The organism is Demequina muriae (assembly GCF_030418295.1).
Classification (GTDB): Bacteria; Actinomycetota; Actinomycetes; order Actinomycetales; family Demequinaceae; genus Demequina; species Demequina muriae.
The window spans coordinates 2,441,151-2,668,640 of the sequence record NZ_JAUHQA010000001.1 but is presented as its reverse complement, the minus strand read 5'-3'; the positions used below and the strand labels follow the sequence as shown (position 1 = coordinate 2,668,640).

209 protein-coding genes, 5 tRNA genes and 1 pseudogene (2 of these 215 running past the window's edge) are annotated in these 227,490 nt (G+C 69.3%); 69 read left to right on the top strand and 146 right to left on the bottom strand.

Going from position 1 to position 227,490, the window contains the following annotated elements; all coding sequences use genetic code 11:
• Window positions 1-15: the start of a glycosyltransferase family 2 protein gene (locus QQX02_RS12585; RefSeq protein WP_301143500.1), read on the bottom strand. Its footprint begins 960 nt before the window's first position; the window shows 15 of its 975 coding nt (coding positions 1-15); it begins with the start codon at window positions 13-15; its stop codon lies off the left edge, out of view.
• Between the two features lie 133 nt (window positions 16-148).
• Here QQX02_RS12585 and QQX02_RS12580 point away from each other — a divergent pair, with 133 nt between their 5' ends.
• Window positions 149-1,360 carry an ABC transporter ATP-binding protein gene (locus QQX02_RS12580; protein WP_301143499.1) on the top strand — a complete coding sequence of 404 codons (1,212 nt, stop codon included), beginning with the start codon at window positions 149-151 and terminating at the stop codon, window positions 1,358-1,360.
• On the top strand, window positions 1,357-2,184 hold the full coding sequence (locus QQX02_RS12575) for an ABC transporter permease (RefSeq protein ID WP_301143497.1): 828 nt from the start codon (window positions 1,357-1,359) through the stop codon (window positions 2,182-2,184). Before QQX02_RS12580 ends, QQX02_RS12575 begins: the two co-directional genes overlap by 4 nt.
• A gap of 41 nt (window positions 2,185-2,225) precedes the next feature.
• Here the strand turns inward: QQX02_RS12575 and QQX02_RS12570 are convergent, their stop codons facing one another.
• Window positions 2,226-3,086 carry a hypothetical protein gene (locus QQX02_RS12570; RefSeq protein ID WP_301143496.1) on the bottom strand — a complete coding sequence of 287 codons (861 nt, stop codon included), beginning with the start codon at window positions 3,084-3,086 and terminating at the stop codon, window positions 2,226-2,228.
• 170 nt (window positions 3,087-3,256) lie between these two features.
• On the opposite strand from QQX02_RS12570, the gene QQX02_RS12565 reads away from it, so the two are divergent.
• Window positions 3,257-4,420, top strand: a complete 1,164-nt coding sequence (locus QQX02_RS12565; protein ID WP_301143495.1) for a glycosyltransferase family 4 protein — start codon at window positions 3,257-3,259, stop codon at window positions 4,418-4,420.
• Here QQX02_RS12565 and QQX02_RS12560 read toward each other — a convergent pair.
• The gene (locus QQX02_RS12560; RefSeq protein ID WP_301143494.1) at window positions 4,408-6,018 is read right to left on the bottom strand and encodes a hypothetical protein; all 1,611 of its coding nucleotides are present in this window, start codon (window positions 6,016-6,018) and stop codon (window positions 4,408-4,410) included. The two genes, QQX02_RS12565 and QQX02_RS12560, sit on opposite strands and share 13 nt — an antisense overlap.
• Window positions 6,019-6,093: 75 nt before the next feature.
• Window positions 6,094-7,533, bottom strand: coding sequence for a UbiA family prenyltransferase (locus QQX02_RS12555; RefSeq protein ID WP_301143493.1), 1,440 nt, complete (start codon window positions 7,531-7,533; stop codon window positions 6,094-6,096).
• 241 nt (window positions 7,534-7,774) lie between these two features.
• Here QQX02_RS12555 and QQX02_RS12550 point away from each other — a divergent pair, with 241 nt between their 5' ends.
• Complete coding sequence (locus tag QQX02_RS12550; RefSeq protein ID WP_301143492.1) at window positions 7,775-8,908, top strand: GNAT family N-acetyltransferase; 1,134 nt, start codon at window positions 7,775-7,777, stop codon at window positions 8,906-8,908.
• A gap of 79 nt (window positions 8,909-8,987) precedes the next feature.
• Here the strand turns inward: QQX02_RS12550 and QQX02_RS12545 are convergent, their stop codons facing one another.
• On the bottom strand, window positions 8,988-9,965 hold the full coding sequence (locus tag QQX02_RS12545) for a glycosyltransferase family 2 protein (protein ID WP_301143491.1): 978 nt from the start codon (window positions 9,963-9,965) through the stop codon (window positions 8,988-8,990).
• A gap of 133 nt (window positions 9,966-10,098) precedes the next feature.
• Between QQX02_RS12545 and QQX02_RS12540 the strand changes: the two genes are divergently transcribed.
• The 3 genes from QQX02_RS12540 to QQX02_RS12530 are packed head-to-tail and all read left to right on the top strand — an operon-like array spanning window position 10,099 to window position 13,414.
• A complete protein-coding gene (locus QQX02_RS12540; protein WP_301143488.1) occupies window positions 10,099-11,172 on the top strand; it encodes a glycosyltransferase WbsX family protein in 1,074 nt (357 codons plus the stop codon).
• Window positions 11,169-12,254, top strand: coding sequence for a glycosyltransferase family 4 protein (locus QQX02_RS12535; protein WP_301143487.1), 1,086 nt, complete (start codon window positions 11,169-11,171; stop codon window positions 12,252-12,254). The genes QQX02_RS12540 and QQX02_RS12535 overlap by 4 nt, the downstream gene beginning before the upstream one ends.
• The gene (locus QQX02_RS12530; protein ID WP_301143486.1) at window positions 12,251-13,414 is read left to right on the top strand and encodes a GNAT family N-acetyltransferase; all 1,164 of its coding nucleotides are present in this window, start codon (window positions 12,251-12,253) and stop codon (window positions 13,412-13,414) included. Before QQX02_RS12535 ends, QQX02_RS12530 begins: the two co-directional genes overlap by 4 nt.
• Before the next feature lie 16 nt (window positions 13,415-13,430).
• Here QQX02_RS12530 and QQX02_RS12525 read toward each other — a convergent pair whose 3' ends face one another.
• From QQX02_RS12525 to QQX02_RS12510, 4 genes are all read right to left on the bottom strand, one after another.
• Window positions 13,431-14,417 (bottom strand): glycosyltransferase family 2 protein, encoded by a 987-nt coding sequence (locus QQX02_RS12525; protein ID WP_301143485.1) that lies wholly within the window; start codon window positions 14,415-14,417, stop codon window positions 13,431-13,433.
• Complete coding sequence (locus QQX02_RS12520) at window positions 14,414-15,217, bottom strand: polysaccharide deacetylase family protein (RefSeq protein WP_301143483.1); 804 nt, start codon at window positions 15,215-15,217, stop codon at window positions 14,414-14,416. The genes QQX02_RS12525 and QQX02_RS12520 overlap by 4 nt, the downstream gene beginning before the upstream one ends.
• Window positions 15,218-15,368: 151 nt before the next feature.
• Window positions 15,369-16,313 (bottom strand): glycosyltransferase family 2 protein, encoded by a 945-nt coding sequence (locus tag QQX02_RS12515; protein WP_301143482.1) that lies wholly within the window; start codon window positions 16,311-16,313, stop codon window positions 15,369-15,371.
• 64 nt (window positions 16,314-16,377) lie between these two features.
• Entirely contained in the window at window positions 16,378-17,268 is an 891-nt protein-coding gene (locus tag QQX02_RS12510) for a glycosyltransferase family 2 protein (RefSeq protein WP_301143481.1), read from the bottom strand.
• Window positions 17,269-17,332: 64 nt separating this feature from the next.
• Here QQX02_RS12510 and QQX02_RS12505 point away from each other — a divergent pair, with 64 nt between their 5' ends.
• A complete protein-coding gene (locus tag QQX02_RS12505; RefSeq protein WP_301143479.1) occupies window positions 17,333-18,232 on the top strand; it encodes a glycosyltransferase family 2 protein in 900 nt (299 codons plus the stop codon).
• On the opposite strand, the gene QQX02_RS12500 is transcribed toward QQX02_RS12505, so the two are convergent.
• On the bottom strand, window positions 18,204-18,998 hold the full coding sequence (locus tag QQX02_RS12500) for a hypothetical protein (protein ID WP_301143478.1): 795 nt from the start codon (window positions 18,996-18,998) through the stop codon (window positions 18,204-18,206). The genes QQX02_RS12505 and QQX02_RS12500 overlap by 29 nt on opposite strands.
• A 66-nt stretch (window positions 18,999-19,064) precedes the next feature.
• Window positions 19,065-19,709 (bottom strand): alpha/beta hydrolase, encoded by a 645-nt coding sequence (locus tag QQX02_RS12495; RefSeq protein ID WP_301143477.1) that lies wholly within the window; start codon window positions 19,707-19,709, stop codon window positions 19,065-19,067.
• 106 nt (window positions 19,710-19,815) lie between these two features.
• On the opposite strand from QQX02_RS12495, the gene QQX02_RS12490 reads away from it, so the two are divergent.
• Both QQX02_RS12490 and QQX02_RS12485 read left to right on the top strand, forming a co-directional pair.
• Entirely contained in the window at window positions 19,816-21,087 is a 1,272-nt protein-coding gene (locus QQX02_RS12490; RefSeq protein WP_301143476.1) for an MFS transporter, read from the top strand.
• A 130-nt stretch (window positions 21,088-21,217) separates the two neighbouring features.
• Window positions 21,218-21,643: an OsmC family peroxiredoxin gene (locus QQX02_RS12485; protein ID WP_301143474.1), complete on the top strand. Its 426-nt coding sequence runs from the start codon at window positions 21,218-21,220 to the stop codon at window positions 21,641-21,643.
• Window positions 21,644-21,719: 76 nt separating this feature from the next.
• Here QQX02_RS12485 and QQX02_RS12480 read toward each other — a convergent pair whose 3' ends face one another.
• Window positions 21,720-23,180: an amidohydrolase gene (locus QQX02_RS12480; protein WP_301143473.1), complete on the bottom strand. Its 1,461-nt coding sequence runs from the start codon at window positions 23,178-23,180 to the stop codon at window positions 21,720-21,722.
• Between the two features lie 78 nt (window positions 23,181-23,258).
• On the opposite strand from QQX02_RS12480, the gene QQX02_RS12475 reads away from it, so the two are divergent.
• Window positions 23,259-24,098, top strand: a complete 840-nt coding sequence (locus QQX02_RS12475) for an EI24 domain-containing protein (protein ID WP_301143472.1) — start codon at window positions 23,259-23,261, stop codon at window positions 24,096-24,098.
• Here QQX02_RS12475 and QQX02_RS12470 read toward each other — a convergent pair.
• Entirely contained in the window at window positions 24,055-24,942 is an 888-nt protein-coding gene (locus QQX02_RS12470; protein ID WP_301143471.1) for a LysR family transcriptional regulator, read from the bottom strand. The two genes, QQX02_RS12475 and QQX02_RS12470, sit on opposite strands and share 44 nt — an antisense overlap.
• 82 nt (window positions 24,943-25,024) lie before the next feature.
• Between QQX02_RS12470 and QQX02_RS12465 the strand changes: the two genes are divergently transcribed.
• From QQX02_RS12465 to QQX02_RS12410, 12 genes are all read left to right on the top strand, one after another.
• Complete coding sequence (locus tag QQX02_RS12465) at window positions 25,025-28,441, top strand: proline dehydrogenase family protein (RefSeq protein WP_301143470.1); 3,417 nt, start codon at window positions 25,025-25,027, stop codon at window positions 28,439-28,441.
• 24 nt (window positions 28,442-28,465) lie between these two features.
• Window positions 28,466-29,890: an RNB domain-containing ribonuclease gene (locus tag QQX02_RS12460; protein WP_301143469.1), complete on the top strand. Its 1,425-nt coding sequence runs from the start codon at window positions 28,466-28,468 to the stop codon at window positions 29,888-29,890.
• A gap of 90 nt (window positions 29,891-29,980) precedes the next feature.
• The gene (locus tag QQX02_RS12455) at window positions 29,981-30,307 is read left to right on the top strand and encodes a plasmid stabilization protein (protein ID WP_301143468.1); all 327 of its coding nucleotides are present in this window, start codon (window positions 29,981-29,983) and stop codon (window positions 30,305-30,307) included.
• Between the two features lie 72 nt (window positions 30,308-30,379).
• Complete coding sequence (locus QQX02_RS12450; protein ID WP_301143466.1) at window positions 30,380-30,532, top strand: hypothetical protein; 153 nt, start codon at window positions 30,380-30,382, stop codon at window positions 30,530-30,532.
• 10 nt (window positions 30,533-30,542) lie between these two features.
• Entirely contained in the window at window positions 30,543-31,199 is a 657-nt protein-coding gene (locus QQX02_RS12445) for a CDP-alcohol phosphatidyltransferase family protein (protein ID WP_301143465.1), read from the top strand.
• A gap of 31 nt (window positions 31,200-31,230) precedes the next feature.
• Window positions 31,231-31,653, top strand: coding sequence for an FHA domain-containing protein (locus tag QQX02_RS12440; RefSeq protein ID WP_062133788.1), 423 nt, complete (start codon window positions 31,231-31,233; stop codon window positions 31,651-31,653).
• 5 nt (window positions 31,654-31,658) lie between these two features.
• Window positions 31,659-32,420, top strand: coding sequence for a transcriptional regulator FtsR (gene ftsR / locus QQX02_RS12435; RefSeq protein ID WP_301143463.1), 762 nt, complete (start codon window positions 31,659-31,661; stop codon window positions 32,418-32,420).
• 103 nt (window positions 32,421-32,523) lie between these two features.
• Window positions 32,524-33,099, top strand: coding sequence for a MerR family transcriptional regulator (locus QQX02_RS12430; RefSeq protein ID WP_301143462.1), 576 nt, complete (start codon window positions 32,524-32,526; stop codon window positions 33,097-33,099).
• 86 nt (window positions 33,100-33,185) lie between these two features.
• Window positions 33,186-36,593, top strand: a complete 3,408-nt coding sequence (locus QQX02_RS12425; protein ID WP_301143461.1) for a pyruvate carboxylase — start codon at window positions 33,186-33,188, stop codon at window positions 36,591-36,593.
• Between the two features lie 88 nt (window positions 36,594-36,681).
• Window positions 36,682-37,179, top strand: a complete 498-nt coding sequence (locus QQX02_RS12420; RefSeq protein WP_062133779.1) for a flavodoxin domain-containing protein — start codon at window positions 36,682-36,684, stop codon at window positions 37,177-37,179.
• 253 nt (window positions 37,180-37,432) lie between these two features.
• Window positions 37,433-38,830, top strand: a complete 1,398-nt coding sequence (locus tag QQX02_RS12415) for an alpha/beta hydrolase-fold protein (RefSeq protein WP_301143459.1) — start codon at window positions 37,433-37,435, stop codon at window positions 38,828-38,830.
• A gap of 51 nt (window positions 38,831-38,881) precedes the next feature.
• Window positions 38,882-39,418: a hypothetical protein gene (locus tag QQX02_RS12410; protein ID WP_301143458.1), complete on the top strand. Its 537-nt coding sequence runs from the start codon at window positions 38,882-38,884 to the stop codon at window positions 39,416-39,418.
• Window positions 39,419-39,461: 43 nt separating this feature from the next.
• Here the strand turns inward: QQX02_RS12410 and QQX02_RS12405 are convergent, their stop codons facing one another.
• Window positions 39,462-39,971 carry a MarR family winged helix-turn-helix transcriptional regulator gene (locus QQX02_RS12405; protein WP_301143457.1) on the bottom strand — a complete coding sequence of 170 codons (510 nt, stop codon included), beginning with the start codon at window positions 39,969-39,971 and terminating at the stop codon, window positions 39,462-39,464.
• Between the two features lie 70 nt (window positions 39,972-40,041).
• Between QQX02_RS12405 and QQX02_RS12400 the strand changes: the two genes are divergently transcribed.
• Both QQX02_RS12400 and QQX02_RS12395 read left to right on the top strand, forming a co-directional pair.
• Window positions 40,042-41,085: an EamA family transporter gene (locus QQX02_RS12400; protein ID WP_301143456.1), complete on the top strand. Its 1,044-nt coding sequence runs from the start codon at window positions 40,042-40,044 to the stop codon at window positions 41,083-41,085.
• Window positions 40,976-41,764, top strand: a complete 789-nt coding sequence (locus tag QQX02_RS12395) for an alpha/beta fold hydrolase (protein ID WP_301143753.1) — start codon at window positions 40,976-40,978, stop codon at window positions 41,762-41,764. The genes QQX02_RS12400 and QQX02_RS12395 overlap by 110 nt, the downstream gene beginning before the upstream one ends.
• Here the strand turns inward: QQX02_RS12395 and QQX02_RS12390 are convergent.
• Window positions 41,761-42,108, bottom strand: a complete 348-nt coding sequence (locus QQX02_RS12390; protein WP_301143455.1) for an ArsR/SmtB family transcription factor — start codon at window positions 42,106-42,108, stop codon at window positions 41,761-41,763. The genes QQX02_RS12395 and QQX02_RS12390 overlap by 4 nt on opposite strands.
• Window positions 42,109-42,182: 74 nt before the next feature.
• Between QQX02_RS12390 and QQX02_RS12385 the strand changes: the two genes are divergently transcribed.
• The 3 genes from QQX02_RS12385 (at window position 42,183) to QQX02_RS12375 (ending at window position 43,687) form a co-directional block, all read left to right on the top strand.
• Window positions 42,183-42,587, top strand: a complete 405-nt coding sequence (locus tag QQX02_RS12385) for an arsenate reductase ArsC (RefSeq protein ID WP_301143454.1) — start codon at window positions 42,183-42,185, stop codon at window positions 42,585-42,587.
• Window positions 42,584-43,288 (top strand): aquaporin, encoded by a 705-nt coding sequence (locus QQX02_RS12380; protein ID WP_301143453.1) that lies wholly within the window; start codon window positions 42,584-42,586, stop codon window positions 43,286-43,288. Before QQX02_RS12385 ends, QQX02_RS12380 begins: the two co-directional genes overlap by 4 nt.
• 63 nt (window positions 43,289-43,351) lie before the next feature.
• Window positions 43,352-43,687, top strand: coding sequence for an RNA polymerase-binding protein RbpA (locus QQX02_RS12375; protein ID WP_062133750.1), 336 nt, complete (start codon window positions 43,352-43,354; stop codon window positions 43,685-43,687).
• Window positions 43,688-43,756: 69 nt separating this feature from the next.
• Here QQX02_RS12375 and lnt read toward each other — a convergent pair whose 3' ends face one another.
• The 33 genes from lnt to QQX02_RS12210 form a co-directional block, all read right to left on the bottom strand.
• Window positions 43,757-45,289, bottom strand: a complete 1,533-nt coding sequence (gene lnt, locus QQX02_RS12370; RefSeq protein ID WP_301143451.1) for an apolipoprotein N-acyltransferase — start codon at window positions 45,287-45,289, stop codon at window positions 43,757-43,759.
• A gap of 77 nt (window positions 45,290-45,366) precedes the next feature.
• A complete protein-coding gene (locus QQX02_RS12365) occupies window positions 45,367-48,114 on the bottom strand; it encodes a DEAD/DEAH box helicase (protein WP_301143450.1) in 2,748 nt (915 codons plus the stop codon).
• Window positions 48,111-49,052: a diacylglycerol/lipid kinase family protein gene (locus tag QQX02_RS12360; RefSeq protein ID WP_301143449.1), complete on the bottom strand. Its 942-nt coding sequence runs from the start codon at window positions 49,050-49,052 to the stop codon at window positions 48,111-48,113. The genes QQX02_RS12365 and QQX02_RS12360 overlap by 4 nt, the downstream gene beginning before the upstream one ends.
• Window positions 49,049-49,834, bottom strand: a complete 786-nt coding sequence (tatC, locus tag QQX02_RS12355) for a twin-arginine translocase subunit TatC (RefSeq protein ID WP_301143447.1) — start codon at window positions 49,832-49,834, stop codon at window positions 49,049-49,051. The genes QQX02_RS12360 and tatC overlap by 4 nt, the downstream gene beginning before the upstream one ends.
• Window positions 49,821-50,102 carry a Sec-independent protein translocase subunit TatA gene (gene tatA / locus QQX02_RS12350; RefSeq protein WP_301143446.1) on the bottom strand — a complete coding sequence of 94 codons (282 nt, stop codon included), beginning with the start codon at window positions 50,100-50,102 and terminating at the stop codon, window positions 49,821-49,823. Before tatA ends, tatC begins: the two co-directional genes overlap by 14 nt.
• A gap of 51 nt (window positions 50,103-50,153) precedes the next feature.
• Window positions 50,154-51,077 (bottom strand): helix-turn-helix transcriptional regulator, encoded by a 924-nt coding sequence (locus tag QQX02_RS12345; RefSeq protein WP_301143445.1) that lies wholly within the window; start codon window positions 51,075-51,077, stop codon window positions 50,154-50,156.
• A complete protein-coding gene (locus QQX02_RS12340; protein ID WP_301143444.1) occupies window positions 51,070-52,137 on the bottom strand; it encodes a helix-turn-helix transcriptional regulator in 1,068 nt (355 codons plus the stop codon). Before QQX02_RS12340 ends, QQX02_RS12345 begins: the two co-directional genes overlap by 8 nt.
• Window positions 52,138-52,980, bottom strand: coding sequence for an ATP phosphoribosyltransferase (gene hisG, locus QQX02_RS12335; protein WP_301143443.1), 843 nt, complete (start codon window positions 52,978-52,980; stop codon window positions 52,138-52,140).
• Window positions 52,981-53,005: 25 nt separating this feature from the next.
• Window positions 53,006-53,269 carry a phosphoribosyl-ATP diphosphatase gene (locus tag QQX02_RS12330; RefSeq protein WP_301143442.1) on the bottom strand — a complete coding sequence of 88 codons (264 nt, stop codon included), beginning with the start codon at window positions 53,267-53,269 and terminating at the stop codon, window positions 53,006-53,008.
• A 58-nt stretch (window positions 53,270-53,327) separates the two neighbouring features.
• A complete protein-coding gene (ribH, locus tag QQX02_RS12325; RefSeq protein ID WP_301143441.1) occupies window positions 53,328-53,795 on the bottom strand; it encodes a 6,7-dimethyl-8-ribityllumazine synthase in 468 nt (155 codons plus the stop codon).
• On the bottom strand, window positions 53,792-55,033 hold the full coding sequence (gene ribA / locus QQX02_RS12320) for a GTP cyclohydrolase II (RefSeq protein WP_301143439.1): 1,242 nt from the start codon (window positions 55,031-55,033) through the stop codon (window positions 53,792-53,794). Before ribA ends, ribH begins: the two co-directional genes overlap by 4 nt.
• Complete coding sequence (locus QQX02_RS12315) at window positions 55,030-55,623, bottom strand: riboflavin synthase (protein WP_301143438.1); 594 nt, start codon at window positions 55,621-55,623, stop codon at window positions 55,030-55,032. The genes ribA and QQX02_RS12315 overlap by 4 nt, the downstream gene beginning before the upstream one ends.
• The gene (gene ribD / locus QQX02_RS12310; RefSeq protein ID WP_301143437.1) at window positions 55,623-56,651 is read right to left on the bottom strand and encodes a bifunctional diaminohydroxyphosphoribosylaminopyrimidine deaminase/5-amino-6-(5-phosphoribosylamino)uracil reductase RibD; all 1,029 of its coding nucleotides are present in this window, start codon (window positions 56,649-56,651) and stop codon (window positions 55,623-55,625) included. Before ribD ends, QQX02_RS12315 begins: the two co-directional genes overlap by 1 nt.
• Window positions 56,648-57,313, bottom strand: coding sequence for a ribulose-phosphate 3-epimerase (gene rpe, locus QQX02_RS12305; protein ID WP_301143436.1), 666 nt, complete (start codon window positions 57,311-57,313; stop codon window positions 56,648-56,650). Before rpe ends, ribD begins: the two co-directional genes overlap by 4 nt.
• 86 nt (window positions 57,314-57,399) lie before the next feature.
• The gene (locus QQX02_RS12300) at window positions 57,400-58,743 is read right to left on the bottom strand and encodes an RsmB/NOP family class I SAM-dependent RNA methyltransferase (protein ID WP_301143435.1); all 1,344 of its coding nucleotides are present in this window, start codon (window positions 58,741-58,743) and stop codon (window positions 57,400-57,402) included.
• Window positions 58,740-59,672 carry a methionyl-tRNA formyltransferase gene (fmt, locus tag QQX02_RS12295; RefSeq protein WP_301143433.1) on the bottom strand — a complete coding sequence of 311 codons (933 nt, stop codon included), beginning with the start codon at window positions 59,670-59,672 and terminating at the stop codon, window positions 58,740-58,742. Before fmt ends, QQX02_RS12300 begins: the two co-directional genes overlap by 4 nt.
• A 29-nt stretch (window positions 59,673-59,701) precedes the next feature.
• Entirely contained in the window at window positions 59,702-61,696 is a 1,995-nt protein-coding gene (locus QQX02_RS12290; protein WP_301143432.1) for a primosomal protein N' family DNA-binding protein, read from the bottom strand.
• Window positions 61,693-62,862, bottom strand: a complete 1,170-nt coding sequence (metK, locus tag QQX02_RS12285; RefSeq protein WP_301143430.1) for a methionine adenosyltransferase — start codon at window positions 62,860-62,862, stop codon at window positions 61,693-61,695. The genes QQX02_RS12290 and metK overlap by 4 nt, the downstream gene beginning before the upstream one ends.
• A complete protein-coding gene (locus tag QQX02_RS12280; protein WP_301143429.1) occupies window positions 62,859-64,397 on the bottom strand; it encodes an HNH endonuclease signature motif containing protein in 1,539 nt (512 codons plus the stop codon). The genes metK and QQX02_RS12280 overlap by 4 nt, the downstream gene beginning before the upstream one ends.
• A gap of 68 nt (window positions 64,398-64,465) precedes the next feature.
• Window positions 64,466-65,695: a bifunctional phosphopantothenoylcysteine decarboxylase/phosphopantothenate--cysteine ligase CoaBC gene (coaBC, locus tag QQX02_RS12275; protein ID WP_301143428.1), complete on the bottom strand. Its 1,230-nt coding sequence runs from the start codon at window positions 65,693-65,695 to the stop codon at window positions 64,466-64,468.
• A gap of 26 nt (window positions 65,696-65,721) precedes the next feature.
• Window positions 65,722-65,994 carry a DNA-directed RNA polymerase subunit omega gene (rpoZ, locus tag QQX02_RS12270; RefSeq protein WP_301143426.1) on the bottom strand — a complete coding sequence of 91 codons (273 nt, stop codon included), beginning with the start codon at window positions 65,992-65,994 and terminating at the stop codon, window positions 65,722-65,724.
• Between the two features lie 68 nt (window positions 65,995-66,062).
• Window positions 66,063-66,617: a guanylate kinase gene (gene gmk, locus QQX02_RS12265; protein WP_301143425.1), complete on the bottom strand. Its 555-nt coding sequence runs from the start codon at window positions 66,615-66,617 to the stop codon at window positions 66,063-66,065.
• A complete protein-coding gene (gene mihF / locus QQX02_RS12260) occupies window positions 66,614-66,928 on the bottom strand; it encodes an integration host factor, actinobacterial type (RefSeq protein WP_301143424.1) in 315 nt (104 codons plus the stop codon). Before mihF ends, gmk begins: the two co-directional genes overlap by 4 nt.
• A 27-nt stretch (window positions 66,929-66,955) precedes the next feature.
• A complete protein-coding gene (gene pyrF, locus QQX02_RS12255; protein WP_301143423.1) occupies window positions 66,956-67,798 on the bottom strand; it encodes an orotidine-5'-phosphate decarboxylase in 843 nt (280 codons plus the stop codon).
• A gap of 47 nt (window positions 67,799-67,845) precedes the next feature.
• Window positions 67,846-71,175 carry a carbamoyl-phosphate synthase large subunit gene (gene carB / locus QQX02_RS12250; RefSeq protein WP_301143422.1) on the bottom strand — a complete coding sequence of 1,110 codons (3,330 nt, stop codon included), beginning with the start codon at window positions 71,173-71,175 and terminating at the stop codon, window positions 67,846-67,848.
• 2 nt (window positions 71,176-71,177) lie between these two features.
• The gene (carA, locus tag QQX02_RS12245; protein ID WP_301143421.1) at window positions 71,178-72,305 is read right to left on the bottom strand and encodes a glutamine-hydrolyzing carbamoyl-phosphate synthase small subunit; all 1,128 of its coding nucleotides are present in this window, start codon (window positions 72,303-72,305) and stop codon (window positions 71,178-71,180) included.
• Window positions 72,302-73,600: a dihydroorotase gene (locus QQX02_RS12240; RefSeq protein ID WP_301143751.1), complete on the bottom strand. Its 1,299-nt coding sequence runs from the start codon at window positions 73,598-73,600 to the stop codon at window positions 72,302-72,304. Before QQX02_RS12240 ends, carA begins: the two co-directional genes overlap by 4 nt.
• 32 nt (window positions 73,601-73,632) lie before the next feature.
• Window positions 73,633-74,595: an aspartate carbamoyltransferase catalytic subunit gene (locus QQX02_RS12235; protein WP_301143420.1), complete on the bottom strand. Its 963-nt coding sequence runs from the start codon at window positions 74,593-74,595 to the stop codon at window positions 73,633-73,635.
• Window positions 74,592-75,158 carry a bifunctional pyr operon transcriptional regulator/uracil phosphoribosyltransferase PyrR gene (gene pyrR, locus QQX02_RS12230; RefSeq protein WP_301143419.1) on the bottom strand — a complete coding sequence of 189 codons (567 nt, stop codon included), beginning with the start codon at window positions 75,156-75,158 and terminating at the stop codon, window positions 74,592-74,594. The genes QQX02_RS12235 and pyrR overlap by 4 nt, the downstream gene beginning before the upstream one ends.
• Window positions 75,159-75,266: 108 nt before the next feature.
• The gene (locus QQX02_RS12225; RefSeq protein WP_301143418.1) at window positions 75,267-75,641 is read right to left on the bottom strand and encodes a YrhK family protein; all 375 of its coding nucleotides are present in this window, start codon (window positions 75,639-75,641) and stop codon (window positions 75,267-75,269) included.
• A 13-nt stretch (window positions 75,642-75,654) separates the two neighbouring features.
• The gene (nusB, locus tag QQX02_RS12220; RefSeq protein ID WP_367304240.1) at window positions 75,655-76,152 is read right to left on the bottom strand and encodes a transcription antitermination factor NusB; all 498 of its coding nucleotides are present in this window, start codon (window positions 76,150-76,152) and stop codon (window positions 75,655-75,657) included.
• Window positions 76,152-76,715, bottom strand: a complete 564-nt coding sequence (efp, locus tag QQX02_RS12215) for an elongation factor P (protein WP_062133661.1) — start codon at window positions 76,713-76,715, stop codon at window positions 76,152-76,154. The genes nusB and efp overlap by 1 nt, the downstream gene beginning before the upstream one ends.
• A gap of 81 nt (window positions 76,716-76,796) precedes the next feature.
• Window positions 76,797-77,246: a type II 3-dehydroquinate dehydratase gene (locus tag QQX02_RS12210; protein WP_301143417.1), complete on the bottom strand. Its 450-nt coding sequence runs from the start codon at window positions 77,244-77,246 to the stop codon at window positions 76,797-76,799.
• A gap of 189 nt (window positions 77,247-77,435) precedes the next feature.
• On the opposite strand from QQX02_RS12210, the gene QQX02_RS12205 reads away from it, so the two are divergent.
• The gene (locus QQX02_RS12205; protein ID WP_301143416.1) at window positions 77,436-79,142 is read left to right on the top strand and encodes an ArnT family glycosyltransferase; all 1,707 of its coding nucleotides are present in this window, start codon (window positions 77,436-77,438) and stop codon (window positions 79,140-79,142) included.
• 25 nt (window positions 79,143-79,167) lie between these two features.
• Here QQX02_RS12205 and aroB read toward each other — a convergent pair whose 3' ends face one another.
• The 24 genes from aroB to hisS all read right to left on the bottom strand — a co-directional run bounded on the left by aroB (window position 79,168) and on the right by hisS (window position 108,342).
• Window positions 79,168-80,256, bottom strand: coding sequence for a 3-dehydroquinate synthase (gene aroB, locus QQX02_RS12200; RefSeq protein ID WP_301143415.1), 1,089 nt, complete (start codon window positions 80,254-80,256; stop codon window positions 79,168-79,170).
• On the bottom strand, window positions 80,253-80,777 hold the full coding sequence (locus QQX02_RS12195; protein WP_301143414.1) for a shikimate kinase: 525 nt from the start codon (window positions 80,775-80,777) through the stop codon (window positions 80,253-80,255). The genes aroB and QQX02_RS12195 overlap by 4 nt, the downstream gene beginning before the upstream one ends.
• The gene (aroC, locus tag QQX02_RS12190; RefSeq protein WP_301143412.1) at window positions 80,777-81,961 is read right to left on the bottom strand and encodes a chorismate synthase; all 1,185 of its coding nucleotides are present in this window, start codon (window positions 81,959-81,961) and stop codon (window positions 80,777-80,779) included. The genes QQX02_RS12195 and aroC overlap by 1 nt, the downstream gene beginning before the upstream one ends.
• 106 nt (window positions 81,962-82,067) lie before the next feature.
• A complete protein-coding gene (locus QQX02_RS12185; RefSeq protein WP_301143411.1) occupies window positions 82,068-82,883 on the bottom strand; it encodes a hypothetical protein in 816 nt (271 codons plus the stop codon).
• 1 nt (window position 82,884) lies between these two features.
• A complete protein-coding gene (locus QQX02_RS12180) occupies window positions 82,885-83,652 on the bottom strand; it encodes a hypothetical protein (RefSeq protein ID WP_301143410.1) in 768 nt (255 codons plus the stop codon).
• Window positions 83,649-84,707 (bottom strand): pilus assembly protein PilM, encoded by a 1,059-nt coding sequence (gene pilM, locus QQX02_RS12175; RefSeq protein ID WP_301143409.1) that lies wholly within the window; start codon window positions 84,705-84,707, stop codon window positions 83,649-83,651. Before pilM ends, QQX02_RS12180 begins: the two co-directional genes overlap by 4 nt.
• Window positions 84,708-84,767: 60 nt before the next feature.
• Window positions 84,768-85,553 (bottom strand): prepilin peptidase, encoded by a 786-nt coding sequence (locus tag QQX02_RS12170; protein WP_301143408.1) that lies wholly within the window; start codon window positions 85,551-85,553, stop codon window positions 84,768-84,770.
• 18 nt (window positions 85,554-85,571) lie between these two features.
• Window positions 85,572-87,362 (bottom strand): hypothetical protein, encoded by a 1,791-nt coding sequence (locus QQX02_RS12165; protein ID WP_301143406.1) that lies wholly within the window; start codon window positions 87,360-87,362, stop codon window positions 85,572-85,574.
• 68 nt (window positions 87,363-87,430) lie between these two features.
• Entirely contained in the window at window positions 87,431-88,033 is a 603-nt protein-coding gene (locus QQX02_RS12160; protein ID WP_301143405.1) for a PilW family protein, read from the bottom strand.
• Window positions 88,033-88,464: a PilV family protein gene (locus tag QQX02_RS12155; RefSeq protein ID WP_301143404.1), complete on the bottom strand. Its 432-nt coding sequence runs from the start codon at window positions 88,462-88,464 to the stop codon at window positions 88,033-88,035. The genes QQX02_RS12160 and QQX02_RS12155 overlap by 1 nt, the downstream gene beginning before the upstream one ends.
• A 116-nt stretch (window positions 88,465-88,580) precedes the next feature.
• Entirely contained in the window at window positions 88,581-88,976 is a 396-nt protein-coding gene (locus QQX02_RS12150) for a prepilin-type N-terminal cleavage/methylation domain-containing protein (RefSeq protein WP_301143402.1), read from the bottom strand.
• A 141-nt stretch (window positions 88,977-89,117) separates the two neighbouring features.
• Window positions 89,118-90,347, bottom strand: coding sequence for a type II secretion system F family protein (locus QQX02_RS12145; RefSeq protein ID WP_301143400.1), 1,230 nt, complete (start codon window positions 90,345-90,347; stop codon window positions 89,118-89,120).
• Between the two features lie 12 nt (window positions 90,348-90,359).
• Window positions 90,360-91,964 carry a type IV pilus twitching motility protein PilT gene (locus QQX02_RS12140; RefSeq protein ID WP_301143399.1) on the bottom strand — a complete coding sequence of 535 codons (1,605 nt, stop codon included), beginning with the start codon at window positions 91,962-91,964 and terminating at the stop codon, window positions 90,360-90,362.
• A gap of 111 nt (window positions 91,965-92,075) precedes the next feature.
• The gene (locus QQX02_RS12135) at window positions 92,076-93,743 is read right to left on the bottom strand and encodes a GspE/PulE family protein (RefSeq protein WP_301143749.1); all 1,668 of its coding nucleotides are present in this window, start codon (window positions 93,741-93,743) and stop codon (window positions 92,076-92,078) included.
• Window positions 93,744-93,840: 97 nt separating this feature from the next.
• Complete coding sequence (locus QQX02_RS12130) at window positions 93,841-94,713, bottom strand: shikimate dehydrogenase (RefSeq protein ID WP_301143398.1); 873 nt, start codon at window positions 94,711-94,713, stop codon at window positions 93,841-93,843.
• Window positions 94,700-95,851, bottom strand: coding sequence for an endolytic transglycosylase MltG (gene mltG / locus QQX02_RS12125; protein ID WP_301143397.1), 1,152 nt, complete (start codon window positions 95,849-95,851; stop codon window positions 94,700-94,702). Before mltG ends, QQX02_RS12130 begins: the two co-directional genes overlap by 14 nt.
• On the bottom strand, window positions 95,844-96,311 hold the full coding sequence (gene ruvX, locus QQX02_RS12120; protein WP_301143396.1) for a Holliday junction resolvase RuvX: 468 nt from the start codon (window positions 96,309-96,311) through the stop codon (window positions 95,844-95,846). The genes mltG and ruvX overlap by 8 nt, the downstream gene beginning before the upstream one ends.
• A gap of 13 nt (window positions 96,312-96,324) precedes the next feature.
• A complete protein-coding gene (gene alaS, locus QQX02_RS12115) occupies window positions 96,325-99,006 on the bottom strand; it encodes an alanine--tRNA ligase (RefSeq protein WP_301143394.1) in 2,682 nt (893 codons plus the stop codon).
• A 153-nt stretch (window positions 99,007-99,159) separates the two neighbouring features.
• A complete protein-coding gene (gene rpsD, locus QQX02_RS12110; protein ID WP_301143393.1) occupies window positions 99,160-99,786 on the bottom strand; it encodes a 30S ribosomal protein S4 in 627 nt (208 codons plus the stop codon).
• A gap of 172 nt (window positions 99,787-99,958) precedes the next feature.
• Window positions 99,959-101,305 (bottom strand): replication-associated recombination protein A, encoded by a 1,347-nt coding sequence (locus QQX02_RS12105; RefSeq protein WP_301143392.1) that lies wholly within the window; start codon window positions 101,303-101,305, stop codon window positions 99,959-99,961.
• Between the two features lie 16 nt (window positions 101,306-101,321).
• Window positions 101,322-103,409 (bottom strand): bifunctional diguanylate cyclase/phosphodiesterase, encoded by a 2,088-nt coding sequence (locus QQX02_RS12100; RefSeq protein ID WP_301143390.1) that lies wholly within the window; start codon window positions 103,407-103,409, stop codon window positions 101,322-101,324.
• 279 nt (window positions 103,410-103,688) lie between these two features.
• Window positions 103,689-104,693, bottom strand: a complete 1,005-nt coding sequence (locus QQX02_RS12095; protein WP_301143388.1) for a CHAP domain-containing protein — start codon at window positions 104,691-104,693, stop codon at window positions 103,689-103,691.
• Between the two features lie 271 nt (window positions 104,694-104,964).
• Window positions 104,965-106,755, bottom strand: a complete 1,791-nt coding sequence (gene aspS, locus QQX02_RS12090; protein WP_301143387.1) for an aspartate--tRNA ligase — start codon at window positions 106,753-106,755, stop codon at window positions 104,965-104,967.
• Window positions 106,756-107,007: 252 nt separating this feature from the next.
• Complete coding sequence (gene hisS, locus QQX02_RS12085) at window positions 107,008-108,342, bottom strand: histidine--tRNA ligase (protein ID WP_301143386.1); 1,335 nt, start codon at window positions 108,340-108,342, stop codon at window positions 107,008-107,010.
• Between the two features lie 108 nt (window positions 108,343-108,450).
• Here hisS and QQX02_RS12080 point away from each other — a divergent pair, with 108 nt between their 5' ends.
• The 3 genes from QQX02_RS12080 to QQX02_RS12070 all read left to right on the top strand — a co-directional run bounded on the left by QQX02_RS12080 (window position 108,451) and on the right by QQX02_RS12070 (window position 111,173).
• The gene (locus QQX02_RS12080) at window positions 108,451-109,299 is read left to right on the top strand and encodes a peptidylprolyl isomerase (RefSeq protein WP_301143384.1); all 849 of its coding nucleotides are present in this window, start codon (window positions 108,451-108,453) and stop codon (window positions 109,297-109,299) included.
• Window positions 109,296-110,657, top strand: coding sequence for a DUF349 domain-containing protein (locus QQX02_RS12075; protein ID WP_301143382.1), 1,362 nt, complete (start codon window positions 109,296-109,298; stop codon window positions 110,655-110,657). The genes QQX02_RS12080 and QQX02_RS12075 overlap by 4 nt, the downstream gene beginning before the upstream one ends.
• 96 nt (window positions 110,658-110,753) lie before the next feature.
• Complete coding sequence (locus tag QQX02_RS12070; RefSeq protein ID WP_301143381.1) at window positions 110,754-111,173, top strand: hypothetical protein; 420 nt, start codon at window positions 110,754-110,756, stop codon at window positions 111,171-111,173.
• On the opposite strand, the gene QQX02_RS12065 is transcribed toward QQX02_RS12070, so the two are convergent.
• The 22 genes from QQX02_RS12065 to QQX02_RS11960 all read right to left on the bottom strand — a co-directional run bounded on the left by QQX02_RS12065 (window position 111,145) and on the right by QQX02_RS11960 (window position 134,352).
• Window positions 111,145-113,400 carry a RelA/SpoT family protein gene (locus tag QQX02_RS12065; protein WP_436968515.1) on the bottom strand — a complete coding sequence of 752 codons (2,256 nt, stop codon included), beginning with the start codon at window positions 113,398-113,400 and terminating at the stop codon, window positions 111,145-111,147. The genes QQX02_RS12070 and QQX02_RS12065 overlap by 29 nt on opposite strands.
• A gap of 75 nt (window positions 113,401-113,475) precedes the next feature.
• Entirely contained in the window at window positions 113,476-114,561 is a 1,086-nt protein-coding gene (gene secF / locus QQX02_RS12060; protein WP_301143380.1) for a protein translocase subunit SecF, read from the bottom strand.
• On the bottom strand, window positions 114,558-116,483 hold the full coding sequence (gene secD / locus QQX02_RS12055) for a protein translocase subunit SecD (protein WP_301143379.1): 1,926 nt from the start codon (window positions 116,481-116,483) through the stop codon (window positions 114,558-114,560). Before secD ends, secF begins: the two co-directional genes overlap by 4 nt.
• A gap of 66 nt (window positions 116,484-116,549) precedes the next feature.
• Window positions 116,550-117,596 (bottom strand): Holliday junction branch migration DNA helicase RuvB, encoded by a 1,047-nt coding sequence (ruvB, locus tag QQX02_RS12050; RefSeq protein ID WP_301143745.1) that lies wholly within the window; start codon window positions 117,594-117,596, stop codon window positions 116,550-116,552.
• A 37-nt stretch (window positions 117,597-117,633) separates the two neighbouring features.
• The gene (ruvA, locus tag QQX02_RS12045; protein WP_301143378.1) at window positions 117,634-118,224 is read right to left on the bottom strand and encodes a Holliday junction branch migration protein RuvA; all 591 of its coding nucleotides are present in this window, start codon (window positions 118,222-118,224) and stop codon (window positions 117,634-117,636) included.
• A gap of 92 nt (window positions 118,225-118,316) precedes the next feature.
• Entirely contained in the window at window positions 118,317-118,871 is a 555-nt protein-coding gene (ruvC, locus tag QQX02_RS12040; RefSeq protein WP_301143377.1) for a crossover junction endodeoxyribonuclease RuvC, read from the bottom strand.
• Between the two features lie 18 nt (window positions 118,872-118,889).
• Window positions 118,890-119,648 carry a YebC/PmpR family DNA-binding transcriptional regulator gene (locus QQX02_RS12035; protein WP_301143376.1) on the bottom strand — a complete coding sequence of 253 codons (759 nt, stop codon included), beginning with the start codon at window positions 119,646-119,648 and terminating at the stop codon, window positions 118,890-118,892.
• Window positions 119,649-119,713: 65 nt separating this feature from the next.
• A complete protein-coding gene (locus QQX02_RS12030) occupies window positions 119,714-120,088 on the bottom strand; it encodes a hypothetical protein (protein ID WP_301143375.1) in 375 nt (124 codons plus the stop codon).
• Window positions 120,085-120,705, bottom strand: a complete 621-nt coding sequence (locus tag QQX02_RS12025; RefSeq protein ID WP_301143373.1) for a winged helix-turn-helix domain-containing protein — start codon at window positions 120,703-120,705, stop codon at window positions 120,085-120,087. Before QQX02_RS12025 ends, QQX02_RS12030 begins: the two co-directional genes overlap by 4 nt.
• Window positions 120,706-120,793: 88 nt before the next feature.
• Entirely contained in the window at window positions 120,794-121,378 is a 585-nt protein-coding gene (gene pdxT, locus QQX02_RS12020; RefSeq protein WP_301143372.1) for a pyridoxal 5'-phosphate synthase glutaminase subunit PdxT, read from the bottom strand.
• Window positions 121,375-121,956 (bottom strand): NUDIX hydrolase, encoded by a 582-nt coding sequence (locus tag QQX02_RS12015; protein ID WP_301143370.1) that lies wholly within the window; start codon window positions 121,954-121,956, stop codon window positions 121,375-121,377. The genes pdxT and QQX02_RS12015 overlap by 4 nt, the downstream gene beginning before the upstream one ends.
• Window positions 121,957-121,975: 19 nt before the next feature.
• Window positions 121,976-122,884, bottom strand: a complete 909-nt coding sequence (gene pdxS, locus QQX02_RS12010; RefSeq protein ID WP_301143367.1) for a pyridoxal 5'-phosphate synthase lyase subunit PdxS — start codon at window positions 122,882-122,884, stop codon at window positions 121,976-121,978.
• The gene (locus tag QQX02_RS12005) at window positions 122,881-124,032 is read right to left on the bottom strand and encodes a glycosyltransferase family 4 protein (RefSeq protein WP_301143363.1); all 1,152 of its coding nucleotides are present in this window, start codon (window positions 124,030-124,032) and stop codon (window positions 122,881-122,883) included. Before QQX02_RS12005 ends, pdxS begins: the two co-directional genes overlap by 4 nt.
• Complete coding sequence (locus QQX02_RS12000) at window positions 124,029-124,916, bottom strand: phosphatidylinositol mannoside acyltransferase (protein WP_301143361.1); 888 nt, start codon at window positions 124,914-124,916, stop codon at window positions 124,029-124,031. The genes QQX02_RS12005 and QQX02_RS12000 overlap by 4 nt, the downstream gene beginning before the upstream one ends.
• On the bottom strand, window positions 124,913-125,626 hold the full coding sequence (gene pgsA, locus QQX02_RS11995) for a phosphatidylinositol phosphate synthase (RefSeq protein WP_301143358.1): 714 nt from the start codon (window positions 125,624-125,626) through the stop codon (window positions 124,913-124,915). Before pgsA ends, QQX02_RS12000 begins: the two co-directional genes overlap by 4 nt.
• A gap of 17 nt (window positions 125,627-125,643) precedes the next feature.
• On the bottom strand, window positions 125,644-126,168 hold the full coding sequence (locus QQX02_RS11990; protein WP_301143743.1) for an HIT family protein: 525 nt from the start codon (window positions 126,166-126,168) through the stop codon (window positions 125,644-125,646).
• Window positions 126,169-126,197: 29 nt separating this feature from the next.
• Window positions 126,198-128,189, bottom strand: a complete 1,992-nt coding sequence (thrS, locus tag QQX02_RS11985) for a threonine--tRNA ligase (RefSeq protein ID WP_301143357.1) — start codon at window positions 128,187-128,189, stop codon at window positions 126,198-126,200.
• A gap of 163 nt (window positions 128,190-128,352) precedes the next feature.
• Window positions 128,353-129,072: an NAD(P)H-binding protein gene (locus tag QQX02_RS11980; protein ID WP_301143356.1), complete on the bottom strand. Its 720-nt coding sequence runs from the start codon at window positions 129,070-129,072 to the stop codon at window positions 128,353-128,355.
• A gap of 236 nt (window positions 129,073-129,308) precedes the next feature.
• Window positions 129,309-132,074 carry an ATP-binding protein gene (locus QQX02_RS11975; protein WP_301143354.1) on the bottom strand — a complete coding sequence of 922 codons (2,766 nt, stop codon included), beginning with the start codon at window positions 132,072-132,074 and terminating at the stop codon, window positions 129,309-129,311.
• A 104-nt stretch (window positions 132,075-132,178) separates the two neighbouring features.
• Window positions 132,179-132,310 carry an SRPBCC family protein gene (locus tag QQX02_RS11970; protein WP_301143352.1) on the bottom strand — a complete coding sequence of 44 codons (132 nt, stop codon included), beginning with the start codon at window positions 132,308-132,310 and terminating at the stop codon, window positions 132,179-132,181.
• Window positions 132,311-132,457: 147 nt separating this feature from the next.
• Window positions 132,458-133,279 carry a MerR family transcriptional regulator gene (locus QQX02_RS11965; RefSeq protein ID WP_301143351.1) on the bottom strand — a complete coding sequence of 274 codons (822 nt, stop codon included), beginning with the start codon at window positions 133,277-133,279 and terminating at the stop codon, window positions 132,458-132,460.
• Between the two features lie 314 nt (window positions 133,280-133,593).
• Window positions 133,594-134,352: an SDR family oxidoreductase gene (locus QQX02_RS11960; RefSeq protein WP_301143349.1), complete on the bottom strand. Its 759-nt coding sequence runs from the start codon at window positions 134,350-134,352 to the stop codon at window positions 133,594-133,596.
• A gap of 354 nt (window positions 134,353-134,706) precedes the next feature.
• Here QQX02_RS11960 and QQX02_RS11955 point away from each other — a divergent pair, with 354 nt between their 5' ends.
• From QQX02_RS11955 to QQX02_RS11935, 5 genes are all read left to right on the top strand, one after another.
• Window positions 134,707-135,546 (top strand): alpha/beta fold hydrolase, encoded by an 840-nt coding sequence (locus QQX02_RS11955; RefSeq protein WP_301143347.1) that lies wholly within the window; start codon window positions 134,707-134,709, stop codon window positions 135,544-135,546.
• A gap of 68 nt (window positions 135,547-135,614) precedes the next feature.
• Complete coding sequence (locus QQX02_RS11950; protein ID WP_301143346.1) at window positions 135,615-136,217, top strand: small multidrug efflux protein; 603 nt, start codon at window positions 135,615-135,617, stop codon at window positions 136,215-136,217.
• Window positions 136,218-136,220: 3 nt separating this feature from the next.
• Entirely contained in the window at window positions 136,221-137,291 is a 1,071-nt protein-coding gene (locus QQX02_RS11945; protein ID WP_301143345.1) for an extracellular catalytic domain type 1 short-chain-length polyhydroxyalkanoate depolymerase, read from the top strand.
• Window positions 137,288-137,689: a GNAT family N-acetyltransferase gene (locus QQX02_RS11940; protein ID WP_301143344.1), complete on the top strand. Its 402-nt coding sequence runs from the start codon at window positions 137,288-137,290 to the stop codon at window positions 137,687-137,689. Before QQX02_RS11945 ends, QQX02_RS11940 begins: the two co-directional genes overlap by 4 nt.
• A 21-nt stretch (window positions 137,690-137,710) precedes the next feature.
• A complete protein-coding gene (locus QQX02_RS11935) occupies window positions 137,711-139,018 on the top strand; it encodes a glutaminase (protein WP_301143343.1) in 1,308 nt (435 codons plus the stop codon).
• Here QQX02_RS11935 and QQX02_RS11930 read toward each other — a convergent pair.
• Together QQX02_RS11930 and QQX02_RS11925 are read right to left on the bottom strand one after the other, a co-directional pair.
• On the bottom strand, window positions 139,015-140,217 hold the full coding sequence (locus tag QQX02_RS11930) for an aminoglycoside phosphotransferase family protein (protein ID WP_301143342.1): 1,203 nt from the start codon (window positions 140,215-140,217) through the stop codon (window positions 139,015-139,017). The genes QQX02_RS11935 and QQX02_RS11930 overlap by 4 nt on opposite strands.
• A gap of 71 nt (window positions 140,218-140,288) precedes the next feature.
• Window positions 140,289-141,053 carry a TylF/MycF/NovP-related O-methyltransferase gene (locus QQX02_RS11925; protein ID WP_301143340.1) on the bottom strand — a complete coding sequence of 255 codons (765 nt, stop codon included), beginning with the start codon at window positions 141,051-141,053 and terminating at the stop codon, window positions 140,289-140,291.
• A 151-nt stretch (window positions 141,054-141,204) separates the two neighbouring features.
• Here QQX02_RS11925 and QQX02_RS11920 point away from each other — a divergent pair, with 151 nt between their 5' ends.
• Complete coding sequence (locus QQX02_RS11920; RefSeq protein WP_301143339.1) at window positions 141,205-142,965, top strand: lipase family protein; 1,761 nt, start codon at window positions 141,205-141,207, stop codon at window positions 142,963-142,965.
• Window positions 142,966-143,030: 65 nt separating this feature from the next.
• On the opposite strand, the gene QQX02_RS11915 is transcribed toward QQX02_RS11920, so the two are convergent.
• The 9 genes from QQX02_RS11915 to QQX02_RS11875 form a co-directional block, all read right to left on the bottom strand.
• The gene (locus tag QQX02_RS11915) at window positions 143,031-143,840 is read right to left on the bottom strand and encodes an alpha/beta fold hydrolase (protein ID WP_301143337.1); all 810 of its coding nucleotides are present in this window, start codon (window positions 143,838-143,840) and stop codon (window positions 143,031-143,033) included.
• Between the two features lie 129 nt (window positions 143,841-143,969).
• A tRNA-Val gene (locus QQX02_RS11910) sits at window positions 143,970-144,040 on the bottom strand.
• A gap of 153 nt (window positions 144,041-144,193) precedes the next feature.
• Entirely contained in the window at window positions 144,194-145,198 is a 1,005-nt protein-coding gene (locus QQX02_RS11905) for a hypothetical protein (protein ID WP_301143336.1), read from the bottom strand.
• A gap of 38 nt (window positions 145,199-145,236) precedes the next feature.
• Window positions 145,237-145,887, bottom strand: coding sequence for a DUF4145 domain-containing protein (locus QQX02_RS11900; RefSeq protein ID WP_301143334.1), 651 nt, complete (start codon window positions 145,885-145,887; stop codon window positions 145,237-145,239).
• A gap of 64 nt (window positions 145,888-145,951) precedes the next feature.
• Complete coding sequence (locus QQX02_RS11895) at window positions 145,952-146,290, bottom strand: hypothetical protein (RefSeq protein ID WP_301143333.1); 339 nt, start codon at window positions 146,288-146,290, stop codon at window positions 145,952-145,954.
• Between the two features lie 247 nt (window positions 146,291-146,537).
• Window positions 146,538-146,783 carry a hypothetical protein gene (locus QQX02_RS11890; protein ID WP_301143332.1) on the bottom strand — a complete coding sequence of 82 codons (246 nt, stop codon included), beginning with the start codon at window positions 146,781-146,783 and terminating at the stop codon, window positions 146,538-146,540.
• A 61-nt stretch (window positions 146,784-146,844) separates the two neighbouring features.
• Window positions 146,845-147,270: a hypothetical protein gene (locus QQX02_RS11885; RefSeq protein ID WP_301143331.1), complete on the bottom strand. Its 426-nt coding sequence runs from the start codon at window positions 147,268-147,270 to the stop codon at window positions 146,845-146,847.
• A 152-nt stretch (window positions 147,271-147,422) separates the two neighbouring features.
• Window positions 147,423-147,923, bottom strand: coding sequence for a hypothetical protein (locus QQX02_RS11880; RefSeq protein ID WP_301143328.1), 501 nt, complete (start codon window positions 147,921-147,923; stop codon window positions 147,423-147,425).
• 149 nt (window positions 147,924-148,072) lie between these two features.
• Window positions 148,073-148,144: transfer RNA gene (locus QQX02_RS11875), tRNA-Val, on the bottom strand.
• A gap of 130 nt (window positions 148,145-148,274) precedes the next feature.
• Between QQX02_RS11875 and QQX02_RS11870 the strand changes: the two genes are divergently transcribed.
• Window positions 148,275-149,795, top strand: a complete 1,521-nt coding sequence (locus tag QQX02_RS11870; protein WP_301143325.1) for a sensor histidine kinase — start codon at window positions 148,275-148,277, stop codon at window positions 149,793-149,795.
• On the top strand, window positions 149,792-150,475 hold the full coding sequence (locus QQX02_RS11865) for a response regulator transcription factor (RefSeq protein ID WP_301143324.1): 684 nt from the start codon (window positions 149,792-149,794) through the stop codon (window positions 150,473-150,475). Before QQX02_RS11870 ends, QQX02_RS11865 begins: the two co-directional genes overlap by 4 nt.
• 108 nt (window positions 150,476-150,583) lie before the next feature.
• Here QQX02_RS11865 and QQX02_RS11860 read toward each other — a convergent pair whose 3' ends face one another.
• The 3 genes from QQX02_RS11860 to QQX02_RS11850 all read right to left on the bottom strand — a co-directional run bounded on the left by QQX02_RS11860 (window position 150,584) and on the right by QQX02_RS11850 (window position 153,113).
• A complete protein-coding gene (locus QQX02_RS11860; protein WP_301143323.1) occupies window positions 150,584-151,036 on the bottom strand; it encodes a hypothetical protein in 453 nt (150 codons plus the stop codon).
• Between the two features lie 104 nt (window positions 151,037-151,140).
• Window positions 151,141-152,013 (bottom strand): aminotransferase class IV, encoded by an 873-nt coding sequence (locus QQX02_RS11855; RefSeq protein WP_301143322.1) that lies wholly within the window; start codon window positions 152,011-152,013, stop codon window positions 151,141-151,143.
• A complete protein-coding gene (locus QQX02_RS11850; protein ID WP_301143321.1) occupies window positions 152,010-153,113 on the bottom strand; it encodes a chorismate-binding protein in 1,104 nt (367 codons plus the stop codon). Before QQX02_RS11850 ends, QQX02_RS11855 begins: the two co-directional genes overlap by 4 nt.
• Window positions 153,114-153,242: 129 nt before the next feature.
• Between QQX02_RS11850 and QQX02_RS11845 the strand changes: the two genes are divergently transcribed.
• The 4 genes from QQX02_RS11845 to QQX02_RS11830 all read left to right on the top strand — a co-directional run bounded on the left by QQX02_RS11845 (window position 153,243) and on the right by QQX02_RS11830 (window position 155,908).
• Window positions 153,243-153,314 (top strand) — tRNA-Gly (locus tag QQX02_RS11845).
• A gap of 35 nt (window positions 153,315-153,349) precedes the next feature.
• A tRNA-Cys gene (locus QQX02_RS11840) sits at window positions 153,350-153,420 on the top strand.
• A 1-nt stretch (window position 153,421) separates the two neighbouring features.
• Window positions 153,422-153,496, top strand: a tRNA-Val gene (locus QQX02_RS11835).
• Window positions 153,497-153,550: 54 nt separating this feature from the next.
• Window positions 153,551-155,908, top strand: a complete 2,358-nt coding sequence (locus QQX02_RS11830; RefSeq protein ID WP_301143320.1) for a heavy metal translocating P-type ATPase — start codon at window positions 153,551-153,553, stop codon at window positions 155,906-155,908.
• A gap of 24 nt (window positions 155,909-155,932) precedes the next feature.
• Here QQX02_RS11830 and QQX02_RS11825 read toward each other — a convergent pair whose 3' ends face one another.
• Together QQX02_RS11825 and QQX02_RS11820 are read right to left on the bottom strand one after the other, a co-directional pair.
• The gene (locus tag QQX02_RS11825; RefSeq protein ID WP_301143319.1) at window positions 155,933-156,526 is read right to left on the bottom strand and encodes a DUF1684 domain-containing protein; all 594 of its coding nucleotides are present in this window, start codon (window positions 156,524-156,526) and stop codon (window positions 155,933-155,935) included.
• Between the two features lie 22 nt (window positions 156,527-156,548).
• Window positions 156,549-157,106: a TetR/AcrR family transcriptional regulator gene (locus QQX02_RS11820; RefSeq protein ID WP_301143318.1), complete on the bottom strand. Its 558-nt coding sequence runs from the start codon at window positions 157,104-157,106 to the stop codon at window positions 156,549-156,551.
• A 115-nt stretch (window positions 157,107-157,221) separates the two neighbouring features.
• Here QQX02_RS11820 and QQX02_RS11815 point away from each other — a divergent pair, with 115 nt between their 5' ends.
• The 4 genes from QQX02_RS11815 (at window position 157,222) to QQX02_RS11800 (ending at window position 162,847) form a co-directional block, all read left to right on the top strand.
• The gene (locus QQX02_RS11815) at window positions 157,222-157,656 is read left to right on the top strand and encodes an organic hydroperoxide resistance protein (RefSeq protein ID WP_301143317.1); all 435 of its coding nucleotides are present in this window, start codon (window positions 157,222-157,224) and stop codon (window positions 157,654-157,656) included.
• Between the two features lie 65 nt (window positions 157,657-157,721).
• Window positions 157,722-160,235 (top strand): malto-oligosyltrehalose synthase, encoded by a 2,514-nt coding sequence (gene treY / locus QQX02_RS11810; protein WP_301143316.1) that lies wholly within the window; start codon window positions 157,722-157,724, stop codon window positions 160,233-160,235.
• Window positions 160,235-161,974, top strand: a complete 1,740-nt coding sequence (gene treZ, locus QQX02_RS11805) for a malto-oligosyltrehalose trehalohydrolase (protein ID WP_301143315.1) — start codon at window positions 160,235-160,237, stop codon at window positions 161,972-161,974. The genes treY and treZ overlap by 1 nt, the downstream gene beginning before the upstream one ends.
• Before the next feature lie 3 nt (window positions 161,975-161,977).
• A complete protein-coding gene (locus tag QQX02_RS11800) occupies window positions 161,978-162,847 on the top strand; it encodes a PPK2 family polyphosphate kinase (RefSeq protein WP_301143314.1) in 870 nt (289 codons plus the stop codon).
• 21 nt (window positions 162,848-162,868) lie between these two features.
• Here QQX02_RS11800 and QQX02_RS11795 read toward each other — a convergent pair whose 3' ends face one another.
• Complete coding sequence (locus tag QQX02_RS11795; protein ID WP_301143313.1) at window positions 162,869-163,051, bottom strand: hypothetical protein; 183 nt, start codon at window positions 163,049-163,051, stop codon at window positions 162,869-162,871.
• Between the two features lie 92 nt (window positions 163,052-163,143).
• Window positions 163,144-164,136 (bottom strand): cell division protein ZapE, encoded by a 993-nt coding sequence (gene zapE, locus QQX02_RS11790; RefSeq protein WP_301143312.1) that lies wholly within the window; start codon window positions 164,134-164,136, stop codon window positions 163,144-163,146.
• Between the two features lie 49 nt (window positions 164,137-164,185).
• On the opposite strand from zapE, the gene QQX02_RS11785 reads away from it, so the two are divergent.
• On the top strand, window positions 164,186-164,920 hold the full coding sequence (locus QQX02_RS11785; protein ID WP_301143311.1) for a dihydrofolate reductase family protein: 735 nt from the start codon (window positions 164,186-164,188) through the stop codon (window positions 164,918-164,920).
• 29 nt (window positions 164,921-164,949) lie between these two features.
• On the opposite strand, the gene QQX02_RS11780 is transcribed toward QQX02_RS11785, so the two are convergent.
• The 3 genes from QQX02_RS11780 to gnd form a co-directional block, all read right to left on the bottom strand.
• Entirely contained in the window at window positions 164,950-165,285 is a 336-nt protein-coding gene (locus QQX02_RS11780) for a hypothetical protein (protein WP_301143309.1), read from the bottom strand.
• Window positions 165,286-165,390: 105 nt separating this feature from the next.
• A complete protein-coding gene (locus tag QQX02_RS11775; RefSeq protein WP_301143307.1) occupies window positions 165,391-166,620 on the bottom strand; it encodes a carboxylate--amine ligase in 1,230 nt (409 codons plus the stop codon).
• Between the two features lie 5 nt (window positions 166,621-166,625).
• Window positions 166,626-168,062, bottom strand: coding sequence for an NADP-dependent phosphogluconate dehydrogenase (gene gnd, locus QQX02_RS11770; RefSeq protein ID WP_301143305.1), 1,437 nt, complete (start codon window positions 168,060-168,062; stop codon window positions 166,626-166,628).
• A 104-nt stretch (window positions 168,063-168,166) separates the two neighbouring features.
• On the opposite strand from gnd, the gene QQX02_RS11765 reads away from it, so the two are divergent.
• Both QQX02_RS11765 and QQX02_RS11760 read left to right on the top strand, forming a co-directional pair.
• Window positions 168,167-168,727, top strand: coding sequence for a DUF3000 domain-containing protein (locus QQX02_RS11765; protein ID WP_301143304.1), 561 nt, complete (start codon window positions 168,167-168,169; stop codon window positions 168,725-168,727).
• On the top strand, window positions 168,724-170,013 hold the full coding sequence (locus tag QQX02_RS11760) for an HRDC domain-containing protein (RefSeq protein ID WP_301143302.1): 1,290 nt from the start codon (window positions 168,724-168,726) through the stop codon (window positions 170,011-170,013). Before QQX02_RS11765 ends, QQX02_RS11760 begins: the two co-directional genes overlap by 4 nt.
• A gap of 188 nt (window positions 170,014-170,201) precedes the next feature.
• On the opposite strand, the gene dxs is transcribed toward QQX02_RS11760, so the two are convergent.
• The 4 genes from dxs to QQX02_RS11740 form a co-directional block, all read right to left on the bottom strand.
• On the bottom strand, window positions 170,202-172,058 hold the full coding sequence (gene dxs / locus QQX02_RS11755) for a 1-deoxy-D-xylulose-5-phosphate synthase (protein WP_301143301.1): 1,857 nt from the start codon (window positions 172,056-172,058) through the stop codon (window positions 170,202-170,204).
• 71 nt (window positions 172,059-172,129) lie between these two features.
• Window positions 172,130-174,961, bottom strand: a complete 2,832-nt coding sequence (locus tag QQX02_RS11750) for an aconitate hydratase (RefSeq protein WP_301143300.1) — start codon at window positions 174,959-174,961, stop codon at window positions 172,130-172,132.
• A gap of 65 nt (window positions 174,962-175,026) precedes the next feature.
• Window positions 175,027-176,241, bottom strand: a complete 1,215-nt coding sequence (locus tag QQX02_RS11745) for a class I SAM-dependent RNA methyltransferase (RefSeq protein WP_301143299.1) — start codon at window positions 176,239-176,241, stop codon at window positions 175,027-175,029.
• Window positions 176,238-178,139, bottom strand: coding sequence for an APC family permease (locus QQX02_RS11740; RefSeq protein ID WP_301143298.1), 1,902 nt, complete (start codon window positions 178,137-178,139; stop codon window positions 176,238-176,240). Before QQX02_RS11740 ends, QQX02_RS11745 begins: the two co-directional genes overlap by 4 nt.
• A 41-nt stretch (window positions 178,140-178,180) precedes the next feature.
• Here QQX02_RS11740 and QQX02_RS11735 point away from each other — a divergent pair, with 41 nt between their 5' ends.
• Window positions 178,181-178,846 carry a potassium channel family protein gene (locus tag QQX02_RS11735; RefSeq protein WP_301143297.1) on the top strand — a complete coding sequence of 222 codons (666 nt, stop codon included), beginning with the start codon at window positions 178,181-178,183 and terminating at the stop codon, window positions 178,844-178,846.
• Complete coding sequence (locus QQX02_RS11730) at window positions 178,843-179,529, top strand: potassium channel family protein (protein ID WP_301143296.1); 687 nt, start codon at window positions 178,843-178,845, stop codon at window positions 179,527-179,529. Before QQX02_RS11735 ends, QQX02_RS11730 begins: the two co-directional genes overlap by 4 nt.
• On the opposite strand, the gene QQX02_RS11725 is transcribed toward QQX02_RS11730, so the two are convergent.
• The 5 genes from QQX02_RS11725 to QQX02_RS11705 all read right to left on the bottom strand — a co-directional run bounded on the left by QQX02_RS11725 (window position 179,447) and on the right by QQX02_RS11705 (window position 182,170).
• Window positions 179,447-180,199 (bottom strand): DUF3159 domain-containing protein, encoded by a 753-nt coding sequence (locus tag QQX02_RS11725; protein WP_301143294.1) that lies wholly within the window; start codon window positions 180,197-180,199, stop codon window positions 179,447-179,449. The genes QQX02_RS11730 and QQX02_RS11725 overlap by 83 nt on opposite strands.
• The gene (locus tag QQX02_RS11720) at window positions 180,199-180,471 is read right to left on the bottom strand and encodes an OB-fold nucleic acid binding domain-containing protein (protein ID WP_301143292.1); all 273 of its coding nucleotides are present in this window, start codon (window positions 180,469-180,471) and stop codon (window positions 180,199-180,201) included. Before QQX02_RS11720 ends, QQX02_RS11725 begins: the two co-directional genes overlap by 1 nt.
• Window positions 180,468-180,923 carry a dUTP diphosphatase gene (gene dut / locus QQX02_RS11715; RefSeq protein ID WP_301143291.1) on the bottom strand — a complete coding sequence of 152 codons (456 nt, stop codon included), beginning with the start codon at window positions 180,921-180,923 and terminating at the stop codon, window positions 180,468-180,470. Before dut ends, QQX02_RS11720 begins: the two co-directional genes overlap by 4 nt.
• Window positions 180,924-180,936: 13 nt before the next feature.
• Window positions 180,937-181,236, bottom strand: coding sequence for a DUF4193 domain-containing protein (locus tag QQX02_RS11710; protein WP_062133478.1), 300 nt, complete (start codon window positions 181,234-181,236; stop codon window positions 180,937-180,939).
• A 115-nt stretch (window positions 181,237-181,351) separates the two neighbouring features.
• A complete protein-coding gene (locus tag QQX02_RS11705) occupies window positions 181,352-182,170 on the bottom strand; it encodes an inositol monophosphatase family protein (RefSeq protein ID WP_301143284.1) in 819 nt (272 codons plus the stop codon).
• Between the two features lie 88 nt (window positions 182,171-182,258).
• Between QQX02_RS11705 and sepH the strand changes: the two genes are divergently transcribed.
• Both sepH and QQX02_RS11695 read left to right on the top strand, forming a co-directional pair.
• Entirely contained in the window at window positions 182,259-183,359 is a 1,101-nt protein-coding gene (gene sepH, locus QQX02_RS11700; RefSeq protein ID WP_301143281.1) for a septation protein SepH, read from the top strand.
• A gap of 40 nt (window positions 183,360-183,399) precedes the next feature.
• The gene (locus tag QQX02_RS11695) at window positions 183,400-184,224 is read left to right on the top strand and encodes an ABC transporter ATP-binding protein (protein WP_301143280.1); all 825 of its coding nucleotides are present in this window, start codon (window positions 183,400-183,402) and stop codon (window positions 184,222-184,224) included.
• A 16-nt stretch (window positions 184,225-184,240) separates the two neighbouring features.
• Here QQX02_RS11695 and QQX02_RS11690 read toward each other — a convergent pair whose 3' ends face one another.
• Both QQX02_RS11690 and QQX02_RS11685 read right to left on the bottom strand, forming a co-directional pair.
• Window positions 184,241-185,371: an alkaline phosphatase family protein gene (locus QQX02_RS11690; protein WP_301143278.1), complete on the bottom strand. Its 1,131-nt coding sequence runs from the start codon at window positions 185,369-185,371 to the stop codon at window positions 184,241-184,243.
• A gap of 35 nt (window positions 185,372-185,406) precedes the next feature.
• Entirely contained in the window at window positions 185,407-185,973 is a 567-nt protein-coding gene (locus tag QQX02_RS11685) for a DUF5998 family protein (protein WP_301143277.1), read from the bottom strand.
• A 119-nt stretch (window positions 185,974-186,092) separates the two neighbouring features.
• Between QQX02_RS11685 and QQX02_RS11680 the strand changes: the two genes are divergently transcribed.
• Window positions 186,093-188,519, top strand: coding sequence for a DNA gyrase/topoisomerase IV subunit A (locus tag QQX02_RS11680; RefSeq protein ID WP_301143276.1), 2,427 nt, complete (start codon window positions 186,093-186,095; stop codon window positions 188,517-188,519).
• A gap of 21 nt (window positions 188,520-188,540) precedes the next feature.
• Here the strand turns inward: QQX02_RS11680 and QQX02_RS11675 are convergent, their stop codons facing one another.
• From QQX02_RS11675 to QQX02_RS11655, 5 genes are all read right to left on the bottom strand, one after another.
• A complete protein-coding gene (locus tag QQX02_RS11675; protein WP_301143275.1) occupies window positions 188,541-189,860 on the bottom strand; it encodes a threonine/serine exporter family protein in 1,320 nt (439 codons plus the stop codon).
• Between the two features lie 69 nt (window positions 189,861-189,929).
• Window positions 189,930-190,313, bottom strand: coding sequence for a hypothetical protein (locus QQX02_RS11670; protein WP_301143273.1), 384 nt, complete (start codon window positions 190,311-190,313; stop codon window positions 189,930-189,932).
• 112 nt (window positions 190,314-190,425) lie between these two features.
• Window positions 190,426-191,103, bottom strand: a complete 678-nt coding sequence (locus QQX02_RS11665) for a class F sortase (protein WP_301143271.1) — start codon at window positions 191,101-191,103, stop codon at window positions 190,426-190,428.
• An 84-nt stretch (window positions 191,104-191,187) separates the two neighbouring features.
• Window positions 191,188-191,952: a hypothetical protein gene (locus QQX02_RS11660; RefSeq protein ID WP_301143269.1), complete on the bottom strand. Its 765-nt coding sequence runs from the start codon at window positions 191,950-191,952 to the stop codon at window positions 191,188-191,190.
• A gap of 135 nt (window positions 191,953-192,087) precedes the next feature.
• Window positions 192,088-194,187: a DNA gyrase/topoisomerase IV subunit B gene (locus QQX02_RS11655; RefSeq protein ID WP_301143267.1), complete on the bottom strand. Its 2,100-nt coding sequence runs from the start codon at window positions 194,185-194,187 to the stop codon at window positions 192,088-192,090.
• Between the two features lie 145 nt (window positions 194,188-194,332).
• On the opposite strand from QQX02_RS11655, the gene QQX02_RS11650 reads away from it, so the two are divergent.
• Entirely contained in the window at window positions 194,333-195,181 is an 849-nt protein-coding gene (locus QQX02_RS11650) for a TspO-related membrane protein (protein WP_301143265.1), read from the top strand.
• Here the strand turns inward: QQX02_RS11650 and QQX02_RS11645 are convergent.
• A complete protein-coding gene (locus QQX02_RS11645) occupies window positions 195,178-195,648 on the bottom strand; it encodes a GNAT family N-acetyltransferase (RefSeq protein ID WP_301143264.1) in 471 nt (156 codons plus the stop codon). The two genes, QQX02_RS11650 and QQX02_RS11645, sit on opposite strands and share 4 nt — an antisense overlap.
• A gap of 1 nt (window position 195,649) precedes the next feature.
• Window positions 195,650-195,994, bottom strand: coding sequence for a hypothetical protein (locus QQX02_RS11640; protein ID WP_301143263.1), 345 nt, complete (start codon window positions 195,992-195,994; stop codon window positions 195,650-195,652).
• Window positions 195,995-196,078: 84 nt separating this feature from the next.
• Here QQX02_RS11640 and QQX02_RS11635 point away from each other — a divergent pair, with 84 nt between their 5' ends.
• Complete coding sequence (locus QQX02_RS11635; protein WP_301143260.1) at window positions 196,079-197,068, top strand: DMT family transporter; 990 nt, start codon at window positions 196,079-196,081, stop codon at window positions 197,066-197,068.
• Between the two features lie 63 nt (window positions 197,069-197,131).
• On the opposite strand, the pseudogene QQX02_RS11630 reads toward QQX02_RS11635, so the two are convergent.
• Window positions 197,132-198,436, bottom strand: a pseudogene (locus tag QQX02_RS11630) (RNA polymerase sigma factor); the annotation flags it as partial.
• A gap of 235 nt (window positions 198,437-198,671) precedes the next feature.
• Complete coding sequence (locus tag QQX02_RS11625; protein ID WP_301143257.1) at window positions 198,672-199,727, bottom strand: DUF4192 family protein; 1,056 nt, start codon at window positions 199,725-199,727, stop codon at window positions 198,672-198,674.
• A gap of 108 nt (window positions 199,728-199,835) precedes the next feature.
• Between QQX02_RS11625 and QQX02_RS11620 the strand changes: the two genes are divergently transcribed.
• On the top strand, window positions 199,836-200,912 hold the full coding sequence (locus tag QQX02_RS11620) for a polyprenyl synthetase family protein (protein WP_301143255.1): 1,077 nt from the start codon (window positions 199,836-199,838) through the stop codon (window positions 200,910-200,912).
• A gap of 3 nt (window positions 200,913-200,915) precedes the next feature.
• On the opposite strand, the gene QQX02_RS11615 is transcribed toward QQX02_RS11620, so the two are convergent.
• Window positions 200,916-201,269: an Rv2175c family DNA-binding protein gene (locus QQX02_RS11615; RefSeq protein ID WP_301143253.1), complete on the bottom strand. Its 354-nt coding sequence runs from the start codon at window positions 201,267-201,269 to the stop codon at window positions 200,916-200,918.
• A gap of 112 nt (window positions 201,270-201,381) precedes the next feature.
• Between QQX02_RS11615 and QQX02_RS11610 the strand changes: the two genes are divergently transcribed.
• A complete protein-coding gene (locus tag QQX02_RS11610) occupies window positions 201,382-202,725 on the top strand; it encodes a LysM peptidoglycan-binding domain-containing protein (protein WP_301143251.1) in 1,344 nt (447 codons plus the stop codon).
• Between the two features lie 60 nt (window positions 202,726-202,785).
• Entirely contained in the window at window positions 202,786-204,750 is a 1,965-nt protein-coding gene (pknB, locus tag QQX02_RS11605) for a Stk1 family PASTA domain-containing Ser/Thr kinase (protein WP_301143249.1), read from the top strand.
• 160 nt (window positions 204,751-204,910) lie between these two features.
• On the opposite strand, the gene QQX02_RS11600 is transcribed toward pknB, so the two are convergent.
• The 4 genes from QQX02_RS11600 to QQX02_RS11585 are packed head-to-tail and all read right to left on the bottom strand — an operon-like array spanning window position 204,911 to window position 209,240.
• Window positions 204,911-206,257 (bottom strand): class II 3-deoxy-7-phosphoheptulonate synthase, encoded by a 1,347-nt coding sequence (locus tag QQX02_RS11600; RefSeq protein ID WP_301143248.1) that lies wholly within the window; start codon window positions 206,255-206,257, stop codon window positions 204,911-204,913.
• A 4-nt stretch (window positions 206,258-206,261) separates the two neighbouring features.
• Window positions 206,262-207,461 carry a pyrophosphate--fructose-6-phosphate 1-phosphotransferase gene (locus QQX02_RS11595; RefSeq protein ID WP_301143247.1) on the bottom strand — a complete coding sequence of 400 codons (1,200 nt, stop codon included), beginning with the start codon at window positions 207,459-207,461 and terminating at the stop codon, window positions 206,262-206,264.
• A 37-nt stretch (window positions 207,462-207,498) separates the two neighbouring features.
• Window positions 207,499-208,221, bottom strand: coding sequence for a lysophospholipid acyltransferase family protein (locus QQX02_RS11590; protein WP_301143246.1), 723 nt, complete (start codon window positions 208,219-208,221; stop codon window positions 207,499-207,501).
• 53 nt (window positions 208,222-208,274) lie between these two features.
• On the bottom strand, window positions 208,275-209,240 hold the full coding sequence (locus QQX02_RS11585) for an ROK family glucokinase (protein ID WP_301143245.1): 966 nt from the start codon (window positions 209,238-209,240) through the stop codon (window positions 208,275-208,277).
• A 46-nt stretch (window positions 209,241-209,286) separates the two neighbouring features.
• On the opposite strand from QQX02_RS11585, the gene QQX02_RS11580 reads away from it, so the two are divergent.
• The gene (locus QQX02_RS11580; protein ID WP_301143244.1) at window positions 209,287-211,116 is read left to right on the top strand and encodes an AMP-dependent synthetase/ligase; all 1,830 of its coding nucleotides are present in this window, start codon (window positions 209,287-209,289) and stop codon (window positions 211,114-211,116) included.
• Window positions 211,117-211,200: 84 nt separating this feature from the next.
• Here QQX02_RS11580 and QQX02_RS11575 read toward each other — a convergent pair whose 3' ends face one another.
• A complete protein-coding gene (locus QQX02_RS11575; RefSeq protein WP_301143243.1) occupies window positions 211,201-211,395 on the bottom strand; it encodes a hypothetical protein in 195 nt (64 codons plus the stop codon).
• 87 nt (window positions 211,396-211,482) lie between these two features.
• Between QQX02_RS11575 and QQX02_RS11570 the strand changes: the two genes are divergently transcribed.
• A complete protein-coding gene (locus tag QQX02_RS11570; RefSeq protein WP_301143242.1) occupies window positions 211,483-213,174 on the top strand; it encodes a DEDD exonuclease domain-containing protein in 1,692 nt (563 codons plus the stop codon).
• A 41-nt stretch (window positions 213,175-213,215) separates the two neighbouring features.
• On the opposite strand, the gene QQX02_RS11565 is transcribed toward QQX02_RS11570, so the two are convergent.
• The 3 genes from QQX02_RS11565 to QQX02_RS11555 form a co-directional block, all read right to left on the bottom strand.
• Window positions 213,216-217,784 carry an endo-1,4-beta-xylanase gene (locus tag QQX02_RS11565; RefSeq protein ID WP_301143241.1) on the bottom strand — a complete coding sequence of 1,523 codons (4,569 nt, stop codon included), beginning with the start codon at window positions 217,782-217,784 and terminating at the stop codon, window positions 213,216-213,218.
• A 200-nt stretch (window positions 217,785-217,984) separates the two neighbouring features.
• Entirely contained in the window at window positions 217,985-219,025 is a 1,041-nt protein-coding gene (trpD, locus tag QQX02_RS11560; RefSeq protein ID WP_301143240.1) for an anthranilate phosphoribosyltransferase, read from the bottom strand.
• Between the two features lie 24 nt (window positions 219,026-219,049).
• Entirely contained in the window at window positions 219,050-219,478 is a 429-nt protein-coding gene (locus QQX02_RS11555) for a response regulator transcription factor (RefSeq protein ID WP_301143239.1), read from the bottom strand.
• Between the two features lie 113 nt (window positions 219,479-219,591).
• On the opposite strand from QQX02_RS11555, the gene ctaE reads away from it, so the two are divergent.
• The 6 genes from ctaE to QQX02_RS11525 all read left to right on the top strand — a co-directional run bounded on the left by ctaE (window position 219,592) and on the right by QQX02_RS11525 (window position 225,482).
• Window positions 219,592-220,224: an aa3-type cytochrome oxidase subunit III gene (gene ctaE, locus QQX02_RS11550; RefSeq protein WP_436968514.1), complete on the top strand. Its 633-nt coding sequence runs from the start codon at window positions 219,592-219,594 to the stop codon at window positions 220,222-220,224.
• A gap of 10 nt (window positions 220,225-220,234) precedes the next feature.
• Window positions 220,235-221,020: a cytochrome bc1 complex diheme cytochrome c subunit gene (gene qcrC, locus QQX02_RS11545; protein ID WP_301143236.1), complete on the top strand. Its 786-nt coding sequence runs from the start codon at window positions 220,235-220,237 to the stop codon at window positions 221,018-221,020.
• On the top strand, window positions 221,017-222,093 hold the full coding sequence (gene qcrA, locus QQX02_RS11540) for a cytochrome bc1 complex Rieske iron-sulfur subunit (protein WP_301143235.1): 1,077 nt from the start codon (window positions 221,017-221,019) through the stop codon (window positions 222,091-222,093). Before qcrC ends, qcrA begins: the two co-directional genes overlap by 4 nt.
• Window positions 222,093-223,820 carry a cytochrome bc1 complex cytochrome b subunit gene (gene qcrB, locus QQX02_RS11535; RefSeq protein ID WP_301143234.1) on the top strand — a complete coding sequence of 576 codons (1,728 nt, stop codon included), beginning with the start codon at window positions 222,093-222,095 and terminating at the stop codon, window positions 223,818-223,820. Before qcrA ends, qcrB begins: the two co-directional genes overlap by 1 nt.
• Before the next feature lie 214 nt (window positions 223,821-224,034).
• Complete coding sequence (locus QQX02_RS11530; RefSeq protein ID WP_301143232.1) at window positions 224,035-224,655, top strand: superoxide dismutase; 621 nt, start codon at window positions 224,035-224,037, stop codon at window positions 224,653-224,655.
• Window positions 224,656-224,753: 98 nt separating this feature from the next.
• Window positions 224,754-225,482, top strand: coding sequence for a potassium channel family protein (locus QQX02_RS11525; RefSeq protein WP_301143231.1), 729 nt, complete (start codon window positions 224,754-224,756; stop codon window positions 225,480-225,482).
• An 11-nt stretch (window positions 225,483-225,493) separates the two neighbouring features.
• On the opposite strand, the gene QQX02_RS11520 is transcribed toward QQX02_RS11525, so the two are convergent.
• Both QQX02_RS11520 and ctaD read right to left on the bottom strand, forming a co-directional pair.
• The gene (locus tag QQX02_RS11520) at window positions 225,494-225,895 is read right to left on the bottom strand and encodes a cytochrome c oxidase subunit 4 (protein WP_301143230.1); all 402 of its coding nucleotides are present in this window, start codon (window positions 225,893-225,895) and stop codon (window positions 225,494-225,496) included.
• 3 nt (window positions 225,896-225,898) lie between these two features.
• Window positions 225,899-227,490, bottom strand: the 3' portion of a protein-coding gene (ctaD, locus tag QQX02_RS11515; protein WP_301143229.1) for an aa3-type cytochrome oxidase subunit I. The gene runs 166 nt beyond the window's last position; the window shows 1,592 of its 1,758 coding nt (coding positions 167-1,758); the start codon falls outside the window, past its right edge; it ends in the stop codon at window positions 225,899-225,901.

Below are 227,490 nucleotides of genomic sequence, written 5' to 3'. Positions count from 1 at the left end.
TGCGGGGTCCGCCACGGGGCCTCCCTCCGGCCGATGCGACAACTGGAAATCATCCTAGAGGAGCCGGAATCGAGCGTGGTAGCGTGTGCTCAGACCTCGGCCGAGGTCACTCTACGCCGTGGCATTCCTTGAGGTAGATCGGGTTTATATGCGCGACACAGCCATCTCAGTCGAGCATCTGACGAAGGTCTATCGCATCAACCGGCGCACCGCTCACATCGATCGCGTCACCGACGCCATCGTCGACGTGCTGCGCAATCCCACGCGACGTCCCGAGTACGACGAGTTCCACGCGCTGAACGACATCACGCTGGACATTCCCTGGGGCGAGGCGCTGGGCATCGTCGGCCGCAACGGGGCCGGCAAGTCGACGCTCCTGAAGCTGCTCACCCGCATCACGGCGCCGACGGGAGGCATGATCGACCTCGGCGGCCGTGTGGGCAGCCTGCTCGAGGTCGGGACGGGCTTCCACCCTGAGCTCACCGGCCGCGAGAACATCTACCTCAACGGCGCGCTCCTCGGGATGACGCGCAAGGAGATCAAGCGGCGGTTCGAAGAGATCGTCGACTTCTCGGGCGTCGAGCGTTTCCTCGACACCCCGGTCAAGCGGTACTCCTCCGGAATGTACGTCCGCCTCGCCTTCTCGGTCGCGGCCCACCTCGAGACCGAGATCCTCGCCATCGACGAGGTGCTCGCCGTGGGCGACGCGGAGTTCCAGCGCAAGTCGCTGCAGAAGATGAAGGACGTCGCGCGCGACGGTCGCACCGTGCTGTACGTCAGTCACCAGCCCCAGACGGTCGTGAACCTGTGCACCTCTGCGATCTACCTCGACAAGGGCCGGCTGGTGTACTCGGGCAGCGTCGACGGTGCGATGGACGCGTATCGCAGCAGCTTCTCGCGCCTGCGGACGGAGCAGGTGGAGGCGCATCGCCGTCCGGGAACCGGTCAGATCCGACTCAGCGGCGTGCGAGTGGAGACCCAGCAGCAGAACCCCGACGACGACATCGTGGTCGAACTCGATCTGCCCGCGGCGCCGGACATGGTGGGCGACTACTTCGTGTCCTGCCACGTGGACGACATCAACGGCACGTCGATCGTGCAATGCGACTCGCGTGCCGTCGGCCAGTGGTTCGACCCTGCGCAGGCTCACCGGCCTGTGCTGCGCGTGAAAAACCTCTGGCTCAAGCCCGGTCAGTACAGCATCAAGGTGTCGGTGTGCCAGGCGGGCATCCTCGACACCTGGGAGGGCGCCGACACGTTCGAGGTGCTCCCGCACTACCCGTATCCCGAGCTCACTTCGGAAGAGGCGCTCAAGGCCGGCATCGTGCTGGCGGACTTCAGCTACGAGGCCACCTCATGACCACTGCGAAGCGCACCGTCATCACGCCCCCCACGGGCATCGGCATGCCTCCCTTCCGCGAACTGTGGGGCGCGAGGGAAGTTTTCTGGCGCTTCGGCACCCGGGACATCGTGTTGCGATACCGCCAGACGGTGGTGGGCATCGCGTGGGTCATCATCCAACCGCTGGTGGCGGCGGGACTGTTCTCCATCGTCTTCGGCCAGGTCGCGGACCTGCCCAGCCAGGGCGTGCCGTACCTGGTATTCAGCTTCGCGGGCGTCTTGGCCTGGAACCTCTTCGAGGGCGTGATCTCCCGATCATCGGCGTCCCTGGTGGCGAATCAATCGCTGGTGTCCAAAGTGTTCTTCCCACGGATGCTCGTACCCCTGTCGACCGTGCTGTCGGTGCTGCTCGACTTCGCCGTGGCATGCGTACTCCTCGCGATCCTGCTGATCGTGTTCGGCGTCGCACCCGGCTGGGGCCTGCTGCTGCTGCCGGTCTGGCTTCTCGCTGCGGTGATGATCGCGCTGGGCGTGGGCCTCGCCGCATCGGCGATGATGGTCAAGTACCGCGACGTCGGGTACGTGCTGCCGTGGTTCACCCAGGTGCTGTTCTTCGCGACGCCCGTGGCGTACTCGCTCGAGGCCGTGCCCGCTGATCTCGCGTGGCTCTTCCAGATCAACCCGTTGACGTGGCTGATGGAGTGCTTCCGGTGGTCGATCCTGGACCTGTACGCACCGCCCGTGTGGCAGATGTTCGGCGTCGTCGGCGTCGGTCTCGTGGTGCTGGTCGCGGGCACGATGGTGTTCCAGAAGATGGAGCGCGGCTTCGCTGACGTGATCTAGCCCGCGGGCACGATCAGCTGATTTTCAGTCGGCGATGCTTCTCAGTCGGCATAGACGCCGGCGTTCTCCCGCCGCGCGAGCGCGGGCCACAGCCCACTCGAGAACGGGTGAACGTCGCGCTGCACCCGCCACGTCAGCGGTGAGCTGAGCCACCGCGTCGCGTAGTAGCGGGCCAGGCCGAAGTCGCGGGAATGCCCGGATGACGTGACCTTCCGCCACACGTCGCGCGGATGACGTGCCCACGAGTTGTGCAGGATCGCATGCTCGGGCTGGAGCAGAGTCGCTCGGAACTCATCGGCCTCTGGTGCTCGGGTGATCTGCAACGACTGATCGTCGCCCTCGACCGCGACCCTCAGCAGCGGACCTGCCGCACGGCGTGCCTCGGTCAGCAGCGCACCCGGGCGCACAGCGATGGGGCCCGGATAGTCGTAGACGGGTGCTCCGTTGGCGGCGACCACTTCCAGCACGGTCCGTCGGGTGCGTCGATACAGCACCCGCATGGGCCATTCGACTGCGATCGCGCCCACACGGTCCGCCTCGTCGAGCACCGCCGACAATGCCTCGGGATGGGGAAGAAGCTCGTCGTTGTCGATCTGGAGCACCCAGTCCACGCCGTCACCGACGCGATCCAGCGCAGCCTGGCGCTGAGCCGTGCCGGCGTCCCGGGGCCTGTCGAGGTTCGTCCAACGCCCCTCGAAGCGGTCCGCCAGGCCCCGTGTGTCGAGCGCATCAATGATCGCGAGCGTCTCGGCGACGGGCAGCGGGCGGCCCGTCCAGCTCAGACCGTCGGAAGGCACGGGAACCGCCAGCGCGGAGAGCATCGGGTAGTACTGGGCGAGGGTGCGGGCGAGCCACACCGGGTCCCCGGGGAGCACGTATGCCCCGAGCGTGCGCTCAGCCACGGATTCTCCGGAGTGAGCCGAGCTCCGCCGTGCGGTGCGGACGCCCGAGGAAGCGCGCCCCATCGCGGTGGGTGCCAGGGGAGAAGGGGCGCATGCCGCCATGCTAGTGCTCGCGCGATGGGCCGGGTAGGCCCCTGAACGCGGGCGTGACCCCCCACTACACTCGGAGCGTGCCGGGCCTACGAGTCGTCGTCGTGACGCATACCGCCGAGCTGGGCGGCGCCGAGCTGGCGTTGCTGCGGCTCGTCGCGGCCCTGGAGCCGGGAGAGTTCGACGTTCACGTCGTGACGTGGAGTCACGGAGACCTCGTCGACCGGCTCGAGACTGACGGGATTCCCGTCACCGTCATCGCGGGGCGCGGCATCCAGAAGGTGACGCGCACCGACGCCGGTCGCGTGAGCGCGACGCGCTCGCTCCCCGCGACGGTCGGCGTCGCACGGCAGCTGCGCCGAGTGCTTCGCAGTCTCGACCCGGACCTCGTCGTCGCGAACTCGCTGAAGGCCGCGGTGGTCGTTGGCCTGGTCGCAGGGATGGCGCGACAGCCCTGGGTCTGGCACCTCCACGATCGACTCGCACCCGACTACCTCCCCGCCCCGGTAGCGCGAGCGATGGGCATGCTGGCCGCACGGGGCCCACGCGGCATCGTCGCCAACTCGGAGGCGACGGCAGCGACGCTTCCGCTCAGAGCACAGGAGCGGACGGTCGTCGCGTATCCCGGGCTCGCGCCGGCGCTGGCGCAACGGGAGCGCGTGCTCCCCGCCGCTCCGGTGGTGGGCCTGGTGGGTCGCATCTCGCCGACCAAGGGTCAGCTCGAGTTCATTCAAGCAGCGCACCAGGTCAGGCGGCGCCATCCCGATGCCAGGTTCGTCATCGTTGGCACAGCGATGTTCGCCGATGCGCCCTACGAGCAGGAGGTGCGTCAGGCCGCCGGGGACACCGTGGAGATGGTGGGCTGGACCGACGATCCTGCGGGAACCATCGCAGGTCTGAGCGTGCTGGTGCATGCCTCGCCGACGCCCGAGCCGTTCGGCCAGGTCGTGGCGGAGGCAGTGGCGCTGGGGGTCGCCGTCGTCGGCACCGAGGCCGGGGGCGTGCCGGAGATCATGGTTCCGCAACGTGACGACCGCGATCGATCCCACAGTTCCCGGGGTCCGCACGGCGTCCTGGTGGCCCCGGGGGACGTGTCGGCGTTGGCGGGTGCGGTGAGTGCGCTGCTGGATGACCCGCGGCGGCTGATCATCGACCCCGACGCCCGCGCTGAGGCCGCCGATCGCCTATCGATCGCCCGCACGGCTGGCGTGGTGGCGCAGGCGTGGCGGCGTCACTCCACCTGAGGCTCCGGCACCAGAGGCTCCGGGGCCTCCTCGACGATCCGCTCCGTATCGGTGCAGAAGGCCATGCCGAAGTCCCATGCGTAGCCGACATTGATCTCCTCGGCCAACTCGGGGAAGCTGCCCATGTCATGGAAGGGGTTCCCCAGCGAGAGCTCACGGAGGGCCGCGCATCGCGTCGCATCCGTGCCGGCATCGGTGGTCACTTCGCTCGCCACGAGCAGGGGACCGCGATACACCTCGCGTAGGTGGTTCGCGACCGCGACGTTGACCGACTGCTGTGCCACAGCGAAGGCGGTGATCGCCACCAGCACCACTGGCATGGCCCGTGTCACCCCGCGTCGCGGCAGAAAGGCGAAGGCGACGAGCGCGGCGGTCGCCACCATGATGACTGCGGTGCCGTAGGCGAGGTACACCACGTGGTGGTGCCAGATCTCACGGACGTACTTGGTGGTGAACGACTGCATCGCGAAGGACCCGATGAGATGTGCGCCGTACACCGCGGCCACCCACCAGAGCCCACGCCCGGGGCGAAGCCGCGGCATTCCGCCTCTCAGCAGCCCCCATGCGATCACCGTGGCGAGGACGCCGATCAGGAGACCTCCAGCGATCCCCGGCACTGAAAGGGGCGCACCGCCGATCGCAAAGGTCGTGTGGGGCCATGCGGAGCCGGGCACGGTGCCCAGCACGAAGTTGGCGAGCACCTTGAGGCCCTCCGGACCGAGCACGAGGTCCGTGCCGCGGTAGTAGGGCACGTCCTGGGTCGCCACCCACGCGCGTCCCGCCAGCGCGACGGATGCGGGCAGCGCCGCGCCTGCACCGACCAGCCACAGCAGGCGCCGCCGGGGAAGGCGCCCGCGGAGCCATTCGACGACGAACAGCGCCGTGCACGCCGCAACTGCAGTCACGAACGTCTCGTAGTACACCGTGCCCACCAGAGCGAGCACGCAGTACGCCACGGCAGCGCGAGGCCACCGCGCTGGCGGTGTCACCAATCGGAAGGCGAGGGTCATCAATGCGAAGGCGAGGATCGGGGTGCCGTAGCCGATCTCCGCGATCGTGATCGACGGGTCATGCGAGTTGATGTGCAGCTGCATCACGACGGCATAGCCAGCCGCGAGCCCCGCGAACACCGGCCACAGCCGGACCTGGTTCGACGGGTGGACGTACCGCACGGCCGCACGGAAGGCGAACGACCCCGCCAGCACGGCGCCCCAGATCAAGGCCAGCGTCTGGACGCGGAAGTAGTACGTGAGATCGACACCCCACCACGCACTCGACTCGCGTGCGAGCACGTGGTTCGTCAGTGAGAACTCGCGTCCGACCGGGTTGTAGCGATTCGGCTGAAGGTCGTCGTGCCAGGCATTGGCGAGAACGGTCCACACAGAACCGCCGTAGTCGTAGTACCTCCCGAGGGAGTAGTAGAAGTCGTCACCGATGACCGGCACCCGCCACGTGGGCAGCCATGCCGTCACGAGCACGAGGGTTCCCGCAAGAATCCACGTCCACTGGCTCGCCACTGCGCGGCGTACCCAGGACGGACCGCGAGCCGACCTCTCCGTGGACGCCTCGCTCGCGTCCACTGCGCTGCTACCCGCCATCCGGCACCCCCTCCGCTGACCGTGGAGCCATGGTAGCGACCCGGTTCGTGGCGCGGAAGAGCCGTCCAGAGCGCATCAGGGCACGACCATCCCGACGGCGCCCGCGACTCCGATCAGGGCGAACACCATCAGACTGGTGCGGTCCGTGAGGGCGAACACCAGCGGGTCGTCGTCCACGCCGCCGCGTGCCGCGACCATCCAGAACCTGACGATCCAGTAGACCAGCAGCGGAATGACCGCCCAGAGCGCGGGCGGGAACGAGTAGAGCTCGTAGACCTGAGGCGAATCGAGGTACAGGACCGCGACGAGCACGGCCGCCATTCCCGACGAGGTGCCGATCGCCAGGAGCAACGGGGCATCGATCTGGTGGTAGTCCCTGCCCGATGCCGACTGATCGTGATTGACGATCTCGGCGTACCTCTTCATCACGGCGAGGCTGAAGAAGAGGAAGACGCTGAAGGCGAGGATCCAGATCGAGGGGACCACGTTGATCGCGGCGCAGCCAGCGATGATGCGCCAGGTGTAGAGCATCGCGAGTCCCACCACGTCCGCGACGATCTTGCGCTTGATCCACAGCGAGTAGAGCGTCGTCGCCACGGCGTACACCACCACGACCGCAGTGAAGAGCCAGCCGATCGCGGCAGCGATCGCGACGGAGACGACCACGAGCGCGGCCGCCGCGACCAGGGCTGCCCGCACGCTGATCCACCCCGCCGCGAGAGCACGGTGTCGCTTGGTCGCGTGCGCTCTGTCAGCGGACAGATCCGCAAGGTCGTTGATTAGGTAGATCGCGGATGCCATCGCGGAGAACGCGGCCACGGCGGCCAGCGCCTTGACGACGGCCTCCGGCTCGAACAGCAGATGACCTGTCAGCAACGGTACGAGCACGAGCGCGTTCTTGGCCCATTGGTGGACACGCAGGCCCGACCGCCATGCCAGGGGAGTGGAGGGCCGGTCGGTACGGACGTGACGAACGGGCACGCCGAGTCCCTCCGATGCCTGCGTCACGCGCCGTCCCGCATCGACGACGACAGCCGCATCGCTGCGTCGCCACACCGGCACGTCGGCGAGCGAGTCCCCCCAATACGTCCATGGCGCGCCATCCGCGTACGCCTCGATCGCATCGGCCTTCGCGTCTCCGCGCAGGTTCACTCCGTCCGCGTCGGTGGCGAGCACCGCCTCGACGAAGCCCAGGTGGGCGGCCACCGGATCCGCGTGCGAGCGCGCGGCTGCAGTCGCGAGGATGACGCGGCCTCCGGCACGTGCGATCCCGGCAAGTTCATCGACCACTTCGGTCCGGTACGGCAGTGCGCCGGCATCGACGGGGACCCGCGACGCCAGTTCTGACTTGAGGTGAGCACGCCCGCGCACAGCCCACCGGACCACGTCGAAGGGGCCGCGGCCGCTGCTCGTGGCGTGGCGAGCCGCCGCTTCCCACAGCAGGTCTGACCTCAGCAGAGTGCCGTCCAGGTCCACGGCGGTGATGCCACCCGGAGCAGGCTGTTGCTCGCTCAACTCGTCCCCCTCGCTGGCGTGGCCTGAGCCGAGTGCAGGTCTCTTGGTGAGGAGAGTAGCGGTCGGCCTGCGGCGAGGGAACAGTCCAGACGAAACTGGTGCCGTCCGGCGGAGGTCTTGTCGGCCCGTCCACCTCCTGGCTACCATCAGGCATCCGACGAGGCGAACGCTCTCACGGAAGGGACGCGAGGCGCGTCCCGCACCCGATGGTGTCCACGGCGAGTCGAGGATCGGTGAACGGGTGACGGTCAAGGCGTGCAGACTCGACGAACTGACCCCTCAGCACATCCGCGCGTGGGACGACCTGGCGGCTCACGCGCTCGAGCCGAACGTGTGGGTGGAGCCGGGGTTCCTGCTTGAGGACGCGGCGTGCTCGCCCGGCGGTGACGAGCTCCTCGTCGCGTACGACGAGGATGCGGACGGCACCTGGCATGCGGTGCTCGTGTGGACGCCCGATGACTACGTGATCAGGCGGCGCCAGATCGCCACCGCGTCCACCCATGGCGCGTACCTCTCGACGTTCAGTCCGCGCATCGCGCTCCTGGTCCGAGCGACCGCGTCCGTTGCGGCACTCTCCCGCATGCTCGATGCCCTCGGCCGCGACGACCTGCCGCATGCACTGGCGCTCGACAAGGTTCCGCACGGACCCTTCCTGGACGCCCTTCGCGCCGCGTCGGATGCCGTCGGCGCGATGATGCTGGTGCGACCGCGGGGCGAGGCTCGGTACGCCCCGGCGAACCCGGACGGCGACTGGGAGTTCGGAGGCGCGAGGGACGCTCGCCCACACGACGACCCCCTCACCCGCGACTACATGCGCCGCCTGCGGCGACTGAGCCGAGGAGTTGATGCCGCAGTGGAGACTGCGGAGTGGTCGGACCGCTCGGACGTGGTGGAGGTCTTCGCCGACCTTCAGGGCCGCGGTTGGAAGGGGGATCCTGCGCGGGGAGGAGACGGTCTGGTGCTGCATCCCGACCGCAAGGAGGCCCTGACGCGCACGGTCCGACACTTCGCGTCCCTGGGGCGCGTACGCGCGATCACGCTGCATGTCGACGGGGAGCCGCTGCACCTCTCCCTCTGCCTGACATCAGCAACCGGTCGAGGCTTCGGGATGTACGACGCGTACGACGAGCGTTACGCGCGCTTCGGCCCCGGCGTCATCGGCCGCATGGCGACCGTGCTGTCCATCACGCACGGCGCAGGGGGAGTGGACTTCGACCCCAGCATCGCCCCCGAGGTGGAGCAGTCGGGGCACCAGTTCACGCAAGTGGTGCCGATCAGCTCGGCACTGATCGTGCGACGCGGGATGCGCGATCGCATGCTCGTCGGTGCCTCAGTACTGGCCTCGCAGGTCCGGAGCCGCGTCGCCGCTCGCTAGCGCCACGTAGTGCGCACGCTTGTCCGCACAGCCGCATACGTGTCCCTCCCGGAGGGAACGGCGCAGGGAGAGGGTTCGCCTAGTCTTCGGCCTCGCGCTGCGGAGCGCTCGTCCGGTGCGCGCGTCGTTGGCCGAGCCGCCACGCGAGGTCCGCGAGCAGGCTGAGGCGGTCTGGCCGACGCAGGCGGCTGCCGAGAGCGCCGATGCGACCGACTCCGCCGGTACGTGGCGGCGCCGCGGGCGGATCGACGGCGCGCTGCGGCACCTCCGTCGGTCGGCCGCCACGCGCCCCGCCACCTTCGTCTCCGTACTCGTCGACGTTGCGCCCCGAGTCGTCGAGCGCCCGCGGCGAGCCGAGGACCGCACGGTGCTTGCGCTCCAGGTCACGCGTGCCCCGGGCATAGGCGACGGACTGTCGGTACGTCGCCCGCAGTCCGCTGCGCTTGCGCTCATGGACGACCGCGTCGAGTGCGAAATCGAGGCGATAGCCCGCGAGCTGCGCGCGCCAGCACAGGTCGATGTCCTCGCAGGTGCCCAGATCCTCGTCGAACCCTCCGAGCGCACGGAACGCCTCGGCGGTGATAGCGAGGTTCGAGCTGGCGCCTGCAGGGAGGTCAGGCCAGGATGCGAGGCGGATCGGGACGTCCGTGTTCCACGACACGGCGCGCGCCCGGGGTGGATTCAGCCGACGGTGCTCGAACGCCCCTGCGACCGCATCGGCCGTCTGCATCGCCCGGACCAGGGACGCAAGCCACCCGGGCGACGCCACGTCGTCCGCATCGCAGAAGGCGAGCATGGGCGCGCGCGCGTGAGCGGCGCCGGCGTTGCGGGCGGCTGACGGCCCGCGTCGCGCCGAGCTGTCGATGACGGTGAGCGAGGGGAAGAGCGAACGGTGCTCGCGTGCCACCGCAGCGGTGAGATCGTCGGAGCCGTTGTCGCTCACGATCAGCTCGAACGACGGTGCCCCCTGCTGCGCGGCGAGCGCGCCGAGCTGGGCCGGAAGGGTCGCGGCGGCGTTGTAGGCGGGAAGGATCACGCTCACCTCGGGGGCCGTCATGGTCTCTCCACCGTCCTGGGGCCCGCCTGGGGGAGCCCTCAGCACAGGACACTAGCGCTGGTCAGCGGGCAGGACGCGAGAATGTGGCCAATAGGGCCTGTGCGGGCGGCGTCTGCGCCACTAGCCTGGGGCAATGACTGAGGCCAGGGCTCGTGCGATCGCGTTCTACCTGCCGCAGTTCCATCCGATACCGGAGAACGACGAATGGTGGGGCGCCGGCTTCACCGAGTGGACCAACGCCGCGCGGGCGCGCCCGCTGTTCCGCGGCCATGTGCAGCCGCACCTGCCCGCTGACCTCGGCTTCTACGACCTCCGGATGCCCGATGCGCGTCAGGCCCAGAGCGATCTGGCGGTCGCTCACGGCGTCGAGGCATTCTGCTATTGGCACTACTGGTTCGGGGCAGGGTCCCGGATTCTGGAACGGCCGTTCGCCGAGGTGCTCGCGGCCGGCAGCCCCGCCGTCAAGTTCTGCCTCGGTTGGGCCAACCAGACGTGGACGGGGATCTGGCACGGCGCGCCCAATCGCGTGCTGCGTGAGCAGACCTATCCGGGGCCCGAGGATGACCGCGCGCACTTCGAGAGCATCCTTCCCGCTCTCCGCGACGACCGCTATCTGCGCGTCGACGGTCGCCCAGTGTTCTACGTGTTCCGTCCCGAGGAGCTGCCCGATGCGCGCGCGTTCGTCGATCGCTGGCAGCAGATGGCGAAGGATGCAGGACTCGGCGGGATGTATCTGGTAGCCGAGGTGAGCGATCTGCTGGGCCAAGGCATGCGCTACACGCGGACCGCCGAGGACGGCTTCGACGCGGGGGTGTACGTCCGACTGCCAGCGCAGCGGGACCGCGCCGCAATGCTGCGGATGAAGGTGCGCCGCAAGCTCGGGGGGCCCGAGGTGTATCCCTATGCGACGGACCGCGCGCTCTGGGACGTGGTGCGCGAACACGCGGTGCTGCAGCCGAGCGTGTACCCGAACTGGGACAACACGCCACGGTCAGGAAGCCGCGGCACCGTGCTGACGGGCTCGACGCCGGAGCGCTTCGCAGCGAATGTCGAGCACGCGGTGGAGACGCTCGTGGATCGCCCTGCCGACGAACGACTGCTGTGGATCAAGTCCTGGAACGAGTGGGCCGAGGGCAACTACCTCGAGCCTGATCTCGAGCATGGCCGCGACTGGCTGACAGCGTTGAGCACTCGGCTGCGGCCATGACGACTGGCTCCGCCGCTGCGAAGCCCCTGCGCATCGCAATGATCTCGTATTACCTCCCGAGCGGGAGCAAGATCGGCGTCGGGTACCAGGTGCACGAACTCGCCACCGCGCTGGCGGCGCGCGGCCACCACGTCGACGTGATCAGCGACTGCCCTCCGGTCGAGGGCGCCCGCTATGGGCACATCGATCTGTCGAGCTCAGGACGGCTGCGCACCTTCCGGTTTGCACGGCGCATGCGCGACCTCGACCTCAGCAGCTACGACGTGCTGCACGCGCATGGCGACGACTACTGGCTGTGGCGCCGACGCGTGCCGGTGCACGTCCGCACGGTGCACGGCTCGTGCTTCGAGGAGGCGCTGCGCATCGGCGGCGTGAAGGAACGACTGCGCATGGGGCTGCTCGGACTCAGCGAGGTCCTGGCGAGCGTCGTGGCGGATCGCACCGTGGTCGTGTCTCCGCGGACACGACGGTGGCTGCCGTGGGTGAAGACGGTCATCCCCAATGGCGTCGATGCCGCGCGATTCGCTCCGGATCCGAGTGCGCGCGCCGCCGATCCCACGGTGCTGTTCGTCGGCACCTGGGAGAACCGCAAGCGCGGGCGGCTGCTCGCGGAGGCGTTTCAGGAGCACGTGCTGCCGACCCTGCCGCAGGCGCGACTCGAGATGGTGTGCCGCGATGCACCGTCGGACCCGGGGCCCGGGGTCCGTGTGCTCGGCACGCTCACCGACGAGGAGCTCGCAGCGGCCTACCGACGAGCGTGGGTGTTCTGCCTTCCCTCCGCCTACGAAGGCTTCGGCATCCCGTATGCAGAGGCCATGGCGAGCGGACTCCCCGTCGTTGCGACCCCCAACGTCGGGGCACGCTACGTCACGGATGAGGGTGCGGCAGGTGCGCTCGTTGAGCCCGACGCGCTGGGACCGGAGCTGCTCGCGCTGCTGACGGACGAGGCGAGGCGCGACCGCCTCGCCGCGGCGGGTCTCGCACGTGCGCGGGAGTTCGATCTCAGTGCTGTGGTCGATTCGTACGTCGCCCTGTACACGCCCGCGGTCGCCGCTCCTTCTGCCGCACGCGTCCGGCGATGAGAACGAGGATCGCGCGCATCGGCGATCTCACGGACGCCGATTGGGACCGGTGGGGACGGCTCGCGCACCGCGCCGTCGAGCCGAACGGCTGGCTCGATCCGGTGTTCGTGCGGCCGGCGGCGCGCTGGCCCGCGATGGCGGATGACCTCCTGATCGCCCTGACCGAGGACGACGAGGATCTGCGAGCCGTGCTGGCCTTCACCGTCAGCCGTCAGCGCCGGCTGCCGCTCACGCTCCTCACGACCGAGGGACGGTTCATGACCTGGCACGCGGACCGCCACCATCCGCTCGTCGACCCCGATTGCACGGACGATGCGCTCGGCGCCCTGCTGACCGGAATCGGGACGTCGGGACTCGGCCACCTGATCGAGATCAGCCTGTTCCCGGCCGATGGCCCGCTCGCCGACGCGCTGACGCGTCTCGCCGATGCGGGCGCCGTCGGTGTCACCGAGGTGGACACTGTTGCGAGCGTGCACGCAGCGAGGGCCTCCTCCGGTGACGACCCCGCCGACCGAGGTGTGCAGGGACTGCTTGAAGGCATCGTGAGGGGAGCGACCTCGCTGAAGGCAGATCATCGGCGCAAGCTCTGGAGCAAGGCGCGTGCGTTCGAGTCCCACACGGGCACGCCCCTCGAGCTCGAGGACTGGAGCACCCGAGAGGACGTCGCGGACCGCTTCATCGCTCTCCAGAGTCAGGGCTGGAAGGGCGACGAAGCCCGGGGCGGGGCGGGGTTCTCGACCGATCCTGCGTACGAGCAGTGGTTCCGGGACGTCGTGAAAGAAGCGCAGGAGCGCTCCACGCTCGTAGCGGTGGCGCTCACCGCTGCAGACCGCCTGGTGGCGTTGAACCTCGCCCTGGTATCGGGGAGCGCGTGCTCCGGGTTCGTGGACTGCTATGACGAGGATTTTCGGGGGTACGGGCCGGGCACGCTCGCACGCGTCGCGACGTGGCGATGGGCGCTGCAGACGAGGGATGTGGTGCTCTTCGATCCAGCCCTCAACGACCCTCGGATCGAGAATGCACGCCTGTATCCCGACGCGCGCGAGTTCCGCCATCTGGTCATCGGTGCAGGCGGTCGTGGCAAGGTCATGCTCGGTCGCAGATGGGGAGCGGTGGGCCGCGCGAAGAGCCGGTGGCACCGGTCCGACATCGACGAATGACCCCCGGAGGCGCGCCTCAGGGGACGACGGGGCCGTCCTCAGGGACCGGCATCCGGTCCACCTGGGTCTCGATCCGCCCCCACCTGCTCCCCGCCGCGTACCCCACACGGCTCGCGAGATGAGTGAGGTCGCTGAGCCGGCGGGTGCGACCGATCTTGCGCAGCGCACGCGACGCGAGTGACCGCACTGCGGCGCCCCGGCCGCTCGACGTGGGGGCCTGCGTCGGGGCATCGCCCCGCCCGCGGCCCCGGTCGGGCTCCCATGCAGGCAGGTCCGCGAACGCGGCGATCACGTCCGCGTACTTGTCGACCAGCACCCGGTTCCCCCGACCATACGACCTGAATTGCCGATAGGTGGCGCGCAGGCCCTCCCGGTTGGTGACATCGACTCGTGCGTCCGGAGCATGGCCCAGGCGATGGCCGAGCAGCTGCGCTCGCCAGCACAGGTCGAGATCCTCGCCGGTGCGAAGGCGCGGGTCGAAGCCGCCCAGCTGGCTGAAGAGAGCGGCTCTGATGCCCATGTTCCCCGCGCCGGCCACGGGCAGCTGAGGGAAGAAGGGCATGACGTAGCGTGACCACTCGTGATACTGCGCCTCGTCGGGGCGCGCGTTGAGCTCCCGCCGCCGGGATGTCCCCGTCACGATGGCGTCCGTCGAGAGCGCCTCGCCCATGGCCGCCACCCATCCGGGCGCCACCACATCGTCCGCATCGCAGAATGCCAGCTGAGCGCCCACCGCTGCGGCTGCTCCGACGTTGCGCGCGCCACCTGGTCCCCGCAGCTGCGACGAGTCGACGATGACCAGGCGCGGCACCCGGCCCGCAAAGGCGTGCGCGACCTCGGTGGTGTCATCGGTCGAACCGTTGTCGCTGATCACGACCTCCCAGGCGAACGGTGCCTGCTGAACGGCGAGCGCCTCGAGCTCGGCGCCGAGCGTCTCCGCCGCGTTGTACGCCGCGATCACCACGCTGAGCTGCACCTCAGGACCGCGCTCGCGCAGCGTCATGGACGTGCACCCGCTCGCGTCTGCATCGCGCGATCCTTGGCAAGACTGCGCACCGCGACCCGGCCCGCGAGCAGAGCGCTGACGGACGTCGCGGCCAGGCCGCGCCGAGACAGGCCCTCGAGGATGAGCTCCGTGACCTGAGCCCGATCGAAGGCGGGCGCGACCTCATCGGCGGCGATCGTCTCGGGGTCCCCGCGATCATCGTGCAGCAGCAGGATGCCGCCGCGGAAGGTCGACCTCAGGGCGCGCTCGGCGATCGCGCTCTCCTCATCATCCAGCCAGTCCAATCCGTCCCCCGTCCACAGCACCACCTCGAGCCCGAGCCTGCGGATCGCCAGCGCCTGGCGGGGCGTGTGCGCACCGTAGGGAGGGCGGTACAAGGTGACCGTCGCGCCCGAGATGTCCTCCACCTCACGCACGCAGGCCCTGATCATGGCCACGGAGTCCCGCGTCGACATGGTGAGGATCGAGCGATGATCGTCGCCGTGCAGCGCGACCTCGTGCCCCTCGTCGGCGATGCGGCGCATGAGGTCAGGGTGGGCGCGCGCCTGGCGAGCGAGCACGAAGAACGTGGCCCGCGCCTCGTGGGACGCGAGCACATCGAGGATGCCGGGGGTGTGGTCTGGGTGGGGGCCGTCGTCGTACGTGAGACCCACCACCGGGTCCGTGGTGTCGACGCAGAACACTCCCAGCGCTCCGGCGAGCGCCTCAGGGACGTCGAACGGCACCCATCGTGCGCTGGCGAACTCGCCACCGTGGGGCCGGGGGTCCGATTCGATGTCGCGCCGTCTGACGATCAAGGATCGTTTCCGACCGAGCATCATTCCCCCAGGTGCGAGCGGATCGCGGGTGTCACGCGCAGGTGCGCGGCGCGGGCGCACGCGCGCGTCTGAGCCGACTGTAGCGCGCCATTCCCAGGCGTGGAAGGGGCGGGAATCGCGGCGCTGGGCCTCACGGCGGGGGCGCCACCTGGGGGAGGGTCCGGTCGATGCGGCCGATGCGCTCACCGGCACGTCTGCCTATGCGTCGGGCGAACGCGGTGGGGTCCACGCGGCGCGGCGTCAGCACGCGCGGCCACCGCCGCCCCGCAGCGACCCCGTCACCGGCGTCGGGGGTGGTCTCACGGTCCGCCGGTCCCGCGTCCGTCATGTCGATGGCGGGGGAGACCGGCGGCTGCCACTCACCTGCGTCGATCGCCGACGCGATCGGCGCGTAGCGATGGCGCAGCTGCCTGTCCGCGGCACCGAACGCGAAGGCATGGCGGTACGCGGACACGACGCCGCCGCGCAGCCGCACGTGGACCACGGCCTCGTCGCAGGGGTGCAGGGCGTACCCCGCCAGCTGGAGACGGCAGCAGAGGTCGATATCCTCACCCACCCTCAGCTCTTCATCGAAGCCACGGACCTCGGCGAATGCGGCGGCGGTGACGGCCAGGTTGCCCGAGCCGGCTCCCCGCATCCCGGGGAGGTAGCTGAGGGGGAAGCCGGCCGCCGCGCCCATGCCACCGGACCGCGTGTTGAGCGCGGCGAAGTCGAGCGCGCCCGCCACGGCATCGTGGTGGTCGAGCGCGTGGACGAGTGCTGACAGCCACCCTGGCCCGACCACATCGTCCGCGTCGCAGAACGCCAGCGCGCGGGCCGTCGCCTGGGCGGCGCCGATGTTGCGCGCGGCGGCGGGCCCGCGCCTGGCCGAAGCATCGATGACGCGCAGCCGGGGGAGACGGGTCTGCCAGGAGCGTGCGAGAGCCGCGGTCCCGTCGATGGATCCGTTGTCGGCGATCAGCACCTCGGCGCCGACTTCCCGGCATTGCGGGGCGAGGGCGGACAGCTGCGCGTCGAGCGTCGACTCGGCGTTGTACGCAGGGATGATGACGCTGATGCGTGCGCCTGCAGTCATCGCCGTCCCCTCGCTCCTGGCGTGCCAACCCCCACTAGGCACGACAGTAGCGGTGCGCGGCGTCTCACAGATAGAGCGTGCGGAACCGGATCGATCCGCGGAGGCGGCCCCATCGTCGGGCCACCGTGCCCATCCATCGATAGCGCCAGCGCGGCACCAGGGCGGCCGCCGGCGCGGCGAGAATCAGCACGCACCATCGGACGAGCGCCCCCACCGTGCTGGATCGCGGTGCGCCGCGATCGCGGAAGCGCCGATACGCGTCGACGGCTCCGATGCCCCAGTTGACCTGCTGGCGCCATATCTCGCGCGCGGTCACGCGCGGGTGGACGGCCACGCGTGCACCGGCGACGCGCACCATGGGGTGGCCGGCGAGCTGCATCGACCAGCAGAACGCTGTGTCCTCGGAGCCCCAGGTCATGTCCTCGGGGAATCCTCCGCCAGCGTCGAACGCGTCCCGACTCACCCCGATGCCGTTGCACGCTCCGACCGCGTCCAGGAACCCGCGGTCGGCGATGACCGCACGCCATCCCCTCCCGGCGGAATCAGGCAGCGCCTCGAGGCTCGCGTCCTCGTGCGGCGCATCCCAACTGCCGCAGCAGAACTCATCCTGAGCAAGCGCATCGGCCATGGCCGCCAGAAAGCCCGGCTGCACCGCGTCATCCGCATCGATCCACACGACGTGCGCGAAGCGGGCGTGACGTGCGCCGACGTTGCGGGCGTGGGCCGCGCCGCGCCGCGCGGAGGCATCGACGACGGTCAGCGCCGGCAGGCGATCGCTCCAGGACCGCGCGACGTCAGCAGTCGCGTCGGTCGAGCCGTTGTCCGCGATGACGACCTCCCACGCGCCGTCCCACTCCTGCGCCGCGAGCGCTCCCAGCTGGCGGGGGAGCGACTGCGCACTGTCGAAGCAGGGGATGACGACGGACAGCGCAACCGGGGATTCGCGTGGGTCCATGCCCTCACCTCATCTTCCTGGCGTGATGCTACCGCTGGGTCCGCCCCCGCACTACGGTGTGCCTATGGCTGATGCTGCGCCCGTGGTGTCGTGCATCGTCGCGACCAACCGCGCCAGCCCCTTCCTGGACGAGGCGCTCCGCTCGGTCGGCGCCCAGACTCACCCCCGCCTCGACATGGTCGTGGTCGACGACGGGTCTCCTGACCCGTCAGCCCTCGCACGCATGCTGACCGCTCACCCCGCAGTCACCCTCGTGCGAGTGCCGCCGTCAGGGGTGGCGTCTGCTCGCAATACCGGCGTGCGGCACGCTCGAGGCGAGATCCTGGCGTTCCTCGATGACGACGATCGTTGGGAACCGGACAGGGTCGCACTGCACGTCGAGGCGTTGGGTCGATCCTCGGCCGCTTCCGCCAGCTACGGGGACCTGCGCACGATCGACGCCGCGGGCCGGGTCATGGGCGAACCCGACCAATTCGACGCGACCACGGCAGACATCGTGGCGCGACGGGTGACCGTGATGCTGCCCAACCTGGTGGTCCGGCGATCCGCCTTCGACGCTGTGGGGGGCTTCGACGAGCGCCTGACTCTCGCCGAGGACCTCGACCTCGTGTTGAAGCTCACCGGCATCGGCCCGCTCGTCTACGCGCGAGGGGCGATCAGCGACTATCGCACCCACGACGGCAACGTGACCCGACGCCACCGCGCGCTGGCGGAGGCGATTCGCCTCGTGATCGCGAGACGGCGCGACGCCGACCCGCGCCACGCGGACGACTATGCCGTCAGCCTGCGCGCCAATGACAGGTTCGCGTGGTGGAGCGCGCAGCGTGCGGCGAAGGCCGCACTGCGCGGACGGCACCCCTGGCGAGCCGTGAGCGAGGTCGCGTGGGCGGCGCGGTTCGCGCCTGCGGCACCGGCCGATGCGGTCGCGCGTCGGCTCATACCTGGCGCCTCAGCGCGAGGCTGAGCGCGCTCACTCCTGCCGCCACGCACAGTCCGGTGCCGATGAGCCCCGGGGTCATGGCGCCGGGGTGATAGCCCGCACCCGCCCAGCCCACCATCAGGAGCGCCCCCACGGCACCCGAGAGGGCAGCGACGCTCGCTCCGAACGCGACGAAGGCCCGTGACCGCGGTGCGCCGGACGGGAGCCACCACGCAGCCAGGATCCCGACCAGCGGAGCGCACGCGACCACATCGGCGAACCGGGAGGAGAAGGCCGCGACCTCCAGGGCGCCGACCGCAGCCGCCGTGACCGCCAGGACAGGCACCAGCACGCCTCGGGGCACGAAGCGCGGTGCGAGCCACACCAGCACGCAGCAACAGGCGACGGCCACCGCCAGCCGTTCACTGGGAAGCGTGTTGATCTCATAGCCGAAGTCCCCGAGGTACGGGCGCGGCAGCACGGCATCGTGAAGCGCCGTCGCGACCACATAGACGACCACGGGCAGCGCGCCGGCGATCAGTGCCTGCCTCCAGCGTCCACGCACCGCATGCACGGCGAGCAGCAGGCCGGTCGGGATGATGATCAGCCACGGCGCGAGGTCCGCAGCGCGGGCCAGCGTCGGTTCGCTCCATTGCTCGCGAAGGTCAGCGCCGAGGGCGAGAGTCGAGCCGTCGAACTCCTGACCGGCGGTGGTCGTCACCGCCCACGCGTACAGGGCGATGAACACCGCCGCGCTCGCTGCCGAGACTGCGAGTCGCTCGCGTACCGATGTGCGTGTCGTGCCGTCCATGGCCCCCCTCACACGGCCGTCGGTGACGGCCTGCGGTCACTCTAGCGAGCGACGCGGCTCGTCGGCTCAGTGAGGGTCGGCGATCGAGGTCGCCTGCTCGAGAAACGCCCGCACGTCGTCGAGCACCCGCTGGTCGACGGAGTGCCCCAGGCCCGGGTACACCCGTGCGGTCAGGGAGCTGTGTGCCGGCAGGAACGCGGCCGTGTGCGTCACGGCGATGCCCGGGATCACCGGATCCGCGTCGCCCCGACCCCAGAAGACCGGCGGACGCAGGTCGCTCAAGGTCGCATCGGCCGGCTGGGCCGCGTCCGTGACGAACCCGGCCAGGACCACGGTGGCGGCGATGCGCTCGGGCCGCGTGCGCAGCAGCTGCAGCGCCATCAGCCCACCTTGGGAGAAGCCCATGGGGACGAGCGCGACCTCGGAGCCCACGTGATCGTCGATCCACCTCCAGACGGCCTGCGTCGCGGCGGCGATGGGGGCCGGGGGAGGGACATCGGGGAGCGTGAGGGGGAACCACGCGAACCCCGCGCCCGGCATCGGGATCGGCGCGCGCAGCGACACCCACGGCATGCCCGCCGGGAGCCACGGGGCCAGACCCGCCAGGTCGCCCTCGTGTGAGCCATAGCCATGCAGCAGCACCACCACCGGACCCGGTGGGCGGTGGGCGTCGTCCCAGTCGGGGGAGTACACGGCAGCAGTGATGTCCATGCCCCCAGTATCCCGGGCGGTGGCCGCCGCGTGACGCCCGCAGACCTATGCTGGGCGTGCTCAAGGGTGAGCGCGCCCCTTGACCCGCCACCGATCGGCCACTCCTATGACCTCCCTCTCGCCAGCACGCACCCGCCTTGCGCTCTTCGCGCTCGCGCTGGGCGGATTCGGCATCGGCACCACGGAGTTCGTGGCGATGGGGCTGCTGCCGGACATGGCGCGCGACCTGGTGCCCGCACTGTGGGACGCCAGCCCGGAGCAGGCGATCGCGCGCGCCGGCTGGATCGTGACCGCCTACGCCGCGGGCGTCGTCGCCGGCGCGCCCACGATCGCCGCCATCGTGGCCCGGTACCCGCGCAAGACGGTGCTCACCGTGCTGGCGGCGGCCTTCACCGTCGGCACGGTCGCGTCAGCGGTCGCTCCCACGTTCGAGACCGTGGTGGCCGCGCGGTTCCTGGCCGGCCTGCCCCACGGCGCGTACTTCGGCATCGCGGCACTCGTCGCGGCACGGCTCATGGGGCCGGGCAAGCGCGGCCAGGCCGTCGCGTTCGTCCTGGCGGGTCTGACCATCGCCAACGTGATCGGCGTGCCCGCGATCACCTACCTCGGCCAACAGGCCGGCTGGCGGCCCGCCTACCTGGCCGTCGCCGGACTGTTCGCACTGAGCACGGCGTCGATCATCGCGTTCGTGCCTCGCGCTCCGGGCGATCCTGGCGCCACGATGGGGCGCGAGCTCCGGGCGTTCGCGCGCCCCGCAGTGTGGTTCGCGCTGCTGACCGGCGCTCTCGGCTTCGGCGGGTTCTTCGCCGTCTACAGCTACGTCTCGCCGCTCGTCACCGAGGTCACCGGAGCCACCGAGTCGCTGGTCCCGGTCGCCCTCGTCGTGCTGGGGCTGGGCATGACTGCTGGCAACTTCGTCGGCGGCCGGCTGGCGGATCGCGGCGCCCTGAGAGCCGTGTTCCAGCTCTTCGGCGTCTTCGTCGCCGCGCTGCTGGTCCTGATCGCGGGAGCGGGCTCGGTCCCCGGCCTGCTTCTTGGCCTGTTCCTGGTGGGCGGCGCAGCCGCGGCGCTGTCGCCAGCGATCCAGACACGGCTCATGGATGTGGCGGGCGACAGCCAGACCATGGCCGCTGCGCTCAACCACTCCGCCCTCAACATCGGCAACGCGCTCGGTGCGTTCCTCGGCGGCATCGTCATCGCGGCCGGGTGGGGGTATCTCGCACCGACGTGGCTGGGCCTCGTGCTGTGCGTGCCCGGGGTGGTGTGCGCCGCGCTGGGGTGGGCCGCGACCCGCGGCGACCGTGGCCCCTCGCCGGACGAGACACGCGGCACGGCCGATGCGCAAGCCACAGCACCCTCGACCGCAGTCCCGCGCTGACCTCACGACAGCGCTAGCCTCACGACCGCGCCAGCCTCACGACCGCACTCGGCGCGCAGGTGGACGGTGCGCATGCTTGACTGACAGCGAGGGCGCGGACCGCGTCCGACACCACACGAAGGGCAGCGACATGGCAGTGCACAGCAAGGCTTCGACGGTTTGGCACGGATCACTCGCAGAGGGCAAGGGAACGACGACCCTGGCCACTGGGGTCGCGACGCTGGCGGTGGACTGGAAGGCACGCGCAGAGGGTTCGGGGTCGACCACCACCCCTGAAGAGCTGATCGCTGCGGCCCACGCCTCGTGCTACTCGATGGCGCTGTCGCACGCGCTCACCGAGGCGGGTACACCACCCGAGCAGATCGACACCAGCGCCGAGGTGACGTTCGTGCCCGGAGAAGGCATCACGTCGTCGGTCCTGACCGTCACCGCGACGGTGCCCGGCATCGACCAGGTGCGCTTCAGCGAGTTCGCAGAAGAGGCCAAGGACGGCTGCCCGGTGTCGCAGGCGCTGGCCGGCACTCACGTCGCCCTCGAGAGCGCGACCCTGCTGTAACGTCCGCGCTGCGCAGCCCCGCGGGGCTGCGCGGTCAGCGTGGCTGCGGTGTCCGCGGGGCTGCGCTTTCCGCGGGTCAGAGCGTGCGATGCGTGAAGCGGCCGGCGACCAGCGTCGCCGCGACGGGCATGCGCACCAGAGCGGAGTTGACGCAGTGAAGCGGATCCGCCTCCAGCACCACGAGGTCGGCGGGTCCGCCCTCGGCGACATGCAGTGTGCCGGCGGAGGCGATCAGCGCCTGCTCGCGCGTCAGCGAGTGCTCGGGGTGCCACGGCGCTCGCTCGTCTGCAGAGCGGTGCACGGCAGCCGCGATCGCGCGCCACGGGTCGAGGGGGGCGACCGGCGCATCAGACCCGAGCAGGAGCCGTGCCCCCGCGTCTCGGAGCGCCCCCAGCGGGAACGCGCGATCGGCGCGGTCCGGCCAGATGCGTTCGGTGGGGTCGCGGTCGTCCCACAGGTGCTCTGGCTGCACCGATGCGGCGACACCGAGGGCGGCGAACCTCGACAGGTCGTCGTGCCGGACCAGCTGCGCGTGCTCGATGGTGCCCTGAGCGCCCGTGCGCTCGAAGGCGTCCAGGGCATGAGTCACGGCGGCGTCCCCGATTGCGTGCACGGCCGCCGTGAAGCCGTGGTCCACGGTGCGGGTGAGCAGCGCCTCCGACTCCTCGGGAGACACCGTCAGGACGCCGCGGGTGTCGCGGCCAGGGTACGGATCATGGCAGTACGCGGTGCGCGTGTTGAGTGACCCGTCAGTGATGATCTTGAGCGGCCCGATGGTGAGCAGGCCGTCGGTGCCGGGGACCTCGTCTCCCGTGCGCCACCCTGCCTCGATGCGTTCGTCGAACTCGGCGGGGTAGAAGCCGGAGTGCACCCGCAACGCGTGCAGGCCCCTGGTCATGCGCTCGGTCCACCCGGCGAGGTTGTGGGCCATCTCGAGATCGACGATGCCCACCACGCCGCGTGACGCGGCAGCGACGGCGGCTTCGGAGATCGCGAGATCCTCGTCTCCGGGCGCCGCCTTCTCGAGGCGCATCTGCAACGCGAACGCATCGTCCTCGCGCAGCACCCCGGCATCGGGAAGTCCGTAGCGGTCCCGCGCCGCGGTGTTCACCCAGCACGCGTGCATGTCGCCCGACAGCACCACCACTGGCCGGTGCGGGGCGACCTCATCGAGCACCTCGGCAGTCGCCTCGTCCTCCCACATGGCGTCGCGGTACCCATAGCCGATGATCGGCTCGTGCATCTCGATCTCGGCGACCATGCGCGCGGCGATGATCTGGCCGGCGGCTGCGGCGCTGCGGGCCCCGGAGAGATCGAGCCGGCGTCGCACGATGGCCCACTGGGTGAAGTGCACGTGGTGGTCCCACAGCCCGGGCGTCACCCAGCGGCCCTCGAGATCGAGGACCTCAGCCGCAGGTCCGGACGGGGCGGCTCCGCTCGCCGGTGCGATGCCCGCCACCGTGCCCCCGCGAACGGCGATGTCGACGGGGGTGTCGCGCCCCAGCAGGCGGGCATTGCGCAGGAGCAGGTCGGTCATGAGGGGGCACCGCCAAGGGCGTCGGAGGGCTCAGGGATGGGGCCAGGATAGTCACGGCGCGACCGCTACCATCGCCACATGGCCGCCCGATCACCCTCAGGAGCCATCTCGACCGCGCGTGAGGCGCTCATCGGCGCATCGACCGCCTGGCGTGGCCTGCGCACGTGGAGCACATCCCCGGCACTCATGGCCTGGGGGCTGCTGCCGGGAGCAATCACCACCGTGCTGTTCGGCGCATCCGCCTTCGTCGTCGCGACCCAGGTCGCGGACTGGTCGAGGGCCATCGCCGAGCTCGTCGTGTCGGAGGACGGATGGGCGCAGTCCGCCGTGCAGGTGATCGCCGGTCTCGCCGTGGTGGCGGCGACGGTGCTGGTCGCGGTGTACGCATTCACCGCCTTCACCCTCACCATCGGACAGCCGTTCTTCGAGAGGATCGGCCGCGCCGTCGATGCCCAGCAGGGCTTCACCGGGGCCGAACCCGACGAGCCGTGGGCGCGGGCGCTGCTGCGAAGCGTGAGCGAAGGCGTGAGACTTGCGCTGCTCACCCTCCCTTTCGCGATGGGGCTCTTTCTGATCGGGCTGGTGCCGGTGGTGGGTGGCCCGGCGGCGTTCATCGCGGGCGCGACGATCGGCGGCTGGTTCCTCGCGCTCGAGCTCACGGCGTATCCGCTCGCGAGGAGGGGCCACGTGTCACTGGCAGCACGGCGGGCGGTGCTGCGGCAGCACCGGGCGCGCTCGGGAGGCTTCGGCGCGGCGGTCTTCGTGCTGTTCCTGATCCCCCTGGGGGCGGCGCTGTTCATGCCGGCGGCGGTGGCCGGCGCGACCTTGCTGGTCCACGGCGCCACCAGCACACCCGCCGGCGCCGGCGCCGGTGCTACACGCGCCCCAGAGGAGCGGCGGCCCGTCGAAGGGCGCTGAGCGCAGCGGTGACCGCCGGGTCCACCGACGTCGTCGCCCGGAGGGCGGCGAAGACAGCGCGCCGCGGCGCTCCCGGCAGCGGACTGCGGGGCAGGTCCGGTGGCGCCGTCATCCACATGAGGCCAGGGAGCAGCGACACCGCCTCGCCCGCGGCGACCAACGCGATATGGGCCTGGAGATCAGCGGTCTCGTAGCGCACATCGGGCTCGAATCCTGCGAGCCGGCACGTCTGCTCGGCGAAGTGCCGCGAGGCGGTGCCACGGGGCTCCATCACCCACGCGCTGTCCCGGTGATCGGCCAGGGAGGCGGTGGGTGTCCGCGACGCGACGGAGATCTCGTCCTCGACCAGCGTCTCCCTGCGCAGCCCCGGGTAGTGAGGCGCGGAATGGTGAGGGTACTCCTCGGCCACGACCACGTCGTACTTGCGTGCCCACGTGTCTTCGAGCGCTTGAGCGGGCTCGCTCTGCGTGACCTGGAGCCGCACGCGTGGCGCCGCCTCACGGAGGTGGGAGAGAGCGCTGGGCAGCAGTGACAACGCCGCCGATTGGAACAGTGCGAGCCGCACCGTGCCTGCCGGTTCATCGTGGGTGGCGCGCAAGTCCGATTCCGCGGCCTCGACCGCGTCCAGCACGGTGTCGGCTGCGTCGACCAGCCGCTCGCCGGCCATCGTGAGCACGAGCCGTCGTCCCGACTTGCGCAGCAGTCGCACACCCGTCTCCGCCTCGAGTGCCGAGAGCTGCTGCGACACGGCCGATGCGGTGTAGCCGAGGCTGTCCGCAGCTCCCGCGACCGTGCCGCGGATGGCGAACTCGCGCAGAGTCCTCAGGCGGTGGATCGTCAGCATGCCGACAGTTCAGCACACCTTCACAATGAACTCCACTATTAATGGATGGACCTCAAGTATCAGTGAGCCGCAGACTGAGGTCATGGCCGTCCCCGCCGCTGTTCCTGTCCATCACGACGCTGATCGTGCCGTCCGCCAGGTGCGCCGATGGCTCGAGGAATCCGAGACGTCGCGTCCCACGCTCGGAGCGCGGATCATGGGCCACGCCCTGAGGTCGGACGGAGGTCTGCGATACCTGACCGAGGTCGTGGACGGGCTGGTGCGGCCGGAGGACCCCCAGGTGGCGGCAGCGGCCCTGCGCCGCGCATCGGCCGACGCACCCGGACACCTCCCGTCACCGTTGGTGTGGCTGGCGCGCGCCGGAGCGGTGGCGTCACGGCTCGCCCCACGGACGACGGTCGCGATCGCGCGTCGCTTTGTCCGCGCCCTCGTCGCGCACCTCGTGGTCGACTCGCGCCCGCGTCGACTGTCCAAGGCACTGCGGGCCCTGCGAGCCGGGGGAGAGGAGCTGAACGTCAACCTGCTGGGCGAGGCGGTGCTGGGGCGAGCCGAGGCCGGGCGTCGCGTCGAGCGCACGCGGGCTCTCATCGAGCACCCCGACGTGGACTACGTGTCGATCAAGGTCTCGGCTGCGACCGCGCCTCACTCGCCGTGGGACGTCGACGGCGCCGTGGAGGAGATCACCGCGGCACTGTTCCCGCTGTACGAGGCGGCCCGCGACGCATCCGGCACGTTCGTCAACCTCGACATGGAGGAGTACCGGGATCTCGAGGTGACTCTCGCAGTCTTCGAGCGGCTCATGCGGGACGACCGCCTGCGGGACCTGTCGGCAGGCATCGTGCTCCAGGCGTACCTGCCGGAGTCCACCAGTGCGCTGGAGCGCGTGCAGCGTCTCGCGCGCGAGCGCGTCGAGAGCGGGGGAGCGCCCCTGCGCGTCCGCATCGTGAAGGGCGCGAATCTCTCGATGGAACGCGTCGAGTCCGAACTGCGGGGGTGGCCGCTGGCACCCTGGGGCAGCAAGGTCGAGAGCGACGCCCACTACAAGCGGATGATCGACGCGGCGCTCACCCCGGAGTCCACCAGGAGCCTGCACGTCGGAGTCGCCGGGCACAACCTCTTCGATGTGGCGCACGCATGGGACATGGCCACGCGCCGCGGGGTCGCGGGAGCAGTGCAGTTCGAGATGCTGCTCGGCATGGGAGAGCCGGTGGCCAGCGCCGTCGCGCGGGACGTCGGAGCCCTGCGGCTCTACACGCCCGTGGTCGATCCCGCCGACTTCGATGTCGCTCTCGCCTACCTGGTGCGTCGTCTCGAGGAGGTCGCGAACCCGCAGAACTTCCTGTCGAGGCTCCCGACGCTGGCCGCGACCCCGGCCGACTTCGACCGCGAGGAGAGAGCCTTCCGCGAGGCGTGCGCGCTGGCAGCACGACCCGCGCCGTCACCGTCGCATCGGGCAGCCGGACTCCCGCCTGCGCCCCAGGACGGATTCCGCAACGCCTCCGACGCCGACCCGGCGGTCGAGACCGTGCGTCGACAGGGGGCGGCGACCCTGAGCCGAGCGTCCGCACGCTCGGCCGGGGCGGAGGCCATCGCCGCGGCCCGCATCGAGCATGCCACGGAGCTGGCCGTCAGCATCAGTGAGGTTCATGCGGGTGGCCTGCGCTGGGGACGCACGGCTGGCGCTGAGCGCGCCCGCCTGCTCGAAGACGTCGCCGATCAACTGGAGCGTAGGCGCGACGAGCTCGTGGAGGTCATGGCCTCCGAAGCTGGCAAGACCCTCGATCAGGCGGATCCCGAGGTGTCGGAGGCCATCGACTTCGCGCGCTACTACGCCCGGAGCGCGCGACGTCTCGACGACCTCGACGGCGCCGTCCCGGTGCCACGGGCGCTGACCGTCGTCACGCCGCCGTGGAACTTCCCGGTCGCGATCCCGGCCGGCTCCACGCTCGCCGCCCTCGCGGCGGGGTCCGCGGTGATCCTGAAGCCCGCAGAAGAGGCGCGTCGATGCAGCGCCGTGCTCGTCGACGTGCTGCGCGGTGCGGGCGTTCCCGCGGACGTGGTGCGCCTCATCGACATCGACCCGCAGCGGCTGGGTCACGCGCTCATCGGAGATCCGCGCGTGGATCAGGTGATCCTCACGGGCGCCTTCGAGACGGCGCAGGGATTCCTGGACTCGCGACCCGACCTCCACCTGCATGCGGAGACGTCAGGGAAGAACGCGATGATCATCACGCCCAGCGCTGACGTGGACCTCGCGGTGCGCGACCTCGTCGCATCCGCCTTCGGCCACGCCGGTCAGAAGTGCTCCGCGGCCTCCCTCGCCGTGCTCGTGGGGTCCGTGGCGGAGTCGCCTCGGTTCCATCGGCAGCTCCGCGATGCGGTGACGTCACTGCGTGTGGGCGCCGCCACCGACCCCGGGACCCAGATGGGGCCCGTGATCGCCGAGCCCACCGGCAAACTCGAGAGGGGCCTCACGCAGCTCGACGGTGAGGAGACCTGGTGGGTGGAGCCCCGCAGGCTGGCCGACGGGCTGTGGACGCCCGCGGTGCGCGGTTGGGTGGAGCCGGGAGCCTTCCTCCACCGGATCGAGTGCTTCGGCCCGGTGCTGGGCATCATGCGAGCGCGCGACCTCGACCACGCGATCGAGCTGGTGAACGCGGTCGACTACGGGCTCACCTCCGGGATCCATTCCGTGGACGAGGAGGAGATCAGGACCTGGGTGGACCGCATCGAGGCGGGCAATCTCTACGTCAACAAGGCCACGACCGGCGCGATCGTGCAGCGTCAGCCCTTCGGAGGCTGGAAGCGCTCCGTGGTGGGCCCCACGGTGAAGGCAGGCGGACCCCACTACGTGGCCACGCTCACCGGATGGGACCGCGCCGAGCTCTCGATCGGCGGTGACGCCGGGGGAGAGCTGGACCCTCGTGTGAAGGCAGTCGTCGGCGCCGCAGGTGCCGAGTGGGTGCGGGCGGCGGCACTCGCAGACCAGAGCGCCTGGGACACGCAGTTCGATGGCGGCCACGACCCTACGGGGCTCGCGTGCGAGGCGAACGTGCTCCGGTACGTCCCGACGCCCACCATGGTGCGGTGGGACGGCACGGCCGCCGACGACCTCGTCCGGGTCTGCGCCGCGATGGTGCGCGCAGGCGGGAGTGGCATCGTCAGCACTGCGGTCCCGCTGCCCGCGCCCCTGGCCGAGGCGTTTGACGCCGCGGGCGTGCGGGTGCGCCGAGAGTCGAGCGAGGCGTCCATCGCGGCGATGAGGGACCACGGCCTGGCGCGCGTCCGCATCGTCGGGACGGTCGATGGCGAGTGGAGGGGTCACGCGGACATCGCGGTCTTCGACGGACCCGTGACCGCCGCTCCCGCGCTCGAGCTCATGCCGTTCCTGCGGGAGCAGGCAGTGTCGCTCACGAGCCATCGCTATGGCACCCCGTTTCGACCCGCACAGCGGGTCGCGAAGGACCTGCGGCACGGCGGACGGCTCGGAAGGCAGTGACGGCGCTCGCTTAGTGTGGTCCCCATGCGGACCGTCACGCGGCTCGGCGCTGGAGCCGATCAGCTCATTCCTCTATTCGAGGCGATCCGCGCCGATGCCGGCGTGGACGTTTCCACGCCGGATGAGGCGCGGCGCGAGGCCCTCGACAGTGCCACGGAACTCGACCCGCCGCACGTGGCGGACGGGCGCTCCGACGCCACAGACCTTCCGTTCGTGACCGTGGATCCCCCCGGATCGCGAGACCTCGATCAGGCGGTGCACATCGAGAGGATGCGGGCGGGCCACCGTGTGCGATACGCGATCGCGGATGTCGGTGCCCATGTGGTTCCCGGCGGGGCGCTCGATCGCCTGGCCCACGCGCGAGGCGTCACGATCTACTGTCCCGACACCCGTGTGAGCCTGCACCCCCGCGAGATGTCGGAGGCACACGCGTCACTGCTGCCCGGTCAGCGCACCAAGGCCGTCGTGTGGACGTTCGACGTCCTCGCGGACGGCTCCATCGGCGGCGTGGCTCTCGAGCGCGCGTGGGTGCGGTCGAGACGCCAGTACGCGTACCGCGAGCTCGCGAGCTCCACAGACGCCGAGTCGCGCGACCTCGTGGCGCGGCTCGCCGAGGTCGGCCAGGCCCGCCGGCGCATGGTGCGGTCCCAGGGCGGCGTCACCCTTCCCAAGCCGTCGCAGGAGGTGGTTCCCGTCGGGGACCGGTTCGTGCTGCGGCTCGAGGCCGGGCGCCCGCTCGAGGACGACAACGCCCAGGTGTCCCTCGCCACCGGGATGGTGGGCGCGTCGCTCATGATCGCCGGCGGAGCGGGAGTGCTGCGGACGATGCCGGCGGCCGATGCGGGCGCGGTGACCAGACTCCGCGCCCAGGCGGGGGCTCTGGGCGTGCGGTGGAGGAAGGGACAGGACTACTCCGACGTGCTGGAGTCCCTCGACCATGGGGCGCCTGAGACCGCCGCATTTCTGGACGCGGCGACGGTACTGTTTCGGGGCGCAGACTGGAGTGCCTTCGATCTCGCTCATGACGGTGCCGCGCTGCCCGATCCCGTGACTCACGGTGCGTTGGGAGCGCCGTACTCCCATGTCACTGCGCCGCTGCGCAGGCTCGTGGATCGGTACGCCGCTGAGGCCGCACTCGCCTCGGCACGCGGGCGCGAGGTGCCAGCGTGGGCGCGGGCAGGCCTGGCGGCGGCCGCGGACGACACTGCGGCGGGCAGCCGACGCGCGGGCGACGTGGAGCGCCGATGCGTCCACGCTGTCGAGTCAGCGGTGCTGCGCACGCGGGTGGGTGAGACCTTCGAGGGAGTCGGGCTCGACGACCGTACGGTCCAGCTGGTCGACCCACCCGTGGTCGCGCGATGCGAGGGCGACGTGCAGCCCGGGGTTCTCCAGCGCGTGCGGCTCGTGAGCGCGGCGCCGCCGGACCCGCCTCGCTTCGTCACCGACTGAGGTCGTCCGCCTCCGACGCTCGGAACATCCTCGCGGGCGGGTCGGTTGACGTGGACGACCCGGTCATGCCGATCTGGAGGAGGTGCAGTCATGGCCCCGCAAGCATGGAGCGACAAGCGCGAACGCCAGTACGAGAAGATCAAGGCGTCACAGCTGGACTCAGGGAAGTCGACGGACGAGGCCGAGGAGATCGCCGCCCGCACCGTCAACAAGGAGCGCGCGCGCTCGGGGGAGTCGGAGCAGGCGTCGAAGGCCTCGACCGACGACATCTCGAGCGGGCGCCGTGGCGGACTGCGGTCCCACTCCGGTGCGAAGGGCCGCACCAAGGACCAGCTGTATGAAGAGGCCAAGCGCAAGGGAGTCGAGGGCCGGTCGAGCATGACGAAGGCCGAGCTGGAGAAGGCGCTGGATCGCTGACCTCGCGCAGGCCCCCCGAGGGTCCTAGGCTGAGGGTGCAGGCTAAGTGAGCGTGCCTGGAAGGAGACGAACATGTCGGATCAGAAGTCAACGGACACCCGTCACTACCGGTTCGAGCAGATCCGTGCGAGAGAGCTCGCACGGGGCGCCTCTGACGACGAGGCGACGCGCATCGCGACCGAGACGGTCGACAAGGTCATCGCGGCGGAGGGCGAGTCCAAGTAGACTCCCGGGCGTGGAGGAGCCGCGCGATCTCGAGAGCAAGACACCGCCGGAGGCGACCGCGCGAGACCTGCCCGTCAGGGTGAGCAGCGCCGTGTGGACCGTGCCGAATGTGATCTCGATGGTGCGCATCGGGCTCATCGGTGTCTTTGGATGGCTCCTCGTCGCGGGCTACGACCTCTGGGCCGTGGGCGCGCTCGTGGCTGCGGGCGTGAGCGACTTCCTCGACGGCTTCCTCGCACGCCGGTGGCAGCAGGTCACGGTCCTGGGCCGGCTCCTCGATCCCGCCGCGGACAGGCTGCTCACGATCGTGGTCGTCATCGCACTCGCGCTGCGGGGCGCCGTGCCGTGGTGGCTCGTGGCTATCCTGCTCGCGCGTGACGCGATGGTGGCGACGGTCGTGCTGGTGGGGCGCACCCACCACGTGTCCACTCCGCAGGTGACGTTCACGGGCAAGGCCGCCACGGCGGCGCTGTACGTCTTCCTGCCGCTCGCGTTCCTCGCTCACGACCGTTGGGATGGCGTGCACGTCGCGGCGATCATCGGTGCGTGTGCGGCCGCGGGCCTGTACTGGATCTCTGGGATCGCGTACGTCCGCGATGTCTCGCAGCGTTCCCACTCGGGCACGATCGGCGCGTCCGCCCGGAGGGGCCAGGAGCACCTAGGATGATGGGGACGGTCAACGTGAGAAAGGTGGCGTCATGACGTACGACGAAAGCCCCGTCGAGCGCACGATGTCGCTCGACGCGCAGATGCCGGTGGACGAGCACGCTCCTCACCGCCTGTCGCCGCAGGATCAGACGGCTGTGGACGCCCTCGATGAGGACTGCGCGCTGCTGATCGTGCACCATGGCCCCAACCAGGGGGCGCGGTTCCTGCTGGACGTGGACGTGACCACTGCCGGGCGCTCCGTGTCCGGGGACATCTTCCTCGACGACGTGACGGTGAGCCGCGAGCACGTGCAGTTCATCCGCGACGGCAAGAAGTTCTTCGTGAAGGACTCTGGCTCCCTCAACGGCACGTACGTGAACCGGGAGCCTGTCACCGAGGTGGAGCTGCACGATGGCGACGAGGTGCAGATCGGCAAGTACCGTATGAGCTTCTACCCCGGAACGGCCAGCTGACCTCAATGTCCGCGCTCAGGGCCGTGGACGCTGCGTCCAGCGGCGCAGCGCACCCGGCGGCAGACACGACGTCGGCCGACGATTCGGCGCCTGCGCTCCTCGGCGGACACTGGCCTCACGCGCTGTCCCGAGAGCCGATGCTCCGCGTGAGCGATGTGCTCCAGCAGCTCGGCAATGAGTTCCCGGCCCTCACTCCGTCGAAGCTGCGGTTCCTCGACAGCAATGGCCTGGTGTCGCCGCACCGCACGGCCTCCGGGTATCGCCAGTACTCGCCCGCCGACATCGAGCGACTGAGGTTCGTGCTGCGCGAGCAGCGTGACCACTTCCGACCGCTCAGCGTGATCGCCGACAGCCTCGAGGCACTCGACTCGGGCCGCATGCATCTCGCCGTCACCCCCCACGCAGTGGAGGACACCGCCCAGTACGTCACCCCGGCAGAGCTCGCGCACGCCGCCGGCGTGCCGGAGTCCGTGGTCGCGGTGCTCGAGGCTGAGGACGTGGTGCAGCAGCGCGTGCCCGGAAGGTTCGAGCGAGCATGCGTGCCCCTCGTCGTCGCGGGAGGCGCCTACCTCGCCGCGGGCGGGGACGCGCGATCCTTGAAGGCACTGGTGCGTGCGGCCGGCCGTGAGGCGGAGCTGGTGGTGTCCGCATCGGCGCCTTCGCGGAGCAGGGGAGACGACTCGTCAGCAGATGCGCTCGTCAGCGCGCGCGCCGACGCCGCCGTCGCCGTGTTCAGCGCTTGTGTCCACGAGCGGATCGACCGATAGACCAGGAGTGGGGCGACACGCCACCGGCGCAGCGGCGATGTCGTTGACCGGTGAGGGCCGCCGCTCTACCGTGGTGACGAGGGTTCCAACGCAAGGAGATGCGATGTCAGAGCAGGATGGTCCAGGGCTGACCTCAGTGTCCGACCAGGGCATCCTGTTCGACGACGGCCTCGCACACCTGGACGAGAACACGGGTTATCGCGGCCCCACGGCCTGCAAGGCTGCAGGCATCACCTACCGTCAGCTGGACTACTGGGCACGCACCGGGCTGGTCGAGCCGAGCGTGAAGGCCGCCACCGGTTCCGGCACGCAGCGTCTCTACGGCTTCCGCGACATCCTGGTGCTGCGCGTGGTCAAGCGCCTGCTCGACTCGGGCGTCTCCCTTCAGCAGATCCGCTCCGCCGTGGGCACGCTCCGCGAGCGGGGCGTGGAGGACCTGTCCCGCATCACGCTCATGTCCGACGGCGCATCCGTCTACGAGTGCACGTCCGACGATGAGGTCATCGACCTCGTCCAGGGAGGCCAGGGAGTGTTCGGCATCGCCCTGGGCAAGGTGTGGCGCGAGCTCGAAGGATCGCTCTCCTCTCTGCCCGCCGACCGGGGCGACGCCCCCGCATCGGCCGCCACCCAGGTCGACGATCTCGCCGACCGCCGCGCGAAGCGCTCGACAGCGAGCTGACCCGCTGCGCCTCCTGCCGCCCCAGCGGCATTGCTGACGCGCACCCGCAAACCTGGCAAGATAAAGCCACCGTCGAAGGGAAGTCAATGTTTTCCAAGGTCCTCGTCGCCAACCGGGCAGAGATCGCTGTACGCGCCTTCCGTGCCGCCTATGAGCTGGGCGCCAAGACCGTCGCGGTCTTCCCCCACGAAGACCGCATGTCCGAGCACCGTGTCAAGGCAGACGAGTCGTACGAGATCGGCGACGAGGGACACCCGGTCAAGGCGTACCTGGACATCGACGAGATGATCAAGGTCGCGAAGCACTCCGGTGCCGACGCGATCTACCCGGGCTACGGATTCCTCTCCGAGAACGTCGAGCTGGCACGCCGCTGCGAGCAGGAGGGCGTGACGTTCATCGGCCCGCCGCCCGAGGTGCTCGCCCAGGCGGGCGACAAGGTGGCGGCGCTCAAGGCCGCCAAGGCGGCTGGCGTTCCCGTACTGAACTCCTCCGAGCCGTCCAAGGACAAGGACGATCTGATCGCCGCCGCCGACGAGATCGGCTTCCCGATCTTCGTCAAGGCCGTCGCTGGCGGTGGCGGTCGTGGCATGCGTCGCGTCGACAAGCGCGAGGGCCTGCCCGACGCGCTCGCCGCCGCCATGCGCGAGGCCGACAACGCGTTCGGTGACCCGACGGTGTTCCTTGAGCAGGCCGTGCTCGGCCCCCGCCACATCGAGGTGCAGATCCTCGCGGATAACGAGGGCAACATCGTCCACCTGTACGAGCGGGACTGCTCGGTGCAGCGGCGCCACCAGAAGGTCGTCGAGATCGCGCCCGCGCCCAACCTCGACCCCGACGTGCGCCAGGCACTGTGCGCCGATGCGGTGAAGTTCGCGGAGTCGCTGGGCTATGTCAACGCTGGCACGGTCGAGTTCCTGCTCGAGACCGAGGGCGAGCGCGCCGGTCAGCACGTGTTCATCGAGATGAACCCCCGTATCCAGGTCGAGCACACGGTGACCGAAGAGGTCACCGACCTCGACATCGTGAGCGCGCAGATGCGCATCGCCGCGGGGGAGACCCTCGAGCAGATCGGGATCCGTCAGGAGGACGTGCGCACCAACGGCTTCGCTGTGCAGACGCGCATCACCACCGAGGACCCCACCAACGGCTTCCTGCCCGACACCGGCCGAATCGTCGCCTACCGCTCGCCGGGCGGCGCGGGTGTGCGCCTTGACGGTGCGACCGGCATGGCCGGCAACACCGTCACGGGTCACTTCGACTCGATGCTCGTCAAGCTCACGTGCCGTGGCCACGACTTCGAGACTGCGACCCGCCGCGCGTCGCGTGCGCTGGCCGAGTTCCGCATTCGCGGCGTGACCTCGAACATCCGGTTCCTGCGTGCGGTGATCGACGACCCGGACTTCCGTGCCGGGGGAGTCACCACCTCGTTCATCGACGAGCGCCCCCAGCTGCTCGAGGTGCCCGAGAGCCAGGAGCGCTCGACCAAGCTCCTCAGCTTCCTGGGCTACCAGACCGTCAACCGCCCCAATGGCGATCCCGCAGACACGGCGCTTCACCCTGCCGTGAAGCTGCCCAAGATCGATCTGGACGTCGAGCCGCCAGCCGGCACGCGCCAGCAGCTGCTCGAGCTCGGGCCCGAGGGGTTCGCCCGCGAGCTTCGGCAGGCCAAGCAGCTCAAGCTCACCGACACGACCATGCGCGACGCGCACCAGTCGCTGCTGGCGACCCGCGTGCGCACCTATGACCTGCTGAAGTCTGCGGGTCACGTGTCACGGATGACGCCCGAACTGCTCTCCATCGAATGCTGGGGCGGCGCCACCTACGACGTCGCCATGCGCTTCCTGTCGGAGGACCCGTGGCTGCGCCTCGCGAATCTCCGCGAGGAGGTGCCGAACGTCGCGCTGCAGATGCTGCTGCGCGGTCGCAACACGGTGGGCTACACCCCGTATCCCGACGAGGTCGCTCAGGCGTTCGTCGAGGAGGCCACGGAGACGGGCATCGACATCTTCCGCATCTTCGACGCCCTCAACGACGTCGAGCAGATGCGCCCCGCGATCGAGGCCGTGCGCGCGACCGGCCAGTCGGTCGCCGAGGCCACGCTCTGCTACACCGGCAACATGATTTCGCCCGACGAGGATCTGTACACGCTGGACTACTACCTGAAGCTCGCCGATCAGCTCGTCGAGGCTGGCGCGCACATCCTGGCGCTCAAGGACATGGCAGGGCTGCTGCGTCCCGCTGCGGCCTACACGCTTGTCTCCGCGCTCCGCGAGCGTTTCGATCTGCCCATCCACCTGCACACGCACGACACCGCAGGCGGCCAGATCGGCACCCTGCTGGCGGCCGCTGAGGCGGGGGTCGACGCTGTCGACGTCGCCAGCGCGGCGATGGCCGGCACCACCTCCCAGCCGCCGATGAGCGCGCTGGTGGCGGCTCTCGAGCACACTTCGCGCGACACGGGCATCTCGCTCGCGGCCGCTCAGGACCTCGAGCCGTACTGGGAGGCCGTGCGAAAGCTGTACGCGCCGTTCGAGTCAGGGCTGCCGGGACCGACGGGCCGCGTGTATCGCCACGAGATCCCTGGCGGGCAGCTGTCGAACCTGCGCCAGCAGGCGATCTCGCTGGGGCTCGCCGACCGCTTCGAGCAGATCGAGGACACCTACGCTGCCGCGGACCGCATCCTGGGCCGGCTGGTGAAGGTGACGCCGACGTCGAAGGTCGTGGGCGACCTCGCCCTTCACCTGGTGGCCAAGGGCGCTGATCCTGCCGACTTCGAGCAGAACCCGGACAAGTACGACCTCCCGGACTCCGTCATCGGCTTCCTGCAGGGTGAGCTGGGCGACCCGCCGGGCGGGTGGCCCGAGCCGTTCCGCACCAAGGCGCTCGAGGGCCGCTCCAGTTCCCGCGAGGTGGCACCGCTGTCTGATGAGGACCGCGAGGCGCTCGCGCAGTCGGGGCAGGTGCGACGACGCAAGCTCAACCACCTGCTGTTCCCCGGGCCCGCCGACGACTTCGATGTCGCCGTCGACAAGTACGGCGACATCTCGGTGATCGATACCTTCCACTACCTGTACGGACTCACCGTCGGCAGCGGCGAGGAGGTCAACGTGGAGCTCGACAAGGGCGTGCGGATGATCGTCTCTCTCGAGGCCATCGGCGAGCCGGACCACCACGGCGAGCGCACCGCGATCTTCAACTACAACGGGTCGATCCGTCCCGTGCAGGTGCGTGACGAGGCCGCTTCGATCGACGTGGTGCAGCGCGAGAAGGCGGACGCATCGAAGCCCGGCGAGATCGGCTCGCCGTTCTCCGGGGCCGTCGCGGTCACCGTGGACGAGGGCGACCAGGTGTCGGCCGGTCAGACGGTCGCGCTGATCGAGGCGATGAAGATGGAGTCCGCAATCACCACGCCGGTGGCGGGAACCGTGAAGCGCATCGTGCTCGATGGCAACGAGACGCTGAGCGGCGGGGACCTCATCCTCGTCGTGGAGTAGCCGCCACGGGCTGGTGCCTGGGGACATAGGTCCCTACCGAGGGCCGATGCGCGGGCTCAGACTGGTATCACCCAGTCAGGAGGTCGTCATGAAGGTTCTCGTCACCACCGGTTCCAAGTACGGGTCCACCCGCGAGGTGGGCCGTGCCATCGCCGATGAGCTCATCGCGCTCGGTTTCGAGGTGGACTTCCAGGACGCCTGCGACGTGCTGGGTGTGCACTTCTACGACGCGATCGTGGTGGGCAGCGCCGTCTACGGCGGTCTGTGGCGTCGTGACGCCGCAGAGCTGATCCGCGACCACGTGATCGACCTCCACGAGCGCGAGGTCTACATGTTCTCGGTGGGCATGGAGCCCATCGTGCGCCCGGGACAGCCCCTCGACGAGGCCGAGGCGCTCGCGCGCGACGTCGCCGCCAGGCAGCACGTGCGGTTCCCCGGATGCCTGCAGTGGGATCGGCTGAACGTGGGGGAGAAGGCCATCATCCGCGCCCTCAACCCGCCCAAGGGCGACTTCCGCGACTTCGAGGAGATCCGCGACTGGGCGCAGCGCGTCGGCGCCGAGCTCCGAACCGTGGCCGCGGTCTGAGCCTTCCCGGCTCTCGCACTCGATTCCACGCACAGCCGCGCGCCCAGTCGCGAAACGATTCGTGCGACGCACGCGACAGGTCGTGCGATCCGTTCTCGACCGCCCTCTCGGCTTGATTGACTCGTCCTCCGACCGGCAGGCAGCCGGCTGAGGACGAGGGAGCCTGACCGTGCCACGACGCCGACCGCGTGCCCGTGACGTAGTGCGCGGCCATGGACTCGGCTCTCACCTCCGTCGCGCGAGGGTGCGGGGAGTGGCGGTCACCGTAGCCGCGCTCGCCGTGCTGGCCGGTGCCCCGGCCGTCGTTCCCACCACCACCGCGCTCGAGCCCCCGCGCCCGAGCGCGCTCGGTCCGACGGTCCGCGAAACGGGGGAGGGGCCCAGCGGATACCAGGTGACATTCCGCTTTGACGCCCCCAGCGCCGCGGAGGTCTCGATCGTCGGCGACGTCTACTTCACGGATCCGTCCCACATCGGCGCTGACATGGTTCACGATGCCCGCACTGGGGACGAGTGGCGCGCGGGCGACGTGCCCCACGCGCTCTTCACCCAGGAACCCGTCTCTCTCGCACAGGGACCCGACGGCGTGTGGGAGATCACCATGGGGCTGCCTGCGGGAGTACACAGCTATGGATTCGTGACGGGGGAGTGCGGAGCGGCTGCCTTCTGCGAGTCCACGTTCGATCCTGCGAACCCACCCGTCTTCGCCGATGCACCGGAGGCGTCAGCCCAGACGCTCAGCCAGGTGTACGTGCCGGAGCATCCCGAGTTCCCCACGGACGACGCCTCTCACCTGGCCCCGCTCGGCGATGGGGAGACAGCGGGGGAGGTGCGGCATGTGACCTACCCCTCCACTCAGTCGCCCCTGCCGGGTGGCGCCCACCCGCTCGGCGTGTACCTGCCGCCGGGCTGGGACCCTGCGCGGGCCGAACCGTATCCGCTGCTCGTGCTGTCCCACGGTGCCGACGGCAATGAGACGTCGTGGTTCTCCCAGGGCGCAGCGGCGGCGATTCTCGACCACGCGATCGCGGACGGAGCGATGCCGCCCGCCGTGGTCGTCACGACGTCGTTCGAGGGCCTCACACCCGCGCAGATGGGAGAACCCGCCTTCTTGTCGGCGTACGCCGCGGAGCTGCGCGACAGCGTGCTGCCGTTCGTCGAGCGGTCGTTCCACACCAGCGGGGACAGGCAGGACCGTGCCTTCGGCGGGCTGTCGATGGGCGGCGCGCTCGGGCTGAACCTGCTCGCTGAGCACCCTGACCTGTTCTCAAGCTACGGGCTGTGGTCGGCGGCCGCCGACCTGGGCTCCGCTTCGGTCGCCATACCGTCCGACGGCGAGCTCGGCCGCATGTCCGAGGCCCGCACGATCCACCTGGGGACCGGCCTGCACGATGCGCTGCAGGGGATCGGCGACCGGTCTCAGGAACGCGCGGACCTGTACGCGGGCCTCGGTCTGCCAGTGACGACGCATGATGTGTCGGGTGGTCACACGTGGCACGTGTGGCGCCAGCAGCTCGACGACTATGTCCGCGGCGTCGCCTTCGCCGAGTCACCAGCGCCGCCGCGGCGGCAGTGGGGGTGGATCGCGACGCTGGTCGTGGGAGTGGCGCTCACGGGCGTGGCGATCGGAGCGGTCCGCAGGGGAGTGTGACTCGCGCGGTGCATGCCGTGGCCCGGCCCACCTCGAGGCTAGGCTCGCACCATGGACCAGCATCGGCGCGACTACCTGCGACGACGCTACTCCAGGCTGGGGTGGGGCGAATGGCTGGCCGCCAGCGTCTTCGCCTTCGTCGCGGCGTTCAGTCTCGACGGCGTCTGGGGCGCGCTCGAGTCGCGTGCGGCCGTCTGGTGGGCCCTCATGCCGCTGCTCGCGGTGCTGCTGCAGGCCGGTGCGTACTGGCTGGCGGCTCGGAGCTGGGTGGGAGCGGGTCGTATGCCGCGTGCTCTCGCCCGGGTGTTCCTGGCGGTACGCGCGCTCAACGTGGGACTGCTGGTGATTTCTCTGATCGGGATCGTCGCCACATGGCCCGGCACCGTCCTGGGCGGCCTGGTGGCGATCGCCATCTGGCTGTTCGCGGTCGCCGAGTACGTGAACTACTTCGTGATGCGCATCGCGTACCGGCCGGACAGGTGGTGGCGAGGTGTCCGTGGACGTCGCACCCCTCAGCTGATGCTCGACGTCAGGGAAGGGGTGACGAGGGCTCGGCCGTCGCCACCAGCCTCGCCACCACACGACTAATTGACATAATGTGCATTATCGGCGTTGCGGCTCTATCAAGCCCTCAGCGCCGCGGAGCCGCCGGCGGCGCATCCCCGAGCGCCTCCGCCAGCGCGATCAGGCCGTCGGTGAGCCTGACGCGATCATCGTCGCTCATCAGCGCAAGGATCGCGCGCTCATTGTCCAGGTGAACGCCGTGGACGGCGTCGCATGCGCGGCGGCCATCGTCGGTGAGCCTCACGTGCACCACGCGCCGGTCGTCCTCGTCACGGACGCGCTCGACGAACCCGCGCGCCTCGAGTCGCGTGATGCGGTGCGTCGTCGTGCCCGAGGTGATCATCATGGTGCGGTCCAGTTCGCCCGCCGTGAGCGAATGTGGCTCACCCGAGCGTCGCAGCGACGCCAGCACGTCGAACTCCCATGACTGCAGGTCGTGCTGAGCGAACACCCCGTCGATGCGCTCCTGGATCAGCGCAGCCATGCGTGACAGCCGGCCGATGGTCGCCATCGGCGTCACATCGAGCTCGGGCCGCTCCTCAGCCCACTGGCTCATGAAGTACTCGACCGCATCCATGGGTGCCTCCGGAATGTTTTGACATCAAGACTTAGTTGTATATCTTGATATCAAGATACAGGAGTCCCCTATGAACCGCACCCGCATGATCGCCACCACCGCGCTCGCCCCTCTGCTCTGGGGCACCACCTATCTCACCACCACCGAACTGCTCCCTCCCGATCGCCCCCTCCTCGCATCGGCCGTCCGCGCGCTCCCCGCAGGACTCGTCCTGATCGCCCTCACGCGCACTCTCCCCCACGGCGCATGGTGGTGGAAGTCGGCCGTTCTCGGGTTCCTCAACATCGGCGGGTTCTTCGCCCTCCTCTTCATGTCCGCCTATCGCCTCCCCGGTGGCGTGTCCGCCACCCTCGGGGCCGTCCACCCGCTCATCGTGGCGGTGCTCGCGGTCGCCGTGCTGCGCGAGCCGCATCGCCCTCGCACGTGGATCGCAGCCGGGCTCGGGTTCGTCGGCGTCGGTATGCTCGTCCTCTCCCCCGGAGCCGCGCTCGACGGGATCGGAGTCGCGGCGGGCCTGCTCGGCGGCACCTCGTCGGCGCTGGGCGTCATCCTGACCAAGAGATGGGGCCGGCCCGTCGGCCTGGTCAGCTTCACCGGGTGGCAGCTGGTGTGGGGCGGTCTGGTGCTCGTTCCGCCGATGCTGGTGCTGGAGGGCATTCCAGACGGTGTCACGACGGCGAACCTGCTGGGCTTCGCGTGGCTCGTCGGCCCGGGTGCCATCGTCGCCTACCTGCTGTGGTTCCGGGGCGTGCTGGCCCTTCCCGCCGCCCAGGTCAGCGTGCTCGCCTTCCTCGCTCCACTCATGGCCACCGCGCTCGGATGGGCCGTCCTCAGCCAGACGCTGACGTGGCTCCAGGGCGTGGGCGCCGCCGTCATCCTGACGTCAGTCATGCTCGGGCAGGCGACGAGCCGGACCCCGCGCGCCGACGTCCCCGCGTCGCTAGGCTCCCCCCATGGGGGACGAGACTCGCACCATCACGGCCTCGGACGGCCGCCGACTGGGCGTGCGGGACGCGGGCAGCCGCGACTCGGACGCCCCGCTCGCGGTGTTCTGGCACCACGGCACGCCGGGGCTCGGCCTGCCGCCGCGACCGCTGCTCGCGCTCGCCGATGAGCTGGGACTGCGACTGATCGGCCACGACCGGCCCGGATACGGCCTCTCCGACCGTCTCGGTGGGCGTCACATCGGCCACGTCGCGGCGGACGTCGCCGACATCGCCGATGCGCTCGGCATCACTCGCTACGCCGTCATGGGGTACTCGGGAGGCGGCCCGCACGCTCTCGCGTGCGCCGCCGCTGACCCGCGCGTGGTGGCCGTCATCGTGGGCTCGGGACTTGCGCCCCGCGATGCGGACGGCCTGGACTGGTACGACGGCATGATCGCGTCCGGACGCCATGTCCTCACGGCCGCCGAGCGCGGCGAACAGGAGCGGCGCTCCGCAGAAGAGGACGGCTACGACCCGGAGTTCAACGAGCGCGACCTCGCCGCCCTCGACGGCGAGTGGGGCTGGCTCGGAGACATCGCAGGCGCCTTCACCCCGGACGACCTCGACGGAGCGATCGACGACGACCTCGCGTATGTGCGGGACTGGGACGTGGACCTGGACGCCATCGCCGCACCCACCCTGCTGATCCATGGCACGGCCGACGGCATCGTCCCGCTCGGCCACGGGCGATGGGTGGCCGAGCGCATCGGGGCCGAGATCTGGGAGCGCGAAGGCGATGGGCACGTCGCCCCCGTGCAGGCCCTCCCGGACGCGCTGCGGTGGCTGCGAGACCAGGTGCCCGACTAGGAACGCGCCGCGAGGCCCCTGACCGCGGAGGCGAGGGCCGCGACCTCAGCGTCCGCCACTCGGAAGAATGCCCAGGTGGCGCGCTTGTCGCGGACCACCAGCCCGGCCTCCGTGAGCTGGCGCAGATGGTGCGAGACGGTGGGCTGGCTGAGACCCAACGGCTCCTCGAGGTCGCACGCGCACACCGATCCGTTGGCGGCGAGGATCTGCACGATGCGCATCCGCGTGGGGTCCCCGAGCACCTTGACACGCGCCGCGAGCGGTGCAAGGTCCTCGGCGGGCACGGTGAGCTCGGTGCCGGGCATGCACACGCCGTCGGCGAGCAGGTTCTCCCCTACTGTCATGCTCCCGACGATAGTTCACCGTATTGACATCTGTCGATATTGACTTCCATCGATGCGTGCGACAGCCTGGTTCCATGAGCGAAACCAAGCCTTCCGTCATCTTCGTGTGCGTCCACAACGCCGGCCGGTCCCAGATGGCCGCCGGATACATGACGCACCTCAGCCAGGGTCGCGTCGAGGTGCGATCCGCCGGGTCGATGCCCGCCGACCAGATCAATCCCGCGGCAGTCGAGGCGATGCTCGAAGAGGGCATCGACATCCGCAAGGAGCAGCCCAAGGTGCTCACGCCGGAGGCCGTCCAGGCGTCCGATGCGGTCATCACGATGGGGTGCGGCGACGCCTGCCCGTACTACCCCGGCAAGCGCTATGAGGACTGGAAGCTCGAGGACCCCGCCGGCCAGGGCGTCGAGGCGGTGCGTCCCATCCGGGACGACATCCGCGGCCGGGTCGAGGCGCTGCTCGCGGACCTGCTCGCGTGAACGAACGCTCCCGCAAACTGCTGGGAGAGTTCGTCGGCTCGGCTGGCCTCGCGGCCGCCGTCATCGGGTCCGGCATCATGGCCGCCACCCTGAGCCCGAGCGACGTGGGCCTGCAGCTCCTCCAGAACTCCTATGCCACGGCGCTCGCGCTGGCGGTGCTGATCGCGGTGCTCGGACCGGTGAGCGGCGCCCACTTCAACCCCGCGGTCTCGCTTGCTGAGCGGGTGCTCGACCCAGGAGCCCGGCCGATGCGCGAGACAGGCCTGTACATCGCGGTCCAGATCGCCGGCTGCTCGGCAGGCGCCATCCTCGCGAACCTCATGTTCGATCTGGCCCCCGTCGCGCTGTCGACCACCGACCGTGCCGACGCAGCCCGCCTGCTCGCCGAGGTGATCGCCACCGCCGGCCTGGTCGGCGTCATCTTCATGCTGGTGCGCGCCGGACGGACCGCTCTGGTCGCACCGGCCGTGGGCGCCTACATCGGTGCCGCGTACTACTTCACCAGCTCCACGAGCTTCGCCAACCCCGCCATCACCGTGGGCCGGATGCTGTCCGACACGTTCGCCGGCATCGCCCCTGGATCCGTGCTGCCGTTCGTCGCCGCACAGCTCCTCGGAGCCGCGCTGGGCGTCGTCGCCGTCCGTCTGCTGGCCCCCGCATCGGCCCTTCCCACATCCGGGAAAGTCACCCAGGGAACATAGCCGCTTGCAGGGACGTTCTTCCCACGCAGGCACCACCCCCGCCTGCGAGGAGAGGGAGCTGACATGGCTGATCGAGCATTGCGTGGAATGCGACTGGGAACCCAGAGCATGGAGACACCGGCGAACGCGGAACTCGCGGACCGGAAAGACGTTCACTACGACTGCCCCAACGGGCACGTCCTGACATTTCCCTTCTCGACCGAGGCCGACGTCCCGCTGTCGTGGGAGTGCAGCTGCGGTGCACTCGCGCTCCTGCGCGACGGCGACCGTTCGGAGATCAAGGACCAGAAGGTCCAGCGCAGCCACTGGGACATGCTGCTCGAGCGTCGCTCGATTCCCGAGCTGGAAGAGCTTCTCGACGAGCGGCTCGAGCTTCTGCGCGCAGGCCGGATCGGCTGACCCGCTCCACCGAGACGACGAGAACGCACGGCGCATGAGCGCCGTGCGTTCTTGCATTCCCAAGGGCGGTCACCACTCGTAGCGCTGCCCCAGCCTGCGGGTGATGGCGGTGCCCACCAGCGCGAGGGCACCCAGCAGCGGTGCCCACTCCCACACCAGCCGGAACCGCACCGCAGGCGTGATGCCGTCGCGCAGCGGCAGCGTGGCGTGCATCTGCTCAGCGGTGAACAGCCCCGTCTCCTCGAGCACGCGTCCCCTGGGGTCGATCATCGCGCTCACCCCGACGGTCGAGGCCTGCACGGTGGCGCGGCCCGTCTCGATCGCACGCAGGCGTGACATCGCGAGCTGCTGCGTCGACTCGGCGGTCTCGCCGAACGATGCGTTGTTGGTGGGCACCAGGACGATCTCGGCTCCTGCCGCGACGGCGTCGGTGACGATGCGGTCGTAGGCGACCTCGAAGCAGATCACCGTGCCGAGAGTGACCGTGCGGCCCAGATCGGTCACGGGCAGCGCGACCGTGGCCGGCCCCTCCCCCGCCAGCACGTCGGTCTGGACGCGGTCGACCTCGGGCGAGAAGCGCCGGGCGATGTCGCGGATGGGGATGTACTCCGCGAACGGCGCCGGCCGCTGCTTCGAGTACGAGTCCATCACGGCGCCGTCGGGCGACCACAGCAGCATCGAGTTGTAGCGGCCCTCTGGCGGCGAGTAGTCGTTGGTGCCCAGCAGCAGCGGCGCGTCAGCGGCCTGGGCCGCCTCCGTCACGAGAGCGCGCGACTCCTCGTCCGTGCGCGGGTCGTAGTCCGACGAGTTCTCTGGCCACAGCAGCAGGTCGAGCGTGCCGGGAGCGTCGTCCATGAGTGCGAGCGTGCCGTCGCGGTGGTTGCGCGTCACCTCCCGCGCCTGCGAGAACGCGTCGAGCCCTTCGTTGGGGACGTTGCCCTGGACCACGCCCACGCGGAGCGTGCCGGTGGTGGCCTGACCATCAAGCGGCACGAACAGCCCGCTGACCACCACCGCGATGCCGGCGAGCGGTGCGGCGATCGCGACGATGAGGCGGCGCTTCAGCAGCGACTCCACGGCAACGCCCAGGAGGGCACCGACCAGCGCCGCGGCGAAGCTCGTGAAGGGGGCACCGCCGATCCACGCGAAGCTTGCCACGGTGGAGTCCAGCTGGGAGAACGCGACTCGCCCCCAGGGGAACCCACCGAAGGGCACCATGGATCGCAGCGCCTCCATGCCCGTCCACAGCAGAGCGAACGCCAGCGCGCCGAGCCACACGCTGCCGCGCGTCAGCCCCGAACGGTGCACGTGCACCCAGCCGGCCCCGAACAGCCCATAGAACAGGCCCGAGGCGATCGACAGTGCCACCCAGGGAACGGGACCCACCGCCTCGTGCGCCCACCACACGTGCGGAAGCATGAACACGGTGCCGAAGATCCAACCGTAGAAGAACCCTCCCCACGCGCTCGCCCGGGTCAGGCTCAGCCACAGCGCGCCGAGCGCGACGTATGCCATCGGCCACCACCCGAGGTCGGGGAACGAAGCGGCGAGAGCGAGGGCGCCCAGCGTCGCGAGACCAAGGCGGAGGACGATTCCATGCACGCACCCAGCCTAGGCTCGCGCGAGGCCCCGCCCGCGCATCGGCGCTCCGGAGGCCGGGCCATCGCGAGGCGACGACGTCAGTACGCGACCACTCCCCGGCGCATGGCGTCGATGGCCGTGCGGGCGCGACCACGCAGCACGTCCGTGGGCGCCGACTGCGCGACCTGGTCGAGCACGTCGATCACCTGCTTGCACCACCGCACCATGTCACCAGGAGCGATGTCGGTGTCCTGCAGCACCTGGTCCAGGCCCTTGCCCTGGGCCCAGCCGTGAATCGGCCCCACGATTCCCCAGTGGGGCGGGGGAAGCTCCGGAAGACCGCGCTCGGTCTGGAGCGAGTCGATCACCGACCAGATGCGCTGCGTGTCCGCGAGCACGTGACCCAGGATGCCGCGGGACCCACCGGGGATGCGAGGGCTGCGCGTCTCGTCCTCGCGTCGACCGCGATACAGCAGCGAGGAGACCGTGGCGGCGAGAGCGGCGGGATGCAGCTGATTCCAAGCACCTGAGCGCAGGCATTCCGCCATCACCAGGTCGTTCTCGGAGTACAGGGTGCGCAGGCTGGTGCCGGCGGGGGTCACGGTGGTCTGCTCGCCCTCGCCTTCGAGGTATCCGAGCTCGCGCAGCACATCGCAGCGCTTGTCGAAGACCCGCGCGATCGAGCCGGTGGCGCGGGAGATCTCGCCCACCACCCGATCCCGGTCCCGCTTGGCGCGGAAGTGCCGCTCAGCCCACCGCGCGTGCTGCTCCCGGTCGGGACACGAGTGGCACGGGTGCGACTGCATCTCCTTGCGCAGCTGCACGATCTGCGCCTCGTCACCGGACTGTGCGCGCTCGCGGCGCTTGGACGGCACCTCGAAGGAGCTCTTGGCGGCCTCGATGACCTGAGCGAGCTCCTTGCGCTGGCGCGGGTCGCGGTCGTCGAGCTTGGCGGGCACGCGCACGCGACCCACCGGCTCGATCCCGTGATGCAGGTCCGCCACCGCAAGGCGGAAGGACCGGCCCAGCGTCGAGACCACGGTGGGCCGGGGGCCCGCAGGGTCGTCGTCGGGACGGACCACGGCCACGAGTCCCACGCGCTTGCCGCCCCCGATGCGCACCACGTCGCCTCGCTGCAGTCCGGCGAGCATCTCGGCGGTGGCCTCGCGGCGTCGCCGCCCCACCGCCTTGGACGCACCCTTCTGGAGGCGGTTGAGACGTTCGCGGAGCGCCGCGTACTCCATGAAGTCGCCCTTGTCGCACTCCGTGGCCTCCCGCAGCCCCTCGAGAGCCTGGTCGAGCTCGCGAGCCTTGCGCGCCTTGCCCACCACCGACTGATCCGCCTGGTACTGGGCGAACGACAGCTCGAGGAGCTCGCGCGCCTGCTGCACGCCCGACTGTCCCACGAGGTTGATGGTCATGTTGTAGCTGGGCTGGAACGAACTGATCAGCGGGTAGGTGCGCTTGGAGGCCAGTCGGCCCAGCTGAGCCGCGTCGAATCCCGGATGCTCGACCACCACGGCGTGGCCCTCGATGTCGATGCCTCGCCTGCCGGCACGGCCGGTGAGCTGGGTGTACTCCCCCGCCGTGAGGTCCTGGTGGCTCTCGCCGTTCCACTTGGTGAGCTTCTCCAGCACCACGGACCGCGCTGGCATGTTGACGCCCAGAGCGAGGGTCTCGGTGGCGTAGACCACCTTGATGAGACCGGCGGCGAACAGCTCCTCGACCACTTCCTTGAAGAGGGGAATCATCCCGGCGTGGTGAGCCGCGACTCCCGCCTCGAGATGATCGCGCCAGTGCAGATAGTTGAGAGCGCCCAGGTCCTCGGCCGGCAGTCCCTCGCAGCGCTCGTCGACGATCCGCGCGATCTCGGCGCGCTCCTCGTCGGTCGTGAGCGCAATGCCGGCGGACCTCACCTGGTCCACCGCGTCCTGGCAGCCGGCCCTCGAGAACACGAACACGATCGCGGGCAGCAGGCCGTTGCGGTCCATGACGTCGACGACGGCGAACCGCGGCGGAGCACGGCGGCCTTGGGGGCGTCTCCCCCCGCGTGAGGGCCGCTGCGGGCCGCGGCCGCTGCGGTAGCCCTGCTCCTCGTGGCGCATGCGCTTGGAGATGGCCTCGAGCTCGGGGTTGAGCCGGGGGTTCGGCCCTGGGGCGAGCGGGTCCACGCCCGGCGCGTACAGGTCGAAGATGCCCTCTCGCATCAGCACGTGGGGCCACAGGGGCACGGGGCGGCGCTCGGAGACGATCACTCTCGTGTCACCGCGCACCTCGGTCAGCCATGCGCCGAACTCCTCGGCATTGGAGACGGTGGCGGACAGCGACACGATCGCGGTGCGCGCGGCGAGGTGGACGATGACCTCTTCCCACACGGAGCCGCGGTAGCGGTCGGCCAGGTAGTGCACCTCGTCGAGCACGACCACGCCCAACGTGTCCAGCGTCCGGGAGTCGGCATAGATCATGTTGCGCAGCACCTCAGTGGTCATCACGACCACCTGTGCCTCGGAGTTGATCGAGGTGTCACCGGTGAGGAGCCCCACGTTGGCGTCGCCGTAGACGCGTCGCAGCTCGGTGAACTTCTGATTGCTGAGCGCCTTGATGGGGGTCGTGTAGAACGACTTCTCGCCGCGCTCATACGCGTGCCGCACCGCGAACTCGCCCACGATGGTCTTGCCCGCGCCGGTCGGCGCCGCCACGAGCACCGAGTGCCCCTCGGCCACCGCCTGGCATGCCTCGCGTTGGAAGTCGTCGAGCGGGAAGGCGAGGCTCGCCTCGAAGTCCGTCAAGTCGCGGTGGCGGGACCGAGCCTTCGCGGCGGCGAAGCGCTCCGCAGGAGAGCTCATGCCTTCAGGCTATCTGCCTTGCCGCCCAGCACTCGCAACGCTCCCGGCACCACCCGGACGTCCAGCGGCGCCGGCCCGATCAGCTCGCCGTCCGCAAAGGCCGGTGGCAGGGGCGCGCCCGTCTCCGCGGGACCGATGCGCACGCGCCGCGCCTGCACCACGCGCACGCGGGGATCGCTGAGGTGCGAGCCATCGTTCAGCCGGGGGAACACGCGCGCGATCGCGAGGGGGCGCATCGGCTCGGCGAGCACCAGCTCGAGGAGGCCGTCGACGTGCGAGGACTCAGGAGAGATGACGAGCCCGCCGCCGAACACCGGACCGTTCGCCACGGCCACCAGCGTGCACCGCTGCTCCCAGCGTTCGCCGTCCACCTCGAGGCTCACGCCATACGGCTTGAACCGCGGCAGCTCCCGGAGCGTCGCGACCTTGTACTTGAGAGGGCCACGCGGGAACGAGAGACGGTTCGCATATGCGGCGATCGCGGCGTCGATTCCGGCGGAGAGCACCGCGGCGAAGTAGCGCCTGCGCTTGCGCTCGGCCACACTCTCACCGTCGATGCGACCGAGGTCGACGCGGACCACATCCCCCTCCAGTCCACGCTCGATGGCCGCCACCGCCGCCGGGATGTCATGCACGGGCAGACCCAGCGACAGGGCGGCGTCGTTGCCGGAGCCCGCCGCGACGATCCCGAGTGGAAGCCGGGTCTCCGCGCATGCCTGGATCCCCAGGTGCGCCATGCCATCGCCGCCCACCACCACGAGCGCATCGAGGTCGCGGTGGCGCTCGCGCGCGTGGTCGAGCGACGCCGCCCATGAGCCCATCGAGAGGTCTCTGACGCGGTGACCGCGCGCGGCCAGGAGCGCCAGCGTCTCCGCGGACGATGAGGCACCCCTGCCCGACCCCGCTGTCGGATTGGTGATCACGCCGATGGTGCTCATGAGGCGAGAGCGCGCGCTTCCTTCTTGGCGCGCGCGCGTTCGCGCCACAGCCCGATGCCGACTGCCGCGAAGTACAGCGCGCACATCGGGACAGCCATGAACAGCATGGTCACCACATCCGGCGTGGGAGTGAGCACCGCGGCTGCAACGAAGATCAGCAGCACCGCCCATCGCCACCCCTTCAGCCACGTGCGGGCCCTCACCACGCGCGCCCACGTGAGGGCCACCATCACAACCGGGAAGACGAACGCGATGCCGAACACCAGGACCAGCCGCGTCGCGAACGAGACGAACATCTGGGCCTCGAGCCAGTTCGCGGCGCTCTCCGGCGTGAACCCGATCAGGATCTCGACAGCCCGCGGGTAGACCCACCACGCCAGCGCCACGCCGGCGAAGAACAGTGGGATCGCGGCGCCGAGGAAGCCGAAGGTGTAGCGCTTCTCCCCTGCCTTGAGGCCGGGGGCGACGAAGGCCCACAGCTGGTACAGCCACCATGGCGCGGACACGATGACGCCCAGGAACAGCGACACCTTGATGCGAATGTCCAGGGCGGTCGCGATGCCGGCGAAGTTCACCGCGACCATCGCATCGTCGCGTACTGCGACCGCGAGAACGGGCTCCTGGAGAGCCTCGAAGACGGGGGTGTAGAAGAACCAGCCGGCCACGGCTCCGATGGCCACGCCGATGACGGCGAGGATCAGGCGATTGCGGAACTCGCTCAGGTGCGCGCTCAGCGGCATGCGCGCACGGGCATCCCGCCTGCGCGCTCTAGCGCGTGCCACGCCCGTCGTCGTCCGGGGCGTCGGCGTGACGGGGAGGAGTCACGGTGCCGTCCGGGACGGGAGCCTCGCCGCGCTGCTGCGCCTGCTCGGCGTCTGCCGTGGGCGCGGTGCCCGAGGTGTCAGCCTTGTCGTCGTCCGTGAGGGACTTGGTCTCATCCTTGAGGATCCTCATCGACTTGCCGATGCTGCGCGCCAGCTCGGGGAGCTTGGGGGCGCCGAACAGCAGGACGACGATCAGCGCAATGATGATGATCTCGCGGGGACCCATGAATGCCTCCTGTGTCGGGTGCGGACACCACGGTTGCTCAGATGGTTCAGTCTAGACGGAGTGGGCGGCCGCGACCGCATCGGCATGCGCGCGCACGGCCTCTCGCAGCTCGGTCGGTGCGATGCTGACGAGGGCTGGCGCGACGGCCAGCAGACGGCCAGCCGCCCAGTCGACGTCGGCGACCCCGAAACGCGCAGTGGCGGTCTCGCCGTCGTCCTCGATCTCCACGCCGGCGAGGTCCTCGAACGCCCATCGCGCTCCGCGTCGGACCACGACGGTCGCCTCGAACTGCGGGGCCAGCGAGAAGCCGCGCTCCTCGCTCGGCGGGTGCGTGATCATCACGTCGCTGAGAGTCGCGGATGCGATGCGGCCCAGCCGCAGCGTCCGGTAGTCGTCCGCCTTGAGGCAGAAGCACTCGACGTACCCCACCCCGTCGATCGCGACCAGCCGGTGCGGCTCGATCACACGGACGGACCGGCGATCCTGCGCATCGATGTAGTCGAGGCTGACCGCACGGCCCTCGACGATGCCGCGCTCGACCGTCGAGGTCACCGCAGCATCGGCCTCCGACGGACTGTCGAGCACCCGCACCGGCTCCACGCCGCCGTAGGCCTCACGCAGTCGGGCGAGCACGTCCTGCGCCCCCGCCGGAGCGGTCCCGGCGGCGATCAGGGTTGCCAGTGCACCGATCAGCGCCACCGCCTCGCGGCCCGACAGCCGCACCTGAGACGCCCCTTGGGACGCGACGAGCGTGGCGATTCCGGAGTCCAGGTGATCGAAGTCGAACTCGATGCACTCGTCGGGCAGGTAGGGCGGGATGCCGCTCGTGGTAAGCGCCCACAGGTCACGCTCGATGCGCTGCACCGTCACGCCGAAGTGCTCGGCGAGCACCTCGAAGGGCGTGGAGCCGTGCGCCTCGAGGTAGGCGATCATGCCCAGCAGTCGCACCAGGCGGTCACGTGAGGTGTCAGCCATGGGCCACCTCCATCGCGGCGCGCGCGTACGCGGCGACGGATTCCCTGAGCGAGTCGGGAGACACCACGCGCGCCGCGCCGCGCAGCGCCAGAACCTCGGCGCGCAGCAGATCCTCGTGGCGATAGGGCACCCGCACCAGGTCCCAGCCATCCTGTGCGGCTGACGACTCCGCGCTGGCCGACTCCCCGCTGGCCGACTCCCCGTGGGCGGACTCCCCGTGGGCGGACTCCCCGTGGGCGGACTCAGCCCCTGCCGGCTCGCCCCGCAGGCGCAGCGCGTGACCCGTCTCCGGGCGCAGCGCGATCACGGCGGTCAGCGTCGCGGAGTGATCGTCCAGGTCGCCCAGCGGCAACGAGTCCGGTCGCTCGAACGCCTCGATGTCGCCGGTCGGTCTCACGCGGCCAGAGATGCGACCGAGCCGGTACGTGCGCGGGGCGCGACGGTCCACGTCCCAGCCGATGAGGTACTCGACGCCGGAGCGCATCACGATGCCCCACGGCTGCACGGTGCGCCGTGCTGTCTCCGAGCTCGCCGAGGCGTACTCGAATCGCACGGCCTGGCGGTCCACGATGGCCTCGGCGAGAGCCGCGGTCGCGTCGTGCCCGGCGGACGTCGCCATGCCTCCGTACGGGAGCGAATCGGAGTGACCGTGCTCGATGGCGGACACCACCTTGGCGAAGCCCATGCGGGCGTCCTCGGCCAGCGACGCTCCCTGCCAGTACTCGACGGCCAGGGCGAGGATCGCGGCATCGCGCACCGTGAGGTCGAGGTCCGGAAGCGCGGCGTCACCATCGATGCGATAGCCGAGATCGTCCTGGTGCAGCGGATCGGTGATCGTGCGCAGCGGCAGGCCCATGCGGCGCAGCTCGTCCTTGTCGCGCTCGAACATGCGCTGGAACGAGACGTCGGCCCGGTCGCGCTCCGCTGCGGTCGCACCTGACGGAACGGTGTCGTAGCCATCCACGCGTGCCCGAATCTCTTCTCGCGTGAGGCGCCGGCGGGTGGCGCTCAGGGCGAGCATGAGGTTGAGCCGACGCTGCTCTGCGGAGATGTCGGACATCTACACCCGCACCGCCAGCAGTTCCGTGGTCAGGATGGCCCTGGCCCCCGCGGCGTACAGCCGGTCCATGATCTGGTTCATCTCGGACCGCGGCACCATCACCCGGACGGCGTGCCAGTTCTTGCCGTGCAGCGGCGTCACGGTGGGCGCTTCGAAGCCGGGGGTCACCGCGACGGCCTCATCGAGACGGTCGTCCGGCACGTCGTAGTCGACCAGCACGAACTGGCGCGCCATCAGCACGCCGCGCAGCCGACCGGTGAGCACCGCGATCTCGGACTCGGAGACGTCGGGGCCCTTGATCAGGATCGCCTCCGACTTGAGGATCGGCTCCCCGAAGATCTCGAGCCCGGCCGCCTTGAGGGTGGTGCCGGTGGAGACCACGTCGGCCACCACGTCGGCGACGCCCAGCCGGACCGAGGACTCGACGGCGCCGTCGAGACGCACCACGGTGGCGTCGACACCGAACGACTTCAGGTGGTGCTTGACCAGGCGCGGGTAGCTCGTGGCCACGCGCTTGCCCGCGATGTCCTCGACGGTCGTCACCGACGCGGCCGGGGCCGCGTACCGGAAGGTCGAGCCGCCGAAGCCCAGCTCGAGGTGCTCGGTCGCCGGAGTGCCCGAGTCGAGCAGCAGGTCGCGGCCGGTGATGCCGGCGTGGACGGTGCCGGAACCGACATACACCGCGACGTCGCGCGGGCGCAGGAAGAAGAACTCGACCTCGTTGCGTGCGTCGACGAGGACCAGCTCGCGAGGATCGCGGCGCTGCTTGTAGCCCGCCTCTCGGAGCAGTTGCGAGGCGGCTTCGGACAGTGAGCCCTTGTTGGGGACGGCGATGCGGAGCACGACTCTCCTTGGGTGGTGGTGGTCGTTACAGGTAGCGGTAGACGTCGGCGGGCGTGAGGCCCTTCGCGATCATCATCACCTGCGCGTGATACAGCAGCTGAGAGATCTCCTCGGCGGTCTCCTCGTCGGACTGGAACTCCGCGGCCATCCAGGACTCCGCGGCCTCCTCGACGAGCTTCTTGCCGATGGCATGCACGCCCCTGTCGAGCAGAGCGACCGTGCCGGACCCCTCGGGGCGCTCCTCGGCGCGCGCGGACAGTTCCTCGTAGAGTTCGTCGAACGTCTTCACGTGAACAGCCTAGGGCAGACGAGCGGCGGCACGGCCCCCGGCCGATGCGGGACTTGCCTCAGGCGAGGCTGCGCAGGATCAGCGCGGTCGACAGTGCGGCCTCGACCGATTCCGCGCCCTTGTCCTCCTTGGACCCCTCGAGCCCCGCGCGGTCCAGCGCGTGCTGCACCTCGTCGACGGTGAGGACGCCGAAGCCCACAGGAACGGCGTTCGCCCGCGACACCTCCGTGAGGCCCAAGGTGACGGACTCGCACACGTATTCGAAGTGGGGCGTCTCGCCCTTGACGACGACGCCGAGGGCGACGATCGCATCGGCCCCCTGCCGTGCCAAGTGCTCCGCGACGACCGTCAGCTCGAAGGCGCCGGCGACCCGCGTGACGCGATACGCGGCGCCGCTCTTCTCGGCGGCGCGCACGGCGCCCGCGACGAGTCCGTCCATCACGTCCGTATGCCACTGGCTTGCGACGATCTCGACCGTGAGGCCGCTGCCGTCGATGTCGATGGTCGGTGCGCCGTCGCCGCTCATGCGTTGTCTCCCAACAGGTGTCCCATGCGTTCGATCTTGGTGCGGAGGTACGCCGCGTTCTCCGGGTGCTCGCCGAAGTGGTGCGGGATCCGCTCCGCGACGTTGATGCCGGAGGCGCGCATGGCCTCGACCTTCGCGGGGTTGTTCGTCATCAGCCGCACCTCGTCGAGTCCCAGGTCCTGGAGGATCGCGGCAGCGGCACCGTACTCGCGCCGGTCCACCGGGAAGCCCAGATCGGTGTTGGCGTCGACGGTGTCGCGGCCCTGGTCCTGCAGCGCGTACGCCTGGATCTTTCCCAGGATGCCGATGCCGCGGCCCTCGTGGCCACGCAGGTACACGACGGCGCCGCCCTCGTTCGCGACGCGTTCGATCGCAGCATCGAGCTGAGGTCCGCAGTCGCAGCGCTGGGATCCGAATGCGTCGCCCGTAAGGCACTCGGAGTGCACGCGCACGAACGGCAGCATGCCCGGCGGCACGGGCGCGGTCAGCGCCACGTGCTCATCGCCGGTGCGGGCATCCCGGTACGCCTTGACCGTGACCACGCCGTGGCGGGTGGGCAGGCGCGCCTCGCCGGATCCGGTGACGCGGTGCGGCGCGGGCTCGACGGGCGGCGGCTGGTCATCCATCGTGCGGCGATACTCGATGAGGTCAGCGATGGTCATGAAGACGAGGTCTTCGCGCTCCGCCACGCCCATCGCGTCGCCGGTGCGCATCATGGTGCCGTCGTCGTTGACGAGCTCGGCGATGACCCCCACGGGCTCCAGGCCGGCCAGTCGGCACAGGTCGACGGCGGCCTCGGTGTGCCCAGGACGGTGCAGCACTCCCCCGGCGACGGCCCGCAGCGGGAGCACGTGGCCGGGACGGATGATGTCGTCCGTGCACGTCCCGGGCGCCGCGAGCACCTGCAGGGTGCGATGGCGGTCGGCGGCCGAGATGCCGGTGGTCACGCCCTCCGCGGCGTCGACGGACACGGTGTACGCCGTGCGGCGCGGGTCCTGGCTGTTCGGGACCATGAGCGGCAGGTTCAGCGCATCGGCGCGGGGGCCGGGCATCGGGGCGCACAGGTAGCCGCTCGAGTGGCGGATGCCCCATGCGACCCATTCGACCGTGGTGGTCTGCGCGGACATGATGAAGTCCGCCTCGTTCTCGCGGTGGCGGGAGTCCGCGACCAGCACGGGCTTGCCCGCGCGCAGGTCCGCGAGGGCCTTGTCGACGAGGGCGACGACGTCGTGGCTCATGAGCGAGCCGCCAGCATCGACTCGACGTACTTGCCCATCACATCGACCTCGACGTTCACGCGGTCTCCGAGGGCCAGTCCGCCCAAGGTGGTGTCGGCGATCGTGGTGGGAATCAGCGACACGGTGGCACGGTCGCCGTCGAGCGCCGCGACCGTAAGCGACACGCCGTTGAGCGCGATCGAGCCCTTCGGCACGACGTACCGCACCAGGTCTGCCGGAAGGGAGAAGGTGAAGTCGTCCCAGTCAGGCTGTGAGTCCCGGGCCACCAGCTCTGCGGAGCCATCGACGTGTCCCTGCATGATGTGCCCGCCGAGCCTGCCGTCGGCACGCAGGGCGCGCTCGAGGTTGACCCGCCGGCCGGGGGCGATGTCGCCCAGCGTGGAGGTCTCACGGGTGATGCGCATCACGTCGGCCATCCACGTGCCCTCCCCCTGGTCCGCGACGGTCAGGCACACGCCGTCGACCGCGATCGACTCGCCATGCACCAGGTCGCTGCCGAAGCCGTCCGACTGGAAGGTCACGCGCGAACGCGCTCCGTCGTCGTCGACGTTCACCACGGTGCCTACCGCCTCCACAATGCCGGTGAACATCAGAATCCTCTCGAGAGATGAGCGATGACAAGTGTATCCGCGCCCAATGGTTGAAAGTTCACGTGCTCTCCCCTCAACGCGTCTTTCATCGTCCCGATTCCCAGGTCGTCGACCACGCTCGGGCCCGCGCCGAGGAGCACCGGCGCGATGTACGCGTGGACCTCGTCCACCAGGCCCTCGCGCAGGAACGCGGACAGCACCGTGGGACCGCCTTCGACCACGACGGCACGCACCTCGCGTTCCCAGAGCGCGGCGAGCACGTCGCGCGGATCGTGGGAGGCCACGCCGAGCACGTTCGGGTCGCGCCAGACGCGCCTGCCGGACGTGTCGCGATGGCCGATCACGACCCGCAAGGGCTGATGCGCGGCGTCCTCTCCGCCAGCGCGCGCGGACAGCTGAGGGTCGTCGATCAGCACGGTGCCGGTGCCGACGGCGATGGCGTCCACCTCGGCGCGGACGCCATGGGCATGCTCGCGAGCCTCCGGACCGGTGATCCACACCGACGTCCCGTCCGCGGCCGCCATGCGACCGTCCAGGGTCGCGGCCCACTTGGCAATCACGTAGGGCCTGCCCAGCCGCATGGCGGTGAGCCAGCGATGGGTGAGGGCCGATGCGCCCGCGTGCTCCATGAGCGTCGCCGGGATCCCGCGCTCCTCGAGAACGGTGGCCCCGCCGCCGGAGGCGTTCCCCGGATCCGCGACGGCGTACGTCACTGCGGCGATGCCCGCCTGGGTCAGGGCGTCGACGCACGGTCCGGTGCGTCCCGTATGGGCGCAGGGTTCCAGGGTGACCACGGCCGTGCCCCCGCGCACGTCGACTCCGCGTGCTCGCGCATCGGCGATCGCCGCCACCTCCGCGTGCGGGGTGCCCGCGCCACGGTGCCATCCCTCGCCCAGCTCGGCGCCTTCGGCTCCGAGGATGACGCAGCCGACTCTCGGATTCGGCCCGTACGCGGGGCCGTTCGCGGCCAGCGTGACCGCTCGGTCCATCGCGGCTGCGACGGAGAGCGGCGCACGAGCGGTGGTCATGCGTTCCGAGCGTGAGTGGCGAGGTCGCGCAGGGCGGTGACCTCGGCGGCCGGGTCCTCGGCTCCGAACACCGCGGATCCGGCGACGAAGACGTCGCAGCCAGCCGCAGCGATGTCCTCGATGGTGTCGCGGGACACCCCACCGTCCGCCTGCAGCCACAGGGGGTGGTCGGCCGCGGTCGCGGCCGCCCGCAGCGTCGTGAACTTGGGGAGCATCTCCGGCATGAACGACTGACCGCCGAAGCCGGGCTCCACCGTCATGACGAGCACCATGTCGAACTCCTTGAGGTGCTCGAGCACCACGTCGACGTCGGTGCCCGGCTTGAGCGCGACCGATGCGCGCGCACCGAGAGCACGGAGGTCCCTGGCGATCGCCACCGGGTTGGCGGCGGCCTCGAAGTGGAACGTCACGGACGTCGCGCCGGCCTCGGCGTACCGGGGCGCCCAGTGGTCGGGATCGTCGATCATCAGGTGCGCGTCGATGGGCATGGGCGACACCTCGGCGATGCGCTCGAGCACCGGCAGTCCGAGGGTGAGGTTGGGGACGAAGTGCGCGTCCATCACGTCGACGTGGAGCCAGTCGGCGTTGGCCACCCTCGTGATGTCCCGCTCCAGGTTCGCGAAGTCGGCGGCCAGGATCGACGGAGAGATCTGCATGCCCATGTGTCGAGCCTAGCGCCGCCGACGTGGCCCTTGCTCAGCGCGGCCAAACAGGACGCGCGCCGGGCTGGTCGCTCCCGTGCCGCCGGTCAGGCCGGTCGCTCGAGCAGTGCGAGGAACATCGCATCCGTCCCGTGCGCGTGCGGCCACAGCTGCACGTGCGGACCGGCGCCCCACTCGGGTGCGGAGGTGCCCGTCAGCGCCGCCACCGCGTCGCGGGCGTCGAGCTGGCGCAGCGTCGACCCCGACACGACCTCACGGGTCTCGGCCACCACGGGCGAGCAGGTGATGTACGCGAGGATCCCGCCCGGCGCCAGCAGCCGCTCGGCGCGCGCCAGCAGCGCACGCTGAAGCGCGACCAGGTCGTCAAGGTCGTCGAGGTCGCGGCGCCATCTCGACTCGGGCCGACGGCGCAGGGCGCCCAGGCCGGAGCACGGGGCGTCGAGAACGATGCGCTGATATGTCCCCTCGTCGCCCCATTCGCGCGCGTCGCCCACGTGGACCGCCACCGTGCCGTCGGGCACGGCGCGGACGGACGCGCGCACCAGATCGGCCCGATGCGGGTGCAGCTCGAGCGCATCGAGCTCGACCCCGTGCTGAGCGGCGATCGCTCCCAACAGTGCGGCCTTGCCGCCCGGGCCGGCGCACATGTCGAGCCAGCGCTCCCCCGGCTCGACGTCGCGTGCGAGGGCCAGAGCCCCGGCGGCGACCTGGCTGCCCTCGTCCTGCACGGCGGCGCTGCCCTCGGTGACGGACGCGAGGTCTCCCGGGCGACCGGAGGCCAGGGTGACGGCCCACGGCGACCAGCGACCGGGCTCACCGCCCGTCTCGGCCACCACCTCGTCGCGATCGGCCAGTCCTGGTCTCGCTGCGAGGGTCACGCGGGCCGGAGCATTGTCGGCCTCGAGCAGCGCGTCGATCTCACCCGCGCGGCCGTCGGCGGCGAGCGCGCGCTCGAACTCGCCCACCACCCACTCGGGGTGCGAGAACCGCACGGCCTTCGCCGCGCGGGAGGTGCCGGGCGCGATCACCGTGAGCCACGCATCGGCCGTCTTCTCGGTGACACGCCGCATCACGGCGTTCGCGAACTTCGCGGCACCCTGACCGCGCTCGCGACGCACCAGGTCCACGGTCTCGGACACGGCGGCATGCGACGGGACCCGCATCGCGAGCACCTGGTGCGCGCCGATCCACAGCGCCGACCGCACCTCGGGGTCCAGCGACTCGGGGTCGCGGCGGGCAGCCTTCGCGATGATCGCGTCGTACTGGCCCCGCATGCGCAGCGCGCCGTACGCCAGCTCGGTGGCGAAGGCCGCATCGCGTCCGTCGAGGCGGGCCTGGTCGATGAGCCCCGGCATCACCAGGTTCGCGTAGGCGTCATCGTCGCCGACTGCCATCACGCAGCGGTAGGCGACGTCGCGCGCGGCGCTCATGCGTCGCCCAGGACGGCGGCGTCGCCGAAGCGGGCTCCGCGCCACCACGCGCCGGCCTCCACCTGCCCCTTGCCCGCAGGCTGCACCCATCCGAGCTCGACCGGGTGCCCACCCGTGCCGACCGTCACGGAGCCGTCATGGGCCGTCACCTGACCGGGAACGGTCGCGGGCAGATCGGCGCGCTCGCGGACCGGGCCGAGCTTCATCGAGGCGCCGTCCGGCAGCGTGGTCCACGCTCCTGGTGCCGGAGTGCAGCCGCGGATCTGACGGTCCACGACGTGAGCGGGCCGGTCCCACCGCACGTGGGCGTCGTCGCGAGAGAGCTTCGCCGCGTGGCTGACGCCGTCCTCGACCTGGGGCATCGGTGTCGCCTGGCCAGCGCCGTAGGCCTCGATGGCCTGCACGAGCAACGGCGCACCCGCCTCGGCGAGGCGCTCGAGCAGGCTGCCGGCGGTGTCATCACGGCGCACGCGCTCGGACATCGAGCCGATCACCGGGCCCGTGTCCATGCCCTCGTCGAGCACGAACGCGCTGACGCCGGTGATCTCGTCCCCCGCCATGAGCGAGCGCTGGACCGGTGCGGCCCCGCGCCAGGCCGGGAGCAGCGAGAAGTGCAGGTTGACCCACCCCAGTCGAGTGGCGTCGAGCAGGTCTGTGCGCAGAATCTGTCCGTAGGCCACGACGGCCGCGATGTCGGCGTCCAGCGCGGCGATCTGGGCGATGAAGTCGGGATCGGAGGCTCGAGAAGGAGTGAGCACCGGCCACCCCTGCTCCTGCGCATACGCCTTGACCGGTGACGGGTGCAGGTCGCGGCCGCGCTTGCCCCGAGCGTCGGGCTGGGTGACCACGGCGACGATGTCGTGGCGTTCCGCGAGAGCCGTGAGGCTCGGGACGGCAATCTGGGGCGTGCCGGCAAAGATGAGACGCATGCGTCCATCGTAGGGCGGCGAGGTCGGCGTCAACGCGGCAGCTCGAGCGGGCCGTCGACCCTGATGCGGAGCTCCCGCTTGGCCTTGGATGCCTCGCGCTGTGCATCCCGCAACGCGTCGACGATGGCCTGGGTCTGCGACCGTGGCAGCAGGATTCCGACGCCATCCTGGAGCTCGATCCAGGTGGTCGATCCGGACGGCTCATCGGCGACTCCCGCGTGCGCGAGTGCCTCCCTCACGCCGTCGCGGTCGCCGTGCACCGTCACGTAGCGCCGATGCGGGGGCAGCCCCAACGCGCTCCGCTCCTGGTATTCGTCGCGGGCGGCGTCCCCGGGCGACCACGTCGACAGGGCACGGCGGACAGCGGGCGGCACCTCTCCCACTATCGTCACCGCGCCTCCCTCGGGGCGCCCTCGGACCAGTGCCGCGGCGCCCAGCCACCAGCGAATCGCTTTGAGCTCGCCGCCCAGCCCGGTGCCGGCGGGCACCCCCGCATCGGTAACCACGAGGTGACGGTATCCGCCTGCGACGGCGGGGAGGGCTGCGGGAGTGGCCAGCACCACGCCCTCGGTCACCGTATGGTCGTCCACGATCCCCGCGGAGGAGGTCGAGACCGTAAGGGGAACGTCGCCGAGCATGCGCCGGAGCTGCTCGGCGATGCGGTCCGCGCCTTGGCGCACGTGCTTGAGCTGGGAGCCCTGGCATTCCGGGCAATGCCAGTCGGTCTGGACGTGTCCCTGGTCGAGGCAGACGGGGTCCGCCCCGGGGCTCGCAAGCCCAAGGAGCGACGAGCACTCGCGGCACTCGGCCCATTGCTCGCAGCGCGCGCAGGCGGTGGCGCTCACGTATCCGGCGCGCGGCACGACGATCGCCACAGGCCCCTCGGCGAGGGCTGCGCGCACGGCCCGCCAGACGCTGCCTGGCATCCAGTGCCATCCGGCGCCGCCTTCCGCATCGCGGCGCTCGGCGGTCATCACATCCACGGCCGGAACCGCCGCACGCACTGCGTCTCGCGACGGCGCCTCCAATCGCGCCCATCCGTGCTCGACCAGGGCGATGGCGTCCGCGCTGGGAGCGTAGCCGCCGAGGACCAGCCCGGCGCCCTCCTCGGCCCGCATGGATGCGACCGTGCGCGCGTGGGGATACGGCGCGTGGAGGTCCTCGAGGGCACCATTCGCCTCATCCCACACTGCGATGACGCCCAGGTGCGGCACGGGCTGCATCGCCACGGGCCTCGTACCGATGACGATGCGTGCGTGGCCACGCATGGCGGCGACGTAGCTTCCGAAGCGCACCGCCGGGCCGTCATCGTGGTCGAGCACCGCGACGGCGCCACCCGAGCGCGCCGTCCACCGCGAAAGACCCAGGCGCCTGCACTCAGCCAACAGCGCGGCCACGGCCCGGGCGTCCGGAGCCACGACGATGCTCGAGGCACCGGTGGCGGCAGTCACGACCGCCGTCGCGATCAGGCGTGCGGCGGCCACGGAGGTCCGAGGGTCGTCGTCGGGCAGCGCCTCCCACACGACGCGCTCGCCTTCGCGCGCGAGCGGCTCGGCCGACGAGCGTGACATCGCGGCGGCGTAGTCTGCGTCGAGCGCCACTGGCGCGGAGTCCCAGTCCCTCTTCTCGATGGCGGCCGCCCGAGGAGGGGCCATCAGGCGCAGCACGTCCCACACCGATCCGCCATAGCGGCGCGCGATGCGATCCGCCAGCGTGATGGCTGCGGGCGTGTAGCTGGGGATGGCGCTGGCGCTGCGAATGGTGCTCAGACTCCCGGCAAACGACGAGATGCGCGGCAGTCGCGTCACGACGCCGCTCACCAGCCGGCCCGCGAACGGCACGCGGACGCGAGAGCCGATCTCCACCACGCTCACCAGCGTGGGCGGAATGGCATAGTCGAACGGCCGATCGAGGTGCGGGAGCGGACTGTCCAGACGGACCGATGCGATCGGAGGCCTGCGCCCGCCGACGCGATCCGCCGCGCCCGCATGGTCACGCGACCCCGACGAGCGGGAGAGGCTCATGCGCACGCGGCGGCGAGAGCCTCAGCCCTGTCGGTGCGCTCCCACGTGAAGTCGGCAAGCTCGCGGCCGAAGTGACCGTAGGCGGCCGTCTGGCGGTAGATGGGGCGACGCAGGTCCAAAGCGTCGATGATCGCGGTGGGCCGCAGGTCGAACACCTCACGGATCGCGTCTTCAATGCGGCCCGGCGCCACTGTCTCGGTGCCGAAGGTCTCGACGTACAGGCCGACGGGACGGGCCGTACCGATCGCATACGCCACCTGCACCTCACAGCGGTCTGCGAGCCCGGCCGCGACCACGTTCTTCGCCACCCAGCGCATGGCGTAGGCGCCTGAGCGGTCCACCTTCGAGGGGTCCTTGCCGGAGAACGCTCCCCCGCCATGACGGGCCATCCCGCCGTACGTGTCCACGATCACCTTGCGGCCCGTGAGCCCAGCGTCGCCCTTGGGACCGCCGATCTCGAACTTGCCGGTGGGGTTGATGAGGGATCGGTGCGCCTGAGCGTCGAGCTCGAACGCGGCGAGGACCGGGGCGATGACCTCGGCCTCGACGATGGCGCGCAGGTCGGCCATGTCCATGCCCTCGGCATGCTGGGTCGACACCACGACGGTGTCCACCGTCCGCGCGACGTCGCCGTCGTACCCGATGGTCGCCTGCGCCTTGCCGTCAGGGCGCAGACCCTCGATGATGTTCGCCCGGCGCACCTCCGCGAGCCGCTGCGTGAGACGGTGCGCGATGGCGATGGGCAGCGGCATGAGTTCGGGCGTGTCGCGGCATGCGTAGCCGAACATCAACCCTTGGTCGCCGGCGCCGAGCTCGGCGCCGTCAGAGTCGGTGGCGCTGCCCACGCCCTGCCAGATGTCGGGGCTCTGCTCGCCGATCGACACTGACACGCCGCACGAGTCGCCGTCGAAGCCCGTCGATGAGGACGTGTACCCGATGCCCGTGACCACCTCGCGAATGGTCCCCGGGATGTCGACGTACGCCTCGGTCGTCACTTCGCCTGCGACATGGACCAGGCCCGTGGTGACCATCGTCTCGACCGCCACGCGAGACAGCGGGTCCTGCCGGAGCATCTCGTCCAGGATCGCGTCGGACACCTGGTCGCAGATCTTGTCCGGGTGGCCTTCGGTCACGGACTCGGAAGTGAACAGTCGCAGATTCGTCACGCGGGCAAGCCTAACGGCGCGAGGGCCGTGTCATCGGCCCCACCTTCATGACGTGCGGCCCATTCTTGGTGCTCGCGTTCCCAGCGGCGGACCATCTCCTCGTCCTGGGCGGTGACGCCGGGCAGGTCCAGCTCCGGCGGCAACGGGACCTCGACATCGAGGGCGGCCGATCCGCCCGGGGACGGAGACCTCCCCGGATCGATCGGCGGCGGTGGGATGAACGACACCGACCCACCACTGGCAGCGATCTCCCATCCCTGGCGATGGATGTCATGGTGGCACCTGGTGCAGAGCATCACGCCGTTGGACAGGTCCGATGTGCCGCCGTGCTGCCACCACCGGATGTGATGCGCCTCGCAATGCTCCGGCGGTGCATGACACTTCGCGCACCCTCCGTCGCGCCCCAGGAGAGCGATCCGCTGCGCATCGGTGAACAGTCGCTCCCGCTCGCCCTGATCGAGGATCTCGCTGTCACGTCCGAGGACCTGCGGGATGATTCCTGCGTCCCCCGAGAGGCGGCGCAGCTCGCCGACTGAGACGGGCTGCTCGATCCCGTCGATGCTCCCCAGGCCCCGACCGCTCATGAGGTCCGACATGCTCATGCGCACGACGATCGTGGTGCGCACCCCCGATTTCTCGGTCCGGGTGCACCCCAGCGAGTGCCGCGCCAGCGCGAACAACGCGTCGATCCGCATCTGACCCACCGTCCTGCTGTCAACGGTGCTCGGGTCAGCGCTCTCCTTGCGGCCCTGGCGCCGCACATCCCGAGTGGTCATCTGCTCCAGCACTGCGATGACCGGCGCGGCGGTGACGGCATCCATCTGTCCATGGATCACGACCCTGCCCTCGTGGTCCTGCCTCCACCACAAGTACCGGGCCTCATGGTTCTCGCGCTCGCGCCGCTCGTGACCGGCGCGATCCGCGCGAGCGACCGCACGGGCCACCATCTTCTGGACCTCATGAGCCGCCATCGAGACCGCCTTCGACACCAGGCGCTCCTCCAACGCCACCAGCGCCCCGTCCTCAAGGCGGTCGGAGAGCCGGTTCAGTCCACCCACGATCAGGCTCGCAGCATCGACCGACAGCTCTCCCGCCACGGACGCACGAGCCACCGCAGGGTATTGGGGCCCCGGTGCCACTGCCGCCTCGGCATCACCGCCTTGCGCAGTGTCCGACTCTGCTGGCTGCACTCCCGCACTCGGCCGTGGCAGGAACGCCTCCCCCGCCTGCATCGCCTTCTGGGCACCCGCCATCGTGCCGCCCCGCACCTTCGACAGCATCGCCTTGGCATTGCCGTGCCCCTCACGGCGAGCCAGCCCGCCGCCAGGCAGATCCGGGGCGGACCGCCGCGCGATCTCACCGGCGCACCGGGAGCTCAGCGCTCCCACCTGCCGCTCCACCCTCGCGATCGACGCGTGCAGGGCAAGGAGCTGGTCCTTCGACAGTGCCGAGACGTCACGAGCCGCGAGCTCACCCACCAGGGTGCTCACCCGATCGATGTCCGCCGCCTCGACGACGGCTGCCTCACCAGCCATGACACCAGTCAAACAGGGGGGTCTGACATCGCCGGGGTGGACGGTCGGCCAGGGGTGTTCCGCCGACGCTACTCCGAAGGAAGCCGCTCGACGATGCGGTCGAGAACCGCATGGGCCACCCCGAGCTTGGACCCCGTCGCCTCACCCACGCGCGCGCCCGTCGAGTCCAGAATCGTCACCGTGTTGTCCGCAGTCCCGAAGCCGCGGCCGCCACCCACCTCGTTCACGACCAGCAGGTCCGCCCCCTTGCGCCGCGCCTTGGCCGCGCCATGCTGCAGCACCGAGCCCGCATCGTCCCCGGTCTCCGCCGCGAAGCCCACGACCACCTGACTAGGCGGCCGCGCAGCGACCAACCCCGCCAAGATGTCAGGGGTCTGCACCAGCTCCAGAGTCATCCCGGCAGAGCCGTCCTTCTTGAGTTTGCTCGCCGCCACCGACTGCGGGCGGTAGTCCGCGACCGCCGCCGCCATCACCACCGCATCGGCCGTCGGAGCGAGCGACTCCACTGCCCGCGACAGCTCATCAGCGGTCGACACGTCCACACGCGCGATCCCCTCGCCCAGCGGAAGCGTGACGTTCGCCGCAATCACGGTCACCTCAGCGCCCCGTTCGCGCGCGGCCTCCGCCAGCGCGAAGCCCTGCATGCCCGAGGACCTGTTGCCCAGGTAGCGGACCGCGTCGATGGGTTCGCGCGTGCCGCCGGCGGTCACCACGACGGTGCGACCGACGAGATCGCCCCATGGCCGGGACGCATCGGACAGCGACAGGCCCTCGCCGCGCGCCACGCCATAGAGAGCGGACACGAGCGCGTCCGGCTCGGGCAGCCGCCCGGGGCCGGAGTCGGGGCCGGTGAGGCGACCCACGGCCGGCTCGATCACATGAACCCCGCGTGCGCGCAGCGTGGCGACGTTCGCCCGTGTGGCGGGGTCGTTCCACATCTCCGTGTGCATCGCGGGGGCCACCACGATCGGCGCCTCGGTTGCAAGCAGCGCATTGCCCAGCAGGTCACGCGCCGCACCGGCGGCCATCTGCGAGAGGAAGTCCGCGGTGGCGGGCGCGACGAGCACCACATCGGCGCTCTGCCCCAGGCGCACGTGCGCGACGGAGGGGACGTCCTCGAACGTCTCGGTGGCGGCAGGGTGCCCCGACAGGGCCTCCCACGTCGCGCGCCCCACGAAGTTCAGGGACGCGGCGGTGGGCGCCACCCGCACCGAATGCCCGTCCTCGACGAGGCGACGCAGCACGAGGGCGACCTTGTAGGCCGCGATCCCGCCGGTCACGCCCAGAAGGACGCGCATGAGTGTCTGGCTGCCCGGTGGTGCCGCTACTCGGTGGCGGCGGAGCGGCCGAGCGTCAGCAGGCTGCCCGCGTTGATCTCGCGCAGGGCGACGGAGAGCGGCTTGTCGGTCGAGTCGGCCTCGACGAGCGGGCCCACGTTCTCGAAGTGACCCTCGCCCAGCGCCTCGTAGTAGGCGTTGATCTGACGCGCTCGCTTGGAGCTGTAGATCACGAGGGCGTACTTGGAGTCCACCTTCTCGAGCAGCTCATCGATCGGGGGGTTGGTGATGCCCTCGGGCTGTGCCACAGTTCCGGCCACGATTACTCCAAAGTGTTGATACTGGAAAGTCCGCGTTCAAGTCTACCGTGCATGCGTCGGCGTGGGGCTCAGCCCGCGCCCAGCACCAGGGTCTCGAGCTGGGTGACGGCGGTCTCGAGGTCGTCGTTGATGATGATCCGATCGAACTCCTTCGATGCCGCCATCTCGATCTGGGCCGTGAGCAGCCGCCGCTCGCGCTCGAGATCGTCCTCGGTGCCCCGCCCCACGAGCCTGCGCACCAGCTCGTCCATCGACGGCGGCTCGATGAACACATACAGTGCCTCCGGCATCGCCGATCGCACCTGCCGCGCACCCTGCAGGTCGATCTCGAGCAACGACGGCACGTCCGCCGCCAGGTGCTGGTCGACCGGCGCGCGCGGCGTCCCGTAGCGGTGCACGCCGTGCACTGTCGCCCACTCCAGCAGTTCGCCGCCCTCGATCATGCGCGAGAATTCGGTCTCGGACACGAAGTGATAGTGCTCGCCGTCGACCTCACCCGGCCGCGCGGGCCGGGTGGTGGCCGAGACGGACACCCAGATATCGGGGTTGCGCTCACGCAACGCCCGCACCAGCGTGCCCTTGCCGACGGCAGTGGGGCCCGCCAGCACGACGAGTCGCGTCACCGATGCTCGCGTTCGACGAGGGCGTCGATCTGGTGCGTGCCGAGACCACGGATGCGACGGGCCTGTGAGATCCCGATCTCCTCCATGGCCGATTCGGCGCGCTTGGGCCCGATGCCGGGCAGGCACTGCAACAGATCGCGCACCCTGATCCCGGCAAGGGCCTCGTCGGCCTTGGCGCGAGTGATCGCTTCGTGCAACGTCATTTCACCGCGGGCCAGCTCCTCCTTGAAGACACGTCGTGCGCTTCGCACGGCCGTCGCCTTCACGAGGGCCGCCGCACGCTGCTCTTCGGACAGTTCAGGTGTCGCCACGACCCCTCCTTCCTCGCGCCGGGGAATTCACGCCCTGAGCGCGTACTGGGCTGCTCCAGCGGCCGCCTGGATGGCGCCGCGCAGCTTTTCTGCAAAGGGCCCTGCGGACAGGACCCCTCTCGATTGATTGACGAGTACCAGCGAGGATGCGTTCCCGAAGGTGGCGGTCACCTCAGCGGGTCCAGCACCCTGAGCACCCATGCCGGGCGCCAGTATCGGGCCGTTCAGCCCGCCGAGGTCGATGCCGAGATCCGACATCGCCGAACCCACCGTCGCACCGACGACGAGCCCCACGTCCCCCATGGGCTGTGCGCCCACATTTCTCTGTGCCGCCTCGCGCACCATCACGCCGGCGACGGACTCGCCGTCTGCCGTGCGGGCGTGCTGCACCGACGCCCCTTCGGGGTTGGACGTGAGCGCCAGCACGAACACCCCCTTGCCGTTCTCGGCCGCGAGGGACAGCGCCGGTTCGAGCGATCCGAAGCCCAGGTACGGCGACAGCGTGAGGGCATCGCACTCGAGCGGCGCGCCGGGCCGCAGGAACGCATCGGCGTAGCCCGCCATCGTGGAGCCGATGTCGCCGCGCTTGGCGTCCATGATGGTGATCAGATCGTGCTCGCGCGCCTGCCCCAGCACGTACTCGAGAGCCGCGATGCCACGGGCACCGTGACGTTCGAAGAACGCGATGTTCGGCTTGACGGCGGCCGCAGTGTCGACCGAGGCCATCACGACGGTCTCGCCGAATGCCGCGAGCCCCTCGGGAGTGTCCTCCAGCCCCCACATGCGCAAGAGCTCCACGTGTGGGTCGATGCCGACGCACAGGGGCCCCACGCGATCCATCGCCTCTGCAAGCCTGTGGCCGAACCGCATACGGTGCTCCTTCCCCAACTGTGGCACCTCTGAGCTCATCTGCACTTCTACGCCATGCTACCTGCGATGACGTTTCTCGCTCGGTCGCCAGCGGCATCCTGGAGGCTCAGCACATCGAACGGCCCCAGACGTAACGCTTCGATCGCGAGCACCGCCGCCGCGAGCTGCTGGGTGGTGGTGACGATCGCCGCATCGGCCGCCGTGGCGGCGGCGCGGATCTCGTAGCCGTCGGCACGCGCTCCCTGTCCCGACGGGGTGTTGATCACCAGCGGCACCTGGCCTTCGTTCACGAGGTCCACGATGGTGGGCTCGCCTGCGGGGCCGCGACCCTGCGAGTACTTGCGCACCACCGTGGTCGGGATGCCGTGGCGGCCCAGCACCTGCGCGGTGCCGGCCGTCGCGAGGATCTCGAAGCCCAGCTGGTGCAGCCGCGCCACCGGGAACACGATCGAGCGCTTGTCGCGGTCCGCCACCGACACGAACGCCTTGCCCTCGGTGGGGAGACCCCCGAACGCTGCGGCCTGCGACTTGGCGAACGCGAGCGGGAACGTCGCGTCGAAGCCCATGACCTCGCCGGTCGATCGCATCTCTGGACCCAGCACCGAGTCCACGATCAGGCCGTCGTGAGTGCGGAACCGCTTGAACGGCAGCACCGCCTCCTTGACCGCGATGCGCTGAGACATATCGATGTGCGCCGCATCCTGCTGCGGCAGCACGCCGTCCGCCTTCAACTGGGCGATGGTCGCGCCGGTCATGATCAGCGATGCGGCCGATGCGAGGGGCACCCCGGTCGCCTTCGCCACGAAGGGCACCGTGCGGCTGGCGCGCGGGTTCGCCTCGAGCACGTAGAGCACGTTCGAGACGAGCGCGTACTGCACGTTCATGAGCCCGTGCACGCCGATGCCACGTGCGAGCGCCTCGGTCGAGCGCCGGATGCGGTCGAGCTCATCGAGCGACAGCGTCACCGGGGGGAGCACGCACGCGGAGTCTCCCGAGTGGATGCCGGCCTCCTCGATGTGCTCCATCACGCCGCCGAGGTACAGCTCCTCGCCGTCGTACAGCGCGTCGACGTCGATCTCGATAGCGTCGTCCAGGAACTTGTCGATGAGCAAGGGGGCATCGGAGGCGTGGTCCCCCACATCCGCCATGCGGGTGCCATAGTCCTCGAGCTGGGCGCGATCGAAGACGATCTCCATGCCGCGGCCGCCCAGCACATAGGAGGGGCGCGCGAGCACCGGATAGCCGATGCGCTCGGCGATCTCGATCGCCTCGTCGATTCCGTGAGCGGTGCCATACGCCGGGGCGGGCAGATCGGCGGCGTCGAGGACACGGCCAAAGGCCCTGCGGTCTTCAGCGTTGTCGATGGCCTCAGGCGAGGTGCCGAGGATGGGCACACCCGCATCGGCCAGGCGCTGCGCCAGGCTGAGCGGAGTCTGCCCGCCGAGCTGGACGATCATGCCCTTGATGGGCCCTGCGGCCTTCTCCGCCTCGTAGACAGCCATGACGTCCTCGAACGTCAGCGGCTCGAAGTACAGCCGGTTCGCGGTGTCGTAGTCGGTGGACACCGTCTCGGGGTTGCAGTTGACCATGACGGTCTCGTACTGGTCCTTGAGGCTCAGCGCCGCGTGCACGCACGAGTAGTCGAACTCGATGCCCTGGCCGATGCGGTTGGGTCCGGAGCCCAGAATGAGGACGGCCTCGCGCTCGCGCGGAGAGACCTCGTTCTCCGAGTCGTACGAGCTGTAGTGGTACGGCGTGCTGGCCTCGAACTCGGCCGCGCACGTGTCGACGGTCTTGAACACGGGCTGGACGCCCAGGTCCGCACGGGCCGCGAAGACGTCCTCGACCGTCAGCCCGCGCAGCGACGCGATCTGGGTGTCGGCGAGGCCGTGACGCTTGGCGTCGCGCAGCACCTCGGCGGTGAGCGCCGGAGCGTGCGCGACCTCGTGCGCGACCTCGTTCATCAGCAGCATCTGGTCGAGGAACCAGCGGTCGATCCGGCAGGCCTGGTAGACCTGCTCGAGGTCGCAGTGGCCCGCACGCACCGCGCGCAGCAGCTGCTGGACCTGGATGAACCGCTTCTCCGTGGGCACGCGGACGGCCTCGAGGAGCGCGTCCACCTCCTCCCCCGTGGGGAAGTCGCCGTTCCAGTGGAAGTTCATGCTCTGCTTGTCGATCGATCGCAGCGCCTTGCCCAGCGCCTCGGTGAAGCTGCGGCCGATGCTCATGGCCTCGCCCACCGACTTCATGGTGGTGGTGAGCACCGGGTCGGCGGCCGGGAACTTCTCGAACGCGAAGCGGGGCACCTTGACCACGATGTAGTCGAGCGTGGGCTCGAAGCTCGCGGGCGTCGAGCCCGTGATGTCGTTGGGGATCTCGTCCAGGGTGTACCCGAGGGCGAGCTTGGCGGCGATCTTGGCGATCGGGAAGCCCGTCGCCTTCGACGCGAGGGCCGAGGACCGCGACACGCGCGGGTTCATCTCGATGACGATGAGGCGGCCGGTCTCGGGCTCGACCGCGAACTGGACGTTGCAGCCGCCGGTGTCCACGCCCACCTCGCGGATGATCGCGATGCCCACGTCGCGCATGCGCTGGTACTCGCGGTCGGTGAGCGTCAGCGCGGGGGCGACGGTGATCGAGTCGCCGGTGTGGACGCCCACAGGGTCGACGTTCTCGATCGAACAGACCACCACGACGTTGTCGTGCTTGTCGCGCATGAGCTCGAGCTCGAACTCCTTCCACCCCAGGATGGACTCCTCCAGGAGCACCTCCGTGGTGGGCGAGTAGTGCAAGCCGGCGCCGGCGATCCGGCGCAGGTCCTCCTCGTCATAGGCGAAGCCCGAGCCGAGGCCGCCCATGGTGAACGACGGACGCACCACCACGGGGTACTTCAGGTCCTCGGCGGCCGCCAGGCACTCGTCCATGGTGTGACAGATCTTCGACCGCGCGGACTCGGCGCCGCAGCGCTCCACCACGCCCTTGAAGAGCTCACGGTTCTCCCCCAGGTTGATCGCCTCGAGGTTCGCACCGATGAGCTCGACGCCGTACTTGTCGAGAACGCCCGCGGCGGCCGCGTCGATCGCGGCGTTCAGCGCCGTCTGGCCCCCGAGCGTGGGAAGCAGAGCGTCGGGACGCTCCTTCTCGATGATCGCCTCGATCACCTCGGTGGTGATCGGCTCCACGTAAGTCGCGTCCGCGAACTCCGGGTCCGTCATGATCGTGGCCGGGTTGGAGTTGAGAAGCACCACCCGCACGCCCTCGGCCTTGAGGACGCGGCACGCCTGAGTGCCTGAATAGTCGAACTCGCAGGCCTGACCGATGACGATCGGACCGGAGCCGATGACCAGCACGGAGCTGATGTCGTCGCGCTTGGGCATCGCTAGCGCGCTCCCTTCATGACGGAGATGAAACGGTCGAACAGGTAGGCGGCATCGTGCGGACCGGCCGCCGCCTCGGGGTGGTACTGCACCGAGAAGGCGGGGAGGTCCAGGCACTCGAGGCCCTCGACCACGTCGTCGTTCAGGCACACGTGCGAGACCTTGACGCGGCCATAGCCCGCGGGCGACACGGAGTCGCCGTCGAGCGGGGCGTCCACGGCGAAGCCGTGATTGTGCGCGGTGATCTCGACCTTGCCGGTGGTGCGGTCCATCACGGGCAGGTTGATGCCGCGGTGGCCGAACGGCAGCTTGTACGTGCCATAGCCCAGCGCGCGGCCCAGAATCTGGTTGCCGAAGCAGATGCCGAAGAACGGCACCTGGGCGTCGAGTACGGACCGCAGCACGCCGACGGCGCGCTCGGCGGCGGCCGGGTCGCCGGGCCCGTTGGAGAAGAACACCCCGTCGGGCTTCTTGGCGAGCACCTGATCCGCAGTCCACGTGGACGGCACCACCGTGACGCGGATGCCGCGCTGCGCCATCATCTCGGGGGTCATCGCCTTGATCCCGAGGTCGACGGCGACCACGTGGGCGATGGTCGCCACGCCCGCGGGCGGCTCGACCACGTACTCGTCAGGGATGGTGACCTCGTCGGCGAGGTGCGCGCCGGTCATCTGCTCGCCGGAGCGCACGCGCTCGACGAGCTCCTGCACGGGGGCCAGCGCGTCGCCCGAGAAGATCCCGGCGCGCATGACGCCCTCGCGCAGGATCCTGGTGAGCTGGCGCGTGTCGATCCCGGAGATGCCCACGATGCCCTGGGAGACCAAGTCGTCGTCCAGCGTGCGCTGGGCGCGCCAGTTCGAGGCCCGGCGAGAGGGGTCGCGCACCACGTAGCCGGCCACCCAGATCTGACGGGACTCGTTGTCCTCGTCGTTGACGCCCGTGTTGCCGATGTGCGGCGCCGTCATGACCACGATCTGACGGTGGTAGCTGGGGTCGGTCAGCGTCTCCTGATAGCCGGTCATGCCGGTGTTGAAGACGATCTCGCCCAGGGTCTGGCCGAGCGCGCCATACGCGGCGCCCTCGAACGTGCGGCCATCCTCGAGAACGAGGATCGCAGGGGTGCGGGTCACGCGGGGGCTCCTTCGTGTCTGTTCTCGGCAAAGCGGGCGTCGAGGTGCGTGGGGGCGCCTCGCAGGAACGTCGCGACGGCACGCCCCGGCAGCTGGATGCCGCCGAATGGGGAGTTGTTCGAGCGGCTGGCGGTGCCTGCCGGGTCGACGGTCCAGGCTGCGCTGGGGTCCACGAGAGTCACGTTCGCGGGCTCGCCCACGGCGAGCGGCCGGCCGTGGCCCGAGTCGCGGCCGATGCGCGCGGGAGTCTCGCTCATCACTCGCGCAACGTCTCGCCACGAGAGAGCGCCCGTGTCGACCATGGTCTTCTGGACGATCCCGAGGGCGGTCTCGAGGCCGATCATGCCCATGGCGGCTGCTCCCCACTCGCAGTCCTTGTCCTCGTCCGGGTGAGGCGCGTGGTCGGTCGCGACGATGTCGATCGTGCCGTCGGCGAGGCCGGCCCGCAGCGCGTCCACGTCCGCCTGCGTGCGCAGCGGCGGGTTGACCTTGAAGCGCGGGTCGTAGCCCCGGGCCGACTCGTCGGTCAGCAGCAGGTGGTGCGGCATCACCTCGGCCGTGACGTCGATGCCGCGTGCCTTGGCCCATCGGATGATCTCGACTGAGCCTGCGGTCGACAGGTGACAGATGTGCACGCGCGAGCCCACGTGGCCCGCGAGCAGCACGTCGCGAGCGATGATCGACTCCTCGGCGACGGACGGCCATCCCGCGAGGCCCAGCTCCGCGGAGACGAGGCCCTCGTTCATCTGAGCGCCCTCGGTGAGCCGCGGATCCTGCGCGTGCTGCGCCACCACTCCCCCGAACGTCTTCACGTACTCGAGTGCGCGACGCATCAGCAGCGGGTCGTGCACGCACTTGCCGTCGTCGGAGAACACCCGCACCTGGGCGCGGGAGTTGGCCATCGCGGCCATCTCGGACAGCTGCGTGCCGCCGAGGCCCACGGTCACGGCGCCGACCGGGAATACGTCGACGAGGCCCACCTCGCGGCCCCGGCTCCACACCTGCTCGACCACCCCGGCAGTGTCCGCCGTCGGCGTGGTGTTCGCCATCGCGTGCACGGCGACGAACCCGCCGGTGGCCGCCGAACGCGACCCTGTGGCGATGGTCTCCGCGTCCTCGCGGCCGGGCTCGCGCAGGTGCGTGTGCAGGTCGACCAGGCCAGGAAGGGCGACCAGGCCCGAGCCGTCGATCCGCACCGCCCCCGCGGGCGCATCGGCCGCGGACAATGACGCGATGACCCCGCCGGCGAGCACGAGGTCCGCCGTGGTCTCGCAGTACATCGACACGTTCTCGATGACGACGCTCTCTGGGGCACTGGCGCTGGCGCTCACTGGGGCGCCTCCTCTCCGGCAAGCAGCAGGTACAGGGCGGCCATGCGCACGGCGACGCCGTTGCTGACCTGTTCGACGATGACGGAGCGGGGAGAATCGGCGGCCTCCGCAGAGATCTCCAGCCCCCGGTTCATCGGCCCTGGGTGCAGCACGATCGCGTGATCGGGCATGCGCCGCAGGCGGTCACCGTCGAGGCCGAACAGCCGGGTGTACTCCTCGGGGCTCGGGAAGAATCCCGATCCTCCGCCGGTCATCCTCTCACGCTGGACGCGCAGCATCATGACCGCGTCGATGTCGTGCGCCTCGATCGCATCGTCGAGCGTGTAGTGCACCGCGAGGTCGTCACGTTCAGTCATCCCATACGGCAGCAGTGTCGGCGGCGCGACCACCACCACGTTCGCGCCGAGAGTCTTCAGCAGCGGAATGTTCGAGCCCGCGACGCGCGAGTGGAGGATGTCCCCGACGATCGCCACCGTGATGCCCTCGAGCGCCTTGCCCGCAGGAGCGTCGACCAGGTGACGGCGCATCGTGAACGCGTCGAGCAGCGCCTGCGTGGGGTGCTGGTGGGTGCCGTCGCCGGCGTTGATGACGTGACCGTGCATCCAGCCCGACCCGGCGAGGCGAGAGGCCGCGCCGGACGCCCAGTGCCGGATCACCACCGCATCGGCCCCCATCGCCTGCAACGTCAGCGCCGTGTCCTTGAGCGACTCGCCCTTCGACAGGCTCGAGCCCTTGGCGGAGAAGTTGATGACGTCGGCGCTGAGGCGCTTGGCCGCGGCCTCGAAGCTGATGCGCGTGCGCGTCGAGTCCTCGAAGAACAGGTTGACCACGGTCTTGCCGCGCAGCGTCGGGAGCTTGCGCATCTCACGCTCCTGCGTGGCCGCCATCTGCGCGGAGGTGTCGAGGATGAGGATCGCCTCGTCCCGGGTCAGGGTGTCGGTGTCGAGCAGGTGCCTCACGCGCGATCCCCCTCGCCCGAGATCCGCGCCCCGGAGATGAGCACCTCGTCGGCGCCGTCCACCTCGGTCAGATGCACGTCGACCCGTTCCGACTTCGCCGTGGGGAGGTTCTTGCCCACGAAGTCCGCGCGGATGGGCAGTTCGCGGTGGCCGCGGTCCACGAGCACCGCGAGCTGGACGGCGCGCGGCCGGCCCAGGTCCTTGATCGCGTCGAGAGCGGCGCGGATGGTGCGTCCGGTGTGGAACACGTCGTCGACCAGCACCACGGTGCGGTCGTCGAGTCCCATGGTGGGCAGCGTGGTCTCGCCGATGGGCCGCGTGGGCTGACGGTGGAGATCGTCGCGATACATGGTGATGTCGAGGGCGCCGGCGCGGGCCGAGGCGTCGAAGCCGGGCTCCACATCGCCGATGCGGGCGGCGAGCCGGTGCGCGAGCGGCACTCCACGGGTGGGGATGCCCAGCAGCACCAGCGAGTCGTGGCCCTCGTTGCGTTCGAGGATCTCGTGGGCGATGCGTGTGAGGGCCCGTGCAATGTCGGGCGCGCCAAGAACGGTGCCAGTCATCTGGCGACCCCCTTCCCCGCCTCACTGGACGGTCATTAAAGGATGGTTGCAGTGGTGGTCAGCCTACCCCAGCAGTGAGCAGCTGCGCGGCTGCGTGCATGCGCGTTCCTAGTCGTCGACGTCGGGCCTGTACGCGCGCGGACGAGACCGCGAGTATCCGCCCCACACATGCACCCGACGCACGAGTCTGATGACGGCACGGGCGAGCAGTTGAGTCGAACCGACGAGGTAGAACACCAGCGCCGCCATCTCCGCGACGTCGAGGAGGTTGAGGATGGAGCCGATGACGAACCACAGGCCCGTCATCATGTCGTTCAGGATCGAGGCCGCCTCCCAGCGACTGTCGATGTCGATCTGCTTGCGGCCGATGCGGAGGCTGAGGTCGCCCTCCGGCGTGTCGAACTCGCTATGCTCATCCTTGCGAGGCTCGGCCTGGTGAGGTTCGGCCTCGCTGGGTTCAGGTGCGCTTCGGTTCTCAGTCACGTCCTGTGCACTCCTACGGTGCGGTCTCGGGGTCCTTCTCCACGATAGGCACGCCAGGCTCATCGGTGCCACCGGAGGCGTCGGCGTCGGCAGCCGTGGAGCCGATGGCGGGGGCCTCGCGCGCGATCCGGCCCAGCACGCCGTTGATGAACCGCGGCGAGTCGTCGGTGCTGAGGTCGCGTGCCAGCTCGACGGCCTCGTCGATCGCGACGGCGACTGAGACGTCATCGTTGTCGAGGATCTCCCACGCGGCGATGCGCAGCAGGTTGCGGTCCACTGACGGCATGCGCTTCATGGGCCAGTCGGGACTCGCGTCGGAGATGATCGTCTCGAGCTCGCGCCACCGCGACACCACGCCGCGGACGATCTCCGCGGAGTAGTCCGGCAGCGGCGTCTCGCGGCCGGACTCCATGAGCCGGGCCGTGAGGGCGTCACCCACGTTCATGCCGCGCTGCTCGGCCTCGAAGAGGACGTCGAGAGCGCGCTTGCGGGCCTTGGTGCGGGCTGACACTAGTCGTTCACGCGGCCGAGGTAATCGCCCGAGCTGGTGTTGACCTTGACCTTGGTGCCCTGCTCGAGGAACAGCGGGACCTGGATCTCCTTGCCGGTCTCGAGCGTGGCGGGCTTGGTGCCGCCCGACGAGCGGTCGCCCTGCAGGCCGGGCTCGGTGTACGTCACCTCGAGCACCACCGATGCGGGCAGCTCCAGGAAGATCGGGTTGCCGTTGTGCGAGCCGATGGTCGCCTTCTCGCTCTCGAGCAGATAGTCGGTGGCGTCGCCCATGACCGCTTCGCTGACCGTGACCTGGTCGAACGTGTCGGGGTCCATGAACACGAAGCCCGTGCCGTCGCTGTACAGGTACTGCATGTCGCGGCGGTCGACCGTCTCGAACTCGACCTTGGTGCCGGCGTTGAACGTCTTGTCGACGGTCTTGCCGGTCATCACGTTCTTCATCTTGGTGCGGACGAAGGCGCCGCCCTTGCCGGGCTTCACGTGCTGGAAGTCGATGATGGTCCAGAGGTTGCCATCGAGGTTGAGCACGGAGCCGTTCTTGATGTCGTTCGAGGTCGCCACGGGTCTAGTCCTTCGCTCTGCTGCGTCGTGTGTGTCGTCAATCCGCGCCGAGCGCGGAGGCCGTCGTCGATTCTAGCCCAGTCAACGCTCGTGGACCCGTGCCGCCACGGCCTCGAGGCCCAGGCGGTACGAGTCCGTGCCGAAGCCGGCGATGGTCCCGGTCGCGACGCCCGAGATCACCGACGTCTGCCGGAACTCTTCCCGTGCGTGCGGGTTCGTGAGGTGAACCTCGACGAGTGCGAGCCCGGCCGAGCTGACAAGCGCGCACGCATCGCGCAGCGCGTACGAGTAGTGAGTGAAGGCCGCGGGGTTCAGCACCACCGACCACCCCGCGTCGACGGCCTCATGCATCCAGCCCACCATCGTGGCCTCGTCGTCGCTCTGACGCACCACGGCCTCGAGCCCGAGCTCGCTCCCCCACTGCATGCACAGCGCGGCCAGCTCATCGAGCGTGGTGGTTCCGTACTTCTCAGGCTCGCGCGTGCCGAGCCTTGACAGGTTGGGGCCGTTCGCGATCAGGACGGTCGTCATGGTGACAGCGTAGCGAGGGGATGCGCGGTTCCACCCTCGCGCTTGGCCCTGTGGGATGGAACACCGGAACTTCGGTCACAATCGCAGCGGTACGCAAGTGCTACTGTCGCCGCCATGTCAAGCCCACCCCACGCGAGCGCGCCACACGACACAGTGGCGTCGTCACTTCCCTCACCATGGCGCGCTCACATGCGGAGCAGGAGCGCCGACTACCGCTTCGCGCCACCGCCGGCTATTGCAGCCATTGCCATTGCTGTCGTCGCCGCCGTACACCTCTACGTCGCTATGGGGGCAGCGGGCCCGTTCTTCCAGGCGGACGAAGTCAGTATGCTGGGGAACGCGCGAGTGATCGCTCTCGGCAGTGCAGACTGGCAGCTGGCTGGGGCGGCGTACATGCCGGGGCTCGCAGTTCTCCTCGCACCCGTGTGGTGGCTGACCAGCGATCCTTACGTCGCGTATCAGGCCGCACTGCTGGTCGGTGTCGCCTTGGCCGTCATCGCGGTATGGCCCTTGTCACGGCTCGCACGGTGGGCCGGAGCCACACCTACCGGCTCGATCGTGATCGCGGCCGTCGTCATGCTCGCCCCCGCCCGCACTGTCCCCAGCAACTATGTGCTAGCAGAGACTCTGCTCGTGATCACGACTAGCGGGTGCGTGCTTGCTGCTATCCGCATGCAGCGGCGGCGCAGTCTTGGCAGTGCCCTCCTCTTCGGCTTCGCAGTGGGGAGCGTGGTCCTCTCGCACGGGCGAGGTGTCGCGATTGCGCTCGCCTGCGGGCTCTGGTGCTTGTGGTGGCTGACGAAGGACTGGCGGCTCGCGCTCGTCGCGGGTTCCGTTGCCACAGCGACGTCGCTCGGCGCCTATGGGGCCTTGCGATGGGTCGAGTCCGAGCTCTACTACGCGGGTGACCGCGTGGGATCGACGTTCCGCAACCCGTGGCAGGGGTTCGGCGAAGTGCTCGGAGTAGGTGCCGGCGAGGCGTGGTACGCGGTCGTAGCCTGGCCTGCCGTCGTGCTCGTGGGCGGGGCGCTTCTCGCGCGCCGTGGTCGCTTCGACACGGTGCCCGCTCTGTTGGGCGGGATGACGGCTTTGTCCTTAGCCCTGGTGGTGATTCAGGTCTCCCACGACGGCGTCGGCAGTACCTTCACCCGTCTCGACACCTGGATCTACGGTCGCTATCTCGACCATCTGTTCACTGTGGTTGCAGTGATCGGGCTTGCCGCGCTCGTACGAGTCCGCTCATGGGTGCTCGTCGCATCCACGCTTGCGGCAGCGGTGATCATCGTGACGGCGTTCCAGTTTGCGACCGTCCCGCGGATGGTGGAAGGCGGCTATTGGATCGATGTCCATATCGCTGGAGTCTCGCATCTCCTGAGTCTGGACGCGATCATCGAAGGACGGAGCGAGCCATGGGCCCTGTTCTCGCTCGTCGCGGTCGTGATCACCGCGCTGGTATTGATCGCGTCGCGCATCAAGTACGCCGGCCTGCTGGTTCTCGCGCTCCTCTGGGTGGGGATCAGCCTCGCGAACGACGCCTCTCGGGTCGACCCAAGAGACGACTACTACCGCACCAACTATCGCCTGGGAGAGCTGCTCGACTCTTTGCCGGACAACGTCCCGATCGGCATTGACGCGCAATACCCACAGTCGAACAACCTGATCACCTTCTGGGCGACACCAAGGCCAGTGGGCTTCGTCGACATCTCCCAAGGCGACCCGGGTGTCGACGTCGTGCTCAGCCCCGCTTTCAACCCAATTCCGGCAGAAGCCGGTGCGTGGACCGTGTCTGGCGACTACTACGGCAGCTTCACCTACTGGGTGTACCCGGGGAGCCTGTTCGACGACCTGTCGCGCGAGGGCCTCCTCACCCCGCCCCCAGAGGCAGACGAGGACTAGGGCCGCAGCGTCGTCTCTCTGCGATTCAGCGAGAGACGGCGTCGTACGCGCCGGCGAGCAGCGCGGGGTCCGGACCCTCGAGACGCACGGGGTTGCCGATGCCCTGCAGGATCACGAACCGGAGCATGTCGCCACGAGTCTTCTTGTCGCGCTTCATGGCGGTGAGCAGCGCGTCCCACCGGTGACCCGGATAGGTCACGGGAAGGCCCAGGCCCGTGAGGATGCTGCGGTGCCTGTCGACGGCAGCGTCGTCGAGCTTGCCCGCGAGCCGCGCGAGCTCCGCGACGAAAACCATCCCCACGGAGACCGCCGCGCCGTGGCGCCACTGGTAGCGCTCTGTGTATTCGATCGCGTGGCCGAAGGTGTGGCCGTAGTTCAGGATCTCGCGCAGGTGCGACTCCTTGAGGTCCGCCGCCACCACGTCGGCCTTCACGCGAATCTTGCGGGCGATGAGTTCCTCGAGTACCTCCATCGCGTGCTCGTCGAGCTCGGGCGCGATGAGCGCGGGCGTCTCGGCCTCGACGATCTCGAGAATCCGGGTGTCGCGGATGAACCCGCCCTTGACCACCTCGGCCAGGCCCGCGACGCGGTCGTTGGCGGGCAACGTCCGCAGAAAGTCGGTGTCGCACCACACGGCAGAAGGCTCGTGGAAGGCGCCCACGAGGTTCTTGCCCTCCGTGGTGTTGATTCCCGTCTTGCCACCCACGGCGGCGTCGACCATGGCGAGCACGGTGGTGGGGATCTGCACCACGGCGACGCCGCGCAGCCAGGTGGCGGCCACGAACCCGGCGAGGTCGGTGACCGCTCCCCCACCCATGCCCATCACCACGTCGGAACGCGTGAAGTCGGAACTTCCCAGGACGCGCCAGCAGAAGGCGGCGACCTCCGCGGTCTTGCCCTCCTCCGCGTCGGGCACCTCGGCGAGCACCGGGGTACGGCCGGTCGCCTCGATCAGGCCCTTCAGCTCGTCGGCGCGATCGCGCAGCGGCGCCGAGTGCACCACGAGCACGCGCACGGCGCCCTCGGGCAGCGAATCGACGGCGGCGGGCAGGAGGCCGCGACCGACCGTGACGTCATAGGGCGCGGCGGTGGCGACGGTCACGACTGCAGTCAACGGTGATCCTCCAGAGCGGCGATAGCATGGGCGACCTGGTCGGGGTTGAGGTCGTCGGTGAGCACCGTGGAGGTGGCAAGGCGCTCGTAGATGGGACGTCGCGCGTCCATCAGTGCCTTCCATTGCTGCCGCGGGTTGGTCGCGAGCAGCGGCCGCGCCCGGTTGAGGCCCACGCGCGGTGCTGCCTTCGCAAGCGACACGTCGAGGAACACGACCTGGGCGCCGTCGACGGCTGAGCGCTCGAGGAGCGCCTGGGTGTCGGGATCCAGGATGGCGCCGCCACCGAGCGACAGAACGCCATCGTGCTCGGCCAGCGCGGTCGCGACCGCGCTCTTCTCCAGCGCGCGGAACGCGGCCTCGCCGTCGTCGAAGAACACATCGGGAATGGACTTGCCTGCGCGCTCCGCGACATCGACGTCGGTGTCACGCCAGGCGATCGACAGCAGTCGCGCCACACGCTTGCCCACGGAGGACTTGCCCGAGCCGGGCGGTCCGATGAGCACGATGCGCGGAACCGCCATCAGCGCAGGTGCTCGGGAATGGCGGCCTGGTAGCCCTCGATGTTGCGGCGCACCTCACCCACGGAGTCGCCGCCGAACTTCTCGAGCAGAGCGTCGGCGAGCGTCAGGGCGACCATGGCCTGGGCGACGACGGCGGCCGGCGCGACGGCACAGACGTCGCTGCGCTGGTGGATGGCCTTCGCCGCCTCGCCGGACTCCGTGTCGATCGTGTCGAGCGCACGGGGCACGGTGCTGATGGGCTTCATCGCCGCGCTCACGCGCAGCGGCTCGCCATTGGTCATGCCACCCTCGAGCCCGCCGGCGCGGTTGGTGCGCCGGGTGACGCCGCCGTCGCGGTACTCGATCTCATCGTGCGCCTGCGAGCCGCGTCGCGAGGCCGTGCGGAATCCGTCCCCGACCTCGACGCCCTTGATCGCCTGAATGCCCATCAGCGCACCTGCGAGGCGCGAGTCGAGGCGGCGGTCCCAGTGGACGTGGCTGCCGAGCCCCACCGGAACGCCGTAGGCCACGACCTCCACGACTCCGCCAAGGGTGTCACCGTCGCTCTGGCACTGGTCGATCTCGGCAACCATGCGCGCCGAGGTCTCCGGGTGGTAGCAGCGGATCGGATCCTCGTCCAACTGAGGGGTCGCATCGGCCGGGGGCAGCGGGGCGCCCTCGGGTACGCTCACCGGACCCACCTGCGTCGTGTGAGCCACGAGCCTGATGCCGGCCGCCTGCTCAAGGAACTTCTCGGCGACAAGGCCGAGGGCCACGCGGGCTGCGGTCTCGCGGGCCGATGCCCGTTCGAGCACCGGCCGCGCGTCGTCGAAGTCGTACTTGGTCATGCCCACCAGGTCGGCGTGACCGGGGCGCGGGCGCGTGAGCGCCGCGGCCCGAGCGCCGGTGAGCTCGCTCGCATCCACGGGATCCGCGCTCATGACGGTCTCCCACTTGGGCCATTCCGTGTTGCCCACCATGATCGCGACCGGACCGCCCTGCGAGATGCCGTGGCGGACGCCGCCCAGCAACGTCACCTGGTCCTTCTCGAAGGACATCCGGGCACCACGGCCGTACCCCAGTCGTCGGCGTGCCAACGCCTCCTGGACGTCGGCGCTGGTGAATTCCACCCCCGCTGGCAGTCCCTCGAGGGTGCCCACCAGGGCCGGTCCGTGTGATTCGCCTGCGGTGAGCCATCTGAGCATGGCTGTCATTGTGCCAGAGGTGACGGGGCTCGCTCTCACGGCCGGCTCCGCCGACACCAGAGGGGGCCAGGCGTCAAGCCCGGCCTCCTCCGACGTGGTACTGCGATCAGTTGGCGCCTGGCTGCTCGGGAGCGTCGTCGATGCCCTCGAACGGCGATCCGCCTCCAATAGATGCATCCTCAAGTGTCGCTTCATCAATGATGGTCGGGTCAGCGAAAAACATGTACACGAACCCGGTGACCGTGACCAGGACGTCACCATCGTTCGCGTCGCTGACACCAGCGATCGTTGCCGAGGACTCGGGTCGCGCTTCATGCGAAACGTCGTAGATCTGGAAGAGCGGGTCCTCGGGATCGCTGATCTGAGCGAAGAAGTCCACCATCTCGCCTGGAGCACCGGCGAGAGTCATAGAGAGCGACACCGCTGAGATGCCTTCCGTGGCGGTTTCGGCGTCCGCGACCGGAGTGACAGGAGCGGCGTACTCCTCCCCCGCTCCGACATTGACCGGCCCAGTCTGGAACAGCGTGGCGATCTGGGTGGACACCAATGAACCCGGTTGTTGCGGCCACCCCTCGATCAGCGTCTCAGGGCCCTGGGTGTAAGACCCGATTTCCAATCCCGAACTCTTCACGGCTTCGTCAAGGCGCGCGCGGAAGGCCGGCATGTCCCATGCGGTCGGTGCATTGAGAGCGAGTGACGGCGCCAAGTCCGGCAACGAGTCGAGGGTCTCCTGGTAATTGTCCAGGCCCGCCGAGGTGGCTTCGATCAGCTCGATGTTGGTACGGACCTCGTCTGCCTGTGTCGCCAAGGTGCCGGTCTCGTCAATCTGAGGCTTGATGGCGAGGAACCACCCCAGCACTCCGAGGATGAGGATCGCGACGACGGTCAGCGCAACGACGGGCGCGTACTTGGAGTTCAGCATCTCAGCCCTCCTCGGCAGTGGCGGTGGGTGACGCCACCGGTGACGGCGTGGGGCTCGGGCTAGGCGCGGGGCCTCCCTCAGCGATCCGTGCAGGGTCCAGCCCCGCGATGCCCTCGTCGGGCACGACGCGCCCCGTCAGACGAAGGTCCGTGACGACCGCGCTGCCGGTCACAGCCCAATAGGTGTCGCCGCGGTCGGTCACGTACTGCTCGGCTGTGCCGCGGGCCTTGGCGATCCCCGGGACGGCCTCAATACGAGCGATCAGTTCCGTGGCCTCGGCGAACGAACTCGTCTGCGCCTCAAACTCCGCGCTGCCTACGCCGCCACCGTAGAACCCCTCCTGCGGCGACCCGAGGCCCAAGGCACTCGGACCGATGAAGTGAAGGAGATTGAAGCTCGACTCGTCGTTGGCAGTCGCGAGCACTGCAGCGGACAGCTGGCCATAGTCGATCTCGCCATAACCCACCTGGGCAAGTGTGTACTCCTGCTGCTCTCGCAGCACAGCGTTGAAGTACACCATGACCTTCTCATCCCGTTCCTGCAACGCGGTCGTCTGATCGGCTCTGGCGTCATCAAGATCGTTCTGCGCGAGCTGCTTGGCGCCGAGCGAGAGAACGTACCCCAGAACGATGACGCCCAGGGCGATGAGCACCGCGACGAGCGCCGTGACCTGAACGGCGCGCATGGCGCGCTTCTCGGCGAACTCCTTGGGTACGAGGTTGACCTGTGGCAGGCCCGGCGAGCCCACTCTCTTCGCTGTCTCGTTCATGCGACTCCTCCCATCGCAAGGCCGACGACCGTGGCCAACTCGGCCTCACGGCCCCGAAGACTCGCAGCGTCCACCTTCTTGCCCATCGCCGCACCGGCGAACGGGTCCCCGATCATCACGGGAAGGCGGGTGGCGCTTGACAGCGCCTGACCGAAGCCATTGAGGTAGGCGCCCCCGCCCGTCAGCACGATGCGCTCCGCTCCGGCGCCCGGGTTCGAGCTGGCGAAGTACACCAGCGTGTTCCGAATCGACTCCACCAGAGGCCCCATGACGTGGGCCGCCGCATCGGCGACGGGCCGCTGCTCGGGCGCGACATTGGTGTTCATGCCGACCTGGATCTTGAGAGCCTCGGCGTCGACCGACGTGCCCTTGAAGGCGCTGGCGATCGCCTTGGTCGCGTCGATGCCGCCTTGCGGGAGCACCCGCACCAGACGCGGACGTCCGTGCTGGGAGACCACCACCTTGGTGGTGCTCGCACCGACGTCGACGAGGGCCACGTTCGCGTTCATCAGCTCGCCGCGACATCCCGACCGCCACAGGGCGAAGGCCGTGTGGTCCACGTGAGCCAGGCCCACCCCGGTGCCGTCCATGGCGCTGAAGATGCCACGCACCAGTTCTCGCGGCGCCGCCACCAGCAGCCCCCGGAGCAGCGGCCCCGAGGGAGATTCGATGTCCTGGGTGGGATAGAAGTCGAGAAGAGCATCGTCGATCGACATGGGCAGTGATTCCTGGACATGGAAGGCCAGGGAGGCCCGCACCTTGTCGATCGGCTGCGCAGGCACATCGACCTCGCGCACCATCACGCTCGGGTGACCGATGGCGATGGTGGTCTTCTTCGCGTTCACCTTGGCCGCGTTCACGGCGTCCTTCACCACCGCGGCGAACGTTCCCGGCTCCTCGACGGCGCCGTCACGAATCACGCCCACCGGAATGGGTCGTTCCGCATACGCGGTGAGCGTTGCGCCGTCGCGTGGATCGTTGCCTCCACGCATCTCCACCTCGGCGACTCGCACCGAGGTCGCACCGATGTCGATCGCGACTGACCTAGTGGCCACGCGGCACCTCCCTTGTTGGTCCACGTCGCCTATCGGCACGTGCTCTCTTCGACTCAAGTCTCATGTGAGACCCATCACTTCCAGGTACCACTGCCCCACCGGTGCTCCGACGATCACGCCGGTCCAGGCGCCCAGGAGCATCCACGGGCCGAAGGGAATCGTGACGCCCCGCCCGCGCCGCTGCGCAATCATGACACCCACGCCGACGAGCGACCCCCACACGAACGCGGAGAATCCGCCGACCGCCAGCTGCGCCCATCCGAGGCTGCCCAGCAGCGCTCCCAGCACCGGCGCCAACTTGACGTCGCCGAAGCCCATCCCGCGCGGGTACGCCAGAAACGCCGCAAGGTAGAACGCGCCCAGCGCTGCGGCTCCCACCGCAGCACGCACGATCACGCCGATGTCCCCGTTGGCGACCGCCAGTGCCACGATGCAGATCACCGCCAGGGCGGCGAAGGGCAGCACGATCCGGTCGGGCAGGCGCCGCGTCTCGAGGTCGACAGCAGCCAGCACGATCGAGAAGAAGGCGAGGACCAGCAACAACGGGAGCGTCCAGGACAGGCCCGTCGCCCATGCGATGACTCCGAACAGCACGGCAGTGACCGCCTCGATGGCGGGATACCGGCCGCTGATGGGAGCCGAGCAGTCCGCGCACCGGCCGCGGAGCCACAGCCACCCGATCACCGGAATGTTGTGCTGGGGCCGGATCGGCGAGCCGCACTGGGGGCACGCGCTCGGGGGCGAGACGATCGACTCGCCACGGGGCACGCGATGGATCACCACATTCGCGAACGACCCCAGGGCGAGTCCCAGCAGCACGCATACAGCAATCAGCACGTTCTCCATCGACGGTGAGTACGCCTGCTAGTCGTGAAGATCGAACCGTGCCAGGAGCGACATGTCCGCAACTGAACTGGGGTCGACCGACGAATCCGCCAGTGACGGGACGGGCATTTGGTCCATCTTGAGTTCTGTCGCATTCGGCAGGTTGACCTGGCCGGCATAGATCTGGCCGGTGAAGGGTTCGGATCCGCCACCGAGGTCGGTGCCATTGCTCCAGTTGAAGGTGCACGGGGTGTACCAGAGCAGATTGACGCTCCACACCTTGAGCTTGTCAACCGTGATGTTGCCAGCGGGGCTCGTGCAGGTGGGCCGCGTCTGCCCCGTCCCGCCTACGGGGTTCCACGTCACTCCGGGGGCATCGCCAGGCACGATCCAGTGAATGTCCCGTCGGACCGAGAGGTCGTCGCTGTAGACCTTGTGGAGGTTCTGCGTGTAGAAGCCAGTGTTGGAGACCATGGCGACGTCGCTGTGCACATTGAGCTGGTCGTTGCTGTTGAAGTACACCGGCGCCGTGCAGTTCTCGAAGATCACCAGGCGCGGAACGTCGTTCACTCCCGAGGGATCGTTGTCGGTGGTGAGGATGTTCTTCGGTGCATTTCCGGTGCACTGATTGTCGTAGCGCTCTACCGCATACCCCGCGGCCTGCCACAGCAGGATGTCCGTCTCGGACATGGTCAACCTCGGCATCTGCTCACGAGGCGGGGGCTGAATGTTGGCGGGGTAGCCGACGGAGGCGGGGAAGGCTTCCGCTGGGTTCGGCACGCCCGGGAAGCTGCTCGGGCTGTTAGGGGTGACGGTGCCCGTGACGGTCACCCGAGACGTGTCGATCGTGCCACCCGCCCGTGCGTATCCGCCGATGGTGTTTCCGTTGTTCTGCCCGTTGATGTTGCCAGCAGTCGAGACCGCGTCGCGCCCCACGGCAGACCCATTCTGAAGGCCAATGTCGCCCCTCGCATACGCGCTGCCGCCGATGGTTCCCTGGTTGTCGAGAGCGATCGCTCCCGTACGCGCGAACGCGGTGCGCAGGATGCCGCCGCCGCCAGACTGGCGGCCCGCATTGAAGATGCCACCGTTGGTCAACGCCGACCCACCGATGTACGAGTTGCTGTTGTCGAGCCGAATCCCCCAGGTGTCGGAGGATGCGGCGTAGACGTTGCCGGTCACCGAGCTCTGGGACGACAGCGAGACCTTCCCCGAGGCCCACACCGAGTTGCCGATCTCGCACGTGTTCTCAATGACCACATCGCCTTGCGCGGCATAGATGGATCCGCCCGCGTCAACCTGGGTGCGACACGTGACCCCGCCGTTCGAGTACACGTGTGCATCGTTCTCACCGGGTTCGCTCTCATACAGTTTCGAGTTGTTGGTGATGATTGTCGATCCCTCGGAGAAGATCGCCTTGTCCAAGGCGACCTCCGGCGGGATCGGCATCAGCGTCGCAACCGCTGTCCTCGTGACGGGTTCGCCGCTGGGGATGAGCGCCGTGGTGGTCGCTGTCGATTCGATCCGCAACGCCTGGGTCATGTCACCCGGCTGCGGGCACCCGACCGGCATGATCACGCCGCCGCGGTCGACGGTGTAGAGCGTCGTGACGTCGACCTCGTCGTTGTTGAGCGTAAACGAGTCGCCGCACACGGTCCCGAGCTCGTCGTACTGCAGCCCCTCAAGCATTTCAAGAGTGAGGTCGATGCCCGCATCGGCGCTCTGAAGAGCACCCAGGCGTTCCCGCGTCTCGAGCGTGGACGTCGTGTTGTAGACGGTCACCATTGCGAGGGTCGCCGTCAGCACCGCGCCTACCAGCATGATTCCCATGACGAGCACCATTGCGGCGCCCGCATCTCTGTCGTCCGATCGCGACCGGTTCCGGTCAAGAGTCTTCATCATGAGCATCCCATCGTGATGTCGCTCTGCCTGAGCGCGATCGACTTGTCGAGAACCACGGGGTCCCGCCCCTCGATTGTGGCCGCCTCGAGTGAAAGCGAGATGAGCCCGCCCTTGGCGTAAGTCTGGTCGGCGGGACCGAACACACGTCCGCTCCCCACTGCGGACATGCCGTCGCGGCTCACCGGCCACGTGGCGGTAGCGGTGCTGAGCGCTCCGGGGCTGCTCGCGGCAAGCGCCGCGGACGTTCCGGCCTGTGAGGTGGTCCGTCTCAGCGCGCCGGCAGCTTCGTCGACGTAATAGCCGACGCATCGGTCTAGGTTGTCGGCTCCTGCCGTCGCCACGCGCGTACGCATCACGAGCAGGTCGCCGGAATGCGAGACATTCGCCCAGCCGGCATTGCGCAGGTCCCTCTCGAGCTCTGCGAAGGTCACCTGCGCGGTATTATTCGCATCCGCCATCGCGGTGACATCGCGCTGCACCGTGAGCATCTGGATGAACAGCGTGGCAGCGATGCCCATGATGAGGATGAGCAACACGGAGTACACGATGAGTTCCACGAGAGTGAATCCGTCGTCGTCACGATCGTTGCGCCGCCTCATCACGCCTCCGGATCGAACTTGACGAAGATGTCCGTCGTGGTCTCAGCCACGGGGTTGGTGAAGTTCGGGTCGGTGGTGGTCACGGTCACCGTCACGGTCGCAAGTGTCGGGTCGTCGTGAGGGTCGCCGGACTGAACGCACGTGACGGCGCCAGTCAACTGCATGGTGACGCCCCGCCCATCGGCGAACGTCTCCACCGGTGTGATGGCGTCGGACACATTGACGCAGTCTCCTGTGGTGGCAGCGCTGCGAGCCCGCTCGATTCGCTCGGTGACGTACTCGGCGGCCGATGCGCGAGTGGTGTTCTCGGCGACGGTGGTCAGCGCAGTGATCAGCAACGAAAGGATGGCCATCATCAGGATGGCGAGCACGAGCATGGAGATCATGATCTCTGTCAGCCCGAAGCCCTCGTCGTCCGAGTCCCTGCCCATCGCCATCACCACCCCTCGCCGTCTCACTCTAGTTGCCCGCCTGCTACCTGCCTAGATGCGGGTGTGGGGCCCGGGCCGCAGCCCGGGCCCCACACACCATTGCTTGCCTGCGCTACTTACGAGCAGGTCGTGTTCTCGAACAGCTCACCGTTCGCGTTGATCGACCAGGTGCTCACGTCGCCACCTGAAACGGTCGCACCGATGCAGAAGCCGGTGGACGCAATGGTGATCGAAGACGATGCCAGCGAGACGCCAGGCGAGGTGGTGAAGCCCGAGATGTCCACGGTGGTCGCGGTCGGAGCGTCGACGAGCTCGGATGCGACCTCAATCTGTGCGTTCTTGAGGTCGGACTTGGCCGCCGAGTCCTTGGCCTTGGCCTGCTGGTTCAGGTACAGCGGGATGGCGATCGCGGCGAGGATGCCGATGATGATGATGACGACGAGGAGCTCGACGAGGGTGAAGCCACCCTCGTTCTCGCGCTCTTCGAGGCGCTTCTGAATGCGAGCAATCATGGTGATGCCTTTCGTTTCTCTGCTATCTGGTTTCACTACCGTGTGACGGTTGTCTCACGGTCCTGGTCGCGCCCCTGAAGGGTGGCCCGGATATCGCCCGGGCGCGCGGCCACGTCTATGGAGTTATCGCAGGTGGATCGGTTACCCGATGAGGTCGAAGACCTTGAAGATCGGCATATAAAGGGCAATTACCATGCCGCCGATCATTCCCCCCAGCACCGCGATCATGATGGGCTCGATGAGGGAGGTCAACTGCTCTGTGGTGGATTCCACTTCCTGATCGTAGAAGTCCGCGATCTTGTCGAGCATCTCGTCGAGTGCACCCGTGTCCTCGCCCACCGCGATCATCTGCACGACCATCGGAGGAAAGACCGGGTGCTGAGCCAATGGCCTGGCAAGCGACTCACCCTTGCGCACGGATTGACCCACGGCACGCGTCGCGTCCTCGATGACGATGTTGCCCGAGGCCTGCCCCACGATGTCGAGCGCCTGCAGGATCGGCACGCCCGAGCGGATCATCGATCCGAAGTTGCGCGAGAAGCGTGCCACGGCGATCTTCTGCACGAGGGATCCGAAGACTGGCGCCTTCAAGAACAGCGGCTGGTACTTGCGGCGGATGTTCTCCTTGTGCTTGTTCTTCCCCCACCACACCGAGAGCGCGATGATGCCGATCACCAGGGGCACCGCTCCGACCTTGAGAATGTTGGACATGTAGACCAAGATCTGCGTCGCAAACGGGAGGTCGCCACCCAGGTTGTCGAACATGTCCGCGAACACCGGCACGATGAAGATCAGCATCGCAGCGGTGGCCAGAATGGCGATGAAGAACACCACCACGGGGTACGTCATCGCGGACTTGATCTTGCCGCGCAGCTTGACCTCGTTCTCGAAGTTCTGGGCGATGGACACCAGCACCTCGTCGAGGAATCCGCCCACCTCGCCAGCCTTGACCATGTTGATCATGATGGGTGGGAAGGTCTGGGGGTGGCGGCTCAGCGACTTCGAGAACGACTGTCCGGTCTCGACGTCCCCGCGGACCTCCGCCACCACCTTCTGGAGCGGCTTGCTCTCCGTCTGCTCCGCCAGGATCGTCAGTGACCTCAGCAGCGACAATCCTGCGGAGATCATGGTCGCGAGCTGGCGCGACAGGATCGCGATGTCCTTGAGGGTGATCTTCTCCCCGAGTCCGGGGATGGAGATCTCCGAATTCAGACCCTTGCCGCCCGATTCCGTGACCGACAGCGGCGTCAGGCCCTTCTCTCGCAGACGGCTCGCGACAGCGGCGCTGGAGGGCGCCTCCATCGTTGCCTTGTGCTCCTTGCCCTGCAGGTCACGGGCGGTGAACTCGAACTGCTTGGTCGCGGTGGCCATCGCTGCGCTCCCCTAGTGTCGCTCGGGGCTGGCGCGCCCGCAGAGCCGGTTGAATTCTTCGAAGGAATGGCACATCTCCACGGCGTCGTCGTACTCGACGGTGCCGTCCTTCACCAACTGGGCGAGGTGCTGGTCCATGGCCTGCATGCCCAGCGAGGCGCCGGCCTGCATCGCGGTGTGGATCTGATGCGTCTTGCCCTCGCGGATGAGGTTGCGGATCGCCGGGGTGGCGACGAGCACCTCGACGGCGACGGCCCGACCGGGCGTGCCCGCGCGAGGCAGCAGCGCCTGGCACAGCACGCCCTGGATCGCCGTCGCGAGCTGCGTGCGCACCTGGCCCTGCTGCTCGGAGGGGAACACATCGATCACGCGGTCGATGGTCTGCGCCGCATCCTGGGTGTGCAGCGTCGCGAACACCAGGTGACCGGTCTCGGCCGCCGTGAGCGCCACCTGGATGGTCTCCAGGTCGCGGAGCTCGCCGATCAGGATGATGTCCGGGTCCTGGCGCAGCACATGCTTGAGCGCCCGCTGGAAGGACTTGGTGTCCGAGCCGACCTCGCGCTGGTTCACCAGGCTGCGCTTGTGGCGATGGAGGAACTCGATGGGGTCCTCGACCGTCATGATGTGGCCGCTGCGCGAGCGGTTGGCGAGGTCGACGAGCGATGCCAGCGTGGTGGACTTGCCGGATCCCGTGGGTCCCGTCACCAGCACCAGTCCGCGTGAGAGGTTCGCGAAGTTCGAGACCGCCTGCGGGATGCCCAGCGCCTCGAGCGGCTTGATCTCGTAGGGAATCACGCGGAACGCGGCGCCGACGGACTCGCGCTGGCGGTACAGATTCACACGGAAGCGCGCCTCGCCGACGAGCGCGTAGGAGAAGTCGAGCTCGAGCTCCTCTTCGAACTTCTCCCGCTGTGCCTGCGTCAGAATCTGGTACAGCGTGCGCTGCAGGCTGTCCTTGGTGAGCTTGGGGAACCCCTCGAGGGGCGTGAGGGAGCCGTCCACCCGCACCATCGGCTGCGCGCCCGTGGTGACGTGAAGGTCGGACGCACCGAGCTTGAGCATGCCACGCAGGGCTTCGGCGATGTCGAGGTCGTCGTCGTGCGCCTCCTGGCTCATGCCGATGCGCGACGAGCCCGCAGGCTGACCTGCACGCTGCTGCGGAGCACGCGGCGGAGCCTGGCCCGCAGCGCCGGGAGCCATTCCCGGCCGTTGCTGCTGCGCAGGCGGCTGGCCCGCCGTCATGGGTGTGCGCTGGGGCGCAGGCTGGCCCTGCTGCAGCGGAACGCCGCCCGAGACGGGCATCTGTCCTGAGGTCGGACGCTGCGCGGGCGCCAGCGGCGGCGGGGTCTGCGCGCTGGGCTGCGCCTGCTGGAAGTGATCCTGCGGCACCACCGGCGGGCGCGGAGGCTGACCCTGTGGTGCCTGGCCCTGCGGCGAGTACGCCGGCCTGGCCTGTGGCGCGAGGTTGGGAGCAGGAGCCGACGGCGCGGCCTGGGCCGACTGCGCATACGAGGGAGTGCTCGGCGCTCCCGGTCCCGCCTGCGGCGGGCTCGCCGGCGGCGTAGCCGGCTGCTGCGGACGCTGCGGAGGCGTCTCCTCAGGCATGAACGACGTCATCTTTGCTTCCCCTCACGCCGAGCGCAGGTGCGCCGGCTTTCGGTCGTGCCACCGGTATCGGCGCTTCGACCCACGAACTCAAGCCTGCATCGGTCACTGTGACGACCAGGACTACTTGACGACACGCAGCAGCTCCTCCACCGACGTGGTGCCCTCGAGCACCTTCGCCCATCCGTCCATCAGCAGGCTCTCCATGCCGTGGGAGCGCGCCATGCGGGTGATCTCGGCGGACGATGCCCGCGCGACTGCGAGCCGCTCGATGTCCTCGTCGACCACCATCACCTCGTGCAGGGCGACTCGACCGCGGTACCCCGTGTTCGAGCAGCGCTGGCAGCCCTCGGGTCGGTACACGACCGGCGCCGGAGTGCCAGGAACCCACTCGACGCTCGTCGGAATCTCGGCCTCGTCCATCTGGTACTCGACCGCGCAGTTGTGGCACAGCCGGCGCGCAAGCCGCTGGGCCACGACGCAGTCGATCGCCGAGCCCACGAGGAACGGCTCGATATCCATCTCGATGAGCCGCGTGAGCGCGGAGGGCGCGTCGTTGGTGTGCAGGGTCGACAGCACGAGGTGACCCGTGAGCGCCGCCTCGATGGCGATCTGCGCGGTCTCGTGGTCGCGGATCTCTCCCACCAGGACCACGTCGGGGTCGGCACGCAGGATCGAGCGCAGCGCAGAGGCGAACGTGAGCCCGGCCTTGGGGTTCACCTGTACCTGATTGATCCCCGGGATGCGGTACTCGACCGGGTCCTCGACCGTGATGACGTTGATCTCGGGACGGGTGATCTGGTTCAGCGTCGCGTACAGCGTGGTGGACTTTCCCGAACCCGTGGGTCCGGTCACCAGGATCATCCCGTAGGGCTTGGTGAAGGTGCGCGCGTAGGCCTCGTAGTTCTTCTCGCGGATGCCCAGGTCCTCGAGGTCCAGCGTCGCCGTCGAGTTGTCGAGGATACGCATGACGACCTTCTCGCCCCACACGGTGGGCAGGGTCGCGACGCGCAGGTCGATCTTGCGGCCCTGGTGGTTCACGGACAGCCGACCGTCCTGAGGCTTGCGGCGCTCGGCGATGTCGATGTCGGACATGATCTTGAGACGGCTCGTCACGCCGTTCGCGATGGCCTTCGACGCGTGCTGCATCTCGTGGAGCACGCCGTCGATCCGGTACCGCACGCGCAGGTCCTTCTCGGTGGGCTCGATGTGGATGTCAGAGGCGCGGTCCTGCACCGCCTGGCTGATGAGCAGGTTCACGAACCGGACGATCGGGGCGTCGTCCTCGGAGGCGGATCCCGCGAGCATGTCCTCGTCGAGGTTGACCTCGTTCTCGGACAGCTCCTCCTGCAGGTCCTCGAGCTCGGCATCCGACCGGCAGTACCGGTCGATCGCGCCCGTGACGTCGTCGTGGGCAGCGACCACAGGAGTGACGGCCATGCCGGTGATCGTGCGGAAGTCGTCGACCGCCACCACATTGCCGGGATTGGACATCGCGACGCGCAGCAGCCCGTCGACGATGGCGATCGGGAGGGCGTTGTGTCGCCGGCAGACGGCGGCCGGCACCATCGCCACGGCCGCGTGATCCACGGGGTACTCGCCGAGCTCCACGAACTCCATGCCCACCTGGCTGGCGAGCGCGCGCACCAGCTGGCCCTCGGAGATCATGCCAAGTTCCACCAGCGTGCGGCCCAGGGACTGGCCGCGCGCCTGCTGCTCGTCGATCGCGTCCAGCAACTGTTCCTCAGTCAGGACGCCATCTTCGAGCAGGATCGATCCAAGCTGCTTCACTGAATCCCTCACCCCTCGATGCTTGCGCGCTGTGCGCAAACTAACATCGGCACGGGCTTGAGAGCATCACCGTGTTGTACATCTCACTCGGGGTCCGTCAACCGCGGTGAACGGCCCCATCCAACGCGGAGCCCATGGCGTCGAGCGGCGCCTCCCGGCCGGTCATGAGTCGCACCTGCTCCCCTGCCTGGTGAAGCAGCATCCGGGTGCCGCGCACGAACGTTCCACCCGCCTGCTCCCACGCGATACCCAGCGGGGTGTCCAGAGGCGAGTACACCGCGTCGAGCAGCACGGCCCCGTCATGCAGCGGGCGCCCCGCCTCGGCGAGCGCATGCGCCAAGCCCTCCCCCGCATCGGCCGGAACCGTGGACACCACGGCGACTGCCCGCTCAAGGTAGGACGGGGCATCCTCGAAGGAGACGAACCGGGGCTCGACCCCCATCTTGGTGGCGGCGCGCATCAGCGCGCCGGCTCGGGCCCGGGACCGCACCACGACGATGGGCCGGGTGACGCCGATGCGTCCCAGCGCCGCCAGCGCCGACGTCGCCGTCGCTCCCCCGCCCACGACGACTCCCGCATCGGCCCGCTCGACACCGCCCTCACGCAGCGCGGCGACGATGCCGTGCACGTCGGTGTTGGCCCCCACGAGCTGCCGACCATCGGCGACGGGCTGCACCAGCACGGTGTTGATGGCGCCGACCAGCTTGGCCATGGGCTCCACGAAGTCGACCAGCTGCGTGGCCGCGATCTTGAGCGGCATCGTCAACGACAGCCCGCTCCACCGCCCGTCGAGCGCGCTGATGAACGCCGGGAGCTGCTCCTCGGTCACGTCGTGGGCGTCGTACTCCCAGTCCAGGCCGAGTGCCTCGTACGCGGCGCGATGCAGCAGCGGCGACAGCGAGTGCTCGATCGGATGACCGAGCACGCCGGCGCGGCGGATCGCACCGCTGCCGACGCTAGTCGGTGGCACCCTCTGCGTCCTCGGCCTCGGCCGCCTTGGCCTGCGCCCACTCCTGGAGGAGCGCCACGTTGTCCTGGTGCTCGTCGAACGTCTCCGCATACCGGGTCTCGCCCGTATCGGTGTTGACCGTCACGAAGAACAGGAAGTCGTGCTGGGCCGGGTCAGCGGCCGCCTTGATGGCCGCCTCACCCGGTGCGGCGATGGGCGACGGCGGCAGGCCCGTGTACATGTACGTGTTGTAAGGATCGTCGATCGCGCGCTCCTCGGACGACGTGAACACGCCCTCCGACGGGCTGATGTACTTCACCGTCGAGTCCATCTCGAGCCGCATGTCGATGTCCAGGCGGTTGTAGATGACGCCACCCACCATGGGACGGTCCTCCTCGAGGCGCGCCTCGCGCTCGATGATCGAGGCCACCGTCATGACCTCCATCCAGCGGTCCTGCTCCACGCCGTTGCGCTCGAGCACGTTGACCGTCGCCTCGATCATCTCGGCGAGGATGTCCGCCGGCTGAGCGTCGGGCGTGAACGTGTAGGTCGCGGGGAACAGCCAGCCCTCGAGGATGCCGTCGGCCTCCTCGGGCAGCCCCAGTGCGTCGGTGTCCTCGGCGACCGCCTCGATGTCGGACTTGGAGTAGTCCGTGAGGTTGGCGATGGCCTCGAAGTACGAATCGACGGTGCGGCCCTCGGGGATGGTGATGGTGAGCTCGTTCTTGTTTCCCGGGTCCAGCAGCGCCAGGAGCGCGAACTCGGCCTTCATCTCGCGCTGCAGGAAGTAGTAGCCGGGCGTGATTCTGCCGGCGTCCGCGCTGGCGTTCGCCTCGCGGATGAAGGACTCGGGGGAAGCGACCACGCCTGACTCGAACAGCGTCTGCGCGATGTCCGCGCCTGTGTCGCCCTGTTCGACGACCACCTGCACCACGCCCTGGCCGGCACCCTCGTAGTCGGCGATCTCGGTGGACTCGCTCTCGAAGCTGCCCAGGAAGTTGTACGCGATCGATCCGCCGATCGCGAGCACGACGAGCGCGACCGCGGACACCACGAGGGTCCACTTCTGACGCGTCTGGCGTCGCTTCTGTCGCTGCAGTCGCCGCATGTCGAGCGACGTGGTCGTCGTCTCGGTCTGGGCGTGGAAGAGGTCAGTCATCATTCCCCTTAGGGTCCGGCTCGTAGGTCACCCTATCGAGGTTCCCCTGTCGTTCGATATCCAACGCGCTCTCCAGGATCACGACGGCGGCCGCCTGGTCGACGACCTGACGCTGCTGACGCGAGTTCCTGCCCGCTTGACGCATGGCGTGCTGCGCTGTCGCGGTCGAGAACCGCTCGTCCACCAAACGAACCACCGCGTCGCAGCGTTCCGCCAGGGCGGCGGCGAACTCGTGGGCGAACGCCGCGCTTGCGCCGTCCTTGCCCGAGAGCTTGCGGGGCAGCCCCACGTAGACGCGGGCGACCGCGCGCTCATCCACGATCGCCGCCACCTGGTCGACGTCGCCATCGCCCCTGGTCACCGTGGTGACGGGGAAGGCCATCAGCCCGTCCGGGTCCGATGCCGCGATGCCGATGCGGACCGTGCCCACGTCGACGCCGAGCCGCACTCCCCTGTCCACGAGCTCGCCGAACCTAGCGGGAGGCCACCGCGTCGCGCACCGCGACGAGAGCATCGGGAATCTTGGACGCATCCTGGCCGCCGCCCTGGGCGAGGTCCGGCTTGCCCCCGCCCCCGCCTCCCAGCGCGGCCGATGCGGCCTTGACGAGGTCGCCGGCGCGCACGCCGGCGTCGCGGGCTGCCTGGTTGGTCGCGATCACGATCTGCGGCCGGCCGTTGATGGCGGCCGATGCGGCGACGACGGTGGGCTCGGACTCGCCCAGTCGCGCGCGCACATCCGTCACCAGCGTGCGGAGGTCATCCCCGTCCGCCGCCGTCGTGGACTCGTGCGCCACGAGGCGGATTCCCGCGACGTCGTCCGCGGTGCCCACCAGCTGCGCCGCCACCTGCTGCATCGCCTGCTGGCGGTACTGCGACAGCTGCTTCTCGGCGTCGCTCAGGCGCGTCAGCAGTGCGCCGATGCGGTCGGTGAGCTCCTCGGGGCGCGCCTTGAGCGTGGTGCTCAGCTCGCTGACGATCGACCGCTCGGCCGCGAGGTTCTGGAACGCGTCCGCGCCCACCAGGGCCTCGATGCGGCGAGCGCCCGATCCGACCGAGCCCTCGGACGTCACGCTGAGCAGGCCGATCTGCGCCGAGTTGTCGACGTGGGTGCCCGCGCACAGTTCGCGCGAGAACGGACCTCCGATCTCGACCACGCGCACGCGGTCGCCGTACTTCTCGCCGAACAGCGCCATGGCGCCCAGGCTGCGCGCCTCGTCCAGGCTCATCACCTGCGTGCCGACGGGCAGCTCCTCGCGGATGGCGCGGTTGGCGATGCCCTCGATCTCTTCGCGGGCGCTGTGCGAGATGCCCTGACGCCACGCGAAGTCCAGGCGCATGTAGCCGGGCTTGTTGTACGAGCCCGCCTGAGTCGCTTCGTTGCCCAGCACCTCGTGGAGCGCCGCATGGATCAGATGCGTCGCGGAGTGAGCCTTGGAGGCGAGGCGACGGTTGACAGGGTCGACCTCGGCAGAGACCTGGTCCCCGACGGCGATCTCGCCCTCGTCGACCGTGACGGTGTGCACGATGACATCGGCGACGGGCTTCTGCACGTCGATCACAGTGAGGGTCGCGTTGGCGCCGCGGATCTCGCCGGTGTCGGCGTCCTGGCCGCCCGACTCCGGGTAGAACGGGGTCTGCGCGAGGATGACCTCGACCGTGTCCCCCGTGGTCGCGACCGGCACGGAGACGCCGTCCTTGATCACCGAGACCACGGTGCTCACGAGCGCGAGCTCATCATAGCCACGGAACGTCGTGGGGGTCTGGGCGCCCACCGCCTGGTAGACGCTGACGTCCGCGTGCCCGCCCTTCTTGGCCTTCGCATCGGCCCGCGCACGGTCGCGCTGCTCGGCCATGAGCGAGCGGAAGCCGGCCTCATCGACGCTCACGCCCTGCTCGGCCGCCATCTCGAGGGTGAGGTCGATGGGGAATCCGTAGGTGTCGTGGAGCTGGAACGCGTCCTTGCCGGAGAGCGCGGAGGTGCCGGCGGTCTTCGCCTTCGCCACCGCGGTGTCCAGCATCGTGGTGCCCTGCGTGAGGGTGCGGCGGAACGACTCCTCCTCGGAGCCCGCGATGCCCGTGATGCGGTCGATCGAGCCGGAGAGCTCGGGGTACGAGGCGCTCATGGCGCGGTAGGACGTGTCCATCAGGATGGTCAGCGACGGGTCCTCGACGCCCAGCAGACGCATCGCCCGCACGGTGCGGCGCAGCAGGCGGCGAAGCACGTAGCCACGGCCCTCGTTGCCGGGCACCACGCCGTCGTGCATCAGCATCATGGCCGAGCGCACGTGGTCGGCGATGACGCGCATGCGGACGTCGTCCTCGCCGTTCGCCTTGTACTGGCGGCCGGACAGCTCCTGGGCCTTCTCGATGACGGGGAACACCTCATCGATCTCGTACATGTTCGACACGCCCTGCTTGAGGAACGCGATGCGCTCCAGGCCGGCGCCGGTGTCGATCGCCTTCTGGTCCAGCTCGCGGATCAGCGGGTAGTCCTTGCCGGAGCCGGGGCCACGCAGGAACTGGTCGAAGACCAGGTTCCAGATCTCGAGGTAACGGTCGCCGATCTCGTCGGTCCAGCCCGCCGCGCCTGACGCAGGGTCATAGTCGGGGCCGAACTCGGGGCCGCGGTCCACGTGCCACTCGGCGCACGGTCCGGCAGGCCCGGGCTGGCCGGTGTCCCAGAAGATCTCCTCGCGGGGAAGCTTGACGATGCGCTCGGCGGGGAGTCCCACCTCGAGCAGCGCGGCCTCAGCCTCGTCGTCCTGCTCCCAGATGGTGACCCACAGGGTCTCGGGGTCGAAGCCGTACCGGCCCTCGTCCTCTGAGCCGGTGAGCAGCTCCCAGGCCATCTCGATCGCGCCCTGCTTGAAGTAGTCGCCGAACGAGAAGTTGCCCAGCATCTGGAAGAACGTGCCGTGGCGGGTGGTCTTGCCCACCTCTTCGATGTCCTTGGTGCGGATGCACTTCTGGACAGACGCAACGCGTGGGTGGGCGGAGGTCTGGCTCCCGATGATGTACGGGATGAACGGGACCATGCCTGCGACGGTGAACAGCAGGCTGGGGTCAGGAGAGACGAGCGATGCGCTGGGGGCGATGTGGTGGCCCTTCGACTCGAAGAAGTCGATCCAGCGCTGGCGAATGTCAGCGGTGCGCATGCTGTCCTCCATGTCCTGCGTTCGCCCGCCTGCTGTGCAGGCGGGGTGAGCGGCGCATCGGCCGCCGCTACTGATACGACAACGCCGCCGGGCCCTGGCGAGTGCCAGGGGCCGGCGGCCGTTGTCATTCGGCTCGCATGAGCCTAGTGCGAATTAACGCGCGTAGAACTCGACGACCAGCTGCACTTCGCAGGTCACGGGGACCTCGGCGCGCTTGGGACGGCGAACCAGCTGAGCCGACAGCTTCTCGAGCTTGACCTCGAGGTAGTCGGGCAGCTCCGGCAGCACATCGCGGTGTGCGCCGGCGGCGGCGGCCATGTAGGGCTCCATCGTGACGGCCTTGGGCTTGACCTGGATGGTCTGGCCCGGCTTCACGCGGAACGACGGGCGGTCGACGATCTTGCCGTCGACCATGATGTGACGGTGCAGCACCGACTGGCGCGCCTGCAGGATGGTGCGGGCGAATCCGGAGCGGAGCACGAGAGCGTCGAGACGCATCTCGAGCAGCTCGACGAAAGCCTCACCGGTCAGACCCGGCTCCTTGCGAGCCTCTTCGAAGACGCGCGTCATCTGCTTCTCGCGGAGACCGTACTGAGCGCGCAGACGCTGCTTCTCGCGCAGACGAACGGCGTAGTCGCTCTCCTTGCGGCGCGCGGTGCGGCCGTGCTCGCCCGGAGGGTAGGGGCGCTTCTCGAAGTGCTTGACGGCCTTGGGGGTCAATGCGAGACCCAAGGCGCGGGACAGGCGCACCTGGCGGCGCGCGCGCTGAACTGAAGTCAAAATAGATCCTTTGGAGTCTGGAGCCGGTGTTGAACGCGCCGAGGCGTGTTCGTCTGCCATACGTTTGTGTGGTCGCGGAGACAGCAGCCAACCGTCCGCGAGGGCTCACCAATACTAACAGAGCACGCGAGCCAGCGCGGTAGTGCGGCCGATGCGGGTGTCACGCGCGCCGTCATGCACCGGTGCCGCGCCCGAGCATCTCGCGAATGCGGGTGAGGCGCTCCGACAGCGTGCGTTCGAAGCCGAACTCGGTGGGTCGGTAGTAGCGCGCGCCCTGGAGCGAATCGGGCAGGTACTCCTGCGCGGCGACGCCGCCAGGAGCGTCGTGCGAGTACTCGTAGCTCGTGCCGTGGCCGAGCCGCTCCGCCCCGGAGTAGTGCGCGTCCCTGAGGTGGGTCGGCACCACACCAGCCTTGCCCGCCTTCACATCCGCGATCGCGGCGTTGATGGCCGCGTACGCCCGGTTCGACTTGGGCGCCGTCGCCAGGTATGCCGTCGCCTCGGCCAGGGGGATGCGTCCCTCCGGCATGCCGATGAAGCTCACGGCGTCCGCGGCGGCCTGCGCGAGCACGAGCGCCTGGGGGTCCGCGAGTCCGACATCCTCCGAGGCGAGGATCACCAGCCGTCGCGCGAGGAATCGCGGGTCCTCCCCCGCCACGATCATGCGCGCCAGATAGTGCAGCGACGCGTCGACGTCCGAGCCGCGCACCGACTTGATGAAGGCGCTGATCACGTCGTAGTGCTGGTCGCCCGACTTGTCGTACGCGACGAGCGCCGAATCCATCGCCCGCTCGGTCAGCTCGCCCGAGATGGTGGGTGGGTCTCCCCCGGCACTCATGGCCGCATCGGCCACCGCTTCGAGAAGAGTCAGAGCCTTGCGCGCATCGGCCCCTGCCACCCGCAGCATGTGGGCACGCGCCTCGGGGGCCAAGGCGACCCGGCCTCCCAGCCCGCGCTCGTCGGCGACCGCGCGGTCGAGCAGCGCGCCGAGGTCGTCGCTCGTGAGGGGCTGCAGCGTCAGCAGCAGCGACCGGGACAGCAGCGGCCCCACCACGGAGAAGCTCGGGTTCTCGGTCGTGGCGCCGATGAGCGTGACCCACCGGTTCTCGACGGCCGGCAGCAGCGCGTCCTGCTGGGTGCGCGTGAAGCGATGGATCTCGTCGATGAACAGCACGGTCTCGCGCTCGCCCGTGGTCACTCGACGTCGCGACGCATCGATCACCGCGCGCACGTCCTTGATGCCCGCCGTGACCGCCGACAGCTCGACGAATGGCCGGTTGCCCGCGACGAGGTACGCGAGGGTCGTCTTGCCCGTGCCAGGCGGACCCCACAGAATCACCGAGGTGGCGGACGATCCCTCCTGCACCAGCCGCCGCAGCGGAGCGCCGTCCGTCAGCAGGTGAGACTGGCCCACGACCTCGTCGAGCGTGCGGGGGCGCATCCGCACCGCGAGGGGTGCGTTCGGCCCCGCCTCGGGAACGCCCGTGCCGGTGCGCTCAGTCGATTCGAAGAGGTCCATGCCATCAGCGTACGGACTAGTAGGAGGCCCGACCTCTGCCACCCTCTTTGGCGCGATACATCGCCGCATCGGCCGCGCGCAGGAGGTCGTCCGGCTCCTGCCCGGGTGCCGCGATCGCGATGCCGATCGACACGCCCACCTGGTACTGCGAGCCCTGGACCACCAACGGCGCGGTGAAGGCCTCGACGATGCGCTGGGCCGCGGCTTCGGCCTCGACGCGGCCGGCACCTTCGCAGACGACCACGAACTCATCCCCGCCGATGCGCGCCACCGTGTCCTGGCTGCGGATCGTCTCGCGGATGATGCCCGCTGCCGCGATGATCACCGCGTCGCCGGCCCCGTGGCCCTCCGAGTCGTTGATCTGCTTGAAGCTGTCCAGGTCGGCGAAGAGCAGCGCCACCGGGGCGTCCCGCTCCAGGGTGGACATCGCCTGTTCCAGGCGGTCCCCAAGAAGACGGCGGTTCGGAAGCCCGGTCAGAGGATCGTGGAGTGCGACGCGCGCAAGGGCAGATTCGGCGGCTCGCAGGAGTGCGGCGTTGAGATCGTGGCGGATCTCAGACGCCTCCAGGAGGGCCAGCCGGTCCCACGGCGTCGACTTGCCCGCGACGCTCTCACTCCACGCGGCGAAGGAGGTGCGCGGAGTCAGCGGCGTGACGCGGTTCGCCGACGACTGGTCCCCCAACCATCGGACGGTCGCCACCGTCTCCTTTCTGAACCACGCCAGGTAGTCGCCATCAGCGCCGAAGGGCACCACCAGCACTCCGGCGATGTCAGGCATGAGCGAGTGCAGCCGCGGGTAGTCGACGCTCACCGCGTCCGATACCACCGTCGCCGCCTCCGCTCCAGTGAGCTCAGCGAGGAGCTCAGGCCCGATCATGGCAGCGGGCGCCTCTCCGATCGAGGTCGAGGCCCCGTCGACATGCAGCGTGGCGCCGTCCGCGGGGATCAGGTCGAGCAGCGTGAACTCGCCTTCGATCAACGCGGAGCTCAGGTCGTCGCTCGACTTCACCTGGCGAGCGAGGCTGGCGCGGACCGTGCGGACCGCGTCGATGCGGGTCAGCCGCTCGATCTCTGCCGCCGTGCCCAGCTGCATGGACACCTGACGGGCGAGCACGGCAAATCCCTCCCGCAGCAGGTACGGGAGGCGCCGGGTCGTCCGGTGAGCACAGGTGATCATGCCGATGAGCGCATCACCGTGCACCAGGGACAGCGAGATGGTCGATACCTGGCCCATGTTCCTCATGAATTGCACGTGGTCAGGCGACACGCTGCGCAGTTCCGCATGACCGAGGTCGAGCGGCTGGCCGGTCAGCGGGTTGAGGGCTGGCGCCAGTGGTGCTGGCGGCGCGTCGTCGAGCACGATCGCGCGAGTGAGCTTGGAGACGTACAGCTGGCGGGCCTGAGCGGGAATGTCCGACGCTGGGAAGTGCAGACCCAGATACGGCTCCATGCCGTCCTCCAGGTCCTCCGCGACGACCTCCCCATGCCCGTCCGGGTGGAATCTGTAGACCACCACGCGGTCATACCCCGTCAGGTGACGGAGCTCGATGGCGGTCTGCGCGTAGATCTCGGGCACCGTCGCCGCGGCGCTCAACCGGTGGATCGCGGCGTGCACGGTCGCGGCCGAATACTCACCGGCGAGTTCGGGCTCGAACTCTACGATGCCCACCCCGTCGGCCTCGTGGATGATCACGTCGAAGCGTCGCCCATCGATCTGCGCTGCGACGGGGTTGGCGGCGAGACCCCGGTGCTGCACGATCGCCAGACAACGCTCCACGACATCCTGCCCTGCGAGGTCGGCCACACGGGCGCCGATGAGCGCGTCAGTGTCGACACCGAGGACGTCGATGGCGTTCTCCGACGCCTGCAGCACCGTGAAGGTCGCCAGGTCGACGCTCAGCAGTGCGCCGTACGACTGAATGGCCCCGGGGACGCGAATGCGCTCGCGCGCACAGGTCTCGAGGCGAAGTCGCTCGTCGGCACTGGTCGTCACACCTGCGAGGACGTTCCGGGGCGTCTCACTGACGGGGCTCGCGACCCGCGGGCCGCTTGCGGACTCGTCGTCGTCGCGGTCGTCCCGCTCGGAGACGGTTGCGCTGGTCATGGGGTCACGGGCCAGGAAGCGATGGACGCGCGGGGCCCGGGCGCGACCGCACGGCGGAGGCCGTGGCACCCCATTGGCAGATCGACGGTGACGTGAACGAGGCACCCCTTCCGAGACACTCAAGGGTCTCGATGATATCCCTCGCCGGTCACGGATCTCCGCTCAGTGAGCGCGCGCGACCGCGCCGTGTGACACACCGCACTCGCGACCAGCGGCGCCGATCCCGTCCGCCCCGCCGGGCGAGCCACCCGTCCCGCGCGGGGCGCGGGATCCGAAGCCCTAGTGAGTCGCCAGCGCGTAGTCCGAGGGGCGGTACCACGCGTAGACGCTCACGATCCCTCGCTGCCGGTAGAAGACGCCGCGCTCACTGTTGCCGGTGCCATCGGTGGTGTTGCCCTCGACCAGCCAGAGCGTGTCGCCGGAGACGCGATCCACGATCCCGGTGTGCGACGGTCCCCCGCTGCGGCCCCAGTCCATCAGCACGACGTCGCCCTTCCGCAGCTCGCTCGTCTGAGGGCTGTAGTCGAGGACGCCGGCGCGGCGCAGATCGGCGAAGTAGTCGTCGAAGTGCTTACGCTTCGGCACTCCCGCGGCGTAGCCGGAGTGCCCGTAGACCCACGACACGAAGACGCTGCACCACGCCTCGTTGCCGTTGATCCAGTCGTTGTACTTGTTGTTCCGCCACGACGGCTCCCGGTAGCCCACCTGCGACTTTCCCACTTCAATCGCCTTGCTCGGGGAGTAGAAGCCGCCCACCGACACGTACTGCGCGGGGGTCCACGAGTACTGGCCGTTGATCTTGAGCTCCCACCAGCCGCCACGCTCCACACCCGTGAACATGCCTCGGTCACCCTTGTAGGCGGTGGTCTCGACCGTGCTCGAGACGCCCGGGAAGAAGCGCAGATGGAGCGTTCTCGAGGTGACAGTCACCCAGATCGGATCCCACGCAGGCTTGCGATGGGTGAAGTGGCTGGCAGGCGCCCAACCGTAGACGCCCCTCACCTTGAACTCTCGCCATCCGCCCTTCTGCTGGCCGGTGGCGAGGATGCGCGAGTCCTGGTGGGCGGTGGCGCGGACTGACGACGAGGGTGAAGCGCCCGCTCGGAAGTCGACCTTCGTCGAACTGACCCAGACGTAGTCGTCGAAGCCGGCATCGATGCCGGACGGAACCATGGAGGCAGCCTCAGTGCTCGCCACCGATGTGGTCGCGGCGGAGTCCGCAGCCGCGGCGCTGGCCGCGGTCGGCCACACGGCCGTCAACGCGACAGCGACCGCAACCGCCATCGCAGAGCCACGCCTTCGGACTTGGCCTTGAGTGGTGGTCGTCATGGTGTCTCTCCCGGGGATCGCTTGCAGCTCATCGTTGGCGCCTTGCCACGCTCTGCCACCGACGGTGAAGCATCCGCGACTCGGCACCCTGCCATCGCAGGCTAACAAACCGGACACAACGTCTTCCTCAGAAACACTCAGAGAAGCTCGCCGAGTGAGATATCGCGCACGACGGAGCCCTCTGCACGCGGCACGCGCGGTCCTCCCGCGCGCCGCCGCGACCGTCCTAGCGAACGGCCTCCTCGGCCACCGACTCGTCACCGGTCTCCGCCACGAAGTCCACTCCGGCCTCGGCGCGCTGCTCCGGCGTGATGGGCGCAGGCGCCGCGGTGAGCGGGTCATAGCCGCCGCCGGACTTGGGGAAGGCGATGACATCGCGGATCGAGTCCGCGCCCGCCAGCAGCGCGACCACACGGTCCCAGCCGAACGCGATGCCGCCGTGAGGCGGCGCGCCGAACGAGAACGCCTCGAGCAGGAACCCGAACTTCTCCTGGGCCTCCTCCTCGCCGATCCCCATCACCGTGAAGACCCGCTCCTGCACGTCCTGGCGGTGGATACGAATGGACCCGCCGCCGATCTCGTTACCGTTGCACACGATGTCGTAGGCGTAGGCGAGCGCCTCGCCGGGGTCGGTGTCGAAGGTGTCGAGGAACTCCGGCTTGGGCGACGTGAAGGCGTGGTGGACCGCGGTCCACGCACCGGAGCCCACAGCGACGTCGTCATCGGTCTCGTCGTCGCCGACCGCCTTGAACAGCGGCGCGTCCACGACCCACACGAACTCGAAGCGGTCCTCGTCGATGAGCCCCACGCGGTGGCCGATCTCGAGCCGCGCGGCACCCAGCAGTGCTCGCGAGGGGCCGGGCTTGCCCGCGGCGAAGAACACGCAGTCGCCGGGCTCTGCGCCCACGGCCGCGGCCAGGCCCGCGCGCTCGGCGTCGGAGAGGTTCTTGGCGACGGGGCCGGTTAGCTCGCCGTCCGCGCCGATCAGCACGTACGCGAGGCCACGCGCGCCACGCTGCTTGGCCCAGTCCTGCCACGCGTCGAGCGTGCGGCGGGGCTGGTCGGCTCCGCCGGGCATGACGACGGCGCCTACGTAGTCGTTCTGGAAGACCCGGAACGGGGTGTCCTTGAAGTACTCGGTGAGTTCGGTCAGCTCGAGCCCGAACCGCAGGTCCGGCTTGTCGGAGCCGAACCGTGCCATCGCATCGGCGAAGGTGATGCGCGGAATGGGCGTCGAGATCTCGTGACCGGCCAGTGCCCACAACTCGCGAACGATCTCCTCGCCCAGCGCGATGACGTCGTCCTGGTCGACGAAGCTCATCTCGATGTCGAGCTGCGTGAACTCCGGCTGCCGGTCCGCGCGGAAGTCCTCATCGCGGTAGCAGCGGGCGATCTGGTAGTAGCGCTCCATGCCGGCCACCATGAGCAGCTGCTTGAACAGCTGAGGCGACTGCGGCAGGGCGTACCAGGAGCCGGGTGCGAGCCGAGCAGGCACCAGGAAGTCACGTGCACCCTCGGGGGTCGAGCGCGTCAGCGTGGGCGTCTCGATCTCGAGGAAGTCGTGGCGGTCGAGCACGCGGCGAGCCGCCTGGTTGGCCTTCGAGCGCAGCACCATGTTGGCCCGCGGCTGCGGGCGGCGCAGGTCGATGTAGCGGTGCTTGAGGCGGGCCTCTTCGCCGACGGTCACATGCTCGTCGACCGGCATCGGCAGCGGGGCCGATTCGTTGAGAATGGTGACGTCGCTGACGACCACCTCGATCTCACCCGACGGCAGGTTGGCGTTGGCGGAGCCCTCGGGCCGCTCGCGCACCTCCCCGGTGACCTGGATGACGTACTCGTTGCGCAGGCTGTGCGCGACCTCCTCGCGGATCACCACCTGGGCGAAGCCGGACGCGTCGCGCAGGTCGATGAATGCCACTCCCCCGTGATCGCGGCGACGGCCCACCCACCCGGCGAGTGTGACGGTCGTTCCGGCGTCGGAGGCCCGGAGGTTTCCAGCGAGATGGGTGCGAAGCACAGTTGAGCCTTTCTGGCGCGCGGCGTGCGCGAGGGGTTGACGGCAGGAAGCGTGGGTTCGAGTCTAGCGGCGCGGCGGCGGAGGCTCGATGCGCCCGCTCCCCCTCGCTGTCCGGCACTCATTGTCGGCTGCAGCATGTTTCGACCTCCCGTCCGGCACCGCGTGGACACCAGTGCCGGACAGGGTGCCGCCACCTCGTCTAGGCGACAGTGAGTGCCGGACAGGACGGGTGCAGGCGGCCGATGCGGGGGCTTAGGACGTCACGATGCGCGGGCGGGCGTCCTCGGCGGGGGGCTCCCAGCTCGCCGGGTCAGCCGCGACCTGATCACCCGAGCGGATGTCCTTGACCTCGCCGGAATCCGCGAACCACACGAACGGGATGCCGCGCCTGTCGGCGTACTGGATCTGCTTGCCGAACTTCGCCGCGGCGGGCGCGACCTCGGTCGCGATGCCTCGCGCACGCAGAGCGTCGGCGATCGCGTTCGAGGCGGGGCGCGTCGACTCGTCCGTCACGGCGACCAGCACCGCCGACGGCACCGCACGCGACGCCCGCGCGAGGTTCGCGCCGATCACGCGGCTCACGAGGCGGCTCACGCCGATGGACATGCCGACACCCGGGAACCCGCCGCCCGCGACCAGCGAGTCGTAGCGGCCGCCCGAGCAGATGGAACCCAGGTCCTCGTGGCCCGCCAGGAACGTCTCGTACACCGAGCCCGTGTAGTAGTCGAGCCCCCGCGCGATGCGGAGATCGGCGACTGCGGTGTCCGGCACCGCGGCGTTCACTCCTTCGACCAACGCCACGAGCTGAGCCAGCCCCTCGCGCAGCTCGGCCTGCGGTTCGGCGACGTCGTCGATGGTGGGAGTTGTCGCCCACAGGTCCTCGACCGCCGCCACGAATCCCGCGTCCGGCGCGCTGATGCGCGCGAGCTCGAGGACCGCATCGGCCGCGCTGGCGCTCACGCCCTTGCCGGTGAGCTCGACGCGTACGCCGTCCGGGCCGATCTTGTCGAGCTTGTCGACGCTGCGCAGCGCGCCCGCGACGTCGTCGATGCCCACGCCCCGGTAGAAGCCCTCGACCAGCCGGCGGTTGTTGACGCGCATGGTCGCGGCGGGAACGGGCAGGGCGGCGAGAGCGCGAGCCATCACGACGGCGACCTCCACCTCGAGATGGGCGGGCAGAGTGTCACGCCCCACCACGTCGATGTCGGCCTGATAGAACTCGCGGTAGCGGCCCTCCTGCGGGCGCTCTCCGCGCCACACCTTCTGTATCTGGAACCGTTTGAACGGGAAGGCGAGGGCGTGCTGGAACTCCTCGACATAGCGGGCGAACGGCACGGTCAGGTCGAAGTGCAGTCCCACCTTGGACTCCGCGTCCGGTTCGGCGCCCAGCCGGCCGAGCGTGTAGATCTCCTTGGCGGCATCGGACTTGCCCGCCAGGCGGTCCAGCGGCTCGACCGCGCGCGTCTCGATCTCCGCAAAGCCGTGGAGGCGGAACGTCTCGCGCAGCGACTCGATCAGCTGCGCCTCGACGACGCGCTCAGCGGGCGTCCACTCGGGGAATCCGGACAGGGGTCTCACGCGTGCCATGGCCCCATTGTTCCACCCCGCCAGCGCTGGTATGTGCCGCTCGTCGCGACTCCTAGACTGGGGCGCCGAGGGCCGCGCCGCGTCCCGCACCGCCGTGGAGGAGTCGCCATGTCGCACCAGCGTTCAAGGAACGCCGCTCGCGAGTACGAGAAGCGCCGCCGCGAGGCGCTCGAGCGCAAGCATGCCGAGCACGACCAGGCGCGTCAGCAGAGCCGCCGCCGCTGGCGCATCGGCGCGATCGTCACCGCAGCGGTGGCGGCCGTCGCGATCGTGGTGTGGGTGCTCCTCACCCTTCTCGGCTCGGACGACGAGGCCATCGAGGCCGCCACGCCGAGCGCGGCGCCCTCCGCTGAGGACACCACGTCCGAGCCGTCCGCATCGACCCCTGGCGCCGAGCCCACCTCCGACGAGCTCGGCTGGGCGAGCTCGGGCGAGGCACCTGATCCTTCTCTGGCAGAGGGACGCACGTGGACCGCGAGCATGAGCACCAGCGTGGGCGACATCGTGATCGAACTCGATGGCGCCGCAGCCCCCCAGGCGGTGGCGAGCTTCATCGCACTGTCGGGGGAGGGCTTCTTCGACCAGACCGAATGCCACCGGCTCACCACGGCGGGCATCTACGTGCTGCAATGCGGAGACCCCCTGGGAACCGGCACCGGCGGACCGAGCTACCGCTACGGTCCCATCGAGAACGCCCCCGAGGATGACGTCTACCCCGCAGGCACGCTCGCCATGGCCCGCATCGGCGGCGACGGCGAGTCGATGGGAAGTCAGTTCTTCGTGGTCTACCAGGACTCCACCATCCCCTCTGACGCCGCCGGCGGGTACACCGTGTTCGGGCAGGTGGTCGAGGGTCTGAGTATTGTGGAGGGCGTTGCCAGTGCCGGAACGATCACAGGCGAGCCCGACGGGCGCCCGGCACAGTCCGTCATCGTGAACGAGGTGTCCCTGTCATGACCACCCCCAAGCCCACTCCCCGGCCCAAGCCCCGCCCTCCGGTGGGGCCGAGCCCTGCCGTCGTGGCCGCGCACGCGACCCACCCGGTGAAGGTGCCGGTGGCGAGCGACGTCACCGAAGAGGAGCTGGCAGCCGCCGCCTCGTTCGGGACCGTGGCGGACGGTGAGGTCTCGGTCAAGGACGGCGACGACACCAGGGTCGTGGGGCCAGCGACGGGCGAGGACCCCCTCAAGCCCTACGTGAAGGCGTATGTCGAGCTCAAGGCTTCGATCGAGCGCTTCCACGCTCGGCTCGCATCAGCGGGCCTGTCACCCAAGGACATCGACGAGACCCTCATCGGTCTGCGCGAGTCTCTCGTCGCGCCCGAAGCGGTGGGCGACCTCCCCGCGCTCCGCGCGAGGCTCGAGGTCGTCTCGGGCGAGGCTGAGGCGATCCGGGAGCGCGTCCAGGAGGAACGCCGCGTCGCACGCGAGGAGGCGCTCGCCGATCGTGAGCGCATCGTCGCGCGCGCCGAGTGGATCGCCGACAAGCCGGAGGCCCAGGTCCACTGGAAGGACGACACCGCCGAGCTGCGCTCGCTGCTCGACGAGTGGAAGGCGTCCCAGCGCGGCAATGCTCGCATCCCTAAGGATGCCGAGAAGGCCATGTGGAAGCGGTTCACCACCGCGCGATCGTCGTTCGAGAAGGCTCGCAAGCATCACTTCGCCGAGCTGGACCGTGCGAACTCGGACGTCGCCTCCCGCAAGGAGGAGCTGGCCGCACGGGCCGAGACGCTCGCCGAGTCCACCGACTGGGATCGCACCGCCCGCGAGTTCCGCGACCTCATGGCGGAGTGGAAGCGCTCTGGCCGCGGACGCCGCAGCGTCGACGACGCACTGTGGAAGCGATTCCAGACCGCCCAGGACGCCTTCTTCGAGTCACGCCGGGCTGCCTCGAACGCCGAGGACGAGGCCCTCGCCGACAACGTGGCCGCCAAGGAGGCCGCTGTCGCCGAGGCCGAGGGCATCCTTCCGATCAAGGACCTGAACGCGGCGAAGCAGGCGCTGCGCGTCGCTCAGGACCGTTTCGAGGACGCAGGAATGGTTCCTCGCGGCGACGTGGCCCGCCTCAACAAGCGCATGGGCGCGGTCGAGAAGGCCGTGCGCGACGCCGAGGACGCGCGCTGGCACCAGCGCAACCCTGAGATCGAGAGGCGGGCCTCCGGCGCTGCCGCGCAGCTGCAGGCGGCGATCGCCGGACTCGAGGACGACCTCGCCAAGGCGGAGTCGAAGGGCGACAAGCGCCGCATCAAGGAGGCCGAGGAGGCGCTCGCCGCCCGTCGGTCGTGGCTCGAGCAGATCGAGGGCGTCGTCAAGTAGTTCACGACGGTCGGGCGACGGCCTGACCATCACCGCTGTCCACAGCACGGCCGGACCCCCGACCACGGGGTGTCCGGCCGTGCGACACTGCGGCGCATGTGGATCGTGAGACGCACCGACATCGGTCGCCTCGCGTACGGCCGCCTCGTGCGTGACCGCGTGATCACGCCCTTGCTCCCTGGAGTGGCGCTGCCGCTCGACATCCCGGACACCCCGGCCATCCGTCGGCGTGTGCTCGCGGACGCCGTGCCCACCGGCTGCCAGGCGACCGGCGCCGCCGCGCTGTGGGCTCACGGGGTCGGCGCGAGGCCCGCCGTCATCGACATCCGGTGTCCGGTCGGTCGCCACGTCCGCTCGTGGAGCGCACCGCTGCCAGTGGCGTTCCACGGCGTCGGGATCACCGCTCCCCACTCCCCCGTCGCCGACGTCGCCACCGCGACGGCCGATGCGCGGCGGTGGGCTCCCGCGACGGGCGCCTCCGAGGCAGTCAGTACGGGCGGCGCTTGGCGCCGGTGAGCCGGCGAGCGTCGTAGACGCCATCGATCTTGCGCACAGCGGCGATGACGGCACCCAGGTGCGACGGGTCCGCCATCTCGAAGGTGAACGTATTGAGCGCGACCCGGTCCTGATTCGTCGAGACATTCGCACCGAGGATGTTGACGTGGTAGTCCGACAGCACCCTCACGACGTCGCTCAGCAGCCGGTTGCGGTCCAACGCCTCGACCTCGATCTGCACCATGAACGTGGCGTCCGACTGCCCAGTCCACTGGACGTCGATGAACCGCTCCTGCTCGCTCTCGAGAGCGCTGAGGTTCTGGCAGTCGGCCCGGTGCACGCTGACGCCGTTGCCGCGGGTGACGAAGCCCCGAATGGGGTCGCCCGGCACCGGCGTGCAGCACTTGGCCAGCTTGACCACCACATCGGTGAGGCCGTGGACCGAGATTCCCGGGTCGCCGCGGCGCGCGCGTGCGGCGCCGGTGCCCGGACGGGTGATCTCCGTGACATCCTCGTCCGCGCCCTCGGCACCGCCCACCGCGGCCACCATGCGCGCGACCACGTCGCCCGCCTGCTCCTTGTGCTCACCGATGGACGCATAGAGCGAGTCCACATCGTCGTAGTGCATCTCCTTGGCGAGCGCCAGCAGCGTGGACTTGGACATGAGGCGCTGCATCGGCAGGTGCTGGCGACGGATCGCGCGAGCCAGCATGTCGCGGCCCGTCTCGATCGACTCCTCGCGACGCTCGCGCGTGAACCACTGCCGGATCTTGTTGCGCGCCCGCGTGGACTGCACGAAGTCGAGCCAGTCTCGCTTGGGGTGCGCGTTCTCGTCCGACGTGGTGAGCACGTCCACCGTGTCGCCGTTGTCGAGGGTCGAGTCGAGCGGCACGAGCCGGCCGTTGACCTTGGCGCCGATGGTCTTGTGCCCCACCTCGGTGTGCACCGCGTACGCAAAGTCCACGGGAGTGGCGCCCTGAGGCAGCGCGAGCAGCTTGCCGCGCGGCGTGAACACGTACACCTCGGCACGCGAGATCTCGCCGCGCAGCGCGTCGAGGAACTCGGTCGGATCCGCGGTCTCCTGCTGCCAGTCCGCGATCTGCCGCAGCCAGCCCATGTCGCCGCTGCCCCCGCTGCCGCTCGAGCCGCCGCCGCGCTCCTTGTACCGCCAGTGGGACGCGAGGCCGTACTCCGCCCGACGGTGCATCTCGTGAGTGCGAATCTGCAGCTCGACCGGCTTGCCGCTGGGCCCGATGACCGTGGTGTGCAACGACTGGTAGAGGTTGAACTTGGGCATCGCGATGTAGTCCTTGAAGCGGCCCGGCACCGGCTGGTAGCGCGCGTGCATCGCCCCCAGCACTGCGTAGCAGTCTCGGACGGAGTCCACCAGGATCCGCATGCCCACGAGGTCGTAGATCTCGTTGAGGTCGCGACCTCGGACGATCATCTTCTGATACACCGAGTAGTAGTGCTTGGGGCGGCCGGTGATCACGCCCCTGATCTTCATGTTCTTGAGCTCGGTCTCGATCTCGGCCCTGATCTCCGCCAGGTAGCGCTCGCGCTCGGGGGCGCGCTCCGCGACGACGTCGACGATCTCCTGATAGATCTTGGGATACAGCGTCTTGAACGACAGGTCCTCGAGCTCCCACTTGATGGCGTTGAGCCCCATGCGGTGCGCCAGCGGCGCGTAGATCTCGAGCGTCTCCTGAGCCTTGCGACGTGCGCTCTCGGGTGAGACGTGCTTCCAGGTGCGGGCGTTGTGGAGGCGATCGGCGAGCTTGAGCAGCAGCACGCGGATGTCCTTGGCCATCGCCACAACCATCTTGCGCACCGTCTCGGCCTGAGAGGCGTCGCCGTACGAGACCTTGTCGAGCTTGGTCACCCCGTCGACGAACGTCGCGACCTCGTCCCCGAACTCCTCACGGATGCGGTCCAGCGGGTGCTCCGTGTCCTCGACGACGTCGTGGAGGAGGGCGGCGGCGATCACCGTGTCCGGCAGCCCCATGTCCGCGATGATCTGCGCGACGGCGATGGGGTGGATGATGTATGGCTCGCCGCTCTTGCGCTGCTGACCCTCGTGAGCCTCGTCCGCGATCCGGTACGCGCGCTCGATCATGCCCGTCTTCGCGCGCGGGTACATGCGGCGGTACGTGTCGAGCACGCCGTCGATCGCGGTCGGCTCCTTCGCCGGCCGGCGCAGGAACGCGAGCGGGCCCGTGGGCGGCGAGGAGTGCCGGATGTCAGTCACTCAGGCCTCCTTCACGATTCGCGGTGGCTGGCCGCGCCGGGGTGGAGGCTCAAGTCTACTGGCGGCGCGAGGCGCTCAGTGGCGTCCTTTGCGACGGGGCTGCGCCTTGGTGCCGCGGTGCTCGCCCGGCTGGAGTGCGCCGACGCGCACCGTTCCGTCCTCGTGCACCACGACATCGGCCTCGCCGGACTCGCGCAGCGCCAGGACCTTGGCGGTGTGCTCCTGGATCCGCGACTCGCGGCGGCGCAGCGCCACCTCGAGCGGAGTCGCGACGAACACCGACGAGTACGTGCCGACGGCCATGCCGACGAACAGCGCCAGCGCGATGTCGCTCAGCGTTCCCGCGCCCAGCAGGAACGATCCGATGAACAGGATCGAGCCCACGGGCAGGAGCGCGACGATCGACGTGTTGATCGAGCGCACCAGGGTCTGGTTGACCGCGAGGTTCGCCAGCTCCGCGTACGTGTAGCGGCTCTGCGCCGTCAGGTCCTGAGTGTTCTCCTTGACCTTGTCGAACACCACGACGGTGTCGTAGAGCGAGTAGCCCAGGATCGTCAGGAAGCCGATGACTGATGCGGGCGTCACCTCGAAGCCCACGAGGGCGTAGATGCCCACGGTGAAGAGCAGGTCGTGCAGCAGCGCGATGATGGCCGCGGCCGCCATGCGCCATGCGCGGAAGTACAGCGTGATGACGGTGAACACCAGCAGCAGGAAGATCACCAGCGCCTGCAGCGCCTTGGCGCCCACCTCCGCACCCCAGGTGGGGCCGATCTGGTCGAAGCTGATGTCCTCCAGCGGAACTCCGTACGCCTCGGACAGCGCGTCGCCGAGCGCCTGCTGGTCGGCGTCCTCCAGCACGCCCAGCTGCACGCGCAGATCGTTCTCACCGAGCACGCTGATGCGAGGCTCCTGGGCGGGGTCGATCGCTGCGATCGCCTCTTCGGCGGGACCGGAGTCCGTGTCGGAGACGTTGGCGAGCACGTACTGAGTGCCCCCGGTGAAGTCGATGCCGGGGTTGAGGCCCTTGCCCACGAGCAGGCCGAGCGCCGCGAGCATCAGGATCGCCGACGCGATGAAGAACCGCCCGCGGTGCTGGACGATCGGGTAGGTCTTCTCCCCCGAGTGGAGCTTGTTGCCCCAGGTGGCGAGGTTGGCGCTCATCGTGAGTCCCCCTTCGGCTCGGTGCCCAGAGGCGACTGAACAGCATTGGACGCTGGCGCATCGGGCGTGGCGGCCTCGCCCCGCCGTGCCGCCGCCTTGCGCTCCGCGAGCGTGAGGCCATCGGCGCTCACAGGTGCGGCGGCGCCGGTGCGGACGCGACCACGCCCCTTGTAGAGCGTCTCCCGGCCGAGTTGGCGCGGATCCAGCCCGGACCAGCGGTGGCCCTCACTGAAGAACTTGGTGCGCGCGAGGAGCACCATCAACGGGTGGGTGAACAGGAACACCACGAGCACGTCGAGCAGCGTCGTGAGACCCAGCGTGAAGGCGAACCCTCGGACACCGCCCACGGCCAGCGCGTACAGCGTCACCGCTGCGAGCAGCGAGACCGCGTCCGACGCCAGGATGGTGCGGCGCGCACGGCGCCACGCGTGGTCGACGGCGGACTGCAGGGACCGGCCCTCGCGCAGCTCGTCGCGAATGCGCTCGAAGTACACGATGAACGAGTCCGCGGTCACACCGATCGCGATGATCAGACCCGCGACGCCGGCGAGCGACAGGCGATAGCCGAGTCCCCACGACAGCAACGAGATGACGCCGAAGGTCGTGGCTCCGACGATGACCAGCGAGGCGATGGTCACCAGTCCGAGCGCGCGGTACTGGAACAGCGAGTACAGGAAGACCAGGAACAGGCCGATCATTCCGGCGATCAGGCCCTTCTCGAGCTGATCGGCTCCCAGGGTCGCGGAGATCTGCTGGTTCGACTGCACCTCGAGGCTGAGCGGCAGTGCGCCGAAACGGAGCTGGTTCGCGAGCTGCTCAGCCTGCTCCTGAGTGAAGTCACCCGTGATCGACGCCTCGCCGTTGGTGATGCGATTGTTCACCACCGGGTAGGAGATCACGACGCCGTCGAGGACGATCGCGAACTGGTTGCGCGGCTCCTCCAGGTTGAGCAGGCGCGTGGTGACGTCCCCGAACTTGGTGGCGCCCTCGTTGTCGAACTGGAGGCGGACCTCGTAGCGACCCGTGAGGGTGCCGGTCTGCGAGGTCTCGGGGCCGCTGGTCGCGGTCTCCAGGTCGTCGCCCTCGATCTCGACCGGACCCATCGCGAGCTTGGCGAGGCCGAACTCGGCGCACGCTGCATAGCCGACGTCGGGGTCGCCCATCGACCGGCCGCCGAGGTTCTCGGGGTCGAGGCAGTTGAGCGACTCGAACTCCTCGAGCAGGGTCTCGTCGAGCCACGCGAAGGATGACGGGTCCTCGGGCTCGGCCGCTTCATCGCCGGGGGCCGTGGTGGGGGCGGCGGTCGGCTCCGCGGTCGCCTCAGGGGCGGGAGTGGCCGATGCGCCGGTCTCGGTCACCGTCTCGGTGCCGGTGATCACGTTAGCGGCTTCCGATGCGGACGGCGACGGCTCAGCGCTGGGCTCGGCCGATGCGCCGGCAGTGGCGTCAGCACTGGGCTCAGTCGTCGGCTCGGCGCTGGGGTCTGCGCTCGGGTCGGGGATCGGGGTCGAGACGCCGGGGTCGCCCACCACGAGCACGGGACGGAACTGCAGCTGTGCGGCCTGTGACACGAGGTCGATGGTCGACTGCGGCGGGTTTCCTGGAAGCGCGACGACGATGTTGCTTCCCTGAGTGGTGATCTCCGCCTCGGCGACGCCGGAGCCGTCCACGCGGGCGCGGATCACCTCGACGGCCTGCTCGAGGTCAGTCTGCTCGATCTCTTGGCTCGAGCCCTCTTCGAGGACCGGCGTCAGAATGATCTGGCGACCGCCCGCGAGGTCGAGCGCGAGGCCCGGGGTCCACGAAGCGTTGCCTGACAGGACGCCGGCGGAGAGCAGCCCGAAGATCGCGACAACGATCGCTCCGAGCCAGATCAGCGACTTGCGCGCGCTCTTGGTGACTTTCGACACAGAATTCCTCACGATTTTTTGGTGCTCATGAGAGCCCTGGCGATTCTAGGGGTGAAACGGGGGCGCGTCGAACCGCGCTCAGTCGAAGAGGCGTCCACCAGGGGCGCCGGGAAGCGCGCCCGCCGGAGGCTCGAGACCCAGGTGCGCCCATCCATCGGCCGTCGCGATCCTTCCGCGAGGAGAACGGCTCATGAGCCCCTCGCGCACCAGGAACGGCTCCGCGACCGTCTCGACCGTCTCGGACTCCTCGCCCACCGACACGGCGAGCGTCGATAGCCCCACCGGTCCGCCGCCGAACCGCGTGCACAGCGCGCGCAGGACCGCGCGGTCGAGCCGGTCGAGGCCGCGCTCGTCCACTTCGTAGACGATCAGCGCCTGCTGCGCCGCCGCGAGGTCGCCGGTGCCGCTCCCGTGGACCTGTGCCCAGTCTCGGACACGGCGCAGCAGCCGGTTCGCGATGCGCGGCGTCCCGCGGGAGCGCGACGCGATCTCGGCTGCGGCATCACCGGAGATCTCGAAGCCGAGCTTGCCCGCCGAGCGGCCCACGATGCTGTGCAGCTCGTCATCGGAGTAGAAGTCCAGGTGGGCGGTGAAGCCGAACCGGTCGCGCAACGGCGCGGGCAGCAGCCCCGCTCTGGTGGTCGCGCCGACGATCGTGAAGGGCGGCAGGCTGAGCGGGATCGAGGTGGCCCCTGCTCCCTTGCCCACCACGACGTCGACGCGGAAGTCCTCCATCGCGAGGTACAGCATCTCCTCTGCGGGACGCGCCAGGCGATGAATCTCATCGAGGAACAGCACGTCGCCCTCGTCGAGCGAGCTGAGGATCGCCGCCAGATCGCCGGCATGCTGAATGGCCGGACCGGAGCTCACGCGCAGCGTCGCGCCCATCTCCCCCGCGACGATCATCGCGAGCGTGGTCTTGCCCAGCCCGGGCGGGCCCGACAGCAGGACGTGATCCGCCGTGGCGCCGCGGCTCACGGCGGCACGGAGCACGAGCGAGAGCTGGTCGCGCACGGTGCGCTGGCCGACGAACTCGTCGAGGCTGGTGGGCCGCAGCGCGGCCTCGTTCGACCGCTCGATCGCGTCGGCGTCGGAGTCCACCACGCTCGCCTCGAATGACTCCATGTCGGTCACGGACTCGATCTCGTCGCGCTCCCGGTCGTCAGGCACGGGCGCCGCCCATCGCCTTCAGTGCCGCCTTCAGCGTGGTCGGCACGTCCGCGTCGACGATCGGCTTCGGGGCCACGTTCTCGACGGCCTTGGCGGCCGCCTTCTGATTCCAGCCGAGGGCGACCAGCGCTTCCTCCACCTGGTCGCGCGCATCGGGCGTCGTGGGAGTCGCCGAGGACTCCGGAAGCGACAGCTTGCCGCCCAGCTCGAGCAGCAGCCGCGCGGCGACCTTCGCGCCGATGCCGGGCACCTGTTCGAGCGCCTTGCGGTCGCCATTGGCCACGGCTTGGGAGAGGGACTCGGGCGAATGCACCGCCAGCATCGCCAGGGCGAGCCGGGGACCGACACCCTGGACGGACTGGAGCGCCTCGAACGTGTCGCGCTCCGACTCCGCCGTGAAGCCGAACAGAGTGAGCGATTCCTCGCGCACCACGAGCTGCGTGAAGAACCGCGCCTCCTGGTGAGCACGCAGCTCGGCCAGCGTCGCGGGCGTGGAGTGCACGAGGAGGCCGACGCCGCCGACTTCGACCACCGCGGTCGAGGCGCGCACGGACAGCACCGTGCCTGCGAGCTGTGAGATCACAGCGCATCACCTCTCACGCGGGACTCCTTTCGAACATGTGTACGAACACGCTACGGGACGCGGCGCCGCCGCCGGACACGACTCGCCGCACCTCACCCACGACGTCGTGACGCCCGCTCGGCCTCTGCCCATCGGCGCTGCGCGGACGTCGTCGCGGCGGAACCTGCCGGTGCCGCACCGCCCTTCCAGGCGTGGGTGATGGCGATCGCCAGGGCGTCTGCCGCATCGGCCGGGCGAGGGGGCTCCGCGAGCCCGAGCACTCTGGCGACCATGTAGCCCACCTGCGGCTTCGCAGCGCGGCCGTCCCCGGTCACGGCGGCCTTCACCTCCGACGGCGTGTAGAGCGCCACCGGCAATCCACGCCGCTCGGCGGCGAGCATCACCACGCCGGAGACCTGGGCAGTGCCCATCACGGTGCGGACGTTGGCTTGCGCAAACACCCGCTCCAGCGCGACCGCATCGGGCCTGTGCTGGTCCAGGACGGCCTCGAGCGCATCGGCCAGGCGCGCGAGCCGTGCGGGGACGGGATCCCCTGCGGGAGAGGTGGCCGCCTCCACGTGCACCAGGCGCACCTGCCGCGCTCCCGCTGCGTCGATCACGCCCAGGCCGCAACGGGTGAGGCCGGGGTCGACGCCGAGAATGCGCATCAGGTCGGCGAGCTGCCGCTACTCGGCGGCCGCCGCCTCCAGCACCTCGTCGGAGGCGTCCATGTTCGCGAACACGTTCTGGACGTCGTCGCAGTCTTCGAGAGCGTCGATCAGGCGCAGCATCTTCTTGGCGCCGTCCACGTCGAGCTCGATCTTGACCGACGGGACCCACGTGGCCTCGGCGGAGTCGTAGTCGATGTCGGCCTCTTGCAGCGCGGTGCGCACGGCCACCACGTCGGTCGCCTCCGAGGTGACCTCGAAGACCTCGCCGTGGTCCTCGATCTCCTCGGCGCCCGCGTCGAGCGCGGCGAGCATGAGGTCGTCCTCGGTGACGCCCGAATCCTTCGACACGATGATCTGTCCCTTGCGGGTGAACAGGTACGCCACGGAGTTGGGATCCGCGAGGGTGCCGTTGTTGCGGGTCAGCGCGGTGCGCACCTCCATCGCGGCGCGGTTGCGGTTGTCGGTCAGGCACTCGATCAGCATCGCGACGCCGTTGGGGCCGTATCCCTCGTACATGATGGTCTCGTACTCGCTGCCGCCGGCCTCGAGGCCCGCTCCTCGCTTGAGCGCCCGATCGATGTTGTCGTTCGGCACCGACGACTTCTTGGCCTTCTGGACCGCGTCGAAGAGCGTGGGGTTGCCGGCCATGTCCGCGCCACCCGATCGGGCCGCGACCTCGATGTTCTTGATGAGCTTGGCGAACAGCTTGCCGCGCTTGGCGTCGACAACCGCCTTCTTGTGCTTGGTGGTTGCCCATTTGGAGTGGCCGGACACGTGATGCTCCTCAACGGATTCAGGTATTGGACTGCCCGCCAGTCTAGAGCGTCACTCCCCCGCGGTCAGGACAGCGCCGCGACAGCAGCCGCCCCCGCGGCGCCGCACGCCGCCGCCCACACGAAGCTCGCAAGCGTGCCGATGATGAATCGCTCGGCCGTCTCGCCGCGCAGGCCCGGCTCGGCATCGCGCAGCTCCGGGTAGCGCCCGAGGCCCTTGACGGCGATGACGACCGCGACCGCTTCGGGGTGACCCGCCATGACCGCCCCCGCGATCGCGAGGCGCTCGAGCACTCCGATCCACATGCCCCCACGCAGCAGGCCCGGGGTCTCGGCCTCGGGCTCGACACGCCTCAGCAGCCACGCGACCAGCGGTGAGCCGAGCGCAGCGGCGGCGACGAGCGCCCCGACCACGATCCCCACGTCGGCGACGACACTCATGGGCGGGCTCCCTTCGATTCTGCGCTCACGAGCAGGTCGGCAGCGACCGGCCGCGCGCGGCGCTCCTCATCGAGCATGGCAGAGGTCACGCGCTGGCTCACCGCCTGCTCGGAGATTCCCAGGCGTGTCGCGACCTCGCGCTGGGTGGCGTCGGGGCCCAGCAGGTCTGCCACCTCCCAGCCCGCGTCGGAACGGCGGCGCACGACCGATGCCAGCAGCTGCAGCACCGCTGTGGCGCTCTCTGCCGCATCGGCGTCCTCACCCGCAGCGACCACGGGCACGGGCTCCGAACGCCCGCGGGCGCGCTCGACGGCCTGCCGCGCATGGACGAAGGCCGCGCCGGAACTGGCACGCGCGCTCTCTCCCCACGGCTCGTTGACGGGACCTGCGCCCACCCCGACGGACCAGTCGCCGACTCGCATGAGGTGCAGCGCGAGGTCCACGGCGGCCGCGGGCCCGGTCAGCACGATCTGCACCTCGTCGCCCACCGTGCGCTCGAGCGGCAGCGCCACGTCTGCGTCCCACCGCTCCATCCACGGGCGCAGCTCGCTCATGAGCGACTCGACTCGGTCGCCCTTGCGGGTGCTGCCGCGCTGATCGGCGGTGACGACGAACATGCCTCAAGGATAGAGCCTTGATGCATGAACATCAAGCCCTGAGGCTGGAACAAGAGGTGCGCTGCGGGCGATGCCTGGCGCCCCGCGCTCACACCTGCGACAGCAGCAGTTCGTGCACGCGGGTGTCCGCGGAGATCTCCGGATGGAACGACGTCGCGATGGCCGCGCCGTGCCTCACCGCGACCGGGTGACGTTCGCCGTCGGGCCCCGTGGCCGTGGCGAGCACCTCGACGCCGTCGTCGTACGACTCCACCCACGGCGCACGGATGAAGGTGGCGTGCATGGGACTGCCGTCCGGCTCCCACACCAGGTCCACCTCCGCGGAGTCGACCTGGCGTCCGAAGGCGTTTCGCCGCACGGTCATGGGGATCGCGCCCAGGGTCTGCTGGCCCTCGATGCCGTCACGGAGGTCCCGTGCGAGCAGGACCATCCCGGCACACGATCCGAGCACCGGCAGTCCGGCGGCGATGCGCTCGACGAGAGCGTCGCGCAGGTCGAACGCCCGCAGCAGCTTGTCGATCGTGGTCGACTCTCCCCCAGGAATCACAAGGCCGTCCACGGCGGTCAGTTCGGCGAGCCGGCGCACCCGGATCACGTCGACGCCAAGGCCCTCGAGCATCGCCTGATGCTCTCGGACATCGCCTTGCAGCGCGAGCACTCCCACGGTGGTCATTCGTCAACCTCTCCCAAGTCGATCGTGTCGCCATCCCAGGCGAGGAAGGCGTCCCAGTCGCCTCTCAGCTGCGCCGGGAACACCTCGATGGGCGCGTCCCGCAGCTCGGCCGCCGTCATCCACTGGACCGCGTCGATGGTCTCCCGCTCGACCTCAGTCCACTCCTCCGCCGTCCGCTGCCGCTGTTCTGCATCCACCAGGCGTGCCACGAAGATCTCCTCGTACTGCACGTACGGCCGCGACGCGAAGTCGAACATCGCCGTGCGTCGCCACACGGGCCCGGTGAGCTCGTGCTCCTCCAGCACCCAGCCGGTCTCCTCGGCAAGCTCGCGCACCGCGGCCGCGCGCATCGACTCGGCCCCCTCGAGCCCGCCTCCCGGGGTGAACCAGAACGACCGACCCTCCTCGTGGGGATCGTGACCGCGGACCATCAGCACGCGGGGCGAAGCGCGGTTCGACTCGTCCAGCAGCAGCACCCGCGCGCCACGGCGCGCGATGCGGTCCCCGGCCGATGCTCCCGCAGCCGGACGCGCCAGCACGGGGCTGGCAAGGTCAGGCGGCTGCGGGGCGTCGGTCACGGAGGGTCCGGGCGCGGGACTACCAGCCGCGCTCGGCGAGCCGGTGCGGCTCGGGCTCGTCCTCGACGTTGATGCCCACCATCGCGTCGCCCAGACCACGCGAGACCTCCGCGATGACCGCAGGGTCATCGAAGAAGGTGGTCGCCTTGACGATGGCCTTGGCGCGCTCGGACGGGTTGCCCGACTTGAAGATTCCCGAGCCGACGAAGACTCCCTCGGCGCCCAGCTGCATCATCATCGCGGCGTCCGCCGGGGTGGCGATGCCGCCAGCGGTGAAGAGCACCACGGGGAGCTTGCCGGTGGCCGCGATCTCCTGGACCAGCGGCAACGGCGCCTGCAGCTCCTTGGCAGCCACGTAGAGCTCGTCCTTCGGCAGTGACGCCAGCGCCTTGATCTCGGCACGGATCTGGCGCATGTGGGTGGTGGCGTTGGACACGTCGCCGGTTCCTGCCTCGCCCTTGGAGCGGATCATCGCGGCCCCCTCGGAGATGCGACGCAGCGCCTCGCCCAGGTTCGTGGCACCGCAGACGAACGGCACCGTGAAGTTCCACTTGTCGATGTGGTGGGTGTAGTCAGCAGGCGTCAGCACCTCGGACTCGTCGACGTAGTCGACCCCGAGCGACTGCAGCACCTGCGCCTCGACGAAGTGCCCGATGCGGGCCTTGGCCATCACGGGGATCGAGACGGCGTCGATGATGCCCTGGACCAGGTCGGGATCGCTCATGCGGGCCACTCCGCCCTGCGCCCGGATGTCCGCCGGCACGCGCTCGAGCGCCATGACGGCCACTGCTCCGGCGTCCTCGGCGATCTTCGCCTGCTCGGGCGTGACGACGTCCATGATCACGCCGCCCTTGAGCATCTCGGCCATGCCCCTCTTGACCAGGTCGGTTCCTACCTGGGGGGTGGTGACGTCGGCGGTCTCGCTCATGCGGTGGTGTCCTTCGCTGGCTGGGGATGGAATTCCGCGTCCATTCTAATCGCGTCGCGGTAGGTCTCTTCGATCCGGGGAGCGACCTGGCGCCAGTCGAAGGTGCCAGCACGCGCTCTGCCCCTGGTTGCGAGCTCCTTGCGCGCCTCAGGATCGCCGAGCAGAGCGTTCACCCGCGCCGCCAGCTCAACCGAGTCGCCCACGGTGTGCATCGCCACGCAGGCCTCTCCCTCGGAGTCCGTCGCGACGTCGCGGAACGCGACCAGATCGCTGGCGACCACTGCCGCGCCCGCCGCCATCGCCTCCACGAGCACGATTCCAAAGCTCTCGCCGCCGAGGTTGGGGGCGCAGTAGACGTCGACGGAGGACATGAAGCGTGCCTTCATGCCTTCATCGAGCTCGCCGACCACCTCGGCGCCGCCGCGCGCGGCGCGCGCGGCGATCCGGTCCGAGAACCGCCCCGCCACGAGGAACCGTGCCCGCGGATACCGACGGCGCACATGCGGAATCGCGGCGAGGAACTCGTCGAGGCCCTTCCGGGACTCGTCCATGCGGCCCAGGATGCCGATCGTGGGCGCGTTCTTGGTGCCGCGCCACTCCTTGACCGGAGTGGCGTCAGTGTAGGCAGCGGTGTCCACGCCGTTCGGGATGATGTGCGTCGCCGCCACCCCCAAGTGCTCCTTCACGGTGCGGTCCGCCGACGGCGACACGGCGATGCGCGCGTCGAGCTCTTCATATCCGGGCTTGATGAACGGCTTCGCGATGCGCATGATGCGCGAGTGGTCGTTGGACGTGTGAAAGGTCGCGACCGTGGGACCGAGGCGCGCCCACATCGCGATCACCGACAGCGACATGGTGCCCGGCTCATGCAAGTGCACGATGTCGAACTGCCCCTCTCGCAGCCACTTGCGCACGCGCATCGCGGCGGCCATGCCGAAGGTGATCCGCGCGGTCGAGCCGTTGTAGCGCACCGGCAGCGACCGCCCGGCCGTCGTCACATACCCGGGCACCGTGGTGCCAGGGGCGGCAGGAGCCAGCACCGAGACCTGGTGCCCGCGAGCGAACAGCGCCTCCGCGAGGTCCATGACATGCAGCTGGACGCCGCCGGGACGGTCGAACGAATAGGGGCACACGATGCCGATTCTCATGACTGCCACCCGAACCGCTGAAGCATGTGCCAGTCCTCGGGGCGCTCGGCGATCCGATCCGCCATCCAGCTCGCCCACGCCTGGCTCACGTCGGCCACGCGGGTCTCCTTGGGATAGTCCGCGGGATCGATGACGGGCCCGAAGGTCATCACCACGCCCCACCGGGACTTCGCCGCGCGTCGGCGCTCTCCACGCAAGCGCTCGTAGTGCAGCATCACCGGCATCACCGAGATGCGAGCCGCCGATGCGACGGCGGCGGGACCCGGAGCGACCTTCACAGGCGCACCCCACATCTCGACCTCGACGCCGCGGCCCGAGATGTCACGGTCAGAGAGCAGGCAGATCAGTCCACGGTCCCCGCGTCCCAGCTCGATGAGACGGCGGAACGTGGACCCGCCCTCGTGGCCGAGCACGCGAATGCCCACCCGCTCACGCATCGCCACGAACTCGTCGAAGACCTCACGCGGCTCGAGGACCTCCGCGACCGCCGTGATCGGCGTCAGGTTGCGCGAGGCCCAGGCCCCCACCATGTCCCAGTTGCCGCAGTGCGACAGCACCGCCACCGCAGGCGCATCGCCCTCCAACAGCTCACGCACGTCCTCGAAGTTCTCCGTGCGGGCGCGGGCGTCGATCTGGCTCTCGGTCAGGCGACCGAGCTCGAGCACCTCGGAGTAGTAGCGTGCGGCGGACGCCATGCCCCGCCGCGACAGCCGGCGCAGCTCGCGCCCCTCGAGCCCGGTGACGCGGTGAAGGTTGTCCTCGAGCCTCGCGGCAGGCTTGGCATGGGTCGCCCACGCCCACCACGAGACGGCCGATGCGACGGCCCGGGTGGCCTCGATGGGCAGCTTTCCTGACACACGCCAGGCGGTGAGGAACGCGGTCATCGATCCGCGTCGCGGTCCGTGCTGTCCGTGGCGGGCTCACCGGGGTGGTGCTCCGGGTGGTCACCGTAGTCGAGTGAGTCGCGGTGGTGATCCTGGTGGTCGCGCAGGTCCTCGCGGTTGGCGCGCACCACGGCCATCGTGCGCTGGCCCACCGTGAACGCCGCGGCCGCCGCCAGCAGGAACAGCGTCCACGTCAGGACGGCGACCGGCAGCCCCAGGCCCACGAGGGCCGTCGCCGTCAGGGTGATGACGAGGCGATCCGACCGCTCGGCGATGCCTCCCGACGCCTCGACGCCGAGCGACTCCGCCTTGGCCCTGGCGTAGGGCACGAAGGATCCGATCGTCAGGCACAGCAGCGCTGCCAGCGCCGTAGGAGCCGAGTCCTCGCGGAACCCCCACACGAGCGCTCCGAAGATCGCCGCATCGGCCACGCGGTCGAGCGTCGAGTCCAGGTACGCGCCAAGCCTCGACGTCTTGCCGGAGAGCCGGGCCATCGTGCCGTCGAGCATGTCGGTCACGACGAAGAACGTGATGACGAGGACGCCCCAGAACAGCGCCATGCCGCCGCGGGGCAGGAGGACGATCGCCCCGGTGACCACGCCGATCGTGCCCGCGATGGTCACCGCGTTGGGGTGCACCCCCATGCGCAGCAGCGCCTTCGCGGGTGCCTGCCAGATCGCGGCCATCAGCGGCCGCAGCTTGCCGAACATGTGTGACCTCCCGGTCGTCAGACCTCGTCCCAGGCGTGCGTGAGCCGCTCCCAGGTGTCGTCGAGCAGTTCCGGGACCGCCTTGGTACGGCCGATGATGGGCAGAAAGTTGGAATCGCCGGTCCACCGTGGGACCACGTGCTGGTGCAGATGCTCCGAGATCCCCGCGCCGCCCACCTGGCCCTGGTTCATGCCGATGTTGAAGCCCTTGGTGCCGCTCACGTGCGTGAGGACGCGCATCGCGTGCTGCGTGAGGGCGCCCATCTCATCGCGCTCCGCATCCGTGGCGTCGGTGTACCAGCCCACGTGCCGGTACGGGCACACCATCAGGTGGCCGGGGTTGTACGGGTAGAGGTTGAGGACCACGTAGCAGTGCTCGCCGCGGTGCACCACGAGCCCCTCGCGGTCATCACCGGTGACCTTGGTGCACAGCGGGCATTCGTGCTCCCCTGCGTACTCGGGCCTGTCGGACGAGTGACGCACGTAGGCCATGCGATGCGGAGTCCACAGGCGCTCGAAGCCGTCGGCCTCGCCGCCCATCATCTCGCCGTCGACGATCTCCGCCACCGGGTCTACACCTGCGCCTTGGTCCGGACGGCCTCGACGATGCGCGCGACCGCATCGGCCACCGGCACCCCGTTGTCCTGGCTGCCGTCGCGCAGCCGGAACGAGACCGCGCCGGCATCGGCGTCCTCGCCGCCAGCGATGAGGACGAACGGAATCTTCTCCTTCGATGCCGAGCGGATCTTCTTGGGGAACCGCTCGTCGGAGGCGTCGAGCTCAGCGCGGATGCCGTGCGCACGCAACTGGGAGACGACGTCAGAGAGGTAGTCGTCGAACGCATCGGCGACCGGGATCGCACGCACCTGCACGGGTGCGAGCCATACAGGGAAGGCGCCGGCGTAGTGCTCCGTGAGGATCGCGAAGAACCGCTCGATCGAGCCGAACAGCGCACGGTGGATCATCACGGGCCGCTGGCGGCTGTTGTCCGAGGCGGTGTACTCGAGTTCGAACCGCTCCGGCAGGTTGAAATCGAGCTGGATGGTCGACATCTGCCACGAGCGGCCGATGGCGTCGCGCGTCTGGACCGAGATCTTCGGCCCATAGAACGCCGCGCCGCCCGGGTCCGGCACGAGCTCCAGCCCGGATCCCTCAGCGACCTCGCGCAGGGTCTCCGTCGCCTCGTCCCAGATCTCCTCCGAGCCCACGGACTTCTCGGGGTTGCGGGTCGACAGCTCCAGATAGAAGTCATCGAGCCCGTAGTCCTTGAGAAGGTCGAGCACGAAGGTGAGCAGACCGTTCAGCTCGTCCTTCATCTGCTCGCGGGTGCAGTAGATGTGGGCGTCATCCTGCGTGAAGCCACGCGCACGGGTGAGGCCGTGCACCACTCCCGACTTCTCATACCGGTACACGGTGCCGAACTCGAAGAGCCGGATCGGCAGCTCGCGATACGAGCGCCCGCGGGCGTCGAAGATGAGGTTGTGCATGGGGCAGTTCATGGGCTTCAGGTAGTAGTCCTGGCCCTGCTTGGTGACGTTGCCTGCCTCGTCGCGCTCCTCGTCCATCTGCATGGGCGGGTACATGCCGTCGGCGTACCAGTCGAGGTGGCCCGAGGTCTCGAACAGCTGGGCCTTGGTCGCGTGCGGCGTGTAGACGAACTCGTACCCGGATTCGAGGTGGCGCTGGCGCGAGTACTCCTCCATCTCGTGGCGGATGATGCCGCCCTTGGGATGGAACACCGCCAGCCCCGAGCCGATCTGCTCAGGGAACGAGAACAGGTCGAGCTCGGCCCCCAAGCGGCGGTGGTCGCGACGCTCGGCCTCGGCAAGCCTCTCCTTGTAGGCGGTGAGCTCCTCCTTGGTGGGCCACGCGGTGCCGTACACGCGCTGCAGCTGAGGGTTCTTCTCGGAGCCCTTCCAGTACGCGGCGGCCGAGCGCATCAGCGACCAGCCGTTCGCGAGCAGCTTGGTGCTCGGCACGTGGGGGCCGCGGCACAGGTCCTTCCACGCGACCTCGCCACCACGTCGCACGTTGTCGTAGATGGTGATGTCGCCGTCGCCGATCTCGACCGAGGCGCCCTCGGCCCCGTCGGCCTCGTGGCTGAGGAGCTCGCACTTGTAGGGCTCGTGAGAGAGCTCGGCAAGCGCCTCCTCGCGCGTCACGTCGCGTCGCACGAACGCCTGGCCCTCCTTGACGATGCGCTGCATCGCCTTCTCGAGCTTCTTGAGATCCTCGGGCGTGAACGGCTCCTCGACGTCGAAGTCGTAGTAGAAGCCGTTCTCGATCGGCGGGCCCACGCCCAGCTTCGCATCGGGGTGCGCCTGCTGGACCGCCTGCGCGAGCACGTGCGCGGTCGAGTGGCGCAGCACCATGAGGCCGTCAGGCTCGTCGATGATGACGGCCTCGACGGTGGCGCCGTCGTGGAGCTCGCGGGACAGGTCCCACAGCTCGCCGTCGACGCGCATCACGAGAACTTCGCGGCGCTCGCCGAACAGGTCGGTGCCCGTCGTCGTCGCGTCGGCCTGTCGCTGGTCGCCGTCGACGGTCAGGTTGATGGTGGGCACCGGTGATCTCCTCGGGTTCGTGCGGTTGTCTGCGTCGCGCGCCCCAGCACACGTCCGTCACCCGACGATGCTACCGACATGCGGGCGGACACCCACGCCCGCGCGCCCACCGGGCACGATCTCTCGATCGCGAGAGACGCCTGACTCGACTGATGCCACCGCGTCAGTCGTGGCCCTGGCCCCCGTCGAGCTCGCTGTCCTCGAACCCGTCGGAGGCGGAAGTGCCCTCGTCGCCAAGCACGTTGGCCAGCACCGCCCACGCGATCGGCGTCGAGCCTTCGGTGACCTCAAGGATGCGCCTGCGGATCCGAGGCTCATGGAGCAGCTCCGCCAGCGTCTCGGCGACGTCTGCACGTGAGATCTCGTCGTTGGGCTGCGCCGGTCCGAGCGAGATCAGCCCTGACCCGACGCGGTCGACGAGCAGCGATGGGCGCAGTATCAGCCAGTCCACATCGGTCATGCTGACCATCACCTCGATCAGCTTCTTCACCGCGAAGTAGAACTCCACATCGTCACCGAGCTGCTCGCCCCGCCCGGCCTCAGGCAGCACGGACACCAGCGCGAAACGCCCCACACCGGCCAGCAGGACCGCCTCCATGGCAGTGATCACTGCTTCGCCGTCCACGGCCGCCGTGGATTCTCTCGTCCCGCCATTGGACCCGGCCGCGTACACCACCGCATCGGCACCGGCCAGCATCCGGGCCAGCGATTCTGCCGTCAGGCGTGTCAGTTCAGCCACATGAACCTCCACGCCGCGGGCCGCCAGCTCTCGCCTCTGCTGACTGCGACGCACCAGCCCGACCACGACGTCGCCGCGTTCGATCAGTGCGCCAGCCAACCGGCTGCCCACGGCTCCGGTGATGCCGATGATGAAGACCCTCATCGGGGTGCCCCTTGCTCCGATTGGATGACCGTCACACCGCGGGCACTCGACTCCAGCGATGCTGCCTGCACGCTTGCCCGGGGTGCCGTGGCCACCGCCGTCGTGCGAGGGACGGCGCGTGCCACGCCGACAGACGGAGTGGAATCGTGCCGACGCATGAGGCAAGCGTGGCCGTGGACGCTCGTCCGTCGCGTCGGTGACAGGCACCGATCTTCCGTGCCGCGGTGCCAGAGCGATCAGGGCCGGTAGATCTTCCGGAGTTCGCGGCGCGAGCTGATCCCGAGCTTGCGAAAGATGCTGCGCAGGTGGGCCTCGATGGTGCGAGGGCTCAGGAACAGCTGTGCGCCGACTTCGCGTGACGTCGCCCCGGTGGCCACCAGGCGTGCAACGTGCTGCTCCTGGGCAGTGAGCTCGTCGGTGGGCTGCGCTGTTCGAGCGCGTGGGTGCTCGCCAGTCGCTCTGAGCTCGCTCGCGGCACGGGTGGCGAACGCGTCAGCGCCCATCTCGGCGAGGAGTCGGTGAGCCGCACGGAGCTGCTCGCGGGCATCTCTTCGGCGACCCTCGCGGCGAAGCCACTCACCGTAGACGAGGTGGGTGCGGGCAAGGTAGGAGCGCACCCGACTCTTTCCGAGCTGCTCGATCGCTTCGCGGTACAGACCCTCCGCCACGGACCCGGTGCTGACGAGCGCGCGCGACCTCGCCGCCATGCCAAGCGCCCACGCCGTGGCGCTTGCGCGTGCGCGTGATTCGAACTGTTGCGCAGCAGCAAGGGCTCGCTCCGTCTCGCCGACGCGCGTGGCGGCCTCGACACCCTCGGCCAGAGCCAGGACCTCGAAGAGAGACAAGTAGTGGTGCGAAGGTTCGTCGCCATCGCACGCTCCCTCCGCGGCGGAGAGCGCGCTCGCATAGTCGCCGAGTCCGTTATGCAGCACTGCCAACGCGTATTGCGCGCTGGACAGGCCCGCGGCCTGACCTTGCGCGGTCAGCTGCCGCACGCTCGTGTCGTGGAGCTCGACGGTCTCAGCACGTCGCCCTTGCCAACCGGCGACGAACAGTTGGGCATGATGGTGCAGCGGCTCAGCTCCTGTGGCCAACCTGATCTCAGTCTCCTCGGTCGCCAGCTCGTGGGCCTGCGGGAGCCGACCGAAGAGCGCCAGCGCGATGGACGACGAGGCGAGCGCGGCTGGCAGTGTGGCAAGCGCGCCCGCTTGGCGAGAGAGCCGCACGTTGCGAGTCGTCAGCACATCGACCAACTCGTCGTCGAAGAGAGTCGCCGCGGTACGGCTGGCCAACCACAGCCAGCGGCGGCCGGAGCGACCGTCGTCGGTGTCGGCCGTAGGGTCGTCCTCCCGAAAGGCCTCAAGCGCGCGCCGCAGGTCGGGCCCTCCTGGCTCATACCCTTCCGTGTACGCCCTCACCAGACCGGCGAGCAACTGGTCCGCCGGCACCGGCGAACCAGGTGGCGAGGGCGCGTCGCTGGCGAGGGCAGCGACATCTCGTGCACTGGGCCCGCCGGTGATGATCGCGGCCTCCAGGGCATGCAGGTAGGTCTCGCGGGAGAGCGATGCGTCCAGCGGCGCGAGCGTTCTAGCGGTCTTCACAAGCATCCTCGGCACGTCGCCGGCGCGCGTCAGATGGAACGCCACCTGGGCGCGCAACAGCTCGACGCGAGCCCGCTGTCGCGGTTCGAGCGGCCCGGCGGCCGCGATGGCGAGCAGCTCGAGCGCCGACGCAGGGACGCCCGCTTCGTATTTGGCATGGGCGGCCTCCAGGGCCCGACGGGCCCGATCTGACGGAGCATCCGTCACCTCGGTCGCTCGCTCCAGGAACGCGGCCGACGCCGCGGCGCCCCCGCGGGCTCGTGCCCGACCGGCCGAACGCTCGAGTGCCAGGGCGACGTCCTCATCCGCGCCCAGCACCGCCTGTGCTTGATGCCAGGCACGTCGGTCTGGGTCTCGTTCGGGGTCGGTGACAGCGGCCAGAGCCTCGTGCGCGCGGCGAAGGTCCTGAGGCTTTGCTGCCTGGTACACCGCTGAGCGCACCAGCGGGTGACGAAACCGCACTCGTGAGTCGATCTCCAGCAGTCCGGCCAGCTTCGCGGGCTCGAGCGCCTCTGCGGCAAGGCCCAAGCTGGCGGCCGCGCGCCACAGCAGCGCGGCGTCACCGGTCTGGTCAGACGCCGCGACCAGCAGCAACAGCTGCGTGTCCTCGGGGAGCATGTCCGAACGGCTGCGAAAGGTCTCTTCGATGCGTTGCGGGACGCTGGCCACGTGCGGCAGCTCGAACCCGCCAGCCGACCGCTCCGGACTCACGCTGCGAGGCAGTTCCAACAGTGCCAGCGGGTTGCCACGGGCCTCGGCGACGATCCGGTCCCGCACTCGTTCATCCAGGGGTGTGTGGACGGCGACGGACAGGAGCTCCCGCGCATCGTCGTCGGCGAGACCTTCCAGGCGCAGTACCGGCAGCCCGGTGAAGGGAGGGCATTCGCCCCCGTTGGCGTCGCGCACCCCGACGATGAGGGCCAGCCTCTCGGCTCCCAATCGTCGAGCCACGAATGCGAGGACCTGTGCCGATGACTCATCCAGCCATTGGGCATCGTCGACGAGGCACAGCAACGGCCGTTCCTCCGCGACCTCGGCGAGCAGGTTCAGAACAGCCAGTCCCACCAGGAATCGATCCGGGGCGGGACCACCGTGGAGTCCGAAGACCACGCCGAGAGCCACCTTCAGTGGCTCGGGCAGCGCGTCGCGATGGTCCAGAAGCGATCCGCAGAGCTGGTGAAGTCCAGCGAACGCGAACTGCGACTCGGACTCGACACCCACTGACGTCACGACGCGAAAGCCTGCTGCACGTGCCGCCTGTTGGGTGTGCTCCAGGACAGCCGTCTTTCCGATCCCGGCTTCGCCACGCACAAGGAGTGAGCCACTGCGCCCGGTTCGAGCCAGCATCAGGCACTTCTCGAGTACTGCGGCCTCTGAGCTGCGGCCGACGAGATCTGCCACCTTGTGCTCCCATCACGGCCCCAAGTTGGTACACATCAAGGTACCTGGCCCTGAGTCGTCGCGCGATGGTGGCCCATCAAGTCATGGCCGCCACAGGACAGCTCTCAGCGACGGTCGAGCGGACTCTCCGCTCGTCGCTTCACCGCCTCCTTGAATGCCTGGAACCCTGACTCGCTGTCCTTCGCCACGCCCTTCATCACGGGGACGAAGACGCCCGAGAACGTCTCGCTGTGCACCAGGCGCGTCGATGTCGGTTGTCGCCGTGATGGTGGCGCTCATGGTCTCTCTCCCGTGGCTTCTCGAGTGTCGCCGTCGACCGCTTGCCGCGGTTGGCACTCATCGCGGTGCCCGGTGTCGCGCGGCGCGGCGCAGGTGGACCGGGTTCATGCACCACCTGCAGGCGCGAGCCACTGCTCGGCCGAGCGGCTGGACTGCTGGGAGTCGGTGTCCTCGATCCGGCTCGGCAGCCTCGAGGCGCGAGCCGGCAAGCGTGTGCACACTGCGTCGGCACGCATGAGGACATCTCGCTGTGCGGGGGTGTAGAGCTCGGTCAGTGCTTCGTCCAGAATGCGATCCATGGGGACGTCCCGTTCACGCTGGGTCTCGGTGCGTGAACCGAGCCACGGACGAGTCGGAGAGCGCCACTGGGCACCGTCAGCCGTCATCCGCTCTGCGAGGCGTTGGCGCGAGGCGGCACTCGCATCGAGCCGCAGGCCTCCGAGTTGGTCGCGGACCTCCTGGCTCTCCGTGTCGATCATGTCTCGCAGGACGGAGAGGGACTCATGGCCGTCATGCAGACGCGTCAGGATGTGCAAGTACGACAGGTCCGCCTCCGACAGCTGCGATGCGACGCGTTCAAATCCTCGGGGACTGTCTGCAGGTGCGTGGTCTCGAACGATCGCGGCGATGTCCTTCCTCGCGCGGCGGAGAGTGCGGATGTGGGACCGGAGCTCTGCATCGAGGCGGAGCAGCGCGCTGGGAGCGGCACCCGCTCGCAGGGCGATCGCTCCCACCTGCGCGAGAGGAACCCCCAGTTCAGCAAGGCGCCGCACCCTCGTCAACGTGACCAGGTGCCGAACCTCGTACTGCTTGTACCCGTTGCACGTCCGGCTGGGCGGTTCAAGCAGCCCGAGAGCGTGATAGTGCCGCACCGTGTTCACGGTGGTGCCCGCCATCTCCGCGAGCTCCCGCGTGCTCCACGTCATCGGTGCCTCCGTCGACTCGGGTAGCCCGCGGTGCGCGACATCCTGGTGAACCGGATCACACCGGGGCTACGGCTGTGCCGCGCTGGTGTCAGCGCTGAGGCGTGGAGCCTGCGTGCTCCCGATGGTTCGACGGCGAGTGTGGTGGCCATGTCGCCAGCCTCGCGCTCGTGACGAGCCCTTCGCGTCGGTGGAAGTCACGTAGCCGCGACCAGGGCGGCACCTTCCGTGCTCGGCACACGCCACTTGCAGACCGTCACGACCGAAGCGACTCCGTCCCGTCCTCTTCGCAGACCCGGCGGCGCTGGTCGCACGGCTCAGCGACCGCGCTCCTCGCTGACGGAGTTCGCTCCGTCGACGATGACCAACTGCCCGCTGATGTACGACGCACCCTCTCCGGCGAGCATGGCGATCACATACGCGACCTCCTCCGCGGTGCCGGAACGGCCGACCGGGCTCGCCGCGCCCATGCGGCGCTCGTGGTCGGACGCTGACGCCGTATCGATCCATCCAGGTGCGACGGCGTTGACAGTGATCCCACTGGAGGCGGTTTCGATCGCCACTGCTCGAGTCAGCCCCACCATTCCGGCCTTCGCCGCATGGTAGGCGACGTCACCGGGATACGCGGCGACTGGTCCCGACACGGACGAGACATTGACGACGCGGCCGTAGCGGGCGGACCGCATGCCGTCGAGCACCGCGCTGGTCATTAAGAATGTCGTGCTCAGATTGCGCTCCAAGGACGCCTGCCAGCGAGACATCGCGCCAGCGGGATCCCGCTCCGAAACCGAAGTCATGCCTGCGTTGTTGACGAGCACGTCGACACGGCCATCGATGCTCGCCGCTCGGGCCGCGACAGCGTCAGCACCGCTGCGGTCCCGGAGATCGGCCACCACTCCCTGCGCGTCGATTCCTGCTGCGCGCAATTGGGAGACTCGATCGAAGATGCGGTCGGTCGTCGAGGTCACGACCACGCGCATGCCTGCGGCGCCGAGAAGGAGAGCCGTGGCGAAGCCGATGCCGTGGCCGCTTCCAGCTCCGGTGATGATCGCCACACGCTGGCGGGGCACTGTCATGGTGAGACCTCGTTCCACGATGAGCGAGGACGGCCGGCCAGTGCTGGGTGAACCGCGAGGAACGCTCGCACCTGTGCACCGCCTGCCGGACGTCCGAGGTGAGTGATGTCCGCTCAGTACAGACCCTGTGGTCAGCACCGGGTCAAGCACCGCGCAAGCCAGACCGTCGCCAACGCTGATCGGTCGCATACGGGATATCGCGATCTCTCGTGCGGCTGCAGTCGTTCCGGTGTCCAGATCAGTGACTTCCACCGACGCGAACGTCCGTCCGTTGACGCGAGTCTGATGCCACGGCGACGACCAGGAGCCCTGGGATGCGCCGGATCACACCCGCTCGAACACTGGAGGATCACCATGGGATACATCACTGTGGCAAACGAGAACAGCACGCCGATCGAGCTGTACTACGAGGATCAGGGCGCGGGGCAGCCGATCGTGCTGATCCACGGCTACCCCCTGAACGGGCACAGCTGGGAGAAGCAGACACGCGAGCTTCTCGCTGCCGGGCACCGCGTCATCACCTATGACCGTCGCGGCTTCGGTCAGTCGTCGAAGGTCAACGTCGGGTACGACTACGACACATTCGCCGCTGACCTGAACACGCTGCTCGAGAGCTTGGATCTGCGCGACGTCATCCTTGTGGGGTTCTCGATGGGCACCGGCGAGCTCGCCCGCTACGTGACGAGGTACGGACACGAGCGCATCGCGAAGCTGGCGTTTCTCGCCTCGCTGGAGCCGTTCCTGGTGGCGCGGGACGACAACCCCGAAGGGGTCCCGCAGGACGTGTTCGACGGAATCGAGTCGGCCGCGAAGGGTGACCGATACGCCTGGTACACACAGTTCTTCGCGGACTTCTACAACCTCGACCAGAACCTCGGAAGCCGCATCAGCGAAGAGGCCGTCACTGGCAGTTGGAACGTCGCGATCTCCAGCGCTCCTGTGGCCGCCCATGCGGTGGTGTCCTCGTGGATCGAGGACTTCCGCCAGGACGTCGAAGCAGTGCGTGCCAGCGGCAAGCCCACCCTGATCCTGCACGGCACCGCGGACAACATCCTGCCCATCGACGCCACTGCGCGTCGGTTTCGCGACCTGCTTCCCGACGCACGGTACGTCGAGGTCGAGGGCGCCCCGCACGGCCTGCTCTGGACGCATGCCGACGAGGTCAACGAGGCACTGCGGGCGTTCCTCGCCTAGCCCCACGGCTGGGCGCCAGCCCGTCAGCACCCGAGACAGGCCTCGGCCACCACCAAAGGAGATTCGATATGAGCGCCATCGATGAGACGATCAGCAGCTTTCAGATGCTGGTCGCCGACGTGCCCGACATCGTCCAGCCCCTCGTCGTCGCGCTCGCGGCGGCGATCCCGTTCATCGAGGGCGAGGGGGGCGCCATCGTCGGGGTCGTCGGCGGTCTTCATCCGATCGTCGCGGCCGCTGCCGCAGCCGGCGGGAATTTCCTGTGCGTGCTGCTGGTCGTCGCAGTCACGTCGCGTGCCCGCACAGCCGTGGTCGGCCGCCGACGCATCTCAGTCGCGGCGACCGCCGGTGGTAGTGGCCCGACTGGTCTCGACGACGATCAGGGCGAACAGGACGAACAGGGAGAACAGGGCGAACAGCGAGCGTCCCCGACGCCCGAGTCGAAGGGGCGGCAACGTTTCAAGCGGTGGGTGGTCCGCTTCGGCGTCCCCGGTGCGAGCATCCTCGGACCACTCGCCATCCCGACCCAGTTCACGGCGGCGATCCTGGTGGGCGGCGGCACTCCTCGGCGGTGGGTCCTGCTATGGCAGGCCGTCGCCATCGTGATCTGGACCAGTCTCGCCACGGTGTCCGTGTGGGCAGCCCTCACCCTGCTCGTCGAGACGACGTGAGCCGTGACCGCCCACGATGACGCGCTCCGGCCGGACCAGTCACTCGACGGTTCCGGCGGGCGGCGGCGATGGTCCTGGCTCCTGTCCGGCGCTCTGCTCGTGGCGATCGTGGTCGCCGCCACCGCCGTGTTCCAGTACGGCCTTCCTTGGTGGATGGAGGAAGGCGACCGCAACCACACCTTCACCGGACCGGAGGGGTCGCAGCGCTACCAAGTTCACGTTCCGCCGGACTGGGACAGTTCGACGCAGCTACCGGTGATGATGGCGATTCACGGGTGCGGAATGACGGGATTCGGGTGGAACTCGATGAAGGGCACAACACAGTTCAACGACCTTGCTGATCGCGAAGGCTTCATCGTCGTCTACCCGACGCAGCGGCTGTTCCGCAACGCGATCAACTGCTGGAACTCAGGCGATCCACGCGAACAGCATCGCGGTGGCAGCGAGCCCGCTCTCCTTGCCGGTGTCGCTCGGGAGGTCGTCGACGAGTACAACGCAGATCCGGACCATGTTCATGTCGCGGGCGCCTCATCTGGTGCGGGGACGGCGGTGATCCTGGCCGCCACCTATCCCGACGTCTTCGCGACCGCCACCTCCGTGGCCGGGGGCGAGTACGGACTGAATCAGGTGGACCCCGAGTCTCCCGACACCACGCCGCCCACCTACACGGCGCGCCAGGCGTGGGCTCAGATGGGTGATCGCGCGCGCCAGGTCCCGCTGCTGGTCATCCAGGGCGAGGAGGATGAGGTCGTCCCACCCGTCGTCGCGACACGCCTCGTCGAGCACTGGACCGCGGTCAGCGACCTCGTCGAGGACGGGCTCCTCGACGGTGATCTGCGTCTGGCCCAGACCAGCGCACGGCTTCCCGCAGAAGCCGACAGGCACGCCTTCACCCACACCACCTTGACGCTGCCGGACGGTTCATCGCTGATCGAGTCGTATCTCGTGCACGAGATGGGACACGTGTGGCCTGGCCCAAGCGGAGTAGGACTCTTCACTGATCGTGCCGGGCCGGACGCCAGCGCATTCGCCTGGGACTTCGCTCGACATCACCCGAAGGTCCCATCGCCATGACTGAGCAGCATGACGTCAACAGCGCAGAGACCGCAGCGGTCATGCTCCGGCATGGCCGACCGATCAGCAGCTACACGGTGGCTCTCGCCGACGGCTCGTTCGTCGGCCAGGCGGACTTCTTCGACTCCCCCACGGTTCTCGGCGAACGCATCTTCTTCCACACGGAAGTCGATCACGCAGTCCGCGGCCGCGGGCTTGCGGGACTCCTTGTTCGCGAGGCGCTCGCCGACTGCGTCCGGCACGACCTCACCGTCGTTCCCGTATGCCCCCTGTTCGCGAAGCACCTGGCGCGGCACGGCGACGACTTCGTGAGTCGTGGCGGAAGGTTCCGTCGGCCCACATCCGGTGACATCGCGCTGGTCGCACGCATCACCTCGGCCACGACCCACCCTCACTGAGCGAACGGATGGAGATGGCGCATGCGATCGATGATTCCTGACTACTTGACCGATGTGCTCGAGCACGTCGAGCCGGACACGTCCGGTGCCACCGCCGGCTACATCCCCGAACTCGCAGATGCCGAGCCCGAGCAGCTCGGTGCAGCCTTCGCGACGGTCGACGGACAGGTCTACGCTGCGGGCGACTGCGATGCCGAGTTCTCCATCCAGTCGATCTCGAAGCCTTTCGTCTACGCGCTGGCCCTCGCCGACCGTGGCTTCGACGCGGTCTTGGCCAGAGTCGGCGTCGAGCCGTCCGGGGAGGCATTCAACGAGATCTCTCTCGAAGGCGGCTCCGGACGTCCTCTCAATCCGATGATCAATGCGGGAGCCATCACCACGCACTCGCTGGTGGGGGTCGCAGGTTCTGACCCTGCGGAGCGCCTCGAGCGGGTGGTCGACGGACTCTCCGCCTTCGCCGGCCGCCAGCTGGAGATGGACGAGTCGGTCTGCGCTTCGGAGATGGCGTTCGCGCATCGGAACCTTGCCATCGGGCATATGCTCCGCAGTCACGACATCCTCACCGAGGACCCTGCGACAGTCGTCGAGGGCTATATCCGACAGTGCTCCCTGCTCGTCACCACCCGCGATCTCGCGGTGATGGCGGCAACCCTGGCCAACCGTGGAGTCAATCCGCTGTCAGGTAAGCAGGTGGTGCCGGAACCGGTGCTGCGTCAGGTGTTGAGCGTGATGGCGACGTGCGGGATGTACGACGCTGCCGGCGACTGGGCCACCCAAGTCGGCATTCCTGCGAAGAGCGGCGTAGCCGGGGGCCTGATCGGCACTCTGCCTGGCCAGATCGGCATCGCGACGTTCTCGCCCCGGTTGGACGCGCACGGGACGAGTGTTCGCGGGGTGTCGCTGTTCCACCGCTTCTCGTCCGACATGGGCCTGCATGTGATGGAGGTGCCACCCGCTGCGCGCGCGGTCGTGCGATCCAACCGTGTGGTCGGCTCCGGTCCGCACGCGATCCGCGTGATCGAGCTGCAGGGCGGCATCCGCTTCGCCGGAGTCGAGAGGGTGGTGAGAGAAGTCGTCGAGACTGCCCCTGCAGAGACGAGGGTCGCACTCGATCTCACGATGGTCTCGTCGGTCGACGACGTGTCACGGCGCATGCTGCTGGAGATCGTGCGGAGGCTCACGCTCGAAGGTCATGGCGTCACCCTGGTCGACCCCGAGTCGATCCTCCCGGGTCCTCATCCGGGCGGTGGCCGGGTGACGGTCGTGAACGACCTCGGTGAGACCGCGGACCTCGTCGCCGACGAGGAGCGTGCGGCACCACGCGCCTAGTCGGTTGCGGCGCGACCGCTCGTCACGGACTCGGCGGCCTCCAGCCATGCGGCGGCGATGGACCCGTCCTCGGCCCCGGCCACCAGCGACAGGATGTTCGCGGCGACGCGCGCCCGCAGCTCCTCGATCCCGAAGCGCGCACCGAAGGCCTCCAGCACCTGAGAGGCGATCGCAGGCACGCCCCGGTAGCCCTCCGGGTCGAGCTGCGGGAGCACCATCATGTGCGCGACCATGCACGCGCAGTCGTCGATGCGCCGCCCCGGCCCGAGGGTGTCGAGGTCGATCACGGCCTCCACTCGGGTGGGCGCCACCGCGTCGTCGAGGTAGATGTTCGCCGCGTGGAGGTCGCCGTGCGTGGCGACCGTGGGGTGCTCCGGCGCGGCTGCCAGCGCCGCCGTGATGCGCTGCTCGAGCGCCTCCACCCGGTCCTGAGGCAGACCTTCGGCGATCGCCATCCGCGCGTATTGCGACACGCGGTCGGGCACCGGCGGGCGGTGATCCAACGCAGTGGCCTCCGCGGGCAACCGATCCATCGCCGCGAGCAGCATCGCGGGGTCGATGGGTGCCGGCTCGGAACCGTCGGGACGGTGCAGCGCGCGGGTCATGGGGGTGCCATGCGCCTCCTGCACCACGACGATGCCGTCGCCCGCATCGAGAGCGATCGGGGCGAGGTCGCACATGCGGTGGCGAGCGAGCATGGCGGCAGCGCGCTCAGGCCGCACCACCTTCACGTACCAGGTGCGACGGCCGTCCTCTGCGACGGTGTGCACCCTCAGCACCGCTCTGCGCATGGGCCGCATCACCATCATGTCGAGTGACTCGATGGTGATGGTCCTCCCGGTCGCCGCGCTGAGGCGGGGCGCGAGAGTCTCAGGGACGCACGCATCGGCCAGCCCGGGGAGGTACGGATCCGCGGGGTGGCGCCACACGTGAACTTCCCCGTCGTCCGAGGCCAGGCGGACTGCCTTGGCCGCCGCACGCTGCTCGTCCGTGAGCGACACCGTCGAGGCGACGAGGTAGAGCCGCTCTCCCCCGGCGACGACGTCGTATCCCACGGAGGTCTCGGCTCCCGGCCGAGCGTTGACCGAATCGACGCTCCAGGAGTCGAGCTCGACCTCCATGGTCGCGAGCGCCGTCGCGAGGATGTCGCCGGCCTCGGGCCCGGTCAGCAGCGGCGCTGCCGCATGATCGCTCGCCATGCCTCATCACATCACGGCGAGGCGCCGAACGTCACACCTGGGACACGCCGGAGCAACGGCGTGTCGCGCTGTCAGCCGTCCGACACCGCGCCGGACTTGACCAGCGACACGTTGCCGCGCCGATGCCTCACCGAGAACTCGGCATGCGCGGTGAGGAACTCGTCCGTGGCCGCCCGGCACCCGTCGTAGTCGAGGTAGTCGTCGAGCACGATGATGCCGCGGGGTGAGATCAGCGGCGCGATCGCGTCGAGGCAGTAGCGGACGGGGTCGTACCAGTCGCAGTCCACGTGCGCGAGCGCAATGGCCTGCACGGACGGTGAAGCGAGCGGCCAGCCCTCGTCGAAGAGCCCCGGATGCAGGGCGATGCGGCCGCCATCGACGGGAAGTCCGTGCCGGGTGAAGCTCGCCTTCACGGTGCCCAGCAGGTCGGGAAGATAGCCGTAGTACTCGTCTCCGCGGATCCCTGCCGACAGTCCCGACGCGATGACCTCGTATCGCTGCACCGCACGCTCGCCGTCCTTGTCGCTCGACGGCGGCGGGATCAGCCCGAACAGATCGAAGCCATGAAAGGCGCGAGTGCTGGCCGTGTGCGACAGCGCGATCCCCGAGCCCCCGAGGGCCACGCCGAACTCGACGACGTCTCCCGGCACGGTGGCCGCGTCCACGTCGCGCACCGCACGCTGGAGCTCGAGCATCTTGACTGGAGACAGATACGTGAGCCGCTCGCGGATCACGGCACGGGCGATGGGCGGCAGCTGCGCGAAGGCCCACGCCTCGCCGGGAGCCCGGCCGATGCGTCGAGCGCGAGCGAGGATGCCGGCTGCGGTGGTTGCCACGGGTCTCACCCTAGGTGAGCGCTCCCTCTGGTGCGGGATTGGGGGCATCGAATACCCTGGAGCCCTGTAGTCGTGGCGTCGATCGGGGACGCCACACCCACGCGGATGGACGCGTCACGTACGCCGTGACCATGATGATCGCGAGGTGCGCATGAGCGCTTCGGTGGTGTCTGAATCCGCGCCGCGGCTTGCGCGCCCATGGGGTCGCCTCGTCGTGGGGCTGCTCCTCGTCCTGGTCGGCGCGGTGCTGACGGTGACGCCGTTCGCCTCTCTCGCAGTCCTGGTGCTGCTGGTGATCACGGCCATGGCACTCACCGGCATCGGTGAGTTGACGGCTGCCCGCAGCGGGCGCTCGCGGGCCGCTGCTCGCATCACCGGCCTGGGATGGGTCACGGCCGCAACCGTCGTCGCACTCTGGCCCGGCCCCACTCTGCAGGTGCTCGCAGTCGTGGCCGGACTCGCCATGGCGCTGGCCGGTGCGCTCCGCGTCGCCGCGGCGCTGCGCGGCACTGTCGATGCCCGTCTCGCATCGGCGCTCCTGGGAGGCGCGGGACTCCTGTTGGGCGCGCTGGCGCTGGTGTGGCCAGACGTCACTGTCTTCGTGGTCGCCGTCCTCTTCGGAGTCCGCACCGTGCTCGCCGGAGTCGGACTGGTGTGGGCGGCGCTGCGTGGTGCCCCCGACGTCGATCCCGAGACTCGCACCGCGGGCACCGCCCGACGATTCGTCCGGACCCTCGGCGCCATCATGGCGCTCGCCGTGGCTCTGCTGCTCGTGACGGTGAGCGTCACGTTGCGGCAGGGCACTCCAGTCGCCGACGATTTCTACGACCCGCCAGACGACGTGCCGGCCGAGCCCGGCGTGCTCCTAGCGAGCGAGCCTTTCACCCGCGACGTCCCGGATGGCGCGCTGGCTTGGCGGATCCTCTACACGACCACGCGTGACCAGGGGCAGCCTGCCGTCGCCAGTGCTCTCGTGGTGGCGCCACTTGCAGCCAGCACAGAGCCCCGCCCCATCGTCGCCTGGGCGCACGGCACGACGGGCGTGGTGCCAGGATGTGCTCCATCAGTGCTGGAGCACCCTTTCGAAGCAGGGGCGACGCCGGCGCTGCCCCAGGTCGTCGACAACGGGTGGGTGATGGTCGCGACCGACTACGTGGGCCTGGGAACCGAGAGTCCACACCCCTATCTGATCGGCCAAGCGGAGGGCCGGTCGGTGCTCGATAGCGTGCGCGCCGCCCGGCAGCTGCGGGACGTCGTGTGGGCTGACGGCACGGTGGTCTGGGGTCATTCGCAGGGCGGCCACGCCGCGTTGTGGGCCGGCGTCCTCGCATCGGACTACGCGCCGGATGCCGGGGTGGTCGGCGTCTCCGCGATGGCACCCGCGAGCAATCTTCCTGGACTTGTTGACAACCTCGACGTCGTCCCGGGCGGCACCTTGTTCGCGTCCTACATCGTCGAGGCCTACAGCGCGGTCTACGACGATGTGTCCTTCGACGACATCGTCCGCCCGGCGGCACGAGTGCAGGTCAAGGAGATCGCTGGCCGCTGCCTAGCCGAGCCTGGGGCACTCGTCTCTGTGATCGAGACCTTCCTGTTCGGCGACACGATCTTCACCGACGACGCCAAGACCGGCGCATTCGTGGACAGGCTCGCCGAGAACGTCCCCTCCGGCGCCATTGACGCGCCGCTCCTGCTGGCTCAAGGGGACGCCGACCCCTTGGTGCTGCCAGCCGCACAACAGGCGTATGTGGATCAGCGGTGCGCGGACGGTCACGAGCTCGACTACCGGACGTACCCCGACGAAGATCACCTCAGCATCGTCGCCGACGAGTCCGCGCTGGTGGGCGAGCTCCTCACCTGGACCGAGGAGCGGTTCGCCGGCACCCCGGCGGAGTCGACCTGCCGCGACTGAACGGCGGAGATACCCGGAGGCGCTCGCGGACGGCGAGCGACTGTCGCCCATGCGTCCCCAGCGACCTACCGGGCCTCGTCGCGCAGGAAGCGGAGCACGTGACGCGCGAACTCCTCCGGAACGACCTGGTCCGCCACATGCTGCTGGCCCTCGATCACGATCAGTTGGTGGCGCGGCACATTGGCCGCCATCATGTGCGCTGCAGCCTGTACGGACTCGGGGCTATCGCCACCCAGGATGCTCACCACGGGCACGGTGATCTGCCGCAGGTCTGCGGGTCGCATGACCAGATCCGTGCCCAACTCGCGAGGCAGTGTGTGCGCTGCAGCAAGCCTGGTGTGCCACGAGGGCAGCGACTCGAGGTATTCGATCTCGCCTTCGGGCATGAGCACGATCTCACGCATCATGGTGCGCACCGCTGCGGCCCGGTCTCCGCGCCCGAGGTGCGCCTCCATGGCGGCGATTGTCTGCGGAGAGCACGCGAGCTCGTTGACGGAGGGTTCGTAGACGACGAGTCGCCGGATGTTCGAGGTGTCCAGCGCGGCACGCAACGTCAGCAGGCCACCGAGAGAGTGACCGAGCACGTCCACAGGAGACCCGGATTCGTCCGCGATGGCATCGACGACGGCGACGATGTCCGCGACTTCCCGGTCCAGGGACCACTCCAGCGCGTCGCCGCTCTCTCCTCGGCCACGCCGATCCATCGCGTGCACGGTCGCATGGGGCGTGAGGTGCGGCACGATGCGCCAGCGCCGGTGGTCCGACATCGCGCCATGCACCAGGAGCAGGGGCGGGCCGGCTCCGCTCGACCAGCGCACGATCTCGGTGCCGTCGGCCGAGGTGGTGGTGTGCGGCGTAGAACGCGCTGTCGTCATGAGGTCATCACCTCTGGTCGATGCTACTCCCGGCATGCGACAGACATAATGGCGCCAACGGCCCGCGCAGCGCATGCAAGAAACCCTGGCACCCATCGGCGAGAAGGGTTACCAGGGCTTTCTGCGAGTGGGCGATACTGGGTTCGAACCAGCGACCTCTTCCGTGTGAAGGAATGACCTCCGATCCGCCACTGTTCGCCGCAGTGCGTCACGCATGGTAAACCCAGACCTCCGCACAAGAGCGCATATCGACGGTCCACCGCGGAAGCTGCCTGGTTGGGGTAGGAATTGGGGTACGGACCACCGAGGACCTCCTTGCCTGCACCGCAATGCCTGGTAGTGCGCAGGGTTTGTTAGCGCGCCACTCCCAAGCCCGAAGGACCGCTATCGATCGGGCCGGCGCCGTCATCGCAAAAATCCGCACCTTCGAACATCGTGCGCGTAGACACCTTGCCCGAACCCCGCGTCCACGTCATGGGTGGCCGCTGCCGTGCAAGTTTGGGCACGGGTCCCCGCCGCTCGTCCATAGCCTTCTGGAACTCATCGCTAACCATGTTGGACTTCCGGCTTGACCCGGTGCAGTCGTACTCATATGCCGCAATCTCCCCCGCAACGAACACCTGAATCATCCGCAGGCGCTCCTGGAAAGTGACTTTGCCCCAGAATGGTGAACGAGACCACTCATCGATCTCCGGGTCGATACCTACGCGCGGATTCACGTCCACAACCGCTCCGGGCCAGTACGGCTGAACTGTGAACCGTGCCACGTCCGCCCGACCGTCGACGATCATCCGTTCGCCCCACTCCACTATCACGCGGCTACCCTCGGGGCACCTCAGCACAGGCTCAACCAGACCAAGACGTGCCGAACCTGTGACGAGGTTTCGGTGCCGGTCGATGCGCGCGAGGCGGTTAAGCCAACCGAGGTAGTTTGCGTCTATATCGCTATTGAACGGCTGCATCAATAGCAGCATCTCTCGATGGTGATCGAGAAGGCCATCCAGCCTGTAGAGATTGCTCGTCCACGCTGACTCTGTGTCGTAGATCGGGTACTGAAGGACGTTCTCCTTGGGGGGCGGGACAGACCCGGCGACGTAGCAGGCGGTCGCCCACATGAGGTAGTCAAGGGCAGCTCGAAGGTTGTAAAGCCACTCGCCGATGACGACGGCCATTTCTGGTGGCGTCGGACGGACCTGGTGCACCCGCAAAATGAAAACCCCGGTGTCGTCACCGTCCAGGCTGAAGTCGAAGGCGTCATGCGGCTCGATGAAACCGTTCCAGACCTGCACCGCTTCCGTCATGCGCGCACGGGCCCGCTCCCAACGTTGCCAAGCAGCGTCGAACGGTTCGAATGCCACAGAGTTCCCTTCATCCGCCGAGGTACGACGGTTGGACCCTACTTGCCGGTGCGAGCCTCTCGCGCTTCCTTCACGCGGGCGAGCCGCACGTCCGATTCAAGGGCCTCGTCCAGAACTACAGCCATGAGGACCAGGAGTTCGTCGCATTCTTCGGCGGTAACGGACTCACCAGGATCCGCGTGCGCGATGTCGTTGCCCGCGAGGCGCAGAGCGTTCGCAGCCTCGAAGGTCTTGGGCCTTATGTGCTGTTGTTCACGGAGCCACGTGATCTTTGCTTGGATCCCCCACTCGTCACAACCAAGATGCTTCGCCACACCTTCAATGACTGAGCGAGCAAGTATCACTGACCCTCGCAGTGCGCCCGTTGCCCGGCACAGGTGCGCCTCGGACGCGACTGCACCGAGGTGGTCGGGGACATCGGGGAACTCCTTGCGTGCCCCTGCCGGTGGATTCCAAACTGCGCAGTCCGGAGGAACTGGTCCACCCCCATCACCCACGAACCGCCCTTCTGACGGATCAGGCTCGTAGTAGAGATGTTGCCAGTACGCCACCGAGTACCGCTCGCAATTGATGCACTGGTAGGCAGCATTGTGAAAATCGAACTGGCCATCACGGGCCGAGTAGTAGGTGCCCTTTACGAATGCCATGTGGGTGCGGTGGTTGCACCAGCCGCAAGTGTTAGCTGCCATGACGTGACCCTATCGGCCCCCTACGACAGCTCGACAAGTCCAGTTCGCGTGGTCCTGCGCGCCGCTATCGCCGTCTACCGAAGCGTGCGCGCCGGGGCTCCTCAAAGTCGAACGGTGGCTCCCAACCGTGCTCCTTGCAAACCTCGGGAAATGGAGCTTCAAGGGCACGGGTGATCGCGCTGCCTTTCTTCAAGTCGTTCAGACGCGATCCCAGGATCTCCATGCCTGTCGCACGACTGTCAGGTACTGCTACGTCGCGACGGATCGCCAGCAGCAGATCGGCCACTAACCTCATGGCTATGTGGCCCGGTGGATTGGTCGACGATGCTCGTCGGAAACGAGAGAACGCGCTCACCGCATCGTCGGAGCCCCACATCATCACCGAGGTTTGGAAGTCAGCCATCACCTCTTCTGATCGCACCTCCGCAGCCTCCTTGCGTGCGGGCGTCAGGAGATCACCAAGGTGAACCACAAACGGCTCGTACAACTCGTACTTTTTGCTCGCTGTACGTTCTTCAAGCGCTAGAAGCCGAGCAGCGTCGCGTTCGGACCTTCTCGCCCTGTTCGCCGACCTGGACGCCCAAATAGCCGAACCGATGCTCACAAGTGCAGGGACTGCAACGGCAGTCACCTGAAGCCATAACGGCGCGTCAGTCACTGGCGTCGGCCCCTCGGGCTAGTGCGATCCTCTCAGCGTGCTCTTTCACAACGCTTGAGTGTGGCTCGATGCCTACAGAGCGCAGCCGCTTCTCAATCTCGACAGCGATTGCGTCTGAGTTGCCTCCTGCCATGTCGTCGGCAACGCCGTTGATCGCCTTCTCGGCCTTTGCAGCGATGTCGCCGCCGAGCCTGTTGAGTGCCTGCTCGTCGAACTCGATGCGGATGTTCTCGGCCATGGTCTCCCCAATTCCCCGATGCCTGTGTTGGCGTGTCTAGTCTGGCGAGCGGCTCTGACACCTACCTCCGACACGCCGACGCCCCCGGACCTGGCGGGCAGCGCGGCACGTCCTGCGCCGCCGTGAGATCCACGAGCCGCACCGATAGTGGCGACGCGATGATCGGCGCGTTGCGGACCTCGGCGCGGAAGTACAGGACGTTGCGGGAGAACATATCCAGCACTGCCTCGCTCTCGGTCTGGGCGCCGTGCTCGTGCCAGCGAACGCCCATGCCATTGAGGTGGCGCAGGCTCACGGTCGCCCAGTCCGCGACGATTGGTTCCCCCTCAAGGATGGCCGCGTCAAGCGGCACCGGCAGATCGAACAGGCGCGTAGGTGCGGCCTTGGTCGGGGTGCCGCGGGTGGGCCAGTGCGTGGCGTCCGTGCACACTCTGCGCCAATCCGCCGCTTCACTCATGATCGCCGGCGGTGCGGACATCGTCGCCATGCCTCGAGTCCTCGGCCACGCGAGAGCATCGACGACGCTGAACATCTAGGAGCATTGCGGCTCTGAGCCGCAGGCTGCGGCGCTGGGGTCACTCCGCAGCGCGCTCTGGCTGTGACATTGCTGTCGCAGAACCTGCGCTGCGAAGAAACCACTCAAATAAGGCCTGACTGCCTCACGAAGGCCTCGGCGTAAGTCAGAAACGAGGAGTCCCTCTCGAGAACGGGCCAGTGCTGCCATGGACCCGAATAGCGCGGCACGGTGAACTCTGTCGCGGCACGGGTCTGCGTCGCGCTCACGAAAGGCAAGTCCCTGCCCCAGTCAAACTGATCAATCGTCGCGTCGATCGTCACAAGTCGATTCTCGCCCTCATCTCGCAGCTCGAGCCAAGCGTGACCATTGGGACCGTCGCGGTGCCCCATAGCGACGAAGGTCCAGGCACCGAGTCCTCGCCGCAGGAGCGTCTCCGCTATCACGATAGAGGAATGTTCACACCACATCGCGGGGAACAGTTCCTTGAGGTTCCGGCTCGGTTCGGCCTCTATCGAGAGCATCGCACCTCGCGCGTTGCGCACAAGTTCGGCGAGCTCCCCGAGATCCCGCGGCTCGTACGTTCTCACCATCCGGCCTTCCTGATACTCGAGGTGGTCAGGCAAGGCTGTTCCACATGGACAACACCTACATTCGAGTTGACTCACCTCGCGGTGGGGTTGTGAGTGCCGTTAGGGCACGCATCGACCAACGCCGCGCATGCAAAAAGCCCTGGCACCCATCGGCGAGAAGGGATACCAGGGCTTTCTACGAGTGGGCGATACTGGGTTCGAACCAGTGACCTCTTCCGTGTGAAGGAAGCGCGCTACCACTGCGCCAATCGCCCTGAGCGAGAACAATAGTAGCGCGTCCTCGCGGCGGCCCGCGCACACCCCCTCCGAGGGGGCCGAGCGATCGTGAGAGAACTCTCATGCGTCCGCCCTGGTGGGCGCCCACTCAGGTGCCAGACTGACGGGATGACGGACAGCGTGCAGGACGACCCCCCAGCGGCGCCCGCGCGCCGTCGGTGGCGCCTCCGCCTCCCCCACCTCACGGTGAGGTCCGCCATCCTGCTGGCGGTGCTCGGCCTCACCGCCCTCGCGCTCTTCACCGCCGGATACACCGCGTCTGCGCTGCAGGACGCGCGGGTGGACGCCCGCATCGACGCCGACCTGTCCGCCTCCGCCGAGGAGTTCCGGGTGCTCGCGACAGTAGGGGTGGACCCGCGCACCGGCGAGCCGTTCGCCTCCCCTGAGGAACTGGTGCGCACCGCGATGGAGCGCGTGATCCCGGCGCGCAATGAGGGCGTGCTCGGGATCGTGGGCGGCGAGGTCGCGTACACCACCCGCGGCGCCGATATCGCGCTCGAGGACGATCCGGAGCTGGTCGACAAGCTCGGCCCGCTCGTCATCGGCGACACGGCCACGTACACGACGATCACCACGGACATCGCACGCTATCGGCTCGCCGCAGTGCCCGTGCGCACCACTGCGGACGGCGCGCTCGCCGAAGAGCCGGACGACGCGGTGCCCGCCCATGACTCTGTCGCCGCCCTGGTACTCGGCTATGACGTCGACGCGGAGCACGCCGCGTTCAACGAGGTCTTCGTGACGTACGCGCTCGTGGCCGCCTCGTCGCTGGCGGTGGTCACCGCGGTGGGCTGGGCGATCGCCGGCCGACTCCTGGCCCCCGTCCGCGTGCTCGCGAGCACCGCGACCCGCATCGGCCGCGGCGATGTCTCCGAGCGCATTCCCGTCACCGGCACGGACGACATGGCGCAGATGACGGCCTCGGTCAACGAGATGCTCGACCGCATCGAGGCCGCGTTCGACTCCCAGCGCCAGCTCGTGGGCGACGTGCGCCACGAACTGCGCACCCCGCTCACCATCGTGCGCGGCCATCTCGAACTCATGGACCCCGACGACCCTGACGATGCACGCGAGGTGAGGGCGCTCGCTCTCGACGAGGTGGATCGCATGAACCGTGTCGTGGGCGACCTCACCACCCTCGCGACCATCGACCGACCGGACTTCGTGACCCTCGGAGAGGTGGGAATCGGCCCGCTGACCGACGACATCCTCGACAAGGTGGTCATGCTGGGCGACCGCGACTGGTCGGTGGAGGCCCGCGGCGACGCCACGGTTCGCGGCGACCGCGAGCGCCTCACGCAGGCTTGGCTGCAGCTCGCCGCCAACGCCGTGAAGTTCTCACCCGCGGGCTCCGCCATCTGCCTGGGATCCGCATCGACTCCCGAGGGAGCCAAGCTGTGGGTGCGGGACGAGGGTGTGGGCATCGCCGCCGAGGACCAGGAGCGCATCTTCGAACGCTTCGTGCGCGCCGGGGATGGCAGCACCGACGGATCCGGCTTGGGCCTCGCGATCGTGAAGGCGATCGCCGAGGGCCACGGCGGCACCGTCCAGTGCGTCTCCGCACCCGGAGAGGGGTCGACCTTCACGATCGTGCTCCCGCCCTCCCCCGAGCCTGAGGTGACCGCATGACCCAGATCCTTATCGTCGAGGACGAGGATCGTATCGCGTCCTTCATCGCCAAGGGCCTCACCGCCGCGGGCTACGTACCCGTCCGTGCGTCCACGGTGCGGGAGGGCATGGACGCCGTGCTGGTGAACGATCCGGCGTTGATCGTGCTCGACTTGGGCCTGCCGGACGGCGATGGCATGGACCTGCTGCGCCGCATGCGCGACAGCGGGGTCAGCGCGCCGGTGATCATCCTTACTGCCCGTCGCTCGCTCGACGACACCGTCGCGGGCCTCGAGGGTGGCGCCGACGACTACATGTCGAAGCCGTTCGGGTTCGACGAGCTGCTCGCGCGCATTCGCCTGCGTCTGCGTCACGTGGACGGCGCGGACGCGACCACCATCGAGCACGGGTCATTGGTGCTGGACCTGCGGGCGCGGACGGTGTCTCTCCAGGGCCGCACCATCGATCTGTCCGCAAGAGAGTTCGCCCTGGCGGAGACGCTGATGCGGCACCCGGGCCAGGTGCTCGCTCGCGAACAGCTGCTCGCCCAGGTGTGGGGCTACGACTTCGACCCCGGGTCCAACGTGGTGGACGTCTACGTGCGCTACCTGCGGGCCAAAGTGGGCGCGGAGTGGATCGAGACGGTGCGAGGCGTGGGCTACCGCTGGCGGCGCGACGGCGGTGCCGCCCAGTCGACCTGACACCGGTCCTGCGACGGCGTCAGCGCATTCCCGGTCCCGGACGCCACCAGGCCCGCCCACGGGCCGCTGAGGCATCAGCGACGCGTGGACGGGCCGTGGCGGGGGGCCTCAGTCCGCCGATTCGGCGGAGGCGGGCGAGTCAGCGGACTCGGGGCTGTTCGCCGAGGCGGGGCTGTTGGCGGAAGCCGGGCTGGCGGGGCTCACGGGGCTGGCCTTCGACGCCGGGCTCGGCGCCGATGCCGGGCTGGCCTTCGACACCGGGCTCGGGGCCGATGCGGGGCTCGCCTGGGAGGCGGCGCTCTGCGTCGAGGCGGGGCTCGGGGTCGAGAGCACGGACACCGGCGACTGCGGCGACGCGCTGGTGCGGACGCTCACGGGAGTGACGCTCGACATCCGCGAGCTGATGGTGACGACGCCCCCTTGGCGGTCGCTCCTCTCACTGAGCTCGACGCCGGGGCCGAGGTCGGGGCGGTCGTCGTTGTTGGAGGCGAAGGCGGCGCCCGTGCCCAGCGCGGCGATGCCGAGTGCTCCGGTGACGATCCATGCTGTCTGCTTGGCCATGATGATCCTCCTAGCGGAGCCCCGTGCGGGCCCCTCGAGAACTACTGTGCCGACGCCGGATGAGAGAACGGGGAGAGCCACATGAGAGTGCTCTCATCCATCGTTTACGAGGAGCGACGCGGCGCCGGATCGGGATCGCGCTCGGCGTTGAGCTCGAACAGCGCGCCCAGCTTGCGCAGCAGTCGACCCGCTGCGAGGTCGTGCCCATCGAGGCTCGCGATGTGCTGGACGCCACGGGTCGAGGATGTCACGGCGAGGTGGGCGCGGCCCTCGATCGCGGCGTCGAGCACGCTCATGGTGAGCTCGCCGGGTGCCGCGACGCGGATCGGCAGTCCCGCCTGGGCGGCCCATTCGAGGGCGAGCCCCCGCGTGATCCCCGGCAGGCAGCCCGATGCGAGCGGCGGCGTCACGATCTCCTCATCGACCTCGACGAACACGTTGGTCGCGGTGCCCTCGCACAGGTTGCCGTGCGTGTTCGCGACGATGGCCTCGTCCGCGCCCTTGTCACGCGCGTATGCCGCCATCACGGCATTCTCGCCGTACGACGTGGATTTCACGCCGGCGAGAGGCGACCGCTCGTTGCGGTGCCAGGGCGCGCGCACGGCGTGACACACGTGCGGGCGAGCCGCCTGTCCCCCGGTGACCACCACGGTCTGCGGTCCGTCGCCGCGCGCCGAGCTCATCGGCCCCTGACCCGAGGTGACGGTCACGCGAAGGCGCGTCAGCGCGCCCGCGCCCGCCTCCATCACCGCCGCGATGCCCGCGCGAACGGCGTCCGCATCGGGCTCCGCCAGGCCGATGCGCTCCGCCGAGTACCGCAGCCGCGCGAGGTGGCGGGTGAGCGCGAAGGGCTGGCCGTCGCGAATGGTGAGAGTCTCGAAGACGCCGTCCCCCACAGTGAGACCGTGATCCGTGGCGGTGATGATCGGTTCGCCCGGCGCGCGCAGTGCGCCACCGGACCACACGATCACGCTCATGAGTGAAGTATCCCGGCTGATGCCAGGCCGATCAAGCGTCTGGCCTTCAGTTCGGTCTCGTCCCATTCGCCCGCCGGGTCGGAGCCCCACGTGATGCCTGCGCCGGTGCCGAACCGCAGCCGACCGTCGCGCCACCAGAAGGTGCGGATCCCGACGGCCAGCTCCGCACGGCGCGCATCGGCATCGATCCAGCCGATGGCGCCGCAATAGGGCCCTCGAGGCGCGGTCTCCTCGCGCTCGATGATGCGCAGGGCCGACGACTTGGGCGCTCCCGAGACCGACCCTGGCGGGAAGGTGCCGTCGAGCAGTGCGGGCCACAGGGGCGCGGTCCATGAGTAGCGGGGTGCGAGCGATGCCTCGACCGTGGACTCGAGATGGGTCAGGCCAGGGTGCTGGTGCTCCGCAAGCAGCTCGGGGACGGCCACGGATCCGGGCTGAGCCACGTGGGACAGATCGTTGCGCACCAGGTCGGTGATCATCACGTTCTCGGCGATGTCCTTGTCGAGCATCGCGACTCCGGGCGCAGCCGTGCCCTTGATGGGCGACGACCGCAGCGTGTCGCGCTCGACACTGAGATACAGCTCCGGCGACGCGGACACGATCCAGGCGCCAGGGTGTGCGTCGCCTGCGGGGATCACGATGCGGCTGGCGTAGCGGGCGGGGTTGCCGATGGCAAGGCGCTCGGAGAGCGCGACCGCATCGGGCCCTGCCGGCCCCGCGGGGAGCGGTGCACTCAGGACCCGACAGAGGTTCACCTGGTAGACGGTGCCGTCGCGAATGTCCTCGCGGATGCGCGAGACGCCGCCCATATAGGCCTCGCGGGACAGCGAGGTCTCCCACGCATCGGCCGCGGGGCCGTGCCATGCGCGGCCAGACGGGGGTGCGGCGCTCGGTTCGACGTCGCCCGCTTCGGCGTGAGCGACCTCACCCATGCGCCACGCATCGATGCGACCGTCGAAGTCGCCGACGACCACCCAGAATCCGCCTTCGGAGAGCCGATGCCCGTCCACACGGGCATCGATGTGCTCGACCACGCCTCGTGCCCGGACGCCACGGAACTCGGCGCTGCCCCGCACTCGCTCGTCGTGTCCCCGTGTCACGTGCACCACGCTATCGGGAGCCGCATGGAGTCTCGTCTCGCCCGCCACGCCGTGAGTCCCGGCGTTTTGTGTTGGGCCGAGAAGTCGGCTAGAGTTCCAATCTCGTCAGGGCAACAGCCCGGACGAAATGCGGACGTGGCTCAGTGGTAGAGCATCACCTTGCCAAGGTGAGGGTCGCGGGTTCGAATCCCGTCGTCCGCTCGGAGCGCCGGAGCCTGTCATGGCTGCGGCACTACGGTGGAGTGGCCGAGAGGCGAGGCAGCGGCCTGCAAAGCCGTATACGTGGGTTCGAATCCCATCTCCACCTCGGGCGATTGGCGCAGCGGTAGCGCGCTTCCCTGACACGGAAGAGGTCACTGGTTCGATCCCAGTATCGCCCACCATGTCCACGACAGGCCGACCTTCGGGTCGGCCTTTGTCGTCTCCCCGCTCCTGCCGTGGACACCCGACAGCGGCAGGGACAAGATGACCTTATGGAGCGGTGGCGCTCGCGCGCGGACCTGATGCTCTTCGTCGTCTCGACGGGGCTGCTCCTCGTGGGCGCCTTCTTCTGGTTCAGTGGACCCCGCTCCTGGGGCGAGGCCATCCTGGTCGCCGCCGCGGTGCTCGGACTCGTGGTGTCCGCATGGTGGATCGCACGCGCGATCCGCAGTCGCGAGTTCACCGTCGACGTGATCGCGTTCCTGGCGCTGGCGGGGGCGCTGTGGGTCGGCGAGCCGTTCGCCGGCGCGGTCATCACCGTCATGCTGGCGACCGGCCAGCTGCTCGAGGACCGGGCGGCGGCGCGGGCACGGCGCGAGCTCAGCCTCCTCATCGAGAGGGCGCCTCGCACCGCGCGCAAGCTGATGGCGGACGAACTCGACGAGATCCCTGTCGACGACGTCGGCGTCGGTGACCGGATCCTGGTGCGCACGGGCGAGGTGGTGCCCGTCAACGGAAGGCTGGCGGCTGGGGGCGTCCTCGACGAATCGGCGCTCACAGGAGAGCCGATGCCGGTCGAGCGTCCCGCTGGGGACCAGGTGCGCAGCGGAGTGGTCAATGCGGGGCCCCCTCTCGAGCTCAGGGCGACCGCCACGGCAGCCGAGTCCACGTACGCGGGGGTGGTGCGACTCGTGCAGCAGGCGCAGGCATCGTCCGCTCCGTTCGTCCGTGCCGCCGACCGGGTCGCGATCATCTTCGTCCCGCTGACGCTCCTGCTCGCCGGTGGTGCGTGGGCCGTGTCAGGCGACTCGGTTCGCGCCGTCGCCGTGCTCGTCGTCGCCACGCCGTGCCCCCTGCTGCTCGCGGCTCCGATCGCCATCATGTCCGGGCTGTCACGGGCCGCGAGAATCGGCGTCGTCATCAAAGGCGGCGGCGCGCTCGAGAGGCTGGCCGCGGGCCGCGTGATGCTCTTCGACAAGACCGGCACTCTCACCCAGGGGCAACCGGCGCTGTCCGACGTGATCCCCGCAGGCGCCGACGTGGACGCGACTGAGATCCTTCGCCTGGCCGCTTCGCTCGACCAGGTCTCCGCTCATGTGCTCGCGAGCGCGATCGTCACGGCCGCGGCGCGGCGCGACCTGGACCTCGAGCTCCCCACGGACGTGCGCGAGGAGCACGGCTACGGGCTGAGCGGACGCGTCGGGTCTCACCACGTCCGCCTGGGCAAAGCCGCATGGATCGTGGGCGACGCCCCACCCGCGTGGGCGCGCCAGGTGCGCCGCAGAGCAGACCTCGACGGTTCGCTGTCCGTCTTCGTCGCGGTTGACGGCGTACCCGCGGGCGCCTTCCTCCTCGAGGACCCGATCCGGCCCGACGCCCCGCGGATGATCCGCGCGCTGCGCCAGGCGGGCATCACCCGGGTCGTGCTGGTCACCGGGGACCGAGAGGACACCGCGGGAACGGTGGGACGGATCGTGGGAGTGGATACGGTTCTCGCCGACCGCGACCCCGCCGACAAGCTTGCGGCCATCACCATCGAGTCGGACGGCGCCGCCACCATCATGGTCGGCGACGGCGTCAATGACGCCCCTGCTCTCGCGGCGGCCGGGGTGGGGGTCGCACTGGCGTCACACGGCGCCACCGCATCGTCCGAGGCGGCCGACGTCGTGCTCACCGTCGATCGCATCGACGCCCTCGCCGACGCGATCCTGATCTCGCGTCGCTCGAGGCGGGTCGCGATCCAAGCGGTGTCCATCGGCATGGGGCTCTCGCTGATCGCCATGGTGGTCGCCGCACTGGGGTACTTGCCACCGACGGCGGGAGCGCTCCTGCAGGAAGTGATCGACGTCCTCGCCATCGCGATCGCTCTGCGCGCCGTGCTGCCGGGACGGACGCACACGATCGCCATGCCGCCCATCGACGTCGCCACCGCGCGCCGACTCAGAGCCGAACACGATGCCACGCTCGCCGTCGTCGAGCAGATACGCGCGGTGGCCGATGGGCTCACGACCGAGCGCAGCAGCCTCGCCCCGGTCAGGGACCTTCACGACAGGCTCGTGACCGAGCTGCTGCCACATGAACGAGCCGACGAGGCCCTGCTCCTGCCGCTGGTGAGCCGGGCGCTGGGCGGCGCCGAGACCACCGCGACCCTGAGCCGCACCCACGCGGAGATCGAACACCAGGTCGGGCGGCTGGGCCGTCTGCTCGCGGGTCTCGACGAAGACGCGTTCCACGGGGACACGGCGGAGCCCGAGGACGTCGTGGAGCTGCGTCGACTCCTCTACGGCCTCTACGGGATCCTGCGCCTGCACAACGCCCAGGAGGAAGAGGGCGCGTTCAGCCTCGTTCCCACGGCACGCGCCACCGGCGCCTGACCCGAGCCGTCCGCGCGGTGTCGACTACGGCACCAGCTCGCCCACGTCGACGCGCGCCTCAAGCCGGTTCCCCGGGCCCGGCAACGGGCACACCCAGTCGCTCGAGTACGCGCACGAGGGCTGGAACGCGAAGTTCAGGTCCACGACCAGGGCGTCCGAGTCTCCGCCCAGGTCCGCACCCTTCACCGTGTCGAGAACATAGCGTCCGCCGCCATAGGTGGTGTCCCCCGCTCCGCCGTCGCGCAGCGGCAGGAAGAGTCCCCCTCCGTACGAGTCGAGCCACCACACGTCCAGGCCTCCCAACCCAGGCAGCGACACCCGGCCGATGCGCTCGAACGGCACCACGCCGTCGCTCGGAGTCGGCACCTCGCGGCGCTCCGGCTCGGCTTGCTCGACGGGCACGACGAACCGGAACTCCGGGTCGTAGGCGCCGATGCGGGCCCGAAAGCCCTCACGGTCGCTCTCAGGAACCGGGGACGCGGGGTGCGTCGCCAGCAGTCGATCGCGACCCTCGGTCCAGAGCCGATGCGCGGCGGCCGGGTGGTCCTGCGCCCGCACCGCGGCATAGAGGTCGAAGACTTGTCGGCGCCAGTCACGCACGTGCCAGGAGTAGGTCATCCCTCGACGCTACCTGCGAGCGCTACGCGGCGGCGACGAGAGCGTCGACTCCCGCCGACAACTCAGCGGCAACCCTGTCCGGGTCGCCTGACACGTAGCCCTCCACCAGGGCTCCGTCGCGCAGCATCATCACCTGGCGGGCGACCCGCTCGGGATCCGCGATGCCCCGGGATGCGAGCGCTCCCGTGATGGCGCCGATCATCCATGCGCGGAATCGGGCCACGACCTCCCGGACGGCGTGGTCGGGATCCGCATACTCCGCTGCGGCGTTGATGAACGGGCAGCCCCGGAAGCCCGGTCGGCAGATCTCCTCGGCCAGCGCGGCGGACCACTGCCCGGGCGTGGCCCGCTCCCCTGCCTCGGCCACCGCTCGCTGCACCCGCTCGAGCTCGGCCTCGAGGTAGGCGACCACGAGGTCGTCCTTGGTCGGAAAATGGCGATAGAACGTCACCTTCGAGACCCCGGCATCGGCCATGACCCGATCCGCGCTGACCGCTCGGATGCCATGAGAAGTGAAGTCGGACACCGCGGCCCGGAGAATCGCGTCGCGCGCCTGACCTCGCATGGTCCCTGTCGCCATGACTGCCTCCGTCCGATGGGAAACGCCGGGAATGCCCTCCAGGCTACTCGCGTTCCTTTGTAGACTCACTAGTAACTCAACATCCCATCTTCAGCGACATGGAGCGACGATTCCCATGACCACCACGCCCAAGGTCTTCTACACCGCCACTGCCACCGCCACCGGAGACGGCCGCAACGGCCACGTCGCCACGGATGACGGCCTTCTCGACCTCGACCTCGCGACCCCCAAGCCCTTCACCAAGGCAAAGCGCACCAACCCCGAGCAGCTGTTCGCCGCCGGATACGCCGCATGCTTCAACTCGGCCATCGGACAGGCGGCGAAGCAGCTCAAGGTCAGGGTCGACGACTCGACGGTCACCGGCAAAGTCGGCATCGGCGCCCTGGGACTCACCGGAGGCTTCGGACTCGCCGTGACGCTCGAGGTCCACCTCGTGGGCGTCGACGATGAGACCGCTCGCCGGGTCGCCGACAAGGCCCACGAGGTCTGCCCGTACTCCCACGCCACCCGTGGAAATATCCCCGTCGAGGTCACGGTTACCACCAGCTGAAGCGACACGCGTCCCTGCGGATCTGGGATGATGGCCATGACCGCAACGAACAGGGACGCGACTTGATGACTGACGTCACTCACGAACGCACGCGACGGGCCGGGCACCGCCTCGATGCGCCGGTGCCGAACTCGACCTACCGACTCCAGCTCAGTGCGGACTTCACCTTCGCCGATGCGGCGGAGCACCTGGAGTACTTCGTCTCGCTCGGAGTGAGCCACCTCTACCTGTCGCCCGTGCTCGAGGCCGCCCCCGGCTCGACGCACTTCTACGACGTGGTGGACCACTCCCGGATCGCCGAGTCCCTGGGGGGCGTCGAGGCGCTGCGGGAGCTCTCCTGGAAGGCTGGCGAGCACGGCCTCGGTCTCATCGCCGACGTGGTGCCGAACCACATGGCCGTCCCCACGCCCGCCTTCCACAACAAGGCACTGTGGTCGGTGCTGGCGCACGGCGAGGAGTCCGATCACGCCCACTGGTTCGACGTGGACTGGTCGAGCGGCGACCCCGTGCTCATGCCCGTGCTCGGCCAGCGCATCGGCACGGTGCTCGCGGCCGACGAGCTGCACCTCGACACGATGGTCGTTCCCGGCTTCGAGGAGGCCGGCGAGGTCCACGTGCTGCGGTACTTCGAGCACGTGTTCCCTGTTCGCGAAGGCACCGAGAATCTGCCGATGGCGGACCTCGTCGACCAGCAGCACTACCGCCTCGCGTACTGGCGGGTAGCGAACGAGGAGCTGAACTACCGCCGTTTCTTCGACGTCGGCTCCCTCGTGGCAGTCCGGGTCGAGGACGAGGACGTGTTCGAGGCCACCCACCGCGTCATCGTCGACCTCGTCAAGGACGGCACGCTGCAGGGCCTGCGCATCGACCACCCCGACGGCCTCGCCGACCCCGCTGGATATCTCGCTCGCCTGCACGATGCGACGGACGGCGCGTGGGTGGTCGTCGAGAAGATCCTCGAGGGCGACGAGCAGCTCCCGCGCTCGTGGCGCACGGCGGGCACCACCGGTTACGACGCCGCATGGCGCGTGGGTGCGCTGCTGCGGGACCCCGCTGGCTCGTCGCCGCTCGCTGGCACTCTTCACCGCCTCACAGGCGACGCGATGGGCACCCTGCCGGACATGATCTCCGAGGCGAAGCTCGAGATCGTCAAGGAGTCGCTGTCGAGCGAGGTGCACCGTCTCGCGACCATCGCCCACACCGTGTGCCACACCGATGTGCGGCTGCGCGACCACACGTGGCGGTCGCTGTACGACTGCCTGCGCACGCTGCTCGTCGAGTTCGACCGCTACCGCGCGTATGTCGTGGCCGGCGTCCCACCCAAGCCTCCGTCGCTCGAGGCGATCGATCACGCCGCCGAGCGCGCTCAGGCGCACCTGGACCCCGAGCGTCACGAGACCCTCGAGGTGGTCGTCGACCTGCTCAAGGGCGCCGAGGTCGGCTCCGCTGGCCGCACGGACGACAAGAACCGGCGCGAGCTCATCACGCGATTCCAGCAGGCATGCGGCGCAGTGATGGCCAAGGGTGTCGAGGACACCGCCTACTACCGCTGGACCCACCTGCTCCCGTTGTGCGAGGTCGGCTCCCCCGCCGGCCGCTTCGCGCTGCCGCCCTCGGGCTTCCACGCCTGGGCCGACGAGCAGCAGCTCGCGTTCCCGCACGCGATGACGTGCCTCACGACTCACGACACCAAGCGTTCCGAGGACGTCCGCGCCCGCCTGGGCGTGCTGTCGGAGGCCGCCGACGAGTGGGACGTCACCGTCACGCACCTCCAGGAGGCCGCGTCTCGCATCCGGCCGGCCCTGCTGGATGGCCGCATGGAGAACCTGTGGTGGCAGACACTGGTCGGCACCTCCGACGAGCACGGCTTCATGGACTGGGACCGGCTCGAGGGCTACCTCGTCAAGGCCATGCGCGAGTCGAAGACCCACACCACGTGGACCGCCGTCGACGCCGACTACGAATCGGCAGTGCTGTGGTTCGCACAGTCGACGCACACGGACCCCGCGATCCGCGACATCGTCCTCGCGTGGCACAAGTCAGTGGCCATCGGCACTCGCGCCGCGATCCTGTCGATGAAGCTCATCCAGCTCACGATGCCCGGGGTGCCGGACATCTACCAGGGAACTGAGATGGTCGCTCCGTCGCTGGTGGACCCCGACAACCGGCGCCCGGTGGACTTCGCCGCCCGCGCATCGGCCCTTCGCAAGGTCACGGGCCGCGCGAAGCCGAAGTCCCTCGACGAGGAGAAGCTGCTGGTCACGGCACGCGCGGTACAGGCCCGCCGCGACCACCCCGAGGCCTTCATCGGCGACCACGCGGGCTACCACCCGCTCGCCGCGTCCTCCGGGCACGCCGTCGTGTACGCGCGCACCGTCGGAGACGAGCCGCAGGTCATCACGGTGGCGACCCGCTTGGGACTCGACCTGGAGAAGCTCGGCGGGTGGCGCGAGCACACCGTGACGCTGCCCGACGGCCGCTGGCGCGACGTGCTGTCCGGCCGGGAGTTCGAGGGCGGCAACGTCGACCTCCACGACCTGCTGCCCGCCATGCCGGTGGCGCTGCTGGTGGCCGCCTGATGCGCGCGCGCGTATGGGCGCCCACGGCCGATGCGGTGGTGGCGGTAATCGGGGCGCCCGACTCGGACCGTGTCCGCGAGCCGATGACCCGCGGCAGCGACGGCTGGTGGCACGGCCCCGAGCTGGCGCACGGCACCGACTATGCGTACGAGGTCGACGGCGAGGGCCCGTGGCCGGACCCGCGCTCGGCGCAGCAGCCGTACGGCGTCCACGGCCCGTCACGCGTGTTCGAGTCCGGACTTCACCGCTGGCAGGACGGCGAGTGGCGCGGCGTCGATGCGCTGGGTGCCGTCTTCTACGAGATGCACATCGGGACCTTCACCCCCACGGGAACCCTTGACGCCGCGATCGTGCAGCTGCCGGATCTCAAGGCCACCGGCGTGGACATCGTGGAGCTCATGCCCGTCGCGGGCTTCCCCGGTCGACACGGCTGGGGATACGACGGTGTGGCGCTCTATGCGGTCCACGAGGCCTACGGCGGGCCGGCCGCGCTGCAGCGATTCGTCGATGCCGCTCACCAGGCCGGTCTGGGCGTGTGCCTCGACGTGGTCTACAACCACCTGGGCCCCGACGGGAACTACCTGAGCAAGTTCGGCCCCTACTTCACGGATGCGCACCACACGCCGTGGGGATGGGCCGTCAACCTCGACCAGGACGATGCCCACGGCATGCGGGACTTCATCCGTGACAATGTGTCGCGCTGGCTGACGGACTTCCGCATCGACTGCCTGCGCCTGGATGCGGTGCACGAGCTGCAGGACGACTCCGACCCCCACATCCTCGCGCAGCTCTCCGATGACACGGCAGCGCTCGCCGAGCGCGAGGGCCGGCCGCTGTCCCTGGTCGCGGAGTCCGACCTCAACGACGTCCGCATGGTGACCCCCACGTCCGAGGGCGGCTACGGCATGACGGCGCAGTGGGCCGACGACGTCCACCACGCGATTCACGCCTACCTCACCGGCGAACGCCACGGCTACTACGTGGACTTCGGCAGCATCGAGGCCCTCGACAAGGTGTACCGCGACGCGTTCTGGCACGACGGCACCTACTCGCCGTTCCGCGACCGCGCATGGGGAGCACCCGTGCCCGCGGAGGTGGACCGTCGGCGGTTCGTCGTGTGCGCCTCGAACCACGACCAGGTGGGCAACCGCGCCATCGGCGACCGTCCGGCCTCGACGCTCTCCCCCGGCGCCCAGGCGGCCTCTCTCGCCCTGGTGCTGCTCGGCCCGTTCACCCCGATGCTGTTCATGGGCGAGGAGTACGGCGAGACGCGCCCGTTCATGTTCTTCACTGACCACGATGAGCCTCTCGGCACCGCAGTGTCAGAGGGCCGCATGAGCGAATTCGCGGGCCACGGCTGGGAGGACCTGTACGGCGGTGAGGTGCACGTGCCCGACCCTCAGGACCGCACCACCTTCCTGCGATCCAAGCTCGGCTCCGGCATCGGCTCATCGAGCGCGGGCAACGATGCGATCCGCGCCTGGGTCGCCGACCTGATGGCGCTGCGTGTGCGCGTCGATTCGCGCGAGGCCTGGGCCGCTCACCCGGCGGGTGCGAGCGAGTCGGCGCCACGGGTGCTCACCATGCACGGCCCGCTCACGGTTCATGCGAACCTCACGGACACCCCGGTGACCGTCCCCGGAGCGGCCCCCCTCGCCACCTTCGGCGACGTCACGGATGCGGGCGACGGTGACCTGCTCCTCGCGGCCGATGCCGTCGTCGTGGTCCCCGCGAGCTGAGCGATGGCGCGCAGCAAGCATTGGGATGAGCACCCCACCTCCGCTCTCCGTGTCAGCGAGGGCTTTCGTCTCGAGGACTTCGATCGCACCGGCAAGCCCGGGTTCTCCGGGTCGAAGAAGCAGGGCAGACGCCTGAGGAAGGAGCGGGGCACGCTGCTCGCCGACCTCCAGGAACGCCTGTTCGCCCAGGGCCGCGTCGGAGACGACAGGTCGCTCCTGCTCGTGCTCCAGGGGATGGACACCGCTGGCAAGGGTGGCATCGTGCGCCACGTGCTGGGCATGGTGGACCCGCAGGGCGTCCAGGCGCGCGGCTTCGGGGCGCCCACGGAGGAAGAGCTCGAGCACCACTTCCTGTGGCGCATCGAGAAGGCCCTTCCCAAGGCCGGCCACATTGGAGTATTCGACCGGTCGCACTACGAGGACGTGCTCATCGCACGTGTCCATGAGCTCGTGCCCCAGGACACGTGGGAGCGTCGGTACGACGAGATCAACGAGTGGGAGCAGCGCCTGACGGACAGCGGCACCACCATCGTGAAGTGCGCGCTCATGGTCTCGCAGGACGAACAGCTCGATCGCCTGGCGAAGCGCCTCACTCGACCCGACAAGCACTGGAAGTACAGCACGTCCGACCTGGACGAGCGCGCCTATTGGCCCGCGTACATGGAAGCCTTTCAGGCCGTGTTCGACCGCACCTCCACGGATGCCGCGCCCTGGCACGTGATCCCCTCCACGCGCAAGTGGTACGCCCGGCTCGCGGTCACCGAGCTGCTCACCTCGGCGCTCGAGAGCATGGACCTGGAGTGGCCGGCCCCTGACTACGATCTCGACGAGGAACGAGCGCGCATCGCGAATCTGCGACGGCAGGGAGAGTAGGGACGCGCCGGGCCGCGGCCGTCATCCTCCCAGGGCGCGGAGCACCTCGTAGACCATGAACGCAGGCCAGAAGATCCCCTGGAAGATCGCCCCCACGTGCTCCCAGAAGCCCTCGGCGACCTGCCAGTAGTACACGATCCCGCCGAAGATCCCGAGGCCGTAGATGGCCCCGCCCCCGGCCGCTGCCGAGCCGTTGCTGCTCATGTCGGATCCTTCCCTGAATGCCCGTATGGCAGTTCAGGTCTATCAGCAGCGGGGCCGCAGCGCGCGGGGACGCGTGATCCGTCCGCGACCGTCTATCCCTTGCCTTCCCCCGCGACCATCGCCAGCAGCCGACTGAGCGCACGCAGGTACTTCTTGCGGTACCCGCCGCGCAGCATGTCCTGCGAGAAGATCTCCGCGAGCGAATGGCCCGAGGCGACGATGCGCACGTCACGGTCGTACAGGCGGTCCACGAGCGCGACGACGCGCAGCGCCTGCGCCTGGTCCGGCAGCGGCCTCACGCCTCGCAGACCGAGCACCGAGATGCCGTCCACGTACGCGCCGAACCGGCTCGGGTGCACGTGCCGCAGGTCCTCCATGAGTGCCGACCACTCCTCGCAGGCCCCGCCGTCGCGCGCGCACGCCCCGAGGACCTGGTCAACGGTCGCGGGAGCCGGGAACACCAGCTCACCCCGGCCGCGGTAGTCGGGACCGTCGATGGTCGCCACCTCGAACGCCGTCGACACGGCCTGAATCTCGCGCCGGAAGTCGTCCGCCGCGAAGCGGCCCTTGCCGAGCGAGCCCGGCGCGGTGTTGGATGTGGCCGCCAGCGCGACCCCGGCATCGGCCAGCTCGCGCATGAGCCGCGCCATCAGCACCGTGTCGCCCGGGTCGTCGAGCTCGAACTCGTCGATGCACACGAGCGCGAACTGCTGCAGCGCCTGACGGGTGGCCTGGAAGCCCATCGCGCCCACGAGGCTCGTGTACTCGACGAACGTGCCGAACGCGGCCCGCTCCCCCACGTCGCGTGCCATCGACACCAACAGGTGGGTCTTGCCGACGCCGAACCCGCCGTCCAAGTACAGGCCGCGGCCTCCGCTCGAGCGGCGCAGCGGTCCGAGTCCTCGGCGTCCCACTCCGCGTGCGAACGCCTGAGCCTCCTCGAGTGCGCTCTCCTGACTCGGGAAGTCGGGGTCCGGGACGTACGATGAAAAGGAAGCGTCCGCGAAGTGCGGCGGGGGGACGAGGGCCGCGATCAGAGCCTCGGGCTCGACATGCGGCCGCCGTCCGACGAGGCGGGCGGTCATGAGACCACACACTACTGACGCGACAGGCCGCCGTAGGACAGGAGAGCCGGTGACGGAGCCAGACAGGGCGACGACGCTGCGGCGCATCGAGCCCGCGGGAGACGACATCGCGCCTGACCCCGCCGAGGGCGAGATGCGCGCCCTCTACGCGCACCGGCCCGGAACCGTGCGATTGGGGCTCATCCGCTCGCGCGACGGTCGGTGCGCCGGCCCCGACGGCTCCTCCGGCACCCTCACCGGGCCCGAGGATCTCCGCATCCTGCGGACGCTCCGGTCGGTGGCGGACGTGGTGCTGGTCGGCGCGCAGACCGCACGGCGCGAACGGTACGGCGACATCGACCTGCCGGCGGCGCTGACCGCCACCCGGACCTCACTGAGAGCTCCCCGCCCCCACCTGGCGATCGTGACCAGATCGGGCATTCTGCCGCCCGGGCTCACTCCCGCGACCACATGGATCGTGACCGTCTCGGGATCCCGCGCTGCTGCGCTCGGCGGGCCGTGGGCCTCGCAGGTGATCGAGGCCGGAGGCACCGACATCTCCCCGCGAACGCTGCTGCGCGAGCTCGGGTCGAGGGGGCTCACGCGCGTGCTGTGCGAGGGCGGGCCGACGCTCGCAGCGCGCATGCTCGAACGCGGCCTCATCGACGAGTTCTGCGTGACCACCGCGGACGTCGACGGCGACCCTGGCGCGAAGCGAGTGCCGGACGTGCCCGCGAGGCTGCGGCTCGCGCATCGGCTCGCCGGAGGACCGTTCGAGATGGAGCGGTGGGTCGCGCCCCGCTGACGCGCCGCCTGCACTGCCGTCGTGGACGACTACTCTCGGTACTCCACGTTGCCGTCCTTGGTGATCGTCACCACCCAGCCGGGGCACGCCTGCTCTTCGATGCGACCGAGGAGCGCGCCGTCGACCGTCTCCACCCTGATCGCCGTCCCCACGCACTCGCTCAGGAGGGTGTCGCTGGAACGCTGGCCCGGGATTGGCGTCTCGATCTCGGGGTCAGTTCCCTCGATGATGACGGTGACGGGCTGATCGAAACTGTTGATGTAGCCGAGCGCGGGGTGAGCCGCATCGTAGGAGAAGACGCAGCCACTCAGCGTCTCTGCCACCACCACCGCGGTGAGAGCCGTGCGCATCACGCGTCGACCCATCGTCGTGCCCCCACATTCTCAAGAAGCGACGGCGCTCCGAGGCCCTCGTGAGTGCCAGTCCGTGAAGCCCCCAATGGCGCCGCCCGACGTGGCTGACGCACGACCCTAGTGTCCCGTGGGCGTCGGCTTCGGGTAGTGCTCACGATACTTGCGTCGGTAGTTCAGTGTCAGGGCCGCGATCACGGCTCGCCTGCGCGGCGACGCGTCCGCCGGGTTGTGCAACGGGCGGGCGATGCCGCGCTTGGCCGCCCGCACCACGCGCGCTCGCAGGTCGACATCGAGCAGGTAGCGCGTGAGCAGTCGCAGCGGGACCACCGAGTAGAGCACCTCGCGCGTGGCGCGCAGCTGCTCGCGGGGCTCACCGTCGATGTCGGCCATCACATGTCCCGCCGGGTCGGCGCCTGCTGCGGTCGCGTACCAGTTGTTGCGGCCGATGCGCGGGTTGACCTCGAAGAACACATGCTCGCCTGTGCGCGGGTCGCGCTTGTAGTCCGCGTTGGCGAAGCCCCGGTAGTCCACCCGTTCCAGGTAGCGCTCCATGGCGTCCATCGCGTCCGTGTACGGCTCGGTGAGGATGGCCGCCGGAATCCCGAGCGTGCCAGGGGTGTGCTCTTCGAGCAGCACCCTCCCGGTGCACAGCATCGTCACCACGCCCTGGGCGTCGCGATACGCGGTCAGGGAGCGCATCTGCGTCTCGTCGCCAGGGATGAACTCCTGCAGCAGGTACGTGCCGGTGAAGCCGGAGCCCGCGATCCGGGAGAGGAGGTCATCGACCTCGCCTCGCGTCTCGAGGTGCTGGACCTTCTTCTTGCCCGCGTACTCGGCGTAGTGATGCTCCGCCGACGAGCTGGCCTTGCCGATCACGGGGTAGGTCAGCGCGTCCAGTTCGCCGTCGGGCACCGGCACGCCGTCGACGAAGCGCACGGGAACCGTCTGCGGCACGGGGATGCCGAGTGCGTCGCAGTCCGCCTGGAAGGCCTCCTTGGAGGACACCCGCTCGAACGCCTCGAGGGAGCACATGGGGATCTCATAGTGCGGAGCGAGGCGGTCGCGGGCGCGGATGATGGTCTCGACGTACCAGTCGGCGTTCGACAGCAGCACCAGCCGCTCGCCTGCCCGCTCCTGGGCGAGCGTCACGAGTGACTCGACCAGCGCATCGGCATCCTCGACATCGGCGATGCGCACGTCCGCGATGCGCGTCCGCGCAAAGGGACGCGTCTGGATCCGGGAGACGACGACGCCGCGGGTGCCGAGCTGGTCGTGGAACGCCCTCAGCAGCGCGTACGCCCCGATGTCACCGCCGACGACGACGGGAACGACCGGGCGCTGCGTCACAGTGCTCAGGCCTCGACCTCGGAGCGGTCCCCCGACCACAGCGTGTGGAAGGTTCCCTCGGCGTCGACGCGCTTGTACGTGTGCGCCCCGAAGAAGTCGCGCTGACCCTGGATCAGCGCGGCGGGCAGGCGCTCGGCGCGCAGCGAGTCGTAGTACGCGAGCGACGAGGCGAAGGCAGGGGCAGGCACGCCCGTGAGCGCGGACTGCGCGACCACTCGGCGCCATGCCGCCACGCTGCCGGCGACCTCGTCGACGAAGTACGGGTCGACGAGCAGGCTGGAGAGTGCGGCGTCGCGCTCGAAGGCCTCGGTGATGCGATCCAGGAAGCGGGCGCGAATGATGCAGCCCTCGCGCCAGATCTTCGCCATGTCGCCGAGCGCGATGTCCCAGTCGTACTCGTCCGAGGCGGCACGGATCTGGTCGAAGCCCTGGGCGTAGGCGACCACCTTCGAGGCGTACAGCGCAAGGCGCACGTCCTCGATGAAGGCGTCGCGGCTCTCGAACGCGAACTCCTGCGCATCGCCTGCGAGCACGCCCCGGGCGGCCTGACGCTGCGCGACCTGCGACGAGATGGCGCGCGCGAACGTGGCCTCGGCGATTCCGGTGATCGGCACGCCAAGATCGAGGCCGGACTTGACTGTCCAGCGGCCAGTACCCTTCTGCCCGGCCTCGTCCTTGATGACGTCCACGAGCGCCTTGCCGGTGCGGGCGTCGGTCTGACGCAGCACTTCGGCGGTGATCTCGATGAGGAAGGACTCCAGGTCGCCCTGGTTCCACTCCGCGAAGATGTCTGCGATCTCTGCAGGCTCAAGGTCGAGCCCCTGGCGCAGCAGGTCGTACGCCTCGCCGATGAGCTGCATGTCCGCGTACTCGATGCCGTTGTGGACCATCTTCACGAAGTGACCGGCGCCGTCGGGGCCGATGTGCACGCAGCACGGGGTGCCGTCCTCTGCCTTGGCGGCGATCTTCTCGAGGATCGGGCCGAGCGTGACGTACGACTCGGCGGGACCGCCGGGCATGATGGACGGGCCGAGAAGTGCACCCTCCTCGCCGCCTGACACGCCGGAGCCCACGAAGTGGAGGCCCTTGGACGCGAGGTCCTTCTCCCGCCGCATGGTGTCGGTGTACAGGGCGTTGCCCGCGTCCACGATGATGTCCCCCTGGTCCAGCAGCGGCACCAGCGCGTCGATCACTGCGTCAGTGGGGCCACCGGCCTGGACCATGACGACCACCTTGCGCGGCGTCTCCAGGGAAGCGACAAACTCCTCGAGCGACTCGGACCCGATGAACGTGCCCTCGTCGCCGTGGTCCTCGATCAGCGAGTGCATCTTCTGCGCCGAGCGGTTGTGCACCGCCACGGTGAAGCCGTTGCGGGCGAAGTTGCGGGCCAGGTTGCGGCCCATCACCGCAAGTCCGGTCACACCGATCTGAGCAAGTGCCATGGGAGGGTCCTTCTGGTGGGTGTCGGGGTACGGATGCCAGCCTAGTAGAGGGTCGCCGCGTGGCGAACCTGGGGCGTTGCTCTCGCGCACCTAGGCTCGTGGGCATGGCCCGCGATCTCGCATCGGCGCCGCCGGCATTCCAAGAGGCCTTGCGGTCGCTCGCGCACGCGCGCACGCGGCGAGACGTGGTGCTCACCGAGACGCCCGCACCGTCGCGCATCGCGCCGTTCGCGGCCGCGATCGACGGCCACCTCACCGCACGGGACGCCGAGGCCAGCGGGCGGTTCGTGGTGCTGCACGATCCTGAGGGTCAGGATGCGTGGGAAGGGGTGTTCCGGGTGGTCGCGCTGGTGAAGGCACAGGTCGATGCCGAAGTGGGCGCCGACGACCTGTGGGCGCAGGCCGCGTGGTCGTGGCTCGACGACGCGTTGCAGACGGTCCCGCACCGCGCGAGCGGCGGCACCGTGACGAAGACCGTGAACGAGTCCTTCGGCGAGCTCGCCACCCGCCCGTCCGAGGTCCAGGTCGAGTTGCGCGTGTCCTGGACCCCCACCGACACCGACCTCGGACCCCACATCGCCGCGTGGACTGAGCTGATGGCGTCATGCGCCGGCGTTCCCCCCGTTCCGGAGGGCGTGACCGCGCTGCCAGGAGGAGACCGATGACCGACGAGCAGAACGACGACCTCACCGAGGGTGCAGGAGAGGAGGAGGCCACTCCGACGCCGCTGCGCACCCCGGCCGGAGGCGTCCCCGACGTGATCGAGACACCCGAGGCCCTCGCCGAGATGGCGGAGCGGTTCGCGGCAGGAACCGGACCCATCGCCGCGGACGCCGAGCGCGCATCGGGCTTTCGCTATGGTCAGGCGACCTACCTCGCGCAGTTCAAGCGCGAGGGCGCCGGGATCGCGCTGATCGACACCGACGCGGTGTCGGACCTGTCGATCCTGAACGACGCCTTCGGTGATGCCGAGTGGGTGTTCCACGCAGCCAGCCAGGACCTTCCCGGCATGCGCGACCTGGGGCTCACCCCGGCGTCGGTCTTCGACACCGAGCTGGCGGCACGGCTGCTGGGGTGGCCCAAGGTGGGCCTCGCCGCCGTCGTCGAGCGCGAGCTCGGCTTCTCTCTCGCCAAGGAGCACTCTGCGCAGGACTGGTCCACCCGTCCCCTCCCGCCGGCGTGGCTCACCTATGCGGCGCTCGACGTCGAGGTGCTGCTCGAACTGCGCGACGGCCTGTACGCGCACCTCGAGGCCGCGGGCAAGCTCGCGTGGGCGCGCGAGGAGTTCGAGGCCGTCCGCAACGCTCCCCCGGCCGAGCCCCGCGTCGACCCGTGGCGTCGCACTTCGGGCTCCGCACAGGTGCGCGACCAGCGAGGACTGGCGATCGTCAAGTCTCTGTGGGAGGCGCGAGAGCAGGACGCTCAGCATCGGGACATCTCGCCGGGCCGGGTCCTCCGCGATGTCGCGATCGTCGCGGCTGCGCAGGCCAAGCCCCGGAGCCTCGACGAGCTCGTGAAGATCCGGGAGTGGCAGTCCAAGGGCACCAAGCGGCGCGCTGCGCACTGGTACACCGCGATCGAGGCGGCGATGGCGCTCCCTGAGTCACAGCTTCCTGCGAAGCGAGGCCCTCGTGGCGACGGCCCGCCGCAGCCGCGCATGTGGAAGGACAAGCGTCCCGACGCCGCGGCGCGGCTCACGTTCGCCCGCGACGTCGTCGCCGCAGACTCCGACAGGCTCCAGATTCCGGCCGAGAACCTGCTGCAGCCCGATGCGCTGCGGCGCTGCTGCTGGGAGTACCGCTCCGGCGGCGAGGAGTGGATTCGCGACTTCCTCCGCGGTCGCGGCGCGCGGGCGTGGCAGATCGAGCTGATGGCACCACTGCTGGCGGAGGCGTTCGAGGACGCCGAGGATCATCTGGCCGCAGAGGCGGAGTCCGAGCCCTCCGAGTAGCCCACGCCTTCAACTGCGAACCACTATTCGGCCGACACGCCGCACTGCCGAACGCAGAGGACCGTGATCGCCTGCGTGTCGCAGGAGAAATGGTTCGCAGTCAAAGCGCGAGAGGCCCGATGCGGGGCCCGGCCTCGCATGCGGCCGATGCGTGTGCGTCAGCAGTCCGCCGTGCGTGGGCCCAGCGGTCAGGCCAGCGCGGCCACCACGTCGTCGGCGATCGCTGACGCGTCCAGGCCCACCTGCTCGACGATCTGGTCGCGCGCGGCGTGCTGGAGGAACTCGCGCGGAACCCCCCGGTGCATCCACCGGGCGTCGTGCCCCGCGGTCCGTGCCGCAGCAGCCCACTCCTCGCCGATGCCGGCGTCTGCCAGCCCATCCTCGATGGTGACGACGAGTGAGGCGTCGCCGAGCGCGTCCACCAGGCCGGCGGGCACGGGATGGACCCATGTCGCCGTCATCGCGGTGACGCTCACGCCGCCGGCCGCGATCTTCTCTGCGGCGTCGATCGCGGTGGGCGCCATGGACCCCAGGCCCACGACGATGACCTGCGGTTCCGCGCCGTGCTCCGCCAGCACATCCAGGTCTCCGATGGAGCGCACGGCGGGCAGATCATCCCCCACGGGGCCCTTGGGATAGCGCACCACGGTGGGCGCATCGTTGACGTCGAGCGCCTCGCGGAAGGCCCGGCGCATGGTCGGAGCGTCCCGGGGAGCCGCCAGGCGCAGGCCTGGCACGTGACGCAGCAGCGCCATGTCCCACATGCCGTTGTGGCTGGGGCCGTCGTCTCCGGTGATGCCGGCACGGTCGAGCATGAACGTGACGCCGGCGCCGTGGAGTGCCACATCCATCAGCACCTGGTCGAACGCGCGATTGAGGAACGTCGCGTAGACCGCGACCACCGGGTGTCGTCCAGCGAACGCGAGACCTGCGGCGCTGGTCACCGCGTGCTGCTCGGCGATGCCCACGTCGATCACGCGTTCGGGGAACTCGTCCGCGAACGGCTGGAGTCCCACGGGCGCGAGCATGGCCGCGGTGAGCGCCACCACGTCCTCCCGCTCGCGTCCGACGGCGACGATCTCTTCGGCGAAGACCTTGGTCCAGCCGAACCGGCTGGGTTTGACGGGCAGGCCGGTCTCAGGGTGGATGCGACCCACGGCGTGGAACCGATCAGCGACGTCCTCCTCGGCCGGGGTGTACCCGCGACCCTTCTCCGTGAGCACGTGCACGATCACCGGAGCGCCGAAGTCGCGGGCCGCGGTCAGTGCGGCCTCGACCTGACGGAGGTCGTGGCCGTCGACCGGGCCCACATACTTCAGCCCCAGGTCGTCGAACATTCCTGGCTCGGTGATCAGGCCCTTGACGGCGCGCTTGCCGTGCATCACGGTCCGGTAGGCGAAGTTGCGCCACGGCCCGCGGTTCTCGAACGTGCGCTTGCCCCAGCCGAGGAACTGCTCGTAGCGGGGGTTGATGCGAATGCCGTCGAGCTTGCGGGCGAGGCCACCGATGGTGGGCGCGTACGAGCGACCGTTGTCGTTCACGACGATGACCACGCGGTCGTGCGCATCGGCCAGCGAGTTCAGTGCCTCCCAGGCCATGCCGCCGGTGAGCGCTCCGTCGCCGATGACGCCCACGGTCGTGCGGTCGGTCTCTCCCGCGAGCGTGCGGCCACGCGCGATCCCTGCGGCCCACGACAGCGCGGTGGATGCGTGCGAGTTCTCCACCACGTCGTGCTCCGACTCGGCGCGGGACGGGTAGCCCGCCAGGCCCCCGCGCTTGCGCAGGTCGGAGAAGTCCTGCCTGCCGGTCAGCAGCTTGTGGACGTACGACTGGTGTCCGGTGTCGAAGACCAGGGTGTCATGCGGCGACTGGAACACCCGGTGAAGGCCGAGCGTCAGCTCGACGACCCCGAGGTTCGGGCCCAGGTGCCCGCCGGTCAGCGACACGGACGAGACCAGGTAGTCGCGGATCTCTTCCGCGAGCGCGTCGAGCTCCCCGTAGGTGAGCCCGCGCAGGTCCGCCGGCGACGCGATGCGCTCCAGCACAGGCCCTCCTTCGGGTACTTTTCGTCACACCACTCTACGTGCCGCCGAGGCGCCTCGCGGCGCCCTCGCGGTCACGCGACGAGCGACCTCAGCACGTACTGGAGGATGCCGCCGTTGCGGAAGTAGTCAGCCTCACCAGGGGTGTCGATGCGCACCAGCGCGTCGAACTCGACGACGCCGCCGTCGGCCTTGGTGGCCTTCACGGGCAGGGTCTCGGGGTGCTCGCCGGCGCTGAACGCCGCGACGCCCACGATGTCGAACGTCTCGGTGCCGTCCAGTCCCAGCGACGCAGCGGACTGCCCCTCCGGGAACTGAAGCGGCAGCACGCCCATGCCGATGAGGTTGGACCGGTGGATCCGCTCGAAGCTCTCCGTGATGACGGCGCGCACGCCGAGCAGGCTGGTGCCCTTGGCCGCCCAGTCGCGGGACGAGCCGGAGCCGTACTCCTTGCCCGCCAGCACCACGAGCGGAATGCCCTCCGCAGCGTAGGCCTGAGCCGCGTCGTAGATCGAGTCCTGCTGGCCCGTGAGGAGGTTGCGTGTGAAGCCGCCCTCGACGCCCGCGCCGCCGTTCTCGTCGGCCAGCAGCAGGTTCCTCAGGCGGATGTTCGCGAACGTGCCGCGGATCATCACCTCGTGGTTGCCGCGGCGCGAGCCGTAGGAGTTGAAGTCGCGACGCTCCACGCCGTTCTCAGCGAGGTACCGGCCGGCAGGGCTGTCGGGCTTGATCGCACCCGCGGGCGAGATGTGGTCGGTGGTGACCGAGTCGCCCAGCAGCGCCAGCACTCGCGCGCCGGCGATGTCGGCGACGGGCTCGGGGTCCTTGTTCATCCCCTCGAAGTACGGGGGCTTGCGCACGTAGGTCGAGTCCTCGGCCCACTCGAAGGTCTTGCCGTCCGGCGTGGGGAGGCCGGTCCAGCGCTCGTCGCCGGCGAAGACGTCCTCGTAGCCCGACGTGAACATGCCCTGGTTGATTGAGGACTGGACGATGCTCTCGACCTCGGTCGCATCGGGCCAGATGTCCTTGAGGAAGACGTCATTGCCCTCGGAGTCCGTGCCCAACGGCTCGGCGTCGAAGTCGTGGTCCATCGTGCCGGCGAGCGCATACGCGATCACCAGCGGCGGCGACGCGAGGTAGTTCATCTTCACGTCGGGGTTGATGCGACCCTCGAAGTTGCGGTTGCCGGAGAGCACCGAGACCACCGACAGGTCGTGGTCGTTGACCGCCTGCGAGACCTCGTCCGGAAGCGGGCCCGAGTTGCCGATGCACGTCGTGCATCCATAGCCCACCAGGTGGAAGCCGAGCGCCTCGAGGTCGGGCCACAGCCCGGCCTTCTCGTAGTAGTCCGTCACGACCTTCGAGCCCGGCGCCATCGACGTCTTGACCCACGGCTTCACCGCGAGGCCGCGCGCGTTGGCGTTGCGTGCCAGCAGCGCCGCCGCGAGCATCACCGACGGGTTCGAGGTGTTGGTGCACGACGTGATGGACGCGATGACGACCGCGCCGTGATCCAGCTCGGTGGCGGTGCCGTCGGCCATGGTCACGGGCACGCGCTTGTGCGGGCGCGGCCGGTGGTCCTCGGACGTTCCTTCGCGCGGCTCGGGTGCGTCGCCTGCATGAGCCTCGGCGGCGATCGGGTCCGAGGCGGGGAACGTCTCCTCGACCGACTCGTCGAGCCCGTGCGTCTCCTGCTCGTCGTGGTTCACGTAGTCCAGGATCGAGCGGCCGAACGACGTCTTGGCGTCCGTCAGCGCGATGCGGTCCTGCGGACGCTTGGGGCCGGCGATCGACGGCACCACCGACGACAGGTCGAGCTCGAGGTACTCGGAGAACACCGGCTCGACGTACCCCTCGGCCGAGGGGTCGTGCCACATGCCCTGCTCCTTGCAGTACGCCTCGACCAGCGCGACCTGCTCGTCCGAGCGACCCGTGAGCCGCAGGTAGTCGATCGTCACGCCGTCGATGGGGAAGATCGCCGCGGTCGAGCCGAACTCGGGCGACATGTTACCGATGGTCGCGCGGTTCGCGAGCGGCACTGCGCCCACGCCGTCGCCGTAGAACTCGACGAACTTGCCGACCACGCCGTGCTGACGGAGCATCTCGGTGATGGTGAGCACCACGTCGGTCGCGGTCGCACCGGCGGGGATCTCCCCGGACAGCTTGAAGCCGACGACCTTGGGGATCAGCATCGACACCGGCTGGCCCAGCATCGCGGCCTCGGCCTCGATGCCGCCCACTCCCCAGCCGAGCACGCCGAGGCCGTTGATCATGGTCGTGTGCGAATCGGTGCCCACGCACGAGTCCGGGTACGCCTGGGTCACACCGTCGATCTCGCGAGTCATCACGCCGCGCGCGAGGTACTCGAGGTTCACCTGGTGGACGATGCCGGTGCCGGGCGGCACGACCTTGAAGTTGTCGAATGCCGTCTGGCCCCAGCGGAGGAACTGGTAGCGCTCGCGGTTGCGCTCGTACTCGAGGTCGGTGTTGCGCTGCAGTGCGTCGTGGCTGCCGAACACGTCGATGACGACGGAGTGGTCGATGACCATCTCGGCCGGCGCGAGCGGGTTGATGACCGACGGATCGCCGCCGAGCTCCACCACTGCCTCACGCATCGTCGCGAGGTCGACGACGCAGGGAACCCCGGTGAAGTCCTGCATGACCACGCGGGCGGGCGTGAACTGGATCTCGGTGCTGGGGGACGCCTTGGAGTCCCACTGGGCGAGGGCGCGCACGTGGTCCGCGGTGATGTTCTTGCCATCCTCGGTGCGCAGCAGCGCCTCCGCGAGGACCTTGAGCGAGTATGGGAGCTTCTCCAGTCCGGGCACCGCGTCGAGGCGGTAGATCTCGTAGCCCGTGCCGTCCACGTCCAGCGTGGCCTTCGCTCCCAGCGTGTTCTCGCTCATGCACTCTCCTCCGTAGCAGTCTGATGTCCAGTCTATCGGCCACAAGCGGACGGCCGATGCGGCGGTCAGCGACGCTCGAAGGTCGCCATCGTCTCGACATGGTGGGTCATGGGAAACAGGTCCACCGCCGACGCGTCGACGAGGTCGTAGCCGTGGCCGTTCAAGAGCGCGACGTCGCGGGCGAGCGCCACCGGATCGCACGCCACGTAGACCACGCGTGGCACTCCCGTGTCGGCAAGGGCGGCGATCGTCGCCGCTCCGGCGCCGCTGCGCGGCGGGTCGAGCACCACGGCGTCGAGTTCGCCCAGACCCTCGGCGAGCGAGAGTCGCACGTCACCGTGGATCACGCGCAGCGACGGCGCCGCGTGGGCGTTGCGTCGTGCCGCGCGAGCACCGTCATCGTCAGACTCGATCGCGACCACCTCGCGTCCGCCCTCGGCGAGCGGCACCGACAGGAGTCCGGCGCCCGAGTACAGGTCGGCGACGCGCTCCGCGTCACCCACGCGCTGCAGCACTTCGGTCACGAGCACGGCGGGCGCGTCGCGGTGCACCTGCCAGAACCCCGCGGCGTCGACCCGGAAGTCCCACGACCGCTCCCCCACGGCCACGTGCTCATGCACGGCCCGCGGCGCGTTCGGGCGCTTGTCGAGCTTCCCTGCTCGCCACGGGACGCCGTCGGCCAGCACGCGCAGCTCGCCGGTCGACGATTCGGCGATCGCGATCCTCGAGCGGGCCGGAAAGCGCCCCTCGATGAGCGTCTTCTCGAGCGCGGCCGATGCGAGGGGCATCGATGCGAGCGCGCGCACCTCGCGCGACCGGTGCAGATGCATGGCCGCGTCGCCCTCAGCATTCGCGATGGCGCTCACCCGCGTGCGGTAGCCCAGTCCCGTCTCCTCGTCGTCCCCGCGACCCAGAGCGGCAGGCACGGACAGCACGTCCCCGGGGTAGTCCAGGCTCGCGAAGCGCTCGAAGGACTCGCGCAGCACCGCCAGCTTCCACGCCCGCTGACCGGCCAGGGACACGTGAGCGAGCTCTCCCCCGCCGACCCCTCCCGGACCGGCCTCCGGCCAGACCGAGTCGACACGGTCAGGAGAGGCGTCGACGACCTCGACGGCGTCGGCCCGCCAGAAGCGCGCATCGGCGCCCGATTCGGTGAGCCGTGCCCGCACCGTCTCGCCCGGCAGCGCGTGGCGCACGAAGACCACGCGGCCCTCGTAGCGGGCCACGCAGTGACCGCCATGGGCGGGTGCGCCCACCTCGAGGTCGATGAGATCGGTCACGGCAACTCCTCGTGGGGGGTGGGTGGCGCCTCTTCGTCGGCGCGGCGGTCCCGCGCGGATGCGAGGTGCCACGGCACCGCGGAGACGACCACGCCCTCGAGCTCCAGGAGCTGGGCGCGCAGTCGCCGTGTGGCGCGGTTGTGCAGGAAGGTCTCCCACCAGCGTCCCACGATGTACTCCGGCACGTAGACCACGACCACATCGCGCGGGCTGCGCCGATGGATGGAGCGCACGTGCGCCATCACCGGCTCCACCAGGTCCCGATACGGCGAGTCGAGGATCACCAAGGGGATGCCGGCGTCGATCTCGCCCCAGCGGTCCTGCAGCTCCTTGGCGGCCGCCGGCTCGATCTGCACGCCCACGGCCTCGAGCGTCGAGTGACGCGCCGCCTTGGCGTACGCGAGCGCACGCACGGCGGGCCGGTGGAGCTGCGCGACGAGCACCACGCCGTGGGTGGCGCTGGGCAGCGCGACCGCCTTGTCCTTCGCGGTGAGACGGACGTCCTGGCGCACCGCGGCGTAGTGGCGGTTGATCTTGTGCATGAGCACCACGAGACCGACGATCAGGACGATGGCGAACCACGCGCCGTTGAAGAAGTTGAAGACCGCGACGACGATCCACACCAGTGCGGCGACCACCGCGGCGGTCGCGTGCAGCGCCCGCGACGCCGAGTGGCGCAGGCGTGAGGCCGCATCGGTCGCGAGCGCCAGCCGGTTCGTGAAGTGACGCATCATGGCGACCTGGCTCAGCACGATCGACGCGAACACTCCCACGACGTACATGTGGATGAGAGTCTCGACGTTCGCCCCGGACAGCACCACCACCAGCGCCGAGGCACTGGCCACGATGAAGATGCCGCCGCGCAGCACGAGCCTGTCGTTCTTCATCGACAGCTGGCGAGGCAGGTAGGCATCCTTCGCGAGGCTCTCCGCGAGGCTTGAGAAGCGGCGGAAGACGGCCGATGCGGCGGCGTACAGCAGTGCGGCGGCGGAGAGCGCCACCGCCCAGATCACCCAGGGCTGGCGGAAGACCTGGTCGACGGTCTGCAGCAGGATGGGGCCGTCCGCCCAGCCCGTGATGCGGTACATCCACGACAGCAGGGCCACGGCGAAGAACGCGGCGGCCGAGGCCGCGACCGCGATCACCAGCGTGCGTCCTGCGCGGCGCCCACGCGGCTCCGCGTGGTTGGGGCCCGCCGAGGCCAGGTGCTCGATGCCCGTCACCATCACGGCGCCGGAGGAGATCGCGCCGGCGTAGGCGACGAGGATGGCCCAGGTGGTGGGCGGGTTCGCAGGGATCGGCGATGCGGTGTCCGCACCCAGGCGCGCCACGCCGAAGATCAGCATGAGCGCGACGACGATGAGGAAGCCGAACCACACCGCCAGCAGCACCCTGGCGCGGTCGCGGATGACCCGCAGGGCGACGAGCGTCATGACGGCGAGCAAGGCGACGCCGATGAGCGACACCCACTCCCGTGCTGATGGGATCAGGTACGCGATCAGCTGAGTGACGGCGGCGACGGACACGGCCACGGTGAACAGGTAGTCGACCAGCAGCGCGGCTCCGGTGACCACGCCGGCCTTGCGACCCAGCAGGTCGCGGACCGTGCCGTAGTCGCCGAGCGCATCGGGCCTGGTCCGCACATTCGACCAGTAGGCCAGGCCGAGCAGCAGCATGATGAGAACGACGCCGCCGGCCATGAAGGGAATGGCGCCTTGCTGACTGCCCTGGCGAAGGGCGTCCACCACCGCATCGGGCGCATACGCGACCGCAGAAAGGATGCCTGCGCCGAACACCGGCAACGCAAGTCTGGTCCGCAGCTGCATCGGTGCCAGCGCGTCGGTAGCGATCGGCTGGCCAAAGGCCAGCCGGCGCAGTCCTTCGAGAATACGTCGCACGTCGCACCATCCTAGGCCGGACGGGTATAGCGTGGGGTCTCGTGCATATCGTGATCATGGGCTGCGGCCGCACTGGCGCCGCGCTCGCGTCGGAGTTCGAGTCGCGTGGCCATTCCGTCGCGGTGATCGACCGTCTTGGCGACTCGTTCCGCCGACTGCCCTCCGACTTCCAGGGCCAGAAGATCACCGGCATCGGATTCGACCGCGAGACTCTCGTCTCGGCCGGCGTCGAGGATGCGTACGCATTCGCCGCCGTGTCATCGGGCGACAACTCCAACATCCTTGCCGCGCGGGTGGTGCGCGAGACGTACGGTGTCGCGAACGTCGTCGCGCGGATCTCGGACTCGGGCCGCGCCGAGGTGTACCGCAGGCTCGGCATCCCCACGGTGGCGCCGGTGCCATGGACCAGCGCGCAGATCGTGTCGCGGCTGCTGCCAGGAGGGTCTGACGACGTCTACGTGGACTCCTCGGCGGCCGTGGCGGTGCGCCGGCTGGCGTATCACGGCGGCTGGGTCGGCCAGCCGATCAAGGACCTCGAGGCGGCCACCGGCACACGCGTCGCCTACCTCGTGCGCTTCTCGGAGGGTGTGCTTCCCACGCCGACGTCGCCGGTGCAGTCCGGCGACGAGATCTACTTCGTCGTGCCCGACGCCGTGGGCGCCCGTGCCCAACGCGTCCTGTCGCGTGCCCCTGGAGGCGAATCGTGAAGGTGCTGATCGCCGGTGCCGGCTCCGTGGGACGGTCCATCGCCCGCGACCTCCTCGATCATGGCCACGAGGTGCTCCTCATGGACCACAACCCTTCCGCCATGCGCGTCGCGCAGGTGGCGGAGGCCGAGTGGATGCTGGCGGACGCGTGCGAGATGGCCGCCCTGCGCGAGGCCGCCACCGAGGGCATGGATGTGGTGGTCGCCGCCACCGGCGACGACAAGGCCAACCTCGTCGTGTCGTTCCTGTCGAAGACCGAGTTCGGGGTGCCCCGCACCGTCGCGCGCGTCAACAACCCCCGGAACGAGTGGATGTACGACGCTCAGTGGGGCGTGGACGTCGCGGTGTCGACGCCACGCATCATGACCGCGATGGTCGAGGAGGCGGTGGCGATCGGCGACTTGGTGAAGGTCTTCACCTTCCACCAGTCCGGGGCGTCCATCATCGAGGTGACCCTGCCCACGGATGCCCCCGTCGTCGGGGCGACCGTCCGCGAGATCGACTGGCCCAGCGAGACGGTGCTGTCCTGCATCGTGCGCGGCGATCGCACCATCGCGCCGTCGCCCGCCGACACGCTCGAGGCGCGCGACGAACTGCTGTTCATCGTGTCGGCTGAGGCGGATCCTGAGGCGCTTGATCGGGTGCTGCGGACCGCACCAGGAGCCACACCGCCCACAGACTGAGCGCGAACAGCGGCACTCCCATGGCGAGCTTCGCGGTGCCGAGCGCGGCGATCGCGTCCGCGAGGTACAGCGGCACCTGCACGGCGAGGCGCAGGAGGAACACCGCGGCGATGATCGCCGTCGCCCACTGCATCGCGCGCATCGAACGCGGGTCGCGCCGCCACGACGTCCCCCATCCCTTGAGCAGGCCCATCACGATGCCGACGAGGGGCCACCGCACGGCCATCGAGATCAGGGTGCCGGCCGCGTACGCGACGTTGATCCAGAGGCCCGGCACGAAGTAGCCCCCCGCGTCCCCCGAGCGCCAGGCCCAGACCGCGCCCAGAGCCACGCCGAACACACCCGACAGCGCCTGCTGGATGCTCGAGCGCTGCACCAGCCGCACGACCACCATGACCAGCACGGTGGCCACGGAGGCGATCACGGGGATGCGGAAGCCTCCCCAGCCGAGATACGCCACCACGAACACCACGCCGGGCGCCGCGGACTCGACGAAGCCGCGCCAGCCACCCATCGCATCGGCCAGCGAGAACTCGTCGCCCGAGACCAGCTGTGCGACGCGTGACGACTTTCCGGACGCCACCATGGCGGGCTCGTTGAGGGAATCCGTGTCAGCTGCCATCGCGGGCTCCGTCGCGGCCTCGCGATCCGGCTCGTGCCGCTGGGTCATCAGCCGAGCTCGAATCGGGGGTTGTACAGCCGGGGCAGCGCGTCGGTGGCGCAGACGCGGCCCTCGAGGCGGATGCGCGCGCCCGGTTCGATGCCGGCGATCGCACGCCGGCCCATGAAGATGGCTTCGACGCGGCCGGTGCCGTCGTCGACTCGCGCGGTGAGCTTGGGAGCAGCGTCCCGCGGCTCCACTTGGATCGACACGATGCGCCCCGCGATGGCGGCCATCGCGCGCGGCTGCAGGTCGGAGATCGGGGTCGCCTGGGCGATCACGGTGACCCGGCCCCTGTGCCTGTCGACCCGAAGCCGCCCTCGCCACGGTGAGAGCCGGGAAGGGTCTCGACGGGGACGAACGAGGCGTGCTCGACGCGCTGAATCACCAACTGGGCGATGCGGTCGCCGCGGCGCAGCGAGACAGTCTCGTGCGCGTCGGTATTGTGGAGGGTCACCGCGAGTTCGCCTCGGTAGCCGGCGTCGACGGTGCCGGGAGCGTTCACGATCGTCACGCCGTGCCGAGACGCGAGTCCGGAACGAGGGTGCACGAAGGCGGCGAAGCCGGCGGGCAGCGCGATGCGCAGCCCCGTCGGGACGGTCGCGCGTTCGCCCGGCGCGAGGTCGACGTCGATGCGTGTGGTGATGTCCGCGCCGGCGTCTCCCGGGTGGGAGTACACCGGCAGCGGAACATCAGGGTCCGTCGTGCTGACAAGCACGTCGAGAGGCGTCATCGTGACCCGACCGTCAGGCCGCGCACTCCGAGCAGATCGGCTGGTCGTTCTTGAACGTCGCGAGCTGGCTGCGGTGGTGGACGAGGAAGCACGACATGCACGTGAACTCGTCCTGCTGAGCAGGAAGTACGCGAACGGAGAGCTCTTCGCCGGACAGATCCGCGCCAGGCAGCTCGAATCCCTCGGCCGCTTCAGCCTCGTCCTCGTCGACGACCCCCGACGTCTTGTCATTGCGGCGGGCCTTCAGCTCCTCGATGGAGTCTGCCGAGACCTCGTCGTCGGTCTTGCGAGGTGCGTCGTAATCGGTTGCCATCAGGCAGTAGTCCCTTCACCGGTGGTGTGTGAGTACTCAATGCACATGCCGGTGGTTTTGTTCCCTCCGAGCGCACGCATTGTGCATCAAAAATCCGCCGAAAGCGACTCCTGGGTCAGGGCGCGCCCCAGGAGCGGTCCGCACCGGCCTCGATCAGGGCCTCCGCGAGCTCGTCCCACACGGCCGGCATGGCAGCGATCGTCAGCCTCCCGTCGGGCGGCCCGCCGTCGATTCCGGCCACCCGAACCCCCGCCTCCTGAGCGATCAGGGCAGCCGCAGCGAAGTCCCACGGATGCAGCCCGTGCTCGTAATAGGCGTCGAGATGACCTGCGGCCACGAGACACAGGTCGACGGCTGCGACGCCCAGCCTGCGGATGTCCCGCACCCGTCCCAGCATGCCGGTGACGATCTCGCCCTGGCGCACGCGCTGCTCCGCGACGTACTGGAAGCCGGTCCCCAGGAGCGTGCCGTCGAGCGAGGGCGCCGCCGTCCGCAGCAGCGGCTGCGCGTTGCGCCACGCTCCCCCGCCGCGACTGGCCGACCACATCACCCCGCTGCCGTCGCACACCGCTCCCGCGAGCGGCGTCCACGTCTGCGGCGTCGGGTCACCGCTGACGGCCGCCACCGACACCGCGAAATGCGGCAGCCCGTAGAGGTAGTTGACGGTCCCGTCGATCGGGTCGAGGACCCACGTGATGCCCGACGTGCCCGGCACGTCGTCACCCTCCTCGCCGAGGATCGCGTCGTGCGGGCGCAGCTCGGCGAGGCGATCGCGCAGCAGTCGCTCCGCCTTGAGGTCCATCTGGGTCACAATGTCGATCGGGCTCGATTTGGTGGCCGCGACCTCGGCCTCGCTGCGGCCGTCGATGATGAGGGTCGCAGTCTCCTGCGCGAGGGCGCGCGCCACGTGCATCAGGGCGTCGGGAGTGGTCATGCCTCCCATCGTGCCGCACGCCCGTGCTCCGGAGGCTCGCCGGGCGCGGCATCCTGCGAAGCGTCCCCGTGCGTGGCAGGCTGAGGCCATGATTCGACTGTCCCTGGTGCGCGCTGGCGAAGACGGCGGCCATCTCGTCGTCGCGACGGAGACCGGCGACGAGTTCGAGCTTCCGCTGACCGATGAGCTTCGACGCACGGTGGCGCTCACGCGTCCCCGCGCACGCGTCGATGCCCCCGCCCCGCAGCATGACGACCACGAGCGCGCCACCAGCACGCTGAGCCCCAAGGAGATCCAGCAGCGGATCCGCAGCGGGCTCGATGCGCACGAACTGGCCGAGCTGACCGGCGAGCCGTATGAGGCACTCGAACGGTATGAGCCTCCCGTGCTCGCCGAGCGTGCCTACATCGCGGAGCTCGCCCGTGGCACCCGCATCGGCCGTGACAGCGGTGCGCCGGTGCTCGCGGATCTTGTCACCGACAGGCTTGCGAGCCGAGGCGTCGACCCCGAGGCGATCGTGTGGGACGCCTGGCGGGAGATCGACGAGCCGTGGCTCGTCGCAGTCGACTTCACCGTCGACGGACGCAAGGTGCGCGCGCTGTGGGAGTTCGACCACACGGCGCGGGCCGTCACGGCGCAGGACGACGAATCGCGGTGGCTCACGGAGACGGAGCTTCTCGATGTGCCGATCCCCCGGCGCCACCTGAGCGCGGTGCGAGCCGAGCAGGACGACGCTCCGCTGGACCGATCGCGTCCGCTCATGCCCGTGGCCACCGAGCCCACTGACTCGGCCGAGGGTGACGACGCGGCCCCGTCGTCCACGGAGCTGTTGCTCGCGGACCTGGAAGAGCGACGCGGCACCCGCGACACGGTCGAGACAGACGAGGACGCTGACTTCGACGACGACGGCGGGTTCGAGGGTTTCGGACCGGCACAGCGCAAGCGCGAGGCCGAGGTGGGCTTCACGCAGCCGCCCAAGTCAGGACGCACGATGCCGCACCCGGCGGGCTCTGCGCGCCGTGACCAGTCGTCTGCGGACGATGGGGGCGAGTCGCCCACTGAGGATGCGCCGTCCTCATCCGCGCCTTCCGCGCCGTCCGCACCCGCGGGTGAGCCCAAGCCGTCTCGCAAGGGGCGTTCCTCGGTCCCCAGCTGGGACGAGATCGTGTTCGGCGCGAAGAACGACTGACGCGCACGTCGAGACCGACGGCAGCGACAGGCCTTCCCGCATGATCGCTCCCGCAGCGGTGCACCACGATGGCCTCTCCGACACGCTGCTGACCGTCGACGACGCGACGTTCGTGCGCGGAGACACCGTGATCCTGGACCACGTGAGCCTCACCGTCCGGCGTGCCGAGCGCTGGGCGCTGATCGGTCCGAACGGCGCGGGCAAGTCCACACTGATCTCGCTCCTGGCCGCGACCGCTCACCCCAGCCGTGGCACGGTCGACGTGCTCGGCTACCGGCTGGGCCGCGTGGACATGCGCGAACTGCGCGCCCACGTGGGTCTCGTGACGTCACGCCATCCGCTCACGAGCGCGTTGGATGCCATGTCCGTGGTCCTCACGGGGGCGACGGGCACGCTCGAGCTGGTGCCTCGCTGGCCTCCGACGCCCGAGCAGACCAGTCGCGCGCGTGCGCTGCTCACCCAGTTCGGGCTCGATCCCGACCGCGGGCTGCGGTGGTCCACGATGTCCCAAGGAGAACGTGGCAGGACCCTCATCGCGCGGGCGCTGATGCCCGACCCTGCGGTGCTGCTTCTCGACGAGGCCACGACCGGCCTGGATGTCGCGGCACGCGAGCAGCTGCTCACCACACTCGACGGACTGTCGCGCTCCCACCCCGCGCTCGGCACCGTGACCGTGACCCACCACTTCGAAGAGCTCCCTGCGTCCACCACGCACGCGATGCTGCTGCGCGAGGGCCGGGTGGTCGCGTCAGGTGATGCCGGCGCGGTGCTCACCTCGGCGGCCGTCAGCGAGGCCTTCGCCCACCCCATCGAGATCACGCGGACCAACGGCCGCTGGACCGCGCGCGCCGCATCGGCCGGCTAGGCGCGTCCGGCGACCATCACGGGCCGTCGACGACCAGCCACGGCACCTGGAGCTCGTCCGGCGTCAGCGAGCCGTGCATGCCCACCAGCGCCATCGACTTGGCGGACTGCGTGCGCGAGTCCACGACGATGGCCCTGCCCGCCATCGCGACCACGACGTCGCCGACCCTCTCGGCCACCTCGTCGAGCAGCTCTCCGAACAGCGCGTCCTCACGGGCCTCGGCGCGCGTCCACACCATCGCGTGGCCCGCGAGCGTCTCGCGCCAGCGTGCTGCGACCTCCGCCGGGTCGACCCCGGGCACCGTGTGGACGTGCAGTGCGCGGGGCTCCCCTGCGATGAGAGCGACGCCGTCGCGCAGCGCGGGCTCGTCCGCGACGTCCCACCGGGCCGCGCCCGGCACGTCGACCATGCCGTGGTCCGCGGTGACGACCATGGTCGCATCGGCCGGCAGACCCGCCGCCAGCCGGCGCAGCTCGCGGTCCGCGTCCTCAAGCGCCGCCACCCATTCCTCGGAGCCCCAGCCGTGCTGGTGACCGGCGGCGTCGATCTCGCCCCAGTAGCAGTAGGACACTCCGGGAGCGCGGGCGGTGGCCAACGCCACGTCGATGCGCTCCGAGAGTCGTTCGGCGCCGACGAAGCGGCCGCCGCGCAGCACCGCCTGAGTGAGTCCGGAGCCTGCGAAACGTCGCCGCCCCAGAGTGGTCACCGAGAACCCGTCCGCGGCCGCACTCTCGAGGAGCGAGGGCTGCCGCTGCCACTCGACAGCGTCGTAGGCCCCCTCCCACGACACCAGGTTCGCGAGGGCGCCCGTGCGCGGGTTGCGGGCGGTATAGCCCGTGAGCCCCGTGCGACCGGACGGCTGCCCCGTGCCGAACAGTGCCAGGGACGCCGCCGTCGTGGTGGGGTACCCGGCGGTGATCACCCCCTGCTCGGCCGAGCGCAGGAAGGGAGCGTGACCGCGTCGCGCTTCCAGGCCCAGGTGCCCGAGTCCATCGAGCAGCACCACGACCACGTGGCGCGCGGGGGCCAGGCCCAGCCGCTTGCGGTCCGCGTCAGCGTCGCGGTGGGTCACCACGTGACCGGCGCCGATCGCCGACAGCGCGGCCGGCAGCACCGCTCCCAGCTCGCGCCCGCCGTAGTCGGGCATGCTCAGACCGAGCGCGGCGAGCTCGGCCGCCCGGCTCACCCGCGGGGCCCGATGGCGCGCTGCAGGGTGGCCGCGAAGTCCTCGAGAGCGCGGACCGTCTCCACGCCGTCGGCGATCGCGCTCACCCGCACCAGGGTGTCGTCGCCGGTGATGCCGCCCGTGTACCCGTGGTCGGCGTCGCAGTTCTCGTCGCCGCACGTCGCCGGCTCGAGCTCGACGCGGGAGTGGACTCCCCAGCCGACGGCCAGGACGAGTTCGCTGGGCGAGTCGCCGTCGCTGAAGTTCTCGGGGTGATGCACGACGTGCGTCATCGCCATGTTCGAGATGCCGGCGAGCAGCGCCGTCTCGACAGTCGCGGAGGCCTCGTGCGCGCCCTCGGCGCTGTGGCCCGAGCCGTCGTCCATGTGGACGCGGATGAGCCGGGTCTCCGTCACGACGAGGACCGTCATGTGCCGGCGCACCTCGCGGTCGTCGAAGGTCGTCTCGGCATGCACGAAGTGCGCGGTCACCGACTCATCCCGGATCGCGGTGCGGAGCACGGAGTTCGCGAGGGCCGGGTAGTACCCGGCGACGGCGACCGCTTGGTCGAGCGTGTGAGACATGGCGGCTATTCTTCCACTTCACCGGCAGGGTCACCACTCACGCCGCGTGGCACCGCCGTGGCGGGCGGGCGCGGCGCGACAATGCCTGCAGCCCCCGACCGCAGATTGCAAGGAGAGACATGGCCGCCGCGCCCGATGCGCACATCACGGACATCGACGTCAGCGCCGAGATGGAGACGTCGTTCCTGGAGTACGCGTACTCGGTCATCTACTCGCGGGCCCTGCCCGATGCGCGCGACGGTCTCAAGCCCGTCCAGCGGCGCATCATCTACTCGATGGGCGAGATGGGCCTGCGCCCCGACCGCGCCCATGTGAAGTCCTCGCGCGTGGTCGGCGAGGTCATGGGAAAGCTGCACCCCCACGGCGACACTGCCATCTACGACGCACTCGTGCGCATGGCGCAGCCGTTCTCCCTGCGGCTGCCGCTCGTGGACGGCCACGGCAACTTCGGCTCCCTCGACGACGGCCCCGCCGCATCGCGATACACCGAAGCCCGCATGGGGCCCGCCGCCCGGTCGATGCTCGCGGACCTCGACGAGGACGTCGTCGATCTGGTCCCCAACTACGACAACAAGCTCACCCAGCCGTCGGTGCTGCCCGCGGCGATCCCGAACCTGCTCGTCAACGGCGCCTCCGGCATCGCGGTGGGCATGGCGACCAACATGGCACCGCACAACCTGGTGGAGGTCGTCTCCGCGGCCCGCCACCTGCTCGCCAACCCCAAGGCGGACCTCGACGAGCTGATGCGGTTCGTCCCCGGCCCCGACCTTCCCGGCGGCGGCAAGATCGTCGGTCTGGACGGTGTGCGCCAGGCCTACGAGACCGGCAAGGGCGCGTTCAAGACGCGCGCGACGAGCCGCATCGAGAAAGTCACGCCCCGCCGCCAAGGCATCGTCGTCACCGAGCTGCCGTACCTGGTGGGCCCCGAGAAGGTGATCGAGAAGATCAAGGACGCGGTGTCGGCGAAGAAGCTCGAGGGCGTCACCGCGGTCACGGACCTCACGGACCGCAAGCACGGCCTTCGCCTGGTGATCGAGATCAAGAACGGCTTCAATCCTGAAGCAGTCCTCGAGCGGCTCTACAAGGTCACGCCGCTCGAAGAGTCGTTCTCGATGAACAACGTCGCCCTCGTCGCCGGTGAGCCCCGCACGCTCGGCCTCAAGGAGATGCTGCAGGTCTGGGTGGACCACCGCATCGCGGTCGTCAAGCGCCGCTCCGAGCACCGCCTGCAGGCCCGCCGCGACCGCCTCCACCTGGTGGACGGTCTCCTGGTCGCCATCCTCGACATCGACGATGTCATCCAGATCATCCGCTCGTCCGAGGACGCGAGCGAGGCGCGCGAGCGCCTCCGCACCGCCTTCGACCTCTCCGAGATCCAGGCCGACTACATCCTCGAGCTGCGCCTGCGCCGCCTCACCAAGTTCTCGCGGCTCGAGCTCGAGAACGAGAAGTCGCAGCTGCTCGCCGAGATCGCCGAGCTGGAGGAGATCCTCGGGTCCCCCACCCGACTGCGCGAGGTCGTCGGCCTCGAGATGGATGCCGTCGCCGCGGAGTACGGCACGCCGCGCCGCACCATTCTGCTGGCCGAGGCGGGAGTCGTGTCGTCGGCCGCCTCTACGCCTGGCGCATCGGCCGCCGCACCCCTGGAGGTGGAGGACACCCCCTGCTACGCGCTGCTGTCCGCGACCGGGCTGGTCGCCCGCACCGCCGACGACACGCTGCCCACTCGCGACGGCCGGCGCAGCTCCCACGACGTGCTGCGCGCCGCCATCCCCGCATCGGCCCGCGCCGACGTGGGCGTCGTCACCACGCAGGGCCGCATCCTCCGGCTGTCGCTGCTCGAGGTCCCCGCTCTCGCCCCCACCAGCGAGCCGCCGTCACTCGGAGGCGGCAGCCCCGTCGCCGAACTGGTGACGCTCGACAAGGGCGAGGAGGCGGTGACTCTCGTTCCGCTGAGCGCCGAGATTCCCCTGGCGCTCGGCACGGCCGCCGGAATCGTCAAGCGGGTGAAGCCCGAGCCCGCGCCCAATAAGGACGCCTGGGAAGCCATCGCGCTCCAGGACGGCGACGTGGTGGTCGGGGCGGCGCTCGCGCCCGACGATGCCACGCTCGTGTTCGTCGCCGATGACGGCCCGCTGCTGCACTTCGCCGCGGAGAAGGTGCGCGCACAAGGACGGTCGGGTGGCGGCATCAGCGGGATCAAGCTGACCCCGGGCCGGCGTGCCGTGTACTTCGGCGTCGTGGACAGCCCGGCCGATGCGGTGGTCGTCACGATCGCGGGCTCCTCGACGGCTCTGCCCGGCACGACGCCGGGCTCAGCGAAGGTCACCCCCTTCACCGAGTACCCGGGCAAGGGCCGCGCGACGGGCGGGGTGCGCGCGCACCGGTTCCTGAAGGGCGAGGACGCCTTGATGCTGGCGTGGGTGGGCACCGCTCCCCCACGCGCGACATCGGGTGCGGGCCAGCCGGTCGACCTGCCGGCGGAGCCTGGCCGTCGGGACGGCTCCGGCGTGCCGCTGAAGGCCCCCGTGCACGGCATCGGCTGACGGAACCCCTGCGGGCACGCGTCAGTGGTCGAAGGCCCACTCGCGGTCGGTGACGAGCTTGGCGCCCACCAGGCCCACCATGATGGACAGCACCACCAGGATGACCTGGAGGATGCCTGCCGTCGCGGCCGCGAAGTCGCCGCCGTTCAGCGCGACGAGCGCCTGGTGCGCGGAGACGCCGGGGATCATCACCAGCACTGCAGGAACCGACAGCGTGATCACCGGGAACCGGCCGCGCCACGACGCGGCGGCTGCGAGCACGCCCACCAGCAGGCACGCCATCGCCGTCGCGGCCTGGACGGGCACGTCGGCGTCGATGGCCGCCATGCGGATCGTGTTCGCCACCATGCCGATGGCGGCCGCGGTCACGCCGATGCGCCAAGGGCTGTTGAACATGAACGCGAAGCCGGCCACGCCGACGGCGGAGGCGCCGGCCCAGATCACCAGCTGCCACCCGAGCGCGATCTCGGCGTCGACGCGCGGACCGGTCGACAGGCTCGACAGCAGCGATACCGCCCACACGCTCACGCCGGCGGCCATCGTGATCATGGTGCCGAAGGCGATGCGCTGGATGCCTGACTGAAGGTCCATCTTCGCCATGTCGAGCGCCCCGGTAATGAGGGCGAATCCGGGGAGCAGGAACAGCACTGACGAGATGTAGCCGGCGGCATGGGTGTCGAGCGCGGCGCCCGTCGAGTTCAGGATCGCGATGCCCGCCACGTAGACGAGGGCCGCGACCGCGGCGGCCGCCAGCGTGGTACCGAACGGGTTGAATCCACGGTGGTGAAGGGCACGGCGCGTGAGCTGGCCGAGCGCGGCGGCGATGAACACTGCGGCGACCTCCCACGGCATCGCGTGGTTCAGCACCGCGAAGGCGGCGCATGCCACTCCCGCGAAGGAGGCGTTCGCCACGTCCGGGTAGAGACTCCCCCGCTCCTCGATCTCGTCGAGCGCGCGGTGGATCTCGGTCGCCGTCGTCCGCTCCGGAAGGGTCCGTCGCAATCGGTCGAGGTGCGCAAGACGGTCGCTGTTGACGGCGAACGAGCGGTTCTCGGCGACCTCGGTCCGGAAGATGCGTCCGCGGTGCGAGGTCGCCGCAATGTCGGTCAGCGCGACCTGGTTCACATGGGTGTCGACGCCGAGCGACGCGGCGACGGCCCGCATCGCCTGCTTGACGCGGTAGCTCGCGGTCCCCGCCGCCAGCATCATCCGACCAGTGCGGATGATCGCGCCCGACTGCTCGATGAGCGAGACGGGCTCGAGGGACTCCTCGGGGTCGACGGCCGCCCGCACCTGGGTGTCGTCGATCTCGTGCTCGGGCGTGTCCGCGGAGTCTGTCACGACGTCATTGTGTCGCACCTGCTCCGACAAGGGCCAGGACCAAGAGTCCGTGTCGGGGAGCCCCCGCCGTCAGCGGCTGATCGGCCCCGCCGCCAACCGCGCGTCGGCGATAGCCTCCCACTGCCGCGCGCGCCTGCGCGCCTCGAGGACGACGCTGCCGCTCATGATCGCCGTCACCGCCGCGCCGGCGGTCGCTCCGCGCCTGCCCGCCAGTCCGAAGGCGATCGTGGCGACCGAGCTGACGAGTGCCATGCCCGCGACTCCCACGTAGGAACGCGCATAGGCCTTGAGCTCCGCGACGGCGGCGACATCGTCGCACGCGAGGATGGCGTCGGTGTAGCGCCGAGTCAACGGGACGGGTCCCAGAGGCGAGCGGCCCATGTCGGGAAGGGACGCGTCGCGTTCGAGGTACATCGGCACGCCCCACACTGCTGCCGCATCGAGGTGGCCCATCTGTCGTCTCCTTGCGTCGTGGCGAGATTCGGTGGCGTCGCATCGGTGCGCGCGTCTGGGCAAACACGCGAGGGCCGGGGCTTCTTCCCCCGATGCCGGCACGCACCGTGACTCAGTCCTCGATGAGCTCCGCGAAGACCACCACGTTGTCGTCGAAATGGCCAGTGCTGGAGTCGAACTCGCCGCCGCACGTGATGAGGCGAAGCTCCGGGGCGTCAGTGTTCGCGTACACCGCCACGGTGGGGAACTCGTTCTTGGGGTGCTGCTCGAGCCTGGTGACTTCGAACTCCACCTCGTCCCCGTCCTCCTGGTGCACGGTGAAGACGTCGCCCGCCTCGAGCTCGGTGAGGCGGAAGAACACCGAAGGATCGCCGTTCCAGCTGACGTGACCCGCGATCACGGCGGGGCCGACGGCGCCGGGTCGCGGACCTCCTTCGAACCATCCGGCGAGGTCAGTGTCGACGGGCGTCGCGAGGCTGCCGTCGTCGAGGGTCCCCAGCTGCTCGAGTGACGTCTCGACATCGATCTGCGGGATCGACAGCGCGACAGGAAGCGCCTGCGCCGGTCGCTCCGCGACCTCGACCTCCGGTGCGGCCGATGCGGGCGCGGGCACTGCAGGCGCCGTCACCGTCGTCGGTGCTGGCGATGGAGCGCTGGCGGTCGGCTCGGCGGGTGACGCGGCGAGCGGTGGGGGCGCGTCGACCTGAAGCGCATCCACGGCGACGGCTGCGGCTCCGATGGTCAGCAGCCCACATGCCGCCGCGAGGCTGAGCGCGGTGCGTCGTGTCATGGTCTGGTCCCTCCTGAATGCCCGATAGCCGGCCCGAACCCGCCATGCGGCGAGCCCGGGCCAGCGGTCCGTGGGGGCGTGCTGCTACTGCTGCACGCGACGTCGGCTGTACGCGGCGAAGCCAAGCCCCGCGACAGCGGTGGCGGCAGCGGCCGAGCCGAACACGACGGCGGTCGAGGTGTCCGCAGCCGCGTCACCCGTGTCGACGCCACCGATGGGAGCCGCCGACTGTGCGTCGCCGAACTCGCCGCAGGCGGCGGGGATGGTGGCCTCGAGCGGGAGGGAGTCATCGAGCGAGGAACGTGCCTCGCCGTCGTACTCACCTGAGCCGTCGATGTCGAAGCCGTGCTGGACGAGGTGCATGTTCGTCAGCGAGCCGGCGATGTCCTCGGACACCTCGAAGGTGCGGCTGTAGTCGAGGTTGCCGTCGGCATCCGCGACCGGGAAGCGGTCCACCGCGAGTGCGGAGTCGCCGGAGGTGTCGCCCTCGGTCGTCAGCGAGACCATCACGCCACCGTAGAGCGAGGCGGCCTCGACGGTGCTCAGGAGTCCATCGCCGTCCTCGTCGAGCTCGTCGACATCGTCAGGCGTGGGGCACATGAACTCCGTGCCGTCCGTCGCACCGTGCAGGTGCTGGGCGTGCGGGGCGTTGGGCGTGAAGCCCGTGCCTTCGATGTCGACGCGGACCGTGGTGCCGTCGACGGTGACCATCGCGGTCGACTCGGCGCCCGAGCCGTTGAGCTCGTCCAGCGTCGCGTTGTATCCCTCAGCAGCGACGGCGCCCGAGGCACCTGCCGCAATGAACGCGGCCGTTCCCGCCGCTACGAGAGTGGATCGCAGAATCCTCATGTTGCTTCCTTCCGTCGAGGACCGGCAATCTGCCGGACCTTCCCGGAAAGCCCGCTGCCGCGCCCCCATTGACGCGGCTGCAAGGACTCTCCACCCGGGGTTCGCCTGGGGTGGAGAGACGGATTGGTCGGATGGCTACATGTCGATGCGTGCGGCGTCGAGGGACTCGGCGCCCGCGACGATGAAGTCGCGACGGGGTGCCACTTCGTTGCCCATGAGCAGTTCGAAGACGCGCTCGGCGCTCTCCGCATGTTCTGCGGTGATGCGGCGGAGCATCCGGTGCTCGGGATCCATGGTGGTCTCCGCGAGCTGATCGGCGTCCATCTCGCCCAGGCCCTTGTAGCGCTGGATCTCGTCCTTGTAGCGACGGCCGGAGCGCTTGAGGTCGCGCAGGGTCTCGTTGAGTTCCTTCTCGGAGTACGTGTAGATGTACTCCTTCTCCCGCCTGGGCGACCCCATCACTTCGACGCGGTGCAACGGCGGGACGGCCGCGTAGACGCGTCCGGCGTCGACGAGGGGGCGCATGTAGCGGAAGAACAGCGTGAGCAGCAGGGTTCGGATGTGAGCGCCGTCGACATCGGCGTCCGTCATCAGGATGATCTTGCCGTACCGCGCCTGCTCGAGGTCGAAGCTGCGTCCCGAGCCCGCGCCCAAAACCTGGATGATCGACGCGCACTCGGCATTGTGGAGCATGTCCGTCACGGACGCCTTCTGCACGTTGAGGATCTTCCCTCGGATCGGCAGCAGTGCCTGGAAGTCGGACTGTCGTGCGAGCTTCGCGGTGCCGAGCGCCGAGTCTCCCTCGACGATGAACAGTTCCGACTGCTCGATGTCGTTGGACCGGCAGTCTGCCAGCTTCGCGGGCAGGGACGAGGTCTCGAGCGCATTCTTGCGCCGGGAGATCTCCTTCTGCTTGCGTGCGGCGATGCGTGCGCGCATCTCGGCCACGATCTTCTCGAGCACGGTGTTCGCCTGCGCCTTCGTGTCCCGCTTGGGCGAGGACAGGATGGCCATCAGCTCCTGCTCCACGACCTTGGAGACGATGCCACGCACGGGCCCCGTACCCAGGACCTCCTTGGTCTGCCCTTCGAACTGCGGCTCGGGGATCCGCACGGTGACGATGGCGGTCAGTCCCGCCATGATGTCGTCCTTCTCCACCCGCTCGGCGCCGTCCTTGCCCGTGAGCTTGAGGCGCCGTGCGTTGGTCTCGATGACCTTGCGCATCACCTTCGTGAGCCCGGCCTCGAACCCCGCGTGGTGCGTGCCGCCCTTGGGTGTGGCGATGATGTTGACGAAGGATCGCACCTCGGTCTCGTAACCGTTGCCCCACCTCAGCGCGACATCGACGAGGCAGTCACGCTCGATGTCCTCCGACACCAGGGTGCCGTCGTTCTTGAGCACGGGCACGGTCTCGCGGAACGTTCCGGAGCCCTTGAGCTCCCACGTGTCGGTGACCGCGACATCGTGCCCGATGAAGTCCACGAAGTCCTTGGGCCCGCCGTCGAACTTGAAGCTCTCCTCGGTGGGCTCGAGCGGGTTGCGCTCGTCCCGCACCGTGAGCGTGAGGCCCGGCACGAGGAAGGCGGTCTGACGCGCGCGGTCGATGAGGTCCTCGAACGTGAACTGCGCGCTCTTGTTGAAGATCTGGCGATCCGCCCAGTAGCGGATGCGCGTGCCGGTGCGTCCCTTGGGGACCTTGCCGATGGTGTCGAGCTTCGAACCAGTGACGAACGGCGCGAAGTCGGAGTCCGGACTGGGACCTGCGGCCGGATCGTTCCACTGCCCCGGCTCCCCGCGCCTGAACGCCATGTGGTGCGTGGCGCCACCCCGGTCGACCCACACGTCGAGGCGCTCGCTGAGCGCGTTCACCACGGACGCGCCGACGCCGTGGAGGCCACCGGAGGCGGCGTAGGAGCCGCCGCCGAACTTGCCGCCCGCGTGGAGCTTGGTCATGACGACCTCGACGCCGGTCAGTCCCGTCTTCGGCTCGATGTCGATCGGGATGCCGCGACCGAAGTCGCGGACCTCCACCGAGTTGTCAGGGTGCAGGATGATCTCGATCGAGTCGCCGTGCCCGCCGAGAGCCTCGTCGACAGAGTTGTCGATCACCTCCCACAGGCAGTGCATGAGCCCACGGGAGTCGGTCGTGCCGATGTACATTCCCGGGCGCTTGCGCACCGCCTCAAGGCCCTCGAGGACGGACAGGTGTCGTGCGGAGTAGTCTGATGCAGCCACGGACCCAAGGATAGGCGGACCCGACGACCAGCCGATGCGGGCGCGCCGCACGGCCGAGCGCGGCCGGCGGCGGGTGTCGCCCACGACAGTCCGTCGCGGAATCCACCGCCCCCACGCCCCGTTGTCCTCGGCGAAGGAGGTCTCCATGACGACTGTGCATCACGGCCATGCCGCGCGTTCCGACCGTGTGCGCCAAGTCACGGTCCTGCTCGGTGCCGCGCTTGCGATCGCCGGCGCCGCCTGGGGCGCGGGCGCCTTCGGAGGCACGCCGATCGCCGAGGCGTCGGGAGGCGCTGTCGCTGCGGACGCGACCCTGCTCGCCCCCGCATCGTCTGCCTTCGGCATCTGGAGCGTGATCTATGCCGGACTCGCAGTATTCGCCGTCTATCAGGTGCTGCCCGGCCGCGCCGCGGACCCGCGCCTGCGTGCCGTCGCGTGGCCGGTCCTGCTGTCCATGGTGCTCAACGCCGCGTGGATCGGGGCTGTCCAGGCCGGGTGGCTCTGGGCCTCAGTCGGCGTCATCGCCGTGCTCGTCGCGGTCCTTGCCCGCGTGGCAGTGATCCTGGTGCGGATCGCCCCATCCTCGTGGAAGGACCGCATCACCACCGATGTACCGGTGGGTCTCTACCTCGGTTGGGTCTCGGTGGCCACCGCCGCGAACATCGCGGCCGCCGGGCGGGACTCGCTGGGGGCGGCTCCTGCCGATGGCGCGGTGTTCGCCGTTCTCGTGCTGGTCGCCGTCGCAGTGATCGCGGTGGCGTTCGCGGTGAGAATGCGTCGCAGGCCCGCACTCGTCGTCGCCACGGGCATTGCGATGGCCTGGGGACTGGCGTGGATCGCTGCCGCACGTGGAGAGGGAGACCCTCAGAGCCTGATCGTCATGTGGGCCGCCGGCCTCGCCGCGGTCGCGGCATTCTGCGCGCCCTTCGCCGTGTTCGACTTCGCCCGGGACCGTGCACCCCGACCACCCGCACCAGGGCGGCCGACGCGCTAGTCCGTGGGACGGTTGCGCACCGTCGTCATGGCGATGTTGTCATCCTTGACGAAGAATCCCAGGTCGTCGTAGATCCCGCGACCCATGGGGCTGGCGTGGAGCTCGACCACCTCGATGCCCCTCTTGTCCGTCTCATGAAGCAGCGCCTCCATGACCAGCCGCGCGTAGCCCTTGCGCTGGTGCTGAGGCGCCGTCGAGACCCACTGGACGTATCCCATGTGATGGGCGAGCGCGCCTGGCCTCGGCAGGCGGGGCGCAATGTTGACGAGACCGCAGCAGGCGAGACCGCCTTCTGGCGCATCGATCACCATGCCGATGAGGTCGCGGCCCAGCCGGTCGCGGACGACGCGGGTCGCGTCGACGGCCCACATCGGGGTCGGCTTGGCGCCCACCGCCTTATACATGAGCGCGCCGAGATGCACGATCTCGGCCGCATCGGCCGATGTCGCGAGCCTGACGGCGCTCACGTCAGCGCCAGACGACTGCGATGACGAGGTTCACGAGCGTGAGGACTCCCACGGCCTGCCATGCCCAGCCTGCGCGATCGCCGCGCTTAGCACCGACCTCTGCGATGCCTGCGACGGCCAGTGCGACCACCAGCTTGAAGGCGAGCTTCACATGATCGGGCTCGTTGTCTCCGGCGAACGCGACGGCCGCGAGCGCGAGACCCGTCACGATCTGTGCGCGCGCTCCCCACAGCATCACGGTGGTGACGCGCTTGGCCTGGTGACGCCACTGCTCCAGGAACGGGCCCAGGATCGCCGCCAATCCGATGAAGTGCAGGATCAACAGGGCGTAACGCAGCGCGTTCATGGTTTCCAATCTCTCGTGATGACGCCCCGATGCTATCGCGCCGCCTCGAGCCGGTGGTCAGAAACGCCCACGTAGCATGAGCGCGTGACTTCACCCCTGGCACACCGCCGCTCCCCCGCGATCGGCGCCGGCGCCGTGCTCACAGGCGCCTTCCTGTTCGGATTCAACGGGTCGATGGCGAAAGTCGTCATGCAGGCGGGCATCACTCCCGAGCAGCTCACCTTCTTCCGGGTGCTCGGGACGGCTGTCATCGCGGCCGGTGTGCTTCTCGCCACCGACCGTTCCCAGTTCCGGCTCCCCCGCCGCGACATCGCCTGGTTCGCCGCGCTGGGGATCGGCGGCCTCGCGATCGTGCAATGGCTGTACTCCGTCGCGATCTCGCTTCTGCCCGTCGGCGTCGCGCTGCTCTTCGAGTACACGGCGGTGGTGCTGATCGCTCTGTTCGCATGGGCCGTCTTCAAGGAACGCGTCCATCCACGCCTGTGGGGCGCGATCGTCGCTGTGCTCGTCGGCCTCGCGATCGTGGCGCAGGTCTGGAACTCGCCGCTGTCTGGACTGGGTGTGGTGGCCGCGCTCGGCGCAGCCGTCGCGTATGCCTTCTACTTCCTTGCCGGAGAACGCTCTGTCGCTGGCCGGCCCGCGATGGCGGTCGCGTTCTGGGCGGGCACCTTCGCCACAGCGTTCTGGCTGCTGCTGTCGCGCTGGTGGGCCATCCCTGCCGGATCTCTCGGTGATCCGGTGTCGTTCGGCGGCAGCCTCGACCACATCGCGGCACCGATGTGGGTGCCATTGCTGCTCATCGTGGTCCTGGGCGGGTTCGCGCCCTTCACGCTCATCTTCATCTCGTTGCGGCACATCAGCGCCACCGCATCAGGGATCCTCGCCTCGTCCGAGGTGCTGTTCGCCTTCGCGGTCGCATGGGCGTGGCTGGGCGAGTCGCTCAGTCCGGGTCAGCTCATCGGCGCAGCCATCGTGCTCGTGGGAATCGTCGTGGCGCAGACGGCTCGCCAACGCAAGCAGGACGAGCCGGTACCAGAAGCGTTCGGTGCCGGCGTCCCGCCCGAGGCGCCCTAGCCGGAGACGACGACGGGCGCCGCCCTCGGAAGAGGTCGGCGCCCGTCGTACGCGACGTCAGGTTCAGTCGAGGTAGTCCCGCAGCACCTGCGAGCGCGACGGGTGACGCAGCTTCGACATCGTCTTCGATTCGATCTGCCGGATGCGCTCACGCGTGACGCCGAACACGCGCCCGATCTCGTCGAGAGTCTTCGGCTGGCCGTCCGTGAGCCCGAACCGCATGCCCACGACTCCGGCCTCACGCTCGCTGAGCGTGTCCATGACCTTGGTGAGCTCCTCCTGCAGCAGGGTGAAGCCCACTGCGTCGGCGGGCACGACGGCCTCGGAGTCCTCGATCAGGTCGCCGAACTCGCTGTCGCCGTCCTCGCCGAGCGGGGTGTGCAGCGAGATCGGCTCGCGCCCGTACTTCTGCACCTCGACGACCTTCTCGGGCGTCATGTCGAGCTCGCGGGCGAGCTCCTCGGGGGTGGGCTCGCGGCCCAGGTCCTGGAGCATCTGGCGCTGCACTCGCGCCAGCTTGTTGATGACCTCGACCATGTGCACCGGGATGCGGATGGTGCGCGCCTGGTCCGCCATGGCACGGGTGATCGCCTGACGAATCCACCAGGTGGCGTAGGTCGAGAACTTGTAGCCCTTGGTGTAGTCGAACTTCTCGACGGCACGAATCAGGCCGAGGTTGCCCTCCTGGATGAGGTCGAGGAACAGCATGCCGCGCCCGGTGTAGCGCTTCGCAAGCGACACGACCAGACGCAGGTTCGCCTCGAGCAGGTGGTTCTTGGCGTGGCGCCCGTCGTTCGAGATCCACTGGAGCTCACGGCGCATCGCGGCCGAGATCTTCTCGCCGGCGGCGAGCTTCTCCTCGGCGAACAGTCCGGCCTCGATGCGCTTGGCGAGGTCCACCTCCTGCTCAGCGTTCAGCAGCGCGACCTTGCCGATCTGCTTCAGGTAGTCCTTCACGGGGTCCGCCGTGGCTCCGGCGGTCATCACCTGCTGCACGGGGGCGTCGTCCTCGGCGTGGCCGAGCACGAAACCGGCCTTCTCGTCGTCCTCGTCGGCCTCGTCTGCGTCCGCGCCCTTGGCGTCCTTCTCCGTGGCCTCGTCGGGATCAGCGTCCTTGGCGGCCTCGTCCTTCGCCGCGGCCGAGGCGCGGCGGGAGCGCGCGGGGGCCGCCTTGGTCGCGCGAGCCTTCGTCGTGGCGGCCTTCGCGGGCGCCTTCTTGGCTGCGGACGTGCCCGCGCTATCGGTGGTCTCGTCCGCCTCGGGTGCGGACTCGGCTGCCGTCGAGGACGACGCCTTCTTCACTGCGGGGGTCTTACGGGCGCTGGAAGCGGCTGCGGTAGTCGTGGCCTTCTCCTTCATATCGGCCGCCGTGAGGCGGACGCGGGCGAGGTGGTGCTGCCCTGTCGGGTGCGGACGCGCGATGCGCCAGCCGTACGTCGTGGGTTCTGCGCGGTCGTCACCGAGCCGCCGAAGCGTTCGGCTGAGGTGGTGGGCACTGCAAACCTCTCAGATGGGAATCGGGAGCTAGGAGGCTCCTTCCGCCTCGCGCAAATCCATTAAAGTATAACGTCGATGTCAAGGCATCCGTTCCCGCCGCTCGCACTCACGCGCGCGACCCCGGACCGGGGGCATGGGTCCACGCGGGGGCGACTCTCGCATCGGTCACATCATGCACGAGCCGAGCGAGCGAGTAGTCCGGATCGCGTCGCAGGGCCGCCAGAGCCGAGTGCTGAGCGCCGGCCATGTCCCCTGACCACCACAGCACCACCGCCACGAGCGCGAGCACTGGGGCATGCTCGCGGCGCCGCGCATGAGCCAGCAGACGCCGACACCACCGGACGGATGCCGTCACTGCCGCGGGGTCGGGTGGTTCCCGGCCCGGATCGCGCATCGCCCCATCCAGCACGCCGGCGACAGCGGGAGACTCGCGCCCGAACAAAGTGTCCGCGATCGCATCATCAGAGCCGCCAAGCCACTGCACGATGAGCGCATCCCGCACGCGGACGTCCTGCAGCCCCGCGATGGCGCGGCCGATCTCCGGCGCTGTCGCGTTCAGTGGAAACGACTCAGCGCACCGCTGCCAGGAGTCGCAGCGCCACACGTCCAGCCCGTCCGCCCTCCTGCCCCACCAGCGGTCAGCGGCTCGCGCCGCGCTGCGTCGACGTGACGACGTCGCACGATCGTCCTCATCCTCCGTCAAGGAATGCGCGAGAGCACTCGCGGACACCGGGGCGACAGCGCCGCGCGTGCGCCACGGAACGGGGCGGCCTCCGACCGGGCAGCACACCGGGTCCGCGCATCCGGGGCTGAGGTACCGGTCGCCGTCGCAGGCCCAGACATCGACTCGCTCGACCGCCGCCTCGACCGCGGGGCGCAACGCGTCCACAGCGGGACACGCGAGCGACACGTCGTCGGTGGTGAACGTCACCAAGAACGCTCGCCGGGCCGATGCGGCGCGCAGACGGGCGGCGATGGCCCGCCCCAGCGAGGCCGCCATCTCCGCCACGCGGGCATCGTTGCGGTCGACCCGCAACGCGGCGACCACCTCGCCGGCGCCGTCCAGTCCCACGGCCACGACCGACTCGCGCGGTGTGAAGCCCACGAGGGTGGGGATGGCGGCGATCAGCTCGCCCGGTCCTGTCAGGTGTCGTGTCTGCATGCGTGCATCGTGGAGGCGATGCACGGCGCCTCGCACCACCAGGGGTGTCGAACTGTGGAGGCCGATTGCACGCGCGGCGATGGGGACGCGAGCGCCTAGGCTGAACGGGTGAATGACGAGATCGCCCGCTGGAAGTCGGAGACCGACCACGCCATCTCCGCCGCTCTCGACGAGCAGGGCAGCGCAGGCGCGGTGCTCGGCCCGCTTGCCGACGAGCTGCTGTCCCCCCTGCGTGACGTGTCGACAGGCGGCAAGCGTGTCCGAGCCCTCCTGCTGCTGGCCGCCCACGCGTCCTTCGGCGGCGCTCACGCGCCAGCGGCCACGGGTGTCGCCGCGGCGCTGGAGCTCTTCCAGACCGCCGCGCTCGTCCACGACGACGTGCTGGACGGTTCGGATACGAGGCGCGGCAGGCCAGCGACGCACCGACGGGTGCAGGCCCTCCACCAGGAGCGGGGCTGGCACGGCGACGCGGCCGCCTTCGGCGAGGCGGGAGCCGTGCTCGCGGGGGACCTCGCGCTCATGTGCTGCCAGCGTGCGCTGCGTGAAGCGCTCACCACCCTCCCGGCCGCAACCGCGCACACCGTATCCGGACTCTTCTCCGACATGGCGGACATCGTGACGCTCGGCCAGTACGCCGATATGCGCGCGGCGGCGGCTCCGCTCGCGGCGCTCGGCGACCAGGAGACAGAGATTCGGGACGTGATGCGAGCCAAGACCGCCTCCTACACGGCGGAGTTCCCCCTCGCGCTCGGGGCCGCTCTTGCAGGCGCCGACTCGGGGACCATCGCGGCCATGCGCGAGGCTGGCCTGTCGCTGGGCCACGCCTTCCAGCTCAGGGACGACCTGCTCGGACTCACCGGCTCCCCCGCACAGACGGGCAAGCCCGCAGGGGACGACGTGAGAGAAGGCAAGCGCACGCTCGTGATGTGGCGGGCATGGGGCGGCACCGACGACGAGGGACGCGCGGTGATTGCCGCGACGCTGGGCGACCGTGCCGCCTCCGATCATGACGTGGCACGCGTCCTCGACGTCGTCAGCCGCACCGACGCGGTGCGCTGGTCGGAGGCGGAGATCGCTGCGGCGGCGGCCCATGCACGAGCGACGATCGTCGCTCAGCGCCCCACGTCCCGGGGCGGCGCGGCTTTGGAGTCGCTCATCACCATGGCGGTCGACCGCACCGCCTGAGCGCTAGAGCTGCGCCTGAGCCGCTCTGCGGACAGGAGCACGACGGCCTTCGCGCATCGCTGCGAGAGGCGTCGTCCCCAGCTCCTCTGATGGCTCCAGCAGCCAGCGAAGGATCTCTTCGTCGGAGAAGCCTCCGTCGGCGAGGACCGTGATGGTGCCCCTCAGCGTCGGCAGGACCCGCGGGCCCTCGTCCGCGGACTCGTCGATGAACCCCTCCGGCAGCTGCCACGCCTGCGACTCGCCTCGCCTCTCAGCCACGAGGGCGCGCTCGCGCAGCAGTTCACGCACGCGAGCGGCAGTGATGCCGAGCCTGTCGGCGAAGTCGGGCACGGGAAGCCAGCGATCAGTGTCAGTCACGACCCCAGGCTACAAAGATTCGGAACCCTTGCGAATCCACGGACGTCGGGGTTACAGTCACAGGAGTCACATCTGTCACATCAGCCTCATGCGCATCATATAGGAGAACACCGTGGCCTCGACGTCCCCCTCTGTCCGTGCCGCACGGACCGCAGCGCTCGCAGCCGCGACCGCCCTCGCCGCCACGGCATTCGCGGCCATGCCTGCCGCCGCCGACGAACGCCACCGCGTGTCGGACGGCGAGACCGTCAGCGCGCTCGCCGTGCGTTATGACTCCAGCGTGCGGTCGATCATCGATGCGAACGGCCTGAACTCCCGCGCCGTGATCATCGTGGGCCAGACGCTCACGATCCCCACGGACTCCGCCACGAAGGCGACCAAGGCTGCAGGAAGCCACACAGTGGCCGCCGGCGACACCGTCTGGGACCTGGCACGGCGGTACGGCACCACGGTCTCTGCGATCATCGCCGCGAACGGCCTGGACTCCCGCGCCATCATCCGCGACGGACAGCGACTCACGATTCCCGGTGGCGGAGCCGCGACTCCCGTCTCGTCGACCACGACGAAGGCGTCGACGGCAGGCGCTCTGCGCCACACCGTCAAGGGAGGCGACACGGTCTGGGACCTCGCCCGGCGCTATGGCACGTCCGTGTCGTCGATCGTGCGCGCCAACAATCTCGACTCGCGCGCGATCATTCGCGCCGGGCAGAAGCTCACGATCCCCGGCGCCACCGCTGTCGGCGACGCCCCCGCATCGGCCGCCTCTGCGAGCGTGGCGACGGACAAGAATCTCTCCGAGTTCGGCGGCACCACGCAGCAGTACACGGTCGCCTCTGGCGACACCCTGGCGCGCATCGCGAGTCGATTCGGCGTGTCCGTGAGCTCGATCGTGTCAGCCAACGCCATCAAGAACCCCTCGGTGATTCGTGTCGGTCAGCGCCTCACGGTGCCCGGCGGCGCCCCGACGGGACTCGTGGGCGACACCTTCCTCGGTCGGACCTACTCCGCGGGGGTCGTCGGCGCCGCCAATCAGAACAAGGCGACGCTCAATGCCATGGACGTCCCGTCACGCGCTCAGATGCAGCAGATGATCATCGCGACCGCGAAGCAGATGGGTGTCGACCCCGCGCTGGCGCAGGCCGTCGCCTACCAGGAGTCGGGCTTCAACATGCGAGCGGTCTCCCCCGCCAACGCCGTGGGCGCCATGCAGGTGATCCCGTCGACGGGCGAATGGGCGTCGGACCTGGTGGGCCGCGACCTCAACCTGCTCGACCCTCAGGACAACGTCACCGCAGGCGTCGCCGTGCTGCGGCACCTGCAGCGCGACGGGCGCGCCCTCGAGACCGCCATCGCCGGGTACTACCAAGGCGAGACCGGTGTGCGGAAGTACGGGATGTACGCCGACACCAAGCGCTATGTGGCCAGCGTGCTCGCGCTGATGGGCCGCTTCTCCTGACCCGCGGCGCACCGTCGACGCACCACCGTCAGCGCCGCTCGACCCGCATACAATGAACCCGTGTCCGAGACCCTGATCGACCCGCTGCTCGGCCGTCTGATCGACGGCCGGTACGAGGTGCGCGAAAGGGTGGCCGCGGGCGGCATGGCCACGGTCTACGTCGCCTTCGACAAGCGACTGGAGCGCGACGTCGCGCTCAAGATCATGCATCAGCACCTCGCCGCCGATGCCAGCGAGGCCGACTTCGTCTCGCGGTTCCGGCGCGAGGCCAAGTCCGCGGCACGTCTCACCCACCCTGGCATGGTGCGCGTGTACGACCAGGGCGTCGACGGCGACCTCTCGTACCTCACCATGGAGTACGTCGACGGCGAGAACCTGCGTGAACGCGTCACCCAGGAGGGCACGCTGGCGGTCGGCGAGGCGCTCGCGATCACCGATGCCGTCCTCGACGCCCTTGCCGCCGCGCATCGTCAAGGACTCGTGCACCGGGACGTCAAGCCTGAGAATGTGCTGCTGGATGAGTCCGGTCGGCCCAAGCTCGCCGACTTCGGCCTCGCGCGCGCTGTCACCGAGGTCACCAGCACGTCGACCGGCATGCTGCTCGGCACCGTCGCGTACCTCGCTCCTGAGCTCGTCGCGGACGGCGACGCCGATGCGCGCGCGGACGTGTACTCGTGCGGGATCCTTCTCTACGAGATGGTCACGGGGCGTCAGCCCTTCACGGCGGAGACTGCGCTCGGCGTGGCGTCTCGCCACGTCCACGAGGACATGCCGGCCCCGTCCGCCACCGTGCCATGGCTTCCAGTGGAGTTCGACGAACTCGTCGCCGTCATGACCGCTCGCGACCCTCAGGGCCGCCCGGCCGATGCCGCCGCGGCCCTGGTCCTGGTGCGCCACGCTCGCTCGCTCATCGACGACCCCACCCTGGATCGCCGCGCGGAGCCGCCGTCTGGCGCCGTCCCCATCGTCCACGACGACGGCGCCACTACCGTGCTGTCCGACGCGCCGTCCGGCTCGACCATCGCCCTCCCCATCGGCTTGGGGGGCGCAGCGGCGCTTGTCGCTGGTGGGGACGCCGAGATCCTGGACGACGACCCCGACGCGATCGAGCCTGAGCGGCCGAATCGCCGCACGGGCTGGTGGATCGGCGCCGTCCTCGCGACCCTCGTCGTGCTCGGCGGACTCGGGCTGTGGTGGTACACGTCCATCGGGCCCGGCGCCTACACCACGGTCCCGTCGGTCCAGAGCCAGACAGAGGCGGACGCGACCGCGTCACTCGAGGCGCTCGGATTCGTGGTGACCACCGACGAAGAGTTTGACGACGTGATCGCCGAGGGCATCGCGATCGGCACCGATCCGCAGGAGCAGGCACGCCTGCTCAACGGGTCAGACATCACCCTGATCGTGTCCCAGGGCGCTCGGCAGGAGACCATCCCCGAGGTCGTGGGGCTGCAGGAGAGCGAGGCCCTTGCGGCGCTGGGAGACGCGGGCTTCCCTGTGGGCGACCCCACATTCGAGTATTCGGACACGATCCCCGAGGGCGAAGTGATGGCGTCCACGCCTGCGCAGGGCGAGACGGTGCGCCACGACAAGGAGGTCTCGCTCGAGCTCTCCGACGGTCCCGCGCCGATCACCATTCCCGATGTCGTCGGGTCCACCGAGTCCGCAGCCATCGACGCCCTCGAGGAGGACGCCCTGGTGGTGACGGTGGAACGTGAGCGCACGCCGGACGCTCCCAAGGGTGAGGTGTTCCGCCAGAACCCGGAGGCCGGAGCGGACGGAATCCGCACCCAGGAGGTCACCATCTGGGTCTCGGACGGCCCCCCATTGGTCGAGCTGTCCGACTACACGTTCAACACCGTCGAACGTGCTCGCGACGAACTCGAGGGTCTCGGCCTGAACGTCAACCTCGAAGCCGACAACCCGTGGCCGTGGACCACCCCGGAGTTCGTCGTGGGCCAGCGGCCTGCGGCCGGAACCCAGCTCGAAGTGGGCTCGACCGTCACGCTCGTCTACGACAGCTGACACGAAGCCTGAGCGCGAGCCACTCCCCCGCGCCGCTTCTGGCCTCGCCGTGCCACCTCGCAGCGCCACAGCGCCACAGCGCCACTTCGCAACGCGCCACAGCGCGCCGGGCTGCCGCGAGGCCTTGATGCGCCCCGCGACGCCCGTCTGGGGCGCCCGGCTACCGCGCGCTGAGAAGCTCAGAGACCTGGAACGCGAGCTCCAGTGACTGCTGGTGATTCAGTCGCGGGTCGACCTTGGTCTCATAGCGACGCGCCAGGCCCTCGTCGTCGATGTCCTCGGTGCCGCCCATCACCTCGGTGACGTCGTCTCCGGTCAGCTCGACGTGCATGCCACCGGGAATGGTCCCCGCGGCGCGGTGCACCTCGAAGAAGCCGGTGACCTCGTCCAGGATCGTGTCGAAGCGGCGGGTCTTGTATCCCGACTCCGACGTGAAGGTGTTGCCGTGCATCGGGTCCGTGAGCCACGTCACCGCGAGGCCAGCGTCACGCACCGCCTCCACCAGCGGGGGCAGTGCGTCACGCACCTTGTCGGCGCCCATGCGCGCGACGAACGTGAGCCTGCCGGGGACGTTGTCTGGGTTCAGACGCTCGGCGAGCGCCACGGCGTCGGCGCCTGTGGCCGTCGGGCCCAGCTTGACGCCGATGGGGTTGGCGATTTTCGACATGAACTCGACGTGCGCGCCGTCCAGCTCACGCGTCCTCTCGCCGATCCACAGGAAGTGGCCCGAGCAGTCGTACGGCAGACCGGTGCGCGAATCGATGCGCGTGAGCGCGCGCTCATAGTCGAGCAGCAGCGCCTCGTGGCTCGCGAACAGGTCCACGGTCTTGAGCGCATCGAAGTCGCCGCCTGCGGCGCCCATGAAGCGCACCGCGCGGTCGATCTGCGCGGCCACCTTCTCGTATCTCGCGTACGCGGGGTTGGCGGCGAAGCCCTTGTTCCACGCATGAACGCGGCGCAGATCCGCGAAGCCACCGTGAGTGAACGCCCTGATGAGATTCAAGGTCGACGCGGACACGTGGTAGGCGTCCATGAGGCGCTCGGGATTGGGGATCCGGGCCTCTTCGGTGAATGCCGAGGAGTTGACGATGTCGCCACGGTACGTCGGCAGCGTGACGCCGTCACGGGTCTCCGTGTCGGCCGATCGAGGCTTGGCGTACTGGCCGGCCATGCGTCCGATCTTGATGACAGGCGTGGAGGCGCCGTAGGTCAGGATCACCGCCATCTGGAGGATCGTCTTGATCTTGTTGCGGATGCGGTCCGCGGTCGCCTCGGCGAAGATCTCTGCGCAGTCGCCTCCCTGCAGCACGAACGCTTCGCCCCGGCCTGCGGCCGCGAGGTGGTCGCGCAGCACATCGGCCTCGCCGGCGAACACCAGCGGGGGCACCTGCCTCAGGCGTTCCGTGGTGCGCGCGAGCGCATCCTGATCAGGCCATGCCGGCTGCTGCTTCGCCTCGAACTGGAGGTAGGAATCAGCGCCGGCGGCCGCGAGGGCTGCCTCAGTCATCGTCTCAGGCCTGGCCGATCTCGCTCAGGGTGCGGGTGTACCAGGGCGTCGTGACGTCGAAGGCCTTGTGCCCCGCGATGCGCGGGAATGCGATCGCCTTGAGGCGGCCGCCGTCCTCCTCGTCGTGACCAATTACGCCGGACTCGCCGCGCAGCGCGCACTCGACCCCGTAGTCGGTCATGGACTTGATGAGGCGCAGGTCCTGGGCGTTGGCCTTCGCGGAGCGCGAGAAGTACCCGGACTTCTGCACCATGACCTTTTCGGCGCCGATGCGCTCGGCGAACTGCTTCGCGAACCACTGACCCGGGTTGATCTCGTCCAAGCGCACGTGGCCGAACGGGTCACGAGCGACCTCGCCGCCCGCCGCCTCGATCTGCTTGATGATCTCGGGCACGCCTGCGCCCTCCGACAGGAAGATGTTGACGTTGCCGACCTCGTCCATGACCGTCTTGAGACGCTCGGCCTCAGCATCGAGGTCGATCGACTGCTCAGGCAGGTACAGACCGTGAATCTCCCACCGCTCACGTGACAGGCCGATCTCGGGCACGAACTCGAGGCCGTCGAGCCACTCGCGGTACTTGAGGGCCGATGCGGCAGTGAGCCATCCACACGCGCGGCCCATGACCTCGTGCACGATCAGCATGCGAGGCCCCGAGCGGTGCTCGCCGATGACGTTCTGTGCGAAGACGCTCGCCTGCTCCGCGGCGCTCCACGCGCCCAGCGACTGGCGGATCGGCACCACGTCGTTGTCAATGGTCTTGGGAAGGCCCACGACGGTGAGCTCGTAGCCGTTGTCGTGCAGGTACGCGGCGAGATCCGCCGCCGTGGTGTTGGTGTCGTCGCCGCCGATGGTGTGGAGCACGTCGACCCCATCGGTCTTGAGCTGCTCCGCGGCGACCTCGAGCGGGTTCTGGCCCTCCTGCACCAGACCGCGCTTGACGCAGTCCTCGGCATTGGTGAGCTTGACGCGCGAGTTGCCGATCGGCGAACCGCCGAAGTCGTGAAGGATGCCCGCCTTCTCCCGCACCACGTCCGTGACGGTGGTGTACTTGCCCTGCAGCAGTCCCCAGTAGCCGTGCTCGTACGCGATGATCTCGACCTCGGGTGCGATCTCCGTGTAGCGGCCGATGAGGCCGCCGACGGCGGAGGACAGACACGGGGCGAAACCGCCTGCAGTAAGCAGAGCGACACGACGGACCGACATGGTGAACCTTTCGTGGTGGGTTGGCGTCCCGCTCATTCTAGGGGGACTCGTTCGGGTCGATGGGCGGGGTCTGCCCGCGCTCGAGTTCAAGCTTGTACCGTGCCGCATCGCGGTCCACGTACTCCTGGCCCGACAGCTCCTGGATCGCCTTCATGACGCCGTCGGTCACCTCGCGCAGGGCCTCGCGGTCCTCCTGACGGCCCGCGTAGGCGTCGAGGCGCAGCGGTGGCCCGAATCGCACGCCGATGTCGGTGCGGCTGGGCACCTTCTGGCCGATGGGCTGGGCGACGTCGGTGCCGATCATCGCGAGCGGGATGATCGGCACGCCCGCCTCGATCGCCATCCGTGCGATTCCGGTCTTTCCCCGGTAGAGACGGCCGTCCGGACTGCGCGTGCCCTCGGGGTAGATGCCGAGAAGCTGGCCCGACTGCAATACCTGCAGTCCGGTGCGCAGCGCCGCCTCTGAGGCCCGTCCGCCGCCTCGGTGCACGGGAATCGTTCCCACGCCCTCCATGAAGGCGCGAGTGGCGTAGCCCTTGAATCCCTTGCCGGTGAAGTACTCCTGCTTGCCCAGGAACACGACCTTGCGCGAGATCACCAGCGGGAGGAAGAACGAGTCCGAGACCGCGAGGTGGTTCGACGCGAGGATCGCGCCGCCGGCCTCAGGAACGTGTTCGACGCCTTCGACCCATGGGCGGTAGTAGCCCTTCAGGGGTGGGCCGATCAGCACATGCTTGAACAGCGTGTAGTAAGCGCTCATCGGCAGACGGTCTCGACTTCCTGTTCCTGGTCGGTCGTGGATGGTCCCTGACGTCAATCCTGCGTGTGCGGCGCCTCTCGCGCGAGCGCAGCGGCGCCCACAATACCGGCGTCGTTGCCCATCGCCGCCGCCACGATGGGCGCAACGGGCCGATGCCCCAGCGCGGGGAGGTTCTCCGAATAGGACGTGCGGGCGGGAGCGAGCATGAGGTCGCCGGCGGCGATCACCCCGCCGCCCACCACGAATGACTCCGGGTCGAGCACTGCGGCGAGCGAGGCGCAGCCCGCGCCGATCCACTCCCCCAGCTCGGCGAGCAGCTCGATGCCCAGCTCGTCGCCGTCGGCGGCGGCGCGGGTGACGTCGGGACCGGTGATGGAGGCCGGGTCACCGCCGGCAAGCGCCAGCAGACCGGCAGCACGGACGGGGCGCTCCCGCGCCGCCCGGCGCGCTTCGCGCACCAGTGCCGACCCTGACGCGTACTGCTCCCAGCAGCCGCGGTGGCCGCAGCCGCAGGGGTGACCGCCGGGCTGCACGCGCACGTGCCCGAGCTCCGCCGCGAAGCCGTACGCACCGCGCACCAGTTGGCCCTCGGAGATGATCGCAGCGCCGAGGCCGGTGCCGATGGTGAGCATGACCATGTCACGCACCTCGCGTCCGGCGCCGTAGCGGTACTCGCCCCAGCCCGCGGCATTCGCGTCGTTCTCGACCACGACGTGGAGATCCTCGCGGCCGATGAGTGCCTCGACGCGTTCGGCCAACGGGTACTCGCGCCACGCGATGTTGGGGGCGAACAGCACGCGGCGGCGGTCGGAGGAGACGAACCCGGCGGCGGCGAGTCCCACGTGATGGAACTCGTGGCGCTCTGCCAGCTCCGCGACCGCATCGGCGATCGCCGCATCGATGCTGGCGGCGTCTTCCGGCTGTGTCGCGCGGCGGGTCTTCTCAACGATTCGACCTTCGTCGTCGACCACGCCGACGGCGATCTTCGTGCCGCCGATGTCTACGCCGATCGCGTGCATGAACGGTGCTCCCTGGATGCTCGGTTGACTCTGGGAAGAGGGTATCGTGAGCGCCACCATCCCGAATGCCAATGGAGACACCATGGGAAGCCCGGCGATCGACTACCCACCCAGCATCATCGCGCTCGTGAGCGCAGCCTGGACCACGCACGCGAACAAGGTCGTGCTGCGGTACCCCGACGCCGATGACGAGTGGATCGATGTCACCGGCGCCCAGGCGCAGGCGCACGTCAATGCCGTCGCCAAGGGGCTCATCGCCACAGGTGTCTCGGCCGGTGATCGCGTCGCCATCTACTCTCGCACTCGATATGAGTGGACGGTCCTCGACTTCGCCATCATGTCCGCGGGAGCGATCCCCGTGCCGATCTACGACACGTCGTCGACGCCCCAGGTCGATTGGATCACCTCGGACGCCGAGGTCAGCGTGGTGATCGCCGAGACTCAGGAGCACGCCGCTCGTGCGGCGTCCGTCGCGGCCGACGCCGAGAGCCCGATCACGCGCGTGCTCGTCATCGACGACGGCGCGCTCGACGACCTCGCTCTCGCGGGGGCATCCGTCACCGACGACGAGCTGGCGGCCCGCATCGCGACCGTGGGCCACGACTCGCTCGCGACCATCATGTACACGTCAGGCACCACGGGTCGGCCCAAGGGGGTGCGGCTCACCCACTTCTCCTACGTCCGCCACATTGCGGGCATCCACGACGAGATGCGGCCGGTGCTGTTCGGCGAAGGCGCCTCTACCGTGCTGTTCCTCACGCTCGCACACTCCTTGGCCCGCCTGGTGCAGATCGCCTTGGTCGCGTCGGGAATGTGCATCGGCTACTGCTCCGATCCGTCCAAGCTCGTGCCCGCGATGCAGAGCTTCCACCCCTCGCTGGTGCTGGCCGTGCCGCGGGTCTTCGAGAAGGTCTACAACTCGGCAGAGCAGAAGGCCGCCGCCGGCGGCAAGGTGCGCGTCTTCCGGTGGGCGGCGAAGCAGGCCATCGACTACTCCAAGGCTCTCGACACCGAGGAAGGCCCCGGGTTCGGGCTGCGCATGCGTCACAAGGCGGCCGATGCGCTCGTGCTGAGCAAGATTCGCGACGTCCTGGGCGGGCGTGCGGGGTGGGCCATCTCCGGGTCGGCTCCGCTGGGCGACCGGCTGGGCCACTTCTACCGAGGACTCGGTCTCACCGTGCTCGAGGGTTACGGCCTCACCGAGACCAACGCGGCATCACACGTCAACCGGCCCGAGCTCGCGAAGATCGGCACCGTCGGCCCGCCGCTGCCGGGGATCGAGGTGCGCATCGCGGACGACGGCGAGATCCTGCTGCGCGGCGAGCAGCTGTTCGAGGGCTATCACCACAACGCCGATGCCACCGCCGAGGTCGTCGTCGACGGGTGGTTCCACACCGGTGACATCGGGGCCCAGGACGACGACGGCTACCTCACCATCACCGGTCGCAAGAAGGAGCTGATCGTGACGGCCGGCGGCAAGAACGTCGCGCCCGCCGAGCTCGAGGACCGGATCCGTGCGTATGCACTCGTCAGTCAGTGCGTGGTCGTGGGCGACGCGCGGCCCTTCATCGCGGCGCTCATCACGATCGACGCGGACGCGCTGCCCGGGTGGCTCCAGAGCAAGGGCATCGATCCCATGACCCCCGCAGAGGCCGCGAAGGACGACAGGGTGCTCGCACGCATCCAGAAGGCCGTCGACCGGGCGAACACCGCGGTCTCGCGGGCCGAGTCGATCCGCGCCTTCCGCGTGCTCGACGGCGACCTCACGATCGACAACGGCATGCTGACGCCATCGCTCAAGGTCAAGCGCGCTCGCGTGCTGGACACCTATGGCGACGTGATCGAAGAGCTCTACGCCGCCAAGCGCGCCGACTGACACCGCAGCCACCGGGAGTGCCGTGAGCCCGCGCCCCGCGCGAGCTGCCCGATGGCGGGTGCCCAGGCGTGACGTCGCGGATCGTCAGCTGGCGACGCTGGAGCGCACCAGTCGCAACGGAGGCACGAGGCCTCCCTCGACGAGCGCGTCCACCGCTGCCGCCTGGTCGTCGTCCATCTCGACCGGCTGCGGCTGTCGCACCGGGATCGTGAGGAACGACACCGCGCAGTCGCCGCAGGCCTTGCCCCGGACTTCGCATGTATCGCAATCGATGATCATGACTCCGACGCTAGGAGCGACCTCTGACATCGCGGGGCGAGAGGGCGTCGGCGTGCGGTGTCACAGGCACCACGTAGCGTCAGCATCATGACAGTGGCGGTGCAGGGCAGCCTCGAAGAGATCGGCGAGCCGTTGTCGGCGACCACCTTCGTGGTCGTCGACCTCGAGACCACCGGAGGGTCCCCACGCGACTGCGAGATCACGGAGATCGGCGCCGTCAAGACACGCGGCGGCGAGGTGGTCGGTGAGTTCCAGACCCTCGTCGACCCCGGGGGGCCGATCCCTCCGTACATCGTCGCGCTGACGGGCATCACCGACGCCATGGTCGTGGCCGCCCCGCCCATCGCGCAGGTGCTGCCCAGCTTCCTCGAGTTCCTCGGCGACGCCGTGCTGGTCGCCCACAATGCCCGCTTCGACGTGGGCTTCCTGAAAGAGGCATGCCGTCGTCACGGCTACGCCTGGCCCGCCCCCGAGATCGTCGACACGGTGCTGCTCGCGCGCCGCGCCACGACCAAGGAGGAGGCGCCCAACAAGAAGCTCGTGACGCTGGCGCGCGTGTTCGGCACCCGGGTCACGCCCAACCACCGGGCTCTCGAGGACGCACGCGCCACCTCCGAGGTGCTGCACGGAATGCTCGAGCGACTCGCGGCCTTCGGCATCACCCACCGCGAGGATCTCGACTCGCTGCGCAACCCCATGCCCAGCGCGCTGCGACGCAAGGCCACCATGGCAGATCGCGTGCCAGCGAAGCCGGGGGTGTACACCTTCTGCGGGCCACTCGGCGAACGCCTCTACGTGGGGACGTCCCGCAACCTGCGCGCGCGCGTCAAGTCGTACTTCACGAGCAGCGAGAGCCGCCGTGGCATCCGCGACATGCTCGCACTCGCGGTCGACGTCGACACCGTGGTGTGCCCCACGCAGCTCGAGGCCACCATCCTCGAAGTGCGCATGATCGACCAGTGGCGACCTCGGTACAACCGCAGGTCGGCACGCCCGGAGCGGACCGCGTGGCTGCGTCTCACTGACGAGCGCTACCCGCGCCTGTCCGCGGTGAAGTCCGCCTACGGCGAGCCCTCGTGGCTGGGGCCGATGCGCTCGATGGCGGACGCACGCCTCGCCGCATCGGCGCTCGAGCAGGCGATCGGCATACGCACGTGCACGACGCGACTCACGATCGTGCCGCGCGCCGACGCGCGTGCGTGCATCCTGAAGGACCTCGGTGCGTGCACCGCCCCGTGCATACGGGGAGAGGAGTCCGGCTACGACGTGACCCTGCTCGCTGCACGTGACGCGCTCGACCGCGACGTCTCCCCCGTCGTGGAGGCGATGCGACGCGAGGTCGCCTCTCGTGCCGAGCGGCTCGAGTACGAGCGTGCGGGCGAACTGCGGGATGCCCTCAGCGCACTCGTGGATGGCGCGATGAGGCGGGACCGGCTCGCTGCTCTGCGCGCGTGCCGACTGGTGGCGGTGCGTCGCGTGGATGAGGCGTGGGAGCTCGCCTCGTTCTCCCACGGTGCGCTCGCGGGATCCACCCGGGTCGAGAGCGGCGTCTGGGACGCGGCGGATGAGCTTCGCACCCGCTGGGATGCGCTCGAGATCGATGCCGCGCTCGTCGAGGAGCAGGAGATCGCGCTGAGGTGGCTCGAGCGACCGGGAACCCGGCTGCTGTACGTCGACGGCGAGTGGTCATCCCCCGTCACGGGGGCCGGACGACACCGGCACTGGGTGGACGCCCGCCGCTCCGACCACGACTCGAGAGTCGGGTCGGAGCGGCGCTGACGCCGACACCCCCTGCGGCGGCGCCCCGATGGCGTCCGGCGTCAGCGCTCCGCGAGGGCGCCCTGACGCCGGACCACCATCGCGCTGCCCACGAGCACCAGGAGGAGTGCAATGCTCGCCGGCAACAGGTATCCCTCCGCGCCCGTGGAGGACAGTGCGCCGTCAGCGGCGAGCACGGTGAGCGCCGCCCAACCGATCAGCGATCCGTCCGCCGCGTACACCGCGAGGGTGTGCTCCCCGGGCGCAGTGTCGAGCGGAATCGTCACGCGGATGTTCCCGTCCGCATCGGCGATCGACTGCCCGATGAGTGAGGGCTCCGAGTAGAGGAACGTCTGCGTCGCCTCCCCGGCGAGCTCCTCTCCGAGCCCCACGGTGATGGTCTCGCCCGCGCGCGCCGTGGCAGGGACGTCGATGCCGCCGTCGTCGCTGTCTCGGACCTCGTCCTCGGACAGCGGACCGTCGTCGCCGCCGCCGGATCCATCTCCGGCCCCGCCGTCGCTGTCGCCGCCTCCGGCGCCGTCACCGTCACCGTCACCAGGCTGGCCGACGTCCTCGGCCGCGACCAGCTGCGCTACGCCCCACCGAGCCGTCGACTGGTAGCCGGCGCCCGTGGGGTCCGCCCAGTTGCGAATCGCCTGGCGCGCACCGTTCTCGGCGCTGTTGACCTGGAAGTCGACGCCGTGGAAGGTGCCGACGCCTCCATACTCGAGCAACGAGACGGCCACCTCCACTGCCCATCCACCGTCGATGAGCGTCGTCGCCGACTCGACGCGGTTCGCCTGGAACGTCTCGTCCCCCGCACCGAAGGACACGACGTTGTCGGCATTCACGCGGATCTGCGTGTCGTCGTACCGATAGGAGCCGTTCTTGAAGTTGCCTCCATCGACATAGAGCTCGACCGAATCGTGAGTCCACGGGTCCGATCCCGTGGTGTCGACGTCGGCGTCGGGGATCTCGGCGTAGATGTAGAGGGTGTTGTCGCGCCACAGCGTGCGGAACTCCCCTGGCGCGGTGCCGCTGCCCTCGACCGCCTTGTCGGTCGTGACCACGGGCGCCGCGTCCCACGCCTGCTCGGGGCTGCCGTCGATGACCAGTGCCTGGTCGGTCTCGGGCACCTCGAGGTACGACAGCGCCTCGACGAGCGTCACGGTGCCGGTCGCTCCGGGCGTGTTCCACCCTGAGGTCTCGGCGCCATCCACGATCCGCACATCGAAGTCCACGGTGTCGGATTCTCCGGCACCGACCAGCGGCAGGTGCACCACCGCGTCGTAGCCTCCAGTGGTCGCGGTCACGACGGCATCGGCATCGCCGTCGCCCTCGCGATCGATGGCGTAATCGGTGCCGTCCAGCGTGAACTCAAGACCATCGCTCGCGTCCACCGAGTCGTCGTCCACCGAGACGAATACCGTCAGATGATCCTCGGCCCAGCGGAACTGGAAGTCCCCGCGTCCCTCGACGGGCAGCAGCGGCAGTCGCTCCCAGATCGGCGACGTCGTGGCATCTCCGTCCAGCTCCACCGAGCCAGCGAAGGCGTTGGCGGTGCGCAGGCGAGGGGGCAGCGGCTGCTCCGTCGCGGAGCCCTCGACGATGCCGTAGTACGCGGGCTTCGCCTGCAGGTCATCGTCGAAGACCAGAGGTCCACCGTTGGCGTCGCGCCACGACCGCGAGTCGATCAGGCCCCAGATCGTGACGCTGTACAGCTCGCTCGCATAGGTGCGGAAGATGTCGAAGGCGTCGCGGTAGTAGTAGCCCTGATCGATGAACTTCGCCGACGACTCCGGAGTGCCGGTCGTCACGTCCAGTTCGGTCACGGCCTGCGTCAGACCCCGACCGCTCGCGTCGACGATCGCGTCCTGCAGTGCAGACACGGGCAGCGACAGGTTGACGTGGAACTGGTGTCCGATGCCGTCGATCGGCGCTCCACGGGCGATCACGCGGTCGATGAGCGCGAGGTAGCGTGACCGCTTGCCCGACTGCTCCGTGTTGTAGTCGTTGATGAACATCGTCACCGAGTCGGCGGAGCCGTAGACGTCGTTGAACGCCTCATCCGCGAAGCGGAACGCGTCGTCGACGAACGTCTCGCCGAGGATCCGATACCACTCGGAGCGGCGCATGCCGTCGGCGTACGCCGCAGAGTCATCGATCACCTCGTTGACGACGTCCCACGCCACCACCGGGTTGCCTGCCCCGTACTCTCCCCACTGGCTCAGGTACTCCGCCACGTTGAAGATGTGAGTGCGCATCCGCTCCCGCAGCAGCGCCTGGTCGTCGGCCGAGTCCGTCAGCGGTGCTCCCGACTCGTCCTCGAAGAACCACGCCGGCGTCTGGCTGTGCCAGACGAGCACGTGGCCGTACATCGACAGGTCGTTGTCGACCGCGAAGTCCATGAGGGAGTCGATCTCCGTGGCGTTCGGCGCCCAGTTGCCGTCGGCGTCGTACCAGGCCTCAGGCTTCATGAAGTTCTCGGCGCTGATCTGGTTGAAGTGGCGCAGCAGCAGGTCCGCTGGCGCTCCCACCGTCTCGCGTGAGTCGATGGCCACACCGGCCGGGAACGGGACCGTGTCCTTGATCGGTGTCAGGTCCTCGATCACTGCGGGCTCCGGCACGACTGCCGAGATGTCGTCCATGTAGAACGTGGACGTGTTGCCCTTGGCGCCGCCGTCGTACGCGGTCTCGAAGTAGAGCCACGCCTGGGTGCCCTCCGCGACGGCCGGCATCGTGAACGTCGCCGTGGCAGTCGCCCAGCCGCTGTTCGAGAACGTCACGTCCGCGAACTGCGACAGCGTGTTGAAGGCCTGTCCGTTCTGCAGCGTCATCCAGATGTCTCCGGGCTGCTCGCCGTCAGCGAATCGGAATGAACCGGTCACCCGGTATTGGGCCCCGGCCACCAGCTCATCGGTCACCTCGTAGCGGATGCCGTCGCCCTGCGCGTTGCGGCCCGAGACCTTTGCTGAATGCGTGGGGCTCGCGGACTGCTCCTCGGTGAGTTCGACAGTGGGGACGCCGGGAAGCGCTCCGCCCTCGTCCTCCTCGGACCAGCCGCTGTCGCGCAGCTGCCATCCGTCCAGCGATCCGTTCTCGAAGTCAGTGCTGAACGCGACGGTTCCAGGCGCGGGGCCGTCGCCATCGACACACGGCGCAGACACCGTGATGTCGTCCACCCGATAGTCGTCCGTCGAGGCGACTTCGATGTACGCCCGTGCCGTGCCGATGGACGCCTCGTCGAAGGTCCACGTTCCCGTGACAGTGGTCCATTCACCCGCTGTGACCGACGCGGTGCCGGCCCAGTTGTAGGTGTCCTGGGTCGACTCGTCATACGCGATCCACCGCACGTCCGCATCGGCGGTCAGCAGCACCTCGGCGCTGAACGAGTACACGACCCCCGACTCGAACTCGCCTGTTGGCGACTGGATGCCAAAGTGCGTCGCCGTGCGGTCCGTGACCTCAAGCACCTGATCGCCAGCGTCGTCCACGACGGTCAGCGTGGCCGCGTCGTTGGCGATCCACGATCCGGTGGTGCCGTCTTCGAAGTCGATGCTGGTGAGCGGCTCGCACGGCTCCGGCTCCGTCACCGCACCGGCGCCACTGATCTGCACATCGTCCACGAGGAAGCTGGCCGTCGCATCGGCCGCCTCGAGATACAGCACCGATGGCGCGTCGCCGTCGATCACGGAGTACGTGCCGCAGAGGTTCACCCATGCGGCCCCGTCCACGGCGGTGGCCGGTGTGACCTCGGTGTACGTGTCGTCCGTGCCGTCGTTGCCCTGCACGGTCATCTTGAGGGTCGTCCCCGCGGCGGCGTCCGCCGGGAGCTTCACCCACGCGGACACGGTGTAGGTGCCCTCGGTGAAGACCGATGCGACGGGCAGCTGAGTCCCGTGCCAGTTCTGGGTGCGTCCCGTCACCGCGAGCGACTGCGCGCCCGTGTGCGCCTCGGCGTCGGTCACGACCGCCGTGGCTGCGCCTCGGCCCTGCCAGCCGTTCACGCCCTCCTCGAAGCCATGCGTGGCCAGCACCTCGCCGGTGGGCGGGCACAGCTCGCCCTCGCCCCCGGCATCGTCGGTGCCGGTGGTGACCACGAAGTCGTCGACCAGAAGGTCCACACCCGCGGGCGCCGCCACGTAGACGTTGGTGTTGGCGGCACCGGGCGTGTAGGTGCCCACGAGCGTGGTCCACGCCGATGCCGTGACGTCCGCGCTGGCATCTGCACCAATGATGGCCGAGTACGAGACGTTGTCGGCGATCGCGACGGTGGTCGGCGAGTCGTCCGGGCTTCCCAGCCGCACCCGCACGCTCACCGAGTGCTCCACTCCTTCGACGAGCATCTCGCCGGCGCCGGGCGTCGAGACCGAGAAGTAGTTCTCGGTGCGTTCGGTGAGACTGAGCACGGTGTTCTCGGCATCGTCCGGATCTGCGACGAATGCCTCGGGGCCGAACTCCGAGTAGCCGCTCGGCCACAGTTGGCCGATGCTTCCTGACTCGAAGTCCTCCGACAGCACCGTCGTGACCGCGGCGTTCGCCTGGGGGGCGAAGGCGGGGATCACTGCGATGGATGCCAGGGTGATGGCGACTGCTGACGCAGCGGCGACAGGACGAATGGTGAGACGCATGAGGGCGCTCCTTTGCGCGATCGAAACGGCTTCACCCCCACGGAGCGCGCCCACGCGTCAGTGCGTGGAGGCTCCACAGCGGGTGGATTCGAAAACGATAACGACGGCGCGTCCGCAAGCCCAGAGAGTGGGCGATACCGCTCCGAAAGTTGCGTGACGACCAGGCCGTCTGCACGTGACGGGCCCCTCGGCGCGCGTGTTCAGGCGCGAGTGGCGGCGACCCAGCGGTCGAGAACGTCCGCGGCTGCGCCGGAGTCGACGGCGCCTTCCGCCAGGACCATCGCGGCTGCGAAGCGCTCCGCGATGGTGCCCGATGCGGTCCCGGGGAGCGTCGCGTCCGCCACGATGCCGGCGGCCGCATTCAGCACGACGGTGTCGCGCACCGCTCCGCGCTCGCCCGCGAGCACTCGGCGCGCCACGCCGGCATTGTGCTCGGCGTCACCGCCTCGCAGGTCGTCGATGGTGATCGGCGTGAGACCGAGGTCCCCCACGGGGTCCAGTCGCAGCTCGGTGATCCCGCCCCCGCGGACCTCCCAGACCGTGGCCGCGCCCGTCGGGGCGAGCTCGTCGAGCCCGTCGTCGCCGTGGAACACCAGCGCCTCGCGGCCCTGCTGGCCGATCACGCCCGCGAGCACCGGCGACACCCGCAGGCTCGAGGAGCCGATCGCGGTCGCGGCCGGCTGCGCGGGGTTGGTCAAGGGCCCCAGGATGTTGAAGGTGGTCGGCACCCCGAGCTCCTTGCGGATGGGCATCGCGAATCTCATCGAGGGGTGGAACACCTGAGCGAAGCAGAACGTGATGCCCACCTCGGTCGCCAGCTCCGCCACGCGCTCTGGCGGGAGGTCGAGCCGCACTCCGAGCGCTCCGAGCACGTCGGCGCTCCCGGACTTCGAGGTGGCCGCACGATTGCCATGCTTCACGACAGTGAGCCCCGCGCCGGCGATCACGATGGATGCCATCGTCGAGATGTTCACGGTGTGCGCGCCGTCACCGCCCGTGCCCACGATGTCCACCGAGCGACCGGGCACCTCGAACCGGATGGCGTGGTCGAGCATCGCCTTCGCGAGGCCCGCCACCTCTGTCGGCGTCTCCCGCTTGACGCGCAGCGCCGCCAGGAACGCGCCCATCGCCACCGGCGATGCCGTGTCGGTAAGCACGGAGTTCATCACATCCGCCGTCTCCTCGGCGGTGAGGTCCTCGTGCTCGACGAGTCGGGACAGCAGATCCTGCAGGGTGGCCACGAGGCCTCCTCGGTGTCGGGCGGGTCAGGAGGTCTGTTCGACCGGAGCGAAGAATGCGTCGACGGCATCGCGTACCGCGAACGGGTCGAGCGGGTGCGCGACGGCCGCGTCCGCCTCGGACCAGGTCGCGAGCCAGGCGTCACCGGGGCGCCCGACGAGGATCATGATGGGCGGGCAGTCGTAGATCTCGTGCTTGATCTGGCGGCACAGTCCCATGCCGCCCGACTTCGCCGCCTCACCGTCGAGGATCAGCAGGTCGAAGCTTGCCGAGTCCACCTGAGAGATGACGGCGTCGTGAGTCGCCGTCTCCGTCCACTCGATCGTGCGTCCGTGCGTGGAGGAGCCGCACGCGAAGCGCACCTTCTCCCGCACGTTGCGATCGTCGCTGTACAGCAGGATGCGTGCCTTGGCAGACCCCACCTCGTCGTCGTTGCGCTTGGCCACGTCACTCATGCGGACCATTCTGGCATGAAGGACGGCGCGCATCGGCGGGGACCAGCGGAGCAGTTCAGGAGTCTCGCGCGTTCTGGCGTCTAGGACCTACGTCATAGGCAATAATGGTGCGCATGTCCCACGCGACGACGAGTGTGCCGTCACCCATCCATGCGACGCGCCCCAACCAGGTAGCTGTAGGAACCATCGTCTGGCTCAGTTCAGAGCTGATGTTCTTCGCGGGTCTGTTCGCGATGTACTTCACTCTGCGCGCCCAGGTGCCTGAGATCTGGGCGGAACAGGCCCCGTTGCTCAGCGTGCCCTTCGCGCTGGCGAACACCACGATCCTGGTGCTGTCGTCGTTCACCGCGCAGGCAGGCGTGTTCGCGGCCGAGCGCTATCAGCGCCGCCGCACCGGCTCCTTCTGGAACGTCAAGAGCTGGGGCATGCACGAGTGGTTCGTGCTGACCTTCATCATGGGCTCCGTCTTCATCGCCGGCCAGGTCTACGAGTACGCGGTCCTGGTCTCCGAAGGCATCACCATCTCGTCGAGCCCCTACGGCTCCGTGTTCTACCTCACCACCGGGTTCCACGGACTTCACGTCCTCGGCGGCCTGATCGCCATGCTGTTCGTTCTCGGACGCTCGTTCGCCGCCAAGAAGTTCGGCACCCACGAAGCCACCACCACCATCGTCGTGTCGTACTACTGGCACTTCGTCGACGTCGTCTGGATCGCCCTGTTCGCCGTGATCTACCTGGTCCAGTAGGGGGAGACCCATGCACATCCTTGCCCGTCGGCGCCACCACCGGTCAGCCCCGCTGCTGCTCGTCCTGGCGCTCCTCGCCCTCATCACCGGCATCGCCGCACTGTCTGCCTCCGGTCCCGCCACCGCCTCGACGGAGATGACGCAGGAGGACGCGGACGAGGGCGAGCGCCTGTTCGCCGCCAACTGCGCGTCCTGTCACGGACTCGACGCCCAGGGCCAGGACGGCGTCGCCCCGTCATTGGTCGGAGTGGGTGCCGCAGCCGTCGACTTCCAGGTGGGCACCGGCCGGATGCCGATGCAGGCCTCTGGCCCCCAGGCTCCCGCCAAGGCGCCGCAGTTCACGCAGGACGAGATCAACCAGCTCGCCGCGTGGGTCGCCTCTCTCGGAGCCGGGCCCGCGATCCCCACCGCTGAGCAGGTCGACCCTGCCCTCGGAGATGCCGCGAACGGCATGCTGGCCTTCCGCACCAACTGCGCCATGTGCCACGGCTCGATCGGCGGCGGCGGCGCGCTGACGCAGGGCAAGTTCGCCCCGTCCCTCCTCAACTCGACGCCCACGCACATCTATGAGGCGATGCTCACCGGCCCGCAGTCGATGCCGGTGTTCAACGACGCCAACATCACGCCCGAGACCAAGCGCGACATCATCGCCTACCTGGACTTCCAGAGCAACGGCTCGCCGGGAGGCCTCAGCCTGGGCTCCATCGGCCCGGTGTCCGAGGGCATGTGGGCGTGGCTCGTCCTGCTCGGTCTGATCATCGCCAGCACCATCTGGGTAGGAGCCCGTTCCTCATGAGCGCCGCCGACAAGAACTCTTCGCCGTACTCGGACCTGACGTCCGCGAACGGACATGACAACCCTGGACTGCCTCACCACCGTCCGCGGCGTGCCGACGTCGACAAGAAGGCCGGCAAGCGCGCGGAGCGCCAGACCGCACTGCTGTTCGCCATCTCGATCGTCGGCACGGTCATCGCGATCTGGGCGTACTTCGGTCTCGACATCGGTGACGGTGGCGACGTCGCCGCGATCCAGCAGATCAACATGTGGATCGGCATCGGCGTCTTCCTTGCGATGATCGGCATCGGCCTGGGTGCGATCCACTGGGCCAAGACCCTGATGCGCGACCACGAGATGGTCGAGGAGCGCCACGAGCTGCGCAGCTCTGACGAGGCACGTGCCGGCGCAATCCAGAACCTCAAGGACGGCGCGGAGGACTCCGGCCTCGCAGGAGTCGAGCGACGCGGCCTCCTCAAGGGCACGCTCATCACGGCTCTCGCCATCGCTCCCCTGTCGGTGCTCGTCCCGCAGATCGGCAACATGGGCGGCGACTGGAACGTCTCGAAGTTCCGTCACACCATCTGGGGCCCGGGAGTGCGCCTGGCGCGCGACCCCGACGGCGCACTGATCAAGGCCTCCGACGTCACCATCGGCTCGGTCTTCCACGTGATTCCCGACGGCCTTCACGACCTCGACCACGCGGCGATGATGAACGAGAAGGCGAAGTCCGTGGTGCTGCTGGTCCGCCTCGACCCCAAGGACCTCAACGTCCAGCAGGGGCGCGAGGACTGGTCGTTCGACGGCATCGTGGCCTACTCCAAGATCTGCACGCACGTGGGCTGCCCTGTGGCACTGTACGAGCAGCAGACCCACCACCTGCTGTGCCCGTGCCACCAGTCGACCTTTGACGTGGCGAACGGCGCCAAGGTGGTCTTCGGTCCCGCCAAGCGACCGCTCCCCCAGCTGCCGATCGCCGTGGACGACGAGGGCTACATCGTGGCGCAGGCCGACTTCGACGAGCCCATCGGCCCGTCGTACTGGGACCGGCTCAAGGGCGGGGATGACACCGCAGTCGAGGAGGAGACCCGCTGATGGGTGCCAAGCTGAATTCCGCCGCCTCCGGCACCGCGAACTACGTCGACGAGCGCACGTCCATCGGCGGATTCGTCAAGTTCTTCGCACGCAAGCTGTTCCCGGACCACTGGTCCTTCATGCTGGGCGAGATCGCGCTGTACTCGTTCATCGTGCTGCTGATCTCGGGCGTGTTCCTCACGGCCTTCTTCGTGCCGTCGATGGAGACCGTGCACTATGAGGGTCCCTTCGCCACCATGCACGACGTCGAGATGACCAAGGCGTTCGAGTCGACCCTCGTCACCTCGTTCGAGGTGCCCGGCGGCCTCCTGATGCGTCAGATCCATCACTGGTCCGCCCTGCTGTTCCTCGCGGCGATCATGGTCCACATGTGCCGCGTGTTCTTCACCGGCGCGTTCCGCAAGCCTCGTGAGCTGAACTGGCTCGTGGGCTTCACCCTCATGATCCTCGGCCTCGCGGCAGGCTTCACCGGCTACTCGCTTCCTGACGACGTGCTCTCCGGCAACGGACTGCGCATCATCGACGGCGTCATCAAGGGCGTCCCCCTGCTGGGAAGCCACATCTCGTTCTGGCTGTTCGGCGGAGAGTTCCCCGGCACGGCGCTGATTCCGCGGATCTTCACCGCGCACATCCTGCTGGTGCCGGGCCTGATCCTCGCACTCATCGCGCTCCACCTGTTCCTGGTGTTCCTTCACAAGCACACCCAGTACCCCGGTGGCGGCCGCACTCACCGCAACGTCGTGGGCCTGCCCCTCTTCCCCGTGTACACGGCGAAGGCCGGCGGCTTCTTCTTCGTGGTCTTCGGCATCATCGCCCTGGTCGCCTCGGTGTTCACCATCAACCCGGTGTGGAACTACGGCCCGTACGACCCCTCCCCCGTCTCCGCGGGAACGCAGCCCGACTGGTACATCCTGTTCATCGACGGACTGCTGCGCATGTGGCCCGGCTACCTTCCGTTCGGCATACCGACGGAATGGGAGCTCTGGGGCTACACGCTGTCGCTGAACATCCTGATCCCGTCGGTGATCGTTCCTGCACTGTTCTTCGGCTTCATCGCGCTGTACCCGTGGATCGAGTCCTGGGCCACCGGCGACAAGGGTGAGAAGCACGTGCTCGACCGGCCCCGCAACGTGCCCGTCCGCACCGGCATCGGCGTGGGCATGATCGTGTTCTACGTGATCCTGGTCCTCGAGGGCTCGAACGACATCGTGGCGAACCTCTTCCACCTGTCGCTCAACGACCTCACCATCTTCTTCCAATGGGGCATCTTCATCCTGCCCGTCCTGGCGTTCTGGATCACCAAGCGGCTCTGCCTGGGACTGCAGCGCAAGGACCGTGAGCTGGTGCTGCACGGTCACGAGACGGGCACCATCGTCCGCCACGAGCACGGCGAGTACGTCGAGGTCCACAGCCCTCTGGACGATCAGGAGCGATGGGTGCGGGTGTCGTTCGACAACCACAAGCCGCTCGAGATCGCCCCCGAGCACAACGACCGTGGCGTCGCGCGCAAGGGATACCGATGGGACCGCTTCAAGCAGCGCCTGTCCCGCTTCTACTACGAGGACCGCATCGAGCCCGTGACGCCCGCGGAGCTCGAAGCGGCTCACCACGCGCACCCCGACGCACCCTCCACCGCTGGCCTGGCGGACGCCGCCGAGGCCAAGGGAGCCAACGAGCGTCTCGACGAGGAATGGGAACAGCTCGACGAAGGCGCGACCAAGAAGTAGTCGACGCACCGACGTTCGAAGGCCGGCTCCCTGCGAGGGGGCCGGCCTTCGTGCGTCTCCGGCGCAGCGGTCTCTCCAGGGAATCCGCAGGCACGTCGCGGTGTTGACACGCACACGGCCCACCGCTGCGGGAACATCCCACGGCGATAGGCTGAAGGGGACACCCCGGAAACCGCGCGCGGCGCACGACGCCGCGCCCAACGCAGGAGGAAGTATGGCTGACTACACGCTGCCGGACCTCTCATACGACTATGGCGCTCTCGACCCGCACATCGCGGGCGAGATCATGGAACTGCATCACTCGAAGCACCACGCGGCCTACGTCGCGGGCGCGAACACCGCGCTCGAGAAGATGGCCGCCGCTCGTGACAATGACGACTTCGGCCCCATCGCGGGTCTCGAGAAGGCGCTCGCGTTCAACCTGGGCGGGCACATCAACCACTCGGTGTTCTGGACCAACATGTCCCCCGACGGCGGCGACAAGCCCACCGGTGAGCTCGCCGCGGCGATCGACGAGAACTTCGGCTCGTTCGACAAGTTCCGGGCGCACTTCACCCACAACGCGATGACCATCATGGGCTCCGGCTGGTCGATCCTTGCGTGGGACACGATCGGCAAGAAGCTCGTCATCGTCCAGCTCTACGACCAGCAGGGCAACGTGCCCGTGGGCCTCATCCCCCTGCTGATGCTCGACATGTGGGAGCACGCCTTCTACCTCCAGTACCGCAACGTCAAGGCGGACTACGTCAAGGCATGGTGGAACGTCGTCGACTGGGCGAACGTCCAGCACCGCTTCGCCACCGCATCGGCGACGCAGGGTCTGATCGTCAAGTAGCGCACTGGCGCGAACACACGAAGGGCGGGCATCCTCCAGGGTGCCCGCCCTTCGTGCGTCTCGCACCGTGCACGCGCCTCGCCGGTAGCGTGGAGCCCATGACACCAGCACCGGATCCGGGGGCCACCAGCGGCGATGCATCAGGCGATCACCGCCGACGCCACCCGCTCGAACGCCGCTCCGCCGTCTGGCTGCTGCTCGCCAGCCTGGTGCTGATCCAGTTCGCCTATCCCATCACCGACGGCGGTGATGGGTGGATGGCCGTGTACCTCCTGCTCTACGTCGGGGTCATCGCCTTCGCGATTCGTGTCGCCCTCGCCCATCCGCGCCGGTACGGCGTGTTCGTGCCACTGTCCGTGCTGATGGTGATCGGCGGCGCCTGGTTCGTCGTGTCGCCGGACAGCGACCACGCACTGTCCGCGATGCTCGCGGGCATCGGCCTCTTGCAGCTCGGTCTGCTCGCGGTGCTGATCTTTGCGCTCCTGGAACCGCCAGAGCGCGCCAACGGCATCGACCTGCTGCTCATGGCGGTATGCGGGTTCCTGATGATGGGCGGCGTCTTCGGCGCCGCGGCAGCGCTCATCGAGATCGCGTCCCCTGGCAGCTTCGCGGATCCCACGATCACCGTGGTGCCTCTGCCATGGCAGAGCCTGCTCTACGGGAGCTTCGTCACCCTCTCCGCATTGGGATTCGGCGACGTCACGCCCGTCTCTGCCTGGGCACGGTCGCTGTTCTCGTTCGAGGGAGTCATCGGCGTGCTGTTCATCGCCGTCGTGGTCTCACGGCTCGTGTCGGTCGCCGGGAAGGCCATCGACTCCGAGGAGTGAGGATGCGTCCGTCAGTGCGCGTGACGGCCCGTCGAGAACTCGAAGACCCAGCCCACCAGGCCCACCGAGCCGATGATCACGGCCGGCACCATGATCCACCAGCCCACCGCCATCGCCACGAACGCCAACGCTGACCCGAGCGCAATCACGAGCGGCCACCAGCTCCACGGCGCGTACACGCCCTGCGAACCCGCGAGCTCGGAGATATGTGCGTCCTCATCGTCCTCGGGACGGCGCCCATGACGCTTCTCGAGCATCTTGAAGTAGATGCCGATCATGATGAACATGCCGCCGGTGAGGAGGATCGCCACGATGCCGACCCACTCGGACCAGCTCGTGAAGATGCCGTAGAGCGTCCCCGCGAGGAAGAAGAAGATGGACGGGATCCAGAAGACGTTGGATTCGAGTCGCATCGGTCAGCTCTCCTTGTCGGACGCGGTGTGAGCGTGGTTGTCGCCTGCCGCGACGGGGGCGTGATCGCTGCCGGAGTCGTAGGCGGCGTGGTGGTCCCGAGCTGCGGCCTCAGGGTGGTGCAGGTCGAAGGCGGGACGCTCCGAGCGGATGCGGGGCATGGAGGTGAAGTTGTGGCGCGGGGGCGGGCAGCTGGTCGCCCATTCGAGCGAGTTGCCGTAGCCCCACGGGTCGTCGACGGTCACCTTGGGGGCGCGCTTGGTCGTGATGTAGACGTTCCAGAGGAACGGCAGCGTGGACAGCGCGAGGATCACGGCTCCCACCGTGGACACCTGGTTCATCCACGTGAAGCCGTCCTCCGGCAGGTAGTCGACGTACCGTCGCGGCATGCCGCTCGCACCCAGCCAGTGCTGGATGAGGAACGTGGTGTGGAAGCCGATGAACAGCAGCCAGAAGTGGAGCTTGCCCCACCGCTCGTTCAGCATCTTGCCCGTGAACTTGGGCCACCAGAAGTAGAAGCCCGCGAACATCGCGAAGACCACGGTGCCGAACACCACGTAGTGGAAGTGAGCGACCACGAAGTAGGAGTCGGAGACCGGGAAGTCGAGCGGCGGGGAGGACAGGATCACGCCCGTCAGGCCGCCGAACAGGAAGGTGATGAGGAAGCCGATCGACCACAGCATCGGCGTCTCGAAGGTGAGCTTGCCGCGCCACATCGTGCCGATCCAGTTGAAGAACTTCACTCCGGTGGGCACCGCGATGAGCATGGTCATGAACGCGAAGAACGGCAGCAGCACGGCGCCCGTGACGTACATGTGGTGCGCCCACACGGTCACGGACAGCGCCGCGATCGCGATCGTCGCATAGACGAGGCCGTGGTAGCCGAACAGCGGCTTTCGGGAGAATACGGGCAGGATCTCGGACACGATGCCGAAGAACGGCAGCGCGATGATGTACACCTCGGGGTGCCCGAAGAACCAGAACAGGTGCTGCCACAGGATCGCTCCCCCGTTCTCGGGGTTGAACACCTGGGAGTCGAGCACGCGGTCGGATCCCAGTGCGAACAGCGCCGAGGCCAGCGGGGGGAACGCGAGCAGCACGAGCATCGAGGTCACGAGGATGTTCCACGTGAAGATGGGCATCCGGAACATCGTCATGCCGGGCGCGCGCATCGTGACAATGGTGGTGATGAAGTTCACGGAGCCCAGGATCGTTCCGAAGCCCGCCAGCGCGAGGCCGAAGACCCACAGGTTGCCACCCACTCCGGGCGAGTACACGGCGTTCGACAGCGGCGCATACGCGAACCACCCGAACGATGCAGCCCCTTGGGGCGTGAAGAAGCCGGCGGAGGCGATGAGGCCACCGAACAGGTACAGCCAGTAGGCGAACATGTTCAGTCGCGGGAACGCGACATCGGGCGAGCCGATCTGCAGCGGCACGATGACGTTCGCGAAGCCTGCGAAGAGCGGCGTCGCGAACAGCAGCAGCATGATCGTGCCGTGCATCGTGAACAGCTGGTTGTACTGCTCGGCGGACTGCACGATCTGCATGCCGGGCTCGAACAGCTCGGCGCGGATCACCAGCGCCATCACGCCGC

What these genes read in the sequence shown, in the direction of transcription:
- QQX02_RS12485 (WP_301143474.1), top strand. Translation starts at nt 21,218, where the DNA reads ATGGCAGTGCACAGCAAGGCTTCGACGGTTTGGCACGGATCACTCGCA.
- QQX02_RS12535 (WP_301143487.1), top strand. Translation starts at nt 11,169, where the DNA reads ATGACGACTGGCTCCGCCGCTGCGAAGCCCCTGCGCATCGCAATGATC.
- QQX02_RS11725 (WP_301143294.1), bottom strand. Translation starts at nt 180,199, where the DNA reads ATGACCCAGCGGCACGAGCCGGATCGCGAGGCCGCGACGGAGCCCGCG.
- QQX02_RS12540 (WP_301143488.1), top strand. Translation starts at nt 10,099, where the DNA reads ATGACTGAGGCCAGGGCTCGTGCGATCGCGTTCTACCTGCCGCAGTTC.
- QQX02_RS12210 (WP_301143417.1), bottom strand. Translation starts at nt 77,246, where the DNA reads ATGACGACCGTCCTGATCGCGAACGGCCCCAACCTGTCAAGGCTCGGC.
- coaBC (WP_301143428.1), bottom strand. Translation starts at nt 65,695, where the DNA reads ATGCGCGTCCTTCTGGGCGTGACCGGCGGGATCGCGGCCTACAAGGTC.
- QQX02_RS12470 (WP_301143471.1), bottom strand. Translation starts at nt 24,942, where the DNA reads ATGCTGACGATCCACCGCCTGAGGACTCTGCGCGAGTTCGCCATCCGC.
- QQX02_RS12500 (WP_301143478.1), bottom strand. Translation starts at nt 18,998, where the DNA reads ATGGACGGCACGACACGCACATCGGTACGCGAGCGACTCGCAGTCTCG.
- QQX02_RS11660 (WP_301143269.1), bottom strand. Translation starts at nt 191,952, where the DNA reads ATGAGGATTCTGCGATCCACTCTCGTAGCGGCGGGAACGGCCGCGTTC.
- QQX02_RS12425 (WP_301143461.1), top strand. Translation starts at nt 33,186, where the DNA reads ATGTTTTCCAAGGTCCTCGTCGCCAACCGGGCAGAGATCGCTGTACGC.
- QQX02_RS11960 (WP_301143349.1), bottom strand. Translation starts at nt 134,352, where the DNA reads ATGACAGTGCCCCGCCAGCGTGTGGCGATCATCACCGGAGCTGGAAGC.
- QQX02_RS11595 (WP_301143247.1), bottom strand. Translation starts at nt 207,461, where the DNA reads ATGTCGGTCCGTCGTGTCGCTCTGCTTACTGCAGGCGGTTTCGCCCCG.
- QQX02_RS11935 (WP_301143343.1), top strand. Translation starts at nt 137,711, where the DNA reads ATGCGATCGATGATTCCTGACTACTTGACCGATGTGCTCGAGCACGTC.
- QQX02_RS11705 (WP_301143284.1), bottom strand. Translation starts at nt 182,170, where the DNA reads ATGACCACTCCCGACGCCCTGATGCACGTGGCGCGCGCCCTCGCGCAG.
- pdxS (WP_301143367.1), bottom strand. Translation starts at nt 122,884, where the DNA reads ATGAGCGAGACCGCCGACGTCACCACCCCCCAGGTAGGAACCGACCTG.
- QQX02_RS12070 (WP_301143381.1), top strand. Translation starts at nt 110,754, where the DNA reads ATGTGGATCGTGAGACGCACCGACATCGGTCGCCTCGCGTACGGCCGC.
- QQX02_RS12465 (WP_301143470.1), top strand. Translation starts at nt 25,025, where the DNA reads ATGGCCGTCCCCGCCGCTGTTCCTGTCCATCACGACGCTGATCGTGCC.
- QQX02_RS11670 (WP_301143273.1), bottom strand. Translation starts at nt 190,313, where the DNA reads ATGGGCCACCTCGATGCGGCAGCAGTGTGGGGCGTGCCGATGTACCTC.
- QQX02_RS12480 (WP_301143473.1), bottom strand. Translation starts at nt 23,180, where the DNA reads ATGACCGACCTGCTCCTGCGCAATGCCCGCCTGCTGGGGCGCGACACC.
- aroC (WP_301143412.1), bottom strand. Translation starts at nt 81,961, where the DNA reads ATGCTCAGATGGCTCACCGCAGGCGAATCACACGGACCGGCCCTGGTG.
- QQX02_RS12005 (WP_301143363.1), bottom strand. Translation starts at nt 124,032, where the DNA reads ATGAGAATCGGCATCGTGTGCCCCTATTCGTTCGACCGTCCCGGCGGC.
- hisS (WP_301143386.1), bottom strand. Translation starts at nt 108,342, where the DNA reads ATGGCACGCGTGAGACCCCTGTCCGGATTCCCCGAGTGGACGCCCGCT.
- mltG (WP_301143397.1), bottom strand. Translation starts at nt 95,851, where the DNA reads ATGACTGACCTCTTCCACGCCCAGACCGAGACGACGACCACGTCGCTC.
- QQX02_RS12315 (WP_301143438.1), bottom strand. Translation starts at nt 55,623, where the DNA reads ATGTTCACCGGCATTGTGGAGGCGGTAGGCACCGTGGTGAACGTCGAC.
- zapE (WP_301143312.1), bottom strand. Translation starts at nt 164,136, where the DNA reads ATGACCGCCCGCCTCGTCGGACGGCGGCCGCATGTCGAGCCCGAGGCT.
- rpe (WP_301143436.1), bottom strand. Translation starts at nt 57,313, where the DNA reads ATGGGCATGCAGATCTCTCCGTCGATCCTGGCCGCCGACTTCGCGAAC.
- QQX02_RS12450 (WP_301143466.1), top strand. Translation starts at nt 30,380, where the DNA reads ATGTCGGATCAGAAGTCAACGGACACCCGTCACTACCGGTTCGAGCAG.
- QQX02_RS12300 (WP_301143435.1), bottom strand. Translation starts at nt 58,743, where the DNA reads ATGAGCGCCGCGCGCGACGTCGCCTACCGCTGCGTGATGGCAGTCGGC.
- QQX02_RS11795 (WP_301143313.1), bottom strand. Translation starts at nt 163,051, where the DNA reads ATGAGCAGCAACGGCTCGGCAGCGGCCGGGGGCGGGGCCATCTACGGC.
- QQX02_RS11890 (WP_301143332.1), bottom strand. Translation starts at nt 146,783, where the DNA reads ATGGCCGAGAACATCCGCATCGAGTTCGACGAGCAGGCACTCAACAGG.
- QQX02_RS12410 (WP_301143458.1), top strand. Translation starts at nt 38,882, where the DNA reads ATGGACCAGCATCGGCGCGACTACCTGCGACGACGCTACTCCAGGCTG.
- QQX02_RS12505 (WP_301143479.1), top strand. Translation starts at nt 17,333, where the DNA reads ATGGCTGATGCTGCGCCCGTGGTGTCGTGCATCGTCGCGACCAACCGC.
- QQX02_RS11765 (WP_301143304.1), top strand. Translation starts at nt 168,167, where the DNA reads ATGGCCCGCGATCTCGCATCGGCGCCGCCGGCATTCCAAGAGGCCTTG.
- QQX02_RS11950 (WP_301143346.1), top strand. Translation starts at nt 135,615, where the DNA reads ATGAGCGCCATCGATGAGACGATCAGCAGCTTTCAGATGCTGGTCGCC.
- QQX02_RS11565 (WP_301143241.1), bottom strand. Translation starts at nt 217,784, where the DNA reads ATGCGTCTCACCATTCGTCCTGTCGCCGCTGCGTCAGCAGTCGCCATC.
- ftsR (WP_301143463.1), top strand. Translation starts at nt 31,659, where the DNA reads ATGTCCGCGCTCAGGGCCGTGGACGCTGCGTCCAGCGGCGCAGCGCAC.
- QQX02_RS12495 (WP_301143477.1), bottom strand. Translation starts at nt 19,709, where the DNA reads ATGGACATCACTGCTGCCGTGTACTCCCCCGACTGGGACGACGCCCAC.
- QQX02_RS11575 (WP_301143243.1), bottom strand. Translation starts at nt 211,395, where the DNA reads ATGATCATCGATTGCGATACATGCGAAGTCCGGGGCAAGGCCTGCGGC.
- qcrC (WP_301143236.1), top strand. Translation starts at nt 220,235, where the DNA reads ATGCACATCCTTGCCCGTCGGCGCCACCACCGGTCAGCCCCGCTGCTG.
- pdxT (WP_301143372.1), bottom strand. Translation starts at nt 121,378, where the DNA reads ATGACCACCGTGGGAGTGCTCGCGCTGCAAGGCGATGTCCGAGAGCAT.
- treY (WP_301143316.1), top strand. Translation starts at nt 157,722, where the DNA reads ATGACTGACGTCACTCACGAACGCACGCGACGGGCCGGGCACCGCCTC.
- QQX02_RS12360 (WP_301143449.1), bottom strand. Translation starts at nt 49,052, where the DNA reads ATGAGCACCATCGGCGTGATCACCAATCCGACAGCGGGGTCGGGCAGG.
- QQX02_RS11680 (WP_301143276.1), top strand. Translation starts at nt 186,093, where the DNA reads ATGGCCGCCGCGCCCGATGCGCACATCACGGACATCGACGTCAGCGCC.
- QQX02_RS12440 (WP_062133788.1), top strand. Translation starts at nt 31,231, where the DNA reads ATGACGTACGACGAAAGCCCCGTCGAGCGCACGATGTCGCTCGACGCG.
- QQX02_RS11520 (WP_301143230.1), bottom strand. Translation starts at nt 225,895, where the DNA reads ATGCGACTCGAATCCAACGTCTTCTGGATCCCGTCCATCTTCTTCTTC.
- gnd (WP_301143305.1), bottom strand. Translation starts at nt 168,062, where the DNA reads ATGGCACTTGCTCAGATCGGTGTGACCGGACTTGCGGTGATGGGCCGC.
- QQX02_RS11650 (WP_301143265.1), top strand. Translation starts at nt 194,333, where the DNA reads ATGACGACTGTGCATCACGGCCATGCCGCGCGTTCCGACCGTGTGCGC.
- QQX02_RS11915 (WP_301143337.1), bottom strand. Translation starts at nt 143,840, where the DNA reads ATGACGACAGCGCGTTCTACGCCGCACACCACCACCTCGGCCGACGGC.
- QQX02_RS11920 (WP_301143339.1), top strand. Translation starts at nt 141,205, where the DNA reads ATGAGCGCTTCGGTGGTGTCTGAATCCGCGCCGCGGCTTGCGCGCCCA.
- QQX02_RS11710 (WP_062133478.1), bottom strand. Translation starts at nt 181,236, where the DNA reads ATGGCAACCGATTACGACGCACCTCGCAAGACCGACGACGAGGTCTCG.
- QQX02_RS12420 (WP_062133779.1), top strand. Translation starts at nt 36,682, where the DNA reads ATGAAGGTTCTCGTCACCACCGGTTCCAAGTACGGGTCCACCCGCGAG.
- QQX02_RS12455 (WP_301143468.1), top strand. Translation starts at nt 29,981, where the DNA reads ATGGCCCCGCAAGCATGGAGCGACAAGCGCGAACGCCAGTACGAGAAG.
- QQX02_RS12170 (WP_301143408.1), bottom strand. Translation starts at nt 85,553, where the DNA reads ATGGAGAACGTGCTGATTGCTGTATGCGTGCTGCTGGGACTCGCCCTG.
- QQX02_RS12205 (WP_301143416.1), top strand. Translation starts at nt 77,436, where the DNA reads ATGCGGAGCAGGAGCGCCGACTACCGCTTCGCGCCACCGCCGGCTATT.
- qcrA (WP_301143235.1), top strand. Translation starts at nt 221,017, where the DNA reads ATGAGCGCCGCCGACAAGAACTCTTCGCCGTACTCGGACCTGACGTCC.
- QQX02_RS12510 (WP_301143481.1), bottom strand. Translation starts at nt 17,268, where the DNA reads ATGGACCCACGCGAATCCCCGGTTGCGCTGTCCGTCGTCATCCCCTGC.
- QQX02_RS12000 (WP_301143361.1), bottom strand. Translation starts at nt 124,916, where the DNA reads ATGACCGCGTTCCTCACCGCCTGGCGTGTGTCAGGAAAGCTGCCCATC.
- pyrR (WP_301143419.1), bottom strand. Translation starts at nt 75,158, where the DNA reads ATGACTGGCACCGTTCTTGGCGCGCCCGACATTGCACGGGCCCTCACA.
- QQX02_RS11600 (WP_301143248.1), bottom strand. Translation starts at nt 206,257, where the DNA reads ATGACTGAGGCAGCCCTCGCGGCCGCCGGCGCTGATTCCTACCTCCAG.
- QQX02_RS12345 (WP_301143445.1), bottom strand. Translation starts at nt 51,077, where the DNA reads ATGGCTGACACCTCACGTGACCGCCTGGTGCGACTGCTGGGCATGATC.
- QQX02_RS11570 (WP_301143242.1), top strand. Translation starts at nt 211,483, where the DNA reads ATGACAGTGGCGGTGCAGGGCAGCCTCGAAGAGATCGGCGAGCCGTTG.
- QQX02_RS11665 (WP_301143271.1), bottom strand. Translation starts at nt 191,103, where the DNA reads ATGACACGACGCACCGCGCTCAGCCTCGCGGCGGCATGTGGGCTGCTG.
- alaS (WP_301143394.1), bottom strand. Translation starts at nt 99,006, where the DNA reads ATGCGCACCGCTGACATTCGCCAGCGCTGGATCGACTTCTTCGAGTCG.
- QQX02_RS12160 (WP_301143405.1), bottom strand. Translation starts at nt 88,033, where the DNA reads ATGAGGCGGCGCAACGATCGTGACGACGACGGATTCACTCTCGTGGAA.
- QQX02_RS11640 (WP_301143263.1), bottom strand. Translation starts at nt 195,994, where the DNA reads ATGAACGCGCTGCGTTACGCCCTGTTGATCCTGCACTTCATCGGATTG.
- secF (WP_301143380.1), bottom strand. Translation starts at nt 114,561, where the DNA reads ATGAGCGCCAACCTCGCCACCTGGGGCAACAAGCTCCACTCGGGGGAG.
- QQX02_RS12280 (WP_301143429.1), bottom strand. Translation starts at nt 64,397, where the DNA reads ATGGCTGGTGAGGCAGCCGTCGTCGAGGCGGCGGACATCGATCGGGTG.
- QQX02_RS12580 (WP_301143499.1), top strand. Translation starts at nt 149, where the DNA reads ATGCGCGACACAGCCATCTCAGTCGAGCATCTGACGAAGGTCTATCGC.
- ctaE (WP_436968514.1), top strand. Translation starts at nt 219,592, where the DNA reads ATGTCCCACGCGACGACGAGTGTGCCGTCACCCATCCATGCGACGCGC.
- QQX02_RS11895 (WP_301143333.1), bottom strand. Translation starts at nt 146,290, where the DNA reads ATGGCTGACTTCCAAACCTCGGTGATGATGTGGGGCTCCGACGATGCG.
- carB (WP_301143422.1), bottom strand. Translation starts at nt 71,175, where the DNA reads ATGCCCAAGCGCGACGACATCAGCTCCGTGCTGGTCATCGGCTCCGGT.
- QQX02_RS12490 (WP_301143476.1), top strand. Translation starts at nt 19,816, where the DNA reads ATGACCTCCCTCTCGCCAGCACGCACCCGCCTTGCGCTCTTCGCGCTC.
- ruvB (WP_301143745.1), bottom strand. Translation starts at nt 117,596, where the DNA reads ATGGAGTCATTCGAGGCGAGCGTGGTGGACTCCGACGCCGACGCGATC.
- QQX02_RS11865 (WP_301143324.1), top strand. Translation starts at nt 149,792, where the DNA reads ATGACCCAGATCCTTATCGTCGAGGACGAGGATCGTATCGCGTCCTTC.
- QQX02_RS12385 (WP_301143454.1), top strand. Translation starts at nt 42,183, where the DNA reads ATGAGCGAAACCAAGCCTTCCGTCATCTTCGTGTGCGTCCACAACGCC.
- QQX02_RS12530 (WP_301143486.1), top strand. Translation starts at nt 12,251, where the DNA reads ATGAGAACGAGGATCGCGCGCATCGGCGATCTCACGGACGCCGATTGG.
- QQX02_RS11815 (WP_301143317.1), top strand. Translation starts at nt 157,222, where the DNA reads ATGACCACCACGCCCAAGGTCTTCTACACCGCCACTGCCACCGCCACC.
- QQX02_RS12080 (WP_301143384.1), top strand. Translation starts at nt 108,451, where the DNA reads ATGTCGCACCAGCGTTCAAGGAACGCCGCTCGCGAGTACGAGAAGCGC.
- qcrB (WP_301143234.1), top strand. Translation starts at nt 222,093, where the DNA reads ATGGGTGCCAAGCTGAATTCCGCCGCCTCCGGCACCGCGAACTACGTC.
- QQX02_RS12195 (WP_301143414.1), bottom strand. Translation starts at nt 80,777, where the DNA reads ATGGCGGTTCCGCGCATCGTGCTCATCGGACCGCCCGGCTCGGGCAAG.
- QQX02_RS11750 (WP_301143300.1), bottom strand. Translation starts at nt 174,961, where the DNA reads ATGAGCGAGAACACGCTGGGAGCGAAGGCCACGCTGGACGTGGACGGC.
- QQX02_RS11820 (WP_301143318.1), bottom strand. Translation starts at nt 157,106, where the DNA reads ATGGCGACAGGGACCATGCGAGGTCAGGCGCGCGACGCGATTCTCCGG.
- QQX02_RS11990 (WP_301143743.1), bottom strand. Translation starts at nt 126,168, where the DNA reads ATGATGGGCGGCGAGGCCGACGGCTTCGAGCGCCTGTGGACTCCGCAT.
- QQX02_RS12025 (WP_301143373.1), bottom strand. Translation starts at nt 120,705, where the DNA reads ATGTTCGTCGTCACCGCCGATCAGCGCGGCAGCACCCGCAAGGGCGAC.
- QQX02_RS12340 (WP_301143444.1), bottom strand. Translation starts at nt 52,137, where the DNA reads ATGTCCGACATCTCCGCAGAGCAGCGTCGGCTCAACCTCATGCTCGCC.
- pyrF (WP_301143423.1), bottom strand. Translation starts at nt 67,798, where the DNA reads ATGCGGTTCGGCCACAGGCTTGCAGAGGCGATGGATCGCGTGGGGCCC.
- QQX02_RS12405 (WP_301143457.1), bottom strand. Translation starts at nt 39,971, where the DNA reads ATGGATGCGGTCGAGTACTTCATGAGCCAGTGGGCTGAGGAGCGGCCC.
- QQX02_RS11825 (WP_301143319.1), bottom strand. Translation starts at nt 156,526, where the DNA reads ATGACCTACTCCTGGCACGTGCGTGACTGGCGCCGACAAGTCTTCGAC.
- QQX02_RS12100 (WP_301143390.1), bottom strand. Translation starts at nt 103,409, where the DNA reads ATGACCAGCGCAACCGTCTCCGAGCGGGACGACCGCGACGACGACGAG.
- QQX02_RS11860 (WP_301143323.1), bottom strand. Translation starts at nt 151,036, where the DNA reads ATGGCCAAGCAGACAGCATGGATCGTCACCGGAGCACTCGGCATCGCC.
- QQX02_RS12165 (WP_301143406.1), bottom strand. Translation starts at nt 87,362, where the DNA reads ATGGGAATCATGCTGGTAGGCGCGGTGCTGACGGCGACCCTCGCAATG.
- QQX02_RS12030 (WP_301143375.1), bottom strand. Translation starts at nt 120,088, where the DNA reads ATGAGTGTCGTCGCCGACGTGGGGATCGTGGTCGGGGCGCTCGTCGCC.
- QQX02_RS11530 (WP_301143232.1), top strand. Translation starts at nt 224,035, where the DNA reads ATGGCTGACTACACGCTGCCGGACCTCTCATACGACTATGGCGCTCTC.
- QQX02_RS12575 (WP_301143497.1), top strand. Translation starts at nt 1,357, where the DNA reads ATGACCACTGCGAAGCGCACCGTCATCACGCCCCCCACGGGCATCGGC.
- QQX02_RS12180 (WP_301143410.1), bottom strand. Translation starts at nt 83,652, where the DNA reads ATGAACGAGACAGCGAAGAGAGTGGGCTCGCCGGGCCTGCCACAGGTC.
- QQX02_RS11885 (WP_301143331.1), bottom strand. Translation starts at nt 147,270, where the DNA reads ATGGCGACGATGTCCGCACCGCCGGCGATCATGAGTGAAGCGGCGGAT.
- QQX02_RS12375 (WP_062133750.1), top strand. Translation starts at nt 43,352, where the DNA reads ATGGCTGATCGAGCATTGCGTGGAATGCGACTGGGAACCCAGAGCATG.
- QQX02_RS12105 (WP_301143392.1), bottom strand. Translation starts at nt 101,305, where the DNA reads ATGGACCTCTTCGAATCGACTGAGCGCACCGGCACGGGCGTTCCCGAG.
- QQX02_RS11685 (WP_301143277.1), bottom strand. Translation starts at nt 185,973, where the DNA reads ATGTCTCACACGCTCGACCAAGCGGTCGCCGTCGCCGGGTACTACCCG.
- pgsA (WP_301143358.1), bottom strand. Translation starts at nt 125,626, where the DNA reads ATGTTCGGCAAGCTGCGGCCGCTGATGGCCGCGATCTGGCAGGCACCC.
- QQX02_RS12145 (WP_301143400.1), bottom strand. Translation starts at nt 90,347, where the DNA reads ATGGCCACCGCGACCAAGCAGTTCGAGTTCACCGCCCGTGACCTGCAG.
- QQX02_RS11695 (WP_301143280.1), top strand. Translation starts at nt 183,400, where the DNA reads ATGATCGCTCCCGCAGCGGTGCACCACGATGGCCTCTCCGACACGCTG.
- QQX02_RS12560 (WP_301143494.1), bottom strand. Translation starts at nt 6,018, where the DNA reads ATGGCGGGTAGCAGCGCAGTGGACGCGAGCGAGGCGTCCACGGAGAGG.
- QQX02_RS11800 (WP_301143314.1), top strand. Translation starts at nt 161,978, where the DNA reads ATGGCGCGCAGCAAGCATTGGGATGAGCACCCCACCTCCGCTCTCCGT.
- ribD (WP_301143437.1), bottom strand. Translation starts at nt 56,651, where the DNA reads ATGACCACCGCTCGTGCGCCGCTCTCCGTCGCAGCCGCGATGGACCGA.
- QQX02_RS12475 (WP_301143472.1), top strand. Translation starts at nt 23,259, where the DNA reads ATGGCCGCCCGATCACCCTCAGGAGCCATCTCGACCGCGCGTGAGGCG.
- QQX02_RS11900 (WP_301143334.1), bottom strand. Translation starts at nt 145,887, where the DNA reads ATGGCAGCTAACACTTGCGGCTGGTGCAACCACCGCACCCACATGGCA.
- QQX02_RS12075 (WP_301143382.1), top strand. Translation starts at nt 109,296, where the DNA reads ATGACCACCCCCAAGCCCACTCCCCGGCCCAAGCCCCGCCCTCCGGTG.
- QQX02_RS11555 (WP_301143239.1), bottom strand. Translation starts at nt 219,478, where the DNA reads ATGAGTGACGTGGCCAAGCGCAACGACGACGAGGTGGGGTCTGCCAAG.
- QQX02_RS11760 (WP_301143302.1), top strand. Translation starts at nt 168,724, where the DNA reads ATGACCGACGAGCAGAACGACGACCTCACCGAGGGTGCAGGAGAGGAG.
- QQX02_RS11955 (WP_301143347.1), top strand. Translation starts at nt 134,707, where the DNA reads ATGGGATACATCACTGTGGCAAACGAGAACAGCACGCCGATCGAGCTG.
- sepH (WP_301143281.1), top strand. Translation starts at nt 182,259, where the DNA reads ATGATTCGACTGTCCCTGGTGCGCGCTGGCGAAGACGGCGGCCATCTC.
- QQX02_RS11585 (WP_301143245.1), bottom strand. Translation starts at nt 209,240, where the DNA reads ATGCACGCGATCGGCGTAGACATCGGCGGCACGAAGATCGCCGTCGGC.
- QQX02_RS12515 (WP_301143482.1), bottom strand. Translation starts at nt 16,313, where the DNA reads ATGACTGCAGGCGCACGCATCAGCGTCATCATCCCTGCGTACAACGCC.
- QQX02_RS11980 (WP_301143356.1), bottom strand. Translation starts at nt 129,072, where the DNA reads ATGAGGGTCTTCATCATCGGCATCACCGGAGCCGTGGGCAGCCGGTTG.
- QQX02_RS12400 (WP_301143456.1), top strand. Translation starts at nt 40,042, where the DNA reads ATGAACCGCACCCGCATGATCGCCACCACCGCGCTCGCCCCTCTGCTC.
- QQX02_RS11590 (WP_301143246.1), bottom strand. Translation starts at nt 208,221, where the DNA reads ATGAGCGCTTACTACACGCTGTTCAAGCATGTGCTGATCGGCCCACCC.
- QQX02_RS12390 (WP_301143455.1), bottom strand. Translation starts at nt 42,108, where the DNA reads ATGACAGTAGGGGAGAACCTGCTCGCCGACGGCGTGTGCATGCCCGGC.
- QQX02_RS11780 (WP_301143309.1), bottom strand. Translation starts at nt 165,285, where the DNA reads ATGGGTCGACGCGTGATGCGCACGGCTCTCACCGCGGTGGTGGTGGCA.
- ribA (WP_301143439.1), bottom strand. Translation starts at nt 55,033, where the DNA reads ATGAGCCACGACGTCGTCGCCCTCGTCGACAAGGCCCTCGCGGACCTG.
- QQX02_RS12545 (WP_301143491.1), bottom strand. Translation starts at nt 9,965, where the DNA reads ATGACGGCCCCCGAGGTGAGCGTGATCCTTCCCGCCTACAACGCCGCC.
- QQX02_RS11940 (WP_301143344.1), top strand. Translation starts at nt 137,288, where the DNA reads ATGACTGAGCAGCATGACGTCAACAGCGCAGAGACCGCAGCGGTCATG.
- QQX02_RS11930 (WP_301143342.1), bottom strand. Translation starts at nt 140,217, where the DNA reads ATGGCGAGCGATCATGCGGCAGCGCCGCTGCTGACCGGGCCCGAGGCC.
- fmt (WP_301143433.1), bottom strand. Translation starts at nt 59,672, where the DNA reads ATGCGTCTCATCTTTGCCGGCACGCCCCAGATTGCCGTCCCGAGCCTC.
- QQX02_RS11690 (WP_301143278.1), bottom strand. Translation starts at nt 185,371, where the DNA reads ATGCCCGACTACGGCGGGCGCGAGCTGGGAGCGGTGCTGCCGGCCGCG.
- QQX02_RS11525 (WP_301143231.1), top strand. Translation starts at nt 224,754, where the DNA reads ATGACACCAGCACCGGATCCGGGGGCCACCAGCGGCGATGCATCAGGC.
- QQX02_RS12185 (WP_301143411.1), bottom strand. Translation starts at nt 82,883, where the DNA reads ATGCTGAACTCCAAGTACGCGCCCGTCGTTGCGCTGACCGTCGTCGCG.
- QQX02_RS12525 (WP_301143485.1), bottom strand. Translation starts at nt 14,417, where the DNA reads ATGACGCTGCGCGAGCGCGGTCCTGAGGTGCAGCTCAGCGTGGTGATC.
- QQX02_RS11855 (WP_301143322.1), bottom strand. Translation starts at nt 152,013, where the DNA reads ATGAGCGTGATCGTGTGGTCCGGTGGCGCACTGCGCGCGCCGGGCGAA.
- ruvC (WP_301143377.1), bottom strand. Translation starts at nt 118,871, where the DNA reads ATGCGCATTCTCGGCGTCGACCCCGGCCTCACCCGTTGCGGCCTGGGC.
- QQX02_RS11625 (WP_301143257.1), bottom strand. Translation starts at nt 199,727, where the DNA reads ATGCAGACACGACACCTGACAGGACCGGGCGAGCTGATCGCCGCCATC.
- treZ (WP_301143315.1), top strand. Translation starts at nt 160,235, where the DNA reads ATGCGCGCGCGCGTATGGGCGCCCACGGCCGATGCGGTGGTGGCGGTA.
- QQX02_RS11965 (WP_301143351.1), bottom strand. Translation starts at nt 133,279, where the DNA reads ATGACGTGGAGCACGCGGGAGCTCGCGGAGATGGCGGGCACCACCGTG.
- QQX02_RS12290 (WP_301143432.1), bottom strand. Translation starts at nt 61,696, where the DNA reads ATGAGCCTCTCCCGCTCGTCGGGGTCGCGTGACCATGCGGGCGCGGCG.
- QQX02_RS12155 (WP_301143404.1), bottom strand. Translation starts at nt 88,464, where the DNA reads ATGGGCAGGGACTCGGACGACGAGGGCTTCGGGCTGACAGAGATCATG.
- QQX02_RS12150 (WP_301143402.1), bottom strand. Translation starts at nt 88,976, where the DNA reads ATGATTGCTCGCATTCAGAAGCGCCTCGAAGAGCGCGAGAACGAGGGT.
- QQX02_RS12460 (WP_301143469.1), top strand. Translation starts at nt 28,466, where the DNA reads ATGCGGACCGTCACGCGGCTCGGCGCTGGAGCCGATCAGCTCATTCCT.
- ribH (WP_301143441.1), bottom strand. Translation starts at nt 53,795, where the DNA reads ATGAGCGGCGACGGCGCACCGACCATCGACATCGACGGCAGCGGCCTC.
- QQX02_RS12430 (WP_301143462.1), top strand. Translation starts at nt 32,524, where the DNA reads ATGTCAGAGCAGGATGGTCCAGGGCTGACCTCAGTGTCCGACCAGGGC.
- tatA (WP_301143446.1), bottom strand. Translation starts at nt 50,102, where the DNA reads ATGGGTCCCCGCGAGATCATCATCATTGCGCTGATCGTCGTCCTGCTG.
- QQX02_RS12140 (WP_301143399.1), bottom strand. Translation starts at nt 91,964, where the DNA reads ATGACGTCGTTCATGCCTGAGGAGACGCCTCCGCAGCGTCCGCAGCAG.
- QQX02_RS11870 (WP_301143325.1), top strand. Translation starts at nt 148,275, where the DNA reads ATGACGGACAGCGTGCAGGACGACCCCCCAGCGGCGCCCGCGCGCCGT.
- QQX02_RS12095 (WP_301143388.1), bottom strand. Translation starts at nt 104,693, where the DNA reads ATGGCGGTTGCGGTCGCTGTCGCGTTGACGGCCGTGTGGCCGACCGCG.
- dut (WP_301143291.1), bottom strand. Translation starts at nt 180,923, where the DNA reads ATGACGCCTCTCGACGTGCTTGTCAGCACGACGGACCCTGATGTTCCG.
- QQX02_RS12365 (WP_301143450.1), bottom strand. Translation starts at nt 48,114, where the DNA reads ATGAGCTCTCCTGCGGAGCGCTTCGCCGCCGCGAAGGCTCGGTCCCGC.